Origin of the sequence: Mesorhizobium sp. WSM2240 (assembly GCF_040438645.1) — a bacterium.
Taxonomy (GTDB): domain Bacteria; phylum Pseudomonadota; class Alphaproteobacteria; order Rhizobiales; family Rhizobiaceae; genus Allomesorhizobium.
Genome location: NZ_CP159253.1, coordinates 4886461 through 5107955 on the forward strand (window position 1 = coordinate 4886461; position 221495 = coordinate 5107955).

Annotated in this window: 231 protein-coding genes, 2 tRNA genes, 1 pseudogene and 1 riboswitch (2 of these 235 only partly in view); of the genes and pseudogenes, 119 read left to right on the forward strand and 115 right to left on the reverse strand. The window is 63.1% G+C overall.

Features of this window, described 5'->3' with window-relative positions; translation table 11 throughout:
• Positions 1-668, forward strand: the 3' portion of a protein-coding gene (ftsH, locus tag ABVK50_RS24265) for an ATP-dependent zinc metalloprotease FtsH (RefSeq protein WP_353644154.1). The gene continues 1279 nt to the left of window position 1, outside the view; only the last 668 of its 1947 coding nucleotides appear in the window; its start codon lies beyond the left edge, outside the window; the stop codon is at positions 666-668.
• A 136-nt stretch (positions 669-804) separates the two neighbouring features.
• On the opposite strand, the gene ABVK50_RS24270 is transcribed toward ftsH, so the two are convergent.
• The 7 genes from ABVK50_RS24270 to tsaD form a co-directional block, all read right to left on the reverse strand.
• Positions 805-1416, reverse strand: coding sequence for a LysE family translocator (locus ABVK50_RS24270; RefSeq protein ID WP_353644153.1), 612 nt, complete (start codon positions 1414-1416; stop codon positions 805-807).
• Between the two features lie 152 nt (positions 1417-1568).
• Positions 1569-1982 carry a DUF1761 domain-containing protein gene (locus ABVK50_RS24275; protein ID WP_353644152.1) on the reverse strand — a complete coding sequence of 138 codons (414 nt, stop codon included), beginning with the start codon at positions 1980-1982 and terminating at the stop codon, positions 1569-1571.
• Between the two features lie 47 nt (positions 1983-2029).
• Positions 2030-2686 carry a methyltransferase gene (locus ABVK50_RS24280; RefSeq protein WP_353644151.1) on the reverse strand — a complete coding sequence of 219 codons (657 nt, stop codon included), beginning with the start codon at positions 2684-2686 and terminating at the stop codon, positions 2030-2032.
• Positions 2683-3108, reverse strand: coding sequence for an EVE domain-containing protein (locus ABVK50_RS24285; protein WP_353644150.1), 426 nt, complete (start codon positions 3106-3108; stop codon positions 2683-2685). Before ABVK50_RS24285 ends, ABVK50_RS24280 begins: the two co-directional genes overlap by 4 nt.
• A 32-nt stretch (positions 3109-3140) precedes the next feature.
• Entirely contained in the window at positions 3141-3437 is a 297-nt protein-coding gene (locus ABVK50_RS24290) for a YciI-like protein (protein ID WP_353644149.1), read from the reverse strand.
• Positions 3438-3455: 18 nt separating this feature from the next.
• Positions 3456-4439 carry an NAD(P)H-dependent glycerol-3-phosphate dehydrogenase gene (locus ABVK50_RS24295; protein ID WP_353644148.1) on the reverse strand — a complete coding sequence of 328 codons (984 nt, stop codon included), beginning with the start codon at positions 4437-4439 and terminating at the stop codon, positions 3456-3458.
• Positions 4436-5542, reverse strand: coding sequence for a tRNA (adenosine(37)-N6)-threonylcarbamoyltransferase complex transferase subunit TsaD (gene tsaD, locus ABVK50_RS24300; protein WP_353645827.1), 1107 nt, complete (start codon positions 5540-5542; stop codon positions 4436-4438). Before tsaD ends, ABVK50_RS24295 begins: the two co-directional genes overlap by 4 nt.
• Before the next feature lie 83 nt (positions 5543-5625).
• Here tsaD and hemC point away from each other — a divergent pair, with 83 nt between their 5' ends.
• The 6 genes from hemC (at position 5626) to ABVK50_RS24330 (ending at position 11741) form a co-directional block, all read left to right on the forward strand.
• Positions 5626-6555 carry a hydroxymethylbilane synthase gene (gene hemC, locus ABVK50_RS24305; protein ID WP_353644147.1) on the forward strand — a complete coding sequence of 310 codons (930 nt, stop codon included), beginning with the start codon at positions 5626-5628 and terminating at the stop codon, positions 6553-6555.
• Complete coding sequence (locus ABVK50_RS24310; RefSeq protein ID WP_353644146.1) at positions 6556-7272, forward strand: uroporphyrinogen-III synthase; 717 nt, start codon at positions 6556-6558, stop codon at positions 7270-7272.
• A gap of 111 nt (positions 7273-7383) precedes the next feature.
• Positions 7384-8829, forward strand: coding sequence for a phage tail protein (locus tag ABVK50_RS24315; protein ID WP_353644145.1), 1446 nt, complete (start codon positions 7384-7386; stop codon positions 8827-8829).
• A 14-nt stretch (positions 8830-8843) separates the two neighbouring features.
• Positions 8844-10508, forward strand: a complete 1665-nt coding sequence (locus tag ABVK50_RS24320) for a heme biosynthesis protein HemY (RefSeq protein ID WP_353644144.1) — start codon at positions 8844-8846, stop codon at positions 10506-10508.
• A gap of 22 nt (positions 10509-10530) precedes the next feature.
• A complete protein-coding gene (locus ABVK50_RS24325; protein WP_353644143.1) occupies positions 10531-11016 on the forward strand; it encodes a TerB family tellurite resistance protein in 486 nt (161 codons plus the stop codon).
• A gap of 5 nt (positions 11017-11021) precedes the next feature.
• A complete protein-coding gene (locus ABVK50_RS24330) occupies positions 11022-11741 on the forward strand; it encodes a glutamine amidotransferase (RefSeq protein WP_353644142.1) in 720 nt (239 codons plus the stop codon).
• Between the two features lie 14 nt (positions 11742-11755).
• Here ABVK50_RS24330 and ABVK50_RS24335 read toward each other — a convergent pair whose 3' ends face one another.
• Complete coding sequence (locus tag ABVK50_RS24335; RefSeq protein WP_353644141.1) at positions 11756-12997, reverse strand: MFS transporter; 1242 nt, start codon at positions 12995-12997, stop codon at positions 11756-11758.
• A 297-nt stretch (positions 12998-13294) separates the two neighbouring features.
• On the opposite strand from ABVK50_RS24335, the gene ABVK50_RS24340 reads away from it, so the two are divergent.
• Entirely contained in the window at positions 13295-13537 is a 243-nt protein-coding gene (locus tag ABVK50_RS24340) for a hypothetical protein (protein WP_353646976.1), read from the forward strand.
• A gap of 73 nt (positions 13538-13610) precedes the next feature.
• Here the strand turns inward: ABVK50_RS24340 and ABVK50_RS24345 are convergent.
• Positions 13611-13686, reverse strand: a tRNA-Ala gene (locus tag ABVK50_RS24345).
• A 140-nt stretch (positions 13687-13826) separates the two neighbouring features.
• Between ABVK50_RS24345 and ABVK50_RS24350 the strand changes: the two genes are divergently transcribed.
• Together ABVK50_RS24350 and ABVK50_RS24355 are read left to right on the forward strand one after the other, a co-directional pair.
• Complete coding sequence (locus ABVK50_RS24350) at positions 13827-14117, forward strand: YggT family protein (protein ID WP_353644140.1); 291 nt, start codon at positions 13827-13829, stop codon at positions 14115-14117.
• A gap of 9 nt (positions 14118-14126) precedes the next feature.
• Positions 14127-14456, forward strand: coding sequence for a DUF167 family protein (locus tag ABVK50_RS24355; RefSeq protein WP_353644139.1), 330 nt, complete (start codon positions 14127-14129; stop codon positions 14454-14456).
• A 21-nt stretch (positions 14457-14477) separates the two neighbouring features.
• On the opposite strand, the gene ABVK50_RS24360 is transcribed toward ABVK50_RS24355, so the two are convergent.
• Positions 14478-16133 carry an FAD-binding dehydrogenase gene (locus tag ABVK50_RS24360; protein ID WP_353644138.1) on the reverse strand — a complete coding sequence of 552 codons (1656 nt, stop codon included), beginning with the start codon at positions 16131-16133 and terminating at the stop codon, positions 14478-14480.
• 135 nt (positions 16134-16268) lie between these two features.
• On the opposite strand from ABVK50_RS24360, the gene purH reads away from it, so the two are divergent.
• Complete coding sequence (gene purH, locus ABVK50_RS24365; protein ID WP_353644137.1) at positions 16269-17885, forward strand: bifunctional phosphoribosylaminoimidazolecarboxamide formyltransferase/IMP cyclohydrolase; 1617 nt, start codon at positions 16269-16271, stop codon at positions 17883-17885.
• A 108-nt stretch (positions 17886-17993) separates the two neighbouring features.
• Here purH and ABVK50_RS24370 read toward each other — a convergent pair whose 3' ends face one another.
• Together ABVK50_RS24370 and ABVK50_RS24375 are read right to left on the reverse strand one after the other, a co-directional pair.
• Positions 17994-19394, reverse strand: coding sequence for an MFS transporter (locus ABVK50_RS24370; RefSeq protein WP_353644136.1), 1401 nt, complete (start codon positions 19392-19394; stop codon positions 17994-17996).
• A 26-nt stretch (positions 19395-19420) separates the two neighbouring features.
• Positions 19421-24208 carry an NAD-glutamate dehydrogenase gene (locus tag ABVK50_RS24375; protein WP_353644135.1) on the reverse strand — a complete coding sequence of 1596 codons (4788 nt, stop codon included), beginning with the start codon at positions 24206-24208 and terminating at the stop codon, positions 19421-19423.
• Positions 24209-24325: 117 nt separating this feature from the next.
• On the opposite strand from ABVK50_RS24375, the gene ABVK50_RS24380 reads away from it, so the two are divergent.
• From ABVK50_RS24380 to ABVK50_RS24420, 9 genes are all read left to right on the forward strand, one after another.
• A complete protein-coding gene (locus ABVK50_RS24380; protein WP_353644134.1) occupies positions 24326-24889 on the forward strand; it encodes a peroxidase-related enzyme in 564 nt (187 codons plus the stop codon).
• 149 nt (positions 24890-25038) lie between these two features.
• Positions 25039-26391, forward strand: coding sequence for a phosphoglucosamine mutase (glmM, locus tag ABVK50_RS24385; RefSeq protein WP_353644133.1), 1353 nt, complete (start codon positions 25039-25041; stop codon positions 26389-26391).
• A gap of 193 nt (positions 26392-26584) precedes the next feature.
• A complete protein-coding gene (locus tag ABVK50_RS24390; RefSeq protein WP_353644132.1) occupies positions 26585-27364 on the forward strand; it encodes an outer membrane beta-barrel protein in 780 nt (259 codons plus the stop codon).
• Positions 27365-27543: 179 nt separating this feature from the next.
• On the forward strand, positions 27544-28401 hold the full coding sequence (locus ABVK50_RS24395; protein ID WP_353644131.1) for an outer membrane protein: 858 nt from the start codon (positions 27544-27546) through the stop codon (positions 28399-28401).
• Positions 28402-28569: 168 nt separating this feature from the next.
• Positions 28570-29745, forward strand: coding sequence for a phosphoserine transaminase (locus tag ABVK50_RS24400; RefSeq protein WP_353644130.1), 1176 nt, complete (start codon positions 28570-28572; stop codon positions 29743-29745).
• Between the two features lie 30 nt (positions 29746-29775).
• Complete coding sequence (alaE, locus tag ABVK50_RS24405) at positions 29776-30228, forward strand: L-alanine exporter AlaE (RefSeq protein WP_353644129.1); 453 nt, start codon at positions 29776-29778, stop codon at positions 30226-30228.
• 92 nt (positions 30229-30320) lie between these two features.
• Entirely contained in the window at positions 30321-31922 is a 1602-nt protein-coding gene (gene serA / locus ABVK50_RS24410; protein ID WP_353644128.1) for a phosphoglycerate dehydrogenase, read from the forward strand.
• 88 nt (positions 31923-32010) lie between these two features.
• Positions 32011-32238 (forward strand): DUF1902 domain-containing protein, encoded by a 228-nt coding sequence (locus tag ABVK50_RS24415; RefSeq protein ID WP_353646977.1) that lies wholly within the window; start codon positions 32011-32013, stop codon positions 32236-32238.
• Between the two features lie 75 nt (positions 32239-32313).
• Positions 32314-32508 (forward strand): type II toxin-antitoxin system HicA family toxin, encoded by a 195-nt coding sequence (locus ABVK50_RS24420; protein WP_353644126.1) that lies wholly within the window; start codon positions 32314-32316, stop codon positions 32506-32508.
• Here ABVK50_RS24420 and ABVK50_RS24425 read toward each other — a convergent pair whose 3' ends face one another.
• Positions 32509-33399, reverse strand: coding sequence for a DMT family transporter (locus ABVK50_RS24425; protein WP_353644125.1), 891 nt, complete (start codon positions 33397-33399; stop codon positions 32509-32511).
• 197 nt (positions 33400-33596) lie between these two features.
• Here ABVK50_RS24425 and ABVK50_RS24430 point away from each other — a divergent pair, with 197 nt between their 5' ends.
• On the forward strand, positions 33597-34895 hold the full coding sequence (locus ABVK50_RS24430) for an adenylosuccinate synthase (protein WP_353644124.1): 1299 nt from the start codon (positions 33597-33599) through the stop codon (positions 34893-34895).
• Between the two features lie 74 nt (positions 34896-34969).
• A complete protein-coding gene (locus ABVK50_RS24435) occupies positions 34970-36559 on the forward strand; it encodes a hypothetical protein (RefSeq protein ID WP_353644123.1) in 1590 nt (529 codons plus the stop codon).
• A 22-nt stretch (positions 36560-36581) separates the two neighbouring features.
• On the opposite strand, the gene ABVK50_RS24440 is transcribed toward ABVK50_RS24435, so the two are convergent.
• Genes ABVK50_RS24440 through ABVK50_RS24455 form a run of 4 tightly spaced genes read right to left on the reverse strand, consistent with a single transcriptional unit; the run spans position 36582 to position 39645 of the window.
• Complete coding sequence (locus ABVK50_RS24440; RefSeq protein ID WP_353644122.1) at positions 36582-36881, reverse strand: CcdB family protein; 300 nt, start codon at positions 36879-36881, stop codon at positions 36582-36584.
• A complete protein-coding gene (locus ABVK50_RS24445; RefSeq protein WP_353644121.1) occupies positions 36881-37123 on the reverse strand; it encodes a type II toxin-antitoxin system CcdA family antitoxin in 243 nt (80 codons plus the stop codon). Before ABVK50_RS24445 ends, ABVK50_RS24440 begins: the two co-directional genes overlap by 1 nt.
• Positions 37124-37183: 60 nt before the next feature.
• On the reverse strand, positions 37184-38992 hold the full coding sequence (locus tag ABVK50_RS24450; protein WP_353644120.1) for an ABC-F family ATP-binding cassette domain-containing protein: 1809 nt from the start codon (positions 38990-38992) through the stop codon (positions 37184-37186).
• Between the two features lie 5 nt (positions 38993-38997).
• Positions 38998-39645 (reverse strand): thiamine diphosphokinase, encoded by a 648-nt coding sequence (locus ABVK50_RS24455; protein WP_353644119.1) that lies wholly within the window; start codon positions 39643-39645, stop codon positions 38998-39000.
• A 107-nt stretch (positions 39646-39752) separates the two neighbouring features.
• A riboswitch (TPP riboswitch) is annotated at positions 39753-39867 on the forward strand.
• Positions 39868-39910: 43 nt separating this feature from the next.
• Here ABVK50_RS24455 and thiB point away from each other — a divergent pair.
• The 4 genes from thiB (at position 39911) to ABVK50_RS24475 (ending at position 45064) form a co-directional block, all read left to right on the forward strand.
• A complete protein-coding gene (gene thiB / locus ABVK50_RS24460) occupies positions 39911-40912 on the forward strand; it encodes a thiamine ABC transporter substrate binding subunit (protein WP_353644118.1) in 1002 nt (333 codons plus the stop codon).
• 129 nt (positions 40913-41041) lie between these two features.
• Positions 41042-42682: a thiamine/thiamine pyrophosphate ABC transporter permease gene (gene thiP / locus ABVK50_RS24465; protein ID WP_353644117.1), complete on the forward strand. Its 1641-nt coding sequence runs from the start codon at positions 41042-41044 to the stop codon at positions 42680-42682.
• Positions 42679-43437, forward strand: a complete 759-nt coding sequence (thiQ, locus tag ABVK50_RS24470; protein ID WP_353644116.1) for a thiamine ABC transporter ATP-binding protein — start codon at positions 42679-42681, stop codon at positions 43435-43437. The genes thiP and thiQ overlap by 4 nt, the downstream gene beginning before the upstream one ends.
• A 184-nt stretch (positions 43438-43621) precedes the next feature.
• Entirely contained in the window at positions 43622-45064 is a 1443-nt protein-coding gene (locus ABVK50_RS24475) for a M48 family metalloprotease (RefSeq protein WP_353645826.1), read from the forward strand.
• Between the two features lie 11 nt (positions 45065-45075).
• Here the strand turns inward: ABVK50_RS24475 and ABVK50_RS24480 are convergent, their stop codons facing one another.
• A complete protein-coding gene (locus ABVK50_RS24480; RefSeq protein WP_353644115.1) occupies positions 45076-45669 on the reverse strand; it encodes a L,D-transpeptidase in 594 nt (197 codons plus the stop codon).
• 83 nt (positions 45670-45752) lie between these two features.
• On the opposite strand from ABVK50_RS24480, the gene ABVK50_RS24485 reads away from it, so the two are divergent.
• A complete protein-coding gene (locus ABVK50_RS24485) occupies positions 45753-46436 on the forward strand; it encodes a response regulator transcription factor (RefSeq protein WP_353644114.1) in 684 nt (227 codons plus the stop codon).
• A 64-nt stretch (positions 46437-46500) separates the two neighbouring features.
• A complete protein-coding gene (locus ABVK50_RS24490) occupies positions 46501-46956 on the forward strand; it encodes a cyclic nucleotide-binding domain-containing protein (protein ID WP_353644113.1) in 456 nt (151 codons plus the stop codon).
• Positions 46957-46962: 6 nt separating this feature from the next.
• Here ABVK50_RS24490 and ABVK50_RS24495 read toward each other — a convergent pair whose 3' ends face one another.
• The 7 genes from ABVK50_RS24495 to tesB all read right to left on the reverse strand — a co-directional run bounded on the left by ABVK50_RS24495 (position 46963) and on the right by tesB (position 54917).
• Complete coding sequence (locus ABVK50_RS24495) at positions 46963-47769, reverse strand: exodeoxyribonuclease III (protein WP_353644112.1); 807 nt, start codon at positions 47767-47769, stop codon at positions 46963-46965.
• Between the two features lie 136 nt (positions 47770-47905).
• Positions 47906-48622 carry an outer membrane lipoprotein carrier protein LolA gene (locus ABVK50_RS24500; protein WP_353644111.1) on the reverse strand — a complete coding sequence of 239 codons (717 nt, stop codon included), beginning with the start codon at positions 48620-48622 and terminating at the stop codon, positions 47906-47908.
• Between the two features lie 61 nt (positions 48623-48683).
• A complete protein-coding gene (locus ABVK50_RS24505; protein WP_353644110.1) occupies positions 48684-51311 on the reverse strand; it encodes a DNA translocase FtsK in 2628 nt (875 codons plus the stop codon).
• 269 nt (positions 51312-51580) lie between these two features.
• Entirely contained in the window at positions 51581-51865 is a 285-nt protein-coding gene (locus tag ABVK50_RS24510) for a glycine zipper domain-containing protein (RefSeq protein ID WP_353644109.1), read from the reverse strand.
• A 215-nt stretch (positions 51866-52080) separates the two neighbouring features.
• The gene (locus ABVK50_RS24515) at positions 52081-53457 is read right to left on the reverse strand and encodes an ammonium transporter (protein WP_353644108.1); all 1377 of its coding nucleotides are present in this window, start codon (positions 53455-53457) and stop codon (positions 52081-52083) included.
• Positions 53458-53482: 25 nt separating this feature from the next.
• Positions 53483-53821 carry a P-II family nitrogen regulator gene (locus ABVK50_RS24520; RefSeq protein ID WP_353644107.1) on the reverse strand — a complete coding sequence of 113 codons (339 nt, stop codon included), beginning with the start codon at positions 53819-53821 and terminating at the stop codon, positions 53483-53485.
• 220 nt (positions 53822-54041) lie between these two features.
• Positions 54042-54917 (reverse strand): acyl-CoA thioesterase II, encoded by an 876-nt coding sequence (gene tesB, locus ABVK50_RS24525; protein WP_353644106.1) that lies wholly within the window; start codon positions 54915-54917, stop codon positions 54042-54044.
• Positions 54918-55011: 94 nt separating this feature from the next.
• Between tesB and ABVK50_RS24530 the strand changes: the two genes are divergently transcribed.
• The 4 genes from ABVK50_RS24530 to ABVK50_RS24545 all read left to right on the forward strand — a co-directional run bounded on the left by ABVK50_RS24530 (position 55012) and on the right by ABVK50_RS24545 (position 57999).
• Positions 55012-56256, forward strand: a complete 1245-nt coding sequence (locus ABVK50_RS24530) for a ubiquinone biosynthesis hydroxylase (RefSeq protein ID WP_353644105.1) — start codon at positions 55012-55014, stop codon at positions 56254-56256.
• A 121-nt stretch (positions 56257-56377) separates the two neighbouring features.
• Positions 56378-56731, forward strand: coding sequence for a nuclear transport factor 2 family protein (locus ABVK50_RS24535; protein ID WP_353644104.1), 354 nt, complete (start codon positions 56378-56380; stop codon positions 56729-56731).
• Between the two features lie 80 nt (positions 56732-56811).
• Positions 56812-57294: an ATP-binding protein gene (locus ABVK50_RS24540; RefSeq protein WP_353644103.1), complete on the forward strand. Its 483-nt coding sequence runs from the start codon at positions 56812-56814 to the stop codon at positions 57292-57294.
• 279 nt (positions 57295-57573) lie between these two features.
• Positions 57574-57999 (forward strand): OsmC family protein, encoded by a 426-nt coding sequence (locus tag ABVK50_RS24545; protein ID WP_353644102.1) that lies wholly within the window; start codon positions 57574-57576, stop codon positions 57997-57999.
• Between the two features lie 63 nt (positions 58000-58062).
• Here the strand turns inward: ABVK50_RS24545 and msrA are convergent, their stop codons facing one another.
• Together msrA and ABVK50_RS24555 are read right to left on the reverse strand one after the other, a co-directional pair.
• A complete protein-coding gene (gene msrA, locus ABVK50_RS24550) occupies positions 58063-58671 on the reverse strand; it encodes a peptide-methionine (S)-S-oxide reductase MsrA (protein ID WP_353644101.1) in 609 nt (202 codons plus the stop codon).
• A 97-nt stretch (positions 58672-58768) separates the two neighbouring features.
• The gene (locus ABVK50_RS24555) at positions 58769-59755 is read right to left on the reverse strand and encodes an aldo/keto reductase (RefSeq protein WP_353644100.1); all 987 of its coding nucleotides are present in this window, start codon (positions 59753-59755) and stop codon (positions 58769-58771) included.
• A gap of 157 nt (positions 59756-59912) precedes the next feature.
• On the opposite strand from ABVK50_RS24555, the gene ABVK50_RS24560 reads away from it, so the two are divergent.
• Entirely contained in the window at positions 59913-60803 is an 891-nt protein-coding gene (locus ABVK50_RS24560) for a GntR family transcriptional regulator (protein WP_353644099.1), read from the forward strand.
• Between the two features lie 18 nt (positions 60804-60821).
• Here ABVK50_RS24560 and ABVK50_RS24565 read toward each other — a convergent pair whose 3' ends face one another.
• On the reverse strand, positions 60822-62354 hold the full coding sequence (locus ABVK50_RS24565; protein WP_353644098.1) for an altronate dehydratase family protein: 1533 nt from the start codon (positions 62352-62354) through the stop codon (positions 60822-60824).
• A 107-nt stretch (positions 62355-62461) separates the two neighbouring features.
• Between ABVK50_RS24565 and ABVK50_RS24570 the strand changes: the two genes are divergently transcribed.
• The gene (locus ABVK50_RS24570; RefSeq protein ID WP_353644097.1) at positions 62462-63199 is read left to right on the forward strand and encodes a GntR family transcriptional regulator; all 738 of its coding nucleotides are present in this window, start codon (positions 62462-62464) and stop codon (positions 63197-63199) included.
• Between the two features lie 65 nt (positions 63200-63264).
• Positions 63265-63798, forward strand: coding sequence for a DedA family protein (locus tag ABVK50_RS24575; protein WP_353644096.1), 534 nt, complete (start codon positions 63265-63267; stop codon positions 63796-63798).
• A 5-nt stretch (positions 63799-63803) separates the two neighbouring features.
• On the opposite strand, the gene ABVK50_RS24580 is transcribed toward ABVK50_RS24575, so the two are convergent.
• The 6 genes from ABVK50_RS24580 to ABVK50_RS24605 form a co-directional block, all read right to left on the reverse strand.
• Entirely contained in the window at positions 63804-64583 is a 780-nt protein-coding gene (locus ABVK50_RS24580; protein WP_353644095.1) for a succinate dehydrogenase iron-sulfur subunit, read from the reverse strand.
• A 3-nt stretch (positions 64584-64586) separates the two neighbouring features.
• The gene (locus ABVK50_RS24585; RefSeq protein WP_353644094.1) at positions 64587-65402 is read right to left on the reverse strand and encodes a glycosyltransferase family 25 protein; all 816 of its coding nucleotides are present in this window, start codon (positions 65400-65402) and stop codon (positions 64587-64589) included.
• 9 nt (positions 65403-65411) lie between these two features.
• Positions 65412-67259, reverse strand: a complete 1848-nt coding sequence (gene sdhA, locus ABVK50_RS24590; protein WP_353644093.1) for a succinate dehydrogenase flavoprotein subunit — start codon at positions 67257-67259, stop codon at positions 65412-65414.
• A 3-nt stretch (positions 67260-67262) separates the two neighbouring features.
• Positions 67263-67646, reverse strand: coding sequence for a succinate dehydrogenase, hydrophobic membrane anchor protein (gene sdhD, locus ABVK50_RS24595; protein WP_353644092.1), 384 nt, complete (start codon positions 67644-67646; stop codon positions 67263-67265).
• Between the two features lie 9 nt (positions 67647-67655).
• A complete protein-coding gene (gene sdhC, locus ABVK50_RS24600; RefSeq protein WP_353644091.1) occupies positions 67656-68063 on the reverse strand; it encodes a succinate dehydrogenase, cytochrome b556 subunit in 408 nt (135 codons plus the stop codon).
• Between the two features lie 256 nt (positions 68064-68319).
• Positions 68320-68688 (reverse strand): hypothetical protein, encoded by a 369-nt coding sequence (locus ABVK50_RS24605; RefSeq protein WP_353644090.1) that lies wholly within the window; start codon positions 68686-68688, stop codon positions 68320-68322.
• Positions 68689-68881: 193 nt separating this feature from the next.
• Here ABVK50_RS24605 and ABVK50_RS24610 point away from each other — a divergent pair, with 193 nt between their 5' ends.
• The 3 genes from ABVK50_RS24610 (at position 68882) to ABVK50_RS24620 (ending at position 71455) form a co-directional block, all read left to right on the forward strand.
• Complete coding sequence (locus ABVK50_RS24610; protein ID WP_353644089.1) at positions 68882-69232, forward strand: hypothetical protein; 351 nt, start codon at positions 68882-68884, stop codon at positions 69230-69232.
• An 85-nt stretch (positions 69233-69317) separates the two neighbouring features.
• A complete protein-coding gene (locus ABVK50_RS24615) occupies positions 69318-70631 on the forward strand; it encodes a hypothetical protein (RefSeq protein ID WP_353644088.1) in 1314 nt (437 codons plus the stop codon).
• Entirely contained in the window at positions 70628-71455 is an 828-nt protein-coding gene (locus ABVK50_RS24620; RefSeq protein ID WP_353644087.1) for a hypothetical protein, read from the forward strand. The genes ABVK50_RS24615 and ABVK50_RS24620 overlap by 4 nt, the downstream gene beginning before the upstream one ends.
• A 13-nt stretch (positions 71456-71468) precedes the next feature.
• Here the strand turns inward: ABVK50_RS24620 and ABVK50_RS24625 are convergent, their stop codons facing one another.
• On the reverse strand, positions 71469-72653 hold the full coding sequence (locus ABVK50_RS24625) for a GGDEF domain-containing protein (protein ID WP_353644086.1): 1185 nt from the start codon (positions 72651-72653) through the stop codon (positions 71469-71471).
• A gap of 191 nt (positions 72654-72844) precedes the next feature.
• On the opposite strand from ABVK50_RS24625, the gene ABVK50_RS24630 reads away from it, so the two are divergent.
• The gene (locus ABVK50_RS24630; protein WP_353644085.1) at positions 72845-73165 is read left to right on the forward strand and encodes a hypothetical protein; all 321 of its coding nucleotides are present in this window, start codon (positions 72845-72847) and stop codon (positions 73163-73165) included.
• An 11-nt stretch (positions 73166-73176) separates the two neighbouring features.
• On the opposite strand, the gene ABVK50_RS24635 is transcribed toward ABVK50_RS24630, so the two are convergent.
• The 11 genes from ABVK50_RS24635 to rimM form a co-directional block, all read right to left on the reverse strand.
• Positions 73177-74367, reverse strand: a complete 1191-nt coding sequence (locus tag ABVK50_RS24635) for a GGDEF domain-containing protein (RefSeq protein WP_353644084.1) — start codon at positions 74365-74367, stop codon at positions 73177-73179.
• A gap of 119 nt (positions 74368-74486) precedes the next feature.
• Entirely contained in the window at positions 74487-75896 is a 1410-nt protein-coding gene (gene leuC / locus ABVK50_RS24640; RefSeq protein ID WP_353644083.1) for a 3-isopropylmalate dehydratase large subunit, read from the reverse strand.
• A 277-nt stretch (positions 75897-76173) separates the two neighbouring features.
• Positions 76174-76749, reverse strand: coding sequence for an MgtC/SapB family protein (locus ABVK50_RS24645; RefSeq protein WP_353644082.1), 576 nt, complete (start codon positions 76747-76749; stop codon positions 76174-76176).
• Positions 76750-76811: 62 nt separating this feature from the next.
• A complete protein-coding gene (locus ABVK50_RS24650) occupies positions 76812-77447 on the reverse strand; it encodes a class I SAM-dependent methyltransferase (protein ID WP_353644081.1) in 636 nt (211 codons plus the stop codon).
• Entirely contained in the window at positions 77444-78253 is an 810-nt protein-coding gene (locus tag ABVK50_RS24655) for an amino acid ABC transporter permease (protein WP_353644080.1), read from the reverse strand. The genes ABVK50_RS24650 and ABVK50_RS24655 overlap by 4 nt, the downstream gene beginning before the upstream one ends.
• A gap of 82 nt (positions 78254-78335) precedes the next feature.
• Positions 78336-79130, reverse strand: a complete 795-nt coding sequence (locus ABVK50_RS24660) for a transporter substrate-binding domain-containing protein (protein WP_353644079.1) — start codon at positions 79128-79130, stop codon at positions 78336-78338.
• A gap of 81 nt (positions 79131-79211) precedes the next feature.
• Positions 79212-79508: a GNAT family N-acetyltransferase gene (locus tag ABVK50_RS24665; RefSeq protein ID WP_353645825.1), complete on the reverse strand. Its 297-nt coding sequence runs from the start codon at positions 79506-79508 to the stop codon at positions 79212-79214.
• Positions 79509-79746: 238 nt separating this feature from the next.
• Positions 79747-80562 carry a class I SAM-dependent methyltransferase gene (locus ABVK50_RS24670; protein ID WP_353644078.1) on the reverse strand — a complete coding sequence of 272 codons (816 nt, stop codon included), beginning with the start codon at positions 80560-80562 and terminating at the stop codon, positions 79747-79749.
• Between the two features lie 56 nt (positions 80563-80618).
• Positions 80619-81173, reverse strand: a complete 555-nt coding sequence (gene rplS, locus ABVK50_RS24675; RefSeq protein WP_353644077.1) for a 50S ribosomal protein L19 — start codon at positions 81171-81173, stop codon at positions 80619-80621.
• 259 nt (positions 81174-81432) lie between these two features.
• Entirely contained in the window at positions 81433-82122 is a 690-nt protein-coding gene (trmD, locus tag ABVK50_RS24680) for a tRNA (guanosine(37)-N1)-methyltransferase TrmD (RefSeq protein ID WP_353644076.1), read from the reverse strand.
• Positions 82119-82715, reverse strand: a complete 597-nt coding sequence (gene rimM, locus ABVK50_RS24685) for a ribosome maturation factor RimM (protein WP_353644075.1) — start codon at positions 82713-82715, stop codon at positions 82119-82121. The genes trmD and rimM overlap by 4 nt, the downstream gene beginning before the upstream one ends.
• 103 nt (positions 82716-82818) lie before the next feature.
• Here rimM and ABVK50_RS24690 point away from each other — a divergent pair, with 103 nt between their 5' ends.
• The 4 genes from ABVK50_RS24690 to ABVK50_RS24705 all read left to right on the forward strand — a co-directional run bounded on the left by ABVK50_RS24690 (position 82819) and on the right by ABVK50_RS24705 (position 85763).
• Complete coding sequence (locus ABVK50_RS24690; RefSeq protein ID WP_353644074.1) at positions 82819-83757, forward strand: tyrosine recombinase XerC; 939 nt, start codon at positions 82819-82821, stop codon at positions 83755-83757.
• A gap of 74 nt (positions 83758-83831) precedes the next feature.
• Positions 83832-84899 carry a TraB/GumN family protein gene (locus ABVK50_RS24695; RefSeq protein WP_353644073.1) on the forward strand — a complete coding sequence of 356 codons (1068 nt, stop codon included), beginning with the start codon at positions 83832-83834 and terminating at the stop codon, positions 84897-84899.
• Between the two features lie 83 nt (positions 84900-84982).
• Entirely contained in the window at positions 84983-85180 is a 198-nt protein-coding gene (locus tag ABVK50_RS24700; RefSeq protein WP_353644072.1) for a hypothetical protein, read from the forward strand.
• Between the two features lie 136 nt (positions 85181-85316).
• Positions 85317-85763 (forward strand): hypothetical protein, encoded by a 447-nt coding sequence (locus ABVK50_RS24705; RefSeq protein ID WP_353644071.1) that lies wholly within the window; start codon positions 85317-85319, stop codon positions 85761-85763.
• Between the two features lie 78 nt (positions 85764-85841).
• Here the strand turns inward: ABVK50_RS24705 and lpdA are convergent, their stop codons facing one another.
• From lpdA to ABVK50_RS24765, 12 genes are all read right to left on the reverse strand, one after another.
• Complete coding sequence (lpdA, locus tag ABVK50_RS24710) at positions 85842-87248, reverse strand: dihydrolipoyl dehydrogenase (RefSeq protein WP_353644070.1); 1407 nt, start codon at positions 87246-87248, stop codon at positions 85842-85844.
• 83 nt (positions 87249-87331) lie between these two features.
• Positions 87332-87808 (reverse strand): hypothetical protein, encoded by a 477-nt coding sequence (locus tag ABVK50_RS24715; protein ID WP_353644069.1) that lies wholly within the window; start codon positions 87806-87808, stop codon positions 87332-87334.
• 216 nt (positions 87809-88024) lie between these two features.
• Positions 88025-89332: a 2-oxoglutarate dehydrogenase complex dihydrolipoyllysine-residue succinyltransferase gene (gene odhB, locus ABVK50_RS24720; RefSeq protein WP_353644068.1), complete on the reverse strand. Its 1308-nt coding sequence runs from the start codon at positions 89330-89332 to the stop codon at positions 88025-88027.
• Positions 89333-89389: 57 nt separating this feature from the next.
• Positions 89390-92377, reverse strand: a complete 2988-nt coding sequence (locus ABVK50_RS24725; RefSeq protein ID WP_353644067.1) for a 2-oxoglutarate dehydrogenase E1 component — start codon at positions 92375-92377, stop codon at positions 89390-89392.
• Positions 92378-92392: 15 nt separating this feature from the next.
• A complete protein-coding gene (locus ABVK50_RS24730) occupies positions 92393-92734 on the reverse strand; it encodes a DHCW motif cupin fold protein (RefSeq protein ID WP_353644066.1) in 342 nt (113 codons plus the stop codon).
• Between the two features lie 10 nt (positions 92735-92744).
• Complete coding sequence (sucD, locus tag ABVK50_RS24735; RefSeq protein WP_353644065.1) at positions 92745-93650, reverse strand: succinate--CoA ligase subunit alpha; 906 nt, start codon at positions 93648-93650, stop codon at positions 92745-92747.
• Between the two features lie 8 nt (positions 93651-93658).
• Positions 93659-94030: a cupin domain-containing protein gene (locus ABVK50_RS24740; protein ID WP_353644064.1), complete on the reverse strand. Its 372-nt coding sequence runs from the start codon at positions 94028-94030 to the stop codon at positions 93659-93661.
• 4 nt (positions 94031-94034) lie between these two features.
• The gene (gene sucC, locus ABVK50_RS24745) at positions 94035-95228 is read right to left on the reverse strand and encodes an ADP-forming succinate--CoA ligase subunit beta (protein ID WP_353644063.1); all 1194 of its coding nucleotides are present in this window, start codon (positions 95226-95228) and stop codon (positions 94035-94037) included.
• Between the two features lie 10 nt (positions 95229-95238).
• The gene (gene mdh, locus ABVK50_RS24750) at positions 95239-96207 is read right to left on the reverse strand and encodes a malate dehydrogenase (protein ID WP_353644062.1); all 969 of its coding nucleotides are present in this window, start codon (positions 96205-96207) and stop codon (positions 95239-95241) included.
• Positions 96208-96415: 208 nt separating this feature from the next.
• Positions 96416-97621: a cell division protein ZapE gene (gene zapE, locus ABVK50_RS24755; RefSeq protein ID WP_353644061.1), complete on the reverse strand. Its 1206-nt coding sequence runs from the start codon at positions 97619-97621 to the stop codon at positions 96416-96418.
• A gap of 22 nt (positions 97622-97643) precedes the next feature.
• Positions 97644-98177 carry a protease inhibitor Inh/omp19 family protein gene (locus ABVK50_RS24760; RefSeq protein WP_353644060.1) on the reverse strand — a complete coding sequence of 178 codons (534 nt, stop codon included), beginning with the start codon at positions 98175-98177 and terminating at the stop codon, positions 97644-97646.
• A 165-nt stretch (positions 98178-98342) separates the two neighbouring features.
• Positions 98343-98786 carry a hypothetical protein gene (locus ABVK50_RS24765; RefSeq protein WP_353644059.1) on the reverse strand — a complete coding sequence of 148 codons (444 nt, stop codon included), beginning with the start codon at positions 98784-98786 and terminating at the stop codon, positions 98343-98345.
• Between the two features lie 121 nt (positions 98787-98907).
• Here ABVK50_RS24765 and ABVK50_RS24770 point away from each other — a divergent pair, with 121 nt between their 5' ends.
• The 7 genes from ABVK50_RS24770 (at position 98908) to ABVK50_RS24800 (ending at position 104634) form a co-directional block, all read left to right on the forward strand.
• A complete protein-coding gene (locus ABVK50_RS24770) occupies positions 98908-99069 on the forward strand; it encodes a DUF1328 family protein (RefSeq protein WP_353644058.1) in 162 nt (53 codons plus the stop codon).
• An 86-nt stretch (positions 99070-99155) separates the two neighbouring features.
• Positions 99156-100037: a diaminopimelate epimerase gene (gene dapF / locus ABVK50_RS24775; RefSeq protein ID WP_353644057.1), complete on the forward strand. Its 882-nt coding sequence runs from the start codon at positions 99156-99158 to the stop codon at positions 100035-100037.
• The gene (gene mtaB, locus ABVK50_RS24780; protein WP_353644056.1) at positions 100037-101320 is read left to right on the forward strand and encodes a tRNA (N(6)-L-threonylcarbamoyladenosine(37)-C(2))-methylthiotransferase MtaB; all 1284 of its coding nucleotides are present in this window, start codon (positions 100037-100039) and stop codon (positions 101318-101320) included. The genes dapF and mtaB overlap by 1 nt, the downstream gene beginning before the upstream one ends.
• Before the next feature lie 12 nt (positions 101321-101332).
• On the forward strand, positions 101333-102988 hold the full coding sequence (ftsY, locus tag ABVK50_RS24785; RefSeq protein WP_353644055.1) for a signal recognition particle-docking protein FtsY: 1656 nt from the start codon (positions 101333-101335) through the stop codon (positions 102986-102988).
• A 3-nt stretch (positions 102989-102991) separates the two neighbouring features.
• Entirely contained in the window at positions 102992-103639 is a 648-nt protein-coding gene (locus ABVK50_RS24790) for a septation protein A (RefSeq protein WP_353644054.1), read from the forward strand.
• A 21-nt stretch (positions 103640-103660) separates the two neighbouring features.
• Positions 103661-104275, forward strand: coding sequence for a pyridoxamine 5'-phosphate oxidase family protein (locus ABVK50_RS24795; RefSeq protein ID WP_353644053.1), 615 nt, complete (start codon positions 103661-103663; stop codon positions 104273-104275).
• Positions 104276-104466: 191 nt separating this feature from the next.
• Positions 104467-104634 (forward strand): hypothetical protein, encoded by a 168-nt coding sequence (locus tag ABVK50_RS24800; protein WP_353644052.1) that lies wholly within the window; start codon positions 104467-104469, stop codon positions 104632-104634.
• A gap of 16 nt (positions 104635-104650) precedes the next feature.
• Here ABVK50_RS24800 and ABVK50_RS24805 read toward each other — a convergent pair whose 3' ends face one another.
• From ABVK50_RS24805 to ccmA, 5 genes are all read right to left on the reverse strand, one after another.
• Positions 104651-105718: a DUF2332 family protein gene (locus tag ABVK50_RS24805; protein WP_353644051.1), complete on the reverse strand. Its 1068-nt coding sequence runs from the start codon at positions 105716-105718 to the stop codon at positions 104651-104653.
• A 27-nt stretch (positions 105719-105745) separates the two neighbouring features.
• On the reverse strand, positions 105746-106327 hold the full coding sequence (locus ABVK50_RS24810; RefSeq protein ID WP_353644050.1) for a DsbE family thiol:disulfide interchange protein: 582 nt from the start codon (positions 106325-106327) through the stop codon (positions 105746-105748).
• Positions 106324-106494, reverse strand: a complete 171-nt coding sequence (gene ccmD / locus ABVK50_RS24815) for a heme exporter protein CcmD (protein ID WP_353644049.1) — start codon at positions 106492-106494, stop codon at positions 106324-106326. Before ccmD ends, ABVK50_RS24810 begins: the two co-directional genes overlap by 4 nt.
• A 134-nt stretch (positions 106495-106628) precedes the next feature.
• Positions 106629-107294 (reverse strand): heme exporter protein CcmB, encoded by a 666-nt coding sequence (ccmB, locus tag ABVK50_RS24820; RefSeq protein ID WP_353644048.1) that lies wholly within the window; start codon positions 107292-107294, stop codon positions 106629-106631.
• A 2-nt stretch (positions 107295-107296) separates the two neighbouring features.
• Positions 107297-107920 carry a heme ABC exporter ATP-binding protein CcmA gene (gene ccmA, locus ABVK50_RS24825; protein WP_353644047.1) on the reverse strand — a complete coding sequence of 208 codons (624 nt, stop codon included), beginning with the start codon at positions 107918-107920 and terminating at the stop codon, positions 107297-107299.
• 266 nt (positions 107921-108186) lie between these two features.
• On the opposite strand from ccmA, the gene acnA reads away from it, so the two are divergent.
• A complete protein-coding gene (gene acnA / locus ABVK50_RS24830) occupies positions 108187-110889 on the forward strand; it encodes an aconitate hydratase AcnA (protein ID WP_353646978.1) in 2703 nt (900 codons plus the stop codon).
• Positions 110890-110906: 17 nt separating this feature from the next.
• On the opposite strand, the gene ABVK50_RS24835 is transcribed toward acnA, so the two are convergent.
• Positions 110907-111617, reverse strand: coding sequence for a ceramidase domain-containing protein (locus ABVK50_RS24835; protein WP_353644045.1), 711 nt, complete (start codon positions 111615-111617; stop codon positions 110907-110909).
• Positions 111618-111743: 126 nt separating this feature from the next.
• Here ABVK50_RS24835 and ABVK50_RS24840 point away from each other — a divergent pair, with 126 nt between their 5' ends.
• The 4 genes from ABVK50_RS24840 to ABVK50_RS24855 all read left to right on the forward strand — a co-directional run bounded on the left by ABVK50_RS24840 (position 111744) and on the right by ABVK50_RS24855 (position 114473).
• Complete coding sequence (locus tag ABVK50_RS24840; RefSeq protein WP_353644044.1) at positions 111744-112499, forward strand: DUF1223 domain-containing protein; 756 nt, start codon at positions 111744-111746, stop codon at positions 112497-112499.
• A 399-nt stretch (positions 112500-112898) separates the two neighbouring features.
• Entirely contained in the window at positions 112899-113285 is a 387-nt protein-coding gene (locus ABVK50_RS24845) for a DUF2794 domain-containing protein (RefSeq protein ID WP_353644043.1), read from the forward strand.
• Between the two features lie 104 nt (positions 113286-113389).
• Entirely contained in the window at positions 113390-114046 is a 657-nt protein-coding gene (locus ABVK50_RS24850; protein ID WP_353644042.1) for a TetR/AcrR family transcriptional regulator, read from the forward strand.
• Positions 114047-114200: 154 nt separating this feature from the next.
• Entirely contained in the window at positions 114201-114473 is a 273-nt protein-coding gene (locus ABVK50_RS24855; RefSeq protein WP_353644041.1) for a hypothetical protein, read from the forward strand.
• Positions 114474-114568: 95 nt separating this feature from the next.
• Here ABVK50_RS24855 and rpsP read toward each other — a convergent pair whose 3' ends face one another.
• From rpsP to ABVK50_RS24880, 5 genes are all read right to left on the reverse strand, one after another.
• On the reverse strand, positions 114569-114961 hold the full coding sequence (gene rpsP / locus ABVK50_RS24860) for a 30S ribosomal protein S16 (RefSeq protein WP_353644040.1): 393 nt from the start codon (positions 114959-114961) through the stop codon (positions 114569-114571).
• Positions 114962-115007: 46 nt separating this feature from the next.
• Positions 115008-115337 carry a chorismate mutase gene (locus tag ABVK50_RS24865; protein ID WP_353645824.1) on the reverse strand — a complete coding sequence of 110 codons (330 nt, stop codon included), beginning with the start codon at positions 115335-115337 and terminating at the stop codon, positions 115008-115010.
• A gap of 5 nt (positions 115338-115342) precedes the next feature.
• Positions 115343-116923 (reverse strand): signal recognition particle protein, encoded by a 1581-nt coding sequence (gene ffh, locus ABVK50_RS24870; RefSeq protein WP_353644039.1) that lies wholly within the window; start codon positions 116921-116923, stop codon positions 115343-115345.
• Positions 116924-117248: 325 nt separating this feature from the next.
• The gene (locus tag ABVK50_RS24875; protein ID WP_353644038.1) at positions 117249-117923 is read right to left on the reverse strand and encodes a DUF1236 domain-containing protein; all 675 of its coding nucleotides are present in this window, start codon (positions 117921-117923) and stop codon (positions 117249-117251) included.
• Between the two features lie 317 nt (positions 117924-118240).
• Entirely contained in the window at positions 118241-119062 is an 822-nt protein-coding gene (locus ABVK50_RS24880; protein WP_353644037.1) for an FAD-dependent oxidoreductase, read from the reverse strand.
• A gap of 213 nt (positions 119063-119275) precedes the next feature.
• Here ABVK50_RS24880 and ABVK50_RS24885 point away from each other — a divergent pair, with 213 nt between their 5' ends.
• Positions 119276-120049 (forward strand): lytic transglycosylase domain-containing protein, encoded by a 774-nt coding sequence (locus ABVK50_RS24885; protein WP_353645823.1) that lies wholly within the window; start codon positions 119276-119278, stop codon positions 120047-120049.
• Positions 120050-120129: 80 nt separating this feature from the next.
• On the opposite strand, the gene ABVK50_RS24890 is transcribed toward ABVK50_RS24885, so the two are convergent.
• Positions 120130-120651, reverse strand: coding sequence for a hypothetical protein (locus ABVK50_RS24890; RefSeq protein WP_353644036.1), 522 nt, complete (start codon positions 120649-120651; stop codon positions 120130-120132).
• A 5-nt stretch (positions 120652-120656) separates the two neighbouring features.
• Positions 120657-121880 (reverse strand): argininosuccinate synthase, encoded by a 1224-nt coding sequence (locus ABVK50_RS24895; RefSeq protein WP_353644035.1) that lies wholly within the window; start codon positions 121878-121880, stop codon positions 120657-120659.
• Between the two features lie 155 nt (positions 121881-122035).
• Between ABVK50_RS24895 and ABVK50_RS24900 the strand changes: the two genes are divergently transcribed.
• Together ABVK50_RS24900 and ABVK50_RS24905 are read left to right on the forward strand one after the other, a co-directional pair.
• Complete coding sequence (locus tag ABVK50_RS24900; protein WP_353644034.1) at positions 122036-122983, forward strand: hypothetical protein; 948 nt, start codon at positions 122036-122038, stop codon at positions 122981-122983.
• Positions 122984-123058: 75 nt separating this feature from the next.
• The gene (locus ABVK50_RS24905) at positions 123059-123700 is read left to right on the forward strand and encodes a LysE family translocator (RefSeq protein ID WP_353645822.1); all 642 of its coding nucleotides are present in this window, start codon (positions 123059-123061) and stop codon (positions 123698-123700) included.
• A 43-nt stretch (positions 123701-123743) separates the two neighbouring features.
• On the opposite strand, the gene ABVK50_RS24910 is transcribed toward ABVK50_RS24905, so the two are convergent.
• The 4 genes from ABVK50_RS24910 to ABVK50_RS24925 form a co-directional block, all read right to left on the reverse strand.
• Complete coding sequence (locus ABVK50_RS24910; protein ID WP_353644033.1) at positions 123744-124661, reverse strand: SMP-30/gluconolactonase/LRE family protein; 918 nt, start codon at positions 124659-124661, stop codon at positions 123744-123746.
• 47 nt (positions 124662-124708) lie between these two features.
• Entirely contained in the window at positions 124709-125938 is a 1230-nt protein-coding gene (rlmN, locus tag ABVK50_RS24915) for a 23S rRNA (adenine(2503)-C(2))-methyltransferase RlmN (RefSeq protein WP_353644032.1), read from the reverse strand.
• Positions 125939-126077: 139 nt separating this feature from the next.
• Positions 126078-126581 (reverse strand): invasion associated locus B family protein, encoded by a 504-nt coding sequence (locus tag ABVK50_RS24920; RefSeq protein WP_353644031.1) that lies wholly within the window; start codon positions 126579-126581, stop codon positions 126078-126080.
• Positions 126582-126863: 282 nt separating this feature from the next.
• Positions 126864-127229, reverse strand: coding sequence for a YkvA family protein (locus ABVK50_RS24925; RefSeq protein ID WP_353644030.1), 366 nt, complete (start codon positions 127227-127229; stop codon positions 126864-126866).
• Between the two features lie 168 nt (positions 127230-127397).
• Here ABVK50_RS24925 and ABVK50_RS24930 point away from each other — a divergent pair, with 168 nt between their 5' ends.
• The gene (locus ABVK50_RS24930; RefSeq protein ID WP_353644029.1) at positions 127398-127913 is read left to right on the forward strand and encodes a low molecular weight protein-tyrosine-phosphatase; all 516 of its coding nucleotides are present in this window, start codon (positions 127398-127400) and stop codon (positions 127911-127913) included.
• Here ABVK50_RS24930 and thpR read toward each other — a convergent pair.
• Positions 127820-128413, reverse strand: coding sequence for an RNA 2',3'-cyclic phosphodiesterase (gene thpR, locus ABVK50_RS24935; protein WP_353644028.1), 594 nt, complete (start codon positions 128411-128413; stop codon positions 127820-127822). The genes ABVK50_RS24930 and thpR overlap by 94 nt on opposite strands.
• Before the next feature lie 127 nt (positions 128414-128540).
• Positions 128541-129185 (reverse strand): arylesterase, encoded by a 645-nt coding sequence (locus ABVK50_RS24940; RefSeq protein ID WP_353644027.1) that lies wholly within the window; start codon positions 129183-129185, stop codon positions 128541-128543.
• Positions 129186-129247: 62 nt separating this feature from the next.
• Between ABVK50_RS24940 and ABVK50_RS24945 the strand changes: the two genes are divergently transcribed.
• The 4 genes from ABVK50_RS24945 (at position 129248) to ABVK50_RS24960 (ending at position 134171) form a co-directional block, all read left to right on the forward strand.
• Complete coding sequence (locus tag ABVK50_RS24945) at positions 129248-129943, forward strand: ABC transporter ATP-binding protein (RefSeq protein WP_353644026.1); 696 nt, start codon at positions 129248-129250, stop codon at positions 129941-129943.
• The gene (locus ABVK50_RS24950; RefSeq protein WP_353644025.1) at positions 129943-132492 is read left to right on the forward strand and encodes an ABC transporter permease; all 2550 of its coding nucleotides are present in this window, start codon (positions 129943-129945) and stop codon (positions 132490-132492) included. The genes ABVK50_RS24945 and ABVK50_RS24950 overlap by 1 nt, the downstream gene beginning before the upstream one ends.
• A 223-nt stretch (positions 132493-132715) precedes the next feature.
• Positions 132716-133495 (forward strand): Bax inhibitor-1/YccA family protein, encoded by a 780-nt coding sequence (locus ABVK50_RS24955; protein ID WP_353644024.1) that lies wholly within the window; start codon positions 132716-132718, stop codon positions 133493-133495.
• A gap of 106 nt (positions 133496-133601) precedes the next feature.
• Entirely contained in the window at positions 133602-134171 is a 570-nt protein-coding gene (locus ABVK50_RS24960) for an N-acetyltransferase family protein (protein WP_353644023.1), read from the forward strand.
• A 164-nt stretch (positions 134172-134335) separates the two neighbouring features.
• On the opposite strand, the gene ABVK50_RS24965 is transcribed toward ABVK50_RS24960, so the two are convergent.
• The 3 genes from ABVK50_RS24965 to ABVK50_RS24975 are packed head-to-tail and all read right to left on the reverse strand — an operon-like array spanning position 134336 to position 140086.
• Positions 134336-137710 (reverse strand): error-prone DNA polymerase, encoded by a 3375-nt coding sequence (locus tag ABVK50_RS24965; RefSeq protein WP_353644022.1) that lies wholly within the window; start codon positions 137708-137710, stop codon positions 134336-134338.
• Positions 137707-139137, reverse strand: a complete 1431-nt coding sequence (locus ABVK50_RS24970) for a DUF6504 family protein (RefSeq protein ID WP_353645821.1) — start codon at positions 139135-139137, stop codon at positions 137707-137709. The genes ABVK50_RS24965 and ABVK50_RS24970 overlap by 4 nt, the downstream gene beginning before the upstream one ends.
• Positions 139130-140086 (reverse strand): hypothetical protein, encoded by a 957-nt coding sequence (locus tag ABVK50_RS24975; protein ID WP_353644021.1) that lies wholly within the window; start codon positions 140084-140086, stop codon positions 139130-139132. Before ABVK50_RS24975 ends, ABVK50_RS24970 begins: the two co-directional genes overlap by 8 nt.
• Before the next feature lie 247 nt (positions 140087-140333).
• Between ABVK50_RS24975 and ABVK50_RS24980 the strand changes: the two genes are divergently transcribed.
• A complete protein-coding gene (locus ABVK50_RS24980) occupies positions 140334-140768 on the forward strand; it encodes a metallopeptidase family protein (protein ID WP_353644020.1) in 435 nt (144 codons plus the stop codon).
• A gap of 88 nt (positions 140769-140856) precedes the next feature.
• On the opposite strand, the gene ABVK50_RS24985 is transcribed toward ABVK50_RS24980, so the two are convergent.
• On the reverse strand, positions 140857-141063 hold the full coding sequence (locus ABVK50_RS24985) for a DUF1737 domain-containing protein (RefSeq protein WP_353644019.1): 207 nt from the start codon (positions 141061-141063) through the stop codon (positions 140857-140859).
• Positions 141060-141950: a CoA ester lyase gene (locus ABVK50_RS24990; RefSeq protein ID WP_353644018.1), complete on the reverse strand. Its 891-nt coding sequence runs from the start codon at positions 141948-141950 to the stop codon at positions 141060-141062. The genes ABVK50_RS24985 and ABVK50_RS24990 overlap by 4 nt, the downstream gene beginning before the upstream one ends.
• Positions 141951-142050: 100 nt before the next feature.
• Between ABVK50_RS24990 and ABVK50_RS24995 the strand changes: the two genes are divergently transcribed.
• Positions 142051-143220 (forward strand): FAD-binding oxidoreductase, encoded by a 1170-nt coding sequence (locus tag ABVK50_RS24995; protein WP_353644017.1) that lies wholly within the window; start codon positions 142051-142053, stop codon positions 143218-143220.
• Positions 143221-143228: 8 nt separating this feature from the next.
• On the opposite strand, the gene ABVK50_RS25000 is transcribed toward ABVK50_RS24995, so the two are convergent.
• Positions 143229-143489 (reverse strand): zf-TFIIB domain-containing protein, encoded by a 261-nt coding sequence (locus tag ABVK50_RS25000; protein WP_353644016.1) that lies wholly within the window; start codon positions 143487-143489, stop codon positions 143229-143231.
• A gap of 505 nt (positions 143490-143994) precedes the next feature.
• On the opposite strand from ABVK50_RS25000, the gene leuD reads away from it, so the two are divergent.
• From leuD to leuB, 4 genes are all read left to right on the forward strand, one after another.
• Positions 143995-144600, forward strand: a complete 606-nt coding sequence (gene leuD / locus ABVK50_RS25005; protein ID WP_353644015.1) for a 3-isopropylmalate dehydratase small subunit — start codon at positions 143995-143997, stop codon at positions 144598-144600.
• Positions 144597-144992 (forward strand): RidA family protein, encoded by a 396-nt coding sequence (locus ABVK50_RS25010; RefSeq protein ID WP_353644014.1) that lies wholly within the window; start codon positions 144597-144599, stop codon positions 144990-144992. Before leuD ends, ABVK50_RS25010 begins: the two co-directional genes overlap by 4 nt.
• On the forward strand, positions 144989-146287 hold the full coding sequence (locus ABVK50_RS25015) for a Gfo/Idh/MocA family oxidoreductase (RefSeq protein WP_353644013.1): 1299 nt from the start codon (positions 144989-144991) through the stop codon (positions 146285-146287). Before ABVK50_RS25010 ends, ABVK50_RS25015 begins: the two co-directional genes overlap by 4 nt.
• A 74-nt stretch (positions 146288-146361) precedes the next feature.
• Positions 146362-147474 (forward strand): 3-isopropylmalate dehydrogenase, encoded by a 1113-nt coding sequence (gene leuB / locus ABVK50_RS25020; RefSeq protein WP_353644012.1) that lies wholly within the window; start codon positions 146362-146364, stop codon positions 147472-147474.
• A gap of 22 nt (positions 147475-147496) precedes the next feature.
• Here the strand turns inward: leuB and ABVK50_RS25025 are convergent, their stop codons facing one another.
• Both ABVK50_RS25025 and ABVK50_RS25030 read right to left on the reverse strand, forming a co-directional pair.
• Complete coding sequence (locus ABVK50_RS25025; RefSeq protein ID WP_353644011.1) at positions 147497-147973, reverse strand: DUF2214 domain-containing protein; 477 nt, start codon at positions 147971-147973, stop codon at positions 147497-147499.
• Positions 147974-147983: 10 nt separating this feature from the next.
• Positions 147984-148376, reverse strand: coding sequence for a DUF6152 family protein (locus ABVK50_RS25030; protein ID WP_353644010.1), 393 nt, complete (start codon positions 148374-148376; stop codon positions 147984-147986).
• A 370-nt stretch (positions 148377-148746) separates the two neighbouring features.
• On the opposite strand from ABVK50_RS25030, the gene ABVK50_RS25035 reads away from it, so the two are divergent.
• Together ABVK50_RS25035 and ABVK50_RS25040 are read left to right on the forward strand one after the other, a co-directional pair.
• On the forward strand, positions 148747-149781 hold the full coding sequence (locus ABVK50_RS25035) for an aspartate-semialdehyde dehydrogenase (RefSeq protein WP_353644009.1): 1035 nt from the start codon (positions 148747-148749) through the stop codon (positions 149779-149781).
• Positions 149782-149847: 66 nt separating this feature from the next.
• Entirely contained in the window at positions 149848-150219 is a 372-nt protein-coding gene (locus tag ABVK50_RS25040) for a GNAT family N-acetyltransferase (protein ID WP_353644008.1), read from the forward strand.
• Positions 150220-150738: 519 nt separating this feature from the next.
• On the opposite strand, the gene ABVK50_RS25045 is transcribed toward ABVK50_RS25040, so the two are convergent.
• The 4 genes from ABVK50_RS25045 to ABVK50_RS25060 form a co-directional block, all read right to left on the reverse strand.
• The gene (locus ABVK50_RS25045; protein WP_353644007.1) at positions 150739-150963 is read right to left on the reverse strand and encodes a Trm112 family protein; all 225 of its coding nucleotides are present in this window, start codon (positions 150961-150963) and stop codon (positions 150739-150741) included.
• Positions 150964-150985: 22 nt separating this feature from the next.
• A complete protein-coding gene (locus ABVK50_RS25050) occupies positions 150986-151657 on the reverse strand; it encodes an LON peptidase substrate-binding domain-containing protein (protein WP_353644006.1) in 672 nt (223 codons plus the stop codon).
• A 119-nt stretch (positions 151658-151776) separates the two neighbouring features.
• On the reverse strand, positions 151777-152778 hold the full coding sequence (gene trxA, locus ABVK50_RS25055; protein ID WP_353644005.1) for a thioredoxin: 1002 nt from the start codon (positions 152776-152778) through the stop codon (positions 151777-151779).
• A 75-nt stretch (positions 152779-152853) separates the two neighbouring features.
• Complete coding sequence (locus ABVK50_RS25060) at positions 152854-153351, reverse strand: prolyl-tRNA synthetase associated domain-containing protein (protein WP_353644004.1); 498 nt, start codon at positions 153349-153351, stop codon at positions 152854-152856.
• A gap of 213 nt (positions 153352-153564) precedes the next feature.
• On the opposite strand from ABVK50_RS25060, the gene ABVK50_RS25065 reads away from it, so the two are divergent.
• A tRNA-Gly gene (locus ABVK50_RS25065) sits at positions 153565-153639 on the forward strand.
• A gap of 216 nt (positions 153640-153855) precedes the next feature.
• Here ABVK50_RS25065 and ABVK50_RS25070 read toward each other — a convergent pair.
• Complete coding sequence (locus tag ABVK50_RS25070; protein WP_353644003.1) at positions 153856-154569, reverse strand: DUF2161 family putative PD-(D/E)XK-type phosphodiesterase; 714 nt, start codon at positions 154567-154569, stop codon at positions 153856-153858.
• Between the two features lie 69 nt (positions 154570-154638).
• Positions 154639-155493, reverse strand: a complete 855-nt coding sequence (locus tag ABVK50_RS25075; RefSeq protein ID WP_353644002.1) for an NAD(P)-dependent oxidoreductase — start codon at positions 155491-155493, stop codon at positions 154639-154641.
• A 337-nt stretch (positions 155494-155830) separates the two neighbouring features.
• On the opposite strand from ABVK50_RS25075, the gene ABVK50_RS25080 reads away from it, so the two are divergent.
• The 9 genes and pseudogenes from ABVK50_RS25080 to ABVK50_RS25120 all read left to right on the forward strand — a co-directional run bounded on the left by ABVK50_RS25080 (position 155831) and on the right by ABVK50_RS25120 (position 164231).
• Positions 155831-156838, forward strand: coding sequence for a TRAP transporter substrate-binding protein (locus ABVK50_RS25080; protein WP_353644001.1), 1008 nt, complete (start codon positions 155831-155833; stop codon positions 156836-156838).
• Positions 156839-156924: 86 nt separating this feature from the next.
• On the forward strand, positions 156925-157407 hold the full coding sequence (locus tag ABVK50_RS25085) for a TRAP transporter small permease (protein WP_353644000.1): 483 nt from the start codon (positions 156925-156927) through the stop codon (positions 157405-157407).
• A gap of 23 nt (positions 157408-157430) precedes the next feature.
• Positions 157431-158707, forward strand: a pseudogene (locus ABVK50_RS25090) (TRAP transporter large permease).
• A gap of 194 nt (positions 158708-158901) precedes the next feature.
• Entirely contained in the window at positions 158902-159324 is a 423-nt protein-coding gene (locus ABVK50_RS25095; RefSeq protein WP_353643998.1) for a hypothetical protein, read from the forward strand.
• Between the two features lie 371 nt (positions 159325-159695).
• Positions 159696-160529, forward strand: a complete 834-nt coding sequence (locus ABVK50_RS25100) for a cytochrome c oxidase subunit II (RefSeq protein ID WP_353643997.1) — start codon at positions 159696-159698, stop codon at positions 160527-160529.
• 91 nt (positions 160530-160620) lie between these two features.
• Positions 160621-162396, forward strand: a complete 1776-nt coding sequence (locus ABVK50_RS25105; RefSeq protein ID WP_353643996.1) for a cbb3-type cytochrome c oxidase subunit I — start codon at positions 160621-160623, stop codon at positions 162394-162396.
• Entirely contained in the window at positions 162393-163097 is a 705-nt protein-coding gene (locus ABVK50_RS25110) for a cytochrome c oxidase subunit 3 (RefSeq protein WP_353643995.1), read from the forward strand. The genes ABVK50_RS25105 and ABVK50_RS25110 overlap by 4 nt, the downstream gene beginning before the upstream one ends.
• Positions 163098-163109: 12 nt before the next feature.
• Positions 163110-163832, forward strand: a complete 723-nt coding sequence (locus tag ABVK50_RS25115) for a heme-copper oxidase subunit III family protein (RefSeq protein ID WP_353643994.1) — start codon at positions 163110-163112, stop codon at positions 163830-163832.
• 9 nt (positions 163833-163841) lie between these two features.
• Positions 163842-164231 (forward strand): cytochrome C oxidase subunit IV family protein, encoded by a 390-nt coding sequence (locus ABVK50_RS25120; RefSeq protein ID WP_353643993.1) that lies wholly within the window; start codon positions 163842-163844, stop codon positions 164229-164231.
• A 181-nt stretch (positions 164232-164412) separates the two neighbouring features.
• Here the strand turns inward: ABVK50_RS25120 and ABVK50_RS25125 are convergent, their stop codons facing one another.
• Positions 164413-165243, reverse strand: a complete 831-nt coding sequence (locus tag ABVK50_RS25125; protein ID WP_353643992.1) for a DUF2189 domain-containing protein — start codon at positions 165241-165243, stop codon at positions 164413-164415.
• A 320-nt stretch (positions 165244-165563) separates the two neighbouring features.
• On the reverse strand, positions 165564-166487 hold the full coding sequence (locus ABVK50_RS25130) for a heme o synthase (RefSeq protein WP_353643991.1): 924 nt from the start codon (positions 166485-166487) through the stop codon (positions 165564-165566).
• A 195-nt stretch (positions 166488-166682) separates the two neighbouring features.
• On the opposite strand from ABVK50_RS25130, the gene ABVK50_RS25135 reads away from it, so the two are divergent.
• On the forward strand, positions 166683-167078 hold the full coding sequence (locus tag ABVK50_RS25135; RefSeq protein ID WP_353643990.1) for a cytochrome c family protein: 396 nt from the start codon (positions 166683-166685) through the stop codon (positions 167076-167078).
• 69 nt (positions 167079-167147) lie between these two features.
• Here the strand turns inward: ABVK50_RS25135 and ABVK50_RS25140 are convergent, their stop codons facing one another.
• A complete protein-coding gene (locus ABVK50_RS25140; RefSeq protein WP_353643989.1) occupies positions 167148-168014 on the reverse strand; it encodes a DMT family transporter in 867 nt (288 codons plus the stop codon).
• Positions 168015-168106: 92 nt separating this feature from the next.
• On the opposite strand from ABVK50_RS25140, the gene ABVK50_RS25145 reads away from it, so the two are divergent.
• The 8 genes from ABVK50_RS25145 to holA all read left to right on the forward strand — a co-directional run bounded on the left by ABVK50_RS25145 (position 168107) and on the right by holA (position 175849).
• On the forward strand, positions 168107-169033 hold the full coding sequence (locus tag ABVK50_RS25145; RefSeq protein ID WP_353643988.1) for a LysR family transcriptional regulator: 927 nt from the start codon (positions 168107-168109) through the stop codon (positions 169031-169033).
• Between the two features lie 183 nt (positions 169034-169216).
• Complete coding sequence (locus ABVK50_RS25150; protein ID WP_353643987.1) at positions 169217-170827, forward strand: ABC transporter substrate-binding protein; 1611 nt, start codon at positions 169217-169219, stop codon at positions 170825-170827.
• Between the two features lie 28 nt (positions 170828-170855).
• A complete protein-coding gene (locus ABVK50_RS25155; protein ID WP_353643986.1) occupies positions 170856-171842 on the forward strand; it encodes an ABC transporter permease in 987 nt (328 codons plus the stop codon).
• Positions 171839-172669, forward strand: coding sequence for an ABC transporter permease (locus ABVK50_RS25160; RefSeq protein WP_353643985.1), 831 nt, complete (start codon positions 171839-171841; stop codon positions 172667-172669). Before ABVK50_RS25155 ends, ABVK50_RS25160 begins: the two co-directional genes overlap by 4 nt.
• Positions 172666-173442 carry an ABC transporter ATP-binding protein gene (locus tag ABVK50_RS25165; protein WP_353643984.1) on the forward strand — a complete coding sequence of 259 codons (777 nt, stop codon included), beginning with the start codon at positions 172666-172668 and terminating at the stop codon, positions 173440-173442. Before ABVK50_RS25160 ends, ABVK50_RS25165 begins: the two co-directional genes overlap by 4 nt.
• Positions 173439-174233 carry an ATP-binding cassette domain-containing protein gene (locus ABVK50_RS25170; protein ID WP_353643983.1) on the forward strand — a complete coding sequence of 265 codons (795 nt, stop codon included), beginning with the start codon at positions 173439-173441 and terminating at the stop codon, positions 174231-174233. Before ABVK50_RS25165 ends, ABVK50_RS25170 begins: the two co-directional genes overlap by 4 nt.
• Positions 174230-174748 carry an L-2-amino-thiazoline-4-carboxylic acid hydrolase gene (locus ABVK50_RS25175; protein ID WP_353643982.1) on the forward strand — a complete coding sequence of 173 codons (519 nt, stop codon included), beginning with the start codon at positions 174230-174232 and terminating at the stop codon, positions 174746-174748. Before ABVK50_RS25170 ends, ABVK50_RS25175 begins: the two co-directional genes overlap by 4 nt.
• 51 nt (positions 174749-174799) lie before the next feature.
• Entirely contained in the window at positions 174800-175849 is a 1050-nt protein-coding gene (holA, locus tag ABVK50_RS25180) for a DNA polymerase III subunit delta (RefSeq protein WP_353643981.1), read from the forward strand.
• 22 nt (positions 175850-175871) lie between these two features.
• On the opposite strand, the gene ABVK50_RS25185 is transcribed toward holA, so the two are convergent.
• The 8 genes from ABVK50_RS25185 to hemE form a co-directional block, all read right to left on the reverse strand.
• Positions 175872-176744: a ParB/RepB/Spo0J family partition protein gene (locus ABVK50_RS25185; RefSeq protein ID WP_353643980.1), complete on the reverse strand. Its 873-nt coding sequence runs from the start codon at positions 176742-176744 to the stop codon at positions 175872-175874.
• A gap of 33 nt (positions 176745-176777) precedes the next feature.
• Entirely contained in the window at positions 176778-177575 is a 798-nt protein-coding gene (locus ABVK50_RS25190; protein WP_353645820.1) for a ParA family protein, read from the reverse strand.
• A 34-nt stretch (positions 177576-177609) separates the two neighbouring features.
• Positions 177610-178257: a 16S rRNA (guanine(527)-N(7))-methyltransferase RsmG gene (gene rsmG, locus ABVK50_RS25195; RefSeq protein WP_353643979.1), complete on the reverse strand. Its 648-nt coding sequence runs from the start codon at positions 178255-178257 to the stop codon at positions 177610-177612.
• Positions 178254-180128 carry a tRNA uridine-5-carboxymethylaminomethyl(34) synthesis enzyme MnmG gene (gene mnmG, locus ABVK50_RS25200; RefSeq protein WP_353643978.1) on the reverse strand — a complete coding sequence of 625 codons (1875 nt, stop codon included), beginning with the start codon at positions 180126-180128 and terminating at the stop codon, positions 178254-178256. Before mnmG ends, rsmG begins: the two co-directional genes overlap by 4 nt.
• A 146-nt stretch (positions 180129-180274) precedes the next feature.
• Positions 180275-181603 (reverse strand): tRNA uridine-5-carboxymethylaminomethyl(34) synthesis GTPase MnmE, encoded by a 1329-nt coding sequence (gene mnmE / locus ABVK50_RS25205; protein WP_353643977.1) that lies wholly within the window; start codon positions 181601-181603, stop codon positions 180275-180277.
• A 41-nt stretch (positions 181604-181644) separates the two neighbouring features.
• Positions 181645-182910, reverse strand: a complete 1266-nt coding sequence (gene rho, locus ABVK50_RS25210; RefSeq protein ID WP_353643976.1) for a transcription termination factor Rho — start codon at positions 182908-182910, stop codon at positions 181645-181647.
• A gap of 158 nt (positions 182911-183068) precedes the next feature.
• A complete protein-coding gene (gene hemJ, locus ABVK50_RS25215; RefSeq protein ID WP_353643975.1) occupies positions 183069-183605 on the reverse strand; it encodes a protoporphyrinogen oxidase HemJ in 537 nt (178 codons plus the stop codon).
• Entirely contained in the window at positions 183602-184636 is a 1035-nt protein-coding gene (gene hemE, locus ABVK50_RS25220) for a uroporphyrinogen decarboxylase (protein ID WP_353643974.1), read from the reverse strand. The genes hemJ and hemE overlap by 4 nt, the downstream gene beginning before the upstream one ends.
• A gap of 397 nt (positions 184637-185033) precedes the next feature.
• Here hemE and ABVK50_RS25225 point away from each other — a divergent pair, with 397 nt between their 5' ends.
• The 5 genes from ABVK50_RS25225 to dnaQ all read left to right on the forward strand — a co-directional run bounded on the left by ABVK50_RS25225 (position 185034) and on the right by dnaQ (position 188704).
• Positions 185034-185855: a pyruvate, water dikinase regulatory protein gene (locus ABVK50_RS25225; RefSeq protein WP_353643973.1), complete on the forward strand. Its 822-nt coding sequence runs from the start codon at positions 185034-185036 to the stop codon at positions 185853-185855.
• A 28-nt stretch (positions 185856-185883) separates the two neighbouring features.
• Positions 185884-186483: a Maf-like protein gene (locus ABVK50_RS25230; RefSeq protein WP_353643972.1), complete on the forward strand. Its 600-nt coding sequence runs from the start codon at positions 185884-185886 to the stop codon at positions 186481-186483.
• Positions 186476-187318, forward strand: a complete 843-nt coding sequence (locus tag ABVK50_RS25235) for a shikimate dehydrogenase (RefSeq protein ID WP_353643971.1) — start codon at positions 186476-186478, stop codon at positions 187316-187318. The genes ABVK50_RS25230 and ABVK50_RS25235 overlap by 8 nt, the downstream gene beginning before the upstream one ends.
• Positions 187315-187911, forward strand: coding sequence for a dephospho-CoA kinase (gene coaE, locus ABVK50_RS25240; RefSeq protein WP_353643970.1), 597 nt, complete (start codon positions 187315-187317; stop codon positions 187909-187911). Before ABVK50_RS25235 ends, coaE begins: the two co-directional genes overlap by 4 nt.
• A 64-nt stretch (positions 187912-187975) precedes the next feature.
• Positions 187976-188704, forward strand: coding sequence for a DNA polymerase III subunit epsilon (gene dnaQ / locus ABVK50_RS25245; RefSeq protein WP_353643969.1), 729 nt, complete (start codon positions 187976-187978; stop codon positions 188702-188704).
• A 48-nt stretch (positions 188705-188752) separates the two neighbouring features.
• Here dnaQ and secB read toward each other — a convergent pair whose 3' ends face one another.
• The gene (gene secB, locus ABVK50_RS25250) at positions 188753-189268 is read right to left on the reverse strand and encodes a protein-export chaperone SecB (RefSeq protein WP_353643968.1); all 516 of its coding nucleotides are present in this window, start codon (positions 189266-189268) and stop codon (positions 188753-188755) included.
• 98 nt (positions 189269-189366) lie between these two features.
• A complete protein-coding gene (locus tag ABVK50_RS25255) occupies positions 189367-189855 on the reverse strand; it encodes an FxsA family protein (protein ID WP_353645819.1) in 489 nt (162 codons plus the stop codon).
• A gap of 199 nt (positions 189856-190054) precedes the next feature.
• Between ABVK50_RS25255 and ABVK50_RS25260 the strand changes: the two genes are divergently transcribed.
• Genes ABVK50_RS25260 through ABVK50_RS25275 form a run of 4 tightly spaced genes read left to right on the forward strand, consistent with a single transcriptional unit; the run spans position 190055 to position 192789 of the window.
• The gene (locus ABVK50_RS25260; protein ID WP_353643967.1) at positions 190055-190759 is read left to right on the forward strand and encodes a Tim44/TimA family putative adaptor protein; all 705 of its coding nucleotides are present in this window, start codon (positions 190055-190057) and stop codon (positions 190757-190759) included.
• Positions 190760-190784: 25 nt separating this feature from the next.
• Positions 190785-191888, forward strand: a complete 1104-nt coding sequence (locus ABVK50_RS25265) for a murein transglycosylase A (RefSeq protein WP_353643966.1) — start codon at positions 190785-190787, stop codon at positions 191886-191888.
• The gene (locus ABVK50_RS25270) at positions 191885-192424 is read left to right on the forward strand and encodes a Smr/MutS family protein (protein ID WP_353643965.1); all 540 of its coding nucleotides are present in this window, start codon (positions 191885-191887) and stop codon (positions 192422-192424) included. The genes ABVK50_RS25265 and ABVK50_RS25270 overlap by 4 nt, the downstream gene beginning before the upstream one ends.
• Positions 192421-192789: a helix-turn-helix transcriptional regulator gene (locus ABVK50_RS25275; RefSeq protein WP_353643964.1), complete on the forward strand. Its 369-nt coding sequence runs from the start codon at positions 192421-192423 to the stop codon at positions 192787-192789. Before ABVK50_RS25270 ends, ABVK50_RS25275 begins: the two co-directional genes overlap by 4 nt.
• 47 nt (positions 192790-192836) lie before the next feature.
• Here ABVK50_RS25275 and ABVK50_RS25280 read toward each other — a convergent pair whose 3' ends face one another.
• From ABVK50_RS25280 to hslV, 6 genes are all read right to left on the reverse strand, one after another.
• The gene (locus ABVK50_RS25280) at positions 192837-193796 is read right to left on the reverse strand and encodes a DUF1402 family protein (protein WP_353643963.1); all 960 of its coding nucleotides are present in this window, start codon (positions 193794-193796) and stop codon (positions 192837-192839) included.
• A 110-nt stretch (positions 193797-193906) separates the two neighbouring features.
• Entirely contained in the window at positions 193907-195220 is a 1314-nt protein-coding gene (gene hslU / locus ABVK50_RS25285) for an ATP-dependent protease ATPase subunit HslU (RefSeq protein WP_353643962.1), read from the reverse strand.
• Between the two features lie 25 nt (positions 195221-195245).
• Entirely contained in the window at positions 195246-196355 is a 1110-nt protein-coding gene (locus tag ABVK50_RS25290; RefSeq protein ID WP_353643961.1) for a hypothetical protein, read from the reverse strand.
• 4 nt (positions 196356-196359) lie between these two features.
• Positions 196360-196902 carry a DUF2585 domain-containing protein gene (locus ABVK50_RS25295; protein WP_353645818.1) on the reverse strand — a complete coding sequence of 181 codons (543 nt, stop codon included), beginning with the start codon at positions 196900-196902 and terminating at the stop codon, positions 196360-196362.
• A 59-nt stretch (positions 196903-196961) separates the two neighbouring features.
• Positions 196962-197477 (reverse strand): GNAT family N-acetyltransferase, encoded by a 516-nt coding sequence (locus ABVK50_RS25300; RefSeq protein WP_353643960.1) that lies wholly within the window; start codon positions 197475-197477, stop codon positions 196962-196964.
• Positions 197467-198015: an ATP-dependent protease subunit HslV gene (gene hslV, locus ABVK50_RS25305; protein WP_353643959.1), complete on the reverse strand. Its 549-nt coding sequence runs from the start codon at positions 198013-198015 to the stop codon at positions 197467-197469. Before hslV ends, ABVK50_RS25300 begins: the two co-directional genes overlap by 11 nt.
• Positions 198016-198238: 223 nt before the next feature.
• Here hslV and hisB point away from each other — a divergent pair, with 223 nt between their 5' ends.
• The 12 genes from hisB (at position 198239) to ABVK50_RS25365 (ending at position 207792) form a co-directional block, all read left to right on the forward strand.
• A complete protein-coding gene (gene hisB, locus ABVK50_RS25310; RefSeq protein ID WP_353643958.1) occupies positions 198239-198838 on the forward strand; it encodes an imidazoleglycerol-phosphate dehydratase HisB in 600 nt (199 codons plus the stop codon).
• A 2-nt stretch (positions 198839-198840) separates the two neighbouring features.
• A complete protein-coding gene (locus ABVK50_RS25315; protein ID WP_353643957.1) occupies positions 198841-199311 on the forward strand; it encodes a DUF2628 domain-containing protein in 471 nt (156 codons plus the stop codon).
• A 1-nt stretch (position 199312) separates the two neighbouring features.
• Complete coding sequence (gene hisH / locus ABVK50_RS25320) at positions 199313-199963, forward strand: imidazole glycerol phosphate synthase subunit HisH (RefSeq protein ID WP_353643956.1); 651 nt, start codon at positions 199313-199315, stop codon at positions 199961-199963.
• Entirely contained in the window at positions 199960-200250 is a 291-nt protein-coding gene (locus ABVK50_RS25325; protein WP_353643955.1) for a DUF1330 domain-containing protein, read from the forward strand. The genes hisH and ABVK50_RS25325 overlap by 4 nt, the downstream gene beginning before the upstream one ends.
• Positions 200251-200253: 3 nt before the next feature.
• Positions 200254-201000 (forward strand): 1-(5-phosphoribosyl)-5-[(5-phosphoribosylamino)methylideneamino]imidazole-4-carboxamide isomerase, encoded by a 747-nt coding sequence (gene hisA / locus ABVK50_RS25330; protein ID WP_353643954.1) that lies wholly within the window; start codon positions 200254-200256, stop codon positions 200998-201000.
• Positions 200997-201833 carry an arginase family protein gene (locus ABVK50_RS25335; RefSeq protein ID WP_353643953.1) on the forward strand — a complete coding sequence of 279 codons (837 nt, stop codon included), beginning with the start codon at positions 200997-200999 and terminating at the stop codon, positions 201831-201833. Before hisA ends, ABVK50_RS25335 begins: the two co-directional genes overlap by 4 nt.
• The gene (gene hisF / locus ABVK50_RS25340) at positions 201833-202615 is read left to right on the forward strand and encodes an imidazole glycerol phosphate synthase subunit HisF (RefSeq protein WP_353643952.1); all 783 of its coding nucleotides are present in this window, start codon (positions 201833-201835) and stop codon (positions 202613-202615) included. The genes ABVK50_RS25335 and hisF overlap by 1 nt, the downstream gene beginning before the upstream one ends.
• 19 nt (positions 202616-202634) lie before the next feature.
• Positions 202635-202958, forward strand: a complete 324-nt coding sequence (locus ABVK50_RS25345; protein ID WP_353643951.1) for a phosphoribosyl-ATP diphosphatase — start codon at positions 202635-202637, stop codon at positions 202956-202958.
• Between the two features lie 16 nt (positions 202959-202974).
• Positions 202975-203946, forward strand: coding sequence for a type I pantothenate kinase (gene coaA, locus ABVK50_RS25350; RefSeq protein WP_353643950.1), 972 nt, complete (start codon positions 202975-202977; stop codon positions 203944-203946).
• A gap of 108 nt (positions 203947-204054) precedes the next feature.
• A complete protein-coding gene (locus ABVK50_RS25355; RefSeq protein WP_353643949.1) occupies positions 204055-205092 on the forward strand; it encodes a glycosyltransferase family 2 protein in 1038 nt (345 codons plus the stop codon).
• A complete protein-coding gene (locus ABVK50_RS25360) occupies positions 205092-205784 on the forward strand; it encodes a methyltransferase domain-containing protein (protein ID WP_353643948.1) in 693 nt (230 codons plus the stop codon). The genes ABVK50_RS25355 and ABVK50_RS25360 overlap by 1 nt, the downstream gene beginning before the upstream one ends.
• Positions 205785-205821: 37 nt before the next feature.
• Positions 205822-207792, forward strand: a complete 1971-nt coding sequence (locus ABVK50_RS25365; RefSeq protein ID WP_353643947.1) for a GtrA family protein — start codon at positions 205822-205824, stop codon at positions 207790-207792.
• Here the strand turns inward: ABVK50_RS25365 and ABVK50_RS25370 are convergent.
• The 5 genes from ABVK50_RS25370 to ABVK50_RS25390 form a co-directional block, all read right to left on the reverse strand.
• Entirely contained in the window at positions 207714-208331 is a 618-nt protein-coding gene (locus ABVK50_RS25370; RefSeq protein WP_353645817.1) for an alpha-ketoglutarate-dependent dioxygenase AlkB, read from the reverse strand. The two genes, ABVK50_RS25365 and ABVK50_RS25370, sit on opposite strands and share 79 nt — an antisense overlap.
• A gap of 203 nt (positions 208332-208534) precedes the next feature.
• Positions 208535-209056 carry a peptidoglycan-binding protein LysM gene (gene lysM, locus ABVK50_RS25375; RefSeq protein WP_353643946.1) on the reverse strand — a complete coding sequence of 174 codons (522 nt, stop codon included), beginning with the start codon at positions 209054-209056 and terminating at the stop codon, positions 208535-208537.
• A 96-nt stretch (positions 209057-209152) separates the two neighbouring features.
• The gene (gene arfB, locus ABVK50_RS25380; protein ID WP_353643945.1) at positions 209153-209590 is read right to left on the reverse strand and encodes an alternative ribosome rescue aminoacyl-tRNA hydrolase ArfB; all 438 of its coding nucleotides are present in this window, start codon (positions 209588-209590) and stop codon (positions 209153-209155) included.
• On the reverse strand, positions 209587-210255 hold the full coding sequence (locus tag ABVK50_RS25385; RefSeq protein ID WP_353643944.1) for a nitroreductase family protein: 669 nt from the start codon (positions 210253-210255) through the stop codon (positions 209587-209589). Before ABVK50_RS25385 ends, arfB begins: the two co-directional genes overlap by 4 nt.
• A 91-nt stretch (positions 210256-210346) precedes the next feature.
• The gene (locus ABVK50_RS25390; protein WP_353643943.1) at positions 210347-211957 is read right to left on the reverse strand and encodes a phosphoenolpyruvate carboxykinase; all 1611 of its coding nucleotides are present in this window, start codon (positions 211955-211957) and stop codon (positions 210347-210349) included.
• 348 nt (positions 211958-212305) lie between these two features.
• Between ABVK50_RS25390 and ABVK50_RS25395 the strand changes: the two genes are divergently transcribed.
• From ABVK50_RS25395 to tsaE, 8 genes are all read left to right on the forward strand, one after another.
• Positions 212306-213007 (forward strand): response regulator transcription factor, encoded by a 702-nt coding sequence (locus tag ABVK50_RS25395; RefSeq protein ID WP_008834406.1) that lies wholly within the window; start codon positions 212306-212308, stop codon positions 213005-213007.
• A gap of 12 nt (positions 213008-213019) precedes the next feature.
• Complete coding sequence (locus ABVK50_RS25400) at positions 213020-214804, forward strand: sensor histidine kinase (protein ID WP_353643942.1); 1785 nt, start codon at positions 213020-213022, stop codon at positions 214802-214804.
• Positions 214805-214807: 3 nt separating this feature from the next.
• Positions 214808-215254, forward strand: a complete 447-nt coding sequence (locus ABVK50_RS25405; RefSeq protein WP_353643941.1) for an HPr kinase/phosphorylase — start codon at positions 214808-214810, stop codon at positions 215252-215254.
• Between the two features lie 176 nt (positions 215255-215430).
• Positions 215431-215832, forward strand: coding sequence for a PTS sugar transporter subunit IIA (locus ABVK50_RS25410; protein WP_353643940.1), 402 nt, complete (start codon positions 215431-215433; stop codon positions 215830-215832).
• 5 nt (positions 215833-215837) lie between these two features.
• Positions 215838-216131, forward strand: coding sequence for an HPr family phosphocarrier protein (locus ABVK50_RS25415; RefSeq protein ID WP_353643939.1), 294 nt, complete (start codon positions 215838-215840; stop codon positions 216129-216131).
• Between the two features lie 155 nt (positions 216132-216286).
• The gene (gene ahcY, locus ABVK50_RS25420; RefSeq protein WP_353643938.1) at positions 216287-217684 is read left to right on the forward strand and encodes an adenosylhomocysteinase; all 1398 of its coding nucleotides are present in this window, start codon (positions 216287-216289) and stop codon (positions 217682-217684) included.
• Between the two features lie 196 nt (positions 217685-217880).
• Entirely contained in the window at positions 217881-220448 is a 2568-nt protein-coding gene (locus ABVK50_RS25425; protein WP_353643937.1) for an ATP-binding protein, read from the forward strand.
• Between the two features lie 9 nt (positions 220449-220457).
• Positions 220458-221495 carry the 5' portion of a tRNA (adenosine(37)-N6)-threonylcarbamoyltransferase complex ATPase subunit type 1 TsaE gene (gene tsaE / locus ABVK50_RS25430; RefSeq protein WP_353643936.1) on the forward strand. It continues 471 nt past the right edge of the window, so only the first 1038 of its 1509 coding nucleotides appear in the window; its start codon is at positions 220458-220460; its stop codon lies off the right edge, out of view.

Below are 221495 nucleotides of genomic sequence, written 5' to 3' on the forward strand. Positions count from 1 at the left end.
CGCTCAACGTGCCCTCGGCCGACCCGTTGCACAAGGCGACCATCATCCCGCGCGGCCGCGCGCTAGGCATGGTCATGCAACTGCCGGAAGGCGACCGTTATTCGATGAGCTACAAATACATGATCTCCAGGCTGGCGATCATGATGGGCGGCCGCGTCGCCGAAGAGTTCAAGTTCGGCAAGGAGAACATCACCTCCGGCGCATCCTCGGACATCGAGCAGGCGACGAAGCTGGCGCGCGCCATGGTCACGCGCTGGGGCTTCTCCGACAAGCTCGGCCATGTCGCCTATGGCGAAAACCAGGAGGAAGTCTTCCTCGGCCATTCGGTGGCGCGCACGCAGAACGTCTCGGAAGAAACCGCGCAGATCATCGACGCCGAAGTGCGCCGGCTGATCGACGAGGCCTATTCAACCGCAAAGGCCGTGCTGACAAAGAAGAAGAAGGACTGGATCGCGCTGGCGCAGGGCCTGCTCGAATACGAGACCCTCTCCGGCGAGGAGATCAAGCAGCTTCTGGCCGGGCACAAGCCCGCGCGCGATATGGGCGACGACACGCCGACGAGCAGAGGCTCGGCCGTGCCGAAGGCCGGTGCGACGGGCGGCGGCCGCCGCAAGAAGAGCGGCGGCGAAGAGCCCGAAGGCGGCATGGAACCTCAACCGCAGGGGTGAAAGCCCGTTTCGAACGAAGCAAGAAGTCATGATGCCGATGGCATCATGACAGGCCTGCAAACGCCGGGATGCTGCGAAGCAGCGGGACCCGGCAGGCGAGCGACGAGCGAAGCCTGACGAATTGCCCGCGCGGCGCTCAGCGCGCCGCGATTGCCGCCGCCGCCCCCGCCATCGTCGTCGCGCTGATCCGGTTGGCGATCTTCATGGCGCGCCGGCTCTTCAACAGCTTGCGCGCTTGCGCGGCCGCGATTACCCAGCCGACATCGATGGCGATCAGCACCACGGCCATGGTCAGGGTCAGTTCCAGCCAGCCGAGCATCGACACCGAGGCGAGGTCGATGATGGTCGGCAGCAGCGCCAGGTAGAACATCATGATCTTGGGATTGCCGAGCGTCACCGCCATACCGGCCAGGAACAGTTTTGCCGGGGAATCCTCGCGCGGCATCGAACCGTCGCGGACCTCGACCGGCGCCGTCCACATCTTCCAGGCGAGATAGGCGAGATAGGCGACACCGAGATACTTCACGACCACGAAGGCCAGATGGAAGGTCTGCGCCACGAATGCCAGGCCGAATACCGCCAGCGAGAGCCAGATCGCCTCGCCGATCCACATGGCGGCCAGGAACGGCAGCACATCGCGAAAACCCTTGGAGATTACCCGTGCGACCAACGCGGCTATGCTCGGTCCCGGCGATCCTGCGGCGACGAACAGCGCACCCGCGAAGATCAGCAGCGATGTCGGTTCCATGGCAATCCCTCCTCCCAGGCGGCGGTCGACGCGGCAGCATATTGCAACCGTAAAGCCGCGCAAGCCCGCCGCCACAACTCGCACGGATTGGCCTGCATCCTGGCATGCTCCCCGGAAGCGCAGCTTTTCGGGACGAATCCGGCCGACAGCAATCAGACGCCGAACCAGCCGATCACGCCGCCCATGATCAGGGCGACGCCCAGCCAATGCCCGGCGTCAATGATGGTCAGATCCCAGCCGTAGCCCTCGTAACGCTGGTTCACCGCGGTCGAGGTCGCGAGAAAGCCGAGCCAGAGGAAGAAGCCGGAGACGACGCCGTTCCACAAGGTGACCCGACCAGTACCGAGATGGCCGATCACGCCGGCCATTACCCACGCCATCACCAGTTCGCAGACGAAGCTCGTGACCAGCAGCGGCGCCAGCGGCGGCGCCGATTTCGACGAGGGGTCGAGGCGCGCCGCCTTGATCCAGGGCTTCGACAGCACGCTGTACCATGCCGCCCCGAAGCCGAAGGCGGCAATGGCGGCGACGACGATTGCGAGATAATTCATGCCGGCGAAATTCATGGCGACTCCCCTTTTCGCCCGGATTCAACGCCCGTGCAGCGCAACCGTCAAGCGAAGTGCCAGACCGTGGTCTTCTTCACGTCCGCATCCTCCAGCGCCCGCGTCACCGGAACCTCATAGACGGCGAGCGCCTGCATTCTGTCCTTCGGCAAATAGGAGCGGCCGGGATCGCCGATGAGGATCTCAGCGCCGCGCTCGCGCAGGCTCGAGAACCAGGGGATGAGCCGTTCGGCGAAGGGCCTGTCGTAGAAGACGTCGCCGGCCAGGACGACGTCCCAGCCGCCGCCCGTGCCGACGACATCCGAGCCGGTAAATTCAATGACGATGCCATTGGCGCGGGCGTTGAGACGGATTGCGGCCTCGCAGAACGGGTCGATATCGGCCGCCAGAATATCGCGAGCACCGGCCATATGCGCCGCGATCGCGACCAGCCCCGAGCCGGAGGCGAAATCCAGCACGCGCCTGCCGCGCACCGTTTCGGGATGGTCGAGGATATAGCGGGCCAGCCCCTGCCCGCCCGCCCAGGCAAAGGCCCAGAACGGCGGCGGCAGGCCGATCGCGGCCAGCTCGTCCTCGGTTTTCAGCCAGAGGTCGTGCGCTTCGTCCGCGAGATGCAGCTTGATTTCGGGAACGTGGGGCGGCGGCATCAGGGAAGTGTTGGCGAGAACGAAGCTCTCGGCCTCCGCCGGCGCCAGGCTGTTCACGGCGCCGGAACAAGGCCGCCCGTGCGGCAGACTTCCTTCCATTCCTCCGGCGTGACCGGCTGGACCGACAAGCGGGAATTCACCACCAGCACCATCTTAGACAGCTTCTCGTTGGCCTTGATCTGGTCGAGTGTCGGCGGGTTGGGAACATCCCTAACCGCCCGCACGTCGACGCATTCCCAGCGCGGATCGTCGGTGGTGGTGTCGTGATGGGCCAGCCCGCAGACTTCGACGATGCCGACCACATTCAGCCCTTCATTGGAGTGGTAGAAGAAGCCGAGATCGCCGATCTGCATGGCCCGCATATTGTTGCGGGCCTGGTAGTTGCGCACGCCGTCCCATTGCGTGCCGACCTCGCCCTTGGCCTTCAGCATGTCGAAGGAAAAGGTCGAAGGTTCCGATTTGAAAAGCCAGTAATTCATGTCTGCGATCCCTCTTCTCGCCTCATTGCGTACTACGCATTCGCCGGATTGTTGAAAACCCAGTTCCAGGGCTGGATGTCGACTGCCGCAAACAGCCCGGCCACCGCGTATGGGTCGGCAGCGGCGATTGCGCGCGCCGCATCCCTGTCCGCCGCCTCGATCACCACCAGGCTGCCGCAGGGCTTGCCGTCGTCATCCAGGAACGGTCCGGCGAATTTCAGCGTACCTTCGGCGTTGAGCCCGTTCAGGAACGCGACATGGTCCGGTCGGTTGTCGAGCCTGACCTGCAAATGGCCCGGCTTGTCACGGCAGATGAACGCAAACAGCATCGTTTCTCCTCGAAAATCCTATTCGGCCTCGGTTCGCAGCGGCCGTGACATCAGCGCCGTTACCGCTTCCCTGATGGTGATGGCGCGCTCCAAAATCTGGGCCGTCGCGCCGATGATCGGGGCGTCGATGCCGCGATCGCGGGCGATGCGGGCGGCGATCGAAGCGGTGGCGACGCCCTCGGCGAGCGGTTGTCCGGACAAATCCGAGCCGCGGCCCAGCGCCAGCCCATAGCCATAATTGCGCGACTGCGCCGACGAGCAGGTCAAAAGCAGGTCGCCGAGGCCGGAAAGCCCCATCAGCGTCTCCGGGCGGGCGCCGAAGGCTGCACCGACGCGACGCAATTCGACGAAGCCGCGCGTGACCATCGCGGCTTGCGCGCTCGCGCCGAGACCGGCGCCGGTGATCGCACCGGCGGCAATCGCGAAGACATTCTTCAAGGCGCCGCCGATTTCGACGCCGATCAGATCGTCGGTCGAATAGCAGCGCAAATTGGCGGCGGAGAAGCGCAATGCGAGCGTGGCCGCCAGCGCCTCGTCGCGGGCCGCCACGACCACGGCCGTTGGCAGGCCCTTCGCGACGTCCGAGGCAAAACTCGGCCCGGAAAGCGCTGCCACCGGGTTGGTCGGCATGATTTCGCCGGCGATGGCCGACAGCAGAGCGCCGGTTTCGCGCTCGATGCCTTTGGCGCAGAGAACAACGGGGATGTTTGCGGGCATCCAGCCTTGGGCCTGGCTCAACACTTCCCGCAGCGACTGCGCCGGAGTGACGGCCAGAACGCAGTCGGCGCGATCCAAGGCCGCCTGCATGTCCGTCGTCGCTTCGATGCCCTTGCCGAATTTGATGCCGGGCAGATAGCGCGGGTTTTCCCCGCCCGAGATCGCGGCGGCGATTTCCGCATCGCGGGCCCACAGCCGGGGCTTGTGCCCGGCGCGCAGCATGGAAAGGGCAAGAGCGGCGCCCCAGGCGCCGCCGCCTAGCACGGTGACCGTATAGCTGCTCATGCCTTGGCCCCCCGCCTTCCAGAACCGACAACGGGCGCCGAGATGCTGTCGAGCGGCCAGCGGGAGCGCGGAACGAAATCCATGGCTTCCGGATCGGTCATGCCTGCCCGCAAGCGTTCTATGCCGGCCCAGGCAACCATCGCCGCGTTGTCGGTACAGAGTATGTGCGGCGGCGCGACGAAGCGGAAGCCATATTCGCCGCAGAGCGTCTCCAGCGTCCCCTTGATCTGCCGATTGGCCGCAACGCCGCCCGCCACGACCAGCGCCGGGGCGGCGATGTCGGGAAATTCGCTGCGGAAGCGCGACAGAGCGCGCGAAACGCGGTCGCCCAGCGCGTCGGAAACGGCGAGTTGGAAGGAGGCGCAGATGTCGGCGACATCCTTGTCCGACAGCGGCGAGATTTCCGTGGCCGCCTGGCGCACCGCCGTCTTCAGCCCTGAGAAGGAGAAGTCGGGGCGCTGCTCGCCTTTCATCGGGCGCGGGAAGAGGAACCGGGACGGATCGCCGCGCGACGCGGCGATCTCGACATTTGGCCCGCCGGGATAGGGCAGGCCTAGCATCTTCGCGGTCTTGTCGAACGCCTCGCCCAGCGCGTCGTCGATTGTCGTCGCCCAGCGCTGGTAATCGCCGACGCCGCGGACGAGTACGATCTGCGTGTGGCCCCCAGAGACCAGCAGCAGCAAATAGGGGAAGGCAAGACCATCGGTCAGCCGGGCGGTCAGCGCATGGCCTTCGAGATGGTTGATCGCGATCAGCGGCTTGCCGGAAGACATGGCAATCGCCTTGGCAGTCATCAGGCCGACGATCAGTCCGCCAACGAGGCCGGGACCGGCCGTCGCCGCGATGGCGTCTATCTCGGAGAGATCGGTCCTGGAATCGACCAGCGCCGCCTCGATGATGCCGTCAAGCGCTTCGACGTGGGCGCGCGCCGCGATCTCGGGCACCACGCCGCCGAAGGCCGCGTGCTCCTCGATCTGGCTGAGCACAATGTTGGACAGAATTTCCGGGGCGCGACCGACCTCCAGCCCAACGACGCTGGCCGCGGTTTCATCGCAGCTCGTCTCGATGCCCAGTACCCGGAATGATTTGTCGCGCTGCATCATGATTGCCGGAGCGCCCATTCCCCGATAGGAGATCGTTGGGCAGATAACCCTGTTCGCGGGGTGGGTATCACGGACCGCGCGCCATGCAAACAACAGCCTTCAAAATCGGGACACGCGGCAGCCCGCTTGCGCTCGCGCAGGCGCTGGAAACGCGCGACCGGCTGAGGGCGGCGCATGGCTTGCCGGAGGACGCCTTCGCGATCGAAGTGATTTCGACCAGCGGCGACCGCATCCAGGACCGACCGCTTTCGGAAGTCGGCGGCAAGGGGCTTTTCACCAAGGAAATCGAGGAGGCACTGCTTTCCGGCCGTATCGACATCGCCGTGCATTCGTCGAAGGACATGGCGACCGTATTGCCGGACGGACTGGAGCTTTCGGCTTTCCTGCCGCGCGAAGATCCGCGCGACGCCTTCATCGGCAAGACAGCGCCCTCCATAGCTGAACTGCCGCACGGCGCGACCGTGGGCTCGTCGTCGCTGCGCCGGCAGGCGCTGATCCTGCGCATGCGCCCGGATCTGAAGGTGGTGATGTTCCGCGGCAACGTGCAGACGCGCCTGCGCAAGCTCGAAGAGGGCATCGCCAACGGAACAATCCTGGCCAATGCCGGCCTGCGGCGGCTCGGGCTGGAACATGTCGCAACACACCTGATGCCACTGGATGCGTTTCCGCCAGCCCCGGGACAGGGCGCCATCTGCATCGAAAGCCGCATCGCCGATGAACGGGCGGCATCTCTCGTCGACGCGATCGACCACCGGCCGACCGCACAAGCCCTGGCCTGCGAAAGGGCCTTCCTGGCGGTCCTCGATGGGTCGTGCCGCACGCCGATAGCCGGCCACGCGGTGGTGGAAGGCGAAAACCTCTCCTTCACCGGCCTGATCCTGACGCCGGACGGACGCGAAGCGCACGAGGTTTCCGGCTCCGGCCGCGCCGAGGATGCGGCCGCGATCGGCCGCGCCGCCGGGCAGGAGGTCAGGTCAAAGGCCGGGACGCGGTTTTTCGAAGGCTGGGCCTGAATGCCCCGCCGCGTTCTGGTGACCCGCCCGGAACCCGGCGCGTCGCAAACGGCAAAACGGCTGCAAGCCGCCGGATTTTCGCCGCTGGTGTTGCCGCTGTCGGAAACCCGCGCCCTGCCGGTCGATTCGGTTCCCGAGATATTCGATGCGGTAGCGGTGACGAGCGCCAACGCCATCCGCCACGCATCGCGGGCACTTCTCGACCGGCTTGCCGGCAGCCGCTGTTATGCGGTGGGGCAAAAGACGGCGGCGGCGGCCCTCCAGGCCGGGTTTGCCGATATCGTGACCGGGCCCGGCGACGCCGATGCGCTGGCGAACGCCATCATTTCAGCCGAGAAACCCGGTGCCGCGATCCTTTACCTCTGCGGACGCGTCCGCATGGCGGCTTTCGAGGAAAAGCTCCGCGCCGCAGGCATCAATGTGCGTCCGGTCGAAAGCTACCATACCGTCGCGATAAACCACGAGACGGGCCTCGTCCGCCGCTTGCTGGACGAGCAGCCGGTCGATGCCGTGCTGCTTTATTCCGCCAAGGCCGCTGGCGCTTTTGTAAACATTGCAAGCCGGCCGGAACTCGCGCCCCTGTTCGCGGGCGCCGGCCTTTACTGCCTTTCGCCACGCGTCGCTTCGGCGCTCGCCGGGCGAGATGGCGTGCAAATTCATGTCGCGGCGGAACCGAACGAGGAGGCGCTGCTTTTGCTTCTCAAAAATGCCCGCTGAACCGCGCCATCACGCCGCCCCTTTTCAGCCGATGCTGGTGTGATAGTTAGTTGTCCGATACACCGTCCCCGCATTCCCGGGATCGAAATTACAAGAATTGCGGAGGCCGCCATGGTCAAGACGCCGAAGACGCGGCATTCCAAGCCGCAGCGCGAGCGGGTGACGATAGAGCTGGAACCGGACGCGGTTTCGCGTGTCGAAGAGACCGACGAAGACGTAGACGGCGGTCAGCCGCCGGAGCCGCAGCCGGCGGCGGAATTCGTCGAGGCAGAGAAGGAAGGCGTTAGCGAGCCCGCCGCCGAATCGGCCGATGAACCCGCGACCGCCGCCGAGCCGGCTGAAGCGGCCGGCGAACGCGAACCCGCTGCAGATTCCGAAACGGAAGCGCCTCGCCCCTACGGCTACGGCTTCGAGGCCGAGGAAACGCCGCGGCGCGAAAGGCCGGAAGAGCTGGATGCAGGCGCAGTTGCGGCGCCTGAGCAGCCTGCTATTGTATCGGCTCCGAAACGAAATGGCCTGGCGCCCGTGGCAGCCGGACTGATCGGCGCGGTTCTGGCGCTGATCGGGGCGGGCGGGCTGCAATATGCCGGCGTGCTTGGAAGTCCCGGAGCGGCAAGCGGCGCTCCCGCACTCGACGGCGTCCAGTCGGAAATCGCGTCGCTGCAGCAGGAAGTGGCGGCGCTGAAGCAGGATACAGCCGCTCCGGATGCCGATATTGCGGGACAGGTCGACGGCCTCTCGGCTTCGCTGGATCAGGTGAGGGCGGATGTGGCGGCCCTGCAGCAAGCCGTCGGCTCCGGCAGTGGCGGCGACAATGCCGGGCTGCAGGCGCTGGACAACCGGGTCAAGGAGATCGAAACGGCGATCGCCAGCCTCGGTCAGACCGGCGCTCAGGCCCCGGCGGCCGAGATCGCTGCCCTCGGAGATCGCATCGCCGGCCTCGAGACGCTGGTCAAATCGGCGGGAGAGAAGGCGACGGCAGATGAAGGTCGGCTTGCCACCCTGGAAGAGAACGTGGCGGCGCTTTCGGGAAAGATCGACGCTCAGGCGGCGCAGCCCAAAATCGCCATGGCGATAGCGACGTCAGCGCTCAAGGCCGCTGTCGATCGCGGCGCGCCTTTCCTGGCCGAGTTGGAGACCTTTGCGGCCATCGCGCCCGATGCGCCCGAGATTCCTGAGCTGCGCGCCTATGCTGAAAAGGGCGTTGCCTCGCGCGAAGACATTCTTGCCGAGACCGATGAAGCGGCCAAGACAATGATCGCCGCCGAGCGCACCGTCGACACCAATGCCGGCTTTTTTGAGCGGCTACTCCACAGCGCCGAATCGCTGGTCACGGTCCGGCCGATCGGAGCGGTCGAGGGCGAAGGCGTGCCGGAAACGGTTGCCCGCATGGAAGTGGCGCTGAATGCCGGCGATTATGCTGCTGCAATCGCCGAATACGAGAAACTGCCCGAAAACGTCCAGGCGGCGGCGGGCGTATTCATCGAAAAGGTCCGCAACCGCCTCGCCGTCGAGCGACTTCTGGATCAGGCAGTCGCCGGTGCGATGAAGGCGTGAGCAGGACTATTTAGATGATACGCATCCTTTTCTTCCTCCTCATCGTCTTCGCGCTCGGCCTCGGCTTCGCCTGGCTCGCCGACCGGCCGGGCGACATGGTGGTGACTTTCAGCGGCTATCAATATCAGGTGAGCCTGATGGTGGCGGCGGTCGCCGTCACTGCGGTAGTCGCGACGGTTATGATCGTCTGGTGGCTCACCAAGGCGATCTGGAACAGCCCCTATACCGTGGCGCGTTATTTCCGGGTGCGCCGTCGTGACCGCGGCTACCAGGCGCTGTCGACCGGCATGATCGCTGCCGGAGCCGGCGATGCCGGGCTGGCCCGCAAGATGAACAATCAGGCGGCGAAGCTGATCCGCTCCGACCAGGAGCCGCTCATCCAGTTGCTCGACGCCCAGTCGTCGCTGCTCGAAGGCGACCATGACGGCGCGCGGCAGAAATTCGAGGCGATGCTTGACGACCCCGAAATGCGGCTGCTGGGCCTGCGCGGACTCTATCTCGAAGCCGAACGGCTCGGCGAAAAATCCGCGGCGCGGCATTATGCCGGGCGCGCCGCCGACCTTGCCCCGCAACTTGGATGGGCAGCCGAATCGACGATGGAGGAGAAGGTCGAGCGCGGCGATTGGGATGGTGCGCTCAAACTGGTCGACGCGCAGAAATCCAGCCGCCAGATCGAGCGCGACGCCGCCAATCGCCGCCGCTCCGTGCTGTTGACCGCCAAGGCGATGGCGCTCCTCGATACCGACCTGCCGGCCGCGCGCGCCGCCGCCGTGGAGGCCAACCGGCTGCGCCAAGATTTCGCGCCGGCGGCAGTGATAGCCGCCAAGACGCTGTTCAGGCAGAACGACATCCGCAAGGGCGCCAAGATCCTGGAAGCCGCATGGAAGGCCGAACCCCACCCCGAAATCGCCGACCTCTATGTCCACGCTCGCCCGGGCGACGCCACCCATGACCGGCTGGCGCGAGCGAAAAAGCTGCAGTCGCTGAAGCAGAACCACCCCGAATCCTCGCTGGCCGTGGCGCGCGCCGCCTTCGATGCCGGCGAGTACCGGCTAGCGCGGGAGGAGGCGGAGGCCGCCATCCGCATGCAGCCGCGCGAAGGCGCCTACCTGCTTTTGGCCGACATCGAGGAGACAGAGACCGGCGATCAGGGCAAGGTGCGGCAGCTCCTGTCGAAGGCCATGCGCGCGCCGCGCGACCCTGCCTGGGTCGCCGACGGCTACGTTTCCGAGCGCTGGGAGCCGGCCTCGCCTGTGACCGGCAGGCTCGACGCCTTCGAGTGGCGCGCGCCGATGGAGCGGCTCGGCCAGCTGATCGAACAGGATCAGGAGCATCCGTCGCTGCAGGTCGAGAAACCGGCACTTGTGGCGCCGGTCGAAAGCCCGGTGCAAAAGCCCGCTCATGTCGAGGAGACGGCGCCTGTGGTGGAGCCGGCTGTGCCGGTCGAACCGGCGACAGTTGCACCTGAAGGGAACGGAGCGGAGGCGCCTGCGCCGATCGCGGCTCCGCCACCGGCTCCGGCCAATGACGCTGACCGCGAGCCCAAGCGATCTGCGATCCCGGCAGTGCCCGATGTCGGTGCCCAAGGCGAGGTGTTGACACCTCCCATCCCGGACGATCCGGGCGTCGATCCCGATGAAGCCGCCGAAACCGAACCGCGCCGGTTCCGGCTGTTTTGAATTCGATCTGGTGAGGCAACCCATGTTTGAACGTCTCGTTTCCTTCCTGAAGAAGCTGCCGCCCGGAGAGCCGGGATCGCGGCTCGAGCGCGAGGACGATCCACGCGTGGCGGCCGCGGCCCTGATGTTCCATGTGATCAATGCGGACGGCGTGCGCCACGATGTCGAGTGGGAGCGGCTCAAGGAGGTGCTCTCGGAGAGCTACGGCGTGAGCGGCGACGAGCTTGAGAGCCTGATCACAGCCGGCGAGAAAGCCGACAACGAGGCGATCGACCTCTTCGCCTTCACCAGCGTCCTGAAGCGGCACCTCGACGAAGAGGCCCGCATCGAGTTCATCCGGGCGATGTGGGAGGTCGTCTATGCCGACGGTATGCTGCACGAGCTCGAAGACAACATATTGTGGCGCGTTGCCGAGCTGATCGGCGTCGACCGGCGCGAGCGGGTGCTGGCGCGCCAGGAGGCTGCGCGCAACGCGCCAGGCGCGATCGGCGAATCGGCGGACGAGTAGCATTCATGCCGCGAGTGGCGACGCGGGCCGCCAGGCCGAAAATTCTGATCGTGCTGCACCAGGAAACCTCGAGCCCCGGCCGCGTCGGCCACCTGCTTCTGGAAAACGGCTTCGATCTCGACATCAGGCGGCCACCGCTCGGCGACGAATTGCCCGAGACGCTCGACCATCACGCCGGCGCGGTTGTGTTCGGCGGACCGATGAGCGCCAATGATCACGACGATTTCGTCAAGCGCGAGACCGAATGGCTCGCCGTCCCGTTGAAGGAAAACCGCCCGTTTCTCGGCATCTGCCTTGGCGCGCAGATGCTGGTCAACCATCTCGGCGGCAAGGTCGAGGGCCATGGCGAAGGGCTGGTCGAGATCGGCTGGTATCCGCTGAAGCCGACCGAGGAAGGCAAGCAGCTGATGCACTGGCCCGAAATGGTCTACCAGTTCCATCGCGAAGGGTTTTCGCTGCCGTCCGGCGCGACACTACTGGCGACCGCCGAGATCTATCCGAACCAAGCCTTCCGCTATGGCGACAATGCCTGGGGCATCCAGTTTCATGCCGAACTGACGCGTGTGATGATGCACCGCTGGGTGGTGCGCGGGGCGCATCGGTTCGTACTGCCCGGCGCCCAGCCGGGCCGCGACCATCTCGGCGGCAGGCTGATCTGGGACATGCATCTGAAGCGCTGGCTCACCGAGTTTCTGGAGATGATCTTCGGCAATCCCGAACGCTGAGCCGTCCGGCGGCTTCAGTGCCGTCCTTCTAGATGGCGCACTTTGCGCAGTTCCGGAAACAGGAAGGCCCAGAGACCTGCCACCACGACCGCGCCGACCCCGCCGAACACCACGGCGGGCACGGTGCCGATCAGCGCCGCCATCGTGCCGGCGCGGAATTCGCCGAGTTCGTTGGATGCGCCGACGAACACCCCGTTGACGGCATTGACGCGGCCGCGCACCTCGTCGGGCGTCCAGAGCTGGATCAGCGTCTCGCGCACATAGACGCTGACCATGTCGGTCGCGCCAATCATCGCCAACGCGAAGATCGACAGCCAAGGCACCGTCGATACGCCGAATACGGCGGTGAACACGCCGAACATGGCGACGAAGAAGAACATGATCCGCCCCGCATGGTCTCTGAGCGGGTGTCCCGCCAGCCAGATGGCGACGAAGATCGCGCCGATGCCGGGCGCCGCGCGCAACAGGCCGAGACCCCAAGGGCCGAGTTCGAGGATGTCGCGGGCATAGACTGGAAGCAGCGCCACTGCTCCCGACAGAAGCACCGCGAACAGGTCGAGCGAGATCGCGCCGAGCACGATCTTTTCGCTCCAGATGTAGCGGAAGCCGGCAAACAGCGTGTCGAGGGTCGGCTTGTCGGTTTCGGTGCGCTGGGCCGGCTTCGGGATCGAGATAACCAGCAGGCTCGAGACCAGCATGAGCACCGCAGCCGTTCCATAGGCCGCTTCGGGTGAAACGCCATAGAGCAGGCCGCCCGCGACCGGACCGACGATCGTCGCCATCTGCCAGGCCGACGAATTCCAGGCGACAGCGTTGGCGAAATCGTCCGCCGGCACCAGATTGGCCACCAGCGAGGCCGACGCCGGCCCGAAGAAGGCGCGGGCGATCCCGAACGCCGCCAGCACCGCGAAAATGGGGATCGGGCCTGCAAGTCCGCGGATCGCCAGGACGAGAAGCGCCAGCGCGCAGAGCGCCTCGAGAAGGGCCGCCAGCGCCATGATCAGCCGCCGCCCGAACCGGTCGGCGACGACGCCGGTGATCAGGACAAGAAGCAGAGATGGCGCGAACTGAATGACGCCGACCAGACCGAGATCGAACGGATTGCGCGTCAGGTCGTAAATCTGCCAGCCGACTGCCACCGAGACGATCTGGGTGGAGAAGGTCGCGAGGAACCGCGCTGCCCAGAAGCGCAGGAAGGAGCCGTGGCGAAAGGCGGCATAGCGCTGGTCGACTGCGGTCTCGGCTTCTGAACTCATCTCGGCGCTTCATTCATGGCCGTCAGGCATCGACTCCAGATAGCCGAAGCGCAGTGCCTTAGCGCAGTTTCGGCACGCTTGCGCCAGCTTATCGGCGCTGGCCCAAGAAATTTTTGCATTCAGCGGCTGCATCGGCAGGACGCAGGATTTCCTGATTGCGAAACCGATCCCCGGCCGGTCCACCTGGGCCCGCCGGCAAGCGGCAGCGCCAGAGGCCACGCGGGGGCGGCGAAAAAATGGACGAAAAGCCTCTCATGTGAGAAACTTCACATACGCGCTACAACTGCGGTTGCACAAATGGCGATCGGGTTAAAGGGGGTGAACATGTGGATTCGGCTGACGCGCGCTGACGGAAATCCGATCACGGTCAACACCGACTACCTGGTTTCAATCCAGGACCACGGAGACCGCACATTGATCGTGCATACCTGCGGCGAGTTGCTTGTCCTGGAAAGCCAGTTGGCGCTTTTCGAGGCACTGCGCCTCCAGCCGATCGATCGCGACGGCCCCAAGCGGGACCGTCGCGCGGAACTTCACTGAATCGCAAAGCAATCCGACCGCGAACAACCGATCCGCGTTGCAATGCCTGAACTATGGTGAAAATTCGATCCGCTGGTGGAGCTGAGGAGGATCGAACTCCTGACCTCGTCATTGCGAACGACGCGCTCTCCCAGCTGAGCTACAGCCCCGTCCAGCGGATGGGCCGTATTTATGTGCGGCGCCCCCATACTGTCAAGCAAAGAGCGGGCGCGATTCGACGCTCCGGCAACCAGCACTTGCCGCGTCGCCGGCCAGTGGCTACATGTCGCCAATTCAATGGGAGAACGGCATGATCGCCCTCATTCAGACTGTGGTTCTGGCGCTGGACATTTACTGGTGGCTTCTCATCGCTTCGGCGGTTTTCTCATGGCTCTACGCTTTCAACGTCGTCAATTCCCGTAACCAGTTCGTCGGCACGATCGGCAACTTCCTGTTCCGCATCACGGAGCCGGTGCTGGCGCCGGTCCGTCGCTTTCTACCCGATCTCGGTGGTATCGATATTTCGCCGATCATCGTGCTCTTGATCATCTTCTTCATCCGCCAGTTCCTGCTGACCACGGTTGCGCCGCTCGTCATCTGAGCTTGCCCGGTGGCCGGCTTCTGGCGTGTGCGCGACGACGGGATCGACATCCACGTCCGGCTGACGCCGCGTGCTTCGAAAGACGCCATCGAAGGCATCGAGGAAAAAATGGACGGACGCGCGCATCTCAATGCGCGCGTCCGCGCCGTCCCTGAAAAGAGCGCGGCAAACGCGGCTCTGGAGAAGCTGGTGGCCTCGCTCATGGGCGTTCCAGCGAGCAGCGTATCGGTTGTTTCGGGCGCGACATCGCGCCTGAAGACGGTGCGGATCGCCGGCGAAGCGAGGGAACTCGCGGCGCAGCTGAAGAAGCTCGTGGACACCGGCAAAGCCGGAGATTGAGCGGACGATTAACGCCGGCGGCTAGTTTGAGCCAGCATGCCTGCCCGCATTGCGCCCGGAAAAGATGCAGCCGCCGAGGAATGTGCCTTCGAGCGCGTTGTAGCCGTGATACCCGCCGCCGCCGAAGCCGGCCACTTCGCCCGCGGCGTAGAGGCCGGGGATCGGCTCGCCCGCCGCATCCAGGACCTGCGAATTGAGGTTGGTGTGCAGCCCGCCCAGAGTCTTGCGGGTGAGGATGTGCAGGCGAACGGCGATAAGCGGGCCGTTTTCAGGATCGAGTATCCGGTGCGGTCTGGCCGTGCGGATCAGCCTGTCGCCGAGATAGTTGCGCGCGCCATGGATGGCGGTGACCTGCGCATCCTTGGAGAACGGATTTTCCACCTCGCGGTCGCGCGCCTCGATCTGGGCCAGCAGCCGGTCGTGATCGATCAGGCCTTCGCCGGCCAGCGCATTCATGCCGGCGACCAGTTCGCGCAGATTGCTTTTGACGATGAAATCCTCGCCCTTTTCCTTGAACGCCTCGACCGGCGGCGGCGCGCCCACGCCGCGCCGGCTCTTCAGCACCGCGCGCCATGACTTGGAGGTAAAGTCCGGATTCTGCTCCGAGCCGGACAAGGCAAATTCCTTCTTGACGATCTTCTGCGTCAGCACGAACCAGGAATAGTCGTGGCCGGTCGAAAGGATGTGTTTCAGCGTCGACAGCGTGTCGAAGCCGGGCATGCATGGCGCGGGCAGCCGGTTGCCGGTCGCGTCGAACCACAGCGAGGACGGCCCGGGCAGGATGCGGATGCCGTGGTTCGGCCAGATCGGCGCCCAGTTCCTTACGCCTTCCGTGTAGTGCCACATGCGGTCGGCATTGATGACCGCGCCGCCGGCCGCCTGCGTGATCGCCACCATACGGCCGTCGACATGGTGCGGCACGCCGGCGACCATGCTTCTGGGCGGCGGCCCGAGCCGATTCGCCGGCCAGTTCTTTCTGACCAGGTCGAAATTGCCGCCGATGCCGCCGGAGGTCACGACGACCGCGCCCGTGTGAAATTCGAAATCGCCGATTGCCTCGCGCCCGGATTGCTGGCCGCGCTCGACGGTCGATGGCTCGAGCTCCTCGCCTGCAACGCCCGTCACCGCGCCGTTTGTCTTGACCAATCGGCTCGCCCGATGGCGGAATTTCAGTTCGATCTTTCCCTGGGAAACGTGCTCGCGCACGCGCCGGACGAACGGCTCGAGCACGCCCGGTCCCGTGCCCCAGGTGATATGAAAACGCGGCACCGAATTGCCGTGGCCATGCGCGTGGCCGCCGCCTCGCTCGGCCCAGCCGACCACCGGAAACCAGCGCATGCCTTGCTGATGGAGCCACGCCCGCATCTCGCCGGCGGCGAAATCGACATAGGCTTCCGCCACTTTGCGCGGCCAGAAATCCTCGTCGCGATCGAACTGCGCCGAGCCCAGCCAGTCCTGCATCGCCAGATCGCGGCTGTCCCTTATGCGCAGCCGCCGCTGTTCCGGGCTGTCGACGAAGAACAGCCCGCCAAGCGACCAGAAGGCCTGGCCGCCGAGCGAGTTTTCGCCTTCCTGTTCGAGAATGATGACCCGCTTGCCGGCATCGGCAAGCTCGGCCGCCGCGACCAGCCCGGCGAGACCTCCGCCCACGATGATCGCGTCGGCATGTTCGGCCATGGTATCCCTCCCCGTGTGGTTGCAGTGTTGGCCGAGGGCAGGTGAGCGATCAAGGAAAATGTCGGTCTTCTTGTCCCGGCAGGCTTGTGGTGCTACGGCCCCGCCACAGCGCTTTCGATCCGAAAGGACTCCGCCATGGCCGTCACCTCGAAGAAAATCCCCGCTCCCGATCTCGTGCCGGTCCGGCGAGCGCTGCTGTCGGTTTCGGACAAGACCGGGCTGGTCGATTTCGCCGCCGCCCTGGCGCATTCAGGTATCGAGCTGGTCTCCACCGGCGGCACTGCCAAGGCCATCGCCGACGCCGGCATTGCGGTGCGCGACGTTTCCGATCTCACCGGCTTTCCCGAAATCATGGACGGGCGCGTAAAAACGCTGCATCCGGCCGTGCACGGCGCATTGCTCGGCATACGCGACGATCCCGAGCATCAGGACGCAATGCGCGAACACGGCATCGAGCCGATCGACCTCGTCGTTGTCAATCTCTATCCATTCGAGGATGTCCGCCGTTCCGGCGCCGACTATGCCTCGATCGTCGAGAATATCGACATTGGCGGCCCGGCCATGGTCCGCGCCTCGGCGAAGAACCACGCCTATGTCGCGATAGTCACCGATCCGGAGGACTATGCCCCTCTCCTCAACGCGCTGGAGATGAACATAGGCAACCTGTCGCTGGAATTCCGCCAGAAGCTCGCCGCCAAGGCCTTTGCCCGCACCGCCGCCTATGACGCCGCGATCTCGGCCTGGTTCGCCGAAGCTCTGGAAATCGAGAACCCGGCCTGGCGCGCCTTTGGCGGAAAGCTCGAAAGCGTCATGCGCTACGGCGAGAACCCTCACCAGCAGGCTGGCTTTTATCTGACCGGCGACCGCCGTCCGGGTGTCGCCACGGCGCGCCAGCTGCAAGGCAAGCAGCTCTCCTACAACAACATCAACGACACCGACGCCGCCTTCGAACTTGTCGGCGAATTCGATGCTTCGCGCTCGGCAGCGGTCGCTATCATCAAACACGCCAATCCCTGCGGCGTGGCGGAAGCAAAGTCGCTGAAGGAAGCCTATCTGAAGGCGCTGGCCTGCGACCCGGTCTCGGCCTTCGGCGGCATCGTCGCGATGAACCGCACCCTCGACGCCGAGGCCGCCGAGGAGATCGTGAAAACCTTCACCGAGGTCATCATCGCGCCTGACGCCAGCCATGACGCGCAAGCGATCGTTGCGCCGAAGAAGAACCTGAGGCTGCTGATCGCGGGCGGATTGCCTGATCCGCTCGCCGCCGGCCTTTCGGTGAAATCCGTCGCCGGCGGCCTGCTGGTCCAGGGCAGGGACAACGCGGTGGTCGTGGCCCGCGATTTGAAGGTCGTCACCAAGCGGACGCCCTCGCCGGTCGAACTGGCCGATCTGCAATTCGCCTTCCGTGTCGCCAAGCACGTCAAGTCAAACGCTATCGTCTATGCGAAGGACGGCGCGACGGTCGGCATCGGCGCCGGCCAGATGAGCCGGGTCGATTCCTCGCGCATCGCAGCGCGCAAGGCGCTCGACGCCGCTGAAGCCGCGAGCCTGGCGGAACCTTTGACCAAAGGCTCGGTCGTCGCTTCCGACGCGTTCTTCCCCTTTGCCGACGGGCTCTTATCGGCGATTGAGGCCGGCGCCACCGCGGTCATCCAACCCGGCGGCTCGATGCGCGACGACGATGTCATCGCCGCCGCCGACGAGCACAACATCGCCATGGTCTTCACCGGCGTCAGGCATTTCCGGCATTGATCCCGGCTCCCCTTGCGGGGAGGGTGGCCCGAAGGGGCCGGGTCCTCCCTCCCGAAGGAGGATTTCTACTCGTATGTGACAGTCCTCCCGTAAACGGGGAGGAAAAGATCACACCTGTGCCGGCACCTCATACTGCCTGCTCCTGACCCAGGGCAGCAGCACCAGTCCGATCATGAACAGCGCTATGATCGGCGTGACACCGAGGCGCTGCGCGTCCTGACTCGACAGGCCGAGCGCTTCCGACGCGAAGAAGGCGGTCGCGAACGCGATCGCCAGTGGCCCGATGAAGCTGGTCGCGCGGCCCGACAGCGCATAAAGGCCGAATGCTTCCGTCACCTTGTCCTTCTCGACCTGGTCGACCAGCAGCGTGCGCGATGCCGCCTGGATCGAGCCGCCGGCTGCCCCGATGAACGCCCCGGCAACATAGAACATGATATCCGGGACGTTGGTCTGGCTTCCTTCCGCGGCGATGGTCATGAACAGAACGTCGGTGCGGGTCGTCGAGATCACCAGGATACAGCTGACCGTCAGGATGAGGATGGAGCCGCTGACCACTGCTTTCGGTCCGAAAGCCTGATCGGCGCGGCCGCCGAGCCATGCGCCGATAGCCCCGGTCAGATTGGCGAGTATCCCGAATATGCCGATCTGCACGATCGACCAACCGAGCACGCCCGCAGCGTAGATGCCGCCGAAGGAATAGAGCGCGTTGAGCGCGTCGCGGTAGAACATCGACGACATCAGGAAGCTAAAATAGCTGCGCTCGGAGGGCAGGCGGCGCAGCGTCTTGCCGAGCTCGGCAAGGCCACGCCTGACCGCCCTGTCGGCCGCAGGCCTTCTCTTGGCGTCCGGCGTCCACAGAAACATCGGCAAGACGAAGATGACGTACCAGATGGCGGTGAGCGGGCCGGAAGCCCGGTCGCCCTCGCGTGTGGCGGCGTCCAGCCCGAACAGCGGCTCCAGCCCGATCAGCGTCTTGCCGGTGGCCGGCTGTCCGGCGAGGAACCCGAGGACGATGATCAGCGAGACCAGCCCGCCGAGATAGCCGAGCGCCCAGGCCGAGCCCGACAGCCGCCCGAGTTCGGCGCGAGGCACCAGATCGGCCATCATACCGTTGTTGAACACCGCCGCGAACTCCATTCCGACCAGCGCGATCATGATCGCGATCATGATGAGGCCGATGTTCTCCATGCCCGGGACCGCATACCACAGCATCCAGCAGCCGATGACGCCGATGACCGAGAAGCCGAAGATCCACGGCTTGCGCGGACCGGACGCGTCGGCGATCGCGCCGAGCACCGGCGACGAAAAGGCGATCAGCATCCCGCCAATGCCGGCTGCGTAGCCCCAGAGTTCCTGGCCCCGTGCCGCATCCGACGCCACCGCGGAGGCGAAATAGGGCGCGAACACGAATGTTATGATCAGCGTATGGAAAGGCTGCTGCGCCCAGTCGAACAGCATCCAGCCCCATATGCCGCGCCGCGTCGCAGCGTCCCGCTTTCCCTCGACCATTTCTGCTTTTCCTCCGGACCGCCCGGTTATATCCCGGTCAGGTCGCTCATCAGCCCTGCCGCAACCGACAGGCGCGACACCGTGATCTCGCCGCCCTCGGTCAGCGCCTGCAACCTTTCGCGGGTGCGCGCTATCCGCTCTCCGCCGGCTTCGAGCCAGCGTGCGACCGGGTCGTCGACCTTGCCGAACGCCGTCAGCGCCGCCACCGCGATCCCGCGCCGCGCCGCGCCAATCGTGTCGGTGGCCCGCGTGAGCGCCAGTCCGTCATAATAGTCCGGCGGCGAGATGGAGCGAGCGGCCTCCTCGACGCGGGCAATCCGAAACGCCTCGCTTACCGCGAAGAAGGCTCGCGCCGCGGCCAAGATATCGGCCTTAGCCGTCCTGGCGACCAGCGCGATGTCCGGGATAAGCGCCGTCACATCGGTCAGCGCCAGCTTCTCGGCGAGCGTCTCCGGCGCGCCGGCCGAGATGAAGCCCAGCCGGCGCTCGGCGAGCTTCGCCGCCGTGAAGCTCGGCATCAGTGCCTGGAGCTTCGGCTCCAGCGTCTTGCGCGCTTCCTGTAGCTCGCCGATGCGTTGGCTGAGCGGCGCGGTTCCCGCGTCGTTCTTGAGCAACCAGGCGCTCGTATTGTAGATCAGCCGGCCAACGGACTGGTAAAGCTCAAGCTGCACCTGCCCGTCTATCCTGTTGTCGAGCGCGTCGATCTCGGCATACATGGCCGGCAGCGAAAACCCGTCGCGCACCACTGCGAAGGCGCGCACGATATCGTCAGCCGGGCGCCCGGTCATATCCTGCAGCCGGCTGACGAAGGAAGGCCCGCCCCGGTTGATCAGATCGTTGGCGACGACACGCGCTATGATCTCGCGGCGCAGCCTGTGGCCGCGGATCTCGGCCGAATATTTCCTCTCCATCCGGTCGGGGAAATACGCCATCAGGTCGCGCTCGAAATGCGGATCGTCCGGCACCGAACTCGCCACGATGTCCGAAAACAACACGATCTTGGCATAGGCGAGCAGCACGCCGAGCTCGGCCCGCGTCAGCGGCTCGCCGCGCGTCTCGCGCTCCAGAAGCAGGGCTGGCGAAGGCAGCGTCTCGACCGCCCTGTCGAGCAGCCCGCGCACTTCCAGCGCGGCCATGAAGCGTGCCTGGTGCGCCAGGTCGGCCAGCCCCCGCTTGCGCTGCAGCGAAAGCGCCAGTGTCTGCTCGTAATTGTTGGCGAGCACCAGCCGGCCGACTTCCTCCGTCATCTCTGCTAAAAGCTTGTTGCGCGCCGGCCGGCTCAGCGATCCCTTGCGCATGGCCGACGCCAGCGCGATCTTGATGTTGACCTCGACGTCGGACGAATTGACGCCGCCGGAATTGTCGATCGCGTCCGAATTACAAGCGCCGCCGAGCAGACCGAACTCGATGCGGCCGCGCTGGGTCACACCGAGGTTGGCCCCTTCGCCGATCACGCGCGCACCGACTTCCGCCGCCGTCACGCGGATCGCGTCATTGGCGCGGTCGCCGATTTCCTGGTTCGTCTCGCCGGTGGCCTTCACATAGGTGCCGATGCCGCCGAACCAGAGAAGGTCGACATCCGCCTTCAGAATGGCGTTCATGATCTCGGCGGGCGAAACTATATGTTTGTCCATGCCGATCGCCGCAGCGGCCTGGGGCGACAGGGTTACGGATTTCTGCGCCCTCGACACGATGATGCCGCCAGACGAGAGCTTCGACTTGTCGTAGTCCTGCCAGCTCGAGCGCGGCAGGTCGAACACGCGCCTGCGCTCAGCCATCGACACTGCCGGATCCGGATCCGGATCGATGAAGATGTCGCGGTGGTCGAAGGCGGCGATCAACCGCGTCTGCTTGGAAAGCAGCATGCCGTTGCCGAACACGTCGCCCGACATGTCGCCGACGCCGACGACCGTGAAGGGCTGCGCTTGGATATCCCGGTTCATCTCGCGGAAATGCCGCTTCACCGCTTCCCACGCGCCCTTGGCGGTGATGCCCATCTTCTTGTGGTCGTAGCCCGCCGAGCCGCCCGAGGCGAAGGCGTCGTCGAGCCAGAAGTCGTGCGCCTGGCTGATCGCGTTGGCTGTATCGGAGAAGGTGGCAGTGCCCTTGTCGGCGGCCACCACGAAATACGGATCGTCGCTGTCGCGCCTGACCACTCCCTCAGGCGGCACGACCTTGTCGCCGTCGAGGTTGTCGGTAATCGAGAGCAGGCTGGAGACGAAGTTGATGTAGGCACTCTTGCCAGCCTCGAACACGGCCTCGCGGGTTCCGCCGACAGGCGAGCGCTTCGGGAAGAAGCCGCCCTTGGCGCCCACCGGCACGATCACCGCATTCTTGACCTGCTGCGCCTTCACCAGGCCCAGCACTTCGGTGCGGTAATCCTGCGCCCGGTCAGACCAGCGCAGGCCACCGCGCGCCACCGGACCGAACCGCAGATGCACGCCTTCGACTTCCGACCCATAGACGAAGATCTCGCGCCATGGCCGCGGCTCCGGCAGGCCGTCCACCGCCCTCGAATCGAGCTTGATCGCCAGCGACTGCCCTCTTTCCTTCGTTCCGGATACGAAATGATTGGTGCGCAGCGAAGATTCGACGAGGTTGAGATAGCGCCTGATGATCGTGTCGTCGTCGATGTTGGGCACATCCTCCAGCGCATCCTTGATCTTGGCCTTCAGGTGCTTTGCCGTCACAGCGCCGTCTTTTTGCGCTGCCGGATCGAACAGCGCGACGAACATCTGGTAAAGGCCGCGCGCTATCTCGGGATAGCGGTTGAGCACGGCCGCGATGAAGTCCTGGCTTTGCGGTATTCCGGCCTGCTGCAGATAGCGGCCATAGGCGCGCAGGATGATGATCTCGTTCGACCACAGGCCGGCGGTCTGGGCGAGCGCATTGAAGCCGTCATTGTCGGCGTCGCCGCGCCACACCGACAAGAACACGTCCTCGAACAGCTTACCGCCGTCGGAGAGGTCGATCGGCCGTCCGAACACATTCTCCAGTTCCATGTCGTGCACGAACACCAGCCCGGTTTCGCGGTCGCCAACCTCGAAGGTGCGCTCGCTGATGACCCGGAAGCCGATATTCTCCAGCACCGGCACTCGGCGAGACAGCGCCACCGGCGCGCCGAAATGGTAGATCTTCAGCGCCGCCTGCTCCGACCGCTGGTCGGCATGGCGGTAATAGTCGATGGCGATCGGGTTGTCGGCATCGAGCCTGGCGATGCGGCCCGCATCGACCAACGCCTCGGCCGGGGAGAAGCTGCCGCGGTAGCTTTCCGGGAATTTCGCGGCGATCGCGGCCAGACCCGGGCCGGCGCCAGACGCCTCCGTCGCCTCGCGCAGGGCATCCTCCCAGGTGCGGACGATGTCGCGGATCGCCGCCTCGATCGTCTTGGGATCGACCTTCGGGGTCTTTCCTCCGGAGCGGCCTATGATGAAATGTACCCGCGCCAGGCCCCCTTCCGGGAAGGCCGGATAGTAGGCGGACAGCCGCCCCTCGAATACCGTTTTCAGATAATCGCCTATGCGGACGCGCGCCCGGCTGTCGTAGCGGTCGCGCGGCACGAACACCAGGACCGAGACGAAGCGGTCGAACTGGTCGACCCGCACCAGGGCGCGCACACGCGGCCGCTCGACCAGTCCCAGGATCGCCTCGGCATGCTTGCGCAGCGTCGGCACCGTTATCTGGAACAGTTCGTCGCGCGGATAGGATTCCAGCACGTTGATCAGCGCCTTGCCCGAATGATCGCCCGGGTCGAAGCCCGACCTGGCGATTACCGCCTGCGCCTTGGAGCGGAGATAGGGGATCTTCATCACCGAGCGCGTATAGGCGGTCGAGGTGAACAGGCCGACGATGCGCAGTTCGCCCGAAAGCGCGCCCTTCTTGTCGTAAGTCTTGACGCCGATATAGTCGAGATAGATGCGGCGATGGACGGCCGACTTGGCGTTGGCCTTCGTCACGATCAGCGGATCGGGTCCGTGCAGGAAGACGCGGATTTCCGGCGTCGTCGTCGCGCCTTCGATCTCGCGCCGCAGCACCATCACGTCCGGGTCGTGCAATATGCCGAGGCCGGGGCTGGCCGCCCGCTCCAGCGTGCCGCTCTTCTCTCCGCCTTTGTAGCGGAACTCGCGCATGCCGAGGAAAGTGAAATTGTCGTCGCGCAGCCATTCGAGGAAGGCGATAGCCTCCGTCACTGCTTCCTTGTCGAGCGGGATCGGCGCATAGCGGAAGTCCGAGATCGCCTGGTCGAGCCGCGCCAGCATCGGCTTCCAGTCGTTGACCGCCGCGCGAACTTGGCCGAGCACCCGCGCCAGCCGGTCGTGCAAGCCTTTCGCCTCATCGTTGGAAAGCCTGCCGATGTGGACGTGAATGACGCTGAGCCTGTCGGCGCCGTGATCCTTGGCCGAACCGCCGTCTCCGACGATTTCCTCGACGCCGTGCTTGCCGTGCCTGACCACGATGACCGGATGGGTTACCAGCGCCGGCTCGCCGGCGGTCTCCGTGATCTCGCCCAGCACCGAGTCGAACAGGAACGGCATGTTGTCGTTCACGACGGTTATGACGGTGATCGGCCGCCCGTCGCGCACGACGCCTGCCCCGCTGTCGATGGCGATGACACTTTCGCCCTTGCGATGCTTCGTAACCGCGCGATACGCAAGCTCGGCCGCCTTTGCGAGCATCTCGGGCTCATAAGCGGCGACGTCTTCTGCGGGGGTGCGGGCCAGCAGGTAGTCCGCCAGTTGTGACGGGCCGTCGCTTGCTTTTGGGAGTGAGTGAGGTTTTCTGGCTACCGCTTTGGACTTGGCGCTGGGTGCCATGATGCTTAAACCTCCCCCGGTCCCATGCTTTTGCGGCTATCGTAGCAGATCAACCGCATTTGGCGACACGGGCATAGATGCAAAATGCGAACTTCGCATGAAAGGGAGATGACAGCCATGAACGGACGCATCCATGCACTGGACCTGCCCGCCGCCGAATTGAGTGAGGCGACGAAGGCCTATTTCGTCAAATGCGAAGAGAAGCTCGGGCTGGTACCCAACGTGCTGCTCTCCTATGCTTTCGACGAGAAGAAGCTGCGCGCCTTCACCGATACCTACAACGATCTGATGCTCGGCGATTCCGGCCTTTCGAAGCTCGAGCGCGAGATGATCGCGGTCGTCGTCTCTTCGATCAACCACTGCTACTACTGCCTTACAGCGCATGGCGCGGCGGTACGCCAACTGTCCGGCGACCCGGCGCTGGGCGAGATGATGGTGATGAATTATCGCGCGGCAGATCTTTCGCCGCGCCAAAAGGCGATGCTGGATTTTTCCGCCAAACTCACGGAACACCCGGCAAAAATCGAGGAAAGCGACCGCGCCGCCTTACGCGAGGCCGGCTTTTCCGACCGCGACATCTGGGATATCGCTTCCACCGCCGCCTTCTTCAACATGTCGAACCGTGTCGCCGCAGCGATCGACATGCGGCCGAATACCGAATACCACAAGATGGCGCGGTGAGAACCTAGCCTGACTGCCAGGCTAGGCGCCGGGAAAGCGAAACCATTTCTAAGCATTCGTAACAGATACTCACACAAAGTGATGTCGGAACGATGTGTTATTGTGTCAAATGAATGACTGCGTAAACACGCGCGGGGAAGTTACGTAAAATGACGAGACGATATTTCGGAACGGATGGGATCCGGGGACGGGCCAACAAATTTCCGATGACAGCCGAGGTTGCGATGAAGGTCGGCATGGCTGCCGGCCTCTCGTTCCAGCGCGGCAACCACCGCCATCGCGTCGTGCTCGGCAAGGACACGCGGCTGTCAGGCTATATGATCGAGAACGCGCTGGTCGCGGGCTTCTGTGCCGCCGGCATGGATGTGTTCCTGCTGGGACCGATCCCGACGCCGGCCGTCGCCATGCTGTCGCGGTCGCTGCGCGCCGATATCGGCGTGATGATCTCGGCCTCGCACAATCCGTATTACGATAACGGCATCAAGCTGTTCGGCCCCGACGGCTACAAGCTGTCGGACGAGATCGAAATGCGCATCGAGGCGCTGCTCGACCAGGATGTCGACATTTCGCTGGCCGACGCCGACGGGCTCGGGCGCGCCAAGCGCGTCGACGGCGTGCATGACCGCTACATCGAGTTCGCCAAGCGTACGTTGCCGCGATCGATGTCGCTGGCCGGCCTGCGCATCGTGATCGATTGCGCCAATGGGGCCGCCTACAAGGTGGCGCCGGCAGCGCTTTGGGAGCTCGGCGCCGAGGTCATCACCATCAACAATGAGCCGAACGGCTTCAATATCAACGAGGAATGCGGTTCGACGCACCCGGTCGGCCTTACCAAGAAGGTGCATGAGGTGCGCGCCGACATCGGCATAGCGCTCGATGGCGACGCCGACCGCATGGTTATCGTCGATGAGAATGGTGAGGTCGTCGACGGCGACCAGATCATGGCGCTGATTGCGGAATCCTGGCACCAGAGCGGTCGTCTGGCCGGCGGCGGCATCGTCGCAACCGTCATGTCCAATCTCGGTCTCGAACGCTTCCTCGGCCAAGCCGGCCTGCAATTGCATCGCACCCAGGTAGGCGACCGCTACGTGGTCGAGCACATGCGCGCTCATGGGCTGAATGTCGGCGGCGAGCAGTCCGGCCATATCGTGCTGTCGGATTTCTCCACCACCGGCGACGGGCTGGTGTCGGCTCTGCAGGTACTTGCCTGCATCAAGCGTCAGAACAAGCCGGTCAGCGAGATCTGCAAAAAGTTCGAACCGGTGCCGCAACTCCTGAAGAACGTACGCTTTGCCGGCGGCAAGCCCCTGGAGGCGCCCCCAGTAAAGGCCGCGATCGAGGATGCGCGCAACCGACTCGGCAAATCCGGCCGCCTGGTTATCCGGCCTTCCGGCACCGAGCCGCTGATCCGGGTCATGGCCGAGGGCGACGACCAGAAGCTGGTCGAGACGGTGGTGAATGACATTGTCGGCATCATCGCCGACATCAAGACCGCCGCCTGACCGAACCTCTTTTTGGCATTAAAAGGCCCGCTGATCGGCGGGCCTTTTCATTTGTGCCTGCCGCAATCAATTGCGCGATCGTGGTTAAGCAACAGGGTTAAGCACGCCTTAACCTTTGCGTTTCATTATCCAAACCCGAGTTCAATCTCTTTCGGGCGCATTCGCGCCGCGAGGATTCGCAGGGGTAGGGAATATGCACGATTTCGCAAAAACAATTCTTGCGGCCATCATCGTGGCCGGGGCGGCGGCGCCCGCAATGGCGGCCGATCTCTATGAACCGCCGATCATCGAAGTGCCCGCGCCGGTCTATGGCGGCTGGTACATTCGCGGCCATATCGGCATGAGCAACCAGCGTTTCGACGGACTGGATTCCAGCCTATACGACAACCCGACCATCTCTGATTTCGGCTGGTACGACGAAGGCGGCTTCGCCTCTGCGCCGCTGTTTGGCGCCGGCATCGGCTACCAGTTCAACGACTATCTGCGCGGCGATCTCACGGTCGAGTATCGCGGCAAGTCCGATTTCGAAGCCCTCGACTGGGTGGATTCCACTGTCACCGGCCTGACCACCAACGATTTCCGCGCCAAAAAATCGGAATGGTTGATTATGGCCAACGCCTATGCCGATCTCGGCACTTTCTACAACGTCACGCCATATCTCGGCGCCGGTATCGGCGCGTCGCGCAACACGATCTCGCATTTCCGTGACGTCAATGTAATCACCGGCGGCGGCGGCTATGCGGACGACGAGTCGGAATGGAATTTGGCCTGGGCGCTGCATGCGGGCCTGGGTATCGAGGCGACCGAAAGGCTGACCCTCGATCTCGGCTACAGCTTCGTCTCACTGGGCGATGCCAAGACCGGGACGTTCCACAATGACGATCCGGACTTCGACCTCGACAATGACGGGTTCCAGTTCAACGACCTCTACTCGCACGACTTCAAGCTCGGCGTGCGCTATGCGCTGAACTAGTGCTCGGCATCACAATCGCAAAAAAGGCTCCTTCGGGAGCCTTTTTTGTTTGATTTCAGGCGGTCGCGGCGCGGAGCCTCAAAATAGCCGTTAACCTTAACCGCCACTTAACCACTATAGTTAACAATGCTTCCGATACGGCGGGCAGGCTTGGGCTTCGCCATTTCGGGAGTGTGGTCATGACCCAGAAATCGCGAATTCTCCTTCTGCTTTCCGCGGCGGCGCTGATGCCGCTCGCGGCGGCCAACGCGGCCGATTACGATCCGCCCATCTTCGTCGAGGAAGCGGCCGAGTTCGTTCCGGTCGAAGTGGGCTCTGGATGGTATTTGAGGGGCGATGTCGGCTACGTATTTTCCATCGATATGGGGCGGGTAGACTACCGGACCTTCGACCCGGTCACCGCAACCTATGGCGGGGCTTCCTTCGACACGTTCGAACTGGATAAGGACTTCACCTGGGGCGCCGGCTTCGGTTACCGCTACAACGACTGGATCCGCGGCGACCTGACCGTTGATGGCTTCCGCGCTGACTTCGACGGGACAACGTCGTCCGGCGGCCCCTGCACTGGCGACCCGATCCTTGCCGGGACGGGCTGCCGCTCGGAAGACTCTTCTTCGGTGTCGGTCGTAAGCATAATGGCCAACGGCTATATCGATCTCGGCACCTATGTACGTGTGACTCCCTATGTGGGCGCTGGCGTCGGCTACAGCTACCTCTCTTGGGACGGCCTCGACAGCAACAATTATTGCGTCGACGGCGTCAGCGCCTGCCCGGCCCCCGGCGGCGCCATCTCCAGCGCGGGCCACGACGGCGAAAAGGACTGGCGCTTCACCTACGCCTTCATGGCCGGCGCCGCCTACGACCTCACTCAGAATCTGAAGCTGGACTTGGGCTACAAGTACCGCCACATCGACGGGGGAGACATGTTCGGTTGGGACGACTTCTCGGACGCCGCCGGCGCCTCGGGCGTTCAGGGTACCGACGACGGCTTTTCGACGCACGAGGTCAAAATCGGCCTGCGCTACGAACTCTGGTAGGCGCAGACTTTCTCGATCAACGCGGCGGGCTTTTGGCCCGCCGTTTTCGTTTGCAGCCTGAATGCGACAAAAACATTTCTCTTGACGTCAGAGGCCGCAGGCAATATCGCCGTCCGTGGGCCACCCCTCCCCAACGAGGGGCTTGCTATCTGGAAGGATAGAACCACGATGACGACTCTTTCAAAGCCGGACTTGCGTCCGGCAAACCCCAATTTCTCCTCAGGTCCCTGCGCCAAACGGCCCGGCTGGTCACTCCAGGCGCTCGGCAATGCCGCGCTCGGCCGCTCCCACCGTGCAAAAATCGGCAAGTCTAAGCTTGAGAACGCCATCGCGCTGACGCGCGAAGTGCTCCAGGTTCCGACCGACTACAGGATCGGCATCGTGCCGGCTTCCGACACCGGCGCGGTCGAAATGGCGCTATGGTCGCTGCTCGGCGAACGGGGCGTCGACATGCTGGCCTGGGAAAGTTTTGGCGCGGGCTGGGTAACCGATGTCGTGAAGCAGCTCCGGCTGCCGGACGTGCGCCTTTTCGAAGCGCCTTACGGCGATTTGCCCGATCTTGCAGCCGTCGATTTCGACCGCGACGTGGTCTTCACCTGGAACGGCACGACCTCGGGCGCACGCGTCCCGAACGGCGACTTCATCCCGGCCGACCGCAAGGGCCTGACCATTTGCGACGCCACCTCGGCCGCATTCGCGCAGCGTCTCGATTTCGCCAAACTCGACGTCGTCACCTTCTCCTGGCAGAAGGTGCTGGGCGGCGAAGGCGCGCATGGCATGCTTATCCTGAGCCCGCGCGCCGTCGAGCGGCTGGAAACCTACAAGCCTGCATGGCCGCTGCCAAAAATCTTTCGGCTTACTTCGGGCGGCAAGCTGATCGAGGGCATCTTCAAGGGCGAGACGATCAACACGCCCTCCATGCTCGCGGTCGAGGACTATCTCGACGCTCTCCAATGGGCCAAATCAATCGGCGGGCTCGATGCATTGATCGCTCGTGCGGATGCCAATGCGGCTGTCATTGCCGACTGGGTTGCCGGCAATCCGGCGGTCGATTTTCTCGCTTCCGCCCCGGACACGCGCTCCAACACCTCGGTCTGCCTGCGCTTCGTCGACCCGGCGGTCGCCGCCCTCGACGATGCCGGCCAGCAGGCATTCGTCAAAGGCTTCACGGGCGCGCTGGAGGCAGAAAAAGTTGCCTACGACATCGCCAGCTACCGTGACGCTCCGCCCGGCCTGCGCATCTGGTGCGGGGCGACCGTCGAGACTTCCGATCTCAAGGCGCTGGCGCCTTGGCTTGACTGGGCATTCGCGCAGCAGAAGGCGGCGTTGAAGACCGCAGCCTGATTGGCGGTTTCACTGCCGGGCGGTGGGGTCATGAAACACTCTCTCAGCGCACGCAACTTCATTGCCGACACACTGGCGCTCGTTCTGTTCTTCACCGTCGCGAGCGGGCTGAACGAGCGATTTATCGCCGGCATGTCCTGGCATGAGGTCTTGGTTTCGCGCTTGATCGGAGCGCCTCTGATGGTCCTAACGGCCCGGCCCTACGGACTCTGGCGGGACTGGGTCCTCGCCAGGACCGGTCCGTCAACGCGACGGGGGACGCTCCTCGCCGACGGGTTCGCCCTGCTGGTGTTCCAGGTGCCGATCTACGCCGCCATCATCGCGGCGGCTGGCGCGGAAGTGCTGGCGATAATCAAAGGCGTGCTCGGCTTCGCGGCCCTCATGCTGCTTCTTGGCCGACCCTACGGCCTGTGGCTCGACTTCATCCGTGGGCTCTTCGGTCTCGAAGGGCCCGGACAGAAACCGATGTCGCTGGGGGGTTGACGTCAACAACCTGGCCAAAGGCCGCTCACGGTCTGCCAATCCACTTTCCATTCAACGGATCAGGGCAATCGCCCCAACATCAGGATACCATCATGGCACCGCGCGTACTCGTCTCAGACAAACTCTCCCCTACCGCCGTTCAGATATTCAAGGATCGCGGCGTCGAGGTCGACTATCTGCCCGACATCGGCAAGGACAAGGAAAAGCTGCTCGAAATTATCGGCCAATATGATGGCCTCGCCATCCGCTCCGCCACCAAGGTCACGGAAAAGCTGATCAATGCGGCGCCGAGGCTGAAGGTGATCGGCCGTGCCGGCATCGGCGTCGACAATGTCGACATACCGGCCGCCAGCCGCAAGGGCATCATCGTGATGAATACGCCCTTCGGCAATTCGATCACCACAGCCGAGCACGCCATCGCCATGATGTTCGCGCTGGCGCGGCAGATCCCGGAGGCCAACGCATCGACCCATGCCGGCAAGTGGGAAAAGAACCGCTTCATGGGCATCGAGATCACCGGAAAGACGCTCGGCATCATTGGCTGCGGCAATATAGGCTCGATCGTCGCCACGCGCGGCGTCGGGCTGAAGATGCACGTCATCGCGTTCGACCCCTTCCTTTCGGAGGACCGCGCTTCCGAACTCGGCGTCGAGAAAGTCGACCTCGATGAGCTGTTCGCCCGCGCGGACTTCATCACGCTACACACGCCGCTGACCGACAAGACCCGGAACATCATCAATGCGGATTCCATCGCCAGGATGAAGAACGGCGTCAGGATCATAAACTGCGCCCGCGGCGGCCTGGTCGTTGAGGCCGACCTGATCGCAGCGCTGAAAAGCGGCAAGGTGGCGGGCGCCGGCATCGACGTGTTCGAAACCGAGCCCGCGATGGAACACCCTCTGTTCGGGATGGAGAATGTCGTCACCACGCCGCATCTCGGCGCCTCAACCACTGAAGCGCAGGAAAACGTGGCGCTGCAGATCGCCGAACAAATGTCGGACTATCTGGTCAAGGGCGCGGTTTCCAACGCCATCAACATGCCTTCGATCACCGCGGAGGAAGCGCCGCGCCTGAAACCCTTCGTCAAGCTGGCCGAGGTTCTGGGCGCTTTTGTCGGCCAGGTGACGGAAGACCCGATCAAGGAGGTGGAGATCCTGTTCGACGGCGTTACCGCCACGATGAATACGCGCGCCCTGATCAGTGCTGCGCTCGCCGGACTGATCCGGCCGCAGGTTTCAGACGTCAACATGGTGTCGGCGCCGATCATGGTGAAGGAGCGGGGGATCATTGTCGCCGAGGTCAAGCGCGACAAATCGGGCGTCTTCGATGGCTACATCAAGCTTACCGTGACGACCGAAAAGCAGACGCGCTCGATCGCGGGAACCTGCTTCTCCGACCACAAGCCGCGCTTCATCCAGATCAAGGGCATCAATCTCGACGCCGAGGTCGGCCAGCACATGCTCTATACGACCAACCCCGACGCACCCGGCATCATTGGCCTGCTCGGAACCATTTGTGGCAACAACAATGTCAACATCGCCAACTTCCAGCTCGGCCGCAACCGGCCCGGCGGCGACGCCATCGCCCTGCTCTATCTCGATGCGCCGTTTCCTGAAAAGGCGCTGGCGGAGCTGCGGGCGAACAAGTCGATCGACTCGGCCAAGCGGCTGCAGTTCGACGTGGGCGGGATGTGATGGCGGTGACGGCGAAAAAGCACGGGCTTCCTGTGAGCTTTTTGTTTTCGGCCTACTGCTGTATCATCCGGCAGTTGGAGGCACCGGGATGAAATTGGTCGTTGACGTACGATGGGACGATGAAGCCTCGATCTGGTACGCCGTTTCCCGTGGAAGGATTGGGCTAGCGACCGAGAGTGAGTCTCTCGATGGTCTGCGTGAGCGTATTTTGCTGGTCTTGCCAGACTTGCTCGATCTGGACGATGTCGCAGACCTCGATGTCGAGCTTGTTGTCCATGGCATTTCCGCCCCGTCCAATCCCATCGCGGCTGAATAGCCCTTGCCGGTAGGTCTACACTGTGGATACGCGCCTATAGTGACGCCATGATTAGTTGCGGCACTTAGGTGATCGATGCAGAACTTTGCTAAGCCGTTGAAGAAATTGCTCACGAGCGCCGGTTGGACGATGCTTCGGCAAGGTAAGGGGGATCACGAAATCTGGCACAATCTTGAGACCGGGCAACGTGTCACAGTGGTGACCTTCCTGAAGTCTCGCCACTTGGCGAACGACATATTGAAGGATGCCGGGCTGCCCAAGGCCTTCTGATCACACCTCTATTTTCCGGCCGCTATGCTCCGCGAGCCAGATGCCGCCGAGCACCATGATCATCGCCAGGGCGTGATAGGCATAAAAATCCTCGCCCAGGAGCAGGATCGACAGCAGCGTGCCGAAGATCGGCACCAGATTGATGAACAGGCCGGCGCGGTTGGCGCCGATCAATTCCACGCCGCGGATGTAGAATATCTGCGCCAGGATCGACGGGAACAGAACCGTATAGACGACGATCGCCCATCCTTGCGCGTCGGGCACGATGGCGTTTGCGGTCCAGAACTCCGCCAACGCGAAGGGAATGCAGGTGACGAAGGCGGTGCCGGTGAGCATGATCATCAGGCTTTGCCAGTGGATCATCGGCCTGAAGCGTAGCGCAACCGTATAGGCGGCATAGACGAGCGCCGCGATCAGCATCAGCGCGTCGCCGAAATTGACGCCGAGGTGCAGCAGCGCGACGGGATCGCCATGGCTCGCCACCACGGCCACGCCGGCCAGCGAAAGGATGAAGCCGACGATCTGCGCCCACGTCACGCGCATGCGAAACAGAAGAAAATTGCCGGCGAAGATCAGCATCGGGATGCCGGCCTGCTCGATCGACGCGTTGATCGCGCTGGTATAGATCAGCGCCGTGTAGAGCGCCATGTTGAAGACGGTGAAGCCGAGCGCTCCGAGCGCCGTCAGATAAACCAGACGCCGGCGCACCTTGCTCCAGTCGGCCCTGAGCCGCGGCCAACCTAAGGCGAGCAGGATAGCCATTGCGAGCCCCCAGCGCAGCGTGGTGAGCAGCATGGGCGAGACATGGCCGACCGCCAGCTTGCCGGCAACGGCATTGCCGCCCCAGAACAGGGTGGTGAGGCCAAGCAACAGATAGGCATTTTTGTTCACGGGGCGGGTCCGAAGGATCAGGCCTGCCGACCTAGGCCCCGCCACCTGTCAAGTAAAGGACGCCAGACGCGGAAAATCTTGTGCCTGCGAGCACTTGGCGCGGCAAAGAATGGTCGCGCTCCGCGCTTCGTGACGTTATAGAGGCCTGTCGTTTCGTGCACTAGCAGCCGCTTTGGCGGCGTCTGAAGGGAATAATCATGGCCAATGTGGTGGTCGTCGGCTCGCAGTGGGGCGACGAAGGCAAGGGCAAGATCGTCGACTGGCTCTCGGAGCGCGCCGATGTGGTCGTGCGCTTCCAGGGTGGCCATAATGCCGGGCACACTCTGGTCGTCGACAGCAAGGTCTACAAGCTATCGCTGCTCCCTTCGGGTATCGTGCGCGAGGGCAAGCTCTCCATCATCGGCAATGGCGTTGTTTTCGATCCGCATGCATTCGTGGCCGAATCGGCGAAGCTGAGGGCTCAAGGCGTCGATGTTACGCCCGAATGCCTGAAAATTGCCGAAAACACCGCGCTTATCCTGTCCTTGCACCGGGAACTCGACGGGTTTCGCGAAGATGCGGCGTCGAATTCGGGCACAAAAATAGGGACAACCCGCAGAGGCATCGGACCGGCCTATGAAGACAAGGTCGGCCGCCGCGCCGTGCGGGTGATGGATTTGGCGGATTTGGACACTCTCCCCCTCAAGGTGGATCGGCTGCTGACGCACCACAATGCACTGCGGCGCGGGCTCGGCCATCCTGAGGTCGCGCATGAGGCGATCATGCAGGAACTGACGTCGGTCGCCGACGACATCCTGCCCTATATGGACCGGGTCTGGAAAATCCTCGACGACAGGCGCCGCGCCGGCGCGCGCATCCTGTTCGAGGGAGCCCAGGGCACACTGCTCGACATCGACCACGGCACCTACCCGTTCGTCACCTCGTCCAATACAGTGGCCGGACAGGCCTCGCCCGGCGCGGGCATTGGTCCCGATTCAATCGGCTATGTGCTCGGCATCACCAAGGCCTACACCACGCGGGTCGGCGAGGGGCCGTTTCCGACCGAGCAGGACAACGAAATCGGCGAGTTCCTGGGCACCAGGGGTCATGAATTCGGCACCGTAACCGGCCGCAAGCGGCGCTGCGGATGGTTTGACGCGGTGCTGGTGCGGCAGGCGGTAGCGGTCAACGGCATCAACGGCATCGCGCTGACCAAGCTCGACGTGCTGGACGGCCTTGACGAGATCAAGGTCTGCACCGGCTACCGCCTCGACGGCGTGCTTATCGACTATCTGCCGGCGAGCCAGGGCGCGCAGGCGCGCGTCGAACCGGTCTATGAAACGCTGGAAGGCTGGAAAGGGACGACCAAGGGCGCGCGCAGCTGGAACGACCTGCCGGCCCAGGCGGTGAAGTATGTCCGCCACATCGAGGAACTGATCGGCGCGCCGGTGGCGCTGCTCTCAACAAGTCCGGAACGGGACGACACGATACTTGTGACCGACCCGTTTCAAGACTAGATTTTGGCCCTTTCCGGGCCTCGCGGCCGTCATGAAGGCGCGATCCGGAACAAGGAATTCACAGGTCGACAAGCATGGCAGATTTCGTAGCGGTTCTGAAAAAGACGCTGGACGGGTTGAACGACGCCACTCCGCAAACGCGCGAGAAGGTGTACGACAAGGCACGCTCGACCATCGCCGCAAAACTCGCCGCGATGAACCCGCCGCCGCCCGAAGGCGTGATCGACCGCCAGAAGCGCGCCCTCGAGGAGGCGATCGCCAGCATTGAGCGGGAATATGCAGTCGAACATGCGTCGAACGACCCGCTGGCCGAACTCGAGAATGTTTTCGCGTCTTTGAAGAATCCCGAGCCGCGGCCGCTCCGGCAGGAACCGCCTGCGGCGTCGAAAGCTGCCCCTCCACCTCCGCAGCCTGCGCCTGTTCCCGCGCCGGTGTCCGCGCCCGAGCCCCCGCCGGCGGAAAAGGTTCCGCCATTGGCGGGCAGCCCGGCACTGGGTCCGGAGATGGAGCGCGACGACGCGGTCCACGAAGACGAAGACGACGGCGATCCCGAAACGGAAATCATAGCGCCGGATCGTCCCTATGAGCGCCGACGCAGCTATGGCGGCCTCGTAGCGGCCGGCATCGCGCTCGCCCTTCTCGCGGGCGGCGGCTATGGCGTCTGGCTGAACAAGGACGCCTTCAGCGACATTCTGGGACTGGAACAGTCCGGCCCCATGGCCGGAGCACCGGTCGAGACCAGGCCGCTCGTCGAGCCTGAAGACGAGCCGGAAACGGAAATGGCTGCGGCGCCTCCGGCGGAAACTCCGCCGGCCGATACGCCGCCGGCCGCCGCTCCCGCCGAAACCAAGTTCACGCAGCGGCTGACCAGCGATGGCGGCGAAGTCGATCCCGGTCCGGCCGGCGGCGAGGCCGCCATCGGCGAAGGCACCTCCGTCGCCGCGGCGACGCAGCCCCCGGGTGCGCCTGTAACGCCCGAGCCGGCCGCGCCGGCTGACCAGAACGGCGCTGCGGAACCGGGCGCGCCTCCAGCCGGGCAGCCGTCGGCCGCAGAAGGCGAGACGCCGGCCGAACCCGATGTTCCGGTCTCAGAGCCGACAGTCGCCGTCGGCCAGAGAGCGATCTTCTACGAGGAGCGCACCAATGTCGCCGAGGGCTCGGCAGAGCCTGGCTCCATCGTCTGGTCGCTGGTACAGGAATCACCTGGCGGCGACCTGCCCCCCGAGCCGGCGATCCGCGCCGAGGCCACCATCCCCGGCAAGGACGTGCAATTGCGCATGACCATCAGGCGCAACGCCGACCAGACGCTGCCGGCCAGCCACATCATCGAGGTTATATTCCTGACGCCCGAAGGCTTTGAGGGCGGCGGCATCGACAATGTTCTGCGCATTTCGATGAAGGGCTCGGAGCAGGAGGCGGGCAGCCCGCTGATCGGCATTCCTGCCAAGATCGCCGACGGCTTCTTCCTGGTGGCGCTCAACGATTCCAAGCCGGAGATCGACGCCAATCTTACGCTGCTCCGCCGCCAGAGCTGGATCGACGTGCCGGTCATCTACAAGTCCGGCCGCCGCGCGCTTTTCACCATGGAAAAGGGCATTCCCGGCGCGAAAGTGTTCGACGAGGCGATGAAAGCCTGGCAGGCCGCAAGCAGCAGCGCCGGCTGATGAAGGGCCGCCGGGCGGCGCGTCAGAATCCCTGGAACAGCATGTCGAGCGCGCCGACGATCTGATCGTGGTGCGGAAGCAGATTGATTCTGGACTCGGCAAGCCGAACCGCGGGAACCGTAGCGATCAGATGCGTGAACATTGCATAATGCTTGCCGTTAATTGAGAAAACCGGATTGAGCTTACGCACTACCCGCAACTTTTCGACATACGGCACCAGCGGGACCACGACGCGCGTGTTTAATTCATCCAGAAGGTCGGCTTGGACCTCGAGCAGATAGCCGGGTCCGCCCGGATTCGGGAACACGTCGTACCGCGCCATCAGAACTGCCGGTATTTTTCCAGCGGCAAGCCGTGTTTCTCTACATACTCGTTAAGGCTCTGGATCGCCTCTCGGTTCTCGATCTTCCAAAGCCGCGCCTTTTCTTCGGCCACCGCATCCGCGATGCTTTTCTCGGCGACGCGGGAGATGTTGATGTCGAGGTTCTTCGCCTCGGCGACCAGCCGCGCGTCGAGGGAAAGGTTAGTCGATTTTCGTTGTGCGGAACGGGACTGGCGCATCATGGGTGTCTCACCAATTGATGCGCACAATCTATGCGCATCAAAAGACGATCGCAATGCCGCTCAGCCCTCCAGCTCTTCCCGCAGCATTTCAAGTTCCAGCCACTCCTCCTCCATTGCGGCAAGGGTGGCGCGCTCCCTGTCGAGCGCGGCGATGGTCTTCTGAAAGCCCTTGGGGTCGCGCTCATAGAAGGCGGGATCGGCAATATTGTTCTCCAGTGCCGAGATCGAGGCCGACACCGCCGCCATTCTTGTCGGCAGGTTTTCCAGCGCGAATTTCTGCTTGAAGGACAGCTTTTTTGCTGGACCCTTTGCCTGGGCAGCGTTGGCGCGTGAGGCTTCCGTCGGCGCTTTCACGATGCCGCGCCGGTCGTCCAGTTTTGTCCCGCCTCGTTGCGCCAGCATGTCGGAATAGCCGCCCGCATATTCGATCCAGCGTCCGTCGCCATCCGGCGCGATGATGCTGGTCACGGTGCGGTCCAGGAAATCGCGGTCATGGCTGACCAGTATGACCGTTCCGGCAAAGCCCGCGACGAGTTCCTGCAAAAGCTCCAGCGTCTCCATGTCGAGATCGTTGGTCGGCTCATCGAGCACCAGGAGGTTGGCCGGACGCGCCAGCACTCGCGCCAGGATCAGCCGCGCCCGCTCGCCCCCGGAAAGCTCGCGCACGGGCGTGCGCGCCTGCTCGGCCTTGAACAGGAAATCCTTCATGTAGGAGACGACGTGGCGCTCCTCGCCATTGATGACCAGGTTCTCGCCGCGCCCGTCGGTGAGGAAATGCGCCAGCGTCTCCTGCGGGTCGACCGACGCGCGCTTCTGGTCGAGGGTGGCAATTTCGAGATTCGTGCCAAGCCGAACCGTGCCGGCGTCCGGCTTCAATTCGCCGGTCAGCATCTTGAGCAGCGTTGTCTTCCCCGCCCCGTTCGGCCCCACCAAGCCGATGCGGTCGCCGCGCTGGATGCGCGTGGAAAACCCCTTCACGACAGTCAGGTCGCCGAAGCTCTTCTCGATGTTCTTTGCCTCGATGACCAGCTTTCCGGATTCGGCCGCGTCGCTCGCCGCCATCGTGGCGACGCCTTCCGCCCCGCGGTGGCCGCGAAAGCGCTGCCGCATCGACTGGAGTTCGCCCAGCCGTCGCATGTTGCGCTTGCGCCGCGCCGTCACGCCGTAGCGCAGCCAGTGCTCCTCGCGCACGATCTGGCGGCCGAGCTTGTGCTGTTCGCGCTCTTCCTCTTCGAGGATCGTGTCGCGCCATTCCTCGAAATGCGCGAAACCTTTTTCCAGCCGCCGGGTCCGGCCGCGGTCAAGCCACACAGTCGTCCGCGAGACGCGCTCGAGAAAGCGGCGGTCGTGCGAAATCACGATCAGCGCCGACGACGAGCGGTTCATCTCCTCTTCCAGCCACTCGATCACCTGCAGGTCGAGATGGTTGGTCGGCTCGTCGAGCAGCAATATGTCGGGCTCGGGCGCCATGACGCGGGCGAGAGCGGCGCGACGTGCCTCGCCGCCGGAAAGATCGTTCGGGCTCTCCTCACCTGTCAGACCGAGATGCTCCATCAGATAGGTTGCGCGGTAGGGATCGTCGGCCGGCCCAAGCCCGGCCTCGACATAGGCGCGAACGCTGCCAAAACCTTCCATGTCCGGCATCTGCGGCAAATAGCGGATCGTCGCGGAAGGCTGGCGGAACACCTCGCCGTCCTGCGGCTCGACCAGGCCGGCGGCAATCCTGAGCAGCGTCGATTTGCCCGAACCGTTGCGGCCGACCAGCGCGATGCGCTCGCCGGCCGAGGCCGAAAGCGACGCGCCATCGAGCAAGGGCGCGCCGCCGAAGGTCAGTCTGATGCCGTCGAGATTGAGAAGCGGTGGCGCCATGTCGTTCAGTGTTCCGGAAGCGGGTAAGGATGAGCCAGCAGGACGGCGCGGCCGCTTTCCAGGGAAATGCGCAGGCGCCCCCGCGTCTCGTTGGAGATCGTCAGCGAAGAGCCGAACGCCACCTCGACCCTATCGAGCGGCCATTTTGCGCCCTCGACCGACAGCCCGAAAAGTCGGGAGAAGCCGAGAATGGAAAACAGCATGCCGTCGTCGTCATAGTCGAACTCGGCGGCGCCCGGCAGCAGCGGAATTCCTTCCTGCGCGCCACTGGTCAATAACACCTCGACGCCTGCTTCGGCGAGCCTGACCGCCAGCGCGAGGTGCAGGAACTCATGGTCGGCGCGCTGCCCGCCGAACGCGCCGCACAGCACCAGCGACGTCGCGCCGAGACCAAGAGCCTCTGCGATGGCCAGTTCGCCGTCGGTCTTGTCCTTTGCGGACGGAAACGTCTTGCGCGGAATATCTGAATAATGCGCCGGCAGGACCGGCGGAACCGAATCGAAATCGCCGACCCAAAGTTCCGGCTCGACCCCAAGTGCCGCCGCATGCCGGATGCCCGAATCGGCCGCGATGACGCGCGCGCCGGCGATTTGCGCGTCGAGGCGCGGCGTGCGGACGAGGCCGCCGCCGAGGAGGATTGCAAATCTGCTCATGGCGGTGGCCCTTATCACGCGCCGCCCCCGAAACGGAAGGCGGCGATTGCGCGCCATCGCCCGCAAACAAGCGCTTGCTCTGCCCGCCCGGCGGCCCTATGTCTGGAAATGCTCTAACGGGGTGCCGGATGCGACGTTTCGCATGCCGGCTGAGAGGCAGATCGCCAACCCGCTGAACCTGATCCGGTTTGCACCGGCGGAGGGATTAGATGCCTCGGACGCCCGGCGCTTCAATTCCCTTTCAAAACGAATGAAGGAGGCGCCGATGCGCATTTTGTTGTCCCTTGTCTCAGCACTAGCGATTTCCGCCGCGGCCGTTCCGGCTTTCGCGCAGGAAAAGCTCACCATCTACACCTATGAGAGCTTCACCGCCGAGTGGGGCCCGGGGCCGCAGGTCGAAAAGGCTTTCGAGGCGGAGTGCGACTGCGATCTCGAATTCGTCTCGGTCGCCGACGGCGTGGCGCTGCTCAACCGGGTGAGGCTCGAAGGCGCCTCAACCAAGGCCGATATCGTGCTCGGCCTTGACACCAACCTTACAGCCGAGGCCGAGGCGACGGGCCTGTTCGCCCCGTCAGGCACCGATCTCGCTAACGTCAACGTGCCCGGCGGCTGGACCGACGATGTCTTCGTGCCGTTCGACTACGGCTATTTCGCCGTCGTATACGATACGGAAAAGCTCGAGAACCCGCCGAAAAGCATGAAGGAGCTGGTTGAGGGCGATCCGGAACAGAAGATCGTCATCCAGGATCCGCGCACCTCGACGCCCGGCCTTGGCCTGCTGCTCTGGGTCAAGGCCGTCTATGGCGATGAGGCGCCGGAGGCCTGGGCGAAGCTGCAGAAGCGCGTATTGACGGTCACGCCGGGCTGGAGCGAGTCTTACGGCCTGTTCACCAAGGGAGAAGCGCCGATGGTGCTGTCCTACACCACCTCGCCCGCCTACCACGTCATTGCGGAAAACACCAAAAGGTATCAGGCGGCGGCTTTCGAGGAAGGGCACTATCTCCAGGTCGAGGTGGCCGGCATAACCACCACCGGCGCGAAAAACCCGCTGTCGCAGAAGTTCATGGCATTCATGACCGGGCCTGGCTTCCAGGATGTCATTCCCGAGACCAACTGGATGTTCCCGGCGGGCCGGACCGAGAAACCCCTTCACCCGGCATTCGCCGATCTGGTGCAGCCGGCAAAGACGCTTACCTTCGGCCCCGAAGAGGTCGCAGAGAACCGCAAGGCCTGGGTCGACGAGTGGCTCGCCGTGATGAGCGAGTGATTAACCGGCAATGAGCCGACTGCCCCTCATCCGCCTGCCGGCACCTTCTCCCCGTGAACAACGAGGAGAAGGGCGATATTCCAACGCTGACGACCCCCTCTCCCCGTCCTTCACGGGGAGAGGGTAAGGATGAGGGGCAGCGCCAGCGTGCTGAGACTGACAACCGCCAACCCCCGCATCGCCGCAGGCATTGTCGCGCTGACGGCAATCGCGATCCTCATCGGCGGCGCTTTCGCTGGGCTGATCGTCGAAGGCGCGCGGGAAATATCCGGCCCTCTATCGGCTTTCGATTCCTACCTGTTCCGCGTCATGCGCTTCACCCTGTGGCAGGCGCTGCTGTCGACCGCACTGTCGGTGGTTCCGGCGATCTTCGTTGCCCGCGCTCTGTCGCGCCATCCGAGTTTTCCCGGCAGAAGCCTCATCCTGCGCCTTTTCGCCGTGCCGCTGGCGCTGCCGGCGATCGTCGCCGCGCTAGGCGTTCTGGCGCTTTATGGCCGCGCCGGCTATTTCGCCGACGTGTTCAGCGCCGTCGCCGGCCAGAACTGGCCGGGCATTTACGGCCTTTCCGGCATCCTGGTCGCGCACGTCTTCTTCAACCTGCCGCTGGCGACGCGGCTGTTTCTCGAAGCGCTCGACACGGTGCCCGCCGACCAATGGCGGCTGGCGAGCCAACTCGGCATGGGGGCGAGACCCGCCTTCCGGCTGATCGAATGGCCGGCTCTGCGCGCCAGCCTGCCTGGCGTCGCCGGGCTGGTCTTCATGCTCTGCATCACCTCCTTCACCATCGTGCTCACGCTCGGCGGCGGGCCGCGCGCCACCACGCTCGAGGTGGCGATCTACCAATCGCTGCGCTTCGACTTTGATCCCGCGCGAGCGGTCGCATTGACGCTGCTGCAGATCGCGCTCACCGTGGCAGTTGTTTTCGCGCTGATGCGGCTCGGCGCCAACATCACCAGCGATGCAAATCTGCCGGTCGCGCCGCGCCGCTACGTTTCTGCCAGCAAGCCGGAAACGACGTTCAACACCGTGCTCCTCATCATAGCGCTGCTGTTCGTTGCCGGCCCGATGCTGGCGACGGTTATCGCCGGACTGGACGCTGATCTTGTCCGATTGGCGGGTGAAACCGCGGTGCGGCAGGCAACGACAACCAGTATCGTGCTCGCTACGCTATCAGCGCTGCTTTCGGCGGCGTTGGCGCTTTCGCTCGTCATGGCGCGGCGGGCGCTGGCGCTAAGGCGCGGAAGCGGTCGCAAGACGCTCCTCGAAAGCGTCGTCGACACCGGCGCCAGCCTTGTTCTGGTGGTGCCGCCGATCGTCATTGGCGCCGGATGGTTCGTGCTCTTGCGCCATTTCGGCGACGTTTTCGCTGTGGCGCCTGTCATGGTGGTGACCGTCAACGCAGTCATGGCGATGCCCTTTGCAATCCGAGCCGTTCGGCCTGCCCACGACGCGGCGAGCGAACGCCATGAGCGCCTGTGCGCGCAACTCGGCATCGGCGGCTGGAATCGGCTGAGGCTGGTGGAATGGCCGGTTCTGCGGCGACCGTTGATGACGGCATTCGCCTTCGCCATGGCGCTATCGCTCGGCGATCTCGGCGTTATAGCGCTGTTCGGCAGCGATGCCGTGCAGACCCTGCCCTATCTGCTTCTGGCGCGCATGGGCAGCTACCGCACCGATGATGCCGCGGGGCTTGCCCTGCTGCTCGGCCTGCTCTGCCTGGCGCTGATGATGTTGGCCGACCGGCTCGGAAAGGGCTTTCTCCCGCGATGACCACAGGCGCTGCAATCCGGCTCGACCATGTCGCCTTCAGCTATGGCGAAGCCGCCATGAATTTCGACACGGAGATCAAGGCATCCACCATAACCGCAATCATGGGCGCCAGCGGTTCCGGGAAATCGACGCTGCTCAATCTGATAGCCGGTTTCGAGACGCCGCAGGCGGGCCGCGTCCTGATCGGCGGAATGGATGTTACCCGCCTGGCGCCGGCCGCGCGGCCGGTATCGATGGTGTTCCAGGAGAACAATCTGTTTGCGCATCTGAGCGTAGAGCAAAATGTCGGGCTCGGCCGCTCGCCGGCCCTCAGGCTGACGGCGAAAGACCGTGAAGCGGTAGCCGGCGCGCTTGAACGCACGGGTCTTTCCGGCAAGGAGAAACGCCTGCCGCGAGAGCTTTCAGGCGGCGAGCGGCAACGCGTCGCGCTCTCCCGCGCGCTTGTGCGTGACCGCCCGGTGCTGCTGCTGGACGAGCCCTTCGCCTCTCTCGGCCCCGCGCTGCGTGAAGACATGCTCGACCTCGTCACAAGCTTGCATGCCGAGCGCGAGATGACGGTGGTGCTGGTCACGCACCAGCCGGGGGATGCGCGTCGTATCGCGCAGCGCATGATCTTTCTTGAAAGCGGAACCGTCGCCGCGACAGGCGAAATCGAGTTTTTCTTCGGACCTGATGGACCCGAGGCGTTCAGGCGCTATATCGGCACGAAAGAAACAGGGGGCCTTTCAACCGAAACCGCCCGGAAGACGACATAATTTGCAGGCAAACCGCGCTTGAACTTTCCTGCGTGATTTGCATATGCGGGTCTTGTTCAGGTCCGCGTAACATTGATCAGTCATCATGCTCCGGATTGTCGCGAGAAAGGAACGCGTTCTGCCGACTTGCCTGACCACGGAAGCGATCACGCCGAAGCCGGCGCGCATTACTGCGCGCTTCGGCATGGCGGTGGCGTTGACCGCGTTCGTCGCGGGCTGCCAGTCGATGACGCCCGATATCAAGGAATCCGCGTTCCAGCCTTCCGACAATCCGGTCACCGTCGACAATGTTTCGCGCAACGACAGGCTGGCGGAGATCGCGCGCGGCCAGCATCCGCGCATTCTCGCCACCTATGGCGGCGAGTATTCCGATCCCAAGCTGGAGCGCATGGTGGCCAAGGTGGTGGGCAATCTGACCACCGTTTCGGGCAATCCGACCCAGGCCTACAGGATCACCATCCTCAACTCTCCCAACGTCAACGCCTTCGCGCTGCCGGGCGGGTATCTCTATGTGACGCGCGGGCTTCTGGCGTTGGCCAATGATTCGGCCGAGCTCGCCGCCGTCATCGCCCACGAGATGGGCCACGTCACGGCCAATCACGGCCTGCAGCGCCAGCAGAAGGAAGCCGAGGAGGTGCTTGCCACCAGGGTCGTCACCGATGTTCTCGGCGAGAACCCGAGCGCCAAGGTGGCGCTGATCCGCGGCAAGCTGCGCCTCGCGCAGTTCTCGCGCAACCAGGAGCTGGAGGCCGACGCCATCGGCATCAGGGCCAGCGGCCAGGCAGGCTTCGACCCGTTTGCGGCGGGCCGCTTCCTCCAATCCATGGCCGCCTACAGCGAGATGCGCAGCGTCAGCGGCGCCAGCGACCCGAATCTCGACTTCCTCGCCAGCCACCCTAATGCGCCGCAGCGTATCGAGCTGGCCCAGCGCCATGCCCGCCAGTTCGGTACGCAGGGCACCGGCGTAACCGACCGCGATTCGTTCCTCGCCGGCATTGACGGGCTGCTGTTCGGCGACACGCCGGAAGAAGGCTATGTCCGCGGCAACACTTTCCTGCATCCAGGGCTCGGCGTCTCGTTCTCGGTGCCGGCGGGTTTCGTCATCGACAATTCGGCCGCAGCGGTCACCGCGACCGGCCCCGGCGACATGGCGATCCGCTTCGACGGCGTTTCGATCGACCCCAACGTGCCGCTCACCGACTATATCCGCAGCGGCTGGGTCGCCGGTCTCGACAATGCCAGCGTGCGAGCCGAGACAATCAATGGCAATCAGGCCGCTGTGGCGAGCGCACGGGCCGAAGGCTGGCAGTTCGACATCACTGTGATTCGCACTGGCGGCAAGGTCTATCGCCTGCTGACGGCGGCGCCCTTGGCCAACACCTCGCTCGACCCGGTCGCGCGCGCCGTCAGCGGCAGTTTCAAGGCGCTGAGCGCTAGCGAAAAAGCGGCGCTCAAGCCGCTGCGCATCCGCGTCGTCACCGTCAGGCCCGGCGACACGGTCGGCTCGCTTTCCGCGCAGATGGCCGGGGTCGACAAGAAGCTTGAACTTTTCCGGCTGCTCAACGCGCTGTCGCCGGGCGCATCGGTTTCCGCCGGCGACAAGGTCAAGATCGTCTCGGACCGCTAAGCCTGAGCTGTTTATCGCGTAACGGTCAGCACCGTCCGCTTCGAAAGAACCGGCAAAAGCCGGGCCATCACCTTGGCAGTCACCGCCACGCAACCTTGCGTCGGGGTGAAGCCCGGTCTTGCGAGATGGAAGAAGATAGCGCTGCCGCGTCCGCGTCGACGCGGCGTGATGTTCCAGTCGAGCACGATGCAGACATCGTAGAGCCTGTCTTCGCGCAGCATGTGTTCGTGGCTGGCGGCATAGGGCAGCTTCACCGGACGGTTGTAGTTGCGGTCGTCCGGAACTTCACACCAGCCGAGCGATGCATCGATTGGGGTCATGGACAGCCGTGAATTCCCGGGCGCAAAACGGTCGCGGCGAAAGTAGCCCGAGAGGATGCGCATGCGCGCCAACGGCGTCGCACCATCGCCTTCGCGTTTGCGCGAGGATATGCCGCCGTGGCCTATAGCGCATGGAAACACCATTCCGCCGGCATTCAGGAGCCCTTTGCAGCGGTCGCCCGGCTTCGCCCGCACTGTCAGCGCCGAAAGGCCACCCCGCAATTTTGTCCCGGCCCCATTGCGTTCACGTTTTTTGGAGTATGATCGCATTGCGAAGCAAATCACCGTGATTGGCTGTTCCGATGGCTACGTTCCGCATAAACGATGAACGGTCAACAGAATTTCTTTTAGAAACAACGGATTGATCCATGACATCTCGAACCATCCTGATCGTTGATGACGACGAAGACCTGCGCGCCACACTTGTCGAGCAACTGTCTCTGTACGAGGAATTCGACGTCCTGCAGGAAGCAACCGCGGCCAAGGGCATCGCGGTGGCCCGCGCCGGCCTCATCGATCTCCTGGTAATGGATGTGGGTCTGCCGGACATGGATGGCCGCGAAGCTGTCAAGCTCCTGCGCAAGGGCGGCTACAAGGCGCCGATCATCATGCTGACCGGCCACGACACCGATTCCGACACTATCCTGGGGCTCGAGGCAGGCGCCAACGACTACGTAACGAAGCCGTTTCGCTTCGCCGTATTGCTCGCCCGCATCCGCGCCCAGCTGCGCCAGCACGAGCAGAGCGAGGACGCTACCTTTTCCGTCGGTCCCTACACGTTCAAGCCCAGCCAGAAGCTGCTGATCGACCAGCGCGGCGCTAAAGTGAGGCTGACGGAAAAAGAAGCCTCGATCATCAAATATCTATATCGCGCCGACCAGAAAGTGGTGACCCGCGACATCCTTCTCGAAGAGGTCTGGGGCTACAATTCCGGCGTCACCACCCACACTCTTGAAACGCACGTTTACCGGCTTCGCCAGAAGATCGAGCGCGATCCTTCCAATGCAGAAATTCTTGTGACAGAAAGCGGCGGATACAAGCTGGTTCCGTAACCGGTTCTCCGGCAGTGGGGGCTGCCGAAGGAGGGAGGGATCAGCGCCGTGAATCGGGGACACAATGGCGCTGGATGACGAAATTCGCATCCTGTCCGGCGTGAGGCTTTTCGAGGGCTTCAGCCAGGAACAGTTGCGTCTGCTCGCCTTCGGCGCCGAAACCATGCATCTTGCGGCCGACAGAAAGCTTTATCGCGAAGATGACGAAGCCGATTCCGCATACGTCGTGATCAAAGGCACGATAAGCCTGTTTCGCGAACAGGGCGATCAGCGCATTCCCGTCGGCACGGCCGAGGCCGGCGCAATGCTGGGCGAACTCGCCCTGATCGCCGACACCAGACGGCTTACAAGCGCTGCCGCTGCGACCAACGCCGAAATCCTGCGGCTGAACCGCAAGATGTTCCACCGCATCCTGGAAGAGTATCCCGAGCTCGCGATCACGCTGCGCCAGCGCATCGTCGAAGATCTGCAGGCGCTCGTCCGCCGCATCGAAGCCGTTGCCTCGCGTTTCGAGAGTTAAAACCCTTCAATCAAGTTCGAATCGGGCAATGACCGGTACATGGTCTGACGGCCGGTCCCATCCGCGCGCCTCGCGCAGGATTTCGATGCCGGAGAGACATTCTGTCAGGTTCGACGATGACCAGATATGGTCGAGGCGGCGTCCGCGGTTGGAGAGCTCCCAATCCTGGGCGCGATAACTCCACCAAGTATAGAGCTTCTGGTCGAGCGGCACATTGAGTCGCATCAGATCCACCCATTCGCCGGCCTTGCGCATGGCTTCGAAGCTTTCGGTCTCCACCGGCGTATGGCTGACGACATTGAGAAGCTGCTTGTGCGACCAGACATCGTGCTCGAGCGGCGCGATGTTCAAGTCGCCAACCAGAATTGACCCCGAAAGCTCGTTATATTCAGCCCGGATAGCATTCATTTCGGCTACGAAATCAAGCTTGTGACGGAATTTCCAGTTGATCTCCGGATCGGGTTCGTCGCCTCCGGCTGGAACATAGAAATTGTGCACCAACAGCGACTTTCCGCCTGCTGCAATCCGCACCGAAAGATGCCGGCAGTCGCCCTTCAGGCAGAAATCTCGCTTCTCCACCGTTTCGATCGGCCGGCGCGCGATGGTCGCCACGCCATGATAACCTTTCTGGCCGCTGATCGAGATGTGCTCGTAGCCGAGCTTCCGAAACGCCGCGAAAGGAAACAGATCGTCGGGACATTTCGTTTCCTGAAGACACAGAATGTCGGGCGCGCGCTCGAGCAGAAGCCGCTCCACGATCGGCATGCGCAGCCGCACGGAATTGATGTTCCAGGTGGCGATGGTGAATGTCATGAGGAGATCCGGACGGGAAACAAGGCCCGGAAACTGGCAGCGCCGCGCACGGATTACAAGCACGTCGCCACGACAAGCGGGCGCTACCCAGCCTTTCCACAGTTAACGCCCCGGAGGCGCTCCGCGGGAATGCCGACTAGCGGCTGGAATGCCTCTTTTTGTTCAGCTCAATATTGCGCCTGTAGTCGATCTTGAACAGATCCTGGTCGATCTTAACGCCCTGCCGCACATTGAAGATCATCACCGTCGTATCCTTGCCCTGCGCGTCGGTAATGGTCCACTGGCGAAGATCGTAGGATTTCGGATCGAACATCATGGTGATGTGCGAATTGCCAAAAACCGATTTGTCGGCGAGCTGGATCGTCGTCAAATCTTCCTCTTCCTTGACGCTCCTGACCTTGTTGCCGGACAGGTCGATGCGTTCGTCGAGCAGCAGCTTCAGCGGCGTCTTCGACAATGGATAGAGGTCCATCGTGTTCATCTTCTTGTTGTCAAGCACGACGGATTGGCCGTCGGAGATCACCTTGAAGCCGGATGAGCCGTCATAGTTGAAGCGGATCTTGCCCGGGCGTTCTATGTAGAACTTGCCGCCGGTCTGTTCGCCGCGCGGCCCGAACTGCACGAATTCGCCGGTCATGGTGCGCACGCTGGCAAAGTGGTCGGCGATTTTCTGCGCCGTTTCGGAGGCCGCGGCATGGGCCGGGGCGACGAGGCTGATGCCGGTCGTCGACTTGAGGGCGAAGCTGCCTGCGGCCAAAACAGCCAGGCCCAGAAATGCGCGTCGCGTAGCGCTGGACCCATGGAGCTGATTTGGGGTGTCTTTTGTCATGACGGTGGTCACTTTCGCGTTCATCAAAACTTATGCCTGTCGATATTGAGTTAGTTGGGCTTAAGTTTGGCGGCGGCAAGGGCGGCTAAAACTTGTCCTCCTCGGTGGGCACCAGGATTTCACGCTTTCCGGCGTGGTTGGCCGGGCCGACGATACCTTCCTTCTCCATCTTCTCGATGATCGAGGCGGCGCGGTTATAGCCGATCCCGAGCCGGCGCTGGATATAGCTCGTCGAGGCCTTGCCGTCGCGCAACACGACGGAGACCGCCTGATCGTAAGGATCCTCGGAATCCTCGAAATTGCCGCCGCCGGAACTGCCGCCGCCCGAGCGCGAACCGCCGTCATCGTCGTCCTCACCATCGTCCTCGGTAATCGCGTCGAGATATTCGGGCACGCCCTGCAGCTTGAGGTGGGCGACGACCTTCTCGACCTCGTCGTCCGAGACGAAAGGCCCGTGCACGCGCTGGATGCGCCCGCCGCCGGCCATGTAGAGCATGTCACCCATGCCGAGCAGCTGTTCGGCGCCCTGCTCGCCCAGAATGGTGCGGCTGTCGATCTTGGAAGTGACCTGGAACGAGATGCGGGTCGGGAAATTGGCCTTGATCGTACCCGTGATGACGTCGACTGAGGGCCGCTGCGTAGCCATGATGACATGGATGCCGGCCGCGCGCGCCATCTGCGCAAGCCGCTGCACCGCGCCTTCGATGTCCTTGCCGGCGACCATCATGAGGTCGGCCATCTCGTCGATGATGACGACGATGAAAGGCATCGGCTCGAGATCGAGATTTTCCGTTTCGTAGATCGCCTCGCCGGTCTGCTTGTCGAAGCCGGTCTGCACCGTCCGCGAGATGCGTTCGCCCTTCTTCTCGGCCATTGCCACGCGCTGGTTGAATCCGTCGATGTTGCGCACGCCGACCTTGGACATCTTGCGGTAGCGGTCCTCCATTTCCCGCACTGTCCATTTCAGCGCCACGACAGCCTTCTTCGGATCGGTCACGACAGGCGTCAGCAGATGCGGGATGCCGTCATAGACCGACAGTTCCAGCATCTTCGGATCAATCATGATCAGCCGGCACTCCTGCGGCGTCATGCGGTAGAGCAGGGACAGGATCATGGTGTTGATAGCCACCGACTTGCCCGAGCCGGTGGTGCCGGCCACCAGCACGTGCGGCATCTTGGCGATGTCGACGATCACCGCTTCGCCATTGATCGTCTTGCCGAGCGCAAGCGCGAGCTTGGCCTTGGTCGTCTCGAAATCGCGGCTGGCGAGGATCTCGCGCAGATAGACCGTTTCGCGCTTGGCGTTGGGCAGTTCGATGCCGATGGCGTTGCGGCCCGGAACCACTGCGACGCGTGCGGCGATCGCGCTCATCGAACGGGCGATGTCGTCGGCAAGGCCGATGACGCGCGACGATTTGATGCCTGGCGCCGGCTCCAGTTCATAGAGCGTCACCACCGGACCCGGCCGGACGTGGATGATCTCGCCCTTCACGCCGAAATCCTCCAGCACGCCCTCGAGCAGCCTTGCGTTCTGTTCCAGCGCGTCCTTCGATAGCGAGGCGTCGCGCACCACGTTCTTCGGCTCGCTCAGGAAGTGCAGCGTCGGCATCTCGAACTTGGAGGAGCCTATCAGAGAAGTCTGCGCCTCGCGCTGCACCCGCCCGCCCGGCGCCGGACGCGGAGCGGGTCCCTCCACCCGAACCGACTGAGGCGAGCGGAAATTCTGCACCTGCGGGGCGGCCGGTCGCCCGTCGTCCGGGTCGAGCGAGAAATCCGCTTCCTCATCGTCGTCCGGGTCGATGGAAGGCGCGCGTCCGTCTGCCACCATGGCGGCAAAAAATTCAGGCTCGACCCTCGCCCGGCCTCTGGCGCTGACTCTGGCTTCGGCCATCTCGGCAAACTCGACGCGCTCGGCAGCGCGCCGCCAGCCGCTCTGCGGGCGAATTTCATCGTCGAAGCCGTCATCGCGGCGGCGATTTGCTGCCCGGCGACGAAAGAACGCCCGGATCGAGAGCCACCAATGGGTGATGGCGCCAAGGGCGAGGATGCCTTCGTCATCATCATCGTCGTCGTTGCCGAGCGCCAGATTGTCGGGCTCGCGCTCTTCTCGGAGCGGTGCCCGGTCGATCGGCGCAAAGCCGTTCCGCCGCGAAAGCAGTCCCGAACCATAGGCCGAGAGCCAGACGGCGGGACCGGCAAAGGCCATGACGAGCAGACTGGCGACCCAGCCGGTCGGATAGCCGCCGGTCGCGAGCGACGGCAGCTTCAGCACCATGTCGCCGAACACGCCGCCGAGGCCGGAAGGGAGCGGCCAGGTCGGCGGCGCCGTGACGCACCCGGCGATCGCCGCGAAAAACAGCGAAGCGCCGAACCATGCCAGCGCCCGCCGCGGCATCCTGTCGACGCCGCGCGCCGTGGCGAAAAAGAACCCCCAGATCACCGCCGGAACGAGCGCGGCGACCGAAGACAGGCCGTAGAACTGCATGGCGAGGTCGGCAAAGACCGCGCCGGGGTAGCCCATTGCATTTGTCACCGGATTTGCGGTGGCGTGGCTGAAACTCGGATCGGCGACGTTCCACGTCCCGAGGCTGGCGAGGCCGAAGGCGACAAAGGCGAAAAGCGCCAGGCCGACCGCGCGGCCGACCTGCCGGCGCGCAAATGCCTGGAAGCCGTGCTCCGTATCGGTCAGCGCGAATTGTGTGGCTGAACGCATTCCCGTTCCCCGTCCGCAATAAATTTCGCCCGACAACAAATCTCGGGCAGATTCGGCTTCCAGCCTATCGGGGGGAAGGTTAAGGCCGCATTAACCATGCACCTTGCCCTGGCGTGCATGCCTCTGCCGCGCGTGCTCACGCTCTCGCTGCCGAAACCGCGCATTTCATCAAGCCGCTGGCGGCGGCTTGATGATTCTTCTTGCTGAAAGGGCGCTGGGCGGCCGAACGCGCGAACATGCTGCGCCCGGTCGCCCGACAGGTCAGACGCTTAGCACCGTGCGGTGTAGATCGAGCCGTCCGCACGCTGGTAGCGGCAATATTGCGGACGTGGAGTGGTAGCCGTGCCTACGGCAGCGCCAAGCAGCGCGCCGGCGCCGGCGCCGACCACAGTGGACTTGGTATTGCCGCCAATCGCCTGGCCGGCAAGGGCGCCGACACCGGCGCCCACCAATGCACCGGTACCGGCGCGCTGTTCCTGTTCACTCGTCGCGCAACCGGCGAGGGACATCGCCAGAAGGGCGGAGGCGACAATGGCAACTTTGCGAGATCTCATGATGCTGCTCCTTGAAAATGGGCCCTGCCCTCGCCGGAGATATTTCGACAACCCGCGTCCAGCGTCAACCTCATGTCTACAAAGGACCCATTGAGCCTGAAGCTTGGGCATCCGTGGCGTTAGATAAAAAGAACCCGGCCGGAGCCGGGTTCAGGTGCGGGAGACATTCGCCGCCCGAGGGGATTCTATCGCTTCCGGGCTGCGCCCGGGAGAGATCAGCTGTGGTAGGCGACCTCGCCATGCGAGGTGAGGTCGAGGCCCTGCGTTTCGGCTTCGACGGTCGGGCGCAGGCCGACGATGGCGTCGACGAGCTTGTAGAGGATCGCCGAGATCACGCCGCACCAGACGATGGTGACCAGCACGGCCAGTATCTGGGTCCAGACCTGCCCGCCCATCGTCACGCCTTCGGCATAACCGATGCCGCCGAGCGAGGCCGACGCGAAGATCCCGGTTCCGATCGCGCCGACGATGCCGCCGATGCCATGGATGCCGAACACGTCGAGCGAATCGTCATAGCCGGCTTTGATCTTCACCACCGTGACGAAATAGTAGCAGAACGCGCTGGCGATGGCGCCGAGCACGATCGCGCCGACTGGACCGACCAAGCCCGCGGCGGGCGTAACCGCAACCAGGCCGGCGATCATGCCGGACGCCGCGCCGAGCATCGACGCCTTGCCGCGGGTAAGCGATTCGATGCCGACCCAGGCGATGATGGCGCCGGCGGTCGCGGTGAAGGTGTTGATCATGGCGAGTGCCGCGCCGCCATTGGCTTCCAGATTGGAGCCGGCGTTGAAGCCGAACCAGCCGAACCACAGGATCGATGCGCCGACCATGGTCAGCGTCATGGAGTGCGGGGCCATGTTGTCGCGTCCGTAGCCGCTACGCTTGCCGACCATGATCGAGCCGACCAGCGCGGCGATGCCCGCATTGATGTGAACGACGGTGCCGCCGGCGAAGTCGAGCGCGCCCCATCCGAACAGCAGGCCGCTGGCGTCCCACACCATATGGGCGATCGGGAAATAGACGAACGTCACCCAGAGCACGACGAAGAGCAGCACCGCCGAGAATTTTATGCGCTCGGCGAAGGCGCCGATGATCAGGGCCGGAGTGATGCAGGCGAAGGTCATCTGGAAACAGATGAACACCAGTTCGGGAATGACGACGCCTTCCGAGAAGGTCGCGGACGTGCTGTCAGGCGTCACGCCAGTCAGGAACAGTTTGCCGAGGCCGCCCCAATAGGGGCTGGTGTCGCCGCCGAAGGCGAAGGAATAGCCGTAGACGACCCAAACGATCATCACGACCGCCACGATCATCGTGCACTGCATCAGCACGGAAAGCATGTTCTTGGCCCGGACCAGGCCGCCATAGAACAGAGCGAGGCCGGGAAGGGCCATGAACAGGACGAGGATGGTACACAGCATCATCCAGCCGGTGTCGCCCTTGTCGGGCACGGGCGCGGCGGCTGCAGCCGCATCAGCCGCGGCTGGCGCTGTCTCCTGGGCGAAGGCGGCAAGCGTGCCGAATGCCGTCAGCGCCAGCGTGCCGAGAACGGCAGTGCGCGCCAGCGGCGCAAAACTCTCTGAAATTTTCATTGGTGTCTCCATGACTGCTGGCGGCTCAAAGCGCGTCGGTGTCTGTTTCGCCGGTGCGGATACGTACGGCCTGGTCGATCGAGAAGACGAAGATTTTTCCGTCGCCGATCTGCCCGGTCTTGGCCGCGCTGGTGATCGCTTCGACGGCCTTGTCGACAAGGTCGGTTCCGACGGCCACTTCGATCTTGATTTTCGGCAGGAAGCTCACCGCATATTCGGCTCCGCGGTAGATCTCCGTATGGCCTTTCTGACGCCCGTAGCCTTTGACTTCGGTGACGGTCAGGCCCTGGATCCCGACGGCGGTGAGCGCTTCGCGCACCTCGTCGAGCTTGAACGGCTTGATGATTGCCATCACGATTTTCATAAGGTTTCACCCTTTGCTGATGCGGATCCCCGCAATTGCGCGACATCGCCGAGCCGCCCGAGGCAGCCGATGAGTACTGAGCGCAATTCAAGCTCCGTGCCAGTTGGCGCGGGACGCGTTAACCGTCTGGAAATCAAAGGATAACGGGGATCGCGAGGCTGCACTGCAAGCAGACGCGTCAAATCGTCTGCTCAAGGAATAGGCAATTTTTAAAAATTGCCTATTCGGCGGGCGAATGCCTCAATCTTATCAGTCCCTCCTGGGCGACGGAGGCGATCAGCGTACCGTCCCGCCCATAAAGCGCGCCCCGGGTAAATCCGCGCGAACCCTGCGATGAAGGGCTGTCCTGGGTGTAGAGAATCCAGTCGTCGAGCCGGTGCGGCCGGTGGAACCACATCGCATGATCGAGGCTCGCTGCCTGGATGTCCGGATCGAACACCGCCCGCCCATGTGCGAAGGTCGAGGTATCGAGCAGCGTCATGTCGGAAAGATAGGCGAGCACCGCGGCCTGCGTGGCCCGGTCTGCCGGCACCGGCCCGGCGGTGCGGATCCAGATGTTCTGTTCCGGCGCGAGCTTCTCGCGGCTGGTATAGTGCTTGAGCATGACCGGTTTCATGTCGATGGGACGGTCGCGCTCCCAGTAGCGCTTGATGCCTTCCGGCACGGCGTCGCCGAACTTGCCGATCAGCTCCTGCTGCGTCATCAGCGTGTCGGGAGCCGGCACGTCGAGCGGCATCGGCACCTGATGCTCCAGGCCGTGTTCTTCGCCCTGGAACGATGCTTCGAGCGAAAAAATCGCGTGGCCGTGCTGGATAGCCACCACCCTGCGAGTGGTGAAACTGCCGCCGTCGCGAATGCGGTCCACTTCGTAGATAATCGGCACCTTGGTGTCGCCGGGACGCATGAAATAGCCGTGCAGCGAATGGACATGGCGGTCGGGATTGACCGTACGCTGGGCTGCGACCAGCGCCTGCGCGATGGTCTGGCCGCCGAACACCCTTTGCCAGTCGAGCTTGGGACTGCGACCACGATAGAGGTTGTGTTCGAGCTTCTCCAGGTCGAGAATGGACAGAAGCTCTTGCATGGCCGCCGACATTTTCAGGCCTTTGGAACCGCGTGGAACTGCCCGGGTTTCGAACAGGAACGGCGGGGCAAGTCAAGCCGGCCCGGAAAGACGAAGGATGCTAGCAATGCCACACGGAAAATCAGCAGGAGAAAGGCCTCCTCTCGACGTTTTGGTGGCTGGAGCAGGCTATGTCGGACTGGCCGCCGCCGTCTCCATGAAGCAGGCGAGACCGAATCTGTCTATCGCGGTGGTGGACGCCGCGCCTGAAGGCGTGTGGGAAAAGGACGGCCGCGCCTCAGCTATCGCCGCCGCCGCCTGCCGCATGCTTGGCCGCCTCGGCTGCTGGGACGAGATAGAACTGCAAGCCCAGCCCATCAACGACATGATCGTGACCGATTCCCGCACCAGCGACCCGGTTCGCCCGGTGTTCCTGACCTTTGGCGGCGAGGCAGCGTCGGGCGAACCCTTCGCGCATATGGTCGCCAACAAGACGCTTAACGGGGCGCTTCGCCGGCGGGCCGCCGAACTCGGCATCGACATCATCGAGGGCGTGGCGGTCCGCGCCTTCGAAACCGGCATCGCCAACGTGCTGGTGCACCTCGCCGACGGTATAACGCTCGAGGCGAGGCTGCTGGTCGCAGCCGACGGCGTCAATTCGCGGCTGCGCGACATGGCCGGCATCAAGACGGTGAAGTGGGAGTACGGGCAGTCCGGCATTGTTTGCACCGTGGCGCATGAACGGCCGCACAATGGCCGCGCCGAGGAGCATTTCCTGCCCGCCGGCCCGTTTGCGATCCTGCCGTTGATGGGCAACCGGTCGTCGATCGTATGGACCGAGCGGACGGAGGACGCCGAAAAGCTCGTCAACGGCGACGAACTGGTGTTCGAGATCGAACTCGAGCAGCGTTTCGGGCTGAAGCTCGGCGAAATCCGGGTCGAGGACAAGCCCCGCGCCTGGCCGCTCGGTCTGACCCTGGCGCGAGCCTTCGTGACGCCTCGTTTCGCGTTGTGCGGCGATGCCGCGCACGGCATTCATCCGATCGCCGGACAGGGGCTCAACCTCGGCTTCAAGGATGCGGCCGCATTGGCCGAAACAATCGTGGAAGCCGACCGGCTCGGGCAGGACATCGGCGCGCTCGACGTCTTGCAGCGCTACGAGCGCTGGCGGCGTTTCGATACCGTTCAGATGGGCATCACCACCGACGTCCTGAACCGGCTGTTCTCCAACGACTTCGCGCCGCTGCGAACCATCCGCGACATCGGGCTCGGCCTGGTTGACCGTATGCCGGCGATCAAGGGCTTCTTCATCCGCCAGGCTTCCGGCCTGTCGGGCGGCATGCCCAGGCTGCTCCGGGGCGAGCCGATCTGATTGCGAACAGCGAGACGAAGTGCATCCTGACACAAGGCTGTCAGGTACCTATCGGGGCGGCGGTGGCGTACTGGAGACGGATTCCGTAGTTGGAATCGGTCCCAACATGGAGGAAACGCAGATGACCACCGCAGAGCTTGCCAAGGATTTCACTGAGCTTCTCAAGCAAGGCGACCACGAAGGCGCCGCCAGGAAGTACAACGCCGAGGACATTGTTAGCTATGAAGCGATGGAGGGCCCGATGGCGGTCTGCCATGGCAAGGAGGCTGTGAAGCAGAAGGGAGACTGGTGGTTTGAAAACCATGAGGTTCACGGCGGCTCGGTCGAGGGCCCCTTCGTAAACGGCGACCAATTCGCCGTCCGCTTCAAGATGGACGTTACGCCCAAAGCCACCGGTGAGCGTGGCATGTTCGATGAGGTCGGTCTGTATACGGTAAAAGGCGGCAAAATTGCCGAGGAACGCTTCTTCTATTAGGGGCAGGTGGACGACATCGCTGAAGAGTCGAGCCTCCTGTGCTATCGCACCTTGGATTTAAGCGGCTTTGGTCGGTTTCTATGGCAACGCTTCACTTGATGGTGGGACTTCCCGGTAGCGGTAAGACGACCTTGGCTCGGAAACTCGAGGCCGAGTACTCCGCGCTACGCCTTACCGTTGACGAATGGCACACTCGGTTGTTCGGGAGTGACGTTCATGACGATAGTGATGAAGCGGATTGGTCAAGGCATAACGCTCGGCACGCAGCGATCGAGGCGCTTCTGTGGGAAGCCACGGCGAGAGTGCTGGTACTTGGCGTGGATGTGATTTTGGACTTTGGCTTCTGGACCAGAAGTGAGCGCGACGAGCTTCGAGCAAAAGCTCACGACCTCGGTGCAGGTTTTAGGATTCATTTTGCCGATATCTCCGAAGAGCTACTGTTGGAGCGCATCAAGGCCAGGAATGCTCAGCTTCCCGCCGGTACTTTTCATATCCCCGAGATCAAACTCAAAGAGTGGATGCACTTGTTTGAACCACCATTGCCGGACGAGTTCATTCCCTAAGGCTATGTCGGCGGCGCGGCTCCTATTCCAACGCGCCATTTCTCGATGGGCGCTGATGTGACTAGACGCAGCACGCCATATTGGAGGGCCGTGCGCAATTCGTGATTTTGCACCGTCCGGGAAGGACCGCTTCGGGCTCGAAGCGGTCCTGCCACTTCGCTGAATTAATGGCCCCTGACCCCGGAAAATTGCAGCACGCTTGTAGCTTGCGTGAACCCAGGCGTTATATTTGCTTTCGTGGCCGCGGCGCCGGCCCCAACTCAGCCCAAGGAGACTTCGATGGACCGACACGCAACAGCCGTCTGGAAAGGCGCTCTTAAAGGTGGTTCCGGCACGCTGGACAGCCAGAGCGGCGCGATCGCAAAACTGCCCTATTCGTTCGAGGGCCGATTCGAGGATGAGAGCGGCAAGTCGGGCACCAATCCGGAAGAACTGATCGCTGCCGCCCATGCCGGCTGCTACGCGATGCAGCTTTCGCACTTTCTCGCCGAAAACGGTACGCCGCCCGAAAAGCTCGACGCCGAGGCGGTGGTGACCCTGATTCCCGGTACCGGCATCACCGGCAGCGCGCTGACGGTGGTGGGCACCGTGCCCGGCATCGACGAAGCGAAGTTCAAGGAACTGGCGGATAAGGCCAAGACTGAATGCCCGGTTTCCAAGGCGCTCGGCGCGATCAAGGTTTCGCTCGACGCTCGCCTGGGCTGAGCGATCGACATGATAAAAACGGGCGCTCGACCTGGGCGCCCGTTTGCTTTTCCGTCCTGGCGCTCAATGGCTCGCAATACCCTGGTGCGCGGCCTTTCCCCAAAGCTCCTCAAGGCGTGCATCGCGGCCGCAGGCGCTGCGGTAGTATTTGTAGCGGAGCGGGTTCTTTTTGTAATAATCAAGGTGATAGTCCTCGGCCTGCCAGAAGGCGCCGGCCGGCTCGATCGGCGTGACGATAGGCTGGCCGAGCGCGGCTTCAGCCTCCGCCTTGGCCTTTTCCGCTGCGGCCTTCTGAGCCTTGCCGGCCACATAGATCGCGGTCGTATAGGCATGGCCGCGATCGCAGAACTGGCCGCCATCGTCGGTCGGATCAACCGAGCGGAAGAACACCGCCGCCAGTTTCCCGAAATTCGTCCTGGCCGGATCGAACTCGATCTTCACCACTTCGCGATGGCCTTCATGGTTCTGGTAGGTGGGGTTCTGCAGCTTTCCCCCCGAATAGCCCGACGTCGTCGAGATCACTCCCGGCACGCGGTCGAAATCGCTCTCGACACACCAGAAACAGCCGCCGGCGAAAATGGCGGTTTGCGTTTCAGCCGAGACGGCATGCGCCGGCATGGACAGGCCGGCGGCGAGGGCAAGCAAGGCGGCGCTGAGCGATCTGGAAAACATCTGCGGAGGTCTCCTCTTCGGCTGAAGAGGTAGCGCATCCCCGCAATGTCTCAAAGTCAAGCCGCAACAATCCTGCGTGATCGTGCGTCGACAGGTTTCAGCGGATTGTGTAGGGCTCGAACTCCGCAAAGGCGTCCTCAGGAACCTTGGCTGATAGAAGGTCCAGGTTGCGCTTGAGGGTTGCCGGCGAGGCCGTGCCGAGGAGCATGGTCGCGACGACCGGATTGCGCAGCGGAAACGCCAGCGCCGCAGCCGCCAGCGGGATGCCCCTGGATTCGGCGACGCGCTGCATGCCGGCAACGCGCGCCAGAATATCCGGCGAGGCCGGGCCGTAGTCGAAATTCGCACCTGCGACGGGCCCGGTCGCCAATATGCCGGAGTTGAACGCTCCGCCTATCACGAGCGACGTCTTTTGCTCCTCGCAAAGCGCCAGCAGTTCGGGTTCCGCCGAACGGTCGAGCAGCGAGTACCGTCCGGCGAGAAGGATGCAGTCGAGCGGAGCCTGCCGCATCACATTGAGGCAGATCTGTACCTCGTTGACGCCCAGCCCATAGGCGGAGATGCCGCCCGACGACTTCAGCTCGTCGAGCGCCTTCAGCCCCGAATCCATCAGCTGGCGGAAGTGAAGTTTCGTTTTCTCCGCACCATGCGTATAGACGCCGATGTCGTGCACGAACAGTATGTCGATCCTGTTCAGGCCGAGCCTGGCATAGCTGAACTCGACCGATCGCATGATGCCGTCATAGCTGTAATCATAGTCGACCGCGAAGGGCAGCGGATCGACATAGCTGTGGTCCGGCACATCGGCTTCGGGCACGGGCCGAAGCAGCCGGCCGACCTTCGTCGAGAGCACATAGCTGTCGCGGGGTTTGTCGCGAAGGAAATCGCCGAACCGCCGCTCCGACAGGCCGAAGCCGTAGAATGGAGCGGTGTCGAAATAGCGGATGCCGGCATCCCAGGCGCTTTGCAGAGTCTGAATCGCCGTCTCGCGCGGGCAGGAGCGGTAGAGGCCGCCAATCGACGCTCCACCAAAGCCGATCTCGGTGGTTTCGAGCGTGGTCTGCCCGATGCGCCTCTTGTTCATTCGTCATCCTTGCGCGCCGGGTGGGTTCCGACAGCGGTATGTCACTGGACAATCGCCGGAAATGTCTTTTTATCGTCAAAAGACATTTGAGCGTCAACCGGTTTTGACGGCCCGAATGATCGCCGCCGATTGGCGCGGCGCCGAACCAGAGCTCGGAATGTCCAAGCAGAATACCGTCTACAAGGACGCCTATAATCGCTGCCTGCGCCTGATCGAGGCAGGCGGCAGCCTGGCCTCCGAGCCCGAACTGGGAACGGCGCTCGGCGTCAGCCGCACCACAGTCCGTACCATTCTGGCCAGAATGCAGGAGCGCGGCCTCATCGAATGGGACAAGCGCAGCAAAATCGTGCTGCGCGATCCGACGCCGGCGGACTTTTTCCCGGACGAAGAGACGGATTCGCTGTCCGAAATCATCGAGCGCAGCTTCATGCGCAAGCTGTTGGCCGGAGGAGTCAAGGCCGGCACGCAGATCAACGAGCTTGAACTGGCGCGCGAGATCGGCGTCGGCACCACCAGCGTCAGGGAGTTCCTGATCCGCTTCAGCCGCTTCGGCCTGATCGAGAAGCGCCCGAACAGCCACTGGGTGCTGAAGGGTTTTACGCGGGCTTTCGCGCTCGAACTCACCGAGATCCGCGAAATGTTCGAGCTGCGCTCGGCGGCCGCCTTTGCCGCGATCGAGCGTCACAATCCGGCCTGGGCGGAGCTCGATGCGATGGAGCGCGAGCATCGCGATTTTCTCGCTGCGGTGGCGACGCGTTACGCCGAGTTTTCCGAGATGGACGAGCGCTTCCACCGGCTCATCCACAAGGCGTCACACAACCGCTTCATCGTCGATTTCTACGACGTGATCGCGATGATCTTTCACTACCACTACCAGTGGAACAAGACGAACGAGGTGCAGCGCAACGCGCTCGCCGCCACAGAGCACCTGAATTACATCGCCGCGCTTAAATCCGGCGATCTGGCGGAGGTCGAGAAGGCCTGCCGCCGCCATCTGCAGTCAGCGCGCGAAACGCTGCTGCAATCCATCCCGGAAGGTTGGACCTAGAAGCGTTTCCGGCCGGCGCTACATCACCGCGCCGACTTGCCAGGGCACGAACTCGTTGTCGCCATAGCCGAGTTCTTCGGACTTGCTGCGCCTGCCGGAAGCGACGGCAAGAATCTCGTCGAAAATCTCCCGGCCCTTCTCCTCGACGGTGACGCCGCCGAGGATGTCGCCACAATTGATGTCCATGTCCTCGACCATGCGCTCGTACATCGGCGTATTTGTCGCCAGCTTGATCGATGGAACCGGCTTGCAGCCATAGGCCGAGCCGCGGCCCGTGGTGAAGCAGAGCATGTTGGCGCCGCCCGCGACCTGGCCCGTCGCCGAAACCGGATCGTAGCCGGGCGTGTCCATGAACACGAATCCCTTCTCGGTCACCGGCTCGGCATATTCATAGACCGCGTTGAGGGTGGTCGAGCCGCCCTTGGCGGCAGCGCCCAGCGACTTCTCCAGGATCGTGGTCAGCCCGCCGGCCTTGTTGCCGGGCGAGGGGTTGTTGTTCATTTCGCCGCCATTGCGCTCCGTATAGGCTTCCCACCAACGGATGCGCTCGATCAGCTTTTCACCGACTTCCCGGTTCTTTGCACGCCGCGTCAGCAGGTGCTCTGCGCCATAAATTTCCGGCGTCTCGGACAGGATCGCGGTGCCGCCATTCTTCACCAGTATGTCGGCCGCAACCCCAAGCGCCGGGTTGGCGGTAATGCCGGAATAGCCGTCCGAACCGCCGCATTGCAGCGCCAGCGTTATCTCCGATGCAGGCGCCGTCTGGCGCTTGGCACGGTTGACGACGGGGAGCATCTCCTTGATGCGCTCCAGCCCCTGCTCGATTGACTTGCGCGTTCCGCCCGTGTCCTGGATGGTCATGGTGCGGAAGGTCTCGCTCTCCTCGATGCCATAGAGCTGTTTCATCCGGCCGATCTGGAACACTTCGCAGCCGAGCCCGACCAGCAGCACCGCGCCCAGATTGGGATTGGCGGAGTAACCCCACTGCGTGCGCTTGAGTATCTCGAAGCCTTCGCCGCCGCCGGCCATGCCGCAGCCGGTTCCATGGGTGAATGAAACGACACCATCGACATTGCCGAACTGTTCGAGGATGCCGGACCGCGTCGCGGCCTCGGCCATGAAGCGCGCAACGGACGCCGAGCAATTCACGCTGGTCAGGATGCCGATATAATTCCTTGTCCCGACCCGGCCATTGGCGCGGCGAAAACCCTCGAAGGTCGCCTGCTCCTCGACCGGCAGCACGTTTTCCGGCCGGGCACCCATGGCGAACTGATAGTCGCGCTCGAAATCGTGCATCTCGACATTGTGCTCGTGAACCCAGTCGCCCGCCGCGATCGGGCAACTGGCGAAGCCGATGATCTGGCCGAACTTCACGATCGGTTCGCCTGTCGCGATGGCGCGGGCGGCGATCTTGTGGCCGAAGGGAATGCGCTGCCTCGTCGTCAGGCCGGCCGCGATCGGCAGTTCCTTCTCGATCTTCTCGGCGGCAACGACAACATTGTCCTCGCTGCTCAGCCTGAGCGTCCTGGCGATTGCCTGCTGTGAGTTCATGATCCCGTTCCGGTAGTTGAGAAAGCGCAAATCCCGAGTTGACGCGATCAGCACGCCAAGCATACTAACATGTCAGTACGTTCCGCAAGGAGAAAGACGCTGTTGTCATGAACGTCGGTTCGAAAATCGAAGCAGGCGGCCCCGCCAATGCCCGACGCATGGATGGCAGCGCGACCGAGCGCGTCGTCGAGGCGCTGAGGGAAGCGATCGTCACCCTGGAGATTCCGCCGGGCGCAGCACTCGACAAGGCGGTACTGACCGCCCGGTTCGGGGTCTCGCGATTTCCGGTGGCCGAAGCTTTCACCCGGCTGAAAGCCGAGGGCCTGGTTGACATCCGGCCGCAGAGCGGCTCTACGGTTTCGCTGATCCGCCTTGCCGACGCCCGCGAGAACATGTTCTTGCGCCGCGCGCTAGAAGGCGAGGCGCTTGCCCTGCTTGCCGCACGCAACGATATGACCCTTCTGGCGGAAGTGGACGAGAATCTTCGCTTCCAGAAATCGGCGATGGAAGCCGGCGACCGGCCGGGCTTCCACCGCCTCGATCTCGAATTCCATGATCTGCTCATCAGCGCCGTCGGCTTTCCCCGGATGCGCGCCACCGTCGAGCGCGCGCGCCTGGCGCTCGACCGGGTGCGCCGGCTGCTCGGCACGCCGCGCCGTCACGCCCTGACTTTTGCGGAGCATTGCGCCATCGCCGAGGCGCTGCGCAAAGCCGAGCCAGAAGCTGCGCGGGCTGCAATGGCCGCTCACATTGATTCCGTGATGACCGAACTCGAGGCGTTCGCGGTCGCGAAGCCCGAAGTCTTTGCCGACCAGGATGCAGCCGCTCACCCGCTCCAGGTATAGAAGACGGCGAATAGAAGCAGCCAAACCACGTCAACGAAGCTCCCGTACGAGACCGAGATTTCGAAATGGACTTTCTTCGCGACGCTGCTTCGATGGTGGAACCATACATCTCCCAGTACGGCATCGCGGCTCTGTTCGTCATCATCTATCTGGAATCGCTCGGGGCGCCGCTGCCAGGCGAAAGCGCATTGGTAGCCTCGTCGGTAATGGCTGCCAGCGGCGACCTTTCGATCGTGCAGTTATTCCTGGCCGTCTGTGCGGCCGCGGTTCTTGGCGACAGCACTGGCTACGCGATCGGCAGAATCGGCGGGCGCCCGCTACTGCAGCGCTATGGCTGGGTGGTCCGGCTCACGCCCGAGCGCCTGTCCGATCTGGAACGCCTGTTCCGCCGCAAGGGCCCAATAATCGTTATTGGCGCGCGCTTCGTCGTCTTGCTTCGCCAGCTCAACGGGCTGGTCGCCGGCTCGGTGGCGATGCCCTGGCGCAGCTTTGTCGCTGCGAACGTGCTCGGCGCGGTGCTATGGTCGGCCGTCTGGTGCTTCGGGCCTTACTTTCTCGGCGAGGCGTTCAATCTGCATGGCATACTACAGAAACTGTAACGTCCTCAGACCCGTCGCTCGACCATCATCTTTTTGATCTCGGCGATCGCCTTGGCGGGGTTCAGGCCTTTCGGGCAGGTCTGCGTGCAGTTCATGATCGTATGGCAGCGATAGAGCCTGAACGGGTCCTCGAGATTGTCGAGCCGTTCGCCCGCCGCCTCGTCCCTGGAGTCGATCAGCCAGCGATAGGCCTGCAGCAGCACCGCCGGGCCGAGATAGCGCTCTCCATTCCACCAGTAGCTCGGACAGGAGGTCTGGCAGCAGAAGCACAGGATGCACTCGTAGAGGCCGTCGAGCTTCTGCCGGTCCTCATAGCTTTGCGGCCATTCCTTGGCGGGCTCGGGCGAAACCGTCTTCAGGAACGGGTCGATCGAGGTCAACTGCGCATAAGGCACGGTCAGGTCCGGAACCAGATCCTTGACCACCGGCATGTGCGGCAGCGGGTAGACTTTTACCGCGCCCGAAATGTCGTCCATGCCTTTGGTGCAGGCGAGCGTATTGCCGCCGTCGATGTTCATGGCGCAGGAACCGCAGATGCCTTCGCGACAGGAGCGCCGGAGTGTCAGCGTCGGGTCGACTTTGTTCTTGATCCACAGAAGAGCGTCCAGCACCATCGGCCCGCAATCGTCGAGATCGACGAAATAGGTGTCGAGGCGCGGGTTCTCGCCGTCGTCCGGAGACCAGCGGTAGATCCGGTATTCGCGCAGATTGGTCGCGCCTTCCGGCTTGGGCCAGGTCTTGCCCGTGCGGATCTTCGAGTTCTTGGGCAAGGTCAGTTCTACCATGGCTCAGGCGCTCCGCGTCGCATGATCGAGAATGGTCGGGCAGACCGCGATGGGACGTTTGACGCCGTTGCGTAACGTCCGCAGTTTTCGCGCGGTCATGGCGAGATGCCCCGCCAGCCGCCGCAGCTTGAATTGCGGCCGCCGAACGAATGCATCGAGCCGCGATTGCCTGCTCGGCTGGGATATAGTCGTTTTGAACGCGCCGCGAAATCCGTCCTGCGCGCCTGCCGATGTGTAAAGCGGAGTGGCGAGCCCTGGCTCGGCCTGAAGCCGCGGGATGCCGGCGAGATTGAGAAACGCGTCGGAGGGCGCAGCGTAATGCTTCGCCCTGTGCAGGAGCCGGCGCGCCGCAGCCGGCCGCACCAGATATCCGCCCGATCCGCCGCGATCGACGAAGAGCCTGAAATGCTGGATCCCGCTTTTCGGAGCCGAGGAGTAGGGCTTTCGGGAAACCCATTTCTCCGCCCCGCGTGTCTCGAGGTTGAGGATGTCGAGCACGTCGATCTCGTTCAATTCCGCCAGCCATGACGGTAGCTTTTCGGAGAGGACGACGTCGTCCTCCAGCACCAGCACCGGCCGGTTGCTGTCGACGCAGTGCCGCCATGCGCGGCTGTGGCTGTGCAGGCAGGCGAGTTCGGAACGCGAAAGCGGGCGCATATAGGTGCCGCTGAGGCGATCGAATTCGTCGTCGCCGATCATCGTGGCGTCGGTCGCCCTCAACCGGGTGAATTCCAGTCCGAGCCGCTGCATCTGCGATGCGATGAACGCCAACCGGTCCGGGCTTCTGTCCAGATTGATGACGAGGATTTCCGGCACCATGGCGACGACTCAATACACCCGCGCCTTGGGCGCGATCTTGGCGAGGCTGATGCCGCCTTCGTCCTCGGCGAGCAGCGTTTCGGTATGTACCGGCCGGTAGCCGAGCGTGACCTTCCCCGCCTCGTCGACCCAGGAAAGCGTGTGCTTGCGCCAGTTCACATCATCGCGGCTGGAAAAATCCTCGCGCGCATGCGCCCCGCGGCTCTCCTTGCGGGCCTCGGCGCCGTAGACGGTCGGAATCGCATTGGCCATCAGGTTCTCCAGCTCCAGCGTCTCGACGAGGTCGGAATTCCAGATCATCGAGCGGTCGAAGACCTTGAGGTCGGGCAGTTCGGCCCAGATCGCGGACATGCGCCGGCAGCCCTGCTCGAGCGTTTCCTGCGTCCGGAAGACGGCCGCGTCTTCCTGCATGGTCTTCTGCATCTTTTCGCGCAGGAACGCGGTTGGCGTTCCTCCGTTCGCATGGCGGATCCGGTCGAAGCGCGCCATGATCTTGTCGACCGATTTCTCGTCGATCGCCGGAATAGGCGTGGTGCGGTCGACCACCTGGCCGGCGCGGATCGCCGCCGCCCGGCCGAACACGACGAGATCTATCAGCGAATTGGAGCCGAGCCGGTTCGCACCGTGCACCGAGGCGCAACCCGCCTCGCCGACCGCCATCAGCCCTGGGGCGACGGCGTCGGGATCTTCCGGCGTCGGCCGCAGCACCTCGCCCCAGTAATTGGTCGGGATGCCGCCCATATTGTAGTGGACGGTCGGCAGCACCGGGATCGGCTCGCGCGTCACGTCGACGCCGGCAAAAATCTTCGCCGATTCCGAAATGCCGGGCAGCCGCTCGTGCAGCACCGCCGGATCGAGATGGTCGAGGTGCAGGAAGATGTGGTCCTTGGCCTTGCCCACGCCGCGGCCTTCGCGGATTTCCAGCGTCATGCAGCGTGAAACCACGTCGCGCGAGGCGAGGTCCTTCGCCGACGGGGCGTAGCGCTCCATGAAGCGCTCGCCTTCCGAATTCACCAGATAGCCGCCTTCGCCGCGCGCCCCCTCGGTGATCAGGCAGCCCGAGCCGTAAATGCCGGTCGGGTGGAACTGCACGAACTCCATGTCTTGCAGCGGCAGTCCGGCCCGCACGATCATGCCGCCGCCGTCGCCGGTGCAGGTGTGGGCCGACGTCGCCGAGAAATAGGCGCGGCCGTAGCCGCCGGTCGCCAGCACCACCATCTTGGCGGCGAAGCGGTGGATCGTGCCATCATCGAGATTCCAGGCCACAACGCCGGTGCAGACACCGTCGTCGGACATGATCAGGTCGAGCGCGAAATACTCGATGAAGAATTGCGCATTGTGCTTCAGCGACTGGCCGTAAAGCGTGTGCAGAATGGCATGGCCGGTTCGGTCGGCCGCAGCGCAGGTTCGCTGCACCGGCGGACCATCGCCGTAATTCATCATGTGGCCGCCGAACGGGCGCTGGTAGATCTTGCCTTCTTCGGTGCGCGAGAAGGGCACGCCGTAATGCTCGAGCTCGTAGACCGCGGCCGGCGCCTGGCGGACCATGTATTCCATGGCGTCCACGTCACCGAGCCAGTCGGAGCCCTTGACGGTATCGTACATGTGCCATTGCCAGCTGTCCGGACCCATATTGGACAGCGAGGCTGCGATGCCGCCCTGCGCGGCAACGGTGTGTGAGCGCGTCGGGAAAACCTTGGTGATGCAGGCGGTCTTCAGTCCTTGCTCGGCCATGCCGAGCGTAGCGCGCAGCCCGGCGCCGCCGGCGCCGACCACCACCACATCGAATTTGTGGTCGACGAAAGTGTAACCCTTACCGGCTGACGCCGCGCCGTTGCCTGGTCGTTCCTTGGCCACAGGTCAGCCCCCGAATGCGATTTTGAGAATGGCGAACACGCTTGCCGCGCCGACTGTCACGGCAAAGAAGATGTTCAGCATCAGCAGCGTGACCTTCGCGCCCTCGCCGTGAACATAGTCCTCGATGATGATCTGCATGCCGAGCCGCATATGGTCGAGGCTGATCAGGATGAACAGCGATGCCGTAAGCGCAATCAGCGGCTGCGCAAGCGCTGCCCGCACCTCGCCGTAGCTCGCGCCGCCGACCGAGAGAATCCAGCCGAGAAGAAACAGCGAAAGCGGTACGAGCGCGATCGAGGTGAGTCGGATGCGCCAGAAATGGCCGGTTCCATCCTTGGCCGAGCCGAGGCCGCGCACCTTGTTCAGGGGAGTTCGCATATCGGACATAGCTGGCTCCTATGCGCCGAACCAGAGATGGCCGGCCCAGATCAGCACCGTCAGCACGATGGAGCCGGCGAGCGTCGCCCATGCGAGCTGGGTCGAAGTGTCCTTTTCCAGACCGCTACCGGTATCCCAGATCAGGTGCCGGATCCCGCCGAGCATGTGCAGCATCAGTGCCCAGGTGTAGCCGACCAGCACGATAAGACCGATCCATGAACCGAGAACCTGGTTGGCGAGGTTGAAGGCGTTCTCCGACGTCGCCGCCGCGATCAGCCACCAGGCGACAAGCAGCGTTCCGAAATAGAGCGCGCCGCCGGTGATCCGGTGCAGGATCGACATCAGCATGGTCGCCGGCCAGCGATAGACCGTGAGATGCGGCGACAAAGGACGCGCATGCGGCCGGGTGGCTGGTGAGTGGCTCATGGCTCCCCTTTCGGCATCTGCGGGATCGCAACCGAATGCGGCACGAAGGCTTCGGAATGCGACTTTTTCGAACCCGGTTTCTAAAGCCCTTTTTGCACCGCGTCAAAGCCGGAAAACCGTTTCGGCAGACACATTTAGTCTTTGGCTTTTCGTCGAATTGCCTTCAATCGATTGAAGGCGCGGCGCCTTATGCTGCGGTGCGTCAAGCGCCTCGGATCATCGCGCCGATGGAGTTTCCGCTTCGCCGCCCGACGAATCAGCGCATGCAGGTGAGCGGCTCATGGCCGCCGCGCATGAACAGCGCCTCGCGGCCTTCGAGCACGATCGCATCCGAGGCCAGGCCGTAGCGGTTGCGCTGGGTCGCAGGCGATGCCGGGAGGTCGAGGCTTTCCCCTTCCGGACCGACCACACGCACGGAGGAACCGAAATTCTCCACCGTGACCAGTGCGCCGCCGGCACAGGTATAGCTGGCCATGCGCGGCTGCGCCTCGCTCGTGCTTTCGGCCGACGCGACGGTCGCTTCTGTTTTTGCCTCATCGGACTGGCACGACGCGACGGCGATTGCGCAGGCTACGGCAATGAGCGCGCCTGACGGCCGGCCGCGGCGAATTGGCTTTTCTACCATAGCGCGCAAACTATCCGCTTTGCCGCACGAAGATCAATGACCCTCGGCAGCCCTGGCGGGCGGCGGGCAAGAACCCGCATATTAACCATATTCCTCAATTGGCCGGCCGGGAACGAGCTGGCTCTTAACAAAGGTTAAGAAAGCGTTAACTTGAGGCGATGGAGGCAAATCACCTCAAGCAATGGAGACGCATATGCGTTCCGCATCGTTGAAAAGCTTGCTCCTGGGGCTGGCCACGGCGCTTGCCTCGGCCCCGGTATTTGCCGGCGGCATTCACGACCACGTCTATGCTGACAGCTTCGGCAATCTCATCATCTACAGCCCTGCCGGCTACAAGCGCATCATTGTCGGCGAAGGCCATCTGGCCAAGGAACTTTCCGAGTTCACGAGCGCCGGCGAGCCGGAAATCGTCTACCTCGATGAAGAAGACCGGGTCGCCGGTGTCCGGGAATGTTACCGCCCGCCTTGGCTGCTCAAGGGCAGGAGCTACATGTACGGCTTCGACGAGGGCGAGATTCCGTTCCAGGGTGGCCCCTGCCGCTGAGCGAAGGGCTGGCCCAGCGCGCCAGCCCTGATTTGGTCATCTTTCTCCCGCCAATGATGGCAGGTGTTAACGATTGGTGAACCAGATGAGCCAGGCCGCCCTTCAGTCACGCCGGCTGAAAGATCACATCACCTCCCTTGAGACGATGACGCGCTTCGTGCTGGCCACGCTGGCGCTCGGCAGCGGCGTCTACACCTATCTTGGCGTGCGCAGCCTGCTCGACGGTTCGGCGACATTGGTGTTCTTCGCGGCGGTCATCTACTCGGTTTCCGTTTCGGTCGCCATGTATGGCTTCTGGACTTACCTGATCCGCTTCCTGCCGGAAATGCGCGACGCCGCCTCGCGGCTGGCGCTGGTCGGCATCATGGCGGTCGGCTCGCTGATGATCGTCGCAATGTCGTCGTGGCTGAACGCAGCGGCGCTTGCTGGCTCGGCTGCCGTGGAACAGCACCTCGCCATCACGCTCGAGGACTATACCGCCGATCTCGACCAGGCGCATGGCAACGCGCTCGGCGCGCTGTCGCTGCTGCCCGACATCCAGCGCGCTTCGGAGCGCTTTGCCCGGCTCGCGCAGGACGAGCAGAATTCCGGTGCGCTGACCGGCACGTCGGGTTCAGGCAGCGTGGTGCAGCTCCTGAGCCAGATGTCGGCGCAGATGAAGGAGCTGGAGGCAACCATCGAAGGTTCGCGCGAAACCATCCAGATCGGATTCCAGCAGGGACAGAAGCATCTCGCCGCCATGCGGGGCCTTGTTTCGGCGCCCGGCCAGATCGCCGAAAGATCGGACAGATTCGCAGCCGAAGCGGTGGCGCTTTCCGGCGTGATCGCTTCACTTGAACAGACGTCGATCGCCCCTTCGGTCAGTCGCGCCGCCGCCGACCTTTCCGTCGGCTTCATCGCCCCGGTGGCGGATGGAAGTTCGCCCGATCTCGCCGGCCGCCAGGACGCGGTTATGGCGACGATCCGCGGATCCGTGGAAGCGCAGTCGAAGGCGCTCTCGGATGCAGCGGCCGAAATCCTCGCCCAGCCGAAAGTGGCCGAACGCCGCTACGTTCCTCTGACCTCGGCCGATGCCGTGCTGCGTTACGCGTCGGATTTCATCCCCAGCTGGGCCGGCGCGATCTCGATCGACCTCTTGCCCGCCGTGCTGGTCGGCATAATGGTCGTCGTCCACGGCGCCATGCGACGTGGCGAGGACCGGTTGGAAGAAGCCGATCGCATCACCGCCGGCGACATGCTGCGTTCGCTCGACCTGCACGAAACGATGCTCGCCCGCCGCCAGGCGGCAGGAGCCGAGGAGCCTATGGCCGAACCGCATCCGGCATCGCCGGAGCAAAGACCCGCTGCGGAAAACGTGACGCCGCTGACCTTGTCCGAACGCAAGCGGATTGATCCATGATGCCGGGCTCCGCTCCAGTGGCGGGTTCAAAAACGCCCCGGCGCAACATCCTCATGCGCTACTTCGCGCGCTTCGATGATGGCGAGGTCGTCCGCTGGGCATTTCGCGGTCTGCTCATCGGCGCGATCGGTGTTCTAGCGCTGGATCTGCGCGACCTTGCCGAAACCAATGGCTGGAGCTCGCCCGAAGCTGTGCTGGCGGCGCCCGAGCCTGTCCTGCCGCCGGCCGTGGAAACCGATGCTCCAACGCCATCCGCCGATCCGGGCAAATTCGTCACCGCCGACGAAGCCGAGCTGCGCCGGCCGATGGCGTTCACGCTCGGGGCGGCCGGCGTGATGACCGCCGAAGGCAGCATCGAGCCTGGCTCGGCAGCGCGCTTCGCAGCCGAGATCGAGCAACGCGGCGAATACGTGAAAACGGTCTCGCTGAACTCGCCCGGCGGCGCGCTCGACGATGCCATGGCCATGGCCAAGACGGTGCGCGAACTCGGCATCGCAACGGTGGTCGCAGACGGCGCGCTCTGCGCCTCGTCGTGCCCGCTGTTCTTCGCCGGCGGCAAGACTCGCAGCGCCGGGGAAAAGGCGGCAATCGGCGTGCATCAGTTCTACGCAGCCACACTGAGCGAAACCGCGCCCGAGCAGGCGATGGCCGACGCGCAGGCGACGACCGCCCGCATCTCTCGCCATCTGACGGAGATGGGCGTCGACCCGGCCCTCTGGCTGCATGCGCTCGATACGCCGCCGCGGGCGCTCTATTACCTGTCGCCGGACGAGCTTGCCGAATACAAGCTCGTCACAAAAGTTTCCTCGGTGGCGAGCAAATAGCCGCTCGGGTGCTTCAGCCCGCGCTCGACAACTCGCGCTCCTTCGCCTCGAACACGCGGACGCAGTCGCGGCCGCCTTTCTTGGCGTCGTAGAGCGCCTCGTCCGCCCTTCGCATGAGGTCGGAGATGCCTTCTCCACCCCGAAGTTCAGCAACTCCGAAGCTTGCGGTGAAGCGCCTGTCATGCGGCAGGCCGTCGATCGGCAGGCCGGCAAAGGCGCTGCGGGCTCCCTCGGCAAAAAGCCTCGCGCCCGAAAGGTTGGTTCCGGGCAGAGCGACGGCGAATTCCTCGCCGCCGATGCGGCCGGCTATCTGATGGCCGCCGGTGGCGCTACGCAGAAAGCCCGCAAAGGCTTCGATGACGCGGTCGCCGGCCGCGTGCCCGAATGTGTCGTTGACTGCTTTGAAATGGTCGAGGTCCGAAATAACCAGCGTCATCGGCAGACCCGTGCCTACGGCGTCGCGCAGCGCCGCCTCGGCGTGGCGCTCGAAGCCGCCCCGATTCAGCAACCCCGACAATGCGTCCGTTTCCGATTTCGCCGTGACGTCGGCGAAGATGTCGCGCACCAGTATGACCAGCATCAGCAAGGCAATGGCCATCGCGAACACGGTTCCCATCGATTGGGAGAACAATGCATAGTTGGTCTTCAGGTAGTCGTGGGCGGTCGCGCCGGTGCCGCCGAATGCCTGGAACAGAAACGCCTTGCTCAGAAACTGCAAGGCGCTCGCCGACAGCACCGCCATGAATAGATTGTCGAGCGGTCGTCTCGACTTGGCCGACCATACGATGCCGACGCCGACCGCCTGCATCAGGAAATAAGGCAACTGGTATAGCAGCATCCGGCTGAATGAATCCCGCGGCATCTCCTGGATCAGATAGCAGGTCGCGATCGAGGCAACGAAAACTACGCCCATCAGCCGCCATGGCGCGGCGACCTCGTATTTCCGGGCGACGCCGGCGTTGAATACAGCCATGGCTGCGAGCAAGGCGGCAAAGGACGCGACCACGGCGAGCCGGGATGTTCCGAGCGAGGCGATGGCGAATTCGAGACCGAAATTCGACATTGCCAGCGCAAAGCCGAACGCCATCCAGCGCGCCGCGTCGTTCTTCTTGTCGTAGACCGCAACCATGAGAAAAGCGACCGCCAGGAGGGCGGCCACCATCATGTTTATCGCCAGAATAAAACCCGCCCCGCTCATTTTCGACTGCCCGCTCCGATCGGCGCGGACTCAACCACGATCGAGCCAAAAAGATATTAACGGGGATGAACATTCCGCTGCGTCAGTCCGGCCGCAAAACGCACGGGCGATTTTGACGCACTGCCTGGCGGGGGGCTTGGAACCGCCGGCCCTTAGTCTTCGTTTCGGATGAGCGACACGGAGAGATTGAAATGGCCAACACGATCATGCTGACCGACCACGAAGCCATTCGCGACTGGGCCGCCGCCCGCGCCGGCTCGCCGGCCATCGTAGATGTCTCTCCGGAGGGCGGTACACAGCCGATGCTGCGGATCGTTTTCGGCCAGAATGCCTACGAGGACCAGGACCAGGCCGAACGCCCGGTCAATGCCGGCGGCTACGAACTGGTCGAGTGGGACGACTGGTTCCGGCTCTTCGAAGAGCACGAACTGGCGCTCATCGTTGCAGAGGACATACCGGGTTTGCGCGACGAATTCCACGAACTGGTGCGGCGTTTTTCGCCGGGCGACTGATCCTTGGGCTGTCAGGCGTAGCGAACGCCTGCCGGCGCGATCGTCCGTTGTTGCGGGCGCCGATAGGAAATCCGCACGCTGTCGCGGCCGTTCCTCTTGGCCTGGTAGAGCGCTTCGTCGGCCTGGCGCAGAAGCGCCGAGAGTTCTTCCTCGCCCACAGCGACGCCGAAGCTTGCGGTGACCCTTGCACTCGCCGGCAGCCCGCTTGAGCCGTGCTGCGAAAACGAGGTTCTGACGTCTTCGGCAAACATGCGCGCAGCCGTCAGGTCGCCTGGAAACAGGATCGCAAATTCCTCGCCGCCAAGCCGGCCCAGGATTGCGCTTTTTCTAGCCTTGGAACGCAACTGCGCCGCAAAGGCCGCAATCACCTGATCGCCGACAGCATGGCCGAATGTGTCATTTACCGCCTTGAAATGATCGAGGTCGGCGATCACCAGCGCGGCCGGCACGCCGCTGTCATGCGACCGCTTCAGCATAGCGGTCGCCCGTTCCTCGAAGCCGCGCCGGTTGAGCAGCCCCGACAGCGGATCGGTATGCGATTCCGCCTTGAGTCCCTTGAGGATGTCGAGCGCTGCTGCGGTGAACAGGCTGAGCGCGATGACAAGCGACAGAAGCGCGTGCGACAGAAGCGAGGTTGTCCAGTAGAGGGAATCCTGAAGTCCCTCATAGGTGTTGAAAGGCCCATTGATTTTCAAAGCTATGATCGTGCGCACGAAGAAATTCAGCGCGGCAAGCAGCGACAGCACGAAGAGAATCGATTCCGTCGGGCCGTTTCGTCGAACCGTGCGCAATTCGGCTGCAACGACAAGGCTGATGCCGCCGAAAGCGAAATTGATTGCGTAGATCCGCCATGTGAGTTCGGGCCGGACGAACAGGAACCAGCAAAAGGCGATCATGCCGCCGAGGCCCAGAATACCGAGCGCGGCATACGGCACCCGCCTGCCATAGCGCGCCACGACGGCGCCGGCGAGGCAGGTAGCGGCAAGCGTGAAACACAGGTTGGAGAGCAGCTTGGTCAGTTCCTGCCCGACCGGCAGGATGAAATACTGCAGCAGGAAACCGACCGCGGAGGCGGAATATGCCGACGCCAGCACCGCCAGATAAAGCCTGAGCCGCTGATGAAGCCACAGCGCCAGGAACGCCGATGCGAGAACAAGGGCGATCCCAGGATTAAGCAGCGCTATGATTAGGCGAGTGTCCAACCGCTTCCCTGCCCGTCTTCCCTTGCGGAATGTCTAGCGGCAAGGCGCAAACAAGCGGTTAAGCCCAAGCTGCGAAACGGAAAATCCGCCCCGCAGGCCGGGCGATCATCAGAGCACGTCTATTTCCACTCGCGAATGTCGACGAAATGCCCGGCGATAGCCGCCGCCGCCGCCATGGCCGGCGAGACCAGGTGAGTACGGCCCTTGAAACCCTGGCGTCCCTCGAAATTGCGGTTCGAGGTCGAAGCGCAGCGTTCGTGCGGCTTCAACCTGTCGTCGTTCATCGCCAGGCACATCGAGCAGCCCGGCTCACGCCAGTCGAAACCGGCGGCGATGAAGATCTTGTCCAGCCCCTCGGCCTCGGCCTGTTCCTTGACCAGTCCCGATCCCGGCACGATCATCGCGTTGACGCGCGGATTGACCGTCTTGCCCTCGACGACCTTCGCCACCTCGCGCAGATCCTCGATGCGACCATTGGTGCAGGAGCCGATGAAGACACGGTCGAGTTCGATATCGGTTATCCTGGTACCGGCCGTCAGACCCATATAGTCCAGCGCCCGCTGCTTCGAGGTGCGCTTGTTCTCGTCGGCGATTTCCGCCGGATCTGGCACGACGCCCTGGACCGAGACGACATCCTCCGGCGACGAACCCCATGACACGATCGGCGGCAAATTGGCAGCGTCGAGCACCACCACCTTGTCAAAATGCGCGCCCTCGTCGGATTTCAGCGTCTTCCAGTATTCGAGCGCCATGTCCCATGCCTTGCCTTTAGGCGCGCGCGGCTTGTCCTTGACATAGGCGTAGGTAGTCTCGTCCGGCGCGATCAGGCCAGCGCGGGCGCCGCCTTCGATCGACATGTTGCAGATCGTCATGCGCCCTTCCATCGACAGCGCGCGGATCGCCTCGCCGGCATATTCGATGACGTAGCCGGTGCCGCCGGCCGTGCCGATCTCGCCGATGATGGCGAGGATGATGTCCTTGGCGGTGACGCCGGCGGGCAATTCCCCGTCGACCCGCACCAGCATGTTCTTGGCCTTGCGCTGGATCAGCGTCTGGGTGGCCAGAACGTGCTCGACTTCCGACGTGCCGATGCCGTGCGCCAGCGCGCCGAAGGCGCCGTGCGTCGAGGTGTGGCTGTCGCCGCAAACGATGGTCATGCCCGGCAGCGTGAAGCCCTGCTCCGGGCCGACGATGTGAACGATGCCCTGGCGGCGATCCTTCTCAGAATAGTATTCGACGCCGAAATCGGCGGCGTTCTTCGCCAGCGCCTCGACCTGAATGCGACTTTCCTCATTCTTGATTCCGAGTTTGCGGTCGGGCGAGGTCGGCACGTTGTGGTCGACCACGGCGAGCGTCTTTTCCGGATGCCGTACATTGCGGCCGGTCATGCGCAGCCCTTCGAAGGCCTGCGGGCTGGTCACCTCGTGCACAAGATGACGGTCGATGTAGAGCAGGCAGGTGCCGTCGTTCTGGCGGTCGACGACATGGTCGTCGAATATCTTGTCGTAGAGGGTGCGCGGTGCGCTCATTTGCGTAAATCCGTCGATGAGGAAGAGATAAAGGACTTCAGCCGAAGCCGTAAGCCGCCGGCCCGAGTGACAGGCTCAGATAAGTCGGCTGGTTAGTGCGCCGGAAATCCGCGCAAAGAACCGTGCAGGCAGGCGCTTCTTGTCCTGCAGCACGAAACCCTTGTAGGCCGGATTTCCGAACAGTTCTTCCATGCGGCGCTCTTATCAATGTTTTGGGAGTTGGGCAATTGCCTCCGCCGGCAGCGAAACACTGCGATCCCCTACACTGCGCCCAGAGTTACCGATCCGATGGCTGCGCATGCGAGGGATCATCCGGCTTGGGCTCGACCGTCCGCTGGGCTTTGTCGCCCCCTGCCGAATTGTTGAAATCCGGACCTTTGTTCAGGTCGAGCCGGGTCTCGAGTGTTTGCAGCAATCCCAGGACGATCAAGGCCAGCACAGTGCCGAAGGCGGCGATCTGCCAAAGGCCAAGCCCGGCGGCGAGACCGATGGCGCCGGCCAGCCACATTCCGGCGCCGGTCGTCAGTCCGTGCACCTCGCCGCGCGCAAACAGGATCGTTCCGGCAGCGAGGAAGGCCACTCCTGCGGTCACCGCCTCGACCACGCGGATCGGGTCGAGCCGGACCGCATCGTCAACGAACATCGGCGCATTGACGATCTCGATGGTCAGAATGGCGAAGGTCGCTGAGGCGACGCAAACGAGAATATGCGTTCGCAAGCCCGCGGGACGATTGCGCCATTCGCGCTCGAAGCCGATCGCTGCGCCGAAGATCGTTGCCAGAAGCAGCCTGGCGGCTATTACCGGAAATCCCGTGAATGTACGGTGGCCGAATTCTTCCAGAAGCTGTTCCATAAAACCCTCGAGCGACACGGCAGTAACGTGCCGGCTGGAAGGCGGTTCCGGAGGGCGGTTGGCTACAGGATCTCGAATACGAACGCCTGCACCAGCACTTCGGGCTCGGCCACGGCGAAGGCGCGGAACGATGGGCTCTCCTCGACCTGCCGCCAGCGGTGCGCCTGCTCCAACACCGCGAATTGCTCGCGAAATTTTCCGCCCAGCAGAACCGTGTCGCGAACGGTGAAGATCGCATGGCCGCCGGGCCGGGTTATGCGCACCAGTTCGTCGAGGCTCGAAGCCGGGGCATGGCCTTCGGTGAAGACGCCGGTCGAAAAGAACGCGGCGAAATGGTCGTCCGGCCAAGGCAGCATCTCGCCGAGCGTGGCACGCCGAAGTTCTCGATACGCGCCGCGCGCGGCGGCGAGAGCCAACATCTCTTCGGAAAGATCGAGACCATCGATTTGGTTGTAGCCCAGCGCCCGCAGATAGGGACCGGACAGGCCGGTGCCGCAGCCGGCATCGAGCAGCGCGTCAGCGTCCCTGCCGACATAGCGCGCGACCCAGCTTGTGATCATGAAGGGCAGGCAATAGCCGGAGGCCGCGGTCTCGCGATCGTAGGCATTCGACCAGGCTGCATAGGCTTGCGCCAGTTCGTCCGCAGTCCGCGCCGTATAGACCTGCTCGAGCGCCGATTTGTCGCGATTGGCAGTCATGCCATGCGTCCCCTTCGCAGGCGCTGTTCCAGCCCCCTCAGCCCGAGCGACAGGCCGACCGTCAGCACCAGATAAATATAGGCCACTATGGAGTAGGTCTCGAAAAAGCGGAACGAGCCGGAAGCATAGACCTTCCCCATCTGGGTGATGTCGGCGACGCCAAGCACGGAAACCAGCGAGCTGTCCTTGACCATGGCGATGAAATCATTGCCGTAGGGCGGCAGGATGGTGCGGAACGCCTGCGGCCAGATGATGTGGCGGAAGCGCCGGTAGCGCGACAGGCCAAGCGCCTTGGCTGCCTCGATCTGACCTGTGTCGACGGCCTGGATGCCGGCCCTGAATATCTCCGCGATGAAGGACGAATAGGCGATGGTGAGCGCGATGATCGCGCGCCACATCAAGGAAACGTCGCGCACCTGCATGGGCTCGGTTATCCCGGCGGCCTGCAGCGGATAGGAAATCCAGTTCCACAGCACGACGAAGGCAGGCGCGCCAACGAAGGCGATCCAGAACAAGAGGACCAGGATCGGAATGCCGCGGACGATCTCGACATAGAAGCGCGCGGCCTGACGCAGCCAGACCGAACCGGACAGGCCGAGAAGCGCGATTGCGAGGCCGAGCGCGGAAGCCAGCGTATAGCCGACCAGCGTGACGAAAACGGTTACGCCGATGCCCTTGGCGACGATGGAAAACACCTGCGAATAGAGATCGCTGGCCGCGATGAACAGCGCCGCCGCGACGGCAAGCGCCCCGGCGGCGGCCAGCCACCAGGGGAATTCCTTCTCAGGCTTGGCGGAAGGGGGCATCAGTCAGGGCTGCGCGGTACGGCGCGCGCAACCGTTGCGAGTCGGCAAATCCGGGAAGCCAAGCATCCTCGATAGGCCGGGCTTACTGCCCCATCTTGTAGTCGAGGAACCACTTCTTGTTGAGGGCATCGATGGTGCCGTCGGCCTTCATAGACGCTATGGCGGCATTGACCGGCGCAACGAGGTCGGAACCCTTGGCGAAGATGAAGCCGAAATCCTCGGTGCCGAGCGGGCCGCTGATCACCTTGAGCTTACCCTCCGACGCTTCGACATAGCCGTTCGCCGCGACGCCGTCGGTCAGCACCAGATCGACGTCGCCCGATTTCAACGCCTGCACGGAAGCGCCGAAGGTCTCGAACAGCTTGATGCGCGGGTTCTGCTCATCGCCGTCGAGCACCTCGTAGACCGCGACATAGAACGGCGTCGTGCCGGCTTGCGTGGCGATCAGGCCGTCGGTCATCGCGGCGAAGCTTTTGGGGTCGGTGAAGCGGTTCTCGTCGGCGCGAACCAGCATGCGCATTTCCGAGCGCATATAGGGGTCCGAGAAGTCGACCTTCTCCTTGCGATCGTCCTTGATGGTGATGCCGGTCATGCCGATCTGGTACTGGCCGTCGGAGACCGCCTGGATCATCGCGTCCCACGAGGTGTTCTGGTACTCGACCTTGAAATTCAGCCGCTTGGCGATCTCGTTCATCGCGTCATATTCCCAGCCGATCTGCTCTCCGGTCTTGGGATCGACGAACTGCAGCGGCGGATAGGCGTTCTCGGTGACAACAACAACATTCTTCCCACCGAGATCGGGCAGCGCCTGAGCGAAAGCCAAAGCCGGCATCAGAAGCACAGCCAGCAATCCGGCCAGAGAAATTTTTGAAGTCATGTTTCGCTCCCAAGCTTTGCGGAAACAGAATGGTCCGGCGAGTTTAGCCGCCGTCCAGCGGCAAACAAGCCATGCAGCCTGCTATTTTGCTGGACGGCGCAGGTCCAGAGCCAGCAATTCTTCATCAAAAAAGCGGCCGTCCACGCATAACGCATCCCGCTCGAGACCGTAGGACTGAAAACCGAGCGAGCGATAGAGCCGGCGCGCGGCGGTGTTTTCGGCTGTCACGGTGCATTGAAGCATCACGCCCAGCGCTTGCGCATGGGTAATGATCCTTTCGACGAGCTTTCGCCCCAGTCTGGCCGCACGCCAATCGGGCGCGACATAGACCGCCACCATCGTGCCCTTGTGCCTGGTCTTCTCGCGGGTGTTCTGGATATAGGTCGCCGTGCCGACGAGCCTTTCCCCGGCGAACGCACCAAACGAACGCTGGGGGCGGCCGGCACGGCGCGCCTGATCATCTCTTCATCAGACAGCGCTTCCTCGTCCGAGATGCTCGCTCCGAAAGACAGCGGGCTGTCGCGCAGAGCCTCCAGCCTCAGCGCGCAATACTGACCGGCATCGGTTTCGACCAGCGGCCTGATAAGGATATCGGAAGACAGCATGATCAGGCCGATTACCGCTTCGTCGCACCGATCGAAAACGACATCGGGATCTTCGGCATGCCTTCGGGAAGCACGAACTGATCCTCTCCCGCCTCCACCACGAAGGGAAACGCCTTCCAGACGACGATCTCGTGCTCGTGCAGAAAGTCGATCGACAGCCCGGCCGCGATCAGCGCGTTGACGATGTCGGAGAGCGGGTGGATCCATTCATAGCAGCGCGTGTTCGTCAGCGCCCGCGCGTCGCCCGTATAGGTCTGTGCCTCGTCGAATACCAGCGGCTCCGCCACTGGCGTGCGCCAACCGAATTCCAGTTCCAGCCTGCCTTCACGCGCCTCGAACTGGTTCATCGCCGGATGCCCCTCCAGCAGATAGAGTTTGCCGTTGGGCCGTAGCAGCGCCGCCACGACCCTGGCCCAGGCAAAGATGTCGTCGAGCCAGTTTATCGCGCCCCAGGTGACGAACACCATGTCGTAGGTCTGGCCGAGCGCCTCGGCGGCATCGAACACCGACGCCTCGACAAAGCGGACATCGGCTCCGGCATTGGCGGCGAACCCGCGCGCCGCCTCGATCGCTTTCGGCGAAAAGTCGAGACCGGTCGCGCTCTTCGCGCCCAGATGCTTCAGGCTGATCGTGTCGAGGCCGATATGGCACTGCAAGTGGACAATATCCTTGCCGGAGATGTCGCCGATCTCGCCGGCTTCCAGAGCGTGCAGCGAGGAGCCTCCGGCCAGCACCTTGGCTATTCGGTAGCTGCCGGTGGTGTCGCTCGAATGCAGTTCGGCGCGATTGTCCCAGTTACGCAAATTAGCGGCTGAAAACTCGTTCATCTTCTCCCCCAACAAAAAAGGCGGCCGAAGCCGCCTTTGAAGAATTTCCGCCAGGCTTATTCGGCGGCGGTCTCGGCCGGCTTTTCGGCTTCCGCGGCGGCTGCAGCCTCGGCGGCGGCCTTCTTTTCAGCGGCTTCCTGAGCGGCCTTTTCGGCTGCCAGAGCCTCGGCGGCAGCAATCTTCTCGGCCTCGATGCGCGCCTTTTCGGCGTTCAGCGCGTCGCGCTCGGCGTCATTGAGCTTGCGGGCGCGAACGCCGGTGTTTTCCGAAATGCGGGCCGACTTGCCGCGGCGATCGCGCAGATAATAGAGCTTGGCGCGGCGAACCTTGCCGCGGCGAACGATTTCGACGCCTTCGACCATCGGCGAGTACACGGGGAACACGCGCTCCACGCCCTCGCCATAGGAGATCTTGCGCACGGTGAAGCTTTCCTGGAAGCCGGAGCCGGAGCGCGCGATCACCACGCCTTCATAGGCCTGCACGCGGGTGCGGCTGCCTTCGGTCACGCGCACCTGCACGCGCACCGTGTCGCCTGGCTGGAATTCGGGAAGCGTGCGTTTCGCTTCAATTTTCGCGGCCTGTTCGGCCTCGAGCTGACGGATGATGTCCATCGCCTTTACCTCTTCTTGGTTCTCAACAGCCAGAGCGCCCGGCGCTTGCGTTGCAGTCCCATTGACCGCTCGGCTATGCCTTTCTTCCAGACGGAAGCGAGACAGGGGCGAATTCACCGTCCTTGTTGACGGGTCCCGGTCGAATATTGCCGGTTGGGCTGCGCGCATACACGCTTCCGGCGCGTTTGTCACCTCCAGCGCCCGTCTTTTTTGCCACATGGGTGCAAATGCAGGGCGGACCTTCTACTATGTCGCCAAGCTAATCCTTTGCAGCGAGCAGATCGGGGCGGCGCGCCCTGGTCAGCCGCTCGGCCTGCTCGCGCCGCCAAGCCGCGATCTTCGCGTGATTGCCGGACGTCAGCACTTCGGGAATCGCCCGGCCCTCGAACTCCTGCGGCCTCGTATAGTGCGGATGCTCGAGCAGTCCGTTCTCGAAGCTCTCCTCATTACCCGAAACCTCATTGCCCATGACGCCCGGCAGCAGCCGAACGACCGCGTCGAGCAGCACAAGCGCCGCCGGTTCGCCGCCGGACAGGATGAAGTCGCCGATCGATACTTCCTCCAGCGCGCGCGCGTCGATCACACGCTGATCGACGCCTTCGAAGCGGCCGCACAAGATCACCGCTCCCGGCCCGTCCGCGAGTTCGCGCACCCGCTCCTGCGTCAGCGGCTTTCCGCGCGGGCTCATCAGGATGCGCGGGCGCGCATCGCCCGCGGGCGAAGCGTGATCGATGGCCCGGGCAAGGATGTCGGCGCGCATCACCATGCCCGCACCTCCGCCGGCCGGCGTGTCGTCCACCGTCCTGTGCCGATCGGTGGCGAAGTCGCGTATCTGCACGGCTTCCAGCGACCACGTTCCGGTTTCCATCGCCCGGCCGGCGAGAGACAGGCCGAGATGGCCGGGAAACATTTCGGGGTAGAGGGTCAGGACGGTCGCGCGAAAACTCACCGGTTGTCTCCCGCATCGCTGCGCCCGCGCGGACGCTTTCCCGGATCGAAATTCTCACCCTCCGGTTCATCGTCCTCGCTTTCGACCAGCCCGGCAGCCATCGTGTCGACGGCGATGAATCCGCCATCAATGTCGACCACCGGCACGGCTGCCTGGGTGAACGGGATCAGAACCCCCTTCCTGCCGCCGAGGATAAGCTCCAGAAGGTCGCCGCCGCCGAAATTCTGCACCGCCGCTACCTTGCCGATCTCGGTTCCCGTCTCGTCCCTCACCACCAGGCCGACCAGGTCCGTGTGATAGAATTCGCTATCCTCGCCCTCGTCAGGCAGAGCGGAGCGGTCGACGAAAAGTTCCGTGCCTGCCAGCGCCTCGGCCGCGTTGCGGTCCTTGACCTCCTTGAAACGCACCACGACGACGGTGTTTGCCGGCCTGATACCAGCGATCTCGAAAGATCGCCCGTCCCTGGTGAAAAGCGGTCCGTAATCGCCCAGCGCGAGCGGGTCGGCGGTGAACGTCTTGACGCGCAATTCACCCTTGATGCCGTGCGGCGCGCCGATGACGGCCATCTGGACCGGGTTTTTGAGCTTGGACATGTTCATTCCCTACTCGCCGCCTCACTGCATTTCAATCGCGCCATTCTTCACCGCTTGCTAACTTCGGCGCATCAGCATGCGTCGAATCGCCGGATAGCTCGCCATGCAGGAATTTCTCATCTCGGCCAGGCCCGACCTCCAGGCGGCGCGCGAAGCCTGGCTTAAGATGCTGGTCAGGGAGCGCCGGCTGTCGGCGCTGACCGTCGAGGCCTACGAACGCGACACGAGGCAGTTCTTCCAGTTCCTGACCGGACATTGCGCAGGTCCGCCCGCTATTGCGGATATCAGCGAGCTCCGGCCGGCCGACCTGCGCGCCTTCATGGCGTCTCGGCGCTCCGGCGGAGCCGGGCCGCGCACCCTCGGCCGCGGACTCGCCGCCATCCGCTCGTTCCTGCGCTTCCTCGAACGCCGCGGCCTCGTCAACGCCGCGGGGGCGGCGGCTCTTCGCGCGCCGAAGCAGCCGAAATCGCTGCCCAAGCCGCTGACGGCATCGGATGCAAGGCGCGTCGTATCGAGCGGCGAGCAGCTGGCCGAAGAGCCTTGGATCGCCGCCCGCAACGCCGCCGTGCTGACCCTGCTCTACGGTTCCGGCCTGCGCATTTCCGAGGCGCTCGGCCTTTGCGGCGGCGAGCTTGCTGGCGAAGGCGATATGGTGCTCCGGATAACCGGAAAAGGCGGCAAGACCCGGCTGGTTCCGGTGTTGCCGATAGCGCTGCAAGCGACCGCCGAATACCGCAGGCTGTGCCCTTACGATCTCGATCCGAAGGCGCTGCTGTTTCGTGGCGCTCGCGGCGGCCCGCTCAACCCGGCGATCGTCCAGCGCGAAATGCAGAAATTGCGCGGCGCGCTGAACCTGCCCGACACGGCGACGCCGCACGCGCTGCGCCACTCCTTCGCCACGCATCTGCTCGGCAGGGGCGGCGATCTCCGCACCATCCAGGAGTTGCTGGGACATGCCAGCCTTTCGACCACGCAGGTCTATACCGGCGTCGACACGGCGCGCCTGCTGGAAGTCTACGAAGCCGCTCACCCCCGCGCGTAGCACATGCCTTCGATTGGACAATTTTCGAGTGCCGGTTAACCGTTTCGCCTCTTTTAGTGGCTAACGATGCGCCGATGAAACGCGTGATAGCCCTTGCCGACCGAAGCGCAATGCCAGCTTTGAAGCTGCTTGCCGCGGCCAATGTGTTGTTCCTGATCTCTTTCGCTGTCATGCTCGCGCTCGCGACCGGCGAGGCACGCGGCGAAATTCCAGCCTGCAAGGGCGTCGACATGCTTGCCGCCATAGAGCGGGAAGACCCGGCGCTGCTGGCCAGGATCAGGGCGGAGGCCGCAGCCACGCCGAATGGCGATTCCCTGCTGTGGAAGCTGGAGAAGGCGGGCCAGGAGCCTTCATTCCTGTTCGGCACGATACATATGACCGATCCGCGGGTCACCAGCCTCTCGCCTTCAGCGAAAAGCGCTTTCGACGCCTCGCAGACCGTTGTGATCGAAACGACGGAAGTCCTGGATCCGGCAAAGATGCTTGCCGGCATGATGAAGAACCCCGAACTGACTATGTTCACCGACGGCACCACGCTTATGTCGCTGATGTCGCCCGAAGACGCCGAAGCGGTCGAAAACGCGCTCGACGAGCGCGGCATTCCACCCGCGACTGTAGCCAAGATGAAGCCTTGGATGCTGTCGGCGATGCTTGCGCTTCCCGCCTGCGAGCTCGCGCGCAAGGCGGCCGGCGCCCCGGTGCTCGACGCCAAACTGGCGGAAGATGCGAAGGCGGCCGGCAAGAGGCTCGAGGGTCTCGAAACGGTGGCCGATCAGCTCGAAGCCATGGCGTCTCTGCCGATCGAGTTCCATATGCAGGGTTTGATCGATACGCTGAAACTCGGGGATCGCACCGACGACGTGATCGAAACCATGATCGTTCTCTACAAGAGCGGCCAGACGGGCATGTTCTGGCCCTTGTTCCGCGCCGTGCTCCCCGGCGAGGATGGCGACGAGGCGGGCTATGCGGCTTTCGAAGAAACCATGGTGACGGCCCGCAACCGGAACATGGCGGCGAAGGCCGCGCCGATGATCGACGAGGGCAACGCCTTCATCGCTGTGGGCGCGCTGCACCTTCCCGGTCCGAATGGATTGATCGAATTGCTGCGCAAGGACGGCTATACCGTTTCCGCGGTGCGCTGAGCCATTCACGCAAAGCGTGATTTGTCCCTTGCGCCACTTCTGGTAGTCTTCATCCGTCCAATCGATTGCGAAGGATGACGATCATGACAAAATCGCTCCTGCTGGCCGCTGTTCTTGGCCTCTCGACTTCCGGGGCTTTCGCCTGCGAATTCCAAAGATCGGTCAAGGTCGACAAGACGGTTGTTGCAAGCGTCGCGACGACGGCGTCAGAGCAATCCATGTCGACGCCCGCACCGGTGATCGTGCCGGAGAGACCGGCCGTCGAACAAGAGGCCGAGTAGCGCTACACGCATCCCGGCATTTCGCCATGAAAGGCTCCCGCCCGACCGGGCGTCTTCTGGCCGGCTCTCCAATGAAATGAAACCGAATCGGCAATTGCGCGTTGTCCCGTCAGCTTAACCAGACGGAGTACCGACTATGGCCGACCCATCACGCATACCGGATCCGCGCGCGAACGATCCGGACAACCCGTCTACGCCCGTCGGAGCCGATCCGCTAAGCTCCGATCCGCGGCTTAATCCAGCCAATTCACAAGATCCGCGCGTCGTCGACAACCGCAATGTCGTCCAGTCGAGAGCCGCCAGCAGCGGCGTCCTGATAGCCGCCGTGGTCCTTGTGCTCGCCGTCATCGCCTACTTCGTCTTCGCACCGGGCACCGATACTGCCGTGACGCCGACAGGTGAGGCGGTGACGACCGAACCGGCAACGCCGGCCCCTGATGCGACGGCCCCTGCGACGCCCGCTCCGGACGCAACGGCTCCGGCGCCTGACGCGAGTGCTCCGGCAACGCCGGCCCCTGATGCAACCGCTCCGGCTGAACCGGCTCCGGCGCCTGCCGAGCCTGCTCCGGCCCCCGCGCAGTAATACCTGGAAAAGAAAAACGGCCCGCTTTCGAGCGGGCCGTTTCGGCATGTCATCTCGCGGGCGAAGCGAGGAAAGCCCTCACATGTGGATCGGCTTGGAGAAGGTGGCGAGCGCCGCCTCCTTGACTGCCTCCGACATGGTCGGATGGGCGTGGCAGGTTCGGGCCAGGTCTTCCGACGAGCCTCCGAACTCCATTAGCACTGCGGCTTCGTGGATCATCTCGCCGGCGCCGAAGCCGACGATGTGAACGCCGAGCACCCGGTCGGTCGCCTTGTCGGCGAGGATCTTCACGAAACCGTCGGTATGCAGCATGGCCCGCGCCCGTCCGTTGGCGCTGAACGGGAATTTTCCTGCCTTGTATTCTATCCCTGCCTTCTTCAGCTCTTCCTCGGTCTTGCCGACCGCCGCAATTTCGGGGCTCGTATAGACCACGCCCGGGATCACGTCGTAATTCACATGTCCGGCCTGCCCGGCGATGATCTCAGCCACCGCTACACCCTCTTCCTCCGCCTTGTGGGCGAGCATCGGGCCAGCGATGACGTCGCCGATCGCGTAGATGCCGGCAACATTGGTTCTCAGATGCCCGTCGGTGTTGACCCGGCCGCGATCGTCCAGTTCGACGCCTGCTTCGGCAAGACCCAGCCCATCGGTATAGGGCCGGCGTCCGGTGGCGATCAGCACGATATCCGCCTCGACCGTTTCGGCATCGCCGCCCTTGACCGGCTCGAAGGTGACCGAAGCGCCCTTCTTCGTCTTCGCCACAGCCGTGACTTTCGAGCTTAGCTTTATGTCGAAACCCTGCTTGGTCAGCATGCGCTGGAACTGCTTTGCAACCTCGCCGTCCATGCCGCCGAGGATCGTGTCGAGGAACTCGATGACTGTGACTTTCGAACCGAGGCGGGCCCAGACCGAACCGAGCTCGAGCCCGATCACGCCGCCGCCAACAACCACCAGATGCCCAGGCACCTTTGCGAACTCCAGGGCGCCGGTCGACGAAACGATCACCTTCTCGTCGAAATCGACCTCGACGCCCGGAATGCCGGCAACGTCGGATCCCGTGGCGATGACGATGTTCTTCGTCTCGATCTCTTCGGTTTTGCCGTCCTCGCCGGCGACCGCGACCTTGCCGGCGCCGAGCACCTTGCCCGTCCCGCGGAGCACGTCGATCTTGTTCTTCTTCATCAGGAAGTCGAGACCCTTGACGTTCTGCTCGACCGTCTGATCCTTGTGCGCCAGCATGTTCTTCAGATTGAGCTTCGGCGTGCCGACGTCGACCCCCAGCGCCGCGAAGGAATGCCCGGCCTCCACGAACATCTCGGACGCATGCAGCAAAGCCTTGGAGGGAATGCAGCCGACATTGACGCAGGTGCCGCCATGGGTGGGACGCTTTTCGACCACCGCGGTCTTGAGCCCGAGTTGCGCCGCCTTGATCGCGCAGACGTAGCCGCCCGGGCCAGTTCCAATCACCACGACATCGTAAGCCATTTTCCATCCTTGTACGGTTTGAGCGGCCTCGCCCGCTCACTGAAATTATGGTCCGGCGTGGCGGTTTGCCACGGCGGAGCCATTCACTCCTGGCAACCCTTCAATGCAAAAACATCCCACGGCACCTTCGCGAGCCCGTCCGCGCCGAAAGCCGCCGATCTTTGCAGCGAAGGGCCGAGATCCGGGAAAATCAGCTTGGCCGGCGCGTCGCCGCCTTCGGCGGGCAGAAGCTCGATATTGCCCTTGTCATCGGACGTGTAGATGACGCCCTGCCAGACCGTGCAAATCGCAAGCTCAGCCCCGGTCACGTCGCCTTTCGGGCATTTGTGCATCAGCATGCCGTTGGGCCGGGGCACGGCTTCCGTCCACATCACGATACCGTCGAGCACCACGTCATCTTCGAGGAGCATGCGGAATGTGTTGGTGACCACCGCCGTATTCCCGGTCGGGGCGAAGTTGATCTCGGCCACGCCGTCGCGTTCGCCATAAATGGCGAGTTCCATCGGGCAGGCTGCGAACGCCGACGCGGACGATGCCGCCAAAATTCCAAGCGCAGCCATGGCCCGCGCCAAAACCAAGGCTTCGCCTCCAGCGCTGACGGCTTTCTCGCTGAACAGACCGGGCAGCATCAAGACATCAGCCTGATCAGCATCAGAAGGCCGACGATTGACGCAGCAGCGGCTTCCATGGATTTCCCCCGGTCGCATATTCCGGAAGCGGAATTGCTTCCGGAAAGCGCTGTTACAACTCGCGGCTATAGATCGGCGAAGCCGCGTCTAAAGATCCAGCACCAACCGTTCAGGATCCTCGAGGCTCTCCTTGACCCGCACCAGGAAGGTCACCGCTTCCTTGCCGTCGACGATTCGATGGTCATAGCTGAGCGCCAGATACATCATCGGCCGGATGACGATCTGGCCGCCGACCACAACCGGCCGCTCCTGGATCTTATGCATGCCGAGAATGCCCGATTGCGGGGCGTTGAGGATCGGCGTCGACATCAGCGAGCCATAGACGCCGCCATTCGAGATGGTGAAAGTGCCGCCCTGCATGTCGGCAACCGAGAGCTTTCCGTCCCGCGCGGCAAGGCCCAGCCGGCCGATCTCCTTCTCGATCTCGGCGATGCTCATCTGTTCGGCGTCACGCACCACGGGCACGACAAGGCCCTTTTCGGTGCCGACGGCCACGCCGATATGGGCGTAGTTCTTGTAGATGATATCGGCGCCGTCGATCTCGGCGTTGACCGCGGGGATCTCCTTCAGCGCATGAACGATGGCCTTGGTGAAGAAGCCCATGAAGCCGAGCTTCACCCCGTGCTTCCTTTCGAACACATCCTTGTATTTCGTGCGCATGTCCATGATCGCCTTCATGTCGACCTCGTTGAAGGTCGTCAGCATGGCGGCGGTGGACTGCGCTTCCTTGAGCCGGCGGGCGATGGTCTGGCGCAGCTTGGTCATGCGCACGCGCTCTTCGCGCGTCTCGTCGCCCGCCGAAGAGGGCGCACGGGCAGCGGCCGGCGCGGCGGGTGCCGGTGCGGCCTGCGGGGTCGAAATCCCCTTGGCCAGGGCTTCGAGCACATCGCCCTTCAGAACCTGACCGCGCTTTCCGCTACCCTCGATCTGATCGACGGCGACATTGCTTTCGGCGAGCAGCTTGGCGGCTGCCGGCGCCGGCGGCATCTTGCGGTCAACAATCGGCGCACTGCCGGCGATCACGCTCGCCTTCTCGACGGCTTCCTTGGCCGAGTCGGCCCCCGCCTTGCCTGCGGCTTGCGCGACCGCCTCAGGCCTGGCCGCCTCTTTCGCAGCCTCGGCTTTCGCCGGTTCCTTGGCGGCAGGTTTTGCACCCTCGCCCGCCGAAATCGTGCCCAGCAGCGCGCCGACGCCGACCGTCTCGCCGTCCTTGGCAGTGATCTCAGCCAGCGTGCCGGCGGCGGGCGCCGGCACCTCGATCGTCACCTTGTCGGTTTCGAGTTCGACCAGCGGCTCGTCGGCCGCAATCGCGTCGCCTGCCTTCTTGAACCATTTGCCGATGGTCGCCTCGGTGACGGATTCGCCGAGCGTGGGAACGCGGATTTCGGTAGCCATCTTATGCCTGTCCGTTTCTGAATGTCTTGGTTGCCATGGTCGTCCGAAACTACTTCGCTACTCGCCGAGCGCATCGTCGAGCAATGCCTGCAACTGCGCCAGATGCTTCGACATCAGGCCGGTCGCGGGTGATGCTGCAGCCGGCCGTCCCGTATAGCGCACGCGCTGATGCTTGGCGTCGATATGGGCGAGCACCCACTCCAGATAAGGATCGATGAACGACCACGCACCCATGTTCTTCGGCTCTTCCTGGCACCAGGTCATTTCCGCGTTGCGGAAGCGCGACAGCTCGTTGATCAGCGCCTTGGCCGGGAACGGGTACAGCTGTTCGACCCTTAGCAAATAGATATCGTTGATGCCGCGCTTCTCGCGCTCTTCGTAAAGGTCGTAATAGACCTTGCCGGAGCAGAGCACGACACGGCGGATCTTCGAATCCTTGACGAGCTTGATCGGCTGGTCGGGCAGAAGCTGCGCGTCGTCCCACAGCAGCCGGTGGAAGGCGCTTTCGCCTGACATCTCTGCCAGCGTCGAGACGGCGCGCTTGTGGCGCAGCAGCGATTTCGGCGTCATCAGGATCAGCGGCTTGCGGAAATCGCGCTTCAACTGCCGGCGCAGAATGTGGAAATAGTTTGCCGGAGTGGTGCAGTAGGCGACCTGCATGTTGTCTTCCGCGCAAAGCTGCAGGAAGCGCTCCAGGCGCGCCGACGAATGCTCCGGGCCCTGGCCTTCATAGCCGTGCGGCAGCAGGCAGACGAGGCCGGACATGCGCAGCCATTTTCGTTCGCCCGAGGAGATGAACTGGTCGAACACCACCTGCGCGCCATTGGCGAAGTCGCCGAACTGCGCTTCCCAAAGCGTCAGCGCCTTGGGATCGGCCAGCGAATAACCGTATTCGAAGCCGAGCACCGCCTCCTCCGAAAGCATGGAATTGACGACTTCGTATTTTGCCTGGGCCGCGCTCAAATTGTTCAACGGTATGTAGCGGCTCTCATCCTTCTGGTCATAGAGCACCGAATGGCGCTGCGAGAACGTGCCGCGTTCCGAATCCTGGCCGGAGAGCCGGACCGGATTGCCGTCGAGCAGTATGGAGCCGAAAGCCAGCGCCTCGGCAGTCGACCAGTCGATGCCTTCGCCGGAATCAATCATTTTCCGCCGCGTCTCCAGAAAGCGGCTGATCGTCCTGTGCGCCTCGAAGCCGTCGGGCACCTCGGTCAGCTTCTTGCCAATTTCCTTGAGCGTCTTGAGCGGCATGGCGGTCTTGCCGCGCCGCCGCTCGTCCTGATTGTCGGCGGTCCGAAGACCCGACCAGGCGCCATCCAGCCAGTCGGCCTTGTTGGGCTTGTAGGACTGCCCGACCTCCCACTCGCTTTCGAGATGAGCGCGCCAGTCGGCCTTCATCTTCTCGTACTCTTCTTGGGTCAGATGGCCTTCGGCGATGAGCTTCTCGGCGTAGATCTGCACCGTCGTCTTGTGCGAGCGGATGGCGCGATACATGATCGGCTGCGTGAATGCCGGCTCGTCGCCTTCATTGTGGCCGAAGCGCCTGTAGCAGAACATGTCGATGACGACCGGCTTATGGAACTTCATCCGGAATTCGATCCCCACCTTGGCGGCGTAGACCACGGCCTCCGGGTCGTCGCCGTTCACATGGAAGATCGGCGCCTCGATCATCTTGGCTACGTCCGACGGATAAGGAGACGAGCGTGAGAAGCGCGGATTGGTGGTAAAGCCGATCTGATTGTTAATGATGAAGTGCAGCGTGCCCGCCACGCGATGGCCGCGCAGACCCGATAAGCCTAGTATTTCCGCGATCACGCCCTGACCGGCGAAGGCGGCATCGCCATGCAGCAGCAGAGGCAGCACCTTGGCGCGATCCTCCAGCGGTATGATCTCGTCGCGCCCGCGACCGTATAGCAGGTCCTGCTTGGCGCGCGCCTTGCCCATCACCACCGGATCGACGATCTCAAGATGCGACGGGTTGGCGGTCAGCGAGAGATGCACCTTGTTGCCGTCGAACTCCCGGTCCGAAGACGCGCCAAGGTGATACTTCACGTCGCCCGAGCCTTCGACGTCGTCCGGCGCGTAGGAACCGCCCTTGAACTCGTGGAAGATCGCCCGATGTGGCTTGGCCATGACCTGCGACAGTACGTTGAGCCGGCCGCGATGTGCCATGCCCAGCACGATGTCTTGCATGCCGAGCGAGCCGCCCCGTTTCACGATCTGCTCAAGCGCCGGGATCAGCGATTCGCCGCCGTCCAGGCCGAAACGCTTGGTGCCCTTGTATTTGACGTCGATGAACTGCTCGAAACCTTCCGCCTCGACCAGCTTCTGCAGGATGGCCTTCTTGCCCGCCGGGGTGAAGGCAATGCCCTTGTCCGGGCCTTCAATCCGCTCCTGCACCCATGCCTTTTCTTCCGGGTCAGACATGTGCATGAACTCGACGCCGAGCGTCGAGCAGTAGGTTCGCTTCAATATGTCGAGCATCTCGCGGATGGTCGCATATTCGAGCCCGAGAACGTGGTCGATGAATATCTTGCGGTCGTAATCCGCATCCGTGAAGCCATAGGCTTCCGGCGACAATTCGTTGTAATCCTCCATCGGCTTGGCGATGCCGAGCGGATCGAGATTGGCGTGCAGATGGCCGCGCATGCGATAGGCGCGGATCATCATGATGGCGCGAACCGAATCGCGCGTCGCCTGCAGCAAGTCGGCGTCGGAAAGCACCGCGCCGCCAGCGGCGGCCTTGTCCTTGACCTTCTTTTCGACGTGCTTCTCGACCAGGCCCCAATTGCCGTCGAGGGCCGAAACCAGCTCGCCATTGGCCTGCAGCGGCCAACTGGGACGAGCCCAGGAAGCGCCCTTGGCGTTCTTCTTGATGTCGATCGCGTCGTCCTTCAGCGCGCCGAAGAAATCGCGCCACTGAGCGTCCACCGAAGACGGATCGTCCTCATAAGCAGCGTGCAGTTGCTCGATGTAATCGGCATTGCCGCCATAGAGGAATGAAGTAAGAGAAAACTGGTCGTTGGCCTGATCTTGTCGTGCCATCGCACTACCCTTTTCTTAGTCGACCGCAAAAAGTCGCGCGCCGATGGAAGTCTGCGATCGATGCGCTTCCGCCTCGTCGGCGACCTGATAACTCATGCCTGGCTTCAGAACGAACTCGCGACCATCGTCGAGCGTGGTTTCCAGTTCGCCCTCGAGACAAAGGAGCACGTGCCCATTCCGGCACCAATGGTCCGACACATAGCCTGGAGAATACTCGACCATGCGCACACGGATGCGGTTTTCGTCCGGCCCGAAGTGACGCGTCCGCCAGATCGCCTCACCCCTATCGCCCTTGTGCACCGTCGGTTCGACCTTGGACCAGTCGGTAGCGCCGAAGGGAATGGCTTCCAATCGCATGATCTGGTTCTCAGCCCTTGATCGCCTCGACCAGCGTCGTGCCGAGCCGGGCCGGCGAAGGCGACACGCGGATGCCCGCCGCTTCCATCGCTGCGATCTTGTCTTCGGCGCCACCCTTGCCGCCGGAGATCACCGCGCCGGCATGGCCCATCGTTCGTCCGGCCGGAGCCGTGCGGCCGGCGATGAAGCCCGCCATCGGCTTTCTACGGCCGCGCTTGGCTTCGTCAATGATGAACTGCGCGGCATCCTCCTCGGCCGAGCCGCCGATCTCGCCGATCATGATGATCGACTTGGTCTCGTCGTCGGCCAGGAACATTTCGAGCATGTCGATGAACTCGGTGCCTTTCACGGGATCGCCGCCGATGCCGACGGCGGTCGACTGGCCGAGCCCTTCATTGGTCGTCTGGAACACCGCCTCATATGTAAGCGTGCCGGAGCGCGACACAACGCCGACCGAGCCCTTGCGGAAGATGTTGCCCGGCATGATGCCGATCTTGCATTCATCGGGCGTGACGATGCCCGGGCAGTTGGGGCCGATCAGCCGCGAGTTCGAGCGGTCGAGGCGCGCCTTGACCTTGACCATGTCCATAACCGGGATGCCTTCCGTGATGCATACGATCAGCGGAATCTCGGCCTCGATCGCCTCGATGATTGCGGCGGCGGCGCCAGCCGGCGGCACATAGACCACGGAGGCGTTGGCGCCGGTCCTTTCCTTGCCTTCGGCCACCGATGCGAAGATCGGCAGTTGGGCGCCGCCTTCGACCGAACCCCAGGTTTCGCCGCCCTTCTTCGGGTGAATGCCACCGACCATCTTGGTGCCGTGATAGGCAAGCGCCTGCTCGGTATGGAAAGTTCCGGTCTTGCCGGTCAGGCCTTGCACAAGGATCCTGGTGTTCTTGTCGATGAGAATGGACATTGAGATTCCTAGAGCCGCTTGAGATCGGTAACGGTGAGATTGCTTTGGGCGTTGCCGGTGTTGACCGTGGTCGCCGGCTCGAACATCAGCACGACGGGCTCTTCGGTCAGCGAACGCGGCCGATGTTCGACTCCCCGCGGCACGACGATGAAATCGCCTTCGCCGAGCTCAACGGGACCGTCGCGAAAGTCGATGGCGATTCTCCCGCGCAGCACCAGAAACGCCTCGTCTTCCTTTTCGTGAGCGTGCCAATCAAACGCGGCGCCGAACTTGGCGACCTTTGCCTGGCTGTCGTTGACATCGCCGGCGATATGCGGATCGAGCACCTTGGTGATTGTCCGGTCCGCCGCTTCAACGAGGTTTATTTTGCGCGGAGGCATGGCCTCAACCCTTCACCGCCGCGACGATCTTCTTGGCGGCGTCATCGAGGTCGTCGGCCGAGATAACGTTCAGGCCGCTCTCGTTGATGATCTTCTTGCCGAGTTCCACATTGGTGCCTTCCAGGCGCACCACCAGCGGCACTTTCAGCCCGACTTCCTTGACCGCCGCGATCACGCCCTCGGCGATCACGTCGCAGCGCATGATGCCGCCGAAGATGTTGACCAGGATGCCTTCGACCGCCGGATCGGCGGTGATGATCTTGAACGCCGCCGTGACCTTTTCCTTGGACGCGCCACCGCCGACATCGAGGAAGTTGGCGGGCTCGGCGCCGTAGAGCTTGATGATGTCCATCGTCGCCATCGCCAACCCGGCGCCGTTGACCATGCAGCCGATATTGCCGTCGAGCGCGACATAGGCGAGATCGTGCTTGGAGGCTTCGATCTCCTTTTCGTCCTCTTCGGTCGTGTCCCGCAGTTCCATGATCTCGGGGTGGCGGAAGAGTGCGTTGTTGTCGAACGAAACCTTGGCGTCGAGCACGCGCAGGTGGCCGTTCTTCATGACGATCAGCGGATTGACCTCCAGAAGGCTCATGTCTTTTTCGAAAAACGCCTTGTAGAGGATCGGAAACAGCGTCTCGCCGTCCTTTGCCGCATCGCCGGACAGCTTCAGCGCGCCATTCAGCGCCTTCAGATCGTCGGCGGTGACGCCCTTTTCCGGATCGATCGCCACGGTAACGATCTTCTCCGGCGTGTCGTGCGCGACAGCCTCGATGTCCATGCCGCCCTCGGTCGACACGACGAAGGCGATGCGGCCGACTGAGCGATCGACCAGGATCGACAGATAAAGCTCGCGGTCGATGTCGGCGCCGTCCTCTATATAGAGGCGGTTGACCTGCTTGCCGGCCGGGCCGGTCTGCTTGGTGACGAGCGTGTTGCCGAGCATTTCCCTAGCGTTGGCGACGACGTCTTCGACCGACTTCGCCAGCCTGACGCCGCCCTTGGCGTCGGGCGAAAGCTCCTTGAACTTGCCCTTGCCGCGGCCGCCGGCATGGATCTGGCTCTTCACCACATAGAGCGGTCCGGGCAGTTTCTTCGCCGCCGCCTCGGCCTCGCCCGCACTCATGATCGCGACGCCCTCGGCGACCGGCGCGCCAAATCTCTTCAGAAGCTGCTTGCCCTGATATTCGTGGATGTTCATCGCAAAGGCCTCACTTCTTGCCGAGATTGGGGGCGATGCCGACGCAGGCCTCGCAAAGCGCCGCCACCGATTCCACCGACTTGTCGAACATCTTCTGCTCGGCGCTGTTCAGGTCGATCTCGATAACGCGCTCGACGCCGCCGGCGCCGATGACGGTCGGCACGCCGACATACATGTCCTTCACGCCGTACTGGCCGGAAAGATAGGCCGCGCAGGGCAGAACGCGCTTCTTGTCGCGGAGATAGGCCTCGGCCATCTGGATGCCGGAAGCTGCCGGCGCGTAGTAGGCCGAGCCGGTTTTCAGCAGGCCGACGATTTCCGCGCCGCCGTCACGAGTGCGCTGCACGATCTTTTCGAGCTTCTCCTTGGAGGCCCAGCCCATCTTGACCAGATCCGGCAGCGGGATGCCGGCGACGGTCGAATAGCGGGTCAGCGGCACCATCGTGTCGCCATGGCCGCCGAGCACGAAAGCGGTGACGTCCTCGACGGACACCTTGAACTCCTCAGCCAGGAAGTAGCGGAAGCGCGCCGAATCGAGCACTCCGGCCATGCCGACGACATGACTCTTGGGTAGACCGGAGAATTTCTGCAGCGCCCAGACCATGGCGTCGAGCGGGTTGGTGATGCAGATGACGAAGGCCTTCGGAGCATATTTTTTGATGCCAGCGCCGACCTGTTCCATGACCTTGAGGTTGATGCCGAGAAGATCGTCGCGGCTCATGCCGGGCTTGCGCGGCACGCCGGCCGTGACGATGCAGACATCGGCGCCCTCGATTCCGGAATAATCGTTCACGCCCGTAACCCGCGCATCGAAACCCTCGACCGGCGATGACTGGGCGATGTCGAGGCCCTTGCCCTGCGGGATGCCTTCGGCGATGTCGAACATCACGACGTCGCCGAGTTCCTTCAACCCGATCATATGGGCGAGGGTGCCGCCGATCATGCCGGAACCGATGAGCGCTATTTTGTTGCGTGCCATTTGTGGAGATTTTCCCTGTGTCTGTGACAGGCGCGCGGCGGCGCCGAGGAGAATTTTAGGCCAGAGCGAGGAGGACATGCTGCCAGGAATTTCGACGCTGGGCATAGCGTTATGACCAGCATTTTTCAACCGATTATTTCTGCACTATCGATTTCAATCGGTTAGACCAAAGTGGATTTACGTAAACGTCAAAGTTTTACTGAAGCACCTAAGCGGAGGTGGCCGGGGCGGCCGCTTTTGCAGGCGGGTTTTGCTCCGCCTGCCGCACCGCCCAGTCGTCCAGCCAATCACGGCTCTGCATCTCGATCAGCCGCGAGGCTGTGCGGTCGAACTCGAACGCTTCCGTGCCGCGGCCGCCATAGAGATCCTGCGGCGCGGCCGCCGCACTGACCACCAGCCGAACGCGATGATCGTAGAGCGTGTCGATGAGAAGAATGAGACGCTTCGCTTCGTTGCGCTTGCCTTCCGCAAGCACCGGCACATGGTCGATGAAGATAGTTGAAAACCGCCCTACGATGGCCAGATAGTCTCGCGCGCCGAGCGGGTTTTCGCAGAGATCGGCAAACGAGAAGCGCGCCGCATCGCCCGCCGCGAGCGGCACTGCCACTTGCCGGCCCTTGACCGTCAGCGTGGTTGGACCAGCCGGCTGGCCATGCGCCACGAGGTCCCATTCCTCGTCCATCAGGCGATCCGCCTCAGGCCCGAGCGGCGTGATGTAGACCGGCATTCGGTTCAGCTTTTCCAGCCTGTAGTCGGTCGGGGAATCGAGCGCGAGTACATCGGCGTGGCGCTTCAGCATGCCTATGAAGGGTTCGAACAGTCCGCGGTTCAGCCCGTCGAGATAGAGATCGTCGGGCGGCACGTTCGAGGTGGCGACGAGCACGACGCCCTGTGAAAACAACGCCGAAAACAGCCGCGACAGGACCATGGCGTCCGCTATGTCGGTGACGGAAAATTCGTCGAAACACAGTACCCACGCCTCTTCGGCAAGCTGCCGCGCAACGGGCGGAATGGGATCGTCCTCCTTGGCCTCGCCATTCTTGCGCGCCAGGCGGTGCTTCTGGATGCGATCATGCGCATCGGCCATGAAGTCGTTGAAGTGGACGCGTCGCTTGCGCCGCGCCGGCAACAGCTCGAAGAACATGTCCATGAGCATGGTCTTGCCGCGCCCGACGCCGCCATGAATGTAGAGGCCTTTAACCGGCGCCCGGGTTTCCCGCCTCTTGGCGAACAGCCAGCCGAGCGCGCTCGATTTCTGGGCTAGCCGCTTTGAGCCAATCTCGTCGATCAGCCGGTCGAGGGCGGCGACCACCTTCTCCTGGGCTGGATCGCGCTCTATCGCACCGGTTTCGACGGCATGGGCATAGCGCTGCGCGACCGTGGCATGCGTCTGAATGCCGTCGCGCAGGTGCATGGCGAGTGCCGCGAAGGCCCGATTAGCGGCTGAGCGAGATCGGCACGCCGCTTTCGGTCTGGCCGTCGAATTTTTCCGGCCCGGAAGCATAGAGGCGAGCAAGAGTGCCGCCACTTTCATCATAGAGCGTCAACTGCTTGCCGGCGACGTTCCACGACTTCACGCCGTCGATCGGAGCCGGGCAGCGCAACGGCCCGGCGCGGAATCCCTGGCCGAACTTGGTCTGAGGCGTGGCGACCTTGCAGCTCTGCCCCGACACCGAAGCGTTCCAGACCCCAGCGACGCTGCTTGCGGTGAGGTCGGGCGCGTTGGCGGCCGCCTCGGGCGGCAACGCTGCAACCTGCTCGCCCGCTCCGGGGGCGGCCGGAAATTGTGAGGCGGCGGTGCCGGGTACGGCCGGAGGAGGCAGCGCTCCCGAGGTCACAGTGCCGGCGGGAGCTGGCTGCAACGGAGCCGGCGCCTGCGAGTCGAGCGACGACATGCGCGAGCTCTGGCACCCGCCAACCGCGAGAGCCATTAGCGATATGGCCACAAGGCCGGTTCTCGAAAATGCCATTCAAACCTCCGCCGGACGCTGTGCGCGCGCCGTCCGATCATTTTCTGTCCCACCACAAAGATGGAGATGGTGGCCAAATTTCAACCGGATATGGTTAAAATACAGTTTGCTATCGAAAATTGTTGCAAAAATGTCCCAGCAATCCGCGACAGAGCGGCCCAGTCTTCATCCGCCGATCGCTTCGCTCGGCACAAAGACATAACCCTCCGGCCCGACGATATGACACTCGCGCAATCCATGCGGCTTGTCGACTGAGCCAGCGAGAATGATGTGTCCCTCGTCGCGCGCTCGTGCCTCGATCCCGTCCGGATACGCTCCGTAGAGGCGTATTTCGATGCCCGCGCCCCGAGTCTCCGCTCCCGCGATCACTCCGCTCATCGGATTGTCGGAATAGGAATGATCGGCGTGCAGCATGAAGATCGAGTCGAGAATTTCAATCACGCCGAAATCCTCGTCGGAGTAGACGGTTCTAGCGCCGAGAACATTGCGGCAGAAAGTTTCCATCGGCGCGATCTCCGAAACCAGCAGATTGAGCCCGATGCCGCGTGGCAGCGACCGGCCGAAATCATCGGCTTTCATCCAGGGTGTTCCGGTTCGCTTCATGGCCATGTGTCGTCTCCCAAATCCGCAGCCGCCGATCCCTCGGCCGGTTCCTGATTACCCGCTTGGCGGGAACTCATGTCCCGAGCCTGCGTTCAGCAAAACGGATCAATCACAGGTTTTTGCAAAAATGATCAAATGGATTCTAATCCTTCTGGTGATCGCCGCGGTCGCCAGCCTGCTCGGGTTCGGCCGCCTGGCCGGCGCAGCGGCTGCCGGCGCGCAGATACTCATCGGCATCGTGCTCATTGTCTTTTTGCTGGTCCTTTTCGGCGTGATAGCAATTGCCTGAGCAATTGCGCCGGCTGCCGGCTGCATCACTGGTAATTTCCGGCTGGTTCCGCCATATAGGCGCCAACAGCACGAGACTTTTGATCGATGGCACGCGAGGCGCCCTTTGCCAGGATGAACGGGCTCGGCAACGAAATCATCGTTGCCGACATGCGGGGACGTGCGGGCCGCGTTTCGCCGGCTGCGGCGATCGCGCTCAACGCCGACCCGGCCACGAAATTCGACCAGATCATGGCGATCCACGATCCGCGGACGCCGGGTACCGCCAATTACATAGAAATCATCAATTCGGACGGCTCGATGGCACAGGCCTGCGGCAACGGCATGCGCTGCGTGGTGCAGGCTCTGGCGGCGGAGAGCGGGCAAAAGCTTTTCACCTTCGAGACGATCGCCGGCATATTGAATGCGGAGGAGCATGCCGACGGAATGATCTCGGTCGATATGGGCGTTCCGCGTTTCTCCTGGCAGGATATCCCGCTGGCCGAGGAATTCGGCGACACCAGCAAAATCGAGTTGCAGATCGGTCCGATCGACGCTCCAGTCTTGCATTCTCCTTCGGTCGTCTCGATCGGTAATCCGCACGCCATCTTCTGGGTGGACCGGGACGTCTGGGACTATGAACTCGACCGCTTCGGCCCGCTGCTCGAAAACCACCCGATTTTTCCCGAGCGCGCCAACATCTCCATCGCGCAGGTCACCGCCTCCCATGCGCTGACGCTGCGCACCTGGGAGCGTGGCGCCGGACTCACCAAAGCCTGCGGTTCGGCAGCCTGCGCTGCGGCGGTAAGCGCGGCGCGCACCGGCCGCACCGGCAGGAACGTCACGGTCACCGTGCCCGGCGGGCCGCTTGCGATCGAATGGCGCGCCGACGACCATGTCGTTATGACCGGGCCGGCCGAGTGGGAATTTTCCGGCACGTTCGATCCGGAAACCGGGGTGTGGACGCGCGACCGTCAGGACGTCGCCTGATGGCGGTGGAAGTGGTCACATTCGGCTGCCGGCTCAACACCTATGAATCCGAGGTGATGCGCCGCGAGGCGAACGCTGCCGGCCTCGGCGAATTGAAGGATGGCGCGGTCATCTTCAACACCTGCGCGGTAACCGCCGAGGCTGTGCGCCAGGCCAAGCAGTCGATCCGCAAGGCGCGGCGCGAAAACCCGCAGGCCCGCATCATCGTCACCGGCTGCGCCGCCCAGACCGACCCGGCGGCGTTCACCGCCATGGGCGAGGTCGACCTCGTGCTCGGCAACGAGGAGAAGCTGAAGGCCCACAATTATCGCGCTTTGCCCGATTTCGGCGTAAACGACACCGAAAAGGTCCGCGTCAACGACATCATGTCGGTGACGGAGACGGCCGGCCACATGGTCGATGCGATCGAGGGCCGGGCTCGCGCCTTCGTGCAGGTGCAGAATGGCTGCGACCATCGCTGCACTTTCTGCATCATCCCCTATGGCCGCGGCAATTCGCGTTCGGTGCCGATGGGCGCGGTGGTCGAGCAGGTGAAGCGCCTCGTCGGCAACGGCTATGCCGAGGTGGTGCTGACCGGGGTCGACATGACCAGTTTTGGCGCCGACCTGCCAGGTGCGCCAAAGCTTGGCCGGCTGGTCAAGACAATCCTGCGTCAGGTCCCAGATCTCCGGCGTCTGCGTCTGTCGTCGATCGATTCGATCGAGGCAGATGACGATCTGCTGGAGGCCATCGCTACCGAGAACCGGCTGATGCCGCATCTGCATTTGTCGCTGCAATCGGGCGACGACATGATCCTGAAGCGCATGAAGCGCCGCCATCTTCGCGACGATTCGATCCGTTTTTGCGAGGATGTTCGGCGGCTTCGCCCCGATATCGTCTTCGGGGCCGATATTATCGCCGGCTTCCCGACCGAAACCGAGGAGATGTTCCAAAATTCCGAGAAGATCGTGGAGGAGTGTGGGCTGACGCATCTTCATGTCTTCCCATTTTCGCCGCGCGAGGGAACGCCGGCCGCACGCATGCCGCAGGTCGATGCCAGCGCCATCAAGCGCCGTGCCGCGCGCCTGCGCGCCGCCGGCGAGGCAGCCTACCGCCGGCATCTCGACAGCCTGGCGGGCTCACGTCAGTCGATCCTGATCGAGCGCGGCGGACTCGGCCGCACGGAAAGCTTCACGCTGGCCGCGATCGAAGACGGCGCGCCGGGAGAGATCGTCGAAGCAGCCATCACCGGCCATGACGACGCCCGCCTGATTGCCTCGCCGCTTGCCCTGAAAGCCGCATAGACGGACGGACGCATGGCATTTGGTTTCATCAAGAAAGTGTTTTCCTTCGGCAAGAAGGAGGTCGTTGAGGAACGTCCGGCCGAAGACGCGCCTTTGCCGCCGATCGACTGGAAATCGCTCGAAAGCCTCAAAGAGGGGGAGGAAAGCGGATCTCCGGCTCTACCTGACGAACCGGTTCCGGCCCCTCCGGAAAAGCCGGTCCCACAGCCGACGCCGGAAGAACCCGCTCCCCCGCCAACGCCGGAAAAGCCTGCTCCTACGCCTACCCCCAAGCCTGCTCCCGAGCCGACGCCCGCCGAGCCGGAGCCGGGCCCAACACCTGTCCCTCCGCCTGCACCGCAGCCCGATCGTCCGCCGGCGCCACAGCCCGTTCCGCCGCCTGCACCGCAGCCGATAGAGCCGGAGCCTGCGCCTGTGGAAATTCCGCCGCCGGCCGAACCGGTGCACGAGCCGCAGCCGTCCGTTCCGCCGGAAATCCCCGTACAGCCCCCGGAAACCCCGGGCACGCCGCCGCCCGAAGTGCCTGCGCAACCCAGGCCTGTCGAAATTCCGGTTCCGTCGCAGCCCACAGAACTGCCCCCGGCCGAAAGCCTGCCGCCGATTCGTCAGCCGTCGCCTGTCGAAACCGAGCCGGTACTGGCCGAGATCGCGCCTGAGCTAGAGGCCACGCCGAAGCCTGCCGCTGGCAAAGTCGTGGTGACAAAGAAGGTCGAGCAGAAGGCCGAGCCCGTGGCGGCCCAGCCTGTGGCGAAGCTGAGCTGGTTCCAGCGTCTCAAATTCGGCCTCTCGCGCTCGTCGAGGGAGCTCGGCGACAATATTTCCGGGATCTTCACCAAGGGCCGGCTGACCGAAGACATTGTCGATGATCTCGAGGAAGTGCTGATCCGCGCCGACCTCGGCATGGAGACGGCGATCCGCATCACCGAAACGCTGTCTTCCGGACGCTACGGCCGCCAGACGACCGAGGCCGATGTCCGGCAGGTTATGGCGCAAGAGGTCGAGAAGGTCTTGGCGCCGGTCGCCATGCCGCTCGAGCTCGACCTTTCGCACAAGCCGCACGTCATCCTCGTCGTCGGCGTCAACGGCACGGGAAAGACCACCACCATCGGCAAGCTGGCGGCCAAGCTCACCGCCGGCGGCCTGTCGGTGATGCTGGCGGCCGGCGACACGTTCCGCGCCGCCGCGATCGAGCAGTTGAAAATCTGGGGCGAGCGCACCAACTCGCCGGTAGTCGCGTCAAAGCTTGGCGCCGATGCGGCCGGGCTCGCCTGGGACGCCTACGAAAAGGCCAAGGACACCGGCTCCGACGTGCTGATAATCGATACCGCCGGCAGGCTGCAGAACAAGGCCGAGCTGATGGCCGAACTTGAAAAGATCGTCCGCGTACTCGGCAAGCACGATCCGGAAGCGCCGCACACCGTGCTGCAGACGGTGGATGCGACGACCGGCCAGAACGCGCTCAACCAGGTTGAGATCTTCCGCAATGTCGCCGGTGTCAACGGCTTGGTGATGACAAAGCTGGACGGCACGGCGCGCGGCGGCATACTTGTAGCCATCGCCGCCAAGCACAAGCTGCCAGTCTATTTCATCGGCGTCGGCGAACAGGTCGACGACCTCGAACCGTTTTCCGCAAGCGATTTCGCCAAGGCGATCGCGGGAGTTGCCTGAAGCATGAACCCACGTATCCTCGAACGCGACCCGTCTGACCCGAAGAAGAAGGAGGTCAATCCGCTGCTGAAGCTGGCGCTGGAGTTGGGGCCACTGATGGTCTTCTTCTTCGCCAATGCGCGCGGCGAATGGCTGGTCGAGAACTATCCCGCACTGGGCAATTTTGGCGGACCGATCTTCCTCGCCACCGGCCTGTTCATGATCGCCACCGCAATCGCGCTCACCGTCTCGTGGCTGCTCATACGGACACTGCCTATCATGCCTCTGGTTTCGGGCGTGGTGGTTTTCGTATTCGGCGCGCTGACGCTTTATCTGCAGGATGACATTTTCATCAAGATGAAGCCGACCATCGTCAATTCGCTGTTCGGGCTGACGCTGCTCGGCGGGCTCTGGTTCGGCAAATCGCTGCTTGGATACGTCTTCGATTCTGCCTTCCGGCTCGACGCCGAGGGCTGGCGCAAGCTCACCCTGCGTTGGGGCCTGTTTTTCCTGTTCCTGGCCCTTGTCAACGAGATCGTCTGGCGCTCGTTTTCGACCGACGCCTGGGTGGCGTTCAAGGTCTGGGGCATCATGCCGATCACGCTGGTTTTTACCTTCAGCCAAATGCCGCTGATCATGCGCCACTCGCTGGACGAGCAGGCCAAGCGATAGTTTGCGGAGGGGGAGCAGAGCATGCAATTCATCGAAAGCCGTGAAGAACTGCGCACGCTCTACAAGAGCCCTGGCGACGGCGCCGTGCGCAAGGAATTGCCGCGGCTCGACGGGCATTGCCGGAGCTTCATCGCCAAAAGCCCGTTCGTGCTGATCGGCTCGTCCGACGGCAACGGCAATGCCGACGTGACGCCGAAGGGCGATCGGCCGGGCTTCGTCGCCATTCTCGACGATAGCACAATCGCCATTCCCGACCGGCCGGGCAACAATCGGCTCGACACGCTGGAGAACATAATCGTCAACCCGGCGGTCGGCCTGCTCTTTCTCATCCCCGGCATGAACGAGACGCTGCGCATCAACGGCCATGCCCACATCACCGCCGCCGCCGCCTTGCGCGAAAGGTTGGCTGTGGACGGCAAGCTGCCGATCAGCGTCGTCGTCGTTGCCGTGAAGGCTGCCTACATGCACTGCGCCAAGGCATTCATGCGATCCGAGCTTTGGAAGCCCGAAAGCTGGCCCGACCGCGCCGCGCTGCCGACGCTTGGTGAAATTCTGCGGGACCAACTGGCGCTTAGTCAATCGGTCGAGGCCACCGACAAATGGCTCGACGAGGGCTACCAGAAGACGATGTGGTGACCGGCAGGCGCTCCATCCCCCGCCGGCTTGGGCGTTCGGCGTTCGGCGCATAGCAAGTCCTACAGGCATGCATTCAGCGCAATGGTGCATTGCAGCATCTGATGTTGCAACGCACACAGCCTGTGCCAATCTATGGAGCATCGGGAGGAACAACCAATGTCGCCGAATGCGACAGCTAAGGGGACCTCACCATGATCCTGTCAAACATCGTTGCACGTAACAAAGACCGGCTCGCCAAGCGAAACCGCTATAATCGCCTCGTGGCGGAGATCGAAGGATTGTCGCCGCGCGACCTGGCCGACATGAACGGCAATCGCGGCGAAATGCTTCGGCATGCCTACCAGGAAGTCTACGGCTGACAACCGATGGCTCGGCCTAGCCGAGCCACTCTATCCAGCGGCCGTGATAATCGCATCTGGCGAGACGCCTTGTCTCGCCAGCAGGCCATAGCGTCAGGCTCAGCGTCGCGTGCATGTCGGTGGTCGACAGCGGCTCCATCCGAAGCCAGGCGATCGGCGCATCCGCAGTGGCGGCTGCCCCGGCGCTTTGAAGGTCGGTTGAAATCGACGACTTCGTATCTTCGGGCAAATATTGCCACATGATCGAATGGAACAGCACGTATGCGCCGCCGCCCTGCCGTGAGGCCAGACTCCGTCGCACGAAGGCCGCGGCATCGGCCTTCTCCAGCCTGAACGGCTGGATAGCGGCGAGGCTGAGCGCCGCATCGAGCCTCTGAAGCCGCATCGTCTGGTCCGCCCAGATATAGGATTTGAGCCGCAGCCGATCCTCGGCCGTTGCGATATCAACCGGGGCGATGTCCGAACCGGCGCGCTTCCCGACTTCCAGCCGGTCGTGGACCGGAACTGGATTTCCCCGGACTTCCGGCGCAAGGCGCACCGGCGAACTCGGATCGCCCCATTCTGCGTCGCCATAGCGATAGTGAAATTTGTCGAACAGTAGATTGAGCCCGGCGCTCGATCCGATCTCGTGCAGCGCTAGCGGCAGCCCTGTTTCGCGTGCGATTGCCAGGAAACCTGGCAGCAGCATCGCTGAACGGGCGATCTCGTTCGTCTGCGGCGCGCTGGCGAGCGAGGCGAGCAGTTCCCGATCGTGCCGGGCGATGGCGTTTCGCAGGGCAGCATGAAGATCTGGCTCGGAGGTCTCCTGCGGCGGATAGGCCGCGGCAAGCCCGGAATCCCTGCCGGCCAGCACCAGCGCGTGCAACGCGCCGCAAAAGCGCAGCGCCAGCGCATCCTCGCGGGTATTGCCGGCCCAGTTCAGAACCTTTCGCCCGGTCCGTGTCCTCTCGTCGAGGCACTCCGCCAGCGCCCGGCACAGGCGGGCGGTGAAGGGCGAGCCAAGTGTTTCGCAGGACGCCGCCTGATGGACGAAATGCTGACGGATGATATTCGGATCGGGAGGAGAAGGATGGACGTCGTTCATGCGGCCGACGTTAGTGCACCGCCGCAGCTATTGCGAGACTCCGAGCGCCTTCTCGATTTCGGGCAGGAGCCTGCGCTGAACGGCGTCCACCGTCAGCGGCCCGACATGCTTGAACAGGATCTTGCCGTCGCGACCGACCAGAAAGGTCTCCGGCACGCCATAGACGCCCCAATCGATCGCCGTTCGGCCTGCCTCGTCGATGCCTATCGCAATGAACGGATTGCCGAGATCGCCGAGGAAGCGGCGGGCGTTTTCGGCCTGATCCTTGTAGTTCAGCCCGGCGATGCCGAAGCGGTTGTCCTCGGCCAACGCCATCAGTACGGGGTGCTCTTCCCGGCACGGCGCGCACCAGGATGCCCAGATGTTCACCAGCGTGACCTTGCCTTTGAAATCAGCCGAGTTGAGCCCCGGCAGATCGAGACCGGGCAGAGGCGGCAGGCTGGTCTCGGGCGCCTGCTCTCCGATCAGAGCCGAGGGCACGGTTGCGATGTCGCGGCCCGACAGAAGCTGGGCCAGGAAAATGCCTGCGAGCGCCAGAAAAATGGCCAGCGGCAGGAAAACGAACAGCTTGCTGACCGGGCGCTTTTCGGGCTGCGTCTCTGTCGTCATGCGGAACTCCCGCCGCGATCGGAGCGGCGCCTTGTACCACTCGCCTCGAGTTCGGCCAGTTCGCGCCGTCTGGCGCGCTGATCGAAAAAGATCCATGCCACGAGCCCGATGATCGCCAGCGCCGAAACGGCATAGGCCGCCGTGACATAGAGCGCATGCGCTGTCATGGCCGGGACTCCGGGAGCAAACAGGTTCCGCGTGTGGTCGCCATTGGTGACTTCATGGTGCATTTAAATAGCTGCGCAGTCTCGCCTCTGCAATCGAACGCCCATGCGGCGGATTTGCGGTCGGTGGTCTGAGATCAGTCCGCCCCCCATCGCAGCGCCAGCGCGGCGGCGACTGGCCCGAGCACGGCCAGAAATAGAGTGAGTGCGCAAAGGATGAGAAAGGGCGGCAGGAATGGATCGGGCTCGGCCACTGCACCGTAGCTGGCAGAAACGCCGAAAATCAGCACCGGTATGGTCAGCGGCAGCACCAGCACCGAAATCAGCAGGCCGCCGCGCGGCAGCGCCACCGCCACGGCCGCGCCCGCCGCGCCAATGAAAGTGATCGCCGGAGTGCCGACCAGAAGCGTCAGCGCGGCAGCGCCTATCCCTGTCGGCGGCATATTCATGAACAGGCCGAGCAGCGGCGCGGCAGCGACCAGCGGCAAGACACTCGCCGTCCAGTGCGCCAGGCATTTGACGAGGACCGTCAGTGCCGCCATGTGCCGGTCGCCCGACATGACGAGCTGGTCGAGCGAGCCGTCGTCGCGATCGGCCTGGAACAACCGGTCAAGGCCGAGCAGGCTGGCGAGCAGCGCCCCGATCCACAGGATCGCCGGGCCGATGCGGGCAAGGAGGTTGAGATCCGGGCCGACGCCGAAGGGAATGGTGGCGATCACGGCGAGGAAGAAGATGACGCCGGTCAGCGCCCCGCCGCCGGCGCGCACGCCGAGCCTGACGTCGCGGAGGTAGAGGGCTAGCATTGCTATCCCTCTCCCCGTCTGGAGAGGAGGTCCATCCTCAACTCCTGCGCCCCTTCCAGTCCAAGCGGCTGATGCGTCGCGCCCACGATGATCCCGCCATCGTCGAGATGCGCCTTCATGAGCGCTGCGAACTGCGTCTCCGCCGCTTTGTCCAGCCCGGCGGTCGGCTCGTCGAGCAGCCAGACGGGACGGTAGCTGACGAGCAGCCGGGCGATCGATGCGCGACGCCGCTGGCCTGTCGACAGATAGCCGAAAGGCAGGTGGCCGATATCGCCGAGGCCTACGATCTCCAGCGCCTCGCCGCATTCCAGATGCGTTTCTCCCAGAAATTCCTGCCAGAAGCAGAGATTCTCGGACACTGTCAGCGCCGTCTTCATCGCATTTTCATGGCCGAGATAGTGGCTTGCCGCCGAGACGGTCGGGAATATCTCGCCGCCACCCTCGATCCCGACAACTCCCGAGGAGGGAGGTAGCAAACCCGCCAGAACGCGCAGCAGGGTCGATTTTCCGGCGCCGTTCGGGCCTGTGACAACCAGGCTTCCGCCCGTTTCAAGCCTGAAGCCGACGCCGGAGAAAACTTGCTCGCCGCCGCGCTCGCCGCTCAGATTGTCGGCGGTCAACCGCATCTGCCCCCGTCTCCGATGATTCGCCGCGCGTGCGTCGCAGCGATTTTGCCTGTAGTCGGTCTAGAACTATTCTAGGAAATTCTCTATACGCCGGACAACCGGGCCAGCGGTCGGCCCGGGAACCGAATTTTGCGCCGAACCAACGAACTCGCCGCCTTGAACGGCAGGACGCGGGGGACGGACAGCGGAAATGGCCGTACCCGCACCTTTGCGCGTGATTCGCATGCCACAGGAGTCCGTTCCCGTTTCGGCTGAACAGACCAAGGATGGGATCGCACGTGTCAAAATCTCTCGACAGCTTCAATTGCCGCAGAACGCTTCAGGCAGGCAGTTCCGAATACACCTATTACAGCCTGATCGAGGCTGAAAAGAACGGCCTGACCGGCATAGCGCAGTTGCCCTATTCTATGAAGGTGCTGCTCGAGAATTTGCTGCGCAACGAAGACGGCCGATCGGTCACCAAGGCCAGCATCCAGGCGGTCGCTAGCTGGCTGACCGACCGTGGCTCGGCCGGCGTCGAGATCGCCTACCGGCCCGCCCGTGTGCTGATGCAGGATTTCACCGGCGTTCCGGCCGTGGTCGACCTGGCGGCCATGCGCGACGCCATGGTTTCCCTCGGTGGAAATCCGCAGAAGATCAATCCGCTGGTGCCTGTTGACCTGGTGATCGACCATTCCGTCATCGTCGACGAGTTCGGCACGCCTATGGCTTTCAGCCGCAATGTCGAGCTGGAATACGAGCGCAACCAGGAGCGCTATAAATTCCTGAAATGGGGCCAGCAGGCGTTCCGCAATTTCCGCGTGGTGCCGCCCGGAACCGGCATCTGCCACCAGGTCAATCTCGAATATCTCGGGCAGGTCGTATGGACCAACAGCGAGGAGGGCGAGATCACCGCCTATCCCGATACCTGTGTCGGCACCGATTCGCACACTACCATGATCAACGGCCTTGGCGTTCTCGGCTGGGGCGTCGGCGGCATCGAGGCCGAGGCCGCGATGCTCGGCCAACCGGTCTCGATGCTTCTGCCCGAAATCGTCGGCTTCCGCCTCACCGGTAAGCTGAAGGAGGGCGTCACCGCTACCGATCTCGTGCTCACCGTCACCCAAATGCTGCGCAAGAAGGGCGTCGTCGGCAAGTTCGTCGAGTTCTTCGGCTCCGGCCTTTCCAACATGACGCTGGCCGACCGCGCCACCATCGGCAACATGGCGCCGGAGTATGGCGCGACCTGCGGTTTCTTCCCGGTCGACGCCGAGACCATCCGCTACCTGACCATGTCCGGCCGAGCCGAAAGCCGCATCGAACTCGTCGAGGCATATTGCAAGGCGCAGGGGATGTGGCGCGAGAACGTTTCGGCCGACCCGGTCTTCACCGATCTGCTCGAGCTCGACCTCGGCGATGTCGTTCCCTCAATGGCAGGCCCCAAGCGCCCGGAGGGCCGGGTCGCGCTGGAGGGCATTCCGGCGGGCTTCTCCAAGGCGATGGAGACCGAGTACAAGAAGACCGTGGACGTGTCCAAACGCTACGCTGTAGAGAGTGAAAACTTCGATCTCGGGCATGGCGACGTTGTGATCGCCGCGATCACCTCCTGCACCAACACATCCAATCCGAGCGTGCTCATCGGCGCGGGGCTACTCGCCCGCAACGCCAACCGGCTGGGCCTCAAGCAAAAGCCCTGGGTGAAGACCTCGCTTGCGCCCGGCAGCCAGGTGGTCGCCGAATATCTGGAAAAAGCCGGCCTGCAGAATGAACTCGACCAGCTCGGCTTCAACCTCGTCGGATTCGGCTGCACCACCTGTATCGGCAATTCCGGGCCGCTGCCTGCCCCGATTTCGAAGACCATCAACGACAAGGGCCTGATCGCCGCCTCCGTTCTTTCGGGAAACCGCAATTTCGAAGGCCGTGTTTCCCCTGACGTGCAGGCGAATTATCTCGCCTCCCCGCCGCTGGTGGTCGCTTACGCCCTTGCAGGCACCGTGACCCTCGACCTCACCACCGAGCCGCTCGGCGAGGACCGCGAGGGCCGTCCGGTCTTCCTGAAGGACATCTGGCCGACCTCGCAGGAGATCGACGCCTTCATCGCCGAGCATGTCACCCGCGAACTCTTCGCGCGCAAATATGCCGACGTCTTCAAGGGCGATGAAAACTGGCAGAAGGTGCAGACGCCGGAAAGCCAGACCTATGCCTGGGACGATGGCTCGACCTATGTGCAGAACCCGCCCTATTTCGTGGGCATGCACTCTCGCCCAGGCGATATCGGCGAAATCAAGGGCGCGCGGGTGCTCGGCCTGTTCGGCGACAAGATAACCACCGACCACATTTCACCGGCGGGATCGATCAAGGCGGCGTCGCCTGCCGGCAAGTACCTGACGGAGCACGGCGTCGGCGTGGCCGATTTCAACCAGTACGGCACGCGGCGCGGCAATCATGAAGTCATGATGCGCGGCACCTTCGCCAACATCCGCATCCGCAACCACATGCTGGGTGAGAACGGACGCGAAGGGGGTTACACGATCCACTATCCTTCCAAGGAAGAGATGCCGATCTACGACGCTGCGATGCTCTACAAGCAGGAGGGAGTGCCGCTGGTGATCTTCGCCGGCATCGAATACGGCAATGGTTCGTCGCGCGACTGGGCGGCCAAGGGCACCAACCTGCTTGGAGTGCGGGCAGTCATCGCCCAGTCTTTCGAGCGTATCCACCGCTCCAATCTGGTCGGCATGGGCGTCGTGCCTTTCGTGTTCGAAGAGGGCGACAGCTGGGCTTCGCTCGGCCTGAGGGGCGACGAAACCGTCACTATCGAAGGGCTAGAATCGATCCGCCCGCGCCAGAAGATGGTGGCGAACATCATCTTCGCCGACGGCACTGTCAAGAACGTGCCCATCCTCTGCCGCATCGATACGATCGACGAGCTGGATTATTTCCGCAATGGCGGCATTCTCCAGTATGTGCTGCGGGATCTCGCAGCCTAATTGGCATCCGACTGCATTCAGACCGCCGGAGACAATCTCTCCGGCGGTTCTACTTTGAGAGCCTGCTGGCGCGGCGCACCGTAGCGCGCCACAGCGGCGAGCAAGACTGCCAGCATCAGGCCGTTCAGCATGTGCCAAAGGAAGTGCGTGCCGAGCGGAAATGCATCGCAGAATTTGAGGTCGATCGCCCGGAAGGCGACGGAGGCGACGAATATTCCGGCAGCGGCGAAATTGTACCCGCCCGCCCGGTTGCCGCTTGCAAGAACCACCGCCCCGAAGAACAGGAGCGCCAGGAAGGGCGGCAGATAGCCTGTAGAACCATTGGAGGCCTCGCGCAGCCAGTCGGGCACGAGAAAGGTGATCAGGCCTGCGGCGGCATAGAATGCGACGAAGATCGGCAATGCCCTTTGCCAGCTCATCGCCATGAAGCGGCGCAGATTCAAAAGCGTGTAGGCAAGCGTGAAGCCGGCGATGGGCAGGATGTCGGCCCATTTGGTCAACTCGTTGGCGAATGTGTGAAACAGCGCCGAGCCGGCGCCGATGGCCACGACCCACCACGCCAGAACTTCTGCGAAGGTGCCTGCGCCATGCCTGCGGACCTCACGGACTCCCCAGAGGCCGGCGGCGACGAACGCCAGATTACTCAGCGCATTGATCGGCTCCGCCAACAAGGCTGGCGATGTCCGCTCGCAATAGAGGTCGATCTGATACATCAGCCCGTCGAGCATTTGCGTTTTTCCTGTTTGCACCGCCGCGTTTCACCGCAACGTGACTTCCCGTTGAAGCCGCCGTCTGCCTATTGTTTGGGCAACCAGAAGAAATCCGGTTCCGCCGGCAATAACAAGTTGGACGTAATGATATTCCGATTCCTTTTCACGCTCGCCGCGGCGGCGTTGGCATTGCCGGCGTTTGTCGGCGCCGTGTCGGCGGAGGAAACGGCCCGGCCAACCGGCGTGGTTGAGCTCTTCACCAGCCAAGGCTGCAGCTCGTGCCCGCCGGCGGATGCGCTCCTGGCGGAATTGGCGGCCCGGGACGATATCGTAGCTCTCGCCTATCACGTCGACTATTGGGATTATCTCGGCTGGCGCGACACGCTTGGTAGCCCCGAAAACACAGCTCGCCAGCATGGATATGGCAAGTCTTTCGGTATCCGCTCCGTCTATACGCCGCAGGCCGTCATCAACGGGCGCATCCATGTCAACGGCTCGAGCAGCGCCAAGGTGTGGGATGCGGTCGAAGACCTGAAAGGATCGGGCGATGGCCTTGCCGTCGGACTGACCGTCACCCGCGCCGGCGATAGCGTCGTGATCGACGCCGAAGCCGCAAAAGGTGAAGCGAAGAAAGCCCATGTCGTTGTTGTCTATTTCGAGCCTGCGCAGCCGGTTGTGATCGAGCGCGGCGAAAATGCGGGGCGAACGGTGACCTATTGGAACGCCGTGTCGGATGTCCAGACCGCCGGCATGTGGCACGGCAAGGCGGCCCGCTTCGAATTGCCCGCAAGCGAGGTGTCCAGGAAAGGCGGTTGCGCCGTGCTGCTCCAGTCTGTCAGCAAGGACGGCTTGCCGGGTCCGATTTTGGGCGCGGCGATGATCCGCAATCCAGGGAGCTGAGCGCCGACCAAAAAACCGGCATCAGCTTGAGCTGACACCGGTTCAATATATTGGGATCGTTGCACTCGGCCTTAAAAAGAAAGCCGAGGTTGGTTCGATCCGACGCAGACCCGTGGGCGGGGGGCTTGGGGTTACGAGCCGGTGCCGGACCGAACCGTCTCAGGCAACGAGGCTAAGTTCGTCGGACATTGGGGCCGTAGCTGGGATAAAAAACGGCAGCAATGTGGCGAAGAATCACCAATCAATTCAGTTTGTACATATTCGTGATTCAGTCCGTACGGTTTCGGGGCTAGACAATTCCTGCCGGAAATTTAGCAGCGAATCAGATCGTTCGGGCTTGCATTTTTGGGGTGAACGCGCGACCTTTCCTTCGCAAAAACGTCACGAAAGGCCGTTTGCATGACTGATCGCGGGAATGGAGCGGAGGGTAGGGAAGACACCGCCATACTGATCCCGCTCCATGAGGCAAGACGCGAACGGCTCGACCTTCCGGTAAGCTTCGACAGACGTGAAATCGACCAGTTGCTGCGGCTTTATGGCCGTATGGTGGCTGCCAATGAGTGGCGCGACTATGCGATCGATCACCTCAACGACCGCGCCGTCTTCTCGGTTTTCCGCCGCGCCAGCGAAACCGCTCTTTTCCAGATCGTGAAAAGCCCGAAGCTGGCCCGCAAGCAAGGCGCATTCAGCGTCGTGGCGGCGGGCGGCGTCATCCTCAAGCGCGGCCATGAACTTGCCCGGGTGCTCGGCGTGTTCGACAAGGCGCTGAAGCTGGTAAAGGCCTGATTTCCCAAATTTTTCCCCGATTGCGCGGCCTGGATCGGAACGGTCCGTCGCTTGATGGGTTGTCGTACAGTGTATAGAGATCGTCCGATCTGCGGATATTGTATATGAACGACCCAAAGCCGTTGAGCGCGCAAGATCGCCGGGAGCGCCAGAAGGCGGAAGTCCGCGCGGAACTGCTGACGGCGGCGCATGAGCTGGTGCGGGAAGAAGGCTATGAAGGGCTGACCATCCGCAAGCTGGCCAAGCGGGTCGGCTACGCGCCGATGTCGGTCTATTCCTATTTCGCCGACAAGCACGCCATCCTGCACGCGATTGCCGACGACGCCTTCGAGTCCCTGGCCCGCCGCCTGGAAGCGCAAGCGCCGAAGGAGCCGTTGGCGGCGCTCCGCAAGATGATGACGGAATATGCGGCTTTCGGGCTGGAAAATCCGAACGAATACCGCACTGTCTTCATGACCGACGATCACACTCACGATCCCGACCGGGGCGTAACCGAGCCCGGAAAACACAATCCCGCGCTGCAACTGCTGCTCAAACGTGTTCAGGCCTGCATGGATGCAGGCATATTCCAAGGGGACGTGCACGCCTTCGCCACGCTGTTATGGTCTTTTGGGCACGGCACGGTCTCGTTGCTCATCACGTTTCCGCATTATCCCTTCGGCGATCGCCAGAAATTCCTGGAAATGTCGATGGACGTCGCATTGGCGGGATTGAAGGCGCATCCTGTCGGCACGTTGACGCCGCCCGACGCGCGTTGCTGATCCACCGGCGCAGGCGAATCGCCGACTGCAGAGACTTCGCTGGTCCTCCCGCGAGAAGATATTTTCGTACGCGTACGAATCCGCTCTTGAATCGTGTTACCGCTGCTCGTATCTGTACACCGTAGTGTACATGTACAAAGAGCGGAGAACGATAATGAGGAAGATAGCTCTAGCGGTGGCAGCCATTCTGGCGCTGTCCGGCACCGCATCGGCCAACGATTTCGCCGCCACGCTGCACTATCCGGAATCGCCGCGCAGCGAACCGCAGGCGGCCAGAAAAGTGCTGGACCGCACCGTCACGCATTCGATCAAGCGGGAGACTTCACGCAAGGTCGCGTCCCGTCGCGCAAGCGACACCGCGGATGCGGCGAAGAGCCGGCGCAGTGGAGTCGCGGTAGACCCGTGGATCGTGCCTAACTTCCGCTGATTGTCCGCTCACCAGTGCGAATCCGAGCGTCCGGCGATGGCAAACGAAAAACGGCGGGCCTTGAGCCCGCCGTTTTCATTCCGAGATTGCAGCGATCAGCTGGCGGCGGCTTCTTCGGCGGGAGCCGGTGCGGCGGCGGCGGCGGCAGCTTCATCCTGCGCCTTCTTGATCGCATCGATGCGTTCCTGAGCCTTCTTGCCCGGCCGCGCCTTGTTCGGGTTCACCCGCGGCTCGCGCTTCGACAGACCGGCCTCGTCCAGGAAGCGGGCCACCCGATCGGTCGGCAGCGCGCCGTGGCCGAGCCAATGCTTGATACGGTCGGCGTCAAGCTTGACGCGCTCGCCGCCTTCGCGCGGCAGCAACGGGTTCCAGGCGCCCACGGTCTCGATGAAGCGGCCGTCACGTGGCGAGCGCACATCGGCGATGACGATGTGGTAGTAGGGGCGCTTCTTGGAGCCCGCGCGGGCCAGACGAATTTTCAGTGACATTTTCTTCTCCTAAAAGTGCAGTTCGTTTGATCTGAGGGTTTGTGTTCTATTCGCCGATCTTCACGGCTGAACTTCTGGTCTCGCCGCCGTTGGCTGCGAGCATTTCGTGATGACGGATGACTTCGTGGATGATGAAGTTCAGGAACTTTTCCGCGAAATCAGGGTCGAGCTGGGCGTCGTCGGCAAGCCGGCGCAGCCTCGCTATCTGGGTCTGTTCCCGCGCCGGATCGGCCGGCGGCAGGCCGTGGGTGGCCTTCAGCACGCCGACCGCCTTGGTGCAGCGGAAACGCTCGGCAAGCATATGGATAAGTGCGGCATCGATATTGTCGATCGAGGCGCGCAGCTCTCCGAGAAGTGCCTGGGGGTTGTCGTTCATCGCGCTCATTTCTTCTTCCCCAGGCCAGGAAGGCCGCCTCCGCCAAGGCCGGGCAGTTTCGCGCCGCCCGGCAGTCCGGGCAGACCGCCGCCGCCCAATCCTGGAAGCCCGCCCGGCAGGCCCTTGCCAAGGCCGGCCGCCTGCGCCTGCTTCTGCAGGGCTTCGAGTTGCTTCGGATCCATCTTGGAGAGATCCGGCATGCCGCCCATACCGCCGGCAAGCCCGCCGAGTCCCATCTTCGAAGCCAGCCCGCCCATCATGCCGCGCATCATGCCGCCGCCCTTGCCCTTGCCGCCCATGGCCTTCATCATGTCGGCCATCTGACGATGCATCTTCAGGAGCTTGTTGATCTCGGCGGCATCCGTGCCGGAACCCGCGGCGATGCGCTTCTTGCGCGAATGCTTGAGAATGTCCGGGTTGGCGCGCTCGGCCTTGGTCATCGAGCGGATGATGGCGATCTGGCGGCCGAACATCCTGTCGTCGAGCCCGGCGGCCGCCATCTGGTCCTTCATTTTGCCCAAGCCGGGCATCATTCCCATGATGCCGCCCATGCCGCCCATCTTCTGCATCTGGCCGAGCTGGTCGGCGAGATCGTTCAGGTCGAACTTGCCCGACTGCATCCTCTTGGCCATCGCCGCGGCCTTTTCCGCGTCGATGGTTTCGGCAGCCTTCTCGACGAGCGAGACGATGTCGCCCATGCCGAGAATGCGGTCGGCGATGCGCTTGGGATGAAACTCCTCCAGCGCATCCATCTTCTCGCCGGTGCCGATCAGCTTGACCGGCTTGCCGGTCACGGCGCGCATCGAGAGCGCGGCGCCGCCGCGCCCATCACCGTCCATGCGCGTCAGGATCAGGCCGGTTATTCCAACCCGCTCGTCAAAGCTCTTGGCGAGATTGACAGCGTCCTGGCCGGTCAGGCTGTCGGCGACAAGCAGGATCTCGTGCGGCGACGACACCCGCTTGATGTCGGCCATCTCGACCATCAGCGGTTCGTCGATATGAGTGCGGCCGGCCGTGTCGAGGATGACGACATCATGGCCGCCGAGCCTGGCCGCCTGCACCGCGCGCTTGGCGATATCGACCGGCGATTGGCCGGCGACGATCGGCAGCGTCGCAACCCTGGTCTGCTCGCCGAGCTGGCGAAGCTGTTCCTGGGCGGCCGGGCGGCGGGTGTCGAGCGACGCCATCAGCACCTTCTTGCCCTGGCGCTCGACAAGGCGCTTGGCAATCTTCGCCGACGTTGTGGTCTTGCCCGAGCCCTGCAGGCCGACCATCATCACGACCACCGGCGCCGGCGCATTGAGATCGATCGTCTGGCCCTCGCTGCCCAGCATCTCGACCAGCTCGTCATGGACGATCTTGACGACCATCTGGCCGGGCTTGATCGATTTGACGACCGCAGCACCCACCGCCTTGGCGCGAACCTTGTCGACGAACGAGCGAACGACATCGAGCGCCACGTCGGCTTCGATGAGCGCGCGGCGGACCTCGCGCAGCGCCGCCGACACATCGGCTTCCGACAGTGCGCCGCGGCCGGTGAGGCCGTTTAGAATTGAACCAAGTCGCTCTTGCAGCGATTCGAACATCGTTCTTCCTTGTGTCTCTGACCGGTTTCCCGCCCAGAGGTAATGTCTCCCTGCACGAGAGCCAAGCTATAGCCAAAGCCAAAAAGCACCCGGGGGCGCATCGCGCTGCCGGGTGTTGGCCTCCGGGATCGATTTATACCTCTAAGGGTCCCGGTCGGCTGCTCGGAGTCTGTACTCGTCGCGGAATTTGCAGCGCAAGAACATCATGCGACGCGAAATGTCAAGGTAGCGGTGGAAAACGAGCTCCGCCAGGATGGCAGTTGCGTTGGAAACAGACGAACGCCGGGCGGATGTGCCCGGCGTTCCAGAGGAAAGTCCTCGGCTGCTACTGCCGCATGACGTATACGATCCTGCGGGTATCCGGCTCGACCAGCACCGGCTGATTGTTAACGTTGACGTAGCGGTACTCGTAGTTCGGGATCTCGCGAAGTTCGACGGTTTCGGGCAGGCTGGCGCCGACCACGACCTCGCCTTCAAGATAGACCGGTTCGACCCGGTTGGACGTCACGAAGGTGCGTACCTCGGCCGGCGGCTCGGCGGCAGCACCCGTGGCGCCGCCGATGGTCGCGCCGGCAACGCCGCCGACAGCTGCACCGATAGGTCCGCCGATGATCGCGCCGGCAACAGCACCGGTGGCTCCGCCCACAACAGCGCCTTCCGCGCCGCCTTCACCGGATGGGGCAGTGACCACCTCGACGGAACCGGCAGGACGTTCGGTGACCACCACCTGCTGGCCGCCGAAATTGCCTGTCAGATAGTCTGAATAAACCCAGCCCTGACCGCCGGCTTCGGCGACTGAGCACCATTTGCTGCCCTCGATGCAACCATTCAGCGTTGTCGCCTGTCCGGCGGCCAGAACCCCGATCACAGGGTGCTGCGGACCGGGACCGGCGCGAACGTTGAGGTCCGTCGTGGCGGTGACCGATGTCTGGGCGAATGCCGACGCCGACATTGCAAGCAATGCGCCGGCGGAAGCGGAAATCAGGAGATTGGATTTCATGATAATCCTCCGTGGATTCGTTGTCCCGTCCGGTCATAAACGGAGCCAAACCGGTTCTGTTCCGGTCCAAGCCGTTTGGGCCGTGTGACTGCTTGTTAAATTGTCTTTGCAGAAACCGTGGATCAGCGCCGGGTAATCAATGACTTCGCGCGCGTGGCCGCAGCAGGCCCTGAGAACCGTTTCTCCGATTTTTCGGAGATTTACGTCGCGCCGAGTTGCGCCGCCACCTGCCGAGCCACCGCTTCACCTGAAAGCCTCGCGCCGCCGCAGGTCTGGCGATCCAGCCAGCGCTTCGCCCGCGAACCAGATGCGTTCGGCTATCGGTTCCATGAGGGTGGCGCGCGCCGCCGCCCTGCCCGGACTGGCCGCCGCTTGGTGAGCATGCCCATCGGCAGATCGAAGAACGCTTCGACGACGGCATCCGGCAAAGCGGGCGAGAATTCGATCTCCTCGAATGCCAGCACCGCCGGCGAGGCGGTGACGATGACGGCCCTGGCGCGGATCGTCCCGCGATCGGTGACGCAGGCGACGCCCGACACGTCCCAAAGGATTTTCCGGACCGGGGTCGACAGTTGGACTGGCACATCGGCCCCGTATTGCGCGACCAGCGCGCCAAATCCTTCCCTGGTGAAGTAATTCGGATCGAGATCGGCGGCCGCGCGAAAGTCTTCTATCGAAACCTCATCGTAATCCTGGCCAAAATCCATCGGCCCGGCAAAGGTGGCGGCGGCGCGCGGCGCATGACCGGAGGCGAGCAGCAACGAGACGCTGTCGTCAGTCCCGCTCCATTTCTCGAGCGCCGCCGACATCTCGCAGTCGGCGCGTTTCATCTCAGCTTCTTCTTCCTCAGAAGCCTTGCGCTTGCCGTAGTAGAGATGGTCAACATTCATGTCGTGGTAATGAAGCGTCCAGCCGGCGGCTTCGGCTTCCGCAAAATAGGGATTTCGATCGGCGGCATGGATCCAGGCGCAGCCGATATCGAACGGGATGCCGAAATGTTCGGTGGACGTCCAGGCGCGGCCGCCGACGCGGTTCATCGCCTCCAGAACAGTGAAGCTCAACCCTGCTGCGCGCAGGGTCTTGGCTGCGGCCAAACCAGCCGAACCCGCGCCGACGACCACGACGTCAACATCTTTCATGACTTATTCAGCCCCTTGCCACAATATATACTTGATCGTAGGGAAGTTCTTCGGCGTTCGCCAGCGGTTCGAATAGTCATGACGTTTTGACCGCCTGGCCGTCACCAGAGGCGATTCGCCGGCAAGCTCCCTTCGGGGATCGATTCAGGCAACCAGGAGAACAGCATGGCATTTTTTGCCAAGGGAACGATTTTCGCCGCTGCCGCATGCGCCATGCTCGGCGTCGCTGCGGGGACCGCACAGGCCGCGACGTGCGGCAACAACGCAGCCGGCTTCGAGAACTGGAAGCAGGAGTTCAAGCGGGAGGCTGCAGCCCGCGGCATCGGCGGCAATGCGCTGAGGGCGCTGGACAACGCCAAATACGCGAGCAAGACGATACACGCCGATCGCAACCAGAAGAGCTTCAAGCTGTCGCTCAGCCAGTTCATGGCGAAACGCGGCGGCAAGCAGATAGCCTCGAAAGGCAAGAGCCTGAAGAAGCAGAATGCTGCGCTGTTGGCGAGCATAGAGCAGCGCTACGGTGTCCCGCCCGGCCCTCTGCTGGCGATCTGGGGCATGGAAACCGGGTTCGGCGGCTTTCTCGGCAATCAGAACACCGTCTCGGCTGTGGCGACGCTCGCCTATGACTGCCGCCGCACGGAATTCTTCACCAACCAGCTTTATGCGACGTTGCAGCTCGTGCAGAACGGCACGCTGAGCCCCTCGGCGATCGGTGCGGCGCATGGCGAGATCGGGCAGACGCAGTTCCTGCCGGTCAACGTGCTGAAATACGGCGTCGACGGCGACGGCAACGGCAGGATCGACATGGTCAAATCGAAAGCCGATGCGCTCGCCTCGACGGCCAATTTCCTGCGCGGCCATGGCTGGCGACCGGGCGGCGGGTATCAGCCTGGCCAGGCCAATTTCGGCGCGCTCCAGGGCTGGAATTCGGCCAGCGTGTACCAGCAGGCGATCGCCATTATCGGCGCGGAAATCGACGGGCAGTAAGCTCGACCATCGCTGCGGCGCCGGGCCACCGTGCCCGGCGCTCAAGACTTGTATAGGCCACCAAGTCGGCCGAACTCGGCCTAGCGCACTTCGATCCTGTAGGAGCACCCGGCAAGCGTCTTGCCGGGATGAGAATCGACGGTGGACACGTTGAGCGTGATACGCGTCTCGAAGACCATCCCGAGATCCTCTTCCTTCGCCTCCAGGACGACTTTCTCGCCCAGGAATTTCTCGGCCGTGGCGATCTCGGGGGTAATTTCGAGCTTCTTTGCCAACTCGTCCGGAGCGGCGTCGAGCACCGCCATCGGACCCGAAGCAGTAAAGACGACGCGGTCGGCATTGCGGCCGAAGACGCCGATCGCGGCAGGCAGCTTATACTCCTTCAGGAACGGATTGTCCGAGGCGAGTTCCTGCCAGCCCAACGCCTCCGCGGCTTCCGGCTGGCCGGTCAGCCACAGCGCAAAACTGTTATATTCACGCGCATCCGCCCGGCACTCGATCAGAGACGCCAGATCGACGGCAGAAGGGTCGAATTCGGCATCGGTCGCCGACGCTGCGCTCGCCGAACAGATCAGCGCGACGATGCATCGGCCAAGGCGCATAGACCTCAGCGTTTTCTGTCACGCGCGGCAAGCGTCCTGAGACGCAGCGCGTTGAGGCGTATGAAGCCTTCGGCGTCCTTCTGGTCGTAGGCGCCGCGGTCATCCTCGAAAGTGACCAGCGCGTCGGAATAGAGCGACTTCTGCGAGCGGCGGCCGGTGACGATGACGTTGCCCTTGTAGAGCTTCAGCCGCACTTCGCCCTCGACATCGTGCTGGCTCTTGTCGATCAGCGCCTGCAGCATTTCCCGCTCCGGCGAGAACCAGAAACCGTTGTAGATCAGTTCGGCGTAGCGCGGCATCAGCTCATCCTTGAGATGTGCCGCACCCCGGTCGAGCGTGATCGATTCGATGGCGCGGTGCGCGGAGATCAGGATCGTGCCGCCGGGCGTCTCATAGACGCCGCGTGACTTCATGCCGACGAAGCGGTTTTCGACGAGGTCGAGCCGGCCTATGCCGTTATCCCGGCCGAGATCGTTGAGCGCGGCCAGCATCGCCGCCGGCGACAGCTTTTTGCCGTCGAGCGCAACCGGATCGCCGTTCTTGAATTCGATGGTGATCTCGGTCACGGCGTCCGGCGCATCCATCGGCGAAATGGTGCGCTGATGGACGAATTCCGGCGGCTCGCTCCACGGGTCCTCCAGAACCTTACCTTCTGACGACGAGTGCAGGAGGTTGGCGTCGACGGAAAACGGCGCATCGCCCCTTTTGTCCTTCGGCACCGGAATCTGGTGCTGCTCGGCAAAGTTCAGGAGGTCGGTGCGCGATTTGAAGGACCAGTCGCGCCACGGCGCGATGACCTTGATGTCGGGGTTGAGTGCGTAGGCGGAAAGCTCGAAGCGGACCTGGTCGTTGCCCTTCCCGGTGGCGCCGTGGGCGATCGCGTCGGCGCCGGTTTCCCTGGCGATGTCGACGAGGTGCTTGGAGATCAGCGGCCGCGCGATCGCGGTGCCGAGAAGATAGGTGCCTTCATAGACGGTATTGGCGCGGAACATCGGAAACACGAAATCGCGGACGAACTCTTCGCGTACATCCATGATGCGGATGTCCTTGATGCCGAGCATTTCGGCCTTCCTGCGCGCCGGCTCCAGCTCGCCGCCCTGGCCAAGATCGGCGGTGAAGGTCACTACCTCCGCACCCAGCTCGGTCTGCAGCCACTTCAGGATGATAGAGGTGTCGAGACCGCCGGAATAGGCGAGCACGACCTTTTTGACGTCTTTCCACTTAGACATTTTTTCCCCGAGGCTTTGCTGAGCGGTACCAGTTGGGCCGCGTCTCGGGCGGGACTTTTAGCAGGAATGCCGGGCCGAACAAGGCCCGGCATGCGCCATACCAAAGACCGCGCATTCAATAAACTTTAACGATTCTGACCAAGACTTCGCGCCCAATGGCTCAACTTGCCGAAATCATTGAAGGGGCTGCCGAACCAGCCGTGAACGGGATCGCCGGACGTGGGTGGTTGGTTTTTTGCGCGGCCACGTTCCTGCTGGCTGGGGCTCTGTCGGCCACGGCCGGCGACCGCTGGGAAGAGGCCGGAAGCGGCGCTGTCGCCATACTGCCGGCTCCGCTGAAGGCCACCGCAATCAACGGCGGCTCGTTTTCCTGCGCCGAGCGGCGCTGGAACTTTCGCCTGCGCGTCGAGGCTGCTTCGCCATTGTCCCGCCAAGAACTGGATACGGTTATTGCGATAGATGGCGTAGACTTTCCGGCCAACGCCAACCTGAGTCCCGGCGTGGCAACGATCCCTATTCCGTTCGAAATGCTCGAACCTCTGAAGGCGGGCAACAGGCTCTCCTTTGCATTCGACGGCGCGCGCGCCGCGGTATTTTCGCTGAAGGGGTCGCGCGACGTGCTTGACGCGGTCGCGCCCCGTTGCAGCGAAGTTGACATGTCGGCCTATGAAAGCGTGGCTCTCTCGAAAACGGATCAGGCTATCGGGACCGCGGCAAAGCTCATGGCCGAAGAAGCGGCATTGTTTCTCGACGCGACCAGCAAACAGCCGGCCCTCGCGGCGGCTTCGGTCAAGATCGCGCCGGATGCCGAGCTCGTATTTGCCTCGGTTTGCGGCTCCAGCCGCTATTACGGCCAGTCGGGCTGCACGCTGAGCGGCTTTGCCCGCCAAGGTCCAGGAGGAGATTGGCGCGAGGTCTATAACAGCGAGGGCATGGCGCTCTACCTGGATCGGAAAACTTCAGCCGGCGGCTGGCCCGACCTTGTAGGTTTGGCCAAAGGTGGCGGAGCGGAACCGAGTCACTGGACGTGGAACGGCCTTGCCTACGAGATCCGCGAGCCTGCCGTCGCAAAAGATGCCGAGCTCCGAGGCGCGGTCCAGTAACCGAGCTGCCATCAATCCGCTGGTGTCTCTGCGGAGATTCGGATATTGAGCGCCGTCGTTGCCGAGGTCCGCTCCATGCCTTTCATCCCGGAAGCCAGCATCATCATCCAGTTCGCAGTCGCGACCTTCATTATCGCGATCACGCCCGGGCCGGACATGACCCTGTTCGTCGGACGAGCGCTTTCGGAAGGCCGAACCGCCGGCTTCGCTTGCATGTTCGGCGCAATGACCGGCGTAATCATCCATACTGCACTGGTGGCGCTCGGGCTTTCCGCCTTGATCGTCGCTTCGCCGCAGGCCTTCCTGGTGCTGAAGATCTTCGGTGCCGGTTATCTGATGTGGCTGGCTTATCAGGCGATCCGCAACGGCTCGGCCTTCTCGCCTGAAAGGAAGGCGGGTACCGGCCGCACCCTGTTCCAGAACTGGGCCACAGGGCTCGGGATCAACCTCATGAACCCCAAGGTCATCTTGTTCTTCATGACATTCTTGCCGCAATTCGTCTCGGCAAGCGACCCGAACGCACCGGCAAAGCTGCTATTTCTGGGCCTGCTTTTCATCCCGCTATCGCTGCCGGTGACCGCGCCGATGGTGATCGCCGCCGACAAGTTCGCCGGGCTTCTGAAAAAGAACCCGACGGTGACGCGGGTGGTGGATTATCTGTTCGCCGGCGTGTTTTCAGCCTTCGCGCTCAAGATTCTGACGGCGCAGGCGAAATAGCCAGCCGTCGCGTCAAACCGGCGAATACGAATATTTTGCCCATTCAAACGGTCTTGGCGCCGTTGACCATCAGGCGCACAACGTAAAGCGACGTCGTTGCGGTGATGTAAAGGCAATTGCGCTTGATGCCGCCGAACACGCAGTTTGCGACGCATTCCGGCACCTTGATCTTGCCGATCAGCGTTCCGTCCGGATCATAGCAATGGATGCCGTCGGCGGCACTGGTCCAGATGCGGCCCTGAGTGTCGAGCCGGAAGCCGTCGAACAGCCCGGCCGTGCAATCGGCGAATACCTCGCCGCCGGACAGCGCATTGTCCGGACCGACATCGAAAACTCGCATATGGGCCGGATTTTCCGCGCCGTGGGTCCGCCCGGTATCGACGACGTAGAGTTTTCTTTCGTCGGGCGAGAAGGCGAGCCCGTTGGGCTTGACCATGTCGGTCACCACGGCTTCCACTTCGCCGCTCGCCGGGTCCACGCGATAGACCTGCGAACTGCCGATCTCGCTTTCAGCCTGGTCGCCCTCATAGTCGGAATCGATACCGTAGGTGGGATCGGTGAACCAGATCGAGCCGTCCGACTTCACCACAACGTCGTTGGGTGAATTCAGGCGCTTGCCGCGCCAACGATCGGCGATCGTCGTGATCGAGCCATCGTGCTCCGTACGGCTCACGCGCCGGCCGGAATGCTCGCAGGTGACCAGCCGGCCCTGGCGATCGACGGTATTGCCGTTGGAATTCCCCGAGGGCTGGCGGAAGACGCTAACCTGTCCGTCGGTCTCGTCGTAGCGCAGCATCCGATTGTTGGGAATGTCCGACCAGACGAGGTAGCGGGCGGCGGCGAAATAGGCCGGACCCTCCGCCCATTTGCAGCCGGTGAACAGCTTTTCGACATGCGCATTGCCATTGAACAGGCGCGAAAACCGCGGGTCGAGAATTTCGTAGTAGTCGGCTGTGGCCAATGTCTCCCCCTGTTTTTCTGCCCACGCAGTCTGGTACCGGACGTTGCCTATTCGCCGTGGCCGGCGATCATCATGGCTTCGAGCGCCAGGCGGTCGACCTTCTTCATGCGCTCCGATTCCGATTTGAGCTGGCCGCAGGCGGCAAGGATGTCGCGGCCGCGCGGGGTGCGGATCGGCGAGGCATAACCGGCATTGTTTATGTAATCGGCGAACTTCTCGATCGTCTCCCAGTCCGAGCACTGATAGTTGGTGCCGGGCCATGGGTTGAACGGGATCAGGTTGATCTTGGCCGGGATGCCTTTCAGGAGCTTTACCAGCGCTTTGGCGTCTTCGAGCGAATCGTTGACGTCCTTCAGCATCACATATTCGAACGTGATCCTCTTTGCGTTCGAGAGGCCGGGATAGGCGCGGCAGGCGGCGATCAGATCCTTCAGCGGATACTTCTTGTTGATCGGCACCAGAAGATCGCGCAGATCATCATTGGTCGCATGCAGAGAAATCGCCAGCATGACGCCGATCTCGTCGCCGGTGCGGAAGATCTCGGGCACGACGCCGGAGGTCGACAGCGTGATGCGACGCTTCGACAGCGACAGCCCGTCGCCGTCGGAGGCGATCAACAGCGCCTTCTTGACCTCCTCGAAATTGTAGAGCGGCTCGCCCATGCCCATCATGACGATGTTGGTGATCTTGCGGCCTTCGGCCGGAACTATGGCGCCATCGGGCGTGCCGCGCTCGGGAAAATCTCCGAGCCGGTCGCGTGCAGTCAGCAGTTGCGCCAGGATTTCTTCAGCTGTCAGATTGCGAACCAGTTTCTGCGTGCCGGTGTGGCAGAACGAGCAAGTCAGCGTGCAGCCGACCTGGCTGGAAATGCACAACGTGCCGCGGCCTTCCTCCGGAATGTAGACCGTCTCGATCTCGACTGGACGGCCTGCGCCTCTGGCGGGGAAACGGAACAGCCATTTACGCGTGCCGTCATTGGAGATCTGTTCCTCGACGATTTCGGGACGAGCGATGGTGAAATGCTGCTCCAGCGTCGCGCGCAGATCTTTTGAAATGTTGAGCATTTCGGAAAAATCCGAAACGCCGCGCACGTAAAGCCAGTGCCAGAGCTGCTGCACGCGCATCTTGGCCTGGCGCTCGGGCACGCCTGCCGAAACCAGCGCTTCGCCGAGTTCGGCGCGCGACAGGCCGATCAGCGAGCCTTTTGCCGTCATGGCGGCACGGGCGCGCAGCATGTCGCGCGTGGGATTGGCGGTTAGATCGAGCGAAAGGGTCATGGCGACGCCATATGGTGGGCCGAAGCCGGTTTGTCTAATGTTGCCGCGCACATATCACGACGAGGCCGGCGCGTCACGCCGGCCGAAATGCAAAGGGCCGGACGACGGTCCGGCCCTTCTGAACCAAGCAGGCGTTCTGCTATTTGCAGCTGGCGATCGAGCTCAGCGCTGCCGAAATGCCCTTCAGCGAGAAGGCATAGTTGGTTGGATTGCCGCGCCCGGACTTCGCCGAGACCTTCATGTCCGAGCCGGCCTTCATCGCCGCAATCAGCAATGGCTCTTCCGCGGCATTCTCCACCCAGGCGGACTTGCCGCGAGTGAACATGGAAAAGGACTTGTCGCCAACGGTGACGGAAACCTTGGAATTTTCCTGGAAATTGTACGAGGCGATGAATTGCGGTTCGAAGGAGACATCCTGACCCGGCCGCTGGCTGACGAAGAAGAAGATATCGCCATGATCGAGATTCGAAGGCTGCTTGTCGGTCGGCACGGTCAGCACATAGCAGACTTTGCCGTTGTTGGCCTGATAGCTGTAGGTGCCCCAGGCGCTGTGCTGTCCGATCTTGGTAGCCGACTGGGCCAGCGCCGGCATGGCGCTCGCAACCAGTATCAGGCTTGAAATCGTCGCAATCAATCCGCGCATTATTACCGTTTCCCTGTCTTTTCGCATGGTATGCGGGGGCAGGCCGGATCTAGGCCCTGCCATCAGTTCATTTTGATTTAATCTGGGTTACCAAATGGTGAACCGCGTTCCAAAAAAGGATCGTTTCGGCCATTTGGCACTACCCGCCATCCTGACGCCACGGCCGTTTGCGCGACCCGGCGTTCGTCCCATAAGCAGTTCAAGACGGGAAAAACGGCAAGAGTTTGACTTTTCGTTTCAACGTGCAACCGAACGTCAGCGCCGGAATGGCAAATATCCCGTTCAATCGAGTTCGGCCAGCGCCTTGCGGGCGGCTTGGCGGTGAGCCGGAGTGACATGCGCCTTGACCGCGGCTATCGCGGCGGTCAACACCGCGACATCGTCGGTGAATCCGAAGCCGAGCAGGAAATCCGGAATAGTGTCAGCCGGCAAAACGAAATAGGCGAGCGCTGCAAGCAGCGTGCCTTTGGCGCGCAGCGGCGTCCGGTGATCCAGCGCGCAGTAGTAGGCGGCGACCACCTCGTCCATGAATGGCACCTGTCGCGCCGCCCGCTTGGCGGTTTGCCAGAACCTTGCCCGCACATCGTTCTCGGGATTGTCCTTGCCTGCGCCGAACATGCGAAAGCTGAAATTATTTGCGGTAGCCATGCCCTTTGCCTCCTCGACATCGGAAATGTGGTAAACAGCAAACCCTTTCGCAAGATGCCCGCCACGCCCAGAGCCGTGCGGCGGTTCATCCCCCTGGCAAGTTTGTCTCTGGCCATTTTCCGCCATCGTGTTAATCGGTCTTCGTCATGTCATCATAGCGGACGATCGATGATCGCAAAGGTGCACACCAGCATACTCTTCGTCTGCCTCGGCAATATCTGCCGCTCGCCGCTGGCCGAAGGCGTATTTCGCGCGGTAGCGGCCTCGCGTGGCACCGAAAGCGCCTATCTCATCGATTCCGCCGGCACCGGCGGGTGGCACCACGGTTCCGCGCCCGATCCGCGCTCGATTGCCATCGCGGCCAGCCACGGCATCGACATTTCGGCGCAGCAGGCGCGCAAGGTCGTGCCTGAAGATTTCCACCGCTTCGACTTCATCCTCGGGATGGACCAGTCGAATGTCGATGACCTGAAGGCGCTGGCGCCGCCGGATGCGAGAGGCCAAATCCTGCTGTTTCTCGATTTCGCAGAAGGCGCTTCAGGCGAAGTGCCGGATCCCTATTATGGTGGGGCCGACGGCTTCGCCTCTGTCTACCGCATGGTCCGCCAGGCTTCGGAAAAGCTGGCCGACAGGCTGGAACGCGGGTCGGCGCCTGTGAGCGGCCAGACTTCTTCCACCACATAGGGGCCGCCGCCGACCGAATCGCGCGACGACATCAGGACGAAACGAGAAACCTTGAACGGCAACGTCGAAAAGTTCCCGCGGGCCGATAGATACTGCGCGACGTCGACCGGATTGGGATTTCTAAGTCTGGCGAGCGTGACATGCGGCATGAATTTGCGGGGATCGGCGGCGATGCCGACGCGCTGGCAAATGCGTTCGATTTCTGCCTGTAGGGCGTAGAGGTCCGGCGATGCGGTGACGCCGGCCCAGATGGCGTGCGGCTTTTTCGAGCCGAACGCCCCTACGCCGGACAGGGCAAGCGAGAAGGATGGCCGCCTTACCCGGTCCAGCGCATTGGCGATTTCATCGGCGACATGGCCTTCGACATCGCCGATGAACCGAAGCGTGATGTGGTAATTGTCGACATCGACCCAGCGCGCTCCGGGCAGGCCGCCGCGGAGCAGGGAGAGGGACAATGCGGCATCGCGAGGAATTTCGAGGGCGGTGAAAAGTCGCGGCATGGCCAGGCTCCCTTCATCGAATCGAAATCTCGAGCCCAGCGAATCACTGATCCGGACAGGCCGCAAGCGGTTTATTGGTTACATTCGCTCAACATTTTCGGCAGCCGCGATGTTCCAGGCTGCGGCATCAAGTATCGTCCGGCTGCTCCGCAATCAGTTTTTCCACGCCAGGCAGGAAGCGCTCGACCATGCGGTCGATGCCCTCCGCGTTCGGGTGCATCCCGTCTTCCAGCAGAAAGCTGCGGTCGGCCGCGACGCCGTCGAGAAAAAACGGATAGAGCGGCACGTCATGCTTTTCCGCCAGCCGCGTATAGATGCCGTCGAAAGCAGTGACGTAATCCGACCCCAGATTTGGCGCGGCGCGCATGCCGGCCAGGAGAACGCCGATGTTGCGGGCCTTGAGCCGCGAGATCATCTCGTCCAGGTTTTTTTCGGTGAGCTCGGGCGAGACGCCGCGCAGCATGTCGTTTGCACCAAGTTCCAGGATGACCAGGTCGGTTCCGTCCGGCACCGACCAGTCGAGCCGCGCCAGACCGCCGCTGGTTGTGTCGCCCGAAACTCCCGCATTGGCGATCACGACATCGTGACCTCGCGCGCGTAGCGCCTTTTCCAGCTTTTCGGGAAAGCTTTCGCCCGGATTGAGGCCATAACCGGCCATCAAGCTATCGCCGAAGCCGACGATTTGATGCGGTTCGGCCGTAACCGGAGATAAAGATGCGAACCAGACGACGATGGCGGCGAGCAAAGCCGAAGCCGGACGTTTGAATGCCATGACCAACAACCCATATGACGAAAGCGCTTCCGGCTTCGTCCTCCATATAGGATAGATTTTTCGTGACAGAACCCGTCATCCATTTGAAGGACGTGTCGCTGACGCTCGGCGAAGGCGCTTCCTCCGTTCATGTCCTGAAGAGCGTCAGCCTCGACATCGCCGCCGGCGAGGCGACCGGCATCGTCGGGCCATCAGGCTCGGGGAAGTCGACCCTGCTGATGGTGCTTGCCGGGCTGGAGCGGGTCGACGCCGGTACGGTGCGCGTCGCCGGCGAAGTCCTGAACGGCAGGAATGAGGACCAGATCGCGGCATTTCGCGGCCGCAATATCGGCATCGTCTTCCAATCCTTCCATCTGATTCCCAACATGACAGCACTGGAAAATGTCGCCGTGCCGCTGGAGCTTGCCGGCCGCAAGGATGCTTTCGCCATAGCCGCGCGCGAACTCGAAGCCGTCGGCCTCGCCGATCGCGTAACCCACTATCCCGGCGAATTGTCGGGCGGCGAGCAGCAGCGGGTGGCGATAGCCCGGGCGCTGGCGCCTGAACCGCGTATCCTGATTGCCGATGAACCGACCGGCAATCTCGACCAGGCAACCGGACGTCAGGTGGCCGACTTGCTGTTCGCCAAGGCGCGCGAGCGCGGTATGACGCTTGTGCTGGTGACGCATGACGCGGCGCTGGCTTCCCGTTGCGCGCGGCAGGTGTCAATGCGCTCCGGTCGCATCGAAGCTGCTCCGCTGGTCGCGGTGTCGGCCTGATGCCGTTTTCCCAGACGCTGAAACTCGCCATCCGCTTCTCGCTGCGAGAGATGCGAGGCGGACTATCCGGCTTCATGATCTTCCTGACTTGCATCGCGCTTGGCGTTGCAGCGATCGGCGGCGTCAATTCGGTCGCCCGCGCCATCACTGCGGGCGTCGCCAATGAAGGCCAGACCCTGCTCGGTGGCGACATTCGGTTGGAATTGAACCAGCGCGAAATGACGGAAGCAGAACACGCGTTCGTCGCTCAGCTCGGCACGCTCGCCGAAAGCGCCAATATGCGCTCGATGGCGCGGCTCGAAGACGGCTCCGACCAGTCGCTCGCCGAGGTTAAGGCGGTCGACGACGCTTACCCGCTCTACGGCGCCCTCGTGACCGAGCCGGCGCTATCGCGCGCAGAACTGCTTGGCGAAAGAGCCGGCGTTTTCGGCGCCGCGGCGCCCGATATATTCTTCGAGCGAATGGGCATCGCTCTTGGCGACCGTGTCAAACTGGGCAGCGCCACGTTCGAGCTGCGCGCCAGGATCGTCAACGAGCCGGATGCGGTGTCGGACGGGTTCGGTTTCGCGCCACGGCTGATGGTGTCGCTTGATGGCCTGCGCGCTTCCGGGCTGATCCAGCCGGGCAGCCTGGTCGAGCATGCCTACAAGGTTCGGCTTCCCGCCATTTCGACCGAGACGGACCTTGCCTTGATCCGCAACGAAGCATCCGAGCGCTTCCCAGAGGCGGGATGGAGCATCAGGACGCGCAGCAACGCCGCTCCGGCGCTGTCGTCCAACATAGAGCGATTTTCGCAATTCCTGACGCTCGTGGGTCTGACGGCACTGGTCGTCGGCGGCGTCGGCGTCGCCAACGCAGTCAGCGCCTATCTCGACGGCAAGCGCGGCGTTATCGCCACCTTCAAGAGCCTCGGCGCCTCCGGTGGATTTGTGTTCACGGTCTATCTCGTGCAGATCATGATCATCGCCGGCATCGGCATCGCCGTCGGACTGGTGCTCGGCGCGCTGATGCCATTCGCCGCCGGCGCCGCGCTGTCCTCGGTCATCCCGGTGCCGGCGGAAGGCGGGTTCTATCCAGCCGCACTTGCAATGGCCGCGCTCTTCGGGATGCTGGTTACGCTGGCTTTCGCACTTCTGCCGCTTGGGCGAGCGCGCGCTGTGCCGGCGACCGCGCTATTTCGTGAGATGGGCTTTGGCGGTCGCGGTCTGCCGAGGCTCGCCTATGTGGCCGCCTCGCTTGGCCTTGCCGTCATTCTAGCACTCCTGGCGATCTGGTTTTCCGGCGACAGGCGGATTGCGGCGATCTTCGTCGGCGCGACGATCTTCGCCTTCATAGTGCTGCGCAGCGTCGGCGTAGCCGTTCAATGGCTGGCAAAAAGGTCGCCGCGCGTGCGATCCACAGCGCTCCGGCTGGCGATCGGCAACATTCACCGGCCCGGCGCGCTGACGCCTTCGGTCGTGCTGTCGCTGGGACTTGGTCTGACCCTGTTGGTGACGCTGGCCCTGATCGACGGCAACCTCAGGCAACAGATCGCAGGCAGCCTGCCCGAACGCGCGCCGAATTTCTTCTTTGTCGACATTCAAGCCAGCGAGGTCGACGCTTTCACCGCCCTGGTGCAGGACGCGGCGCCGGCAGGCAAACTAATGCGCGTGCCGATGCTGCGCGGCCGCATCATGGCGCTGAACGGGGTCGACGTTCAGACGATGAACGTGCCGCCCGAAGGCGCCTGGGTGCTGCGCGGCGACCGCGGCCTCACCTACTCGCCTACCCTTCCGGAGAACGCGACGCTGTCGCAGGGCGAGTGGTGGCCGGAGGATTACGGCGGCGAGCCTCTGGTGTCCTTCTCGGCGGAAGAGGCGCGCGAAATCGGCCTGAAGATCGGCGACACCGTGACGGTCAACGTGCTTGGCCGCAATGTTACCGCCAGGATCGCCAGTTTCCGCGAAGTGCAGTGGGAATCGATGGGCATCAATTTCGTCATGGTGTTCTCGCCCAATACGTTCGCCGGCGCGCCGCATTCCTGGCTCGCGACGCTCTCCGTGGAAGGCGCGACGGCGGCGGACGAATCCCGCATCCTCAATGTAGTGACGCGAGCATATCCCACCGTGACCACCGTCCGGGTCAAGGATGCGCTTGACGTGGTAAACCGGATTGTCGGGCAACTGGCGACCGCAATACGCGCTGCCGCCAGCGTGGCGCTGATCGCTTCTGTGCTGGTACTGGCTGGCGCTCTGGCTGCGGGCAACCGCGCCCGCATCCACGACGCGGTGGTGCTGAAAACGCTGGGTGCGACCCGGCGTACCCTTATCGCGGCCTTCTCCTTCGAGTATCTGCTTATCGGGCTTGCCACCGCGCTCTTCGCGCTTTTCGCCGGTGGCATCGCCGCCTGGTTTATCGTGGCGCGGATCATGACGCTCCCTTCCAGCTTCCTGCCGGAGGTGGCCGCGCTGACGATACTATTTGCGCTGGTGCTGACGGTCGGCATCGGCCTGGTCGGAACATGGCGCGTATTGGGTCACAAGGCCGCGCCGGTTCTACGCAATCTGTAGGTCGTGACCGGAGCGCCGCGCAGCCGCTTCCTCTTCCCGGGTTGGCTGAATTCAGGGTTTTGCTTGTCGATTGGTCGTTCACGCAGGGTTGCGGCGTGTAACGGGTCTTGTCCTTCTCCGAAAGAAGCATCATATTCCGCCTCAGGCATGCTGGAGTCCCCGCCAGCGGCGCCTGGGTCGGCGACGACCCGACACCGGACGGGGCAAAGCAATAGAGGAAATCATGGCTGACCTTCGCAATTATCAGGCACGCGCCGGGGTAGTGGGCTCCCGCGCCGGTGCCGCTATCGACGAGGGCCTGCGCGCCTATATGCTTAAGGTTTACAACCTTATGGCGCTTGGCCTCGCAATCACCGGCCTGGCCGCGCTCGGCACCGTCATGGTGGCGACCACCAATGATCCGGCGAGCGCGGTTGCCACGCTTGCCAACGGCAAGATGCTGACCAACGCAGGCGCGCTGCTCTATGGCTCGCCGCTGCGCTGGGTTGTCATGCTGGCGCCGCTCGGCATGGTCTTCTTCCTGAGCGCCCGCATCCACACGATGAGCGTTTCTGCGGCCCAGACCTCGTTCTGGATCTTCGCCGGCCTGATGGGCCTGTCGCTATCGTCGGTCTTCCTGGTCTACACCTCGGCAAGCATCGTGCAGACCTTCTTCATCACGGCGACCGCCTTCGGCGCGCTGTCGCTCTGGGGCTACACCACCAAACGCGATCTGTCCGGCATGGGCACGTTCCTCGTCATGGGCGTGTTCGGTCTGATCATCGCGATGGTGGTCAACATCTTCCTGCAGTCCTCGGCCCTGCAGTTTGCCATCTCGGCGATCGGCGTGCTGGTCTTTTCGGGCCTGACCGCCTACGACACGCAAAAAATCAAGGAGATGTATTTCGAGGGCGACGACGTGCTGGTCGCCGGCCGCAAGGCCATCATGGGCGCGCTGACGCTCTATCTCGACTTCATCAACCTGTTCGCATTCCTGCTGTCGTTCCTGGGCAACCGCGAGTAAACCGGTCCTGGACCAGCAAACCATACAAGGGCGGCCCAACGGCCGCCCTTTTCTTTTGCGCGCAGCCCTGCTTCAATCAAGGCAGACGATAGAGGCTGCACAATTTATGGGCATTTTCATTAGAGCCGCGGTGGAGGCGGACCTCGACCGGATCACCGAAATCTACGCCGACGCGGTGGAGAACGGCACGGCGAGCTATGAACTCGAACCACCGACAAGGAGCGAGATGGGTGCCCGCTTTGCGGCGCTGACTTTATCCGGCTACCCCTACATCGTTGCGGAAGCCGATGGCGAAATTGTCGGCTACGCCTATGCGAGCGCCTTCAGACCGCGTCCTGCCTACCGCTTCATCGTCGAGGATTCGATCTATGTGGCGCCGGAAGCCAAGGGGCGGGGTGTCGGCAAGGCTCTGCTGGAGCGGCTGATCTCCGACACGAAATCACTCGGCTTTCGCCAGATTATCGCGGTGATCGGCGACGGCAGGCCTGACAGCCCGTCGGTGAAATTGCATGAGAGGATGGGGTTTAGCCACTCCGGCAGGCTCGAGGGATCCGGCTACAAACATGGCCGCTGGCTGGATACGGTGTTCATGCAACTGGCCATGAATGGCGGCTCGGATAGGGATCCCGATCCGGATTCGCTGCCGGAGCGCCGGTTCCTGGCGCCGTCGCGCTGAAACATTGAGCGTGCCTGGTCTGGCAATCCTTCGGGTCGGCTCGACCACAAGCTACGCCTTTCCCGCAGCCGCCTGCTCCGGCGCCTCCTGCACTGCGCAGGCCTCGGCTTTATCGACCGATAGCCTTTGCTCGCGCCGGCAAACCGGTTAGGATTCCCTCTCAGCTACTGGAAATTGCGCCCCTTGGGCATGACGCTGCTCGCCTTCCGTGACAGCTCCTCACGGTCGTTTGCGGGGGACGGCGTCTTTTTTCCCCCTTGCGTGAGAAAATTGCGCCCTGGCCGCTGCGGGCCATTCCGCCCGCCCGGACCGGCCGGGGCGGCCAATTGAGCTTCCTCGGAAAGCTCGGCCAGCCAGTGGGAAAGATCCTCGATCTTCTCCGCCACGATATGGATGACGCCCGATTCCGATTGCAGGCGGCCGCTGACGCGGATGAAGCGTGAGCCCATGACGACCGCGCGGAATCGATCGAAAATCCTCGGCCAGACGATGATATTGGCGACCGCCTCTTCGTCTTCCAGCGTCAGGAAAATCGCGTTTCCCGTGCCCGGCCGCTGCCGCACAAGCACAAGGCCGGCCACCGAAACACGTTTGCCGTCAGCGACGTCCCTGAGACGGGCATTGGGCGTTATGCCTGATTTGTCGAGGGACCCGCGGAAAAAGGAGATCGGGTGCGCCTTGAGCGAAAGTCCGAGCGACCGGTAATCGTGAATGACATGCTCGCCAAGAGGCATCACGGGCAGCCTTGTTTCGGGTTCGTTGTCGCGCAGGCGGATTTCGGGGCGGTCGAACAGCGGCAGCTTTTCGGCAGCGCTTTTCCCATCGAGCGCGCGCACGGCCCACAGCGCGTCACGCCGATCAAGGCCGATCGAGCGGAATGCGTCGGCTTCGGCGAGCCGTTCGATCTCCCCCACATTGAGGCCTGACCGCAGCCAGACATCGCGCACCGAATCGTAGCCGAGCCCGCGCCTGCCTACGAACTGCTCCATGCGTTCTTCCGAGAGCCCCTTGACCTGCCGGAAGCCGAGCCGGACCGCATGACGAGCCTTGATCACGCCTCGCATTTCAGCGTGGCGAGCGGCAATCCGCGAGGGATCGAAGGGAGTCTCCTCCAGCGCGCAATCCCAGCCGGAATGGTTGATGTCGACCGGTCTTATCTCGACGCCGTGCTCCTCGGCGTCGCGCACGAGCTGCGCCGGCCTGTAGAAACCCATGGGCTGGGAATTCAGGATCGCTGCGCAGAAGACATCGGGATAATAGGCCTTGAACCAGCAGGAGGCGTAGACCAGCAGCGCGAAAGACGCGGCATGGCTCTCGGGAAAGCCGTATTCGCCGAACCCCTCGATCTGTTTGAAACAACGCTCGGCGAACTCCTGCGGATAACCGCGAGATACCATGCCCTTGATCATTCTTTCGCGATAATTGCCGATTGTTCCGGTGCGCTTGAACGTCGCCATGGCGCGCCGCAACTGATCGGCTTCGCCGGGTTCGAATCCGCCTGCGACGATCGCGATTTTCATCGCCTGTTCCTGAAACAAGGGCACGCCGAGAGTCTTGTGCAATATCTGCTTAAGTTCCGGAGTGTGGTAGTCGATGCTTTCCTTGCCTTGCCGCCGGCGCAGATAAGGATGCACCATGTCTCCCTGGATCGGGCCGGGTCGCACGATCGCTACTTCGATGACGAGATCGTAGAATTTGCGCGGCTTGAGCCGCGGCAGCATCGACATCTGCGCGCGGGACTCGATCTGGAAGACGCCGATCGTATCGGCGCGGCAGATCATGTCGTAGACATTTTTGTCCTCGGCCGGGATGGTGGCCAATTCGATCGGCCGTCCATACGCGTCGCGAACATCGTATCGCCTTTCGAGAAGATCGAAGGCACGGCGCAGGCACGAGAGCATGCCGAGCGCCAGAATATCCACTTTCAGAATGCCGACGGCATCGAGATCGTCCTTGTCCCATTCGACCATCTTGCGCTCGTCCATGGCCGTTTTCATGATCGGGACGATCTCGTCGAGGCGGTCTCTGGTGATGACGAAACCGCCGACATGCTGCGACAGATGGCGCGGAAAACCCAAAATGTCGTTGGCGCGGGCGATCACGTGCCGGGTCCGCAGGTCGGACTTGTCGAGGCCGGCGGCTTTGGCTTCCTTTTCGCTGAGCTCTGAAGAGGACCAGCCCCATATCGAACCCGAAAGGGCGGACATGACGTCGTCGGATAGGCCGAGCGATTTCGAAACTTCCCTGAGTGCGGAACGGCCCCGATAGGTTACGACCGCTGCGGCCAGCGCGGTGCGCTTCTGGCTGTATTTTTCGTAGATGTACTCGATGACCTTGTCGCGCTTCTCGTGCTCGAAATCGACATCGATATCGGGCGGCTCGTTGCGCTCGACCGAAATGAACCGTTCGAAGAGATGGTCGATGATGTCTGGCCCAACATCGGTAATCCGAAGACAGAAGCAGATGACTGAATTGGCGGCGGAGCCCCGGCCCTGGCAGAGGATATTCTGCGAGCGGGCGAATTTCATAATGTCGTGGACCGTAAGAAAATAGCGGGCGTACTTCAGTTTCGAGACGATGGCGAGTTCGTGCCGCAGCAGTTGTTCGATCCTTTCAGGCACGCCGTCCGGATAGCGGTCCCGGGCCCCTTCCCAGCTCAGCCGTTCGAGTTCCGCCTGTGGAGGAAGTCCGGATTCCGTCGGCTCGTCGGGATAATTGTGTTTCAACTCCACCAGCGAAAAGCTCAGCGTCTTCGCAAACCGCACCGTCTCGTTCAGCGCCTGCGGGTACCGGCGGAAAAGACGCGCCATCTCTGCCGGCGGCTTGAGGTAGCGTTCGGCATTGGCCTTCAATTCCAGACCGGCTTCGGCGACCGGAACATTCAGCCGGATAGCGGTCAGCACATCCTGAAGCGGGCGGCGCTCCGGCACATGATAGAGGACATCGTTGATCGCCATCAGTGGCAGGTCCGCCGCCGCGGCCATGCCGGCCGCCTGGTCCATCCGAAAGCGGTCATTGCCGCCATAATCCGGCGAGACGGCGAGCCATACCGACTTTCCGAAGCGATCTCGGAGCAGATGCAGGAAATCGTGTTCAGCCGCCGCATCCTTCGTGAGGTTGGGAATGACGGCAAGCGACATGCAATCTCCCCATTCGAGGAGATCGTCCCGATAGACGAGCGGCGCGCCCTTCTCGCTTTCCTCGCGCAGGTTGGCCTGAGTGAGCAGACGGCAGAGGTGTCCCCAACCTTTCCTGTCCTGCGGATAGGCGAGTACATCCGGCGTGCCGTCGGTAAAAACGAGTCGGCAGCCAGGATGGTAAGGGAGTTGTATGGGATCGGCGTCTTCCGAAAGTTTGATATGCTTGGATTGACTCCAGGCGCGCACCACGCCGGCGACCGTATTGCGGTCCGCAAGACCCATTCCGGCATGGCCGAGAAGACAGGCGGTAAGCACAAGCTCCTCCGGCTTGGAGGCGCCGCGCAGGAAAGAAAAATTCGACTGGACGCAAAATTCGACATAGGGGACGGGGGCGTTCATGCGGAGAACCCCTGCAGGTACCAGCGCGGATTTGACCCCGGAACCCCATAAAGCCCTTCCCGGTAAAGCCAATAACGATGGCCGTTTGAATCCTCGACGCGAAAATAGTCCCGGGTCCCGGCGTTGCTTTCCTGCCGCCACCATTCCGGGGCGATGCGTTCGGGCCCTTCCGCACGCGCGACCCGGTGCAGGGCGCGCCTCCAATGAAAATGCGGTGGCGCACCTTCCGGTACTTCGGTTATCGGAACGTGAATCGGCTCGGGGCGGGTAAAGAGGCGGAGCGGGCGCTCGGGAAAAGAATTGCAGGATGCCGGCGAATTTTTTCTGCCGGACCTGAAAGGCTCGACTTTCTCGGATCTCATTTCGTCGAAGGGAAGCAGCGAGGCCGCCCGTTCGGGCAGATGGCTCTCGACGAGCATCGGTTTCAGTAAGGTATTTCTGCCCAGGCGCGCCCGGACACGATCGGCGAACAATGCGATATCCTCGTCATTGGATGCCGTTTCGCCGGTGAGATCGCCTTGTTCCGTCTCGAATAGCGCAGTTGAGAAGGCCGAAAGCCGGACGAGATCAAAACCATAGCCGACTTCGATGCTTGTTTCGAGCGCGGCCAGCCTTTCGTGAAAAAGCTTGCCAATAAGACGCGGCTCGCGAATGGGCATCGACGCGCCGACTGCGATACGGTTGACGGCCCCATCCACCCGGAACAGACATAACTCGAGCGCCCGGGCGCCTTCGCCGCGACGTTCAAGATCATGCTTGAGACCCGCGGAAAGCATCAGCACAAGGCGCTCGATATCCTCGATTAACACTATGGGCTCGGCGAAATGTCGCTCCACCGAAAGCGACGCCACGGGGAGGCGTGGCGATATGACTTCTTCGATCCTGCCCAGCGCCTGATCGAGACGGACGAGCAGCACCGCGCCGAAGCGGCGGACAAGCGGAGCGCGGGACGCCGTCATTACCGATCCGACGCTCCTCAGGCCAACGCTCTCCAGACCGGCACGGACGCCGGGATCGAGCCGCAGGGCTGAGAGCGGGAGCGGCTCCATAAAATGTTTCTCCTGCCCTTCGGGAAGAATGCCGTTTCCTGCTGAGAACCGCGCCGCCGCCCAGGCGGCGCCTGCCGTAGAGGCAAGGCCGGCGCGGGCGTCGAAGCCTTGCTGGAAAAGTCGCGCCAAGAGATCGTCGAGCAGCGCCTTTTCGCCGCCAAAGAGATGTGCGCAGCCGGTGATATCGAGAAAAAGGCCTTCCGATCCATCCAGCGCCACCAGCGGCGTGTAGCGATCGCACCAGTCGGCCAGGCTTTCGAGCAGCCTCAGATCCGCTGCCGGCTCCGCCTCGATAATTTCAATCGAGGGATACATCGCGCGGGCATCGGCAACTCCCATGCCGCGTTTCAGACGCAACGCCTCAGCCTGTTCATCCAAGGCGGCGATGCACTGGGAGTTCTTCTCCTGACGGCTGATGACCAGCGGCGGGTTCTTCGGGCCGGAACGCCAGAATCGTCCCAGTCTTTTTCGCAATATGCGTTCCGTGCTGAGATAGGGGAACCATAGGGACAGGATTCTCCGCCCGTCTTTCCTTGAAACTGTGCTCATGGGGGTTCCACTCCAACGTGAATTGCGTTGGCGCCGAGGTTCGGTTCTTGCTGATGGCGATTGTAAAAACGGGGGGCCCGATCGAGCCGGCAAGCGGACCAGCAAAGGTGCGCCGCAGCCCGGAGGGTGCGGACGACACCACAAGCCGGACGGGCGCCGCTGTCGGCTCGGGATGGGCGGCCTGGCGCAGCAGAAACACGGGGCGACCGGCTTCTCGGGCGCGAAAATGCAGCCGCCGTGTCGTAGCAAGATCCACATGTGAAGGGTTGCCGCGAATTTCGAGGAGTACCGCCGAAAACCCCTTCAGCCGCGCGGCTTCCTCGGCGATCCAAAGCGCGTCCGCAAGCTTCGGCGTCTGCGCAACCATGAGCCCGGCTGGATCGATATTGTAGAGGGAGAGCATTCCAGGCGCGTAGGGGAAACCAGCCTCCCGGAAGACCTCCGAAGTTCCGATCCACAGCATCGGTGCTGCGACCGAACCACGGGAAACGGACATGATTGCCAGGATAAAGCCGGCGGCGGCGGCGGCGGCGCGTGTAGACGGGCCATGAACTTCTATCAGCGCAGCCTCCGGCAGGCCGCCGCCGAGGGCTACATCGAACCGCTCGGCGCCGGTGGCTAAAAAGCCCTGCTCCCGCCGGACAAACCCGTGACGGCGAAGCAGAGCCTCGCCTGTCGCATCAATCTCACCGAGATGCTCGGCAAGCCGCCCTTCGATCTTCGCGATTTTCCGGCGCAGGGCAAAAACGGTCTCCTGCGCCAAGGCGCATGTCGCCATGACGGTCTGCCTTCCCGAGGCTCTTGTTCCTGTTATGTTCCCATTGATTCCAGAGGCTGACTGGAGAGTCAAGCGAGTTGTGAGGGGAATTTATTCCTCAATATATTGCGAAGAAAGCATATGCTGGCACCAGAAGCCGCCGTTGCACTGCTGACGCGTCGCTGGCTATCGGCTATTTTCCCCATCGCCCCGCAAAGGCCTCGAAAGCCACCGGCCAAACGGCTATATGCCGTCAAAAGGAAACAGAATGGCCCGCATCTACAAGACCCGCGCCTGGCATGATCAGCTTTCGCCTTCGATCGAGGAAATGGAGTTCCTGGCGCTAGAGGCTTACGCCCACCTGCCCGAGGATTTTCGCAAGCTGACTGGCGAAGTGATCATCCAGATCGCGGAATTTCCGACCGACGAGATCATGGACGACCTGTCGCTGGAGACGCCCTTCGACCTGCTTGGCCTGTTCGAGGGACGCGGCATCGCCGAGCGCTGGAATCCGCAGACCGGCGAGGGCCCCAACCGTGTGACGCTTTATCGCCGCGCCATCCTCGACTACTGGGCCGAGAACGAGGAGGCGCTGGGCGACATCGTCACCCATGTGCTAATTCACGAGATCGGCCACCATTTTGGGCTCAGCGACGACGATATGGAAGCGCTTGAGGCCGCCGCGGAGCAGGCGCAGACGTGACTGGCGACGGCTGGCACGATGCACTGCCGCACTGACCGCTTCGCGGCCACCCTTCCCCTTCAAAGGGAGGGAGACGTCGCGCCGCCGATCAATAATCGCTGAGTTTTATTCCCGGCTCGTATTCCACGCCATCTACATCCTTCACCACCGCCTGCCCGCAGCGCATGGTCTTGGTTTCGGCGTGGAAGGCATAGGTCGGCGAGCCGAACAGATGCCAGCCCTTGCTCACCGCGGCGGTCACCTTATGGCAGAAGCTCGCATCGTCGGGTCCGGTGAGAAAGCGGTAGAGTTTCATTGATTTGCTCCTTTGATCGCCGCGGCTTTCGCCAGCAGTTTTTCCGCCTGGATGAGATGAAGCCGTTCGACCATGCGGCCGTCGAGCGCAAGTATGTTTTTTCCGGTATTTTCCGGCAGCTCGAACGCCGCCACGATTCCAGCGGCTTCGGCCAGCGCCTCCGGCGACGGCGAAAACACCGCATTGGCTGTCCCTATCTGTGAGGGATGGATCAGCGTCTTACCGTTGAACCCCATGGCAGCGGCCTCGCCGCACTCGCGGGAAAAGGCCTCGGCGTCGCGGAAATCATTGGCGACGCCGTCCAGAATGTCGAGGCCGCCGGCGCGCGCGGCCAGCACCATCTGCATCAGCCAGGGCGTAAGATAGCGCCGGTCGGCCGTGGCGAGGATGCCGGTCTCCTTGGCCAGATCGTTGGTTCCGGCGACGAGGCAGGAAAGCCGTGCGGCCGGGTCGCGGCCGAGTTCAGCGATCGCCGCTATGTTGATGAGCGCCCGCGGCGTTTCGATCATCACCCACAACCGCACGCTCTCGGCCGCGTCACTGTCGTCTAGGACGTCGCCAGCCTCAAGCACGTCGCGCGGCGTATCAGCCTTGGGGAGCAGGATGCCGTCTGGCGCGCAGGCGATTGCCGCCGAGAGATCGTCGGCGCCCCATTCTCCGGCAAGCGGATTGATGCGGATGATCATTTCGCGCGGGCCGGCGGCGCGGTTGGCGAATATTGCTTTCAGGCTCTCGCGGGCCGGGACCTTGTCGGCGGGCGCCACCGAATCCTCGAGGTCGAGAATGACCGCGTCGCTGGCGAGGGACGGGATTTTCGCCACCGCGCGGGGCTTGGAGACTGGGACGTAGAGCACCGAACGGCGGGGCGAGAGGCGATCTTGCGGCATTTGGACTTCATGCCTGCCAATCTTGGCCCTTGCAAGTCCTCGCCTGGCAGTGCTTGAAGCGGCTTCTTCATTAACGGTTTCCAGCATTCGAGGACAGCGCATGGCGCGATATGACGTGGTGATCATCGGCGGGGCGATCGTCGGAAGCTCGATCGCCTACTATCTGCGCGAGGAGGGATTTTCCGGCTCGATTGCGCTGGTGGAGCGCGACCCGCAATTCACCCATTCGGCGACGACCCTGTCCTGCGCCTCGATAAGGCAGCAGTTTTCGATCCCCGAGAACATAAGGCTATCGCAGTTTACGCTGGCGCTGTTCCGGCGGCTGGAACAGGAATTCGGCGAGGGCGCCGATATCGGCTTTCGCGAAGGCGGTTACCTGATCCTGGCGGGCGAGAACGGACTGCCGATCCTCGAGCAGAACCACAGGGTGCAGATGGCCGAAGGGGCCGACATCGTGCTGGAGGAAGCATCGGCGCTGGAGCGGCGGTTCTCATGGCTTTCGACGGAGGGCATAGCGGCCGGTGCCTTCGGGCGCACGGGCGAGGGCTGGTTCGACGCCCATGCCATGCTGATGCTGTTTCGCAAGGCGCTGCGCCCGAAAAACATCGATTTCATCGCCCAGGCAGTCACCGGCATCGAGCGCGATGGCGGGCGGGTGACGTCAGTCATGCTCGACAATGGCGACAGGCTGGAGGCTGGCACGGTCATCAATGCGGCGGGGCCGTCGGCCGGCACGGTTGCCGCCATGGCCGGGCTGGCGCTGCCGGTCGAGCCGCGCAAGCGCAGCGTCTTCGTCTTCGAGGCGATGGAGAAATTCGCCGACATGCCGCTGCTGGTCGATCCGAGCGGCATCTATGTCAGGCCGGAAGGCTCGGTCTATATCACCGGCGGCGCCGAGCCGGAAGAAACGGATGGCCCCGCCGATCCGGCCGATTTCGATCCCGACTGGCCGCTTTTCGAGGAAGTGATCTGGCCGGTGCTGGCGACGCGCATCCCAGCCTTCGAGGCGATCAAGCCGACCCGCGCCTGGGCCGGTCATTACGACTACAACACGCTCGACCAGAACGCCGTCGTCGGGCCGCACCCGGAGGTCGGGAATTTCATCTTTGCCAACGGCTTCTCCGGCCATGGTCTGCAGCAGGCGCCGGCGGTCGGCAAGGCAATCGCCGAACTGCTGGTCCATGGCGGATATCGGACGGTCGACTGCTCGGCCTTCAGCTATCGCCGCATTGCCGAAAACCGGCCTTTCCGCGAGTTCAACGTTATTTGAGCCGTGTTTTAGAAGTCGAAGATCTCGCCGAGCAGCGATTTTTTCTTCTTGTAAGGCCGGTGCTCCTGATGCCCGTAGGAGCGATTCTCCCGGCCATAGCGGGCGTCATCGCGGGGTTTTTGGTAGCTCTCCTCGGGGGCGGATCGCTCGATGATCTTGTCGAGCTCGCCGCGGTCGAGCCATACACCGCGGCATTTCGGGCAGTAGTCGATCTCGATGCCCTGACGCTCGGCCATCACCAGTTCGGCATTATCCAGAGGACACTGCATCGTTGCTCCTTAATCTGATTTGACTGAACCGCAGATAGGGACGCAAGGCGGCAGTTCAAGCAACGCAGGTCCGGCCGGCGCGTTCGTTCGGTGCTATGTAATAGCCCCACCAGGGGTGGTTTCTATGCGGCTCCGATCCTAAGGAACGATCGCACTATGTGCATATGAACGCCGGCGAGCAGTCAAGAGATGGCATTGTAGCCATCAACATGGGCAGTGGAAAAAATAATTTCGGATATTGGGAACCTTATTGGAGGCTGCGCGTTTCAGGCCGCTAACGTTTGTTGTTGAAGCTTCAACGTGGGCACGGACCGGCGGTCGCGACCCCCCAAGCCCCCCGCCCAGCGATGGTCGGTCCATCCCCCAATTTTCGTGAAATCGCCTTCGCGCCAATGCGAAGCTAGTGCTCTTGCTGCATAAGGCCCGCGACTGCGCTTTGATTCGGCGCTCGATTTGTGTAGAGCGGTGACGAGGAATTTCCGGAACGACATTCAGGCCGAAAACCATGGAAAAATTCACCAAACTCACCGGCGTCGCCGCGCCCCTGCCGATCGTCAATGTCGACACCGACATGATCATCCCCAAGGACTATCTGAAGACGATCAAGCGGACCGGGCTTGGAACCGGCCTGTTCGCCGAGATGCGCTACAATGACGACGGTTCGGAAAATCCCGATTTCGTGCTCAACAAGCCGGCCTACCGCAAGGCGCAGATCCTGGTCGCCGGCGACAATTTCGGCTGCGGCTCCAGCCGCGAGCACGCACCCTGGGCGCTGCTCGACTTCGGCATTCGCTGCGTCATCTCGACCAGCTTCGCCGACATTTTCTATAACAACTGCTTCAAGAACGGCATTTTGCCGATCACCGTCAGCCCGGAAGACCTCGAAAAGCTGATGGACGACGCCTCGCGCGGCTCCAACGCCACGCTCTCCATTGATCTCGAGGCCAAGGAAATCCGGGGGCCGGACGGCGGCGTGGTGAAGTTCGATCTCGACGAGTTCAAGCGGCACTGCCTGTTGAACGGCCTCGACGATATCGGGCTTACGCTGGAAAAGGCCTCGTCGATCGACAGCTTTGAGAAAAGGAACGCCGAGAGCCGTCCCTGGGCATGACGCGAAAGCTCATCTCCACCGGCTCGCCCTTCGAGAAGACCGCGGGCTATTCGCGCGCGGTGGTGCAGGGCGACTGGTGTTTCGTTTCCGGAACGACCGGCTACGACTATGCCACCATGACGATGCCGGAGAGCGTCGAGGCGCAGGCGCGCAATTGCCTCGCGACTATTTCCAGGGCGCTGGAAGAGGGCGGCTTCTCGCTCGCCGATGTCGTCCGCGCGCACTACTACATCACCGACGCGGATTTCGTTGACCGCGTCTTTCCGATCCTGGGCGAAGCCTTCGGCGACATACGTCCCGCCGCCACCATGATCGTCTGCAGCCTGAACAAGCCGGAGATGAAGATCGAGATCGAAGTCACCGCGCTGCGGCGCGAGCCGACACCGGCATGAACCTTTACTCCCTCCTCCAGGCGCGTGCCGCCGACGGCAAGCCGGTCAGGGCCGGCCTGATCGGCGCCGGCAAGTTCGGCTCGATGTTCCTCTCGCAAGTGCCCACCACGCCGGGGCTCGAGGTCACGGTGATCGCCGATCTCAACCCGGAACGTGCCAAGCACGCCTGCCGGGCAGTGGGCTGGGAGGAGGAGCGGATCGCGGCAACGGTTTTTGTCGAGGACGGACGCGACCTCTGCGCACGTGACGTGGACGTCGTCATCGACGCAACCGGCTCGCCGCAGGCCGGCGTGGTCCACGCGCTCTCGGCCATCGAGAACGGCAAGCATATCGTCATGGTCAATGTCGAGGCCGACGTCCTGGCCGGGCCGGCACTGGCAGCACGGGCGCGAAAAGCGGGTATCGTCTATTCCATGGCCTATGGCGACCAGCCGGCGCTGGTTGCCGAGATGGTCGACTGGGCGCGCGCGGCCGGCTTTCGCGTCCAGGCGGCCGGCAAGGGCACGAAATACCTGCCGGTCTATCATCAAGTGACGCCCCACGATGTCTGGACACATTACGGACTGACATCCGAGGCCGCGCGAGCCGCGGGCATGAACAGCCAGATGTTCAATTCCTTTCTCGACGGCACCAAATCGGCGATCGAGATGGCAGCGATCGCCAATGCCTGCGAGCTCGACGTGCCGGAGGACGGGCTGTTGTTTCCGCCTTGCGGCGTCGACGACCTGTCGCATGTGCTGCGGCCGCGCGAGGCGGGCGGGCAACTCTCGGGCGCCGGCATGGTCGAGGTGGTGTCGTCGCTGGAGCGCGACGGCCGGCCGGTCTTCCGCGACCTGCGCTGGGGCGTCTATGTGGTGCTTGAGGCGCCAAACGACTATGCCGCGGCCTGCTTCCGGCAATACGGGCTGCCGGTTGATTCTACCGGCCGCTATGCCGCCATGTACAAGCCGTTCCACTTGATCGGGCTGGAACTCGGCATTTCGGTGCTGAGCGCGGCATTGCGCGGCGAACCGACGGGCCAGAGCCGCGCCTTCCGGGGCGATGCCGTGGCGGTGGCCAAGCGCGACCTGAAGCCCGGCGAGATGCTCGACGGCGAGGGCGGCTACACCGTCTGGGGGAAGCTCCTGCCGGCGAAAAGATCGCTCGACATGAAGGCGCTGCCGATCGGCCTCGCGCACGGCGTCAAGCTGGTTCGGCCCATACTCGCCGGGCAGGCGGTAACTTTCGACGATATCGAGCCGCCGCCAGACAGTCCGGCTCTGCAGCTTCGCCGCGAGGCCGAGGCGATGATTTAGACGAAGCCGGCGCTTGCGCGCAGCCGGCTGCGCGTCTAGCAAAGCGCCGGCTCCCAATTCCGAAAGGTTGTTCCATGGCATCGCGCAAACTCCTCCTTCTTCCCGGCGACGGCATCGGCCCCGAAGCGATGGCGGAGGTGAAAAAACTGATCGCGGCGATGAACGAGAATTTCGGCGCCGGCTTCGAGACCGAGGAAGGGCTGGTCGGCGGCTCGGCCTACGACGCGCATGGCGCGGCGATTTCGGATGCCGACATGGACAAGGCAATGGCCGCCGACGCCGTGCTGTTCGGTGCGGTGGGCGGGCCGAAATGGGATGCCGTTCCCTACGAGGTTCGTCCTGAAGCCGGTCTTTTGCGCCTGCGCAAGGACATGCAGCTCTTCGCCAATCTCAGGCCCGCAATCTGCTACCCGGCGCTAGCGGCATCTTCTTCGCTTAAGCCGGAGGTCGTTGAAGGTCTCGACATACTGATCGTGCGGGAACTCACCGGCGGCGTCTATTTCGGCGAGCCGAAGGAAATCATCGACCTCGGCAACGGCCAGAAACGTGGCATCGACACGCAGGTTTATGACACTTTCGAGATCGAGCGTATTTCGGGCGTCGCCTTCGAACTCGCGCGGACACGCAAGAACCACGTCACCTCGATGGAAAAGCGCAACGTCATGAAGTCGGGCGTGCTGTGGAACGAGGTGGTCACCCAGACGCACAAGACGAAATATGCGGACGTGAAGCTCGACCACATGCTGGCCGATGCAGGCGGCATGCAGCTGGTCCGCTGGCCAAAACAGTTCGACGTGATCGTCACCGACAATCTGTTCGGCGACATGCTGTCGGACGTGGCGGCGATGCTGACCGGTTCGCTCGGCATGCTGCCGTCGGCCTCGCTCGGCGCGCCTGATGCGATGACCGGCAAGCGCAAGGCGCTCTACGAGCCGGTGCACGGCTCGGCGCCGGACATTGCCGGCCAGGGCATCGCCAACCCTATCGCGATGATCGCTTCGTTTGCCATGTGCCTGCGCTACTCGTTCAACATGGTGGCGGAAGCGGACCGGCTTGAAGCGGCGATCGCCGCTGTCCTCAATGACGGGCTGCGCACGAAAGACATTCTTTCGGCGGGCATGACCGAGGTCGGCACCATTCAGATGGGCGACGCCATCGTGCGAAAATTTCTGGCCCTTTCGGCGTGAATTCGCGTCGAGCGCAATAGCGTTACAGGAAGGCAATCCAGCGCCCGGCAAGCAGCGCCGCGATCCAGATCGTCAGCGACAGAAGCGCGCCGATCCTGAGGCCGGGGCTTATGCCGCCGCCGGCCAATGCCTTCCGCCATCCGGTGCTGAAACGGATGATGCTCGCGTTCACCACGCCCAAGGCCACCAGCGAAATCTTTGTCAGAAAGGCCAGATTGCCCGCGTATTCCAGCGGCTGGACTGAAAACAGCAGGAAACCGGTGGCGATCGCAAGCACCAGGCCGCCTGCCGAAATCCCAGTCATCACCCTGAGGAACGGACCCGCCTGAAGGCTGGGGAACAGGCCGAGAATCCTGAGATCCGCAGGCAGGATGGCGCCGATCAGCAGCGTCAGCGCGAAAATGTGGGTCGCGTTGATGAGCGGATAGACAAAAAGCGAGCGGCGGATGAGCGCCGCCACCTCCCAATTGTGCAGCGTGTGCAGCCAGTCGATTAGCATGCGCGGGGCCTCAGGCGCCCGGCACGCGATTGGGATAGACGTCGAAAGTGTTGCCGTTGACGATGATGCGCGCCGCCTTCATGCGTCGTTCCGAATGGTCGCGCGAGCGGAAGCCGACGCTGGTCACCGTATCGCCAATCTTCGCCGCGCGCTCGTCAAAACCGGCGCGGGTGGTCGGCGCAAGCGGCGCGAGATCGACGTGCCAGACGCCGTCCTCGGCGCGAACGTCCAGGGTCACGTGCGGATTGCCGATATAGATATCCTCGATAACGCCGGTGAGCTCGAATGGGTCGTCCTCGGTCCAGGCCCAGCCATGGTGGGCAAGCGCCGGGACGGCCGCGGCAAGGCACAGCGCTCCCACAAGGAGTGCGCGGCGGGGGATGCGCAGGATCGGGTGATTCATCGCTGGTCCATCCTTCCTCGTTCATCAAAGGGTATGGCGGGGCCGGGGATGGTCAAGTCACAAGCTGCTGATCGCGCCTCACATTGACTCTTCACCGAAAGCGCGTAAAAGGCAGCCGCGAACAGGATTTCATTATGCGCGGCCTCTTGATGGCGCTCTTTGCATTCGACTTTACCGGCCACGATTCCAATCGTGCCGGACGCGAACGCGCATCCTTCCGTTCCAGCAAAACTACGGCCAAAGCGACCACCAAAACGGTCTGATCACCCTTGGCCTGCTCACCCTCTCCCGGGTCCGGCCCGGGGGATGGAACCCGCTCCGGCCGGCGGGTTTTCTCCAGAAACGAGCGGAGAGGGACAGGAGAACTAACATGGGTTTCAAGGTTGCGATCGTAGGCGCCACGGGCAATGTGGGCCGGGAAATGCTCAATATTCTCGAAGAGCGCGGCTTCCCCGTCGACGAGGTCGTGGCGCTTGCCTCGCGCCGCTCGCTCGGCACCGAAGTATCGTTCGGCGACCGCACGCTGAAGGTCAAAGTGCTCGATACCTATGACTTTTCCGATACCGACCTCTGCATCATGTCGGCCGGCGGCAACGTCTCGAAGGAATGGTCGCCCAAGATTGGAAAGCAGGGCTGCGTCGTGATCGATAATTCCTCGGCCTTCCGCTACGATCAGGATGTGCCGCTGATCGTGCCGGAAGTTAACCCCGACGCGATTTCGCTGTTCTCCCGCAAGAACATCATCGCCAACCCGAACTGCTCAACGGCCCAGCTCGTGGTGGCGCTGAAGCCGCTGCACGACCAGGCCAGGATCAAGCGCGTGGTGGTGGCGACCTACCAGTCGGTCTCCGGCGCAGGCAAGGAAGGCATGGACGAACTGTTCACGCAGACCCGCGCCGTGTTCGTGGCCGACCCGGTCGAGGCCAAGAAGTTCACCAAGCGCATCGCCTTCAATGTCATCCCGCATATCGACGTGTTCATGGATGACGGCTTCACCAAGGAAGAGTGGAAGATGGTCGCCGAGACCAAGAAGATGCTTGACCCGAAGATCAAGCTGACGGCGACCTGCGTGCGTGTACCGGTGTTCATCGGCCACTCCGAAGCCGTCAATGTCGAGTTCGAGAAGCCGATCACGGCCGACGAGGCTCGTGACATACTGCGCGACGCGCCGGGCTGCCTGGTCGTCGACAAGCAGGAAGACGGTGGCTACGCGACGCCGATCGATTCGGCCGGCGAGGACGCGACCTACATCTCCCGCATCCGCGAGGATTCGACGGTCGACAACGGCCTGTCGATGTGGATCGTCTCCGACAATCTGCGCAAGGGCGCCGCGCTCAACGCGGTGCAGATCGCCGAGCTGCTGGTCGAACGCGGGCTGATCACGCCGAAGCAGAAGGCGGCCTGATTGTCATCTGTCGATGTGGCGCTGCGTCCGGCCGCCGCGTCGGACGCTTGCGACATCGCAAGGATCATGCGGGCGGCGCTTGGGTCGTTCGCCTGGATGCCGACGGTGCACACGCCGGACGAGGATTTGGCGTTCATCAGCGGGACCGTTCTGCCGCTGCAACGCGTGACGGTTGCCGAAGCCGGCGAAGGCATCGTCGGCTTCATTGCAGTCCATGGCGCATGGGTGGAGCAGCTTTACATTGATCCCGTCTGGACCGGGCGGGGCATCGGCAGCCGGCTCCTTGAACAGGCGACCGCCGGCATGAGGGAAGTGAAACTGCACTGTTTCCAAGCGAATTCCGGTGCGCGGCGTTTCTATGAACAACACGGATTCACGGCCGCAAATTCGGCGACGGCTCAGGAAATGAAGAGCGGCTTCCCGATATTCAGTATCTAAGGCGAAGCTGATGCCGGCACACTTCACCATCGCCACGCCCGGTTTTCACCGTCTGGCCTCTGTCAAAGAGCCCTCCTCATTTGCGAGGAGTAGTCGGGAAGCGGGGCGCGAGGCCGTGCCTCCTAACTATAAGTAACGTGGCGCGAACCTTGCGCCCCGCCGGCGTCTTGCCCTGGGAAGGAGGGTGCATTGGCGCACGCTGTCCTTCCCGTCGGGCCCGGACCTGGGGGCTCATCACCCAGCCATGCCACCGCAGCATGACCGGCCCGGCGCCGCCGCCCTCATCCGATACCCGGTGCGCACCGGATTTCCCGCAAGAACGGTGGGGCCATTATGCGGGAAGGCCAGCGATGATGAACAAATTGGGTGCAAAAATTCTTCCCGCCGGCTGTTATGCCATTGATCCGTAAGGAGGATTTCTTCGATCGGGCCGGAACGAGTGTGGATTCTATCCACGTTTGAGGACGCAGCGCGCATTCAGAAAGGCGTTCTGCGTCGACGCGGAGGTAAATTCGCGCTTCATTTCCGGCTGCGCGAGCGGGCAGGTTCGGCGTCCGGATCGACGGTGCGCGCCTCCGAAGGCAGCATCACCGGTATGCCGTCGCGCACGGGATAGGCGAGCTTGGCCAGCCGCGAATAGAGCTCGGAATTCTCCTCATCCCATACCAGCGGGCCCTTGGTCAGCGGGCAGGCGAGCAGTTCCAGCAGCCTGGCGTCGATTTTCGGCTTTTCTTCCTTACGCATCCGCTTCCCCCGGCCGGCGTCTTTATTGCAGGCTGGAGCCGAACTCGTCGTCTTCGCGCGCCAGCGCCATTTCAGTGATCGCGATCAGCGTGTCGGCGCGCGTCTTCAAATCCGGCGCCTCGAGCAGCGCCTGCTTTTCGGCCGCGCCGTAAGGCGCCATCATTGACAGCGCGTTGACCAGCATGGCGTTTTCGGCGCGGCTGACGCTGTCCCAGTCGGCCTCCAGGTCGTTGGCCTGCAGATAAGCGCGGAAGGCCTTGAGGAGCGCCGGCCGGTTGACGTCTCCGGCGGTCGGGTCCTCCTTCAGATCGGCCAGGAAGGGCGTGATGCGGCACTGCCTGAACGGCGTCTTCACAGCCATCTCCTCGGCGATCCGGTAGCGGCAAACGCCCTGCAGCGAAATCAGATAGCGTCCGTCGCCGGTTTCGGCGAGCGATGTGACCCGGCCGAGGCACCCTACTTCGCAGATCTCCGGCTCGTCATCGTCGCGCATCGACCCGTCGAGGGCCGGCTGCACCATGCCGATCAGCCGCGTTCCCGACATGACCTCATCTACCATCTGCAGATAGCGCGGCTCGAATATATTGAGCGGCATGCGCCCGCCCGGCAGCAGCAGCGCGCCGGACAGCGGGAAAACCGCGGCTACGGTAGGCAGATCGGATGGGAGCCGGTAATGGGCGTTTCCCGCCTGCATTTCATTCTCCGTTCCGGCGATAGCCCTGAATCTGGAGCATCTGTCGGAATCCGCAAGTCAATTTCGAAGTCCCCGGAATGGACCGGCCGAAGCCTGTTCCATTCCGAGCAGATACGCCGTTACGAAAACAGCAGCGACGACAGTTTGCGCCGTGAAGCCAGCGTCACCTCGTCGGTCAGGCCCCAGGCCTCGAAGAACTGCAGAAGCTGTGCGCGGGCGCCGTCATCCTTCCACGTTCTGTCGGCCTTGACGATGGCCAGCAGATTGTCGGCGGCCTCCTGCCGCATGCCAAGCGCATTCTGGATCATGGCGAGGTCGAAGCGCGCCTGATGGTCGTTTGGATCGGCTGCGAGGCGGCGCTCGAGTTCGCCCGGATCGCCGAGCGCGGCGGCCTGTTCGGCAAGCGCGAGCTTGGCGCGGACGGCGGCGAGCGCCGGGGCATCCTTCTTGTCTTCCGGCGCGCGCGCCAGAATTTCCTGCGCAGCCGCGCTGTCTCCGGCCTGGAACAGAATGTCGGCGAGGCCGGCGAGCGCGTCGACATTGTCGGGAGCCTGCGCCAGAACCGCTTCGTAAATCTGCGCCGCACCCTGCAAGTCGCCCGCCTCGCGGGCTTCCGCCGCTGCAGCCAATGCGTCGGCAATCTGCGCCTGACCATTGCCCTTGCCGGCGACCTTTTCGATGAAATCGCGGATCTGGCTTTCGGGGATCGCGCCCATGAAGCCGTCGACCGGCTGCCCGTCCTTGAAGGCGATGACGGCCGGGATCGACTGGATGCCGAGCTGGCCCGCAATGGAAGGGTGCTCGTCGATGTTCATCTTGACGAGCTTGACCCTGCCACCGGCGGCCTGCACCGCTTTTTCAAGGGCAGGCGCGAGCTGCTTGCACGGACCGCACCAGGGGGCCCAGAAGTCGACCAGCACCGGCTGGCGGCGAGATTCCTGGATCACGTCGGCAGCGAAGCTCTTGGTGGAGACGTCCTTGACTACGAAGGGTTCAGCCACCAGCGGCGTTCCGGTCGCCGGACCGGGAGCGGGCTCGCGCGGCGGCTGGCCGTTGCCGTACTGTACGCTGGTGGAATACTGGCTTCCCATCCCGCCGAACGGATTGTCCTTGGTGTTCATTGCTGCCCTTTCGGTCGCTGCCGGCCCGCCGTTGCGGCGCCGCCATTGCTGGCGGCCCTCGCCACCATGTGGCATTCATGCCGATACTTTCAAGATATGAGGCTCGTGTCCGGTCGCCTTCACAAAGGCCAGAAGATCCTCGCTGGCGATGGATGTCGTCGCCTCGTTGGTGAGTGGATGCGCGTTGACGATCTCGTCCCGCATCAGCGCCTCGTCGATGACGAACTTCACCCGCCCGCCCGTATCGTTGATCAGGCCGAAGGCAGTGACCGCGCCGGGCGTGACGCCCAGATATTCCATCAGCGGCTCCGGTTTGCCGAAGGAAACCCGGCCGGCCGCGCCGATGATATGGTGGATCTGCTTCAAATCCACTTCCGCCTCTTCGCCCACGGTAACCAGGAAGAAATTGTCCTTCTTGTCCTTGAGGAACAGGTTTTTGGTATGCCCACCGTCGATCTCCCCGCGGAGCGCCTGCGAATCCGCAACCGTGAAAAGCGGCGGATGGGATTTTGTCCGAACCGAAATGCCGAGGCTGTCGAGATAGGCAAAAAGGTCTTCGGGCGATTTCGGCATGGGTGCAGATTCCGGAGCGGGCGCTTGTCGGCAACGGTTTATGACCAAAGCCTGCCGCAAGACAAGACCGGAAGCGGCAGCGACCCACCTTCGAAAGCGGGTGCGGCCTCGCTGCGCGGCCGGCAAAATCGTCGCACGAAACCCGCCATTTCCCTGTTGCAATCGGCTCGCTCTTCGGCCATATAAGCGCGGCTTGCGGTCGATGCCGTGCGAGCGGGTGTAGCTCAGGGGTAGAGCACAACCTTGCCAAGGTTGGGGTCGAGCGTTCGAATCGCTTCACCCGCTCCAGTTTCTGCCAAGAAATCAATTACCTAAAACGGCCGCCGAGAGGCGGCCGTTTTGCTTAGTCCGACACGGGCAGCACCAAGGCAGCGAAGGGCAATTTCGCGTAGTCGTATCGCGCTTGCCGCTGGCAACGAACCAGACTGATAGACCCGCATAGCCGGGGTCATACTCACATACCTCTTGAGCCATCGCGCTTCTGCAAATGAAGGTCGGGGCCGGTCAGGCCTCGACGGAAGATGCCGCATGTGCCGCGGCGGCCCCTCCTTGCTTCTCGACTTGCAGGGGCGGCGGCCATCTGAGCAGCGCCTGATGGCCTACTGGAGTGAGCTGGTAAACGCCGCGCTCAATGCTGACGAACCAACCATAGACGTTCCGGCGCAAGATCTTGTAGGCATTCGGCAGATCAGGCCGCAGGTCTCGCGGCCGCCTCGGACCATCGGCCAAAGCTGCCGCACACGCCAAGGCCTCCTGCCGATAGGCAGTCATGATCGGATTTCGCGAGCCGCCGCCGACGACCGGATCCCCCTGGCGGCGTTTATGCTCATCGACCAGCCGGGAACGCCGTTTAGGATCGCGACGCGGCAAAGGAGCAGCCGGGCTGAGCAATACCTCCACATCGTCAGACGCAGTGACGCCGAGCAGGCCTATTCCGAGGCGGCGGCACAGATTTCGAAACCGAACATCGCTCTCTCGGCCTTTTCCGCGAGCCGACATCCTTGCCGCCACCCAGACTTCATCGGCGGCGGCCATTCGGTCGACGCCCTGCAGCACGAGTTCCAGATTGAACTGAAGCTTGAGTTCACACACGACCACAACGGGCGGGGAGTCTCCGCTCACCGCCAACAGATCGCATCCGCCGATTTCCCCCTTCACGGTAAAACCGAGGCGTTCGAGAAATTGTTTCACCGGTGCGTAGAGCGAAGTCTCAAACATGGTCAGTCGATGGCATCGTCGGCGGGACCAATGGCGCGCTAGCCTCGATCGCGACCAGGCTGAGGCTGGTCATTTTGGCGCCCGGGGTTTTTCGCCGAACAGAGCCGCGAAATAATCTACCATCTCCGGAACCATCCTTTGGCCATACCCGGCAGCCCCGGCCAGCGAAAGCGCCTGCTTGGCGGCGTGAGACATTAGGCTGGGCACGCCCAGACCATCCGCCATCCTGCCGTAATACCCGACATCCTTGCGCGCGTTGGCTATGGAGAAGGCCAGCATATCCGGCTTGCCGTCCACCGCATTGGCCTTGATAAAATCCATCATGCCCGACTTCAGCGGCCCGGCGGACATGACGCCGTAAAGGACTTGGCGATCGATGCCTGCCTTGTCGGCCATGGCGAAAGCTTCGGACATGGCGCAAGCCGTTGTCATGGCGAAGAAGTTGTTTATCAATTTCAGAGTATGGCCGGCGCCCAGCGGCCCGACGTGAAAGACGTTCTCGCCAATATCCCTGAAGATAGGTTCGGCGCGGATGAAGGCTTCATGGCTGCCGGCTGCCATAATGTTGAGCTTGCCCTCCACCGCGTGCGAGGGAGTGCGGCCGAGCGGTGCATCCATATAGCTTGCGCCCCTTGCGGCGACGGCCTCGCCGATCCTGATTGTCGAATCGGGCAAGGAGGTGCCGAAGTCGATCACCAGAGTTCCGCTGCGCAAGCCGGCTATGATTCCGGTCTCGCCGAACATGCGCGCCTCGACCGAGGCCGATGTGTCCATGCAGAGCATCACGACGTCGCTTTGCCCGGCGAGGTCGCGCGCAGTCTTCGCTTCGGCGGCACCACGCGCCACTGCCGCGTCGACATTCGCCCTGTTGCGGTTGGCCATCACAGTCATTGTATAGCCAAGGCTCTGGAGGCGTTTTACCATGGCGGACCCCATGAGCCCCAAGCCGACAAATCCGATTGAAGGCTTCTGTTGCATCTAACACCTCTCTTGCACATTTGAGCGCGACCACCTGGTCGCAAGCAACGGTCGGGCGACCTGGCAGTCTCGACTCGACAACTTCTACGCGCTTTTTCAGATGCCGCCGATGCGCTCATCCGACGAATTCCGCACACGGGTAGGACGGCGACCGATGCGACATTGACCCTGGGAAGTCGGTAGACAATAGTACCCTCGGAGGATGAGAGCGCAAATAAAATGCGCAGCAGCATGCCAGCGACATCAGCTTACGCACCTGCAATCGCCAATGGGAGGTAAAAAAGTGAACGGTTTTCGAGTTTTAAGAAATACGGTGGCGCTGTTTTTCGGCGCGGCCGTTGCGGCGGTAGGATTCCCGGGTCAGGCCTCGGCACAGATCAAATTGATTGGTGCAAGTCAGTTCAACGAGGACCATGCCTTCACGAAGACGATGCGCAAATTCGAGGAACTCGTTAAGGCTTGCTACACCGATGAGCCGATCGAATTCGAAATGCACCTGAATTCCGAGCTGGGGCTCGAGAAGGATTACGTAGCCTACATGAACCAAGGCCTGTCGGTCGACTATGCCGTGGCTTCGCCCGCGCATATCTCGACCTTCTCGGCCATGGCGCCGCTGATGGACATGCCCTTCCTGTTCCGGGACGAGGACCACTGGAGGAAGGTGCTCGAGCAGGACGCTCTCAAGCCGGTCGCCGACGATATCCTCGAAAAGGCCGACATCAGGCTCCTGGGCTATGCCGGGGGCGGGACACGCAACATCTTTGCGACGAAGCCGATCACCAATATGGCGGAGTTGAAGGGCGTACCGCTCCGGATGCAAGGCGCCCCGATCTGGACGAGCGTCTTCAACGCCCTGGGCGCGGCGCCAACTGTGATCGCCTACAACGAGGTCTACAACGCCATCCAGACCGGCGTCATTCAGGGGGCGGAGAACGAGGCAGCCGGCGTCGAGCAGATGAAGTTCTACGAAGTCGGCCCGCACCTGTCCCTGACCAGGCATGCCATCACCATCAGGCCGCTGTTCATCGCCAACAAGACGTATCAGCGGCTGCCGGAGGCGCTGCAGACCTGCATCGACGAATCCGGAGCGGCGGCCGGAAAGTTTGGCCGTGACATCGAAAGCAGCGAAGACTCGAAGAAGGTCCAGGAGATGGAGGCAAAAGGCTGGTTGACGACCCACGAGTTCACCGAGCGGGACGCCATGCTGACTGCAGCCAAACCGGTGCTCGAGAGCTACGCCGAGGAACTGGGCGCATCGGAGGTCCTGAAGGCCGTACAGGCGGTCCAGTGACCGGATTTACATGATCCGAGCGGGGCTGCCCTTGTGCGGCCCCGACGCGTCTTCGCTACCTCTGCTGCCGCCGCCCGAGGAAATCCATGACACGCGTACTCGACGTCGTCCATAACGTCCTGAAGGTCACGCTCGCCCTGCTCGTTGCGGGCCTGCTCATCCCGGTCACCGCACAGATCCTTTCCCGATTCATCGACGTCGTGCCACGCTACATCTGGACCGAGGAGATCGCCCGGTTCTGCTTCGTCTGGATGATCATGGTCGGAGCTATGTGCGCAGTGCGCGACGGCACGCATTTCGATCTGGAGGTTCTGCCGGAATCGTCCAATCCGAAGATAGAGGCCGCCAAGCGCATTTTCGTCCATGTCATGGTCCTCGTCGTCGCCTTCATATTCATGTGGTACGGCTGGCATCTGATGCTGTTCGGCTGGTATCAGAAGTCCGAGATCGCGGCCCTGCCGATGAACTGGATGTTCGGCGCCTGGCCGCTCTGCGGGATCATCTTCACGCTGTTCATTGTCGAGAAGATTGCCAGGGAAATGGCGATAATCCGCGGGAAAGCCGCATGACCCCCGGGACCGTCGCCGCCATCATGTTTGGCGTGCTGTTTCTGCTCATCATCCTTCGTGTGCCGGTCGCCTTTGCTCTAGCGCTCGCCTGCCTGCCAATCTTCTATTTCGAACCGCGCCTGACGCCGGTCCTTGTCCTCCAGGAGATGTTCCGCTCCTACAATTCCTTCGTGCTTCTGGCCGTCCCGTTCTTCCTTCTGGCTGCCAACCTGATGAACGTGGCTGGGATCACCGACCGGTTGATACGGCTGGCACGCGCCATGGTCGGCCACCTGCCTGGCGGCCTCGGACACGTGAACGTGGTCGTCTCGATGTTCTTCGCCGGCATCTCCGGCAGTTCCACGGCGGATGCCGCCGGCATCGGCTCGCTCCTGATCCCCCAGATGAAGAAGGAGGGCTTCTCCTCGTCATTCTCGGTTGCGGTGACGGCGTGTTCGTCGGTGATGGGCGTCATCATCCCGCCCTCGATCCTGATGGTGGTCTGGGGAGGGTTGATGTCCGTTTCCATCGGCGGACTCTTCATCGCCGGGATTATACCCGGCATCCTGATCGGGCTTGCCCAGATGGTGGCGGTCTACGTCTATGCGCGCCGCCACGGCATGGGGCTGCACGATCGCGCGACACTGCGCGAGCTCGCAAGCGCCCTGGCCCGCGCCGTCCTGGCGCTTCTGACGCCGGTCATCATCGTCGGCGGCATCGTCGGGGGTTCTTCACCCCGACCGAAGCATCTGTCGTCGCTGCGCTCTATGCTCTGGCGCTCGGCCTCATTATCTACCGAACGGTCGGCCGTCGGAAGCTGGCGCACGTCTTCTACGATACCGGCCGCTTCGCATCGATCGCGCTATTTTGCATCGGCACTGCCAGTGCTTTCGGCTGGACGCTGGCTTATTTCCGCATCCCTGCGGCCCTCGTTGGCTATGTTCAGACACTTGACCTTGGGATTGCCGAAATGGGCTTTGCCGTGGCGATAGCATTTCTCGTCATCGGCTGTTTCATCGACGCAATCCCGGCCATTATCATCCTTGGGACGGTTCTGTACCCTGTGACGCAGGCGGTGGGGATGCATCCGATCCATTTCGCCATGATCGGCATCATCAGCCTGGCATTCGGTCTGGTGACGCCCCCTTATGGGCTGTGCCTCCTGATTTCCTGCTCCATCGCGGGTATTCCGGTGAAAAAGGCTTTGCGTGACGTGGCGCTTGTCCTTCTGCCGATGCTGGCCATTCTGATCCTGGTGATCCTGCTTCCATCGCTAACTCTGTGGCTTCCGCGGCTGATGATGCCGCAGTTCGTCAACTGAAATGAACCCGGAAGCCGGCGACCGCAGACGTGGTTTAGCCGTTTCAGCCCTGAGCGCTTCTTCCACACAGGTGGGACCCCAGCCGACTTTCTCCCGCTTAGGCTAAGCCGGCCATATCGGCTTCTCGCAGGCCATTGATGCGCCTTTCCAACTCGACCTAGCGGAGGCTCGGATATCGTTCAGCGCGTTGTCAAATGTGCGGCGCCGGCCTCTCGGAAGGCCTGCTCAGCCGCTGCGATTTCATCGCGACTGACATCCGCCGACACTTGAATCTCGCCCCGAAGGGCTGGGTCGAGATCCGAGCCTTCGTAGTCGCCTGCAGCATCTCCTCCGGATGGCGCAGTGCCGGAGGTGTTTGCGGCGTCTTTGGCCTGAACGAAAATGTCTGCCCGGTCGATTCCGTGCTCTTGAACAAGATGCTCGATCACACGGTCAGCCGCTTCCCGCGTCCCGAATGTCCCACAGATGGTCTTTACATTATCGTCATCCATGCGGTCACCTTTCACATAGGAAGACGAAATCGATGGGAACTGAAATCGTTCCGCCCGGCCTACTCTTATGAATGGCAGGGGACCCTCCCATCGGGCCGAAACACGCGTCTGCTTCCTGAATCTTGATCTCCAAGAGACCCGGACGGCACTTATGTGCAACTGATAGTCTCGCGGCTCGGCCTCGGAGCGCGCATCGCGACGCTGAGTGCCGGACTGGCTCTCACCGCGGATCACTTCCTGGTGGTATGAGCCGGCTCACTGCTACGTCAGTTCGGCATTTTTAAGGTGTTCGCCGCGGGCAGACGCGTTTGCCGTCAATGCCCGCTGTTGGGCGGTCGATCATGACCCTCCTCACCGAAAAGCCGCGGAATTCCGCGGCTTTTTCGTGTCTGCCCGCGACAAAACCGCGCAATGGAACTTTCGCGGCAAATCACGTTATGATGCTCCGGCATTTCCGCGGGATTGGAGGTTTCCCCGGATTGCGGAGGAACCGGGGTATGGCGATTGCGCTTGTACTCGTTCTGGTGGTGGTGGGCTCGGTCCTGTTCCACGCCCTCAGCCCTTGGTGGTGGACGCCCATCGCCTCGAACTGGGGCTATATCGACTCGACGCTGATCATCACATTCTGGATCACCGGCGCGGTGTTCGCTGCCGTCGTGCTGTTCATGGCCTATTGCGTCTGGCGCTTCCGCCACAAGGAAGGCAACGTCGCCCACTACGAACCGGAGAACAAGCGGCTCGAATGGTGGCTGACCATCCTGACCGGGCTCGGCGTCACCGCCATGCTGGTTCCAGGCCTGTTCGTCTGGAATCAGTTCATCACGGTTCCCGCCGACGCAACCGAAGTCGAGGTGATCGCCCAGCAATGGCAGTGGAGCTACCGCCTGCCCGGCGCGGACGGCAAGCTCGGCACATCCGACAGCCGCCTGGTCAGCCCCGAGAATCCGCTGGGCGTCAATCCGGACGACGCAAACGGCCAGGACGACGTGGTCGTCGAGGCCGCCGACCTGCATTTGCCGATCGACAAGCCGGTGAAGATGTTGCTGCGCTCGATTGACGTGCTGCACGATTTCTACGTGCCCGAGTTCCGCGCCAAGATGGACATGATCCCCGGTTCGGTCACCTATTTCTGGTTCACGCCGACGCGGACGGGGACCTTCGAGGTGCTGTGCGCGGAGCTTTGCGGCACAGGGCACGGATTCATGCGCGGCATCGTCATGATCGATACCGCGGAAGACTACGCCACCTGGCTCGGCGAGCAGTCGACATTCGCGCAATTGTCGGCGCCCGAACAGGTCGGCGCGGCCGAAGAGGCGGTGGTGCGGCCTTGAACGGGGAGGCCGTAGGGTAGGAAAGGGACTTTCGAGCGGCCGGGCCTGAACAAGCCGCGGGTCTCGCCGGAAGGAACAAGGAGGCGAACCGATGGTCGATGCCACACCTGGCGCCGTGGATGTCATTCCGCCTGCGGAAGTTCCAGAGGTCGAACTCTACCATCCGCATAGCTGGTGGACGAAATACGTCTTCTCGCAGGACGCCAAGATCATAGCCATTCAGTATTCCGGCACCGCACTCGCCATCGGCCTGGTGGCGCTGGTGCTTTCCTGGCTGATGCGGCTGCAGCTCGGCTTCCCCGGCACCTTCGATTTCATTACCCCCGAAGCCTATTATCAATTCGTTACCATGCATGGCATGATCATGGTGATCTACCTGCTCACCGCGCTCTTCCTCGGCGGCTTCGGCAATTACCTGATCCCGCTGATGGTCGGCGCGCGCGACATGGTGTTCCCCTATGTGAACATGCTCTCCTACTGGATTTATCTGGTTGCGGTGCTGGTGCTGGCCGCAAGCTTCTTCGCACCCGGCGGCCCGACCGGCGCGGGCTGGACGCTATATCCGCCACAAGCCATCCTCAGTGGCACGCCGGGCGGCCAGGAGGCCGGCATCATCCTGATGCTGGTTTCGCTGATCCTGTTCATCATCGGCTTCACAATGGGCGGCCTGAACTATGTGGTGACGGTGCTGCAGGGCCGCACCCGCGGCATGACCCTGATGCGCCTGCCCCTGACAGTGTGGGGCATCTTCACCGCCACAGTGATGGCGCTGCTGGCCTTCCCGGCGCTGTTCGTGGCTTGCGTGATGATGCTGTTCGACCGTGTGCTTGGCACCAGCTTCTTCATGCCGGCCCTGGTCGAGATGGGCGAGCAGCTGAGCTATGGCGGCGGCAGCCCGATTCTGTTCCAGCACCTGTTCTGGTTCTTCGGCCATCCGGAGGTCTACATCGTCGCGCTGCCGGCCTTCGGCATCGTCTCCGACCTGATCTCGACCCACGCCCGCAAGAACATTTTCGGCTACCGCATGATGGTGTGGGCGATTGTCGGCATCGGCGCGCTCTCCTTCATCGTCTGGGCGCACCACATGTATGTCTCGGGCATGCATCCCTATTTCGGCTTCTTCTTCGCAACAACAACATTGATCATCGCGGTGCCCACCGCCATCAAGGTCTACAATTGGGTGCTGACGCTGTGGCGCGGCGACATCCATCTGACCCTTCCGATGCTGTTCGCGCTGGCCTTCATCGTCACCTTCGTCAATGGGGGGCTGACCGGGCTGTTCCTCGGCAATGTTGTTGTTGACGTACCGCTCTCGGACACCATGTTCGTCGTCGCGCATTTCCACATGGTGATGGGCGTTGCGCCGATCATGGTGATCTTCGGCGCGATCTATCACTGGTACCCGAAGATCACCGGGCGGATGATGAACGAGGCGATGGGCCAGTTCCATTTCTGGGTCACCTTCGTCGGCGCCTATGCGATCTTCTTCCCGATGCACTATGTCGGGCTGGTCGGCGTGCCGCGGCGCTATCCCGAAATCGGCGAGCCGGCCTTCATCACCGCACCGGTGGAAAACCTCAACGCCTTCATCTCGGTGGCCGCGCTTGTCGTCGGCTTCGCGCAGATGGTGTTCCTCTTCAACCTGATCTGGAGCATCTGGCACGGCCGCGAGGCGGGCGGCAATCCGTGGCGTGCCACCACACTTGAATGGCAGACGCCCGAGACGCCGCCGGCGCATGGCAATTTCGGCAAGGAACTGCCGGTCGTCTACCGCTGGGCCTACGATTACAGCGTGCCGGGAGCAAGAGAGGATTTCATCGCCCAGAACGATCCCGGCACCGATAAGGCCGCCGTGGGGCTGGCATGAGCGTCATACTGGTATTCCTGCTCGTGATCGCCGGCATCGCCGGCTGGTGGCTTTCCCACCAGGGGCTGATGTCCAAGCCCTGGCTCGAGCACGGACCGGCGGCTGCCCTGCCGGAGACCGATGTGACAGGCATGCCGACCGCCAAGGTCGGGCTCGGCGTGTTCCTCGCCGTCGTCGGCTGCCTGTTCGCGCTGTTTGCCAGCGCCTATTTCATGCGCATGGAGCTGTCGGACTGGCAGCCGCTGCCGATCCCGCCGCTGCTGTGGTTGAACACCGGCGTGCTGGTTCTTTCCAGCGTGGCGCTGCAGTGCGCCGTTGTCGCCGCCCGCCGCGGCCAGATCGACATGGTGCGGCTTGGCCTCGTCACCGGCGGGCTGACCGCGCTCGCCTTCCTCGCCGGGCAGCTCGTTGTCTGGCGGGATCTTTCGGCCAGCGGCTACTTCCTGGAGGCCAATCCGGCCAACAGCTTCTTCTACATGATCACCGGCATGCACGGGCTGCACATTTTAGGCGGCCTGGTGGCGCTGGCGCGGACGACCGCAGGCGCATGGGGGCGTTACCGGCCGGAGCGGCTTCGGCTCAGCGTCGAGCTCTGCGCCATGTACTGGCACTTCCTGCTCTTCGTCTGGCTTGCGGTGTTTGTGCTGCTGGCCGGCTGGGCTGCCGACCTTATCGACATTTGCCGACAACTGCTGACCTGAAGGACAAAGCGGATGGCAGAGACGACGCTAACGAACACAACCGGGATCGGCCCGCGACCGGATGGGTGGCGGGGCATCGCTTCGGACTGGTCCTCCGACCAGCGGGCGTTCAAGAACGTCTCCTGGGGCAAGGCCATGATGTGGATCTTCCTCCTGTCCGACACCTTCATTTTCGGCTGCTTCCTGCTGGCCTACATGACCGCGCGCATGTCGACGGTCGTGCCTTGGCCCAATCCCAGCGAAGTGTTCGGCCTGCACGTCGGCGATGTCAGCGTTCCACTGCTCTTGATCGCCATCATGACCTTCGTCCTGATCTCGTCATCCGGGACCATGGCGATGGCGGTGATGCAGGGTTATCGGCGCAACCGCAAGATGTCGGCGATCCTGATGCTGGTTACTGCCGCGCTCGGCGCGACCTTCGTCGGAATGCAGGCCTTCGAATGGACCAAGCTGATCAGCGAGGGCGTACGCCCATGGGGCAATCCGTGGGGCGCCGAGCAATTCGGCGCAACTTTCTTCATGATTACAGGCTTCCACGGCACCCACGTTACGATCGGCGTGATCTTCCTGCTCATCGTGGCGCGGAAGGTCTGGCGCGGCGACTATGATGTCGGCGAGCGAGGCTTCTTCACGAGCCGAAGAGGCAATTACGAGAGCGTCGAGATCATGGGCCTCTACTGGCACTTCGTCGATCTCGTCTGGGTCTTCATCTTCGCATTTTTCTATCTGTGGTGAGAGGCGGACATGGCTGAAGCAACGGCACACGATTCGGGACAGCCCCATAGCGCCCACGAAGCGCCGGCGACTACGGCGCATGCGGAGGTGCATCAGGAACACCCGATCCGGCTCTATCTCATCGTCTGGGGTTGGCTGTTTATCCTCAGTGCCTGCTCCTACTACGTCGATTATGCCGGCTTCGAGGGCTATCTCAGATGGACCCTGATCCTGATATTTATGGTGCTGAAGGCGGGGCTGATCGTCGCCGTATTCATGCATATGGCGTTTGAACGGCCGGCGCTGAGCTACGCTATCCTGCTGCCGCCGGTGGCGGTGCTGGTATTCGTGGCGTTGATGGTCTTCGAAGCCGACTACACCGCGCTGATGCGGCTGAACTTCTTCGGCGCAGGCGGATAGACAGCCGCTGAGCGCAACTGCAGGCGGGCAACCGCTGCTGCAGGTCACCCCATATGTGCCGCGTCTTCCTCATCCGGCCTCCCCTTCGCAAGCATCGCGGCTGATATCAACCCTCTCCCCGGCAGGGAGAGGGTTGACGAGGCGTAGGCGGGACAGGGAAGGAACGGCGCTTTTGCGCCGCTCAGCGCTGAACGCGCCGCCTTTTGGCCGGCGGAGTTTCCACCACCTTGCGGTAGAGGTGCCAGGTGGAATGGCCGAGCACTGGGATAACAACCGCCAAGCCGACGAAAAGCGGAAGCGACCCCGCAACCAGCGCAACCGCCACGATCAGACCCCACAAGACGATCGGGACGGGATTTGCGATCATCACGCGAGCCGAGGTCTCTATCGCCGCGTAGGCGCCGACGTCCCGGTCGAGCAGCAGCGGAAAGGCGATGACCGTGGTGCTGAGCACCACCAGCGCGAATAGGAAGCCGATCGCGTTGCCGAGCAGAATCAGTGTCCAGCCACGTTCGGTAGTGAACACGTCGGACACGAACCCCGTGATCGACGTCGGCACGTCGGACCCATAGAGCCAGTTGAACAGCGCCTGTGCGGTAAGCAGCCAAGCGACGAACAGCCCCAGAAGCAGGACCCCGACAGCGATAATCGCCGGGATAGCCGGTGAGTTCCGCACCTCGAGCGCATGCGTCCAGGACGAGTCGAGGTTGAGTTCCCGCCGCCGGCTGATTTCGTAGAGGCCGAGTGCGGCCAAGGGTCCAAGCAAGGCGAAACCGGTGATGAGCGGGTATATTAGCTGCAGGGCATTGCCGCCGGACGTCCATGTGATCAGGATCACGCCGATGACGGGGTAGATCAGGCACAAAAAGACATAATGCGACGGCTTTTCCCAGAAATCATCGAACCCCCGACGCAGCGCGTCGAAGACATCCGCGATCATTATCTGGCGAACCGTGGGTTGAGCCACGGCCTTCTTCTTGTTGGGGCCTGCAAGCACGTGAAAATTCGCCATGACCATTTTCCTCCTGGACCAGGTCCGGTGGGGTCGCGATTTACGGTGCTGCCGTCCAGCGTGACTGGTCACGCAAAACCGCGACCTGCACCGCCGTCAACATAACTTGCCCGAGACGATTTGTCGCCCCCATTGGCGCATGGTCGACCGCTCTTCTGGCATTCGCCCCCTTTTTTGGCTACTCTGGCCAAAACGGCTTGGGGGTCAGGTCATGGACGCAAAGACGGTGTTCATTCTCGGCCTGGGCACGGCCATTCTCCTCCTGCTCGGCTTCTGCGCAGCGCCATTGTGAGCGCAGAGCCCGGAAGGATCTAGTCAGCTCAGCTGAGCGCCCGCTGGGCGATGCTGTCGCCGAGCAGAACGGCGAAGATCGCGAAAAGATAGATAATCGAATAGGCAAACAGCGCCTTGGCATTCTTCATACCCGCATCGGGTGCGGCAAGCGCCTTCCACGCGTACCAGACAAAGCCCACGCCCAGCACGGCCGAGGCCAGTCCGTAAACGCCGCTTGCAAAGCCGGACAGCCAAGGCGCGACGCCGACGGGCGCGAGCAGCAGCGAATAGGCGAAGATCTGCTTGCGGGTCGAGGCCTCGCCCGCGACGTTCGGCATCATCGGTATTCCGGCGGCGTCGTAATCGCCTGCCTTGAATAGAGCGAGCGCCCAGAAATGCGGCGGCGTCCAGAAGAAGATGATGAGAAACAGGATCGCACTTTCCAGGCCGACCGAGCCGGTCGCGGCGGCCCATCCGATCACCGGAGGCAGCGCGCCGGCCGCCCCGCCGATCACAATGTTCTGCGGCGTCGAGCGCTTTAGCCACATCGTATAGACGACGACGTAGAAGAATATGGTGAAGGCGAGCAGCGCAGCCGCCAGATATCCGGCCAGCATGCCGAGCGTCAGGACTGACAGGGTGGAAAGAACGAGGCCGAAACCGAGCGCTTCGGCCGGCATAACGCGGCCCGACGGAATCGGTCGCCGGGAGGTCCGCGACATCACCGCGTCGATGTCTGCGTCGTACCACATGTTGAGCGCGCCGGCAGCGCCGGCGCCAAGCGCGATGGCGAGAATGGCTGTCACCGCGACAGCCGGATTGATGATTCCTGGCGCAGCCACCAGCCCGACGAAGGCGGTGAATACGGCGAGCGCCATGACGCGCGGTTTCAGGAGAGCAAAGAAGTCGACGGCCGTTGCCCCGGCGAGGCGGACGCCGGCGTCATTGAGACGGCTTTCCTGGTCCGACATGGCTTGAGACGACCACTGATTGTATGGTCAGCCTAGCAGTCCTCGCCTCTTTTGCAATCTGAAGCAGCCGCCATACCGCCGCGAATGGGAGCCCGTGCCGCTGCACATCGTCGCACCCGGGAACCGGCTGGCTTTGCACGCCTTTAGCCGGTAACCTCACCCGGATTGGCTTTGCTCACGGAGGAAAACCGCATCATGAAACCGACCATCAGCCTTGCCTCGGCCTTCCTTGCCGCAGTCTTCCTTGCACCGCTGCAGGCGCAGGCGCAGGACGCGGCCGCCGGGAAGACGGTGTTCAACAAATGCCGGGCCTGCCATGACGCCGAGGCCGAAAAGAACAAGGTCGGGCCACACCTTGTCGGCGTGGTCGGTCGCACGGCCGGCTCGCTCGAAAGCTACCAAGCCAAATATTCCGCGAACATAAAGGAAGCAGGCGCGGCCGGGCTGGTCTGGGACGATGCCAACCTCACCGAGTATCTGCGCGATCCGAAAGCGGTGATCCCCAAGGGCAAGATGGCGTTTCCGGGCTTGAAGGATGACGCCGACATCGCCAACGTCATCGCCTATCTGAAAGCCGATCCAAAACCCTGAGCGAAAATATCGGCTGCCCGGTCTTAACCCATTTCAATCAAATGGAAATGGGCTCTAAACGTGTTGTTTTCAGCGCCGAAGGTTGACGATGGCCACGCCGCCCAGCGCCAGCGCGCCGCCGAGGATCCCGAGGCTGGTCGGGATTTCGCCGAGCCAGAGGAAGCCGATCAGCGTCGCTACCGGCGGCACGCAATAGAGGAAGTTCGATGCGCGCGACGCCGGCAGGCGCGACAGCGCCACCAGGCCGGGCACTATGCCGAGATAAATAGCGGCCACCAGCCCCTCGGTGCTTGCCGCCGAGGTTTGCGACAGCGCGCTGGGCAAAGCCGGTGACAAGCAGAGTGCGCCGATCACCATGTTCCATGCCGACACGGTAAGCGGCTTATGACGGGCGAAAAGCGGCTTCTGCACGATGGTGTTTGTGGCGGTGCATACTGCGGCGCCGAGGATAAGCAGCGCGCCGCGGTCAAAGCTCAGGCCTTGACCTTCCCCGAGCGCGATGATGCCTATACCGCCGAAGGAGAGGAAGGTTCCGGTCCAGGCCAGCGCTGAAAAGCGCTCTCCGAGCACCATCATGGCGAAGCCGGCGGTCATGATCGGACTGACATTGATGATGAAGCTGGCTGCGCCAGCCGACACGGTCAGTTCCCCGTAATTGAGAAGCGCCGTGTAGAGCGCCACGAAGACCAGGCCGCCGGTTGCGAAGCGCCATGCCTCCTTCAACGCCGGAAGCGGCGGACGGATGACGAGCAGGAAGATAGCGGCCGGCACGGCGGCGATGGCGAAGCGAAGCGCGCCGAGCTCTAGCGGACCGAAAGCGGCGAGGCCGGCGCGTATCGCCGGGAACGCCGACGCCCAAGCGACAACGGTAACCGCCACCGCGGCTATCGTGATCGGATCGGCCGAGCGGGCGGGTGTGATGGCGGCGGCGGTCATGGTCTTCCTCTTCAAGCGTGTGAGATTTCGGCGACAGGAGGCGCCACCCGGAGCTTGTTGACAAACGAATAAATCGAGGCTCAGCTGTGAGTATGGATCACAGCTCACAGCCGATACTGCCGCTGGAAACACTGCGCGCCTTCGAGGCGGCGGCCCGTATGGGCAGCTTTTCTTCCGCCGCCGAATGGCTGAACCTCACCCACGGCGCGGTCAGCCGACAGATTGCCAAGCTGGAGGCATGGCTCGGCCTGAAACTATTCGAGCGCGGCGCGCGCGGCGTTTCGCTGACACTGGAGGGCCAGCGCCTCTATCTGCGCACCAACGAAGCTTTCGCGCTGATTGCCGACACCACCGACCGCTGGAGCGAACCGCGAGGCGCCGCTGTGGTGCGGCTGACCTCGATCCCGTCGATCTGCGGGCTATGGCTGATGCCCCGGCTTTCGGCGCTGGAGAACGGCTCGACAAAGCTGCGCATCGTGCTCGACATCGACATCCACCAGACGGATCTCGACGAGGAAGGCATCGACATTTCGATGCGCTGCGGGCGCGGGCGCATACCCGGCCGCGTGTCGGTCAAGCTGTTCGAGGAATGGTGCTTTCCCATCGCTTCGCCCGAACTGGCGCGCGCAATCGGCGCTGGTAGGCCCGAGCGCCTGCTCGACTATCCGCTGATCCACGATTCGGATGCTTCAGGCTGGCGCGCCTGGTTCGGCGAGCAGGGCATCGACTATCGCCCGCGGCCGCAGGACCGGCGCTTCGAGGATTACAACCTGGTGCTCGCAGCGGCCGCGCACGGCCTTGGTGTCGCGCTCGCCCGGCCGCCGCTGACAGCGAGCCAGATCGAAGCGGGCCGCATCGTCGCGGTCGATGACCGGCGCGTGCTCAATCCGGTCTCCTACTGGATGGACCGGCCCGTCGGCCTCCTGCGGCCGGCGGCCGCCGAACTGGCGAGGCGTATCGGCGCTGCCGCCGGGCTCGATCCGCAGGCGGTCGAGGATTTTCTCCAGGCTGAGAAGTAAGCTTCGGCTTACCAATTGCGGAAGCCCGCCGCAGATTGGACGACAATTCCGCTTTGCCGCCGCGCAACAATATTTCCTTCTCTGGCCCAGTTGCCGGGACCATGGATATGCTGAATTGTGAAACGTCTGGGGCAGAGCGGCTGGTGCTGGCCGCATCGTTCGACGCTGCAATGGAGTGGTGCCATGTCCGATTTCGCGATTTCCAGGCGCGGCATTCTCGCCGGGTCGAGCGTCCTGCTGGCCTCGACGGCTCTGCCGGCAACGCTCTGGGCGCAAACGCCCGCCAAAGGCGGCCGGCTGATCGTCGCCGCCGATTCCGAGCCACGCAACCTGAACCCGGCGATCGTCGCCTCCAACGGAGTCTTCTTTGTCGCCAGCAAAATCGTCGAGCCACTCGCTGAAGCCTCCTTCACCGGCAAGGACGGCCTGGAGTCGCGGCTCGCAACCAATTGGGAGAGCTCCGAGGACGGGCTGACGGTCACTTTCAAGCTGCGCGAAGGGGTAAACTGGCACGACGGCAGGCCGTTCACATCAGCCGACGTCGCCTTCTCGGCGCTGCATATCTGGAAGCCGCTGCAGAATCTCGGCCGCGTGGTGTTCAAGGACCTGGAGGCGGTCGACACGCCCGATGACCATACGGCGATTTTCCGCTTCGTCAGGCCGACGCCATTCCAGCTTATCCGCAACGCGCTGCCGGCGCTGACCAGCGTCGTTCCAAAACATCTCTACGAAGTGGGCGAGATCGCCGACAATCCGGCCAACACCGCGCCGGTCGGCACAGGGCCGTTCAAATTCGCCGAGCACAGGCCAGGCGAATACTACCGGCTGGAGAAGAACGACGCCTATTGGGGCGAGGACCAGCCGAAGCTCGACGAGATACTCTACCGCGTGCTTCCTGACAGGGCGGCGGCTGCCGGCGCATTGGAGGCGGAGGAAATCCATCTGGCGGCATTCTCGGCAGTACCGCTCGCCGATCTCGAGCGCATCTCGAAAGTGCCGGGTATAGAAGTGATCTCGAAAGGCTATGAGGCGCTGACCTATCAGCTCGTCATCGAGATAAACCACCGCCGCAAGGAACTGGCCGACCGCAAGGTCCGGCAGGCGATCGCCCGTGCGGTCGACAAGGATTTTGTCGTCAAGACGATCTTCCTGGGCTATGCGACCGCGTCCACCGGACCGGTGCCGCGCAACGACGTGCAGTTCTATTCAAGCGACGTGCCGACCTATGCCTTCGACGTCGCCAGGGCCAATGCCCTGCTGGACGAAGCCGGCTATAAGCGCGGCGATGACGGCACACGCTTCGCGCTGAAGCTTTTGCCGGCACCCTATTTCAACGAGACGAAGCAGTTCGGCGACTATCTGCGGCAGGCGCTGGCCGAGATCGGCATCAGGGCCGAGCTGGTCAACAACGACGCGGCCGCGCATCAGAAGGCCGTCTATACCGACCATGCCTTCGACCTGGCGATCGCCCCGCCTGTCTTCCGCGGCGATCCGGCCATTTCGACGACCATTCTGGTGCAGAGCGGCGTTCCGGACGGCGTGCCGTTCTCAAACCAGGGCGGCTACGCCAATCCAGAACTGGATGCGCTGATCGCCAAGGCGGCCGAGACGCTCGATCCCGACGAGCGCACCGCTCTTTACGTCGACTTCCAGAGAATGGTCGCGGAAGATCTGCCGCTGATCAATGTCGCCGAATGGGGTTTCATCACCGTGGCGCATTCTTCGGTCAGGGAAGTTGCCAACAATCCGCGCTGGGCCGTCTCGAACTGGGCCGACACCTGGATTGAGGGCTGAAACTGGCGCGAGAAATACAGCCGCCGCCATGACCCGCGCCCTCCGTCTCATTTGCCGGCGCCTGATCGGCAGCATCGTCGTGCTGTTGTTCGTGATCGCAGGCACGTTCCTGCTGCTCGAGGCCGCGCCGGGCGATGCGGTTGACGCCTATGTAGTCTCGGTCGGCGGCGACGCCGGCATGATTGAGGAATTGCGGCGGCGCTGGGGGCTGGACCAGTCGGCGGCGACACGCTTCGCCATCTATGTCTGGTCGCTGGCGCGGCTCGACCTCGGGCACTCAGTGGCATTCTCGCGGCCAATCCTCGACGTGATCCTGGAGCGGCTGCCCAATACGCTGCTCCTGATGGGCAGTGCTACCGCGCTTTCTTTCTGCCTCGGGACGTTTCTCGGTATCGTCGCCGGGTCGCGGCCCGGCAGCTTTCGCGACCGGTTTCTGTCGATAGGCTCGCTGGCGCTTTACGCGGTGCCGGGCTTCTGGTTGGGCCTCGTGCTCATCGTGGTATTTGCGGTGCAGCTACGCTGGCTTCCGCTCGGTGGCATCGAGACGATCGCTTCCGGCAAGACCGGAGCAGAGCGCACGCTGGACATAGCCCGCCATCTCGTCCTGCCGGTGGCGAGCCTCGGCTTCATCTACCTGGCGCTCTATTTGCGCATGATGCGCGCCGGCATGGCCGAGGTGTGGCGCATGGATTTTATCCTAGCCGCGCGGGCAAGGGGCATTGCACGGCGACGCATCGTGCTGCGCCATGTCGCGCGCAACGCGCTGCTGCCTCTTGTGACTATGCTCGGCCTGCAATCGGCGGCGATGCTCGGAGGCAGCGTCGTCATTGAAAGCGTGTTCTCAGTCCCGGGGCTCGGCCGTCTGGCGCAGGAAGCGGTCGCCGCGCGGGATACGCCGCTGCTGCTCGGCATAATTCTGGTCAGCGCCGTGCTGGTCATCGTCGTCAACCTGGCGGTCGATCTCCTCTACGCCGCGCTTGACCCGCGCATCGGATCAAGCGGGGAGATCGCATGATCCCGCTCCACCGCTTCCTGCGCACGCCCGAGGCCGTTGCCGGCGCGCTTATTCTGGCGGGGCTTATAGCCATGGCTCTCTCGGCGCCGTGGTTTTTTCCACGCGACCCGCAGTCGATAGCCGGGCCGGCCCTGCTGCGGCCCTTTCAGGATTGGGCGCTGCCGCTTGGCACCGACAGGCTCGGGCGCGATGTGCTGGCGGGGCTGTTTCACGGGGCGCGCACCTCGCTGGCGGTCGGCTTGGCCGCTGCGGCAGGCGCGATCCTGATTGGTGCGGTGATCGGCACGCTGGCCGGCTTCGCAGGCGGCCTCTTAGACGAGATCCTGATGCGCATCACCGATGCATTCCAGACCGTGCCCGGCTTCCTGCTGGCGCTCGCCTTCGTCAGCGTCGCCGGTCCCTCCCTCGCCACCGTCATTGTCGCCATCACGCTCGCCGCCTGGACCGGACCAGCGCGGATCGCGCGGGCGGAAGTACTTTCGATCCGCGAGCGCGACTATGTCGCCGGGGCGAGGGTGATCGGCATGCACCCGCTGGAGATCGCCTTCCGCGAGATACTGCCCAATGCGCTGCCGCCGGTGCTGGCGCTGTCATCGGTAATCGTTGCAGGGGCGATCCTGACAGAGGCCGCACTTTCCTTTCTGGGGCTTGGCGATCCCAACCGCGTCACCTGGGGCGGCATGATCGCCGAGGGTCGCGCCGTGCTTCGCTCCGCCCCTTATCTGTCGATGATCCCGGGCGTGGCTCTCGTCCTGACCGTGCTCGGAATCTACTTAGCCGGCGAAGGGCTGGTTGAAACAAGCGCAACTAGACGGATGAATACGTGACCATTCGGCTGTCGATCCGCAATCTCGGCGTACGCTACAGCCGTGACGGACAGGATGTCGAGGCGCTGAAACAAGTCGCTCTCGATTTAAAGACCGGCGAATGCCTCGCTGTGATCGGAGAAAGCGGTTCGGGCAAAAGCACGCTGGCGCTTGCTATCGCCGGGCTGCTGCCATCGACGGCAAAACTCGACGGAGACATAAGCTGGCCGGGACTTGGTCGCGCACCGCAGAACGGCCGCGACATCGGCTTCGTCTTCCAGGATCCCTCGGCGAGCCTCAACCCGGTACTGACGGTTGGCGAGCAGATCGCCGAGGTCGTGCGGACGCATCTGCCTCTGACCTGGCGCGAGGCCTGCAGCCTCGCCACAGACCTGCTGGGCCGCGTCCGCCTGCCCGATCCGGAAGCGATAGCACACGTCTATCCTCATCAGCTCTCCGGCGGACAGAAACAGCGCGTTGCAATTGCCGCGGCAATTGCCGCACGGCCGAGCCTGTTGATTACCGACGAGGCGACCAGCGCGCTCGACACCATCGTCCAGGCCGAGATCGTCGCGCTGATCCGGCGGCTGGTGGCGGAGGATGCGATGTCGCTTCTGTTCATCAGCCACGACATAGCGCTCGCCGCGCAGCTTGCCGACCGCATCGCGGTGTTCCGGCACGGCCGGCTGCTCGAAACCGGAGGACCGGCAGTTCTGTTGCGCTCGCCCACGCATCCCTACACGCGCTCGCTGATCGAGGCGAGTTTTGGTCCGGCGGCGGAGAAGCGCGGATGAGCGAGCCGCTGCTTGCCGTATCCGGCCTTTCCAAGCGCTTTCAGCGCGCCGGTCGGGTAATCACGGCGCTCGATGGAATTTCATTCGAGATCGGCCGCGCCGAAACCTTGGCGCTGGTCGGCCCGTCCGGGAGCGGCAAGTCGACAGTGGCGAGATTGCTGCTGCGGCTTGCGGAACCCGATGCCGGCAGCATCCGCTTCGAAGGACAGGATTTGCTGGCGCTGCGCGGCGCAAAACTTCGGGCAGTGCGTACGCGTCTGCAAATGGTGTTTCAGGATCCACTCGCAGCCTTCAATCCGCGCGCCACCGTCGGCCGCGTGCTCGACGATCCACTGCGCATCCACGGCCTGGCTGCACGCGGCGAGCGTCCCAGGGCAATCGAGGCGCTGCTGGAGCGGGTTGGCCTTTCACCCTCGCTCACCCAGCGCGCTGTCCATGAAGTCTCCGGCGGACAACGCCAGCGCGTGGCGATCGCCCGCGCCATCGCTACAAGGCCGTCCCTGATCGTACTCGACGAAGCGCTTTCGGCGCTTGACGTTTCCGTCCGCGCCGACATTCTGGACCTGCTGGCTTCGCTGCAGCGCGAGGAGGGAATTTCCTATCTGTTCATTTCCCATGATCTCGGCGTGGTGGCTCGAGTGGCGCACCGCGTCGCGGTCATGGAGGCCGGCGTGATCGCCGAGACCGGCGAGGCGCGCCAGATTATCGCCGCGCCCAGTTCGCCGATAGGCAAGGCGCTGGTTGCGGCCATGCCGAGCCTCGATCGGCTCGCTTCGAAGGAGACGGAATGACGGATCAACCTTCGCAAAAAGTGGAAAGGCTGAGCCGCGAACTCGAGGCAGCCTTCCGTAATCGGGCCGATCTCTACCGGCTGTTCTACGCCGAACTGGAAGCGGAATTCGGCGCGGCGAAGGCCGAGGAGGTCATGGTGCGGGCGGTCGAGCGGCGCGGCCGCGAGGTTGCGGAAGCGGCATTCGCCGATTTCGGCCCGAACGATGCCCGCGCCATTGGCGAGGCGTTCCTGTCGGTCAGCCCGGATGACGGCCGCATGTACCCTGCCGATGTGCTCCGCAGCGAGAAGAGCATAGAATTCAGGGTAAAGCGCTGCCCGCTCAAGGACGCCTGGGTAGAAGCCGGCGTAGGCGACGAACAGCTCGCCACGCTTTGCCGCATCGCCGGCGCCTTCGACCGCGGATTGTTCGAGGCGACAGGCGTGCGTTTCGCCAACGTCACCTGGACGCCGGGCCATGGTGACGGATGCTGCCATATACGGCTGACCGACAGGGAAACAGCGGGTGAGGTGTGAGCCGATGAATTCGTGCTTCGCCACAGCCAAATGCCATGCTAACCGGAAGCGATGGCACAGAAGAAAGCCCATGAGGTCGACGCATGGCTGGCCCGACCGACCGGGGCCACCATCGTCCTGTTCTACGGGCCGGACCGCGGACTCGTGGCCGAACGCGGGCGGGCGTTTGCGGAAAAGACCGGGCTGCCGCTGGACGATCCGTTTTCGGTGGTGCGGCTGGACGGCGCCGAGATCGAGCGCGAACAGGGCAGGCTGCTCGACGAAGCGCGCACGGTGCCGATGTTTTCCGAACGGCGGCTGCTCTGGGTGCGCAACGCCGCCGGCCAGAAATCGCTGGCCGAGGACGTCAAAGCGCTATGTGCCGAACCGCCGCGCGACGCCATCGTGCTGATCGAGGCCGGCGAACTGAAGAAGGGCGCGGCGCTCAGGACCGTCGTTGAAGCGAGCCCCGGCGCCATGGCGCTGCCCTGCTATGCCGACGAGGCGCGAGGCATAGACGCCATCATCGACGACGAGATGCAGAAGGCGGGGATGTCGCTGACGCTCGAAGCGCGGCAGGCGCTGCGCCGCAATCTCGGCGGCGACAGACTCGCCTCGCGCGGCGAAATCCAGAAGCTTCTCCTTTATGCGCAGGGGCAGCGGGAGATCGGCCTGGACGACGTCAAGGCCTCTATCGGCGACGTCTCCGGCCTTTCCTTCGACGACGCAGTCGACGCCGTGCTCGAAGGCAGGATCGATGCGTTCGACGCGGTTTTCACGCGCCAGACTCTCTCCGGAGGCCAGCCTTTCCTGGTACTCGCCGCCGCCATGCGCCAATTTCAGGCTCTGCACCTGATGCGCGGCTCAATGGAAGCTGGGGGGCGCAACGCGGCGGCAGTCGTTGCCGGAGCGCGGCCGCCGGTCTTCTTCTCGCGGCGAAAGATAGTCGAGACGGCGCTGGAGCGCTGGCATACCGAAGCGCTGGCCCGCGCATTGGCAAGGTTGCAGGATGCGGTGTTGCAGACCCGCAAACGGCCGAACCTTTCCACTGCCATCGCACGCCAGGCGCTGCTCGGCGTCGCCGTCGAAAGCGCCCGGCTCGCGCAACGAAACCGAAATTGATTAGCCGGCTAATCCAGCCGCTTCAGTGCTTCAGCCGGCGGCATAAATCATCGAGTTGCTCCAGCGTCTTATAGCCGATTCGCACCTCGCCCCCACGCTCGCGATGGGCGATGGCGACCTTCAGACCGGTCACGTCGGAGAGCAGCTTTTCCAGCGCCAGCGTATCGGCATCCTTGTCGCGCGGAGCGGATGGAGACGGTTCGCGCACGCTCTCGGCCGGCAACTGCGCCAGCGCCTCGGCCTGGCGCACCGACAGGCCATCCTCGACGATGCGCTTGGCGAGGCCCGCCGGGTCGGCGGCCGAGACCAGCGCGCGGGCATGGCCCGCGGACAAATCGCCATTGATGAGCATGTCGCGGATAACATCGGGCAGTTTGAGCAGGCGCAGCGTGTTGGCGACGTGGCTGCGGCTCTTGCCGATGACCTGACCAAGATCCGCCTGCGTGTAATTGTGCTCGTCGATCAGCTGCTGGTAACCGAGCGCCTCCTCGACCGGGTTAAGGTCGGTGCGCTGGACGTTTTCGATAATGGCGAGTTCAAGCGCCGTGCGATCGTTTACGTCCCGCACGATAACCGGAATCTGCGTCAAGCCGGCTCGTTGTGCGGCCCGCCAGCGCCGCTCGCCGGCGATGATCTCGTATCGCCCGGCTTCGCCCGAAGGGCGAACGACAACCGGCTGCACCACGCCGTGTTCGCGGATCGACTGGGCAAGATCCGCAAGATCGGCATCGCCGAAGTTGCGCCTCGGATTTCGTGGGTTCGGCGCGACGAACTCGATCGGAACTTGGCCGTCAGCCGGCGCCGCGCTTTTTTCCACCGTCGCCGGCCTGTCCATTTCGCCGATCAGCGCGGCGAGCCCGCGGCCCAGTCTTTTTCTAGAAGGATCGTCACTCATGGTCAGTCCAGACTGTTTCGTTCGCGAATCTGTTCATGCGGCGCGGAGTTTGCGTTCTTGTCGAATCACTTCGGATGCGAGCTGCAGATAGGCTTGGCTGCCCGAGCATTTCAGATCGTAGAGGATCGCCGGCTTGCCATGCGACGGCGCTTCCGAAACGCGGACATTGCGCGGAATGATCGTCTCGTAAACTTTCTCGCCCATATGGGCGCGCACGTCCTCGACGACCTGGTTGGCGAGATTGTTGCGACCGTCATACATGGTCAGCACGATGCCCTGTATCGAGAGGTCCGGATTGATCGAGCCGCGCACCTGTTCGACGGTTTCGAGCAACTGGCTCAAACCTTCCAGCGCGAAGAACTCGCATTGCAGCGGCACCAGAACCGAATCGGCGGCAGCCATCGAGTTGAGCGTCAGGAGATTGAGGGAGGGAGGGCAATCAATCAGCACATAGCTGTATGTGTCGGAACGCTCAGACGATGCGCGCACGGCGTTGCGCAGCCTGAGGACACGGTCGGGCGCACCTGCTATCTCCATTTCGACGCCGAGGAGATCGAGCGTCGACGGAACGATCGAGAGACCGGGCACCGCTGTCGGCATGGCTGCGTCTTCCAGCGCCAACACGCCGGTCAAGACGTCGTAAGACGAAGAAATTCGGTCGCGGCGGTCTATCCCGAGCCCGGTGCTGGCATTGCCCTGAGGATCAAGGTCGACGATCAGCACGCGCTCGCCGATTGCAGCCAGCGCCGTCGCCAGATTGATCGCGGTGGTAGTCTTGCCGACGCCGCCCTTCTGGTTGGCGACTGTGATGATGCGTGGGCCGGTCTTCATGATCCGATTCAATGCGTTCATTGGTTCAGGCGCGTCACGATTTGGGAGTTAGGTTGCGAATCTCGAGAATCACGCTCTGCGGGTCGATCATGCTTCGATGTTCTAACAGGTCAAAGCGCCACCGGTGAGCGCTTTCTTCGATCTCGCTGCGGTAATCCCGGCCTTTATGAAAGAGGCCGATTGCGCCCGCCGACAACCAAGGCTCTGCAAGGCCTAGCAATGAAGGCAACGGCGCCAGCGCACGGGCGGTCACCACATCAGGCGTGCCGATCGAAGCGTATACGTCACCGATGCGCAGCGCATTGACGCGCGCTGGTAGGCTGAACTGCCCCATTACCGATTGCAGGAAAGCTGCCTTTTTCCGATTGCTTTCAATGAGATCTACATGGCTTCCTTGGCGTTCCGCAAGCAGGATCGCCATCACCATGCCCGGAAAGCCGCCACCTGAGCCGAGGTCGAGCCAGTGCCGCGCATCCGGCGCGAGACGAAGTAATTGAGCGCTGTCGAGTATGTGCCGTGACCACACATCCTTCAGCGTAGAAGGCGCAGACAGGTTTATGCGGCGCGCCCATTTCTGGAAAAGCGCCTCGAATGCAACCAGACGCTCGAATGTTTCACGTGAAACGGGTCCGGCGATACGGCACAGCTCTTCCAATGCTGCTGTTGTTGTTGTTGTTGTCACGCCACGTCTCTGCCCGGCGTGCGCTCGGCATTGCGGATATGCGAAACGATGATCGCCATCGCAGCCGGCGTCATCCCCTCCATCCGCTCGGCGGCTGCAACGGAACGCGGCCGGCGTTCACGCATCTTCTGCTTGAGCTCGTTGGACAGGCCTGGGACTTTCGAGAAATCAATGTGTTCAGGGATCAGCCGCTGCTCCTCGCGGCGCATGTGAGCGACGTCCGCCATCTGGCGGTCGAGATAGACGGCATACCGTGCTTCGGTTTCGAGGCTTTCAGCCGTCTTTGGGTCAATCGAGCGGAGTTCTGGCCAGATATCGGCGAGCCGGGCCACGTCCAGATCGGGATAGGCCAGAAGATCATAGGCCGAGCGGCGTATCCCATCCATATTGACCTCAATGCCGTGGCGCCTGGCCTCGCTAGGGGTCAACGTCTTGGCCTTCGCCAGCTCGCGTGCATTCTTCAAGCGCCCGCTGATCTCCGCAAACCGCTCCTGTCGCGAGATAGATGCGAGTCCGAGCCCTATTGCCTTCGGCGTCAGCCGCTCGTCAGCGTTGTCGGCGCGCAAGGAGAGCCTGAACTCCGCCCGCGAGGTGAACATGCGGTAGGGCTCGCTGACGCCGCGGCTCGTCAGATCGTCTACCATCACGCCGATATAGGCTTCGGTCCGGCCGATCACGATCTGGTCGTCTCCGGCAGCTTTGCGCGCAGCATTCAACCCCGCCAGCAAGCCCTGCGCCGCGGCTTCTTCGTAGCCGGTCGTGCCGTTGATCTGGCCGGCAAGGAAAAGGCCGGCTACCCGCCTGGTCTCCAGCGTCGGCGCGAGTTCACGGGGATCGATATGGTCGTACTCGATCGCATAGCCCGGCTGCAGCATGGCTGCACGTTCGAGGCCGGGTATGGTCTTCAGGATCTCTAGCTGCACTTCTTCAGGCAGCGACGTGGAAATCCCGTTCGGGTAGATGGTCGGGTCGTCAAGCCCTTCCGGCTCAAGGAAAATCTGATGTCCCTCACGGTCGCCGAACTTGACGATCTTGTCTTCGATCGACGGGCAGTAGCGTGGCCCGACCCCCTCGATCGAACCGGAATACATGGCCGAGCGGCCGAGATTCGTGCGAATAACCTCGTGCGTCGACGGCGTTGTCCGGGTAATCGCGCATTCGATCTGCGGGTTTGTGATGCGGTCCGTCATCAGCGAGAAGGGAACCGGCTCGGCATCCGCTGCTTGTTTATCGAGCGAATCCCAGTCGATTGTCCCGCCGTCGAGCCGCGGTGGCGTTCCCGTCTTGAGGCGGCCGAGCGCAAAGCCGGCGCGCATCATGCTTTCAGAAAGCTCAAGCGCAGCCTTCTCATTCATCCGCCCGGCGGGGAACTTGCGTTCGCCAATATGGATGAGCCCTCGAAGGAAGGTACCCGTGGTAAGGACAAGAGCACCGCACCGAACGGTGCTCCCGTCGCCAAGCCCCAGCCCGGCAACGCGATTATCCTGAATTTCGAGGCTGGTCACCTCTGCCTCAATCACGGTCAACGATTCGTGCTCCCGGATCGCTGATTGCATGGCCCGACGATAGAGCTTGCGGTCTGCCTGCGTGCGAGGACCACGCACCGCGGGCCCCTTTTTCCGGTTCAACAGTCGAAACTGAATGCCGGCCGCGTCGGCCACCCGGCCCATCAACCCGTCCAGGGCATCAATCTCGCGAACGAGATGGCCCTTGCCGAGGCCGCCAATTGCCGGATTGCAAGACATTGCGCCGATGGTGTCAAAGCGAAGCGTCACGAGCGCGGTCCTGGCGCCGGCGCGCGCGGCAGCGCTGGCGGCCTCGCAACCGGCGTGACCTCCTCCGACCACAACGACGTCGTAGCTATTGAGCATGATATAAGCTCCGATGAGTCGCGGAGACATGTGCGCAAAGATCGGAAGTGTCAAGGCACGCAATATTGTTTCACGTGAAACCTGACGACGGCTCTCAGGCAGAAAGTTTCACGTGAGTCAAATCCGACAACCGTGTTTCACGTGAGTCACTTGCCTATGCAGAACTGGGAAAAGATGACGTCCAGCAAATCCTCGACATCAACCGCCCCGGAAATCCGACCAATCCGCTCCGATGCGAGCCGCAGATCCTCTGCGCGCAATTCGTAGCCAGCCTGTTCCGCCGAGTGGGCCGAATCGAGAAAATTCAAAGCCTCGGAAAGCAGGGCAACATGGCGCTCGCGCCAAGGAATTAGGTCAACGCTTTGCTCCAGCGCAGCTTCCGCCATGTCCGAAATCTCCTGCAGCAATCTGTCCAGGCCGTAACCTGTGGCCGCGGAAATGCATAAATCATGCTCAATCCCCGAAAATGTGGGCTGTGAGGGAAGAAGATCGTACTTGGTGCCGACTCGGAGCACTGGAAATTCATTCGGCAGCCCCACTACCGGGCTTGGGTTCGCCAGGTCCTCCAAAAGCAGCACGAGATCCGCTGCGCGCGCTCGTGCGATCGCCTTTTCGATGCCTATGGTTTCGACGGTTCCGCCGCCTTCGCGCAGTCCGGCCGTGTCGGTTACGCGCACTTTCCGGCCGTCGAGATCGAGACCAACCTCAATGAGATCGCGCGTGGTTCCGGGCTCATCCGTTACAATAGCTGCATCGCGCTTCGCTAGGGCATTCAACAGACTCGACTTTCCGGCGTTCGGCGCACCGAGAATGACCACATCGAAGCCGTCGCGGATTATTTCCGCCCGGCGAAAGCCGGCAATATGGCGTCGTATCTCGCCGCTCATCCGACCAATATCAGCCCAAATCTGTTCTGCAACCGAACCCGGGACATCCGACTCGTCGGAAAAATCCATTTCGGCTTCGATCATGGCCCGGGCGTGAATGAGCCGCCGGCGCCAGCCCGCATAAAGCTCCCTGTGTCCCCCGCGCGAATTGAGGACAGCAAAGCGTCTCTGAGCCTCCGTTTCCGCGCTGACCAGGTCGGCAAGCGCTTCAGCCTTCAGGAGATCGACCTTGCCGTTAAGAAAAGCTCGCCGGGTGAATTCACCGGCTTCGGCCGGACGAACGCGGTCGATAGTGCACAACGCATCCAGGAGCGCTGCAACCACGGCTTTACCGCCGTGCGCGTGAAGTTCGGCCGAATCCTCTCCGGTAAAGCTGGCGGGGCCCGGGAAGAACAAAACTATCCCGGAATCGATAGGAGCGCCGGCCCGATTGGTAAATAGTCCGTAGCGGGCCAGGCGCGGCTCCGGCACCGATCCCGTAATCGTTTCGAGGACGAATCGAGTCTGTGGGCCGCTTATGCGAACCACGGCGATGCCGGCCGGCAGCCGGCCACTCGACAGCGCGACTATGGTGTCTCGTTTTTCCATCGCCGGCCCCGCGAACAAATCGTTCCGGGTACGAATCAATGCTAGGTATTCATCGAATCGAAGAAGTCGGCGTTCGTCTTCGTCTGTTTCAGCTTGTCGATCAGGAACTCGATGGCATCGGTTGTACCCATCGGCGCCAAAATACGCCGCAGCACGAAGATCTTCTGCAAATCCTGCTTGGGAACGAGCAGATCTTCCTTACGGGTACCGGACTTGAGAATGTCCATGGCCGGGAAGATGCGCTTGTCGGCCACCTTGCGGTCGAGCACGATTTCCGAGTTGCCCGTACCCTTGAACTCTTCGAAGATCACCTCATCCATGCGGCTGCCGGTATCGATCAGCGCGGTCGCGATGATCGTCAGCGATCCGCCTTCCTCGATGTTGCGTGCGGCGCCGAAGAAGCGCTTCGGCCGCTGCAGCGCATTGGCGTCAACGCCGCCGGTCAGCACCTTGCCGGATGACGGCACGACCGTGTTGTAGGCGCGTCCGAGGCGGGTAATCGAATCGAGCAGAATGACCACGTCGCGGCCATGCTCGACCAGGCGCTTGGCCTTTTCGATGACCATTTCGGCGACCTGGACATGGCGCGCGGCCGGCTCGTCAAACGTCGAGGAAACGACCTCGCCCTTCACCGAGCGCTGCATGTCGGTCACTTCCTCCGGCCGCTCATCGATCAGAAGCACGATCAGGTAACATTCCGGGTGGTTGGTCGTCACCGAGTGGGCGATGTTCTGCAGGAGCACTGTCTTGCCGGTGCGCGGCTGCGCCACGATCAGGCCGCGCTGGCCCTTGCCGATCGGCGCCACCAGGTCGATGACGCGCGATGAAATGTCCTTGCCGGTAGGATTGTCGACTTCCATCTTCAGCCGCTCGTTCGGATAGAGCGGCGTCAGATTGTCGAAATGGATCTTGTGCCGAATCTTTTCAGGGTCGTCGAAATTGATGGTGTTAACCTTGAGAAGGGCAAAATAGCGCTCACCTTCCTTCGGGCTGCGGATCGGTCCCTCGACCGTGTCTCCGGTCTTCAGCGAAAAGCGCCGGATCTGCGAAGGCGAGATGTAGATATCGTCCGGGCCCGGCAGATAATTGGCGTTTGCGGAGCGCAGGAAGCCGAAACCGTCCTGCAGCACCTCGACCACGCCGTCGCCGATGATCTCCACATCCTGCGCCGCGAGCTTCTTGAGGATAGCAAACATCAACTCCTGCTTGCGCATGACGCTGGCGTTTTCAACCTCAAGCGACTCGGCGAAGGCGATCAGGTCGATCGGCTTCTTGTTCTTGAACTCCTGGAGTTTCATTTCCTGCATGGACGGACTCTGAATGTGAAATGGGAAAGCTATCGGCGAATGCGATGGGCGCCGGATGCGGCCAACTCGAATTTCGGGGCGGCGCTTGGCGGAAGGGAAGATGAGTCTTCTATCGCCAAGCAACTAAAAGAGCAAGGCGGCTTTTCCGTGACACCAGCTCAGAATGGCTTCACGACGACTAGGATGACGATGCCGATCATCAGCACCGTCGGCACCTCGTTGATCAGGCGCCAGTGACGCGCCGATCTGTCGTTGCGATCCTCGGCAAACTTGCGCACCGCACCCGAGAAATAGCCATGCACGCCTGATAATACAACCACCAGAGCGATCTTCGCGTGCAGCCATCCTCCTGAGAAGCCAAATCCCTTCCACGCCAGCCACAGCCCCAATACCCAGGTCACCATCATGGCCGGGTTGATGATGACGCGCAGCAGGCGCTGCTCCATCACCTTGAAGGTTTCCGATTGGACCGAGCCAGGCTCGGCGCCCGTATGATAGATGAAGAGACGCGGCAGATAGAGCATGCCCGCCATCCATGAGATCACCGCGATGACGTGGACCGCCTTTATCCAGAGATAGAGAGCGTCGGGATCGAGCACGAAGAGCAGCGCCGTCAGCGCGATGAGGACCACTATCGCGACGGCCGCCCTTTTTGCCGCGTTGCGTCCAGATTTCCGCACTTCCGGAGTGCTCATCGGCCCGAACCGTCCCTGATTTGCCTGATCATGGCCTCGACATGCGCGATCGGTGTTTCGGGCGTAATTCCGTGGCCGAGGTTGAACACCAGCGGACCGGAGCCCAGCGTGCGCAAGATGGCGTCCACGCCCTCTCGCAACGCTGCACCGCCTGCAACAAGCCTTAGCGGGTCCAGATTGCCCTGGACAGGGCCTTGAGCCTGCAAGGCACGCGCCTGCGTCAGCGGAACGGTCCAGTCCAGACCAAGCGCGGTCACGCCGGTCTGCCGGCGATAGTCGGAATAGAGGCTGCCGGCGCCCTTCGGAAAGCCGATGATCGGCACGCCGGGGTGCACGGCCCGCACCTTCTGGACGATCTCGGCCACAGGCCGGACACAGAATGCGTCGAAGCAGGCCTCGTCCAGCACGCCGGACCAGGAATCGAATATCTGCACCACATCGGCGCCTGCCTCGATCTGGCGGATGAGGTAGGCAGCCGAATAATCCGCCAGCGTCGCCAGCAGCTTTTTCATTGCCTGCGGTTCGCGATAGGCAAAAAGCCTGGCCGGAGCCTGATCGGGGGTGCCGTGGCCGGCAATCATGTAGGTTGCGAGCGTCCATGGCGCGCCGCAAAAACCGATCAGCGTTGTGCTTTCCGGCAGTTCGGCGCGCAACCGCTTCACCGTCTCATAGACCGGCGCCAGGCGACCGTGGAAAGCCTGGCCATCAAGACGTTCGACCTCCCCTGCCTGGATCGGCGTCATGACCGGCCCGCGGCCTTCTTCGAAGCACAAGTCGCGGCCGAGCGCATGCGGCACGACAAGGATATCGGAGAACAGGATCGATGCGTCGAAACCGAAGCGCCTGATCGGCTGAAGCGTCACCTCGACCGCGAAATCGGGATTGTAGCAGAGGTCGAGGAAGCTTCCGGCCTTCCTCCTGAGTTCCCTGTACTCCGGCAGATAGCGGCCAGCCTGCCGCATCATCCATATCGGGGGCGGAAACACGGTTTCGCCCCTCAGGACGTCCAGCATGACGCGGCTGTTGGCCATCAGGGCACGTTCCTCGCTTCTTTCCTTGAATATAATTTCTATGAAAAGAGTCTTCTGATTCTAAGAGTCTGTTGGAATCGGTAATTGCTGCCTATCCCGGAGAGGCGGCTTGGCGCCAGCCAGCATTTTGTCGCGCAAGTCCGGCCTGTGGGTTGGAAAAGTCTGGGGACGGTCCGAAATTGATTTGTAAGGTCAATGGCTTGCTGGATCGGAAAATCGCAGGATCCGACGATTGCCGACGAGCCACGAAGTTTATCCCCATAGTCCTCCAGACCGCGCCAGCGATTCCGACAGCGCCGCGAATTGTGGACAAGGCCGGTTCTGATACAGTCACCGGCGCCGCGATGGCCGAACAGGCCAGCTTTTGCACATTTGACCACAGACCCGGGCCGATCCTGTGAACAAACCCCAAAGCTTCTTTCATTTGCACCTGATCTCCGACGCCACCGGCGAGACGCTGCTTGCCGCCGGGCGCGCGGCGTCGGCTCAATACAAGGATGCGCGGGCGATTGAGCACATCTATCCGCTGATCCGCACGGAAAAGCAGCTGATGAAGGTGTTCGAGGATATAGAGGAGGAGCCGGGTATCGTGCTCTACACGGTGGTGGATCAGCACCTTGCCGGGCAGATCGACGCCAAGGCCGCCGAGATGGGGCTGCCATGCGTCTCGGTGCTCGAGCCGGTGTTGACGGTGTTTCAATCCTATCTCGGCACGCCGGCCGGTCGCCGGGTAGGCGCACAACATGTGCTCGACGCGGAATACTTCCGCCGCATCGACGCGTTGAATTTCACCATGGAGCATGATGACGGGCAGCTGCCGTCCGACATCGAGGAAGCCGATATCGTCCTGATCGGGATTTCTCGCACTTCGAAGACGCCGACCAGCATCTATCTGGCCAATCGCGGCATCAAGACCGCAAACATCCCGATCGTCCTCGGCGTGCCGCTGCCCGAGAGCCTGGCGAACGCGAAGAAGCCGCTGATCGTCGGACTGGTGGCGACGGCGGAGCGGATTTCGCAGGTTCGCCAGAACCGGGTGCTTGGCTCCACCGCCGGCTACGACGCCAACGGCTATGTGGACCGAGCGGCGATCGCCGAGGAGCTGGCCTATGCGCGGCAGATCTGCACGAGGCATAATTGGCCGATGATCGACGTCAGCCGTCGCTCGATCGAGGAAACCGCGGCGGCGATTGTTGCCCTGCGCGGCCGAACGCGGTAGGGGCGCGCTGAAAAGCAAAGGCTGAGTTATGCCGGAAAAACTGATCCTTGCCTCGGGCAGCCCGTTTCGAAAATCGCTCCTCGCCAACGCCGGGATCGAATTCAGCGCCGTGCCACCGACCGTCGACGAGCGGGCGCTGGAAGCGCCGCTGGAGGGCAGCGGAGCGACTCCGGAAGAAGTGGCCCAGATACTGGCTGAAGCAAAGGCCGCCAATGTCAGCGATAGCCATCCGGGCGCGCTGGTTCTCGGCTGCGACCAGACGCTGTCGCTCGGCGACCGTGTGTTCCACAAGCCGCAGGACATGGAGGATGCGCGCCGGCATCTGCTCGCGCTGTCCGGCAGGACGCATCATTTGAACAGCGCCGCCGTGCTGGTGCGCGGCGGTCAGACGCTCTGGCGGCATGTCGGCATAGCAAGCCTCACGATGCGGGCGCTCGATCCCGCTTTCATAGGCCGCTATCTCGCGCGGGTCGGCGACAAGGCGCTGTCGAGCGTCGGCGCCTATCAGATCGAGGGGGAGGGCATACAACTGTTCGAGAAGATCGAGGGCGACTATTTCACCATAGTCGGTCTGCCCCTGCTGCCGGTGCTCGCCGCACTGCACGAATTCGGGGCTATCGATGGCTGAGCTGGTAAAGGCCTTTGTTTGCGGCCACCCCGTCGCTCATTCGCGCTCACCGGCCATCCATGGCCATTGGCTCGCCCGCTATAAAATTGCCGGCAGCTATTCGGCGATCCACGTCGCGCCCGATGATTTTGCCGGTTTCGTTCGGCATATCCGCGAAAATGGCTATGCCGGCGGCAATGTCACCATTCCGCACAAGGAAGCCGCCTGCCGGCTGGTCGAGCGGCGCGATCAGGCGGCGGAAGAGATAGGCGCGGCGAACACGCTGTGGTTCGAGGACGGCGTGCTTTGCGGCGGCAACACCGATGCGGCGGGCTTTGCCGCCAATCTCGATGAACGTACGCCCGGCTGGGCCGAAAGCCACGGAACCGCAGTCGTCCTCGGCGCCGGCGGAGCCGCTCGCGCCGTGCTCTTCGCGCTCAGGCAGCGCGGTTATCGCGACATCAGGGTCGTCAACCGGACGGTGGCGCGCGCCGTCGAACTGGCGGACCAGTTCGGGCCCGGCATAACGGCCCACGCGCCGGAGGCCGCGACCGAGCTGCTGGAGGACGCGGACCTGCTCGTCAACACCACCGCGCTCGGCATGCACGGCAATGCAGAAATCGCAGTCGATCCGGCTAATCTGCCCGACCGGGCGATCGTTACCGACATCGTTTATGTCCCGCTCGAAACGCCGCTGCTGGCGGCGGCGCGCCGGCGCGGGCTGAAAACCGTCGATGGGCTCGGCATGCTGCTGCATCAGGCGGTTCCCGGTTTCGAGCGCTGGTTCGGCAGGAAACCCGAGGTCGATGCCGAACTGCGCAGGCTGATCGTCGGCGATCTTGAGCCCGCATCATGATCGTGCTGGGCCTGACTGGATCGATCGGCATGGGCAAATCGACCACCGCGAAAATGTTCAAGGAAGCCGGCGTGCCGGTGCATGATTCCGACGAGACGGTGCATCGCCTCTATGCCGGCAAGGCAGCACCGCTGATCGAGGAGGCGTTTCCGGGAACGGTGCGAGATGGAGCGGTCGATCGGGCGCAGCTCGCGGCCCAAGTCCTCGGCAGGCCAGACGCGATGAAGAAGCTCGAGGCAATCATCCATCCGCTGGTCAGGGCCGACGCCGACGCCTTCGTCGCACGCCACCGGGATGCGGGAGCGCCGCTGGTGGTGCTCGACATCCCGCTGCTGTTCGAAACCGGCGGCCGCGGCCGCGTCGGCAAGGTTGTCGTCGTCACCGCTCCGGCCGAGGTCCAGCGCGAGCGCGTGCTGGCTCGGCCCGGCATGACCGAGGAGAAGCTTGACGCCATCCTGGCCAAGCAGGTCCCGGATGCCGAAAAGCGACGGCAGGCTGATTTCATCATCGACAGCAGCCAGGGTCTGGAGGCCGCGCGGGCCGAAGTCGCCCGTATCATCTCCGACTTGACCGGGGACAAGCCTGCGGGCTGACAGCGCCGCCCTTGCTCAAAAAGCCCGCTGCGGCCAAGCTTGGCCGTGGAGTGATTCGGTACCAATGCGCGAAATCATATTCGATACGGAAACGACCGGGCTCGACGCGCGCGACGACCGGATCATCGAGATCGGCGGTGTTGAGCTCGTCAACCGCTTCCCGACCGGCCGCAATTTCCATGTTTTCATCAATCCGCAGGGCCGCGATGTGCATCCGGACGCGCAGGCCGTGCACGGAATCAGCAACGCCGATCTTGCCGACAAGCCGCCATTCGCGGAGATAGCCGGCCAGTTCCTCGATTTCGTCGATGGCGCCAAGCTGGTCGCGCACAATGCCGGTTTCGACATGGGCTTCATTAATGCCGAACTGGGGCGGCTCGGCACCCCGGCGATCGGACCGGACCGGGTCGTGGACACTTTGGCCCTGGCGCGGCGCAAGCATCCGATGGGGCCGAACTCGCTCGACGCGCTTTGCCGGCGCTACGGCATCGACAACAGCCGCCGCACCAAGCACGGCGCGCTGCTCGATTCGGAGCTTCTGGCTGAAGTCTATATCGAGCTTATCGGCGGCAAGCAGGCCGCGCTGATCCTTGATGCGGTAGCGTCCACACCGGCAGGCGACGCCGCAATGATTCACGTGGAACTTTCCATCCAGGCGCGGCCGGAGCCGCTGCCCTCGCGTCTAACGGAGGCCGAACGCGCCAGTCATGCCCGGCTTGTCGCCGAACTGGGCGAGCAGTCGATTTGGGCGCAGCTAGGCCAGGACCGGTCGAGCCTGCGGGCTCAGGCATAAAAAACCCGGCGCAAGGCCGGGTTCTTCATTTCAAAGGCCGTACGAAGGTCAGCTGACCTGCACCTTGGAAGCGGTCTTGTCCTCGGCCATCTTCTGCTGGAACATCTGCGCGAAGTCGATCGGGTCGAGCATCAGCGGCGGGAAGCCGCCATTGCGGGTCGCTTCGGCGATGATCTGGCGTGCGAAGGGGAACAGCAGCCGCGGGCACTCGATGAACAGCAGCGGCAGCATGTGCTCCTGCGGGAATCCCTCGATGCGGAACACGCCGCCATAGACCAGCTCGACATTGAACAGCACGTCCTTGTCAAAGGCCGCCTTGGCGTTCAGCGACAGATTGACGTCGAATTCCTTCTCCGACAGCGGATTGGCATTGACGTTGACGCTGATATTGATGCCCGGCGCCTTGTCGCGGCCGCGCAGCGAATTCGGCGCGCCGGGGCTCTCGAAGGAAAGGTCCTTCACATATTGGGCAAGCACATTGAGCGAAGCCTGGGTCGTTCCGGCGTTTCCGTTTCCGCTGGTCGGCGTTCCGGCCGATTCGTTTTCTTTTTCTTTGCTGGCCATCAGCTACGGTCCTCTTGGTTCAGCCGCGCGGCGGCCCGTTTGAATCGAGCGTTCGCTAGCATGCGCGGCATGTCAAGACAAGGAAAAGGCTCTTGCCGTCACTCCTCGTCTATCTGTCGCCAAGGCGACCCCGGCGACCCCCCTTTCGAGTAGTCGTCGGGATCGAGGTCGATGGTGCGGCCGCTCCCTTTCCGGGCAAAGCCGCCGCCCATCGTGGAGAAACTGGTTGCGAAATTGACGCGGCTCTTCAGGAACCGCCAGCCGAGGTCGCGCACCTTCGGCACGAACAGCAGTATGCCGAGAAGATCGGTGAGGAAGCCGGGAATCAGCAGTAAGAATCCGGCGACGAGGATCATGATGCCGTGAGCAAGCTCGCGGCCCGGGTCGCGCCCGGCCTCGATGTCGCGGCGGATGCGCGTCATGACCCCGAAGCCCTGGAAGCGGAGCAGCATGGCGCCGGCAATGCCGCTCGCCACGATAAGCCCGAGCGTGGCGAGAACGCCAATCTGACGCCCGACCAGCACGAAGCCTGCTATTTCCAGGAGGGGAAGCACAAGCAGGAAGAGGGGGATGAAGGGAATACGCACGAAACCGCCGGGGGCTGGAGTTGGAATGGGCATGGGCCAGTCAATGCTGGCGCATCGCCCCACAGATAGGTATGCACGGCTTTGATTTGAATGATTGCGGCATGCGTTCTATATGCAGTGATTGAACAGCGCGACGCGGCGCCGGACGGCGATCTCGCCATCCAAGCCCGCTGGAACACGGGATCGGTTGGCGGAAGATATGGAATTCTTCGATTTCGGCACGATATTTTTTTTGATCGCGGCTGTCGTGATCTTCTTTCAGCTCCGCAACGTGCTGGGACGCCGTACCGGCAGTGAGCGGCCGCCCTTCGATCCCTATACGGCCGGCCGCGCGCGTACCAAGGATGCGGCGGCCAAACCTGAAAACGTCGTCTCCCTTCCGCGCAAGCGGACGGCGGCCGAAACCGAAGAAAGCTTCGCCGCCATCGACGCCTTCGCCAAGCCAGGGACTAACCTGAACAAGGGGCTTCGCTCGATCAAGGAGGCGGATCCGTCCTTCGACCCGAAGAATTTCGTCGAAGGCGCCAAGATGGCCTATGAGATGATTGTCATGGCCTATGCCGATGGCGATCGCAAAACACTGAAGAACCTGCTTTCGCGCGAGGTCTATGACGGCTTCGTCGCGGCCATCGCCGACCGTGAGAAGCGCAACGAGAAAATCCAGTCTTCATTCGTCGGCATAGACAAGGCCGACATCGTCTCGGCCGAGATGAAGAACGGCGAGGCCCATATCACGCTGCGCATCGTCAGCGAATTGATCTCTGCCACCCGCGACAATGCCGGCGCCGTCATAGACGGCGATCCCGAAACGGTCGCCGAGGTCAAGGATGTCTGGACCTTCGCTCGCGACACGCGCTCGCGCGATCCGAACTGGAAGCTGGTCGCGACCGAAGAGGAAGACTGACGCTCGACGGTCGAGGGTCCGGTCGGTGCCGCTTTCGCCCGCCTTTCAAATCGTCTCCTTTGCCGATCTGCCAGGCTGGATCGCGGACGACCAATCCAGCGCCTTCGACGCGTTTCGGCGTTCTGCCATACATGCCCTGTCGAAGCCGTACCGCTCCGGTTCGTTGGGCGTGGATTCTTCCAGCTTCTCCGAAGCCTATGAGGCAGCCAGGGCGACAAAATCCCTGACCCATGCGGAGTCGAAAGCCTTTTTCGAGGTCCACTTCGTGCCGGCCCGCATCGTGCCGGAAGACGCGGATGCCGGTCTGGTCACCGGTTTTTACGAGCCCGAGGTCGAGGCGTCGCTGGTCCGGACGGAGCGCTTTTGCGTTCCGCTGCTTTCGCGGCCGGCAGATCTCGTCGATATTGACGATGAAAATCGCCCGGATGGGATGGACCCTTACCTGGCTTTCGCCAGGCAAACCGGATCTGGGTTGGTCGAATATTTCGACCGCGCCGCGATCGAACAGGGCGCGCTTGCCGGGCAGGATCTCGAAATCGCCTGGATCGAAAGTAAGGTGGATGCCTTCTTCATCCATGTGCAGGGCGCGGCGCGGCTCAATATGGCCGACGGATCGCTCCGGCGCGTCACCTATGCCGGCAAATCCGGCCAGCGTTTTTCCGGCCCGGGAAAGATCCTTGCCGATCGCGGCGAGATTCCGCTCAATCAGGTGACTATGCAGTCGATAAGGGCATGGTTCACCCGAAATCCCGACCGCGTTGACGAGATCCTGCAGCAGAACCGCTCCTATATTTTCTTTCGCGAAGCGCCGGTCGACGATCCTGCGCTTGGCCCCGTAGCTGCGGCCAAAGTGCCGCTGACACCCGGCCGATCGATCGCCGTGGACCGGCTGCTGCACACATTCAGCACACCTTTCTTCATCGATGCACCGTCGCTTACCGCCTTTGGCGGACAGCCCTTCCGCCGGCTGTTGATCGCGCAGGATACCGGATCGGCGATAGTCGGAGCGGCACGGGGCGACCTGTTTGCGGGCTCCGGCCACGAGGCAGGCGAGATCGCCGGCGTGGTGCGCAACCGGGCGGATTTCTTCGCACTCATCCCCCGCGCTTTGGCCGAGGAACAGGCATGAGCAGGCCTTCCGAAAAGAAGCTCAGCGACGAGGACCGTGTGCTGTGGAACCTGGTCGCCCGCTCGGCAAAGCCACTGACGGGAAAGCAGGCGGTTGAAATACCTGAAGTTCCGCCGGTCTCGATGGATGAGGCGATGGATACGGCTCGTCCCAAGCCCGTCGCTTCCACCGCCGCTCGGCCGAAGCAGGGCGTTTCGCATTCCTTCGACAAGCCGACGCACGAGAAGCTGGCGAAGGGCCGGCTGCCGATCGAGGGCCGCGTCGACTTGCACGGAATGAGCCAGGAGCAGGCCTATTCGCTGCTGCTTTCCTTCCTGCACCGGGCGCATGCCGGCGGGGTACGCTACGTGCTGGTGATCACCGGCAAGGGCTCGTCGTCCGGCGGCGAGGGCGTGCTGCGGCGCGCGGTTCCCGCCTGGCTTTCGACCGCGCCGTTCCGGTCGCTCGTTAGCAGCCACGACCACGCCGCCCGCAATCATGGCGGCGCCGGCGCGCTCTATGTCCGGCTGCGCCGCCATTCCCCGAAAAACCCGTGACGCCGTTCGGGGCGAAGATCCGGGCGCTCAGGCGCGAGCGCGGCGTCAGCCAGAAAGACATGGCCAAGGCGCTGGGCGTCAGCGCCGCCTATCTCTCGGCGCTCGAACATGGCCGCCGTGGCGCGCCAAGCTGGGCGATGGTGCAGAAGATCATCGGCTACTTCAACGTCATCTGGGACGATGCGGAGGAACTGGAGCGGCTGGCCGAGACGTCGCATCCGCGCGTTGTCGTCGACACGTCGGGCCTGTCACCGGCCGCTACCGAACTGGCGAACCTGCTTGCAGCTAGCATAGGCCGGCTTGAACCTGACGAAATCCGCGACCTGATCGACCAGATCGAGGCGGCGCTGGAAAAACGGCGGTAGCTTCGAACGGAAGTTCGGATCGTTGGACTTGATTCGGATAGTTGGAACTAGAACAGAGCCCGCAGTTCCGGCAGCTTCTCGTTGACGAGCCAGCCATAATAATTCTCTTCCGGAAATCTCGGCTCCTGCCCCTCCGCGAAGCGCTTCTCGTTCTCGGCCTTGAGCGCGTAGGCGCGCGCTTCCGGATCGCCGACATTGTAGAGCGTTGCGGTGATGCCGGGGTTTTGAGAAATGTCGAAGCCGGCGATCGTCCGGTAGGCGTCGATCGACTTTTTCAGGGTCGCCGCCACATAGGGCAGGGTCAGGTCCGGATCCATGATGGTCTCGTAGACTTGGTTCGGCTGCCGGGCATCGAGCTTCGGCAAACCCGAGACCTGATGCACCAGATCGCTCATCTGCAGCGCGGTCAGCGGGTTGAGCTGGCCGATGCCGAAGGTCTGCCCGGCATAGAAGGGCTGGAAGAACGTCGCGCTGAAGCGGTCGTCGGGATAGGAGACGCCTTCCACCGTCCGACCACGGAATTCCCGGTTCCAGACGCGCTCGCGGCAGGTCCACACTTCATAGCTGCCCGAAACGTTCGCACAGGCTGAAAATTCCGGCCGCGCGACAAAATCGACGATGTCTTCCTCGCCGTAGCTGAAGCTCAGCCGGCTGCTCAAATAGGACACGGCCTTGACGTAGTAGGTCTGCAGCCGGTCGTAGGCGTCGACATTGTAGGTGTGTTCGCCGACGATCGCGCCGGCAATGTGGACGGGGTCAATGCCGTAGGCATTGGCCGCCGTCTTGATCTTGGAGAGCAACCCTTGGTCGCGCTGCAACAGCGAATAGACCTTGCGGTATTTGGCATCGAAACTGGTCTTGCCTGCCTGCGTGCGCTTGGCCGACGCGCCCGGAACTCCGGGCTGTTCCAGGTGCCGATTGCCCACGGGCACAATAATCTGCGCCTGCGCAATGCCGACGCCAAGCGCCAGGACCAGCGCGCCCGCCAAAGAAAATGATCTCGTCATGTCCCGCCGCAACCCCATGGCCCGCAGCCGTGCAACCTAGGTAAAGCCCGATTGGGAGTCGAGTCCCTGTAGCCCGGCGCTCGTCGCCGGCCCCACCCGGCGCCGGCTCTTTAAAGGATGAATCGCGACAAATCTGTGTTCTTGGACAGATCGCCGACATTCTTTTGGACGTAGTCGGCGTCGATGTTGATCTCCGAGCCGGAGCGGTCCGGCGCATTGTAGGAGATGTCGTCGAGCACCCGCTCCATCACCGTCTGCAGGCGGCGCGCGCCGATATTCTCGAGTGTCGCGTTGAGGTCGACGGCGATGCCGGCGAGCGTATCGATGGCGTCGTCGGTGAAGGAAAGCGTCACGCCCTCGGTATCCATCAGCGCGACATACTGCTTGATCAGGCTCGCCTGCGGTTCGGTCAGGATGCGGCGGAAATCGTCCTTCTCCAGCGCACGCAGCTCGACGCGGATCGGCAGGCGGCCCTGGAGTTCGGGCAGGAGATCCGACGGCTTCGACACGTGGAACGCCCCGGAGGCGATGAACAGTATGTGGTCGGTCTTGATCGGTCCGTACTTGGTCGCGACCGTGGTGCCTTCGACCAGCGGCAGCAAATCGCGCTGCACGCCTTCCCGGCTGACGCCCGCGCCCATGCCGCCGTCGCGCGCGGCGATCTTGTCGATTTCGTCGAGGAAGACGATGCCGTCGTTCTGCGCCGACTGCAGCGCCATCTGCACGACCTGGTCCTGGTCGAGAAGCTTGTCCGACTCGTCGTCGATCAGGTGGGAGTAGGACTCCTTCACGGTCGTTTTGCGTGTCTTGGTGCGCTGCCCGCCCATCGCCTTTGACAGCATGTCGTTGATGTTCATCACGCCGATATTGGCGCCCGGCATGCCCGGAATCTCGAAGCTCGGCATGCCGCCGCTGCCGGTGTCGGCCACCTCGATCTCGATCTCCTTGTCGTCGAGTTCGCCGTCGCGCAGCTTCTTGCGGAAACTGTCGCGGGTCGCCGGGCTCGCCGTCTTGCCGACAAGCGCTTCCAGCACACGCTCCTCGGCATTGAGGTGGGCGCGGGCCTTGACCTCCTCGCGCATCTTTTCACGCACCAGGCCGATGGCGACCTCGACCAGATCGCGGATGATCTGCTCGACATCGCGGCCGACATAGCCGACCTCGGTGAATTTGGTCGCCTCGACCTTGATGAAGGGGGCGCCCGCCAGCCGGGCGAGGCGGCGCGAAATTTCCGTCTTGCCGACGCCGGTGGGCCCGATCATCAATATGTTCTTCGGCATCACCTCTTCGCGCATCTCGCCTTCGAGCTGCTGCCGACGCCAGCGGTTGCGCAGCGCGATGGCGACCGCGCGTTTGGCGTCCTTCTGGCCGATAATGTAGCGGTCGAGTTCGGAAACGATTTCGCGGGGGGAGAATGTGGTCATGAGTAAATGGGCTCTTTGAACTGACTCAAGTGTGCAAGTGGCGCAGATGGGAACCGGGAAGCCGCAGTGCAATAGTTGGCGGCAGCAGGCCAAGCAGCAGGCTACGCAGGCGGTGCCACTCGGCGCTTAGAACCAGCACGACCGCGCCGAGCACCAGGACCGTAAGCGGCACGACGCCGTTGACGAACCCGCTCGCGCCGACCAGTGAGGCGAAAGCGATGCCGGCATAGGATAGGCCGGAGACCAGTACGGCGCGCCGATCGACAACGACTGCGACGACAGCAAGTACGGAGAACACGGCGAGGATGCCCCAGGCCGAACCCGTGCTGGTCATTCCCGAATCCGGCGCAAAGCCTCGGATCAGGGGATGCACGATCATAGGCGCCGCCAGAAGATGGAGCCAGAAGGCGATATCGGTGCGGCGTGTCACCCGCTGGGGGTCGCTCATGTCGAAGTGCATGGCGAGCGCGAACACGGCAAGACCGCAGATCAGCACGATAATGTTGGACGCGTATTCGACGAAATCCGGCGCTGCCGTGAAAAGCAGGCCAACGATGGCGCCGACAAGCGCCAGCATGCCCGCTGCGATCGTAATCGGTACGCGAAAACGCCAGTAGTGCAGCGCTGTGCCGGCCACGGTTACGAGCGCTGCGCCTGCGAGCGCCAGCGGATCATCGAAGCGCAGCCCGCGGAAGCCGGGGCCGGGGCGGAAACCCGCAGTCTGTTCGGTCAGGACATCGAACGCATGATAGGACGCCAGGAACACCGCGACGGCGTAGACGATCAGCAGGACGATGCTGGGCAGAGCCATGCGCCGCGCCTGGGTGAAGAACTGGGCAAGACCCCAGGCAGTCAAAGCCAGGATGGCAGCCGTTCCAAAAAGGCCGAACCTCTCATAGGCAAAATAGGTAAGGGCGCCAAGAAAGAGCGCAAGGCCAATCGTAACGAAGATATCGCCAAAGCCGCTGATGAAGCGCAGCTTCTCGTCGTCCTCTGGTTCCGATGCCGCGGCCTGCTCGATTTCCAGATCGCGCAGGCCCTGTGCCTGCTCGGCTGACAGCAGCCCCTGCGTTACGGCGGCCTGCAAGGTATTTTCCGAGATGGCGCGAACGGGGATGTTCATTGCAACGGTCATGACATCACACCGGCCCGGATTGCCACTGCTTGATGAAATCGAACGGGTGCAGCAGCATGATCACGTTGAGGGTCAGGTTGTCGCGGATGACGAGGCCCACGCCTATTTCGAAGGCGAGCGCGAGGGTCACGGTCACCCATATAGGAAGGCGCGCCGCCATGGCAAAGCCCAGCACCATCCACAGCGTGTCGGACATAGAGTTGACGATGCTGTCGCCGAAATAGTCGAGCGAGATCGTCGCATCGCGATAGCGGTTGATGATGAAGTCGGTGTTTTCCAGAAGCTCCCAGCCCGCCTCGATCGCCACTGCGAATGCCAGGCGGACGCCGGTATTGACGCGCGGCATGACCAGCCAGAGCAGCCAATAGAACAGGAAGCCGTGTATGATATGCGAGAACGTGTACCAGTCGGCGAGATGCTGGCTGTTCTCGCTGCTCTGCGTCACGCCGTGCCAGAACTTGACCGTCCCGCATTCGCAGATCGGCGGCTGGCCCATGATGTAGAGCACGACGCCCTGCGCCGCGATCAGCGCTGCGGCCACGAGCATTCCGGCCAGCAAAATGCGCCTTTGTTCCGAAGCTTGCGGATCGGCCGCCTGCGTTACCGTCATGAAAAGTCCCCCTCCTCATTGTCGCGCGCCATCATCAGCGCGAGACCGTAGACCGATGTACGTGTGTCGAAGGCCTTGAAGCCAGCCTTTTCGTAGGCGCGGATCGCCCGGAGATTTGCGGGGTCCGGATCGATTATCACACGCGGCGTCCCCTCCGCGAAAAGTTCCTCGACGAACTGGCGCACGATCGCCGAGCCGTGGCCGATACCGACCAGATCCGAGTCTCCGATCGAAAGGTCGATGCCGAGCGTGCCGAAAGGCTGGTCCCGGTAGGGGTGGTCGTCTTCGAGATGCGGGTCGTAGCTCTGGAGGTAGCCGATCGGCCTGCCGTCCAGCTCGATGATGAGCGGTTCGACCGAGATGCTGTCGATATGTTCGCGAATTGCAACGATCTCCTCGTCGGGATCGTCCCACCATTCCGCCACGTGCGGTTCTGCCAGCCAGCCGGCGATCATCGGCAGGTCGGCCTCGGTCACCGGCCGGAAGCTGTAGCGATGCGCCTTAGGCGGCATCGAGGGTTTCGACGACGAAATTGCTGTTCGTATAGACGCAAATCTCCGAAGCGATCTGCATCGCCCTGCGGGCGATCTCCTCCGCGTCCTTGTCGGTGTCCAGCAGTGCGCGGGCGGCAGCGAGCGCGAAATTGCCGCCCGAGCCAATGGCCATCACGCCGTGTTCCGGTTCAAGCACGTCGCCGGTGCCGGTCAAAGCCAGCGATACGTTCTTGTCGGCGACCAGCATCATCGCCTCCAGCCGGCGCAGATAGCGGTCGGTGCGCCAGTCCTTGGCGAGTTCCACGCAGGCGCGTGTCAGTTGCTCCGGATATTGCTCGAGCTTGGCCTCGAGCCGCTCGAGCAGGGTGAAGGCGTCGGCGGTCGCGCCCGCGAAGCCGGCCATCACATTGCCCTTGCCGAGGCGGCGCACCTTCTTGGCATTGCCCTTCATGATGGTCTGGCCAAGGCTGACCTGGCCGTCGCCGGCGATCACGACTTTTCCTCCCTTGCGCACCGTGATGATGGTCGTGGCGTGCATGGTCAGTTCGTTCGACATTTTTTGCTCCGATTTCGCGCGATTCCCGAAAAGGCGAAGGGCGCGGACGAGGATGGTTCCGGCCATATGTATGCGAGGCCTTGCGGAATGCAAATCGCCATGAGCCTGGCGCTGATTCTGGCGTCGAAACAGTCGAAGACCGGCGCGGTGGCGCGCCAGTCAACTTTCCTTCGCAGGATCATGCTGATAGAAGGCTCGCATTCCTGAAACGCAAGGACCGCCGATGGCCGCCCGCTCTGCCGAGATCAGCCGCAAGACCAGGGAAACCGAGATCGTCGTCTCCGTCGATGTCGACGGCGCCGGCCGCTCCGAAATGGCGACGGGCGTCGGCTTCTTCGACCACATGCTCGACCAATTGTCGCGGCATTCGCTGATCGACATGAAGGTCACGGCAAAGGGCGACCTGCACATTGACGACCACCACACGGTGGAGGACTGCGGCATCGCCATCGGTCAGGCTCTGACCAAGGCGCTGGGCGACCGGCGCGGCATCATGCGCTATGCCTCGATAGACCTTGCCATGGACGAAACGCTGACCCGGGCGGCGGTCGACATTTCGGGCCGGCCCTTCCTGGTCTGGGACGTCGCGTTCTCCTCACCCAAGATCGGCACGTTCGACACCGAGCTGGTGCGCGAATTCTTCCAGGCGTTGGCGCAGAACGCCGGCGTAACGCTGCACATCGCCAACCTTTATGGGGCCAACAACCATCATATCGCCGAAACCTGCTTCAAGGCGGTGGCGCGGGTGCTGCGCGCGGCGCTCGAGCGCGATCCGCGCCAGCCGGACGCGGTCCCGTCGACCAAGGGCACGCTGGGAGGCTAGCCATGGCCGTTTATGTCGTCATGGAGCCGCCGACCCGGGCCGACGCCGTGCTGGTTCGCGACGGCTTCCACCTGTTCGGGTTCCTGACGCCGCCGATATGGCTGCTCTGGCACCGGCTGTGGATCGAGGCGATCGTTGCGTTCGCGGTTGCGATGGTGCTTGCTGCAATTGGCGAGGTCGCGGGTCTTGGTTTCGCCGGCACGCTTCTGTCGCTGCTGGTATCGGTCTATGTCGGCATCGAGGGTGCCGCGCTCCGCCTTGCGGCGCTGCGCCGCCGCGGCTGGCGCGAATGGGGCGTGGTCGAGGCGGATTCGTTCGACGACGCCGAGGCGCGTTACCTGTTCGACGCCGAGCGGCATGAAAGCGGCGAGCCACCACGCGAGCCGAACCCGCCCGCTCCGCGACCGCAGTCAGTTCCGGCCCGTCGCTCAGGACCGGCGCTCGGCCTGTTCAACTATCCCGGAAGAGCCTGACATGCGGGTCGCCATCATCGATTACGGCTCGGGCAATCTGCGCTCGGCCACCAAGGCGTTTCAGCGCGCCGCGCGGGAAGCCGGGATAGCCGCCGAGATAGACCTGACTGCCGACGCCGGACGCGTGCGCAGCGCCGACCGCATCGTGCTGCCGGGCGTCGGCGCCTATGCCGATTGTCGCGCCGGCCTGGCTGCGGTGGAAGGCATGAACGAGGCGATCGAGGAGGTCGCGATCGCCAAGGCGAGGCCGTTCCTCGGAATCTGCGTCGGCATGCAGCTGATGTCGGAGCGCGGACTGGAGAAGACGGTCACGCGAGGCTTCGGCTGGATTTCAGGCGACGTGAAGGAGATCACGCCGACCGATCCGGCGTTGAAGATCCCGCAGATCGGCTGGAACACGATTCACGTGAAACACACGCATCCGCTGTTCGACGGCATCGCGACCGGCGAAAGCGGACTGCACGCCTATTTCGTCCATTCCTATCATCTGGACGCGACCGACCCGGAGCAGGTGCTGGCCGTGACCGACTATGGCGGGCCGGTGACTGCGGCCGTGGCGCGCGACAATCTGGCGGGCACGCAATTTCATCCCGAGAAGAGCCAGGCGCTGGGCCTGGCTCTGATCGCCAATTTCCTGAGGTGGAGACCATGAACAAGAAGGGCTACTGGATGGCGATGGTCGACGTGACCGACCAGGAAAACTATCCGAAATACATCGCCGCCAACAAAGCGGCGTTCGACAAATACGGGGCGAAGTTTCTTGTGCGCGGCGGCCAGGGGCAGGTCTTCGAAGGGCCGGCTGCGTCGCGGCTCGTCGTGATCGAGTTCGAATCCTACCAGACCGCGCTCGACTGCTATCATTCGCCGGAGTACCAGGCGGCGCTGAAGCTCAGGCAAGCCTATTCGAACGCCCATTTTGCCGTCGTCGAGGGCGCCTGAGCGATGATCCTGTTTCCCGCCATCGATCTGAAGGACGGCCAGTGCGTGCGCCTGAAGCTCGGCGATATGGAGCAGGCCACGGTCTACAATGCCGACCCGGCGGCGCAGGCCAAGGCCTTCGAGGATCAGGGGTTCGAATGGCTGCACGTCGTCGACCTGAACGGGGCGTTTGCCGGCGGCAGCGTCAACGGCGCGGCGGTCGAGGCGATCCTTGCTGCGACGAAGAATCCGGTACAGCTCGGCGGCGGCATACGCACGCTGGCCGACATCGAAGGTTGGCTCGATAAGGGCCTGGCGCGGGTTATTCTCGGCACGGTCGCCGTGCGCGATCCGGACCTGGTCAAGCAGGCTTGCAAGAGATTTCCGGGCAAGGTCGCGGTCGGCATCGACGCCAGGGGCGGCAAGGTTGCGGTCGAGGGCTGGGCCGAGGCGTCCGAGCTTGGCGCGATCGAGCTGGCGAAAAAATTCGAAGGCGCGGGCGTCGCGGCGATCATCTATACCGACATCGATCGCGACGGCATTCTGGCCGGCATCAACTGGGAAGCGACGATCGAACTTGCCGACGCCGTGTCGATCCCGGTGATCGCCTCCGGTGGCCTCGCATCCATTGCCGACATCGTCCGCATGACCATGCCCGACGCAAAAAAGCTCGAAGGCGCGATCTCCGGCCGCGCTCTCTACGACGGGCGCATCGACCCACAGGAAGCGCTGGCGATCCTGCGTGAAGCAAACACAGGTAAGCAGAATTGAAACTCTCCATCATTGTGGCGCCCTATGACAGCGGGCGCCGGCACGAAGGTCTCGGCAAGGGACCCGACGCGCTGCTTTCCGGCGGGTTGGTAGAGATGCTGACGCTGAGCGGCCATGACGTGACGGTCGAGGAGATTGATGAGATCAAGGACCTCGACGACCGCGAAATCGCGACCGGTTTTGCTGTCTGCAAGGCAGTGGCCGAGAAGGTCGGCGAGAGCGAAGCCGAGGGTCGTTTCCCGGTCGTGCTGGCCGGCAACTGCCTGACAACTTGTGGCGCGGTCGCCGGCGAGAAGGCGGATTCGGTCATCTGGTTCGATCAGCACGGCGACATCAATACGCCCGAGACCTCGTCCTACGGGTTCCTGGACGGGATGGCGCTCGCCACCGCACTCGGCCTTTGCTGGCGGCCGATGGCCAATGCCATTCCCGGCTTCCACGCCGTCGATCCGGCGAAATGCATGCTGGTCGACGCGCGCGATCTCGATCCGGACGAGAAGGTGTTGCTGGACAGGCTGCCGATCATCCATGCCGAAGTCGGCGGGGCCGCCGACAAGGTGGTTGGGCTGAAGGAGGCCGGCGCGCGGCGCACGCATCTCCACATCGACCTCGACGTGCACGATCCGGACAGCCTGCAGGTGAACCGCTATGTGCAGCCGGGCGGGCCGAAGCCCGCCGCGGTGCGCGAGGCGGCGAGCTGTATGGCGCGCTCGGCGCCGATCGTCGGCCTGACGCTGTCGGCCTACGATCCGGCATTCGACACCAAGGGCAAGGTGCCGCCCGCCGTCGGCAAACTGATGATCGATTTCCTCGCAGCACTGGAGCGGATTTGATGCTCAAAGCCCGCGTCATTCCCTGCCTGGACGTCAAGGACGGCCGCGTCGTCAAGGGCGTTAACTTCGTCGATCTGATTGACGCCGGCGATCCGGTCGAGGCGGCCAAGGCCTATGACGAGGCGGGCGCCGACGAGCTCTGCTTTCTCGACATCACCGCCTCGTCGGAGAACCGCGAGACGATCTTCGACGTCGTCGCCCGCACGGCCGAGCAGTGCTTTATGCCGCTGACCGTCGGCGGAGGCGTGCGCCAGGTCGCCGACATCCGCAAGCTGCTGCTCGCGGGGGCCGACAAGGTGTCGATCAATACCGCGGCCGTGAAAAATCCGGACTTTGTCGCCGAGGCCGCCAACAAGTTCGGCAACCAGTGCATCGTCGTGGCGATCGACGCCAAAAAGGTTTCAGGCCCGGGCGAAGCCGACCGCTGGGAGATATTCACCCATGGCGGACGCGAGAAGACCGGCATCGACGCGGTCGAGTTCGCGCGAAAGGTGGTCGATCTCGGCGCCGGCGAGATATTGCTCACCTCGATGGACCGCGACGGCACCAAGGCCGGCTATGACATAGCGCTGACCCGCGCCGTGGCCGATGCGGTGCGCGCCCCGGTGATTGCGTCGGGCGGCGTCGGCACGCTCGACCACATGGTTTCGGGCATCCGCGACGGCCATGCGACGGCGGTGCTTGCCGCCTCCATTTTCCATTTCGGAACCTATACAATCGCCGAGGCCAAGGCCCATATGGCGGCCGCCGGCCTGCCGATGCGGCTGGACTCCGCCGCCTGACCAACTTAGAGGCTTCGCGATGACGGATTTTTCGCTCGCCGATCTGGAGAGGATCATCGCAACGCGCGCCCGCTCCGGCGATCCGGAATCGTGGACGGCGAAGCTCTATGAGCGCGGCATCGAGAAAGCGGCGCAGAAGCTCGGCGAGGAGGCGGTCGAGACGGTGATTGCAGCCGTCAAGGGCGACGACAAAGCCCTCATTTCGGAAAGCGCCGATCTTCTTTATCATTGGCTGGTCGTGCTGACGATCGCAGGCGTCTCGACTTCGGAAGTGCTGGCCGAACTGGAGCGGCGAACCGGGCGGTCGGGCACGGCCGAAAAGGCGTCGCGCGACCGGAGCTGAACAGGCCGGCGCAAATTTGGGAAAAGCGATGGATCAACTCGTCCCGACCGAGAAATATTCGCCCTATCGCTTTTTTTCGGCGGAACGCTGGGCGGAGTTTCGTGCCGATACGCCACTGACGCTGACCGAGAGCGAAGTCCGCAGGCTGAGTTCGCTCTACGATCCGATCGACCTCGACGAGGTGCGGCGCATCTATCTGTCGATGTCGCGGCTGCTTTCGGCCCATGTCGAGGCGAGCCAGCTGCTGTTTCGCCAGCGCAAGGTCTTTTTCAATTCGAACGACGCCGTCAAGACGCCTTTCATCATCGGCATGGGCGGCTCGGTGGCGGTCGGCAAGTCGACCACGGCGCGCGTCATGAAGGAACTGCTCGCCCGCTGGCCGTCGAGCCCCAAGGTGGACCTTGTCACGACCGACGGTTTCCTGCTGCCCAACGAGGTTCTGCGCCGCGAAAACCTGATGGAGCGCAAGGGCTTTCCCGACAGCTACGATGTCGGGGCGATCCTGCGCTTCCTGTCGGCGATCAAATCCGGCCAGCCGGACGTGCGCGCGCCCGTCTATTCGCATCTGACCTACGATGTGGTAGCCGGCGAGTTTGTCACCATCGATCGGCCCGACATTCTGATCTTCGAAGGTCTCAACGTGCTGCAGGCGGGCGATCTGCCGCAGGACGGCAAATACGTGCCCTTCGTGTCCGATTTCTTCGACTTCTCGATCTATATCGACGCCGACGAGGAGATGATCCACAATTGGTACATCACCCGCTTCATGCGGCTCAGGGAGACGGCGTTCCGCAATCCCGAATCGTTCTTCCACCGCTATTCGCAATTGTCGGAGGACGCGGCCCGCGCCATTGCCGAGGGGCTGTGGGCCAACATCAACCTCAAGAACCTGCGCGAGAACATCCTGCCGACACGCCCGCGCGCAGACCTCATCCTGCGCAAGGGCGCCGACCATCTGGTCGAGGAAGTGGCGCTCAGGAAGCTCTAGGCCCTTGGTGCGAAAGCAATTTCGGGAAGCGCTTAACGGCCTATTAGCCTCTCTGGTTTAGTTCTTGCCTGTTCGGTCTCTTGCGGACCGCTGAAGAGCGAGGGCGCTGTGGGGCACAACAGCCATGTCGATATCGTTGCGTGGCGTCCGCGTTACTCGCTCGTCATTCCGATCTACAACGAGGAAGCGGTCCTGCCGCTGCTGGTCAAGCGGATCAAGGCTCTGCTCGAACAACTCGATGGCGAGACCGAAGCCATTTTCGTTGATGACGGCAGCCGCGACACCAGCGTTATTTACCTGCGCGAGATGGCGTCATCCGACCGACGCTTCCGGCTCATCGAACTGTCGCGCAATTTTGGCCACCAGGTAGCTATCACTGCCGGCATGGATGCGGCGAGCGGCGATGCTGTCATCGTCATGGATGCGGACCTGCAGGATCCGCCGGAAGTCGCGCTCGATCTCGTCGCCAAATGGAAGGAAGGCTACGAGATCGTCTATGCCCGCCGTATCCGGCGGGAAGGCGAGACGCTGTTCAAGCGGCTGAGCGCCAGCCTGTTTTATCGATTTCTCGAAAAAATGACGGCAGTCGATATTCCACCCGATGTAGGTGATTTCAGGCTGGTCGGCAGCAAGGCGCTCGAAACCTTCAAGCGTATGCCCGAACGCGACCGTTTTGTCCGCGGCATGTTCGGCTGGATGGGCTTCAAGCAGACCGCAGTGCCGTTCGAACGTCCCGCGCGTACATTGGGTGAAACCAAATATCCGTTCGGCAAGATGCTTCGTCTGGCCCTTCACGGCGTCATCGGTTTCTCCGAAAAGCCGCTGCGCGTCGCGCTCTGGGCTGGTTTAGCTATTTCGGGACTGGCGGCGTTGTTCGGGATTTTTGCCGTCTGGGCTTGGCTTTTCGGAATCGGTGTGGTTGCCGGCTGGACGTCCACCGTGGTCATCGTTTCCTTTTTCAGCGGCATGAACCTCTTCATGACCGGCGTCGTCGGCCTTTATGTCGGCGGCATTCACGCCGAAGTGAAGCGGCGTCCGCTCTATGTCGTCGAACGGTTGACGGGCTTTGACGAGGCAATCATCACTGCCGCCGACCACCAACGCAAAGGGCGGTCAGTCGGCGGCCATCACCGGAGCCTCGGCTGATGGCCGAATCCTTCGACAGCTATCGCACCGCCTACGGCAAACTGGTCGAGGACTCGATCAGTTTTTCGGGCCTGCAGCACGACTTCTTTCTGGCTGCCAAAGCCGATCTACTGGAGCGGCTGCTCGCCGATCGCGGGCTGGCGTCCGGCAACCGTCCGGTGCATGCGCTCGACGTCGGCTGCGGGATAGGCGCATTCCATCCGCTGCTGAGAGGCAGGTTCGCCTCGTTGAGCGGCTGCGACATTTCAGGCGATTCGATCGCCCGCGCCCGGCACGACAATTCTTGGGTCGACTACACCGTTCATCGCGCACCATCACTACCTTACAAGGATGGCCGTTTTGATCTCGCCTTCGCCATATGTGTTGTCCATCACGTTCCACCGGCGCAATGGCCTGCCTTCCTCGGCGAATTGAAGCGCGTGGTGCGGCCAGGCGGTATCGCCTGTATCATCGAGCATAATCCGTACAATCCGCTGACGCGGTTTGCCGTCCTGCGCTGTCCGTTTGACGAGGATGCGGTGCTCCTCACGTCGCGCACAGCGCGCCGCTTGTTCTACCAAGCAGGCTTTTCGGAGATCGAAAGCGAGCACTTTCTTCTTCTTCCTTCCGCGAAGCCATTGGCGCGAATGATCGAAAAGAGCTTCGCTCGTGTGCCATTGGGAGCGCAATATGCCTGCATCGCACGCGCCTGATCTTGCCGGCCCTCCGCCGAGATCGCCTCCGGCAATCGTGGCGATATTCGTCAGCGTTGGCGTCGCGGCGACCATTCTTTATTTCGTCCTTGCGTCATCCACTTCGGTTATTTTGCAGGTGTCACCATCAATTAGCAGTGTCGTGGCCTATCTGCTTTCTGCGGTCTTTTCCTACTGTGGCCACAAGTATCTGAGTTTCACCTCCTCAGGCGCGCATACAATCGAAGCGCCGCGCTTTGTCGTCACGACCACGCTCGGGCTCCTGATTGCCTACCTACTTCCACTGGCTGCAGAGCGGATGGGCTTGCCTCATTTCGTGGCCTATGCGGCGGTGTGCCTTGTCGTTCCGATGGTCAACTTCGTGCTGCTGAAGAGATGGGTATTCCGTATCGGGAACTCGCCCCACGAAGCTGTCTTTGCTGGTGGGAGTACGGGGAGGCTGCTCGCCTGGGGGCTCGTCATTTCGTGCGTCGCTTTCGTCATTCAGTTGACGATGTGGCCGATCAACCCAGACACGAGTTGGCTGATAACCGTCATCGAAAGGATGCGTGCTGGCGACCGCCTCTATGTCGACGTCATCGAACTCAATCCACCCAGCTCGATCTGGCTCTATTGGGTTCCAGTACTGCTGTCGCGCCCCATTGGCCTTTTGCCGGAATCCGTGGTGTACGCTTATACGCTGCTCATCTGCCTTGGCGGAGTGGCGATGACCGGGTGGATTATCCGTTCCGGAAATCTCATCACTGGCCGCGCCTTGGCGCAAGCGATGGCGTTGATGCTCGTTTCTGCCGCGCTCCTTGTCGGCAACTCCTTCTCGGAACGAGACCATATTGGAGCTGTGCTGCTCACCCCGCTGATTGCGCTCACTGCATGGCGTGGGAGCGGTAGCGCCGGCCTGGCACCTAGGCATTGGCTGGCGGCAGGCTTCGCTGGCGGAGTGATCGCTCTCGTAAAGCCGTATTATGCCGTCGTAGTCTTCGCTGCCGCAACCTATGTTGTTGTGAGACGCCGGGACATCGGCCTCTTCTTGCTGCCCGAGTTCCTGATCGCAGGCGGCATGAGCGTGGCCTACATGGCAGTGTTTTATCTTGCCTATCCCATTTATTTCGAGGAGTTGCTGCCAATCCTGCGCGAGACCTACATGGCGTTCTCCTGGCCGCTCGATCTGCTGGCGGTGCTGGCGGCGCCGTTGCTTGTGATTCCGGTCGTTTACGGGATATTCGCGAGATCGGGCGGCCGCAGTATTTTCGGCGACCTGCTGCTGATCTGTGCGGGCGCTGCGTGCATACCCTATTTCACCCAGGGCAAGGGCTGGGCCTATCACACTTATCCTGCCGTTTATCTCGGCTCGGTGGCCGTCATCGTGGCAGCCTGCAAGCTCGTCTTCGACAGGCCTGGTCCAGCGGTGCGGCTGCCGAAATTGGCCGAGATCGCCGGCCTGACATTAATGGCGCTGGTGGCCGCCCATTGGCGATTCTTCCCGGACCATGCGGCCTCACGAGATCTCGCGACGGCCGTGCGTGGGCAGACGTCCTCACCGACAGTGGGCATGTTGGGCGGCGACATTGCCGCCGGTCATCCGCTCGCGCGGATGTTGGGGGGCCGTTGGATAGAGCCTTACTGCAGCGACTGGATCGCCATCTTCGCCTTGCGGTTGGAGGACGAGGCGCTGCGCCAGGGTGACGGTGAAAGGGCCGGGTACTTCAAGGATATGCTGAACCGCTATCTGGCTGGCAAACGGGAGCGGCTGACCGAGGCTCCGCCGGAGATCCTGATCGTCGACCGGGGCGACCGCCTCGTGCGGATGATGCTCGCGGAACACGGCTTCGACCGGCTGCTCGCGAACTACGCAATGACAGGCGCTGATAAGGAGCTGGAAGTCTATCGTCTCGCGAACCCCACCGTCGTCGAGCCGCATGACATGGCGGTTCAGGACGGGATCGTCACCCTTCTCAGGGTCAGGTTGATGCGGCCGCCATTCTTCAAGAGCGTCGAGGTGGCCGGATAGATGCGGTCGACGCCGTGAAAGGCGAGCCGCCCTACGCCGCCAAGCACGACAAGGTCGCCGCTTCGCAGCCGGAATGATTTTGTCTGGCCGTCACGGCTGGTCTGTCCGACCCGGAACAGGCAGTCGTCGCCGAGCGAGACCGACACGACCGGCGCGGCAAGGTCGCGTTCGTCGCGGTCCTGGTGCAGGCCCATCTTCGCCGTATCCGTGTAGAAGTTGACCAGACAGGCTTCCGGCGGATGCGAGTAGTCGGCGACCTCCCGCCAGAGGCGCAGCAGTGCGTCCGGAATCGGCGGCCATGGCTCGCCGGTCACCGGATGCGTCGGCTGATAGCGATAGCCGCGCTCCCTGTCGGTCACCCAGCCGAGCGACCCGCAATTGGTCATGCGCACGCTCATTTCCTTGCCGGTGCGCGGCATGACGGGAATGTAGAGCGGCGCGGCCTGAACCACCTTGCGGATGTCCTCGACCAGCGCTTCCTGCGCATCGCGGTCGAGGTAGTCCGGAAGGTGGCGAACGCCTTTGGGAAGCCCCTGGATCATAATTCCTTTTATATGGGTGCGTCTTTCGACGCTTTCCTTCGACCTTTCGACAAGCTCAGGGCTCAGGGTACCCTCAGGATAAGGAAGGTCGACGCAAAGACGCTCCTCATCCCGAGGTGTCCGCAAGACGTTGCAACGAGATCACCCGGCGAAGCGGGCGAGCCTCGACGGGACGCACCTCATTTTTGACGCTCCGCGTGTCACGCCTGCTCAAGGTCGGGAATGCGCAGCACCTGGCCCGGATAGATCTTGTCCGGATGCTTCAGCATCGGCTTGTTGGCCTCGAAGATGATGGTGTATTTCGATGCCTTGCCCTTGCCGTAGCTTGCCTCGGCAATCTTCGAAAGATTGTCGCCCTTCTTCACGGTGTAGAAAACCGGCTGCTTCGCGGGCGTGGCGGCCGCGACCAGCGCCGTCATGTCGACATTGCTGTCGAGCTCCAGGCCTGAATCGGGAGCCACGACCTTCAGCTCGTCCGCCTCGACCTTGGAAATGCCGAGCGTGTTGCCGACAGCGACGACCGCCTTCTCGAAGATCGACTGGTCCTTGACGACGCCCTTGAGGATGACCTTGTCGCCCTTGACGGCGACATCGACTTTGTCGGTGCCGAGCTTGTGAGATTCGAGTTCCTTCTTCACGGCCGCGGCTTTCGCAGCCTCGTCGTCGTCATCGCCGAAGCCCAGCTTCTCGCCGACATTCTTCACGAAATCGAATATTCCCATGCCACATTTCTCCTTGCGCCCCCGCGCTGCGAGAAATTTGGCACCTGCCGCGGGAAAATGGAAGCCGTTCGGCTCGCCTATAAATTGAGGACGCACTCAGTCGCTGTCGATCTTGCCGCGCAGTTTTTTGACGGTGGAGCGCCCGGCCTTGCTTTGCAGCCGCCTCTCGACCGAGCCTTTGGTCGGCCGCGTCTTCTTGCGCGGCTTGGGCGGCGGCTCGGCCGCCTTGGCGACGAGTGCGGTCAATCGGGCGCGCGCATCGGCGCGGTTCTGCTCCTGCGTGCGGAACCGGCCGGCCTCGATGACAATGATCCCGTCCTTGGTGGCGCGCTGGCCGGCCAGGCTTATCGTGCGTTCCCGCACGCGCTCGGGAAGACCGGGCGCGTTCCTGGCGTCGAAGCGCAATTGAACGGCGGTCGCGACCTTGTTGACGTTCTGACCGCCCGGTCCCGACGAGCGGATGAAGTTCTCGACCAGCTCGTCCTCGCCGATGAAGACATCGGGCGCGATCGAAATTCCGCCGCGCTCGTTCATTCGCGCCAGACGATGATTTCGTCCGCTCCCTTGCGCCGTATGTCGGGCACTTTCGCATTGTCCGCGGGATAGCCGGCGACCAGCAGTATGACCGCCTTCTCATTGTCCGGCCGGCCGCAGATCGCGTTGAGAAATCCCATGGGCGACGGCGTGTGGGTGAGCGAGGCGAGCCCGGCATTGTCCAGGCTGGCGATCAGCAGGCCGGTGGCGATACCGACCGATTCGGGCACGTAGTAATGCTTGACCTTCCGGCCGTCCGGACCGAGGCCGTAGCGCTGGCCGAAGATGGCGATCAGCCATGGCGCGGTTTCCAGAAACGGCTTTTCCGCGTCGGTGCCAAGCGGGCCGAGCGCGTCCAGCCATTCCTGCGAGGCGCGGCCGCTATAGAATTCGCGCTCCTCCTCTTCCGCCGCCGCGCGAATACGGGTCTTCATTGCGGCGTCCGAAATGCACACGAACGTCCAGGGCTGCTGGTTCGCGCCCGACGGCGCGGTCGCCGCCGTCATCACGCAATCCTCTATCAGGCGGCGCGGCACAGGACGGTCGGAAAAATGCCGGACCGTGCGCCGCCTCGACATCAGCTCGCGGAACTCCGCGGCGCGTTGCGACATGTCCGGCGCGGCATATTCGCGAAAGCGCAGCGAAATTTCCTTCAGCTCGGGCATGGGTTTCCTTCCGTCCTCACCACGGAACGGATTTAGCCAAAAGAGAAAGGCCCGGCAAATGCCGGGCCCTGCAAAAACACGTCTGGCGAATTTATTCCGCGGCTTCCTGCATGCGCGGCGCGGCACTCAGGATGGCGGCGTCGACATGGGCTTCGAACTTGCCGAAATTGTCGATGAACATGCCGACCAGCCTTTTCGCCTGCCGGTCATAGGCCTGGCGGTCGGTCCAGGTCGAGCGCGGGTCGAGCATCGCCGCATCCACGCCGGGAACGGCGAGCGGCACGGCGAATCCGAAATTCGGGTCCGTGCGGAACTCCGCGTCCTTCAGCGAACCGTCGAGTGCGGCGGCAAGCAGCGCCCGCGTCGCCTTGATCGGCATGCGCCTGCCTGTCCCGTATGCGCCGCCGGTCCAGCCTGTGTTGACCAGCCAGCAGTCGACGCCGTGCTCGGCGATCAGCCGGCGCAGCAGATTGCCGTATTCTGATGGGTGGCGCGGCATGAAAGGCGCGCCGAAGCAGGTCGAGAAGGTCGCCTCCGGCTCGGTGACGCCCTTTTCGGTGCCGGCGACCTTTGCCGTATAGCCGGAAAGAAAGTGGTACATGGCCTGCGCCGGCGTGAGTTTCGCGATCGGCGGCATCACGCCGAACGCGTCGGCGGTCAGCATGATGATGTTCTTCGGATGGCCGGCGCGGCCGCTCTTGCTGGCATTGGCGATGAAGTCCAGCGGATAGGCGCAGCGCGTGTTTTCGGTCAATGAGCCGTCATCGAAATCCGGAACACGGTTCTCGTCGAGCACGACGTTTTCCAGAACGGTGCCGAAGCGGCGGGTGGTCGCGAATATCTCCGGCTCCGCCTCAGCCGAGAGGCGGATCGTCTTGGCGTAGCAGCCGCCTTCGAAATTGAAGATGCCGTCAGGGCCCCAGCCATGCTCGTCGTCGCCGATAAGCGTGCGCGAAGGATCGGCCGAAAGCGTGGTCTTGCCTGTGCCCGACAGGCCGAAGAACACGGCGGCGTCGCCGTTCGGTCCTTCATTCGCCGAACAGTGCATCGGCATGACACCGCGCGAGGGGAGCAGGTAATTGAGGGCCGTGAAAACCGATTTCTTCATTTCGCCGGCGTAGGAGGTGCCGCCGATCAGCACGATCATGCGGGTCAGGTCGACGGCGATGACGGTCTCCGTGCGGCAGCCATGCCGGACCGGGTCGGCGCGGAAGGAGGGCAGGTCGATGATCGTCATGCTCGGCACGAAGCGGTCCAGCTGCTCCGCGGACGGGCGAATGAGCAGATTGCGGATGAACAGCGAATGCCAGGCATATTCGGTGACGACGCGTGTCGGCAGCTTCTGGTTCTCGTCGGCGCCGCCGACCAGATCCTGCACGAAGAGGTCCTTGCCGGCCGCATGCGCGGTGAAATCCGTTAGCAGCGCATCGAAATGCGCCTCGCTCATCCGTTTGTTGTTGTCCCACCAGACGTCAGCTTCGGTCGCGGCGCTGCGGACGACGAACTTGTCCTTGGCCGAGCGTCCGGTGTGCTGTCCGGTATAGGCGACGAGTGCGCCGTGCGCCGTCAGCCGGGCCTCCCCGCGCCGAATCGCTTCTTCATAGAGCGCCGCGGCATTGAAATTATAATGCACTCTTCCAGTGGTTTTCAGGCCGGCCGCGTCGATCCCGCAGGCGGGGTTTCGTTTTCCTGTTTCCGTCATGTGAGCCCCTTCAGATGCCCGCCGCCGCTTTGCGCCAACCGGAATAGCTCCTAGGGGCACATCTGGTCTGAAACAGAAAAACCAAACGATTTCAAACTATTAATCGATTTAAGGTTTTTAAATTTTGTTTAAATCGGTTAGATCGGCCATTAACCGCATCGGATCGGTGGTATAAGGCGTTGTGATCGCTGGGCCAAACGGGTAAAGAAACCCCTTGGGGCGGAGCGATTGTGGCAGCCCGGCTGTGACATCGGCCGGTTGATGTGCCACATTTTGTACCCAATTTGTCCCCCAATAGCCCCTTCTCGACCAAGGAAGGGACACTCGCTCATGAGGGAGCCGCTTGAAATGGCGACAATCGCGCTGGTCGACGACGACCGCAATATTCTGACCTCGGTTTCCATCGCCCTGGAATCGGAAGGCTATCGCGTCGAAACCTACACCGACGGCGCCTCGGCGCTCGAAGGTCTGGCTGCTCGTCCGCCGAGCCTGGCCATCCTGGACATCAAGATGCCGCGCATGGACGGCATGGAGCTTCTGCGCCGCATGCGCCAGAAGACCGATCTGCCGGTCATCTTCCTGACATCGAAGGATGACGAGATCGACGAGCTTTTCGGGCTGAAGATGGGCGCGGACGATTTCATCCGCAAACCGTTTTCGCAGCGTCTGCTGGTCGAGCGGGTCCGGGCGGTGCTGCGCCGCGCATCGGCGCGCGAGGCCGCGGCCAAGACGCCGAACCAGCAGGCCCGCTCGCTGGAACGCGGCCAGCTGGTCATGGACCAGGAGCGGCACACCTGTACCTGGAAGGGCGAGCCGGTGACGCTGACCGTCACCGAATTCCTGATCCTGCATTCGCTGGCGCAGCGTCCGGGCGTGGTCAAGAGCCGCGACGCGCTGATGGATTCGGCCTATGACGAGCAGGTCTATGTCGACGACCGCACCATCGACAGCCACATCAAGCGCCTGCGCAAGAAGTTCAAGGCTGTCGACGACGATTTCGAGATGATCGAAACCCTTTACGGTGTAGGCTACCGGTTCCGCGAGGCTTAAGCGGCGTACCAAATGGCCATGGAAGTGGAGTTGAAGAAGCCGGTGGCCGCCGCGAAGCGGCCGCGCCGGATTCTGCCTTCGCTTCTGTCCAGGGTGACCGTGCCGCTGCGGCGCTTCCTCGGCCACTATGTCTTTTCGAGCCTGACGCGCCGCATCCTCTTCCTGAACCTGGCCGGCCTCGGCGTCCTCGTTGTCGGCATCCTCTATCTCAACACCTTCCGTGACGGCCTTATCGACGCGCGCGTCGAAAGCCTGATGACGCAGGGCGAGATCATCGCTGGCGCCATCGCGGCTTCGGCGACGGTTGAGACCGATTCCATCAGCATCGATCCGGAAAAACTGCTCGAGCTGCAGGCGGGCGAAAGCATCGGCCCCGGTTCCGACCAGCTCGACAATCTCGACTTTCCGATCAATCCCGAGCGCGTGGCGCCGGTGCTGCGGCGGCTGATCTCGCCGACGAGGACGCGCGCCCGCATCTACGACCGCGACGCCAATCTGCTCCTCGATTCCCGGCATCTTTATTCGCGCGGCCAGATCCTGCGCTACGCCCTGCCGCCGGTGGAGGAGGAGGAGCCGAGCATCCTGGAACGGCTGGAGAAGACGGTTTTCGACTTCTTCCGCGGCACCGACCTGCCGATCTACCGCGAGCAGCCGGGCGGCAACGGCGCGGCGTTTCCTGAGGTGATGAACGCGCTGACCGGCAGCCCGTCGACCATCGTCCGGGTCAGCGAACAGGGCGAGCAGATCGTCTCGGTCGCCGTTCCCATCCAGCGCTTTCGCGGCGTGCTCGGCGTGCTGATGCTGTCGACCGAAGGCGGCGACATCGACAAGATCGTCGCTGCCGAACGCAAGGCGATCCTGCGCGTCTTCGGCGTCGCGGCGCTGGTCACGGTAATCCTCTCCATGCTGCTCGCCTCGACCATCGCCAACCCGCTGCGCCGCCTCTCGGCCGCGGCCGTCAGGGTGCGCCGCGGCGTCAAGAGCCGTGAGGAGATCCCGGATTTCTCCGACCGTCAGGACGAGATCGGCAACCTTTCCATCGCCGTGCGCGACATGACCAATGCCCTCTATGCCCGCATCGAGGCGATCGAGAGCTTTGCCGCCGATGTCAGCCATGAGCTCAAGAACCCGCTGACCTCGCTGCGCAGCGCCGTGGAGACACTGCCTCTGGCAAAGAGCGCCGAATCGCGCGAGCGGCTGATGGATGTCATCCAGCACGACGTCCGCCGCCTCGACCGGCTGATCACCGATATTTCAGATGCTTCCAGGCTCGATGCGGAACTGGCGCGCGAGGATGCCGAACGGGTCGATATGAAGAAGCTTGTCGGCGACCTCGTCTCGGTATCGCAGGAAGCCGGCCGTCAGAAACGCAAGATGACGATCGATTTCAAGGTCGCCAAGCTGCCGCAGGGGGTCAAGGGCTATTACGTCAACGGCCACGATCTGCGGCTCGGCCAAGTCATCGCCAATCTGATCGAGAACGCCCGCTCCTTCGTGCCGGAAGAGGGCGGACACATCAACGTCTCGCTGGCGCGCGAGGGCAAGTTCATCATCGTCACCATCGACGACAATGGCCCCGGCATCCGCGCCGACAGCATCGACCGCATATTCGAGCGCTTCTATACCGACCGCCCGTCCAGCGAGGCATTCGGACAGAATTCGGGCCTCGGCCTGTCGATCAGCCGGCAGATCGCCGAGGCGCATGGCGGCTCGCTGACGGCCGAAAACATTCCGGGCGCCAAGCCGGGAGCCATGAAGGGTGCGCGCTTCGTCATGACGCTTCCCGCCGAAGGCTGACAGGTGAAGCCGAAAAACATGCATGCAACGGCGATCATCCTCGGCGACCGCGGCGTGCTGATTGCCGGCGATTCCGGCTCCGGCAAGACAGCGCTGGCGCTGGCGCTGATCGCAGAGGCAAAGCGCGGGGGAATGTTCGCCCGGCTTGTTTCGGACGATCAGGTCTTTCTCTCCAATCATGCAGGCAGGCTGGTCTGCAACGCGCCGTCGACGATCAGCGGCATGGTCGAGGTGCGCGGCCTCGGTCCACGGCCGGTCGCGGCCGAGCCGTCTGCCGTTGTCGACCTTCTGGTCAGGCTGGCGCCGGCCGACGCCGCCGAACGGTTTCCGGAAGACGCAACCGCAACGCTCGCCGGCGTTCCGGTCGCCTGCCTTGACCTTGCGGAACGCAACGTGGTCGGCGCGACGGCGGCGGTCGCCGCCCGGCTTTCCCTGCCGCCGTTTGCGTGATAGCCAAGCGCGCCAATGGCCAAAATGCGTCAATATGGCCGGCACGGCCGCAATTTGGGACTTGTCAACGCCCGCAGCGTCGACAAGATAGCGCTCCCGCCGTCCCGGAAATGGAATGGAGCGCCGGGCATTCAAGATGAGCTCATGATAAGAGCCATGACGGGAGCTGCCGCAGAATGATCGGACTCGTGCTTGTGACGCACGGTCAGCTGGCCGAGGAGTTCCGCCATGCCGTCGAGCATGTCGTCGGGCCGCAGCAGAATTTCGCAACCGTCGCCATCGGCGCCGATGACGACATGGAGCAGCGCCGCCGAGACATTGTCGATGCCGTCGCGCGCACCGATACCGGAGCCGGCGTCGTAGTGCTGACCGACATGTTCGGCGGCACGCCGTCCAATCTGGCGATCTCGGTGATGGAGCCCGGCCGGATCGAGGTGATCGCCGGCATGAACCTGCCGATGCTGATCAAACTCACCAGCGTGCGCAAGGCCGACAATATGGCCGGCGCGCTCGAGGAAGCGCAGACCGCCGGCCGCAAATACATCAACGTCGCCAGCCAGCTTCTGAGCACCAAGTGAGCGGAATGCCGTTTTCGAGTGAGGACGGCGTCGTCAGCCGGGAGTTCCAGATCGTCAACCAGCGCGGGCTGCACGCGCGCGCCTCGGCCAAATTCGTCCAGGTCGCCGCCGGTTTCCAGGCGTCTGTCGACGTCGAACGCGACGGAGTGAAGGTCGGCGGCACCTCGATCATGGGACTGATGATGCTTGCCGCAAGTCCCGGATGCTCCATCCGCGTCACCGCAACGGGACCGGAGGCGCGGCAGGTCATGGCGGCGCTCGAGGAGTTGATCGCGACCCGGTTCGGCGAAGAATCCTGACGCCGGAGTCCATCTGGGACATGCACGAATAAAGATTTCTTTATATCCCATTGTCGGAGGCCGGCTTATCTGTTAGTCAGGCGCCGATAAATTGCGCCCTTTTGGACGGCTTTGTGCCGGGGCGCGCGTCAAACTCATTTCACTGGAGCGCTGCCATGGCAGATAAGGATTACATCGTCGCCGACATTTCACTCGCCGACTGGGGCCGCAAGGAAATCGAGATCGCCGAAACCGAGATGCCCGGCCTGATGGCCTGCCGCGACGAATTCGGAGCGGCCAAGCCGCTCAAGGGCGCGCGCATCACCGGCTCGCTGCACATGACCATCCAGACCGCGGTGCTGATCGAGACGCTGAAGGCGCTTGGCGCCGAGATCCGCTGGGCCTCCTGCAACATCTTCTCCACCCAGGACCACGCCGCTGCGGCTATCGCCGCCTCCGGCATTCCGGTATTCGCGGTCAAGGGCGAGACGCTTGAAGATTATTGGGAATACACCGACCGCATCTTCCAGTGGGCTGATGGCGGCACATCGAACATGATCCTCGACGATGGCGGCGACGCCACGATGTACATTCTGATCGGCGCGCGCGCCGAAGCCGGCGAGGACGTGCTTTCCAATCCGGGTAGCGAAGAGGAAGAGATCCTGTTTGCCCAAATCAAGAAGCGCATGGCGGCGACGCCGGGCTTCTTCGCCAGGCAGAAGGCCGCGATCCGCGGCGTCACCGAAGAGACCACGACCGGTGTCAACCGGCTCTACCAGCTTCAGAAGAAGGGCCTGCTGCCCTTCCCGGCGATCAACGTCAACGATTCGGTCACCAAGTCGAAATTCGACAACAAGTATGGCTGCAAGGAATCGCTGGTCGACGGCATCCGCCGCGCCACCGACACCATGATGGCCGGCAAGGTCGCCGTGGTCTGCGGCTATGGCGATGTCGGCAAGGGCTCGTCCGCCTCGCTCAAGGGCGCAGGCGCCCGCGTCAAGGTCACCGAGATCGATCCGATCTGCGCATTGCAGGCGGCTATGGACGGCTTCGAGGTCGTGACGCTGGAAGATGCGGCTCCGACTGCCGACATCGTCATCACCACCACCGGCAACAAGGACGTCATCACGCTCGACCACATGCGCATGATGAAGGACATGGTGATCGTCGGCAATATCGGCCATTTCGACAACGAGATTCAGGTGGCGGCGCTTCGCAACCTGAAATGGACCAACATCAAGCCGCAGGTCGACCTGATTTCCTTCCCGGACGGCAAGCGGATGATCCTGCTTTCCGAGGGCCGGCTGCTCAATCTCGGCAATGCGACGGGCCATCCGAGCTTCGTCATGTCTGCATCCTTCACCAACCAGGTGCTGGCCCAGATCGAGCTGTGGACGAAGCCCGGCGCCTACAAGAACGAGGTCTATGTCCTGCCCAAGCACCTCGACGAAAAGGTCGCCCGGCTGCACCTCGACAAGCTTGGCGCCAGGCTCACCGAGCTCAGCGGCGAGCAGGCTGCCTATATCGGCGTGACGCAGCAGGGTCCGTTCAAGCCGGAACACTACAGATACTGATCTGCGTTTACCAAACTACCAGATATTGAAGCCGGGCGATTGACTTTCGCCCGGTTTTTCTTTTTGCGCCGCAGCCTTCTTCACGCCGATTCGCCCAGACTGTATGGTGACGTGATTCGCGATGCTTCGGCTCTTGGGCGGACCGCCGACGCATCGTCAGGCGGTCTTGAAATCGGACGGCGGAGAGGAACAAGGCATGCCGGGGGAATACCCGCGTCGGGCGGGACTGGCCGTTACCGGCGGCCGCAATGATTCACATACCGGCGCGCGGTTCTGCGAAGCCTGGCCGAAGCGCCTGCTCGGCCGCTCTACCGTCCGTCGCATGCTCGGCGCGACTTCGCTTTCCACGCTTCTCGCCGCCGATCTGGCGTTCGCTCAGACCGAAGCCGTCGTGCGCTCGTCAGGCCTCTCGCTCGGCACGGTCGAGGTGATACAGTTTTCCATGTTCGCTGGCGTGATGGGCGCAGCGCTGATCTCTGCCATCGTCCTGATCCGCGAACGGGCCCGCACTTCGGCCGAGAATGTCGAACTGCGCAACCGCATCGCCGATCTCAATGCATCGCTGCAGCGTTCCGACGCTCTCCTCAATCTGCGTGACCAGCGCGTGGTGGTGTGGGCTTCCGAGAAGCAGAAGCCGGAACTGATCGGAGCCTTGCCGGCGGAGACCGGCGCGCCGGAGGATCGCGCCGCGTTCCTCGCCTTCGGGCGCTGGCTGATGCCGCGCTCGGCGGCGGCGCTCGACCACGCTATGGCCGGACTGCGCGAGAGAGCCGCCGCCTTCGACCTGGTGGTCGAGACGCAAAGCGGCGCGCCGCTTGAGGTCCAGGGGCGCAAGAGCCCGGCCCATGTGCTGGTCAAATTCGTGTCGCTGTCGGAGGCGCAGCGCAACCAGGCGCGGCTGCGGCTGGAGAACCAGAGGCTCTCGGCCGAGAACGAGAACATGCTCGGGCTGTTGGACGCCCTGAAGATGCCGTTCTGGATCCGCTCGGCCGACGGGCAGCTTAAATGGGTCAATCGCGCCTACGCCGAAGCGGTGGAGGCATCGAGCCCTGACGCCGCCGTCAGCGAAGGCAGGGAGTTTCTCGGCACGCCGGCGCGCGAGGCTATCGCCCGCCAGCATCTCGCCGCGCCGGTTTTCGAGCAGAAGCTGTCGACAGTGATCGGCGGCGACCGGAAAGTCTTTACCGTCACCAATTATGCCGGCGGCGAAGGCTCGGCCGGCATCGCCACCGACATGAGCGCCATCGAGGCGATCCGCGAAGAGTACGAGCGGACCGTCCGCAGCCATGCCGACACGCTCGACCAGCTCACCACCGCGGTGGCGATTTTCGACAGCGGCGAAAAGCTGCGCTTCTTCAACCAGGCCTTCCAGAAGCTATGGGATCTCGATGGTGGCTTCTTGGCCAGCGCGCCCGACAATGCTCTGCTGCTCGACAGGCTGCGCAGCGAGGGCAAGATTGCCGAGCAGCCGGAGTGGCGGCGCTGGAAGGAAAACCTGCTTGCCGCCTATCGTGCGGTCGAGACGAAGGAGCATTGGTGGCATCTGCCCGACGGGCGCACCATTCGCGTCGTCGCCAACCCGCAGCCCAAGGGCGGCGTGACTTGGGTGTTTGAAAATCTGACCGAGAAGATGAATCTCGAAAGCCGCTACAACACGGTGGTCAGGGTGCAGGGCGAGACGCTCGACAATCTGGCCGAAGGCGTAGCTGTGTTCGGCCCGGACGGCCGCATAAGGCTGTCGAACCCGGCTTTCACCGGCCTGTGGGGATTGCCGTCCGACATTGTCGGCCAGAAGATGCATATATCGGCGATTCGGGCGCAGTGCGAGGCGCTCGCCAAGGACAGCCCTTGGGGCGGCTTCGTCGCAGCGGTGACCGGCTTCGACGACGAGCGGCGCGACCGGCACGGCCAGACGGAACTGGTCAACGGAACGGTGCTGCGCTACGCCATCATCCACCTGCCCAATGGCCAGGTCATGATGACCTTCGTCGACGTGACCGACAGCGTCGCTGTCGAGCGCGCGCTGAAGGAGAAGAACGAAGCGTTGCAGAAGGCCGACCAGCTCAAGAACGACTTTGTCCAGCACGTGTCCTACGAGCTGCGCTCACCGCTGACCAACATTATCGGCTTCACCGAACTCTTGTCGCTGGCGGCGACCGGACCGCTGGCGCCGCGCCAGCGCGAATACGTCGAGCATATCGGCTCGTCGTCATCCGTGCTGCTGACCATCGTCAACGACATTCTGGATCTCGCCACCGTCGACGCCGGCATCATGGAACTGGAGATCGCCGAGGTTCGCATCGACCAGACCATCGCGGCGGCGGCCGAACTGGTGTCCGACCGGCTGGAGGAGCATTCGATCAGGCTGGAGGTCGACGCGGCCGGCGCGCCGAAGACCTTCCACGGCGACGAGACACGCATCCGCCAGATCCTCTACAATCTGTTGAGCAACGCCGTGAACTACGCGCCCGAGGCGAGCGTGATCACGCTCGCCTGCCGGCAGTTGCCGAATGGCGTCGAATTTTCAGTGCATGACGACGGGCCGGGCATGCCGCCCGAAATCCTCGACACGGTGTTCCGGCGCTTCGAGCCGCGGGTCAATGGCGGCAGGCGGCGCGGCGCCGGGCTCGGCCTGTCGATCGTCAAGAGCTTCGTCGAGCTGCATGGCGGCAAGGTGCGCATCGATACCGGCCAGGACCGCGGCACCACGGTGACCTGCGAATTTCCGGCAGCGCCGAGCGGCGTCCGCGCCGCGGCGGAGTAGTTCTGCCTGATGGATTTTTCGATCCTGGAACGGTTCCTTCCCGACGAGCAGGCAACAGCCATGCTCGGGGCGGATCTGGCGCTGGCGCTGCGTGCCGGCGATGTGCTGGCGCTCGAAGGCGATCTTGGCGCGGGCAAGACGACGCTGGCGCGCTCTCTGATCCGGGCGCTTGCCGGCGATCCGGAGCTGGAGGTGCCAAGCCCCACCTTCACCCTCGTCCAGGCCTATGAGGGCCGCATTCCGGTCCATCATTTCGATCTTTACCGGCTTTCCTCGGCGGCCGAGCTGGATGAGCTGGGGTTCGACGACGCGATCGCGCAGGGCGCGGCCCTGGTCGAATGGCCGGACCGGGCAGCGGGCCGCCTGCCGGAAAGCGCCGTTCAGGTCGAGCTCATCCACCAGGAAGCAGGCAGGCTTGCCCGCATCACCGGAAGGGGCGCCGCCATCGAGCGCATCGGCCGCTCGCTCGCTGCGCGTGATTTTCTGGCGCAGTCAGGCCATGGCGACGCGCAGAGGAAATACTTCACCGGCGACGCATCGGCGCGCTCCTATGAGATCGTTGATGGCGATAGCCAACGGCCGCTGGTGCTGATGAATTCGCCGAAGCTGGTGCTCGGCCCGCCGGTGCGTGACGGCAAACCCTACGCCGAGATCGCCCACACTGCGCAGTCCGTCGCGGCTTTCGTCGCCATCGATCGCGCGCTCAAGGCCGGCGGAGTGGCGGTTCCGGAAATCTTCGCCGCCGATCTAAACGAGGGCTTTCTGCTGATAGAGCATCTCGGCTCCGGCAGCTTTCTCGACGCCGGAAAGCCGGTGGCGGGGCGCTACGCCGCGGCGGGCGAACTGCTCGCGATGATGCATGGCCGGAAGTGGCCAAGCCGCATGGAGGCGGCGAAGGGCGTGCACCATGTTGTTCCCCCTTTTGACCGTGACGCCATGATGATCGAGGTCGATTTGCTGATCGACTGGTATATTCCTTTCGCGTCCGGTAAGCCGGCTAATGACGAGTTCAGGATCGATTTCAAGAACGCATGGAATACGGTGTTC

What these genes read in the sequence shown, in the direction of transcription:
- ABVK50_RS24690 (WP_353644074.1), top strand. Translation starts at nt 82,819, where the DNA reads ATGCAGGAATTTCTCATCTCGGCCAGGCCCGACCTCCAGGCGGCGCGC.
- thiP (WP_353644117.1), top strand. Translation starts at nt 41,042, where the DNA reads ATGAGGGGCAGCGCCAGCGTGCTGAGACTGACAACCGCCAACCCCCGC.
- ABVK50_RS25095 (WP_353643998.1), top strand. Translation starts at nt 158,902, where the DNA reads ATGTGCGGCGCCGGCCTCTCGGAAGGCCTGCTCAGCCGCTGCGATTTC.
- ABVK50_RS24520 (WP_353644107.1), bottom strand. Translation starts at nt 53,821, where the DNA reads ATGAAAATCGTGATGGCAATCATCAAGCCGTTCAAGCTCGACGAGGTG.
- ABVK50_RS24855 (WP_353644041.1), top strand. Translation starts at nt 114,201, where the DNA reads ATGAGGAAGATAGCTCTAGCGGTGGCAGCCATTCTGGCGCTGTCCGGC.
- ABVK50_RS24555 (WP_353644100.1), bottom strand. Translation starts at nt 59,755, where the DNA reads ATGAACAAGAGGCGCATCGGGCAGACCACGCTCGAAACCACCGAGATC.
- ABVK50_RS24885 (WP_353645823.1), top strand. Translation starts at nt 119,276, where the DNA reads ATGCTCGGCGTCGCTGCGGGGACCGCACAGGCCGCGACGTGCGGCAAC.
- ABVK50_RS25185 (WP_353643980.1), bottom strand. Translation starts at nt 176,744, where the DNA reads ATGAGTGACGATCCTTCTAGAAAAAGACTGGGCCGCGGGCTCGCCGCG.
- ABVK50_RS25395 (WP_008834406.1), top strand. Translation starts at nt 212,306, where the DNA reads ATGGCGACAATCGCGCTGGTCGACGACGACCGCAATATTCTGACCTCG.
- sucD (WP_353644065.1), bottom strand. Translation starts at nt 93,650, where the DNA reads ATGTCCATTCTCATCGACAAGAACACCAGGATCCTTGTGCAAGGCCTG.
- ABVK50_RS24900 (WP_353644034.1), top strand. Translation starts at nt 122,036, where the DNA reads ATGGCTCAACTTGCCGAAATCATTGAAGGGGCTGCCGAACCAGCCGTG.
- ABVK50_RS24725 (WP_353644067.1), bottom strand. Translation starts at nt 92,377, where the DNA reads ATGGCACGACAAGATCAGGCCAACGACCAGTTTTCTCTTACTTCATTC.
- sdhD (WP_353644092.1), bottom strand. Translation starts at nt 67,646, where the DNA reads ATGTCCGATATGCGAACTCCCCTGAACAAGGTGCGCGGCCTCGGCTCG.
- ABVK50_RS25235 (WP_353643971.1), top strand. Translation starts at nt 186,476, where the DNA reads ATGGCTGAGCTGGTAAAGGCCTTTGTTTGCGGCCACCCCGTCGCTCAT.
- ABVK50_RS25385 (WP_353643944.1), bottom strand. Translation starts at nt 210,255, where the DNA reads ATGCCCGAGCTGAAGGAAATTTCGCTGCGCTTTCGCGAATATGCCGCG.
- ABVK50_RS24420 (WP_353644126.1), top strand. Translation starts at nt 32,314, where the DNA reads ATGCAGAACTTTGCTAAGCCGTTGAAGAAATTGCTCACGAGCGCCGGT.
- ABVK50_RS24510 (WP_353644109.1), bottom strand. Translation starts at nt 51,865, where the DNA reads ATGAGATCTCGCAAAGTTGCCATTGTCGCCTCCGCCCTTCTGGCGATG.
- ABVK50_RS25290 (WP_353643961.1), bottom strand. Translation starts at nt 196,355, where the DNA reads ATGACCGTTGCAATGAACATCCCCGTTCGCGCCATCTCGGAAAATACC.
- ABVK50_RS25175 (WP_353643982.1), top strand. Translation starts at nt 174,230, where the DNA reads ATGACGGATCAACCTTCGCAAAAAGTGGAAAGGCTGAGCCGCGAACTC.
- ABVK50_RS24490 (WP_353644113.1), top strand. Translation starts at nt 46,501, where the DNA reads ATGGCGCTGGATGACGAAATTCGCATCCTGTCCGGCGTGAGGCTTTTC.
- ABVK50_RS24450 (WP_353644120.1), bottom strand. Translation starts at nt 38,992, where the DNA reads ATGGCGCCACCGCTTCTCAATCTCGACGGCATCAGACTGACCTTCGGC.
- ABVK50_RS24770 (WP_353644058.1), top strand. Translation starts at nt 98,908, where the DNA reads ATGATCAAATGGATTCTAATCCTTCTGGTGATCGCCGCGGTCGCCAGC.
- ABVK50_RS25170 (WP_353643983.1), top strand. Translation starts at nt 173,439, where the DNA reads ATGAGCGAGCCGCTGCTTGCCGTATCCGGCCTTTCCAAGCGCTTTCAG.
- ABVK50_RS24700 (WP_353644072.1), top strand. Translation starts at nt 84,983, where the DNA reads ATGACAAAATCGCTCCTGCTGGCCGCTGTTCTTGGCCTCTCGACTTCC.
- ABVK50_RS25160 (WP_353643985.1), top strand. Translation starts at nt 171,839, where the DNA reads ATGATCCCGCTCCACCGCTTCCTGCGCACGCCCGAGGCCGTTGCCGGC.
- ABVK50_RS24905 (WP_353645822.1), top strand. Translation starts at nt 123,059, where the DNA reads ATGCCTTTCATCCCGGAAGCCAGCATCATCATCCAGTTCGCAGTCGCG.
- ABVK50_RS24585 (WP_353644094.1), bottom strand. Translation starts at nt 65,402, where the DNA reads ATGGTGCCGGAAATCCTCGTCATCAATCTGGACAGAAGCCCGGACCGG.
- ABVK50_RS24325 (WP_353644143.1), top strand. Translation starts at nt 10,531, where the DNA reads ATGTTTGAACGTCTCGTTTCCTTCCTGAAGAAGCTGCCGCCCGGAGAG.
- ABVK50_RS25360 (WP_353643948.1), top strand. Translation starts at nt 205,092, where the DNA reads ATGGCCGAATCCTTCGACAGCTATCGCACCGCCTACGGCAAACTGGTC.
- ABVK50_RS24350 (WP_353644140.1), top strand. Translation starts at nt 13,827, where the DNA reads ATGATCGCCCTCATTCAGACTGTGGTTCTGGCGCTGGACATTTACTGG.
- tesB (WP_353644106.1), bottom strand. Translation starts at nt 54,917, where the DNA reads ATGTCGGCGGCCATGCAAGAGCTTCTGTCCATTCTCGACCTGGAGAAG.
- rpsP (WP_353644040.1), bottom strand. Translation starts at nt 114,961, where the DNA reads ATGTCACTGAAAATTCGTCTGGCCCGCGCGGGCTCCAAGAAGCGCCCC.
- ABVK50_RS24655 (WP_353644080.1), bottom strand. Translation starts at nt 78,253, where the DNA reads ATGCCCCCTTCCGCCAAGCCTGAGAAGGAATTCCCCTGGTGGCTGGCC.
- tsaD (WP_353645827.1), bottom strand. Translation starts at nt 5,542, where the DNA reads ATGATGCAGCGCGACAAATCATTCCGGGTACTGGGCATCGAGACGAGC.
- ABVK50_RS24565 (WP_353644098.1), bottom strand. Translation starts at nt 62,354, where the DNA reads ATGAACTCACAGCAGGCAATCGCCAGGACGCTCAGGCTGAGCAGCGAG.
- ccmA (WP_353644047.1), bottom strand. Translation starts at nt 107,920, where the DNA reads ATGCGGTTGACCGCCGACAATCTGAGCGGCGAGCGCGGCGGCGAGCAA.
- alaE (WP_353644129.1), top strand. Translation starts at nt 29,776, where the DNA reads ATGAAACACTCTCTCAGCGCACGCAACTTCATTGCCGACACACTGGCG.
- ABVK50_RS25015 (WP_353644013.1), top strand. Translation starts at nt 144,989, where the DNA reads ATGAACCTTTACTCCCTCCTCCAGGCGCGTGCCGCCGACGGCAAGCCG.
- ABVK50_RS25010 (WP_353644014.1), top strand. Translation starts at nt 144,597, where the DNA reads ATGACGCGAAAGCTCATCTCCACCGGCTCGCCCTTCGAGAAGACCGCG.
- ABVK50_RS24500 (WP_353644111.1), bottom strand. Translation starts at nt 48,622, where the DNA reads ATGAACGCGAAAGTGACCACCGTCATGACAAAAGACACCCCAAATCAG.
- ABVK50_RS24985 (WP_353644019.1), bottom strand. Translation starts at nt 141,063, where the DNA reads ATGAAACTCTACCGCTTTCTCACCGGACCCGACGATGCGAGCTTCTGC.
- ABVK50_RS24455 (WP_353644119.1), bottom strand. Translation starts at nt 39,645, where the DNA reads ATGAGCAGATTTGCAATCCTCCTCGGCGGCGGCCTCGTCCGCACGCCG.
- ABVK50_RS24925 (WP_353644030.1), bottom strand. Translation starts at nt 127,229, where the DNA reads ATGGCTACCGCAAATAATTTCAGCTTTCGCATGTTCGGCGCAGGCAAG.
- ABVK50_RS24495 (WP_353644112.1), bottom strand. Translation starts at nt 47,769, where the DNA reads ATGACATTCACCATCGCCACCTGGAACATCAATTCCGTGCGGCTGCGC.
- ABVK50_RS24335 (WP_353644141.1), bottom strand. Translation starts at nt 12,997, where the DNA reads ATGAGTTCAGAAGCCGAGACCGCAGTCGACCAGCGCTATGCCGCCTTT.
- hemJ (WP_353643975.1), bottom strand. Translation starts at nt 183,605, where the DNA reads ATGAGCACTCCGGAAGTGCGGAAATCTGGACGCAACGCGGCAAAAAGG.
- ABVK50_RS24445 (WP_353644121.1), bottom strand. Translation starts at nt 37,123, where the DNA reads ATGATGCGCCAGTCCCGTTCCGCACAACGAAAATCGACTAACCTTTCC.
- ABVK50_RS25050 (WP_353644006.1), bottom strand. Translation starts at nt 151,657, where the DNA reads ATGCAGGCGGGAAACGCCCATTACCGGCTCCCATCCGATCTGCCTACC.
- ABVK50_RS25155 (WP_353643986.1), top strand. Translation starts at nt 170,856, where the DNA reads ATGACCCGCGCCCTCCGTCTCATTTGCCGGCGCCTGATCGGCAGCATC.
- ABVK50_RS24835 (WP_353644045.1), bottom strand. Translation starts at nt 111,617, where the DNA reads ATGCTCGACGGGCTGATGTATCAGATCGACCTCTATTGCGAGCGGACA.
- ABVK50_RS24800 (WP_353644052.1), top strand. Translation starts at nt 104,467, where the DNA reads ATGATCCTGTCAAACATCGTTGCACGTAACAAAGACCGGCTCGCCAAG.
- ABVK50_RS25280 (WP_353643963.1), bottom strand. Translation starts at nt 193,796, where the DNA reads ATGACGAGATCATTTTCTTTGGCGGGCGCGCTGGTCCTGGCGCTTGGC.
- trxA (WP_353644005.1), bottom strand. Translation starts at nt 152,778, where the DNA reads ATGAACACCAAGGACAATCCGTTCGGCGGGATGGGAAGCCAGTATTCC.
- ABVK50_RS25260 (WP_353643967.1), top strand. Translation starts at nt 190,055, where the DNA reads ATGGAATTCTTCGATTTCGGCACGATATTTTTTTTGATCGCGGCTGTC.
- hisH (WP_353643956.1), top strand. Translation starts at nt 199,313, where the DNA reads ATGCGGGTCGCCATCATCGATTACGGCTCGGGCAATCTGCGCTCGGCC.
- ABVK50_RS24670 (WP_353644078.1), bottom strand. Translation starts at nt 80,562, where the DNA reads ATGAACGAGTTTTCAGCCGCTAATTTGCGTAACTGGGACAATCGCGCC.
- ABVK50_RS24375 (WP_353644135.1), bottom strand. Translation starts at nt 24,208, where the DNA reads ATGGCACCCAGCGCCAAGTCCAAAGCGGTAGCCAGAAAACCTCACTCA.
- ABVK50_RS25390 (WP_353643943.1), bottom strand. Translation starts at nt 211,957, where the DNA reads ATGACGGAAACAGGAAAACGAAACCCCGCCTGCGGGATCGACGCGGCC.
- ABVK50_RS24310 (WP_353644146.1), top strand. Translation starts at nt 6,556, where the DNA reads ATGCCCCGCCGCGTTCTGGTGACCCGCCCGGAACCCGGCGCGTCGCAA.
- glmM (WP_353644133.1), top strand. Translation starts at nt 25,039, where the DNA reads ATGACGAGACGATATTTCGGAACGGATGGGATCCGGGGACGGGCCAAC.
- ABVK50_RS24740 (WP_353644064.1), bottom strand. Translation starts at nt 94,030, where the DNA reads ATGCCTCCGCGCAAAATAAACCTCGTTGAAGCGGCGGACCGGACAATC.
- ABVK50_RS24615 (WP_353644088.1), top strand. Translation starts at nt 69,318, where the DNA reads ATGAGCCAGGCCGCCCTTCAGTCACGCCGGCTGAAAGATCACATCACC.
- ABVK50_RS24895 (WP_353644035.1), bottom strand. Translation starts at nt 121,880, where the DNA reads ATGTCTAAGTGGAAAGACGTCAAAAAGGTCGTGCTCGCCTATTCCGGC.
- zapE (WP_353644061.1), bottom strand. Translation starts at nt 97,621, where the DNA reads ATGCACCTGCGCGACGGCATTCAGACGCATGCCACGGTCGCGCAGCGC.
- holA (WP_353643981.1), top strand. Translation starts at nt 174,800, where the DNA reads ATGGCACAGAAGAAAGCCCATGAGGTCGACGCATGGCTGGCCCGACCG.
- ahcY (WP_353643938.1), top strand. Translation starts at nt 216,287, where the DNA reads ATGGCAGATAAGGATTACATCGTCGCCGACATTTCACTCGCCGACTGG.
- ABVK50_RS24290 (WP_353644149.1), bottom strand. Translation starts at nt 3,437, where the DNA reads ATGCTGTTTGCGTTCATCTGCCGTGACAAGCCGGGCCATTTGCAGGTC.
- ABVK50_RS24705 (WP_353644071.1), top strand. Translation starts at nt 85,317, where the DNA reads ATGGCCGACCCATCACGCATACCGGATCCGCGCGCGAACGATCCGGAC.
- ABVK50_RS25145 (WP_353643988.1), top strand. Translation starts at nt 168,107, where the DNA reads ATGGATCACAGCTCACAGCCGATACTGCCGCTGGAAACACTGCGCGCC.
- ABVK50_RS24475 (WP_353645826.1), top strand. Translation starts at nt 43,622, where the DNA reads ATGGCGGTGGCGTTGACCGCGTTCGTCGCGGGCTGCCAGTCGATGACG.
- ABVK50_RS24395 (WP_353644131.1), top strand. Translation starts at nt 27,544, where the DNA reads ATGACCCAGAAATCGCGAATTCTCCTTCTGCTTTCCGCGGCGGCGCTG.
- sdhC (WP_353644091.1), bottom strand. Translation starts at nt 68,063, where the DNA reads ATGAGCCACTCACCAGCCACCCGGCCGCATGCGCGTCCTTTGTCGCCG.
- ABVK50_RS24850 (WP_353644042.1), top strand. Translation starts at nt 113,390, where the DNA reads ATGAACGACCCAAAGCCGTTGAGCGCGCAAGATCGCCGGGAGCGCCAG.
- ABVK50_RS24715 (WP_353644069.1), bottom strand. Translation starts at nt 87,808, where the DNA reads ATGGCTGCGCTTGGAATTTTGGCGGCATCGTCCGCGTCGGCGTTCGCA.
- ABVK50_RS24505 (WP_353644110.1), bottom strand. Translation starts at nt 51,311, where the DNA reads ATGCGTTCAGCCACACAATTCGCGCTGACCGATACGGAGCACGGCTTC.
- ccmB (WP_353644048.1), bottom strand. Translation starts at nt 107,294, where the DNA reads ATGCTAGCCCTCTACCTCCGCGACGTCAGGCTCGGCGTGCGCGCCGGC.
- ABVK50_RS24575 (WP_353644096.1), top strand. Translation starts at nt 63,265, where the DNA reads ATGGACTTTCTTCGCGACGCTGCTTCGATGGTGGAACCATACATCTCC.
- lpdA (WP_353644070.1), bottom strand. Translation starts at nt 87,248, where the DNA reads ATGGCTTACGATGTCGTGGTGATTGGAACTGGCCCGGGCGGCTACGTC.
- ABVK50_RS24930 (WP_353644029.1), top strand. Translation starts at nt 127,398, where the DNA reads ATGATCGCAAAGGTGCACACCAGCATACTCTTCGTCTGCCTCGGCAAT.
- ABVK50_RS24790 (WP_353644054.1), top strand. Translation starts at nt 102,992, where the DNA reads ATGAACCCACGTATCCTCGAACGCGACCCGTCTGACCCGAAGAAGAAG.
- lysM (WP_353643946.1), bottom strand. Translation starts at nt 209,056, where the DNA reads ATGGGAATATTCGATTTCGTGAAGAATGTCGGCGAGAAGCTGGGCTTC.
- acnA (WP_353646978.1), top strand. Translation starts at nt 108,187, where the DNA reads ATGGGATCGCACGTGTCAAAATCTCTCGACAGCTTCAATTGCCGCAGA.
- ABVK50_RS24275 (WP_353644152.1), bottom strand. Translation starts at nt 1,982, where the DNA reads ATGAATTTCGCCGGCATGAATTATCTCGCAATCGTCGTCGCCGCCATT.
- coaE (WP_353643970.1), top strand. Translation starts at nt 187,315, where the DNA reads ATGATCGTGCTGGGCCTGACTGGATCGATCGGCATGGGCAAATCGACC.
- ABVK50_RS24400 (WP_353644130.1), top strand. Translation starts at nt 28,570, where the DNA reads ATGACGACTCTTTCAAAGCCGGACTTGCGTCCGGCAAACCCCAATTTC.
- hisF (WP_353643952.1), top strand. Translation starts at nt 201,833, where the DNA reads ATGCTCAAAGCCCGCGTCATTCCCTGCCTGGACGTCAAGGACGGCCGC.
- ABVK50_RS24975 (WP_353644021.1), bottom strand. Translation starts at nt 140,086, where the DNA reads ATGGCGACATGCGCCTTGGCGCAGGAGACCGTTTTTGCCCTGCGCCGG.
- ABVK50_RS24880 (WP_353644037.1), bottom strand. Translation starts at nt 119,062, where the DNA reads ATGAAAGATGTTGACGTCGTGGTCGTCGGCGCGGGTTCGGCTGGTTTG.
- secB (WP_353643968.1), bottom strand. Translation starts at nt 189,268, where the DNA reads ATGGCCAGCAAAGAAAAAGAAAACGAATCGGCCGGAACGCCGACCAGC.
- ABVK50_RS24840 (WP_353644044.1), top strand. Translation starts at nt 111,744, where the DNA reads ATGATATTCCGATTCCTTTTCACGCTCGCCGCGGCGGCGTTGGCATTG.
- ABVK50_RS25070 (WP_353644003.1), bottom strand. Translation starts at nt 154,569, where the DNA reads ATGTTTGAGACTTCGCTCTACGCACCGGTGAAACAATTTCTCGAACGC.
- ftsY (WP_353644055.1), top strand. Translation starts at nt 101,333, where the DNA reads ATGGCATTTGGTTTCATCAAGAAAGTGTTTTCCTTCGGCAAGAAGGAG.
- ABVK50_RS25030 (WP_353644010.1), bottom strand. Translation starts at nt 148,376, where the DNA reads ATGAATCACCCGATCCTGCGCATCCCCCGCCGCGCACTCCTTGTGGGA.
- ABVK50_RS24390 (WP_353644132.1), top strand. Translation starts at nt 26,585, where the DNA reads ATGCACGATTTCGCAAAAACAATTCTTGCGGCCATCATCGTGGCCGGG.
- ABVK50_RS24805 (WP_353644051.1), bottom strand. Translation starts at nt 105,718, where the DNA reads ATGAACGACGTCCATCCTTCTCCTCCCGATCCGAATATCATCCGTCAG.
- ABVK50_RS25085 (WP_353644000.1), top strand. Translation starts at nt 156,925, where the DNA reads ATGACACGCGTACTCGACGTCGTCCATAACGTCCTGAAGGTCACGCTC.
- ABVK50_RS24370 (WP_353644136.1), bottom strand. Translation starts at nt 19,394, where the DNA reads ATGGTCGAGGGAAAGCGGGACGCTGCGACGCGGCGCGGCATATGGGGC.
- ABVK50_RS24890 (WP_353644036.1), bottom strand. Translation starts at nt 120,651, where the DNA reads ATGCGCCTTGGCCGATGCATCGTCGCGCTGATCTGTTCGGCGAGCGCA.
- hisB (WP_353643958.1), top strand. Translation starts at nt 198,239, where the DNA reads ATGGCCGCCCGCTCTGCCGAGATCAGCCGCAAGACCAGGGAAACCGAG.
- ABVK50_RS25105 (WP_353643996.1), top strand. Translation starts at nt 160,621, where the DNA reads ATGGTCGATGCCACACCTGGCGCCGTGGATGTCATTCCGCCTGCGGAA.
- ABVK50_RS24765 (WP_353644059.1), bottom strand. Translation starts at nt 98,786, where the DNA reads ATGGCCATGAAGCGAACCGGAACACCCTGGATGAAAGCCGATGATTTC.
- ABVK50_RS24730 (WP_353644066.1), bottom strand. Translation starts at nt 92,734, where the DNA reads ATGCGATTGGAAGCCATTCCCTTCGGCGCTACCGACTGGTCCAAGGTC.
- ABVK50_RS25110 (WP_353643995.1), top strand. Translation starts at nt 162,393, where the DNA reads ATGAGCGTCATACTGGTATTCCTGCTCGTGATCGCCGGCATCGCCGGC.
- ABVK50_RS25120 (WP_353643993.1), top strand. Translation starts at nt 163,842, where the DNA reads ATGGCTGAAGCAACGGCACACGATTCGGGACAGCCCCATAGCGCCCAC.
- arfB (WP_353643945.1), bottom strand. Translation starts at nt 209,590, where the DNA reads ATGAACGAGCGCGGCGGAATTTCGATCGCGCCCGATGTCTTCATCGGC.
- ABVK50_RS24810 (WP_353644050.1), bottom strand. Translation starts at nt 106,327, where the DNA reads ATGACGACAGAGACGCAGCCCGAAAAGCGCCCGGTCAGCAAGCTGTTC.
- ABVK50_RS24965 (WP_353644022.1), bottom strand. Translation starts at nt 137,710, where the DNA reads ATGAACGCCCCCGTCCCCTATGTCGAATTTTGCGTCCAGTCGAATTTT.
- hemE (WP_353643974.1), bottom strand. Translation starts at nt 184,636, where the DNA reads ATGGCCAACAGCCGCGTCATGCTGGACGTCCTGAGGGGCGAAACCGTG.
- ABVK50_RS24610 (WP_353644089.1), top strand. Translation starts at nt 68,882, where the DNA reads ATGCGTTCCGCATCGTTGAAAAGCTTGCTCCTGGGGCTGGCCACGGCG.
- ABVK50_RS24940 (WP_353644027.1), bottom strand. Translation starts at nt 129,185, where the DNA reads ATGGCATTCAAACGTCCGGCTTCGGCTTTGCTCGCCGCCATCGTCGTC.
- ABVK50_RS25115 (WP_353643994.1), top strand. Translation starts at nt 163,110, where the DNA reads ATGGCAGAGACGACGCTAACGAACACAACCGGGATCGGCCCGCGACCG.
- ABVK50_RS24580 (WP_353644095.1), bottom strand. Translation starts at nt 64,583, where the DNA reads ATGGTAGAACTGACCTTGCCCAAGAACTCGAAGATCCGCACGGGCAAG.
- ABVK50_RS24340 (WP_353646976.1), top strand. Translation starts at nt 13,295, where the DNA reads ATGGCGATCGGGTTAAAGGGGGTGAACATGTGGATTCGGCTGACGCGC.
- ABVK50_RS25190 (WP_353645820.1), bottom strand. Translation starts at nt 177,575, where the DNA reads ATGAAGACCGGCCCACGCATCATCACAGTCGCCAACCAGAAGGGCGGC.
- purH (WP_353644137.1), top strand. Translation starts at nt 16,269, where the DNA reads ATGGCCGTCACCTCGAAGAAAATCCCCGCTCCCGATCTCGTGCCGGTC.
- ABVK50_RS24320 (WP_353644144.1), top strand. Translation starts at nt 8,844, where the DNA reads ATGATACGCATCCTTTTCTTCCTCCTCATCGTCTTCGCGCTCGGCCTC.
- ABVK50_RS25025 (WP_353644011.1), bottom strand. Translation starts at nt 147,973, where the DNA reads ATGCTAATCGACTGGCTGCACACGCTGCACAATTGGGAGGTGGCGGCG.
- rho (WP_353643976.1), bottom strand. Translation starts at nt 182,910, where the DNA reads ATGCAGGAAATGAAACTCCAGGAGTTCAAGAACAAGAAGCCGATCGAC.
- ABVK50_RS24315 (WP_353644145.1), top strand. Translation starts at nt 7,384, where the DNA reads ATGGTCAAGACGCCGAAGACGCGGCATTCCAAGCCGCAGCGCGAGCGG.
- ABVK50_RS25230 (WP_353643972.1), top strand. Translation starts at nt 185,884, where the DNA reads ATGCCGGAAAAACTGATCCTTGCCTCGGGCAGCCCGTTTCGAAAATCG.
- ABVK50_RS25075 (WP_353644002.1), bottom strand. Translation starts at nt 155,493, where the DNA reads ATGGTAAAACGCCTCCAGAGCCTTGGCTATACAATGACTGTGATGGCC.
- ABVK50_RS25045 (WP_353644007.1), bottom strand. Translation starts at nt 150,963, where the DNA reads ATGCGTAAGGAAGAAAAGCCGAAAATCGACGCCAGGCTGCTGGAACTG.
- ABVK50_RS24295 (WP_353644148.1), bottom strand. Translation starts at nt 4,439, where the DNA reads ATGAGCAGCTATACGGTCACCGTGCTAGGCGGCGGCGCCTGGGGCGCC.
- ABVK50_RS24980 (WP_353644020.1), top strand. Translation starts at nt 140,334, where the DNA reads ATGGCCCGCATCTACAAGACCCGCGCCTGGCATGATCAGCTTTCGCCT.
- serA (WP_353644128.1), top strand. Translation starts at nt 30,321, where the DNA reads ATGGCACCGCGCGTACTCGTCTCAGACAAACTCTCCCCTACCGCCGTT.
- ABVK50_RS24415 (WP_353646977.1), top strand. Translation starts at nt 32,011, where the DNA reads ATGAAATTGGTCGTTGACGTACGATGGGACGATGAAGCCTCGATCTGG.
- ABVK50_RS24990 (WP_353644018.1), bottom strand. Translation starts at nt 141,950, where the DNA reads ATGCCGCAAGATCGCCTCTCGCCCCGCCGTTCGGTGCTCTACGTCCCA.
- ABVK50_RS24435 (WP_353644123.1), top strand. Translation starts at nt 34,970, where the DNA reads ATGGCAGATTTCGTAGCGGTTCTGAAAAAGACGCTGGACGGGTTGAAC.
- thpR (WP_353644028.1), bottom strand. Translation starts at nt 128,413, where the DNA reads ATGCCGCGACTTTTCACCGCCCTCGAAATTCCTCGCGATGCCGCATTG.
- dnaQ (WP_353643969.1), top strand. Translation starts at nt 187,976, where the DNA reads ATGCGCGAAATCATATTCGATACGGAAACGACCGGGCTCGACGCGCGC.
- ABVK50_RS24955 (WP_353644024.1), top strand. Translation starts at nt 132,716, where the DNA reads ATGGCTGACCTTCGCAATTATCAGGCACGCGCCGGGGTAGTGGGCTCC.
- rlmN (WP_353644032.1), bottom strand. Translation starts at nt 125,938, where the DNA reads ATGACCCTTTCGCTCGATCTAACCGCCAATCCCACGCGCGACATGCTG.
- odhB (WP_353644068.1), bottom strand. Translation starts at nt 89,332, where the DNA reads ATGGCTACCGAAATCCGCGTTCCCACGCTCGGCGAATCCGTCACCGAG.
- ABVK50_RS24865 (WP_353645824.1), bottom strand. Translation starts at nt 115,337, where the DNA reads ATGAACGACAACCCCCAGGCACTTCTCGGAGAGCTGCGCGCCTCGATC.
- ffh (WP_353644039.1), bottom strand. Translation starts at nt 116,923, where the DNA reads ATGTTCGAATCGCTGCAAGAGCGACTTGGTTCAATTCTAAACGGCCTC.
- ABVK50_RS25140 (WP_353643989.1), bottom strand. Translation starts at nt 168,014, where the DNA reads ATGACCGCCGCCGCCATCACACCCGCCCGCTCGGCCGATCCGATCACG.
- ABVK50_RS24535 (WP_353644104.1), top strand. Translation starts at nt 56,378, where the DNA reads ATGACCACCGCAGAGCTTGCCAAGGATTTCACTGAGCTTCTCAAGCAA.
- thiQ (WP_353644116.1), top strand. Translation starts at nt 42,679, where the DNA reads ATGACCACAGGCGCTGCAATCCGGCTCGACCATGTCGCCTTCAGCTAT.
- thiB (WP_353644118.1), top strand. Translation starts at nt 39,911, where the DNA reads ATGCGCATTTTGTTGTCCCTTGTCTCAGCACTAGCGATTTCCGCCGCG.
- ABVK50_RS25150 (WP_353643987.1), top strand. Translation starts at nt 169,217, where the DNA reads ATGTCCGATTTCGCGATTTCCAGGCGCGGCATTCTCGCCGGGTCGAGC.
- ABVK50_RS24620 (WP_353644087.1), top strand. Translation starts at nt 70,628, where the DNA reads ATGATGCCGGGCTCCGCTCCAGTGGCGGGTTCAAAAACGCCCCGGCGC.
- ABVK50_RS24530 (WP_353644105.1), top strand. Translation starts at nt 55,012, where the DNA reads ATGCCACACGGAAAATCAGCAGGAGAAAGGCCTCCTCTCGACGTTTTG.
- ABVK50_RS24380 (WP_353644134.1), top strand. Translation starts at nt 24,326, where the DNA reads ATGAACGGACGCATCCATGCACTGGACCTGCCCGCCGCCGAATTGAGT.
- ABVK50_RS24605 (WP_353644090.1), bottom strand. Translation starts at nt 68,688, where the DNA reads ATGGTAGAAAAGCCAATTCGCCGCGGCCGGCCGTCAGGCGCGCTCATT.
- leuC (WP_353644083.1), bottom strand. Translation starts at nt 75,896, where the DNA reads ATGAGCGCACCGCGCACCCTCTACGACAAGATATTCGACGACCATGTC.
- msrA (WP_353644101.1), bottom strand. Translation starts at nt 58,671, where the DNA reads ATGTTTTCCAGATCGCTCAGCGCCGCCTTGCTTGCCCTCGCCGCCGGC.
- leuD (WP_353644015.1), top strand. Translation starts at nt 143,995, where the DNA reads ATGGAAAAATTCACCAAACTCACCGGCGTCGCCGCGCCCCTGCCGATC.
- ABVK50_RS25100 (WP_353643997.1), top strand. Translation starts at nt 159,696, where the DNA reads ATGGCGATTGCGCTTGTACTCGTTCTGGTGGTGGTGGGCTCGGTCCTG.
- ABVK50_RS24430 (WP_353644124.1), top strand. Translation starts at nt 33,597, where the DNA reads ATGGCCAATGTGGTGGTCGTCGGCTCGCAGTGGGGCGACGAAGGCAAG.
- ABVK50_RS24960 (WP_353644023.1), top strand. Translation starts at nt 133,602, where the DNA reads ATGGGCATTTTCATTAGAGCCGCGGTGGAGGCGGACCTCGACCGGATC.
- ABVK50_RS25410 (WP_353643940.1), top strand. Translation starts at nt 215,431, where the DNA reads ATGATCGGACTCGTGCTTGTGACGCACGGTCAGCTGGCCGAGGAGTTC.
- ABVK50_RS25270 (WP_353643965.1), top strand. Translation starts at nt 191,885, where the DNA reads ATGAGCAGGCCTTCCGAAAAGAAGCTCAGCGACGAGGACCGTGTGCTG.
- ABVK50_RS24270 (WP_353644153.1), bottom strand. Translation starts at nt 1,416, where the DNA reads ATGGAACCGACATCGCTGCTGATCTTCGCGGGTGCGCTGTTCGTCGCC.
- dapF (WP_353644057.1), top strand. Translation starts at nt 99,156, where the DNA reads ATGGCACGCGAGGCGCCCTTTGCCAGGATGAACGGGCTCGGCAACGAA.
- ABVK50_RS25135 (WP_353643990.1), top strand. Translation starts at nt 166,683, where the DNA reads ATGAAACCGACCATCAGCCTTGCCTCGGCCTTCCTTGCCGCAGTCTTC.
- leuB (WP_353644012.1), top strand. Translation starts at nt 146,362, where the DNA reads ATGGCATCGCGCAAACTCCTCCTTCTTCCCGGCGACGGCATCGGCCCC.
- ABVK50_RS25425 (WP_353643937.1), top strand. Translation starts at nt 217,881, where the DNA reads ATGCCGGGGGAATACCCGCGTCGGGCGGGACTGGCCGTTACCGGCGGC.
- ABVK50_RS25125 (WP_353643992.1), bottom strand. Translation starts at nt 165,243, where the DNA reads ATGGCGAATTTTCACGTGCTTGCAGGCCCCAACAAGAAGAAGGCCGTG.
- mtaB (WP_353644056.1), top strand. Translation starts at nt 100,037, where the DNA reads ATGGCGGTGGAAGTGGTCACATTCGGCTGCCGGCTCAACACCTATGAA.
- ABVK50_RS24560 (WP_353644099.1), top strand. Translation starts at nt 59,913, where the DNA reads ATGTCCAAGCAGAATACCGTCTACAAGGACGCCTATAATCGCTGCCTG.
- ABVK50_RS24920 (WP_353644031.1), bottom strand. Translation starts at nt 126,581, where the DNA reads ATGCGCGGATTGATTGCGACGATTTCAAGCCTGATACTGGTTGCGAGC.
- ABVK50_RS25325 (WP_353643955.1), top strand. Translation starts at nt 199,960, where the DNA reads ATGAACAAGAAGGGCTACTGGATGGCGATGGTCGACGTGACCGACCAG.
- ABVK50_RS25000 (WP_353644016.1), bottom strand. Translation starts at nt 143,489, where the DNA reads ATGCAGTGTCCTCTGGATAATGCCGAACTGGTGATGGCCGAGCGTCAG.
- mdh (WP_353644062.1), bottom strand. Translation starts at nt 96,207, where the DNA reads ATGGCACGCAACAAAATAGCGCTCATCGGTTCCGGCATGATCGGCGGC.
- ABVK50_RS24760 (WP_353644060.1), bottom strand. Translation starts at nt 98,177, where the DNA reads ATGGCATTTTCGAGAACCGGCCTTGTGGCCATATCGCTAATGGCTCTC.
- ABVK50_RS25345 (WP_353643951.1), top strand. Translation starts at nt 202,635, where the DNA reads ATGACGGATTTTTCGCTCGCCGATCTGGAGAGGATCATCGCAACGCGC.
- ABVK50_RS24485 (WP_353644114.1), top strand. Translation starts at nt 45,753, where the DNA reads ATGACATCTCGAACCATCCTGATCGTTGATGACGACGAAGACCTGCGC.
- mnmG (WP_353643978.1), bottom strand. Translation starts at nt 180,128, where the DNA reads ATGCTCAATAGCTACGACGTCGTTGTGGTCGGAGGAGGTCACGCCGGT.
- ABVK50_RS24630 (WP_353644085.1), top strand. Translation starts at nt 72,845, where the DNA reads ATGGCCAACACGATCATGCTGACCGACCACGAAGCCATTCGCGACTGG.
- hslV (WP_353643959.1), bottom strand. Translation starts at nt 198,015, where the DNA reads ATGTCGAACGAACTGACCATGCACGCCACGACCATCATCACGGTGCGC.
- ABVK50_RS25400 (WP_353643942.1), top strand. Translation starts at nt 213,020, where the DNA reads ATGGCCATGGAAGTGGAGTTGAAGAAGCCGGTGGCCGCCGCGAAGCGG.
- ABVK50_RS24950 (WP_353644025.1), top strand. Translation starts at nt 129,943, where the DNA reads ATGCCGTTTTCCCAGACGCTGAAACTCGCCATCCGCTTCTCGCTGCGA.
- ABVK50_RS24845 (WP_353644043.1), top strand. Translation starts at nt 112,899, where the DNA reads ATGACTGATCGCGGGAATGGAGCGGAGGGTAGGGAAGACACCGCCATA.
- ABVK50_RS25415 (WP_353643939.1), top strand. Translation starts at nt 215,838, where the DNA reads ATGCCGTTTTCGAGTGAGGACGGCGTCGTCAGCCGGGAGTTCCAGATC.
- ABVK50_RS24360 (WP_353644138.1), bottom strand. Translation starts at nt 16,133, where the DNA reads ATGGCCGAACATGCCGACGCGATCATCGTGGGCGGAGGTCTCGCCGGG.
- ABVK50_RS24695 (WP_353644073.1), top strand. Translation starts at nt 83,832, where the DNA reads ATGAAACGCGTGATAGCCCTTGCCGACCGAAGCGCAATGCCAGCTTTG.
- ccmD (WP_353644049.1), bottom strand. Translation starts at nt 106,494, where the DNA reads ATGACAGCGCATGCGCTCTATGTCACGGCGGCCTATGCCGTTTCGGCG.
- ABVK50_RS24625 (WP_353644086.1), bottom strand. Translation starts at nt 72,653, where the DNA reads ATGAGCGGGGCGGGTTTTATTCTGGCGATAAACATGATGGTGGCCGCC.
- ABVK50_RS24875 (WP_353644038.1), bottom strand. Translation starts at nt 117,923, where the DNA reads ATGAAATCCAATCTCCTGATTTCCGCTTCCGCCGGCGCATTGCTTGCA.
- ABVK50_RS25040 (WP_353644008.1), top strand. Translation starts at nt 149,848, where the DNA reads ATGCGGGCGGCGCTTGGGTCGTTCGCCTGGATGCCGACGGTGCACACG.
- ABVK50_RS24285 (WP_353644150.1), bottom strand. Translation starts at nt 3,108, where the DNA reads ATGAATTACTGGCTTTTCAAATCGGAACCTTCGACCTTTTCCTTCGAC.
- ABVK50_RS25300 (WP_353643960.1), bottom strand. Translation starts at nt 197,477, where the DNA reads ATGCCGCCTAAGGCGCATCGCTACAGCTTCCGGCCGGTGACCGAGGCC.
- rplS (WP_353644077.1), bottom strand. Translation starts at nt 81,173, where the DNA reads ATGGACATCATCCGTCAGCTCGAGGCCGAACAGGCCGCGAAAATTGAA.
- ABVK50_RS24540 (WP_353644103.1), top strand. Translation starts at nt 56,812, where the DNA reads ATGGCAACGCTTCACTTGATGGTGGGACTTCCCGGTAGCGGTAAGACG.
- ABVK50_RS25295 (WP_353645818.1), bottom strand. Translation starts at nt 196,902, where the DNA reads ATGCTCGTGGCCGCAGCGCTGATCGCGGCGCAGGGCGTCGTGCTCTAC.
- ABVK50_RS25315 (WP_353643957.1), top strand. Translation starts at nt 198,841, where the DNA reads ATGGCCGTTTATGTCGTCATGGAGCCGCCGACCCGGGCCGACGCCGTG.
- hisA (WP_353643954.1), top strand. Translation starts at nt 200,254, where the DNA reads ATGATCCTGTTTCCCGCCATCGATCTGAAGGACGGCCAGTGCGTGCGC.
- ABVK50_RS24650 (WP_353644081.1), bottom strand. Translation starts at nt 77,447, where the DNA reads ATGACTGCCAATCGCGACAAATCGGCGCTCGAGCAGGTCTATACGGCG.
- mnmE (WP_353643977.1), bottom strand. Translation starts at nt 181,603, where the DNA reads ATGGAAAAACGAGACACCATAGTCGCGCTGTCGAGTGGCCGGCTGCCG.
- ABVK50_RS25130 (WP_353643991.1), bottom strand. Translation starts at nt 166,487, where the DNA reads ATGTCGGACCAGGAAAGCCGTCTCAATGACGCCGGCGTCCGCCTCGCC.
- ABVK50_RS25060 (WP_353644004.1), bottom strand. Translation starts at nt 153,351, where the DNA reads ATGCCGAAATCGCCCGAAGACCTTTTTGCCTATCTCGACAGCCTCGGC.
- ABVK50_RS24645 (WP_353644082.1), bottom strand. Translation starts at nt 76,749, where the DNA reads ATGGAACAGCTTCTGGAAGAATTCGGCCACCGTACATTCACGGGATTT.
- ABVK50_RS24795 (WP_353644053.1), top strand. Translation starts at nt 103,661, where the DNA reads ATGCAATTCATCGAAAGCCGTGAAGAACTGCGCACGCTCTACAAGAGC.
- ABVK50_RS24440 (WP_353644122.1), bottom strand. Translation starts at nt 36,881, where the DNA reads ATGGCGCGGTACGACGTGTTCCCGAATCCGGGCGGACCCGGCTATCTG.
- ABVK50_RS24545 (WP_353644102.1), top strand. Translation starts at nt 57,574, where the DNA reads ATGGACCGACACGCAACAGCCGTCTGGAAAGGCGCTCTTAAAGGTGGT.
- sucC (WP_353644063.1), bottom strand. Translation starts at nt 95,228, where the DNA reads ATGAACATCCACGAATATCAGGGCAAGCAGCTTCTGAAGAGATTTGGC.
- ABVK50_RS24330 (WP_353644142.1), top strand. Translation starts at nt 11,022, where the DNA reads ATGCCGCGAGTGGCGACGCGGGCCGCCAGGCCGAAAATTCTGATCGTG.
- ABVK50_RS25035 (WP_353644009.1), top strand. Translation starts at nt 148,747, where the DNA reads ATGGGTTTCAAGGTTGCGATCGTAGGCGCCACGGGCAATGTGGGCCGG.
- hemC (WP_353644147.1), top strand. Translation starts at nt 5,626, where the DNA reads ATGCAAACAACAGCCTTCAAAATCGGGACACGCGGCAGCCCGCTTGCG.
- ABVK50_RS24660 (WP_353644079.1), bottom strand. Translation starts at nt 79,130, where the DNA reads ATGACTTCAAAAATTTCTCTGGCCGGATTGCTGGCTGTGCTTCTGATG.
- hslU (WP_353643962.1), bottom strand. Translation starts at nt 195,220, where the DNA reads ATGACCACATTCTCCCCCCGCGAAATCGTTTCCGAACTCGACCGCTAC.
- rimM (WP_353644075.1), bottom strand. Translation starts at nt 82,715, where the DNA reads ATGTCCAAGCTCAAAAACCCGGTCCAGATGGCCGTCATCGGCGCGCCG.
- ABVK50_RS24515 (WP_353644108.1), bottom strand. Translation starts at nt 53,457, where the DNA reads ATGAAAATTTCAGAGAGTTTTGCGCCGCTGGCGCGCACTGCCGTTCTC.
- ABVK50_RS24570 (WP_353644097.1), top strand. Translation starts at nt 62,462, where the DNA reads ATGAACGTCGGTTCGAAAATCGAAGCAGGCGGCCCCGCCAATGCCCGA.
- ABVK50_RS24995 (WP_353644017.1), top strand. Translation starts at nt 142,051, where the DNA reads ATGGCGCGATATGACGTGGTGATCATCGGCGGGGCGATCGTCGGAAGC.